The organism is Alteromonas ponticola (assembly GCF_012911815.1).
In the GTDB taxonomy this organism is placed as follows: Bacteria; Pseudomonadota; Gammaproteobacteria; order Enterobacterales; family Alteromonadaceae; genus Alteromonas; species Alteromonas ponticola.
Window position 1 is genome coordinate 288,358 of record NZ_JAATNW010000002.1, and the last position, 230,686, is coordinate 519,043.

The window sequence follows — 230,686 nt, forward strand, 5'->3', positions numbered from 1 at the left end:
AGAAAAGATTGTTCCTGCATTATTGAACAAAGCACCTCAATAGCTTGCTGAATGTTTGCAAAACTCAAGTAGAGTGGTGCGAAGCCAAAACGAATGATATCGGGTGCACGAAAATCTGGCACTACGCCTTTGGTAATTAATGCCTGACATATCGCATAGGCCTGAGGATGAGAAAAAGAAAGCTGGCTCCCCCTGCATTGGCTGTCCATAGGGGAAATTAACTGCAACTCACTTAGCTCAGCATGTTGGTCCTTCAGTGCTAAGAACACTTCAGTCATCGTGATGGATTTGTCGCGCAGTTGATGCATGTCAACGTCGGCAAAGACATCCAAGGCAGCATCCAGCGCTGCCAGCGCTAGAATGGAGGGGGTGCCAGTTAAAAACTGTTTTATTCCGAGTGCGGGCTGATAATCTTCAGTAAATGCAAAAGGATTAGCGTGTCCCATCCAGCCACTTAAGGGTTGCTGAACAGCGCTATGGTGCTTTTCTGCTGCATAAATGAAGGCCGGTGCACCAGGGCCACCATTCAGGTATTTATAACCACAGCCTACCGCAAAATCGACTTTGCAGAGGTCAAGCGTGAGAGGTACTGCGCCTGCGCTGTGCGCCAGATCCCAAATTACCAGAATACCTTTTTCATGAGCTAACCTGGTGAGCCGTTGCATATCATGGATGTGGCCGCTGCGAAAATTCACATGGGTCAATAACAATACCGCCACATCTTCGGTAAATTCCTGCTCCAGTTGTTCGCTGGCTACACTGCGTAATTCACAGCGCTGTTCACCCAACAGGGTTTGCACCCCCTGCACCATGTACAAATCAGTAGGAAAGTTGCCTTGTTCTGAAAGTACCCTCACCCGTCCGGGTTGCATCGATAATGCCGTTGTCAGTAGCTTGAACAGGTTCACTGAAATCGAATCACACACAATAACCTGGCCGCTTTTAGCGCCAAGTAAAGGAGCAATTTTTTCTCCGGTAAGCTGCGGCAAATTAATCCAATCGTGCAGATTCCACCCGCCGATTAGATCTTGCCCCCACTGCTGACGTACAACTTCCTGCACGCGCTCAGAACTTCTCCGGGTCAGGGCCCCCAGGGAGTTTCCGTCCAGATAAATCATATTTTCAGGAAGTACAAAGGCGTTTCGCTTGTGAGCTAACGGATCGTTATCGTCCAACTGCTGTACGGTATTTTGCATGGGTACTATTGGCTCATTCATTATTTTGGAACCATTATCACTCAGCACTGACGTAACTGAATTACTCGATTGAACCGGATACTAGCATGGGCGCTGCTTAACAGCAGGTTACTTATCTTAAATAGTTTACCAACGATATCATTTCGAGGCGTTGGAAACTTTTCTCTGCTCACATTCAACAAAACAGCAATCATTCAGCTTTGCCTGCTGAATCAGCTTTCCTGCCGTTAATCAGATAACTCAACCCTACCGAAATCTCATTTTCCTTCTAAAATTATCGGTAGAGTTGCCAGCATTTGCTACAAACCTTTCCCAGCCCTGGCACCAAAGTTTATTCATTCAGGTCAAGTGATTACAGTGTGCTTGTTTTGCAGATGGACCATAATCAGTTTAATGATATGCGCATTGATCGACATTAAGGTAGCTCAAACGAAAGAGGAAAAGTGCTATGCCTACGATGTCAACGCTAACCCTCTCCACAGTAATACTGCTGTGGTCCCTACCCTATGCTGTTTATTCGCAAGACCTTGTTGGTAATGCTGCAGCGCAAAACGAAAGATCAGGCCAGATGGTTGTAAGTGTAACCGACGCAGTAACCCAGAGAGCGCTGTCGAATGTTATGCTCACTGTTACCTCGCGCGCGGGTGCGACCTACACCCTTATCACCAGCGAAGATGGGAAGGCGCGCTTTGAGGATATTCCTGCCGGTCTGTATTCCGTGGTGGGTCGCTTGGAGGGGTACAATAATGTGGTCAGTGACGCGGTGCGGGTAGCCCGCAGCAAAGCAACCGCGCTGACACTCGAATTACCACGGACTAAAGATGAGATGGAAGTCATCACGGTTACCGCAACGCAAAGTTCAGTCAATGACGGTCAGTCAGTTGCATCGCGCTATATGGATCGTGAAATGCTACGCAGTGCCGTAGGGGGTGGCAGTGATGTTATGCGAGCACTGGATGGATTACCCGGGCTGGCTTCTACCGGTGATTTTGCCAGTTTTTCTGTTCGTGGCCGAGGACCCAGAGACAACCTGATTTATATCGATAATATGCCGTTCGATAAAATTGTGCATTTCGATGCCTCACTGGGTGAAACCGAGGATGTGGATGGCGGTGGTCGCTTTTCTATTTTTGCGCCCAATCTGATTCGGGGTGTTGAGTTTTCGCCGGGCGGATGGGGGGCCGGTTACGGCGGTAAAGCAGGCTCATTACTAAAACTGGACGTGGCGGCGGGCGGCCCTACGCCATCAGCCAGTTTACGCATTGATTTGGCGGGTTACGAGGTAGGCTATGAAGGCCCGAGCGGGGTGCAAAAAGACACCACGCTTTTATTTAATGCCAGACAATTAGATTTTGGCGAATTGTTCGAAACGATTGATGAATTAGATATTGGTGATCCTGAATTAAGTGATGTTATTTTAAAATCAGTAACTAACATTAACGCAAACAATGCGCTTGAAATACTGTTACTGCATTCCACCGAAGAGTATACCCGAACTGCGGAAAACGTATTTTATTCAGAAAACTTCGAAGACACCGAACTCGCTTTCAACGAACAAGACAGCTCATTGCTGGGGGTCACCTGGAAAACCTTTTTCGCTGACGACAGTTCATTAGCGACTAATGTGTACTACCGGGTTAGCGATAAATTCAGTTCGCAGGGCGAAGCGTTCCCAGATTTGGTACCCGAAGGAGCGCCTTTCCAGGATTACCCGGTGCGTGAAGACATTCTTACCCTCGACGAAGAGGAAACGGAGTTAGGGTTACGCGTCGATTTCACTAATTACAACGCAATTGGGCAGTTTAAAGCAGGTGCTGAAATAAGGCGCTTCGATTTGCAATTTATCACACGCCTGGAAGACGACTGGATCCAGTATACGTATGATCAGGACGATTTCAGACCTGACCCGGAACAAAAATATATTGTTTTGCAACCGGCGTTCATCAACTCTGATTACGACGAAAATGCCACCTCTTATGGTGTCTATGCAGAACAGGAATATCGCGTCGACAATTGGCAGTATAATCTGGGTTTAAGATACGACCGCGACGACCTGTCAGACGAATCGCTGTTTTCGCCACGCCTGAATGTGTCCTATGGCGCTTCCTCAACTGCCAGATATACCCTGTCTAGCGGCGTATTTTATCAGTCACCCAGTTTTATTGACCGTGCAGCGGACCCTGGCAATCGTGATTTAGAGAACGAACAAATCTACCATCTTTCTGTCGGAGGCAACTGGCGTTTATATGACCACTATAATCTTCTGGTTGAAGCCTATTATCAGTCATTGGATAACCTGGTAACAGACGATAACCGCACTGATGGCTTACTTACCAATGATGGAGAGGGAGACTCATTTGGTGTCGATGTGGTAGTAGACAGAAAATTCAGTGACAGCTGGACCGGGCAATTTACCTACTCCTACAACGATGCCACCAGAAATGATAACGATGGCGAAGGCGATTATGATGCCGATAACAACCGACAACATGTGGTCACTGTGGCGCTTAACTGGGAAATTAATGAACGTTGGAAGATTGGCGCGCGCTGGAAGTACTTTACCGGCGTGCCAGAAGACGCTTTTATCATTCATGGCAATGTGCTGGGTGACGGCAATCCGCTGAGGTTCTCGCAGGAGTACGTGAGCAACAACACCGAGCGCACCGATGATTTTCAACAGCTTAATGTGCGTGCCGACTATTTCCGAACGTTTGGTCCTGTGAGCGTCATAGCCTTTATCGATATCGTTAATGTGTTGGCCGCTTCTACCAGCGGTGAAGATGAATTTAATCCGTTAACGGGCCAGCTGGTCGCCGACGAAGAAGAAGCTATACCCTGGCTTGGGCTTAAATTTGAGACAAGCTGGTAAAAACAGGTTTAGCCACTTTTTGCTAATTTCATGAAACATAGAAAATCTTTAAGTGCTTCATTGAAAATAAATCGGAATGCTAATCAGCTACTCATGAGTTAACACAAGATCAGACAGAGGTTGGCACTGACACAGCAAGATGATGCCTGATCGATGTTTATCGCCACTCAGCGCTGCTGAATGTGGATTTAACAGTGTGCATTCCCCTGCTATCAGTCTGGCCCGACAACTACCACAATGCCCCTGTTCACAGGCATAATTCCAGACAATGTTGTGTTGTTTCGCGATCTCCAGCACTGTTTGATTTGCTGCCACCCTGATTTCCTGACGAGCATATTTACCAATGACTTCGACGTTAAACGCATGCCCCCGCGGCTCAGTATGTGGAATCGAAAACTGTTCAGACGTGATGTCCGCCTCTGCTATTTCATATTTTCGTAACCTCTTGTAAATAAAATCAAACAGGGGCCGCGGACCACAGATAAAAAACCGTTGATAGCCACGATAAACCAGTGACGTAATCAGCCGCTGAGTGTAGCAAAGCTTTTCCTTTGTGCTATCAAACCCGTTGCTATACACAAAGGTTACTCCGAATTTTTCCTTATGCTGTTCGGCTAATGCTAGCAACGCGTTTTTAAACATGGTGTGGGTAGGTTTTTTACTGAAATAGACCAAATGAATTGTGACATCACTACCATGTTGCAGACAGCGTTTTATCATAGAAATAATAGGTGTTATGCCGCTTCCACCAGCGAAAAATACCATGCACGAGGGCGCGCTTTTTTTATATATCGATAATCCAAATTGACCAAAAGGCCCGCCTACCTTTAGTTTGTCGCCCATCTTTAACTGCGTGTGCAAGTAGGTTGAGAAGACACCGTTGGTACAGCGTTTCACCGCTATTTCCAGATAGCTACTGCATTCGTCTATTGATGCATTACAAAGCGAGTAACATCGTGAAACTGAAATGTGATTCAAGACTTTGCTTAATACAATGTACTGACCTGCGTAAAAGCGCAGAGTTTTGTTGCCGGGCAATACCAGTGTAATTTTCACTGCATCAGGCGTGATTGCTTCAATACGGGCAACCGTCATTATCATGTAAGCGGGTATTGGCTCGCCCTGTTCAACTTTCAATACCGTTTCATGCGCTTTAGATAATTTCATCAAAGACGTGATTGGTGCATCCTGCGCACGTAACTCTGCCGCAACGTTACGGTAAACTTGTTGATACCTGTACCAGGGCACACGCGGGTACAGATGATGGATCAAATGGTAGTTTTGGCCCATTAACAGTACGTTGAGCCATACGCTGGGAAATATGCTGCTGTTCTGGTACTTATCCAGCGCAGTGTGAGGATAATGAGGCAGATAATCGAAAAACAGGGTCAGCACAAACACAGCTATCAGGTTAGGAACAATTAACAGCGCCACTATTTCAAGCAGAAATCCCATATATAGCAGACAGCCAAGCAGTGAAAACACCAGCAAAAAATACAGAACCGTGGTCGGATAGGTAGCCCTTATAACCGGCTCATGCCGCAGCTTCAAAAACATAAAGGTAAGGTATTGAAACGGAATGTAAAAACAATTCAGAGCCACCTGATACCAGCGCTTACCAAAATGAAAATGGTCTGGATCCTGTTCGGGGTCGTTGGTAAACGCGTGATGCCGATCGTGCAATAATTTAAACGCCGGAAAAGGTACCAACAGTAAAGGAATGCCCGCTATCCAGCCAATGGCTGTTTCACACCATTTGGATGAAGACGCTGCGTGAATGATATTTCCGTGCCCTGCATCGTGAACCAAGGTAAAACCAATATAAGCTAATACTGTGCAGATGACAGCTGCAAAGGTAAGAGGGATGAGCGCGTGAGCAACGGCAAATAGCACACTCGCATATCCTATTATGAAGGCGCAGAATAAAGCTAAGGTACCCCACGCAATAGCAGGTACGGATTGCTGCCACCTTTCCTCAAATATCGGTTGGGTTTCAGATGCATGCAGTGCCATTACCTTTCTCGTTTCAATCAGTCGATGTACACGCATTACCGTATTACAAAATCTTCATCGCACCACTTTCATTTAAAGACAATTTTATTATCATTAAATGACAGACAGCTGTGATGAATTAAAAGAGGATATGCAGAAAGTTATTCATAATTCCTATGTATTAATGGCGCTGCATTTGAACCTGGCACCACCAGCTAAACTTATACAGCATAGCCGTTTTACTCTGGATGAATTAAAACAGTTAGAATGGCTGCCGGTAGCTGATGGGGTTCAGTTAATCCATAATCTACAACGGTTTACCCTTAACCCGGATACGGCGTTTCTATTTGGCCGTCATTTGGGCGCGACGAGCCACGGCGCGGTAGGTTACGCAACCCTTAGTGCACCTACTGTAGGTGAGGCAATCAATACTTTCGTAAAGTGGTTTCACATTCGATGCGACACTTATCATGCTAATATTGCCCATCAAGAGAACTTTGTGGAGGTTGTCATTACCGATACCACCTGTGACGAGGGGTTCGCGGGCTTTTTCTTTCGCGCTCTGGTCACTGCCTTGCAATCGCTGATGCAGCAGTTACTGGGGCACATTCCCTCACGCCAGATTGTGACCTATCTTAAACATGCACAGACAGAACAAGACAGAAATATTCAGGACTATCTGACTGGCAATCTTATTTTTAACGCCAGCGAGCATAAATTACTGATTAGCCATGAAATATGGCAGTGCAAATCGCCATTGTTTGACCACGTTTCTTTCGAAGCCAACCTCAAACAATGCAGTTATTTGAAGTCGCTCAAAATGGCTGACTTTAAAGATCAGGTAAGTAGTTACATCCGCCAACAACTTGAGTTCGCGCAAGCAGGCAACATCGAACACGCCACCCTGACGCTTACGCGGCTAAGTCAGCATTTAAATTTGCACGAACGCACCGTCATTCGGCGATTAAGGCAGCAAGACACATCTTTCAGGCAGTTAATTGAACAACAGCGTCAACGCTTAGCCGTCGAACTGCTGCTACAAGCCCATTACCAGATTTATGAAATCGCTGAAATTCTGGGTTACAACGAGAGTGCCAATTTCTGTCGCGCATTCACGCGCTGGTATGGTTGCAGCCCATCGGTGTACAGACGGAAAAAAGACAAAACAAGCTTTGCCGAGACATAAACTGTCAGCGTTCTTTACACCTCTAAAATTCTCGATTTTCAACCGCTTGATATTTATGCATAAAAACTAAGGCCGAAATATTGCTTAATTTTTATGCAGTTCGTAAAAAACCGAATTTATTATGTCGTTACCTTCGGTTTGCACCCTGTGCGGTATAACCCCCGCCCGGGCGCTACCTTTTAAACGAAAAATGAGGTTGTTATGAAAATAAAAGTACTACTTCACTCACTCTTAGTATGTGCGGTGGCAACATTTGCTCATGTTGCCAATGCAGATATTATATTCACGGGCACGTTAAGCGGCGATCAGGAAGTCCCCGGAGTTGAAACGACTGCATCAGGAAGTGCGATGGGCGAATTAACGGGCACCACGGGTTCGTACGTCTTTACCTACGAAATAAACTATTCAGACTTAAGCTCACCGATAATTGATATTCTCGGTGGTGGCCATTTCCACAATGCACCAGCTGGCGCAAATGGCGGTGTGGTGCATCTGTTTGATACGGCAGATTTTGCCTTTTTAGGTACCACCGATGGTACGATTTCTGGTGACTGGCGATTTGATGACGCATCCAACCCGCTAACGGATGCGCTTGCCAATGAATTGATGGCAGGAAATATCTATATTAACTTGCACACTGAAAACTTCAATCCGGGAGAGTTACGCGGGCAACTGGTTGCGGTATCGGAACCCGCCGCCTTACTTTTGATTGGCAGTGGTTTATTGTTTGCCATGCGCAGAAAGAAAAACTAGGTAAACCGCTCAGCGCACGCAGTTTGTGCGCTGAATAATTTTTGTTGCGTGCTGTTATTGCGCAATAACTTTAGCGCACGACCTGATACCGCTAACATGGGGTATTCAGCATAATTAATGCAGGTAGACCAGTAGCGCAAACACCGTAATACCGGATGCAAAAGGCAAGAACCGGCTTTTACGCTCTTCAGGTAACTCCTCCTTAAGTACATTTAAAATGATGCTGCCTGCTAAAAAGGCAAACAACCCGTGGATAATATTTTCATTCAGCGCTAAGTAGCGCCCCAATAACCATCCCACTACGATAGCGGCGGAAAGGATCCAACGGCCATAAACCCGGTAAACTTCCTTATGGTGTTGACGTAAGCCATAATCGTTAACCAAAAAATGCAGGGACATGGCAATGGCATAAAATAATAATCCCATTTCAGCGTCATCCTGTCGATGAACGAGTAGATAAGCGATTAGGGCGTTATATAGCGCAAAGGAAAGCAGATGAAGCCAGAATGCATAGCGAACGGTTTTTGACTGTGCAGCGTCCTGCTTTTCTCTCCCCCCTTTTATCAAGCGTTCCAGACCGTAAAATACGCTTAAACCAATCAGGGCAATAAAATAAGTTTGATGCTCAAGGCTGAGCCACGTACTGTCTTTGCTGGCAAACGTTGATTGTATCTCTGCCATTTCAGGAAACAGATGAATGAAAATATAAGCAACTGACACACCGCCGGCAAAAGATAACCAACGACTACGAGGGATCGCGTCAAGAAATCGCAACTTCCCTGCGAAAAGGTGAATCAAACAGAAGAGTAATACGGTGACTAACTGCATAGTAAACATAGCTGAGCCTATCGTGTTTATTGACCAGATACCCCACCACGGGCAATCAGTTCTTGATCTGACATTAAAACCAATCCCATACGTGCAAATGCCTGTTTCGGTCTTATTTAATACCCGCTAGCGGTCAAAGACTGAGAACAAACAGCCGTAACCTAGGCCATTTGATTTCGCTTTCTTTTTACCTTGCAATGCACCACACTTATTACAGAAAGGCTTTACTTAACCAGCTAAATCAATCGATTAGTCAACCATATTGTCACCAATTTCGTAGAGAGAAGCTATAATTAATCAATCGCTTTCTTCGCACCACGCACAAGTGCAACGTGCAATCGCTAAACCTAAGCAACAGAGGTAGTAATGACCGACGCAAAAACCACAGGCAGATGCCCTGTCTCACATGGTGGTAATACAAGTACTGGCAACCACCCAACCAAGTGGTGGCCAGAGTCGCTGAACCTGGACATTCTGCGCCAGCACGGCGCACCTACCAATCCGATGTCGCCCGATTACAATCATAAAGAAGCCGTTAAATCGCTAAACTTTCAGGGTGTGTGGGATGATGTGAAAGCCTTATTGACCGACAGCCAACCCTGGTGGCCCGCCGACTGGGGACACTATGGTGGTTTGATGATCAGATTATCCTGGCACGCAGCCGGCAGTTATCGCCTGGCCGATGGGCGCGGCGGTGCAGGCACTGGCAATATCCGTTTTGAGCCCTTAAATTCCTGGCCTGACAACGCCAGTCTCGATAAGGCATGTCGCCTGTTATGGCCGATTAAGAAGAAGTACGGTAACGCACTAAGTTGGGCTGATCTGACAGCGTTAGCTGGCACCGTGGCTTATGAATCAATGGGCTTAAAAGTGTTCGGTTTTGGGTTTGGTCGTGAAGACGTTTATGCGCCTGAGATAGATATTAACTGGGGCGGAGACAGCGAAATTCTGGGTGAGACCGATGGACGCGTAGCAGATCTCAATGATGCTAACACTATGGATGAAGGTGTTGCCGCATCACACTTAGGCTTGATTTACGTCAATCCTGAAGGCGTGAACGGAAACCCGGACCCGGCTCTAACCGCCAAATATGTGCGTACCACCTTTGCCCGTATGGCCATGAATGACGAAGAAACCGCCGCTTTAACCGTAGGTGGCCACACTGTGGGTAAAGCACACGGTGCCATGGCGGCGGATAACATCGGCAAAGAGCCTTCCATTGGTCGCATGGAGGACGCCGGGCTGGGCTGGCACAACCCGGACGCAAAAGGCAAAGCCAATCAGCACTTTACCTCTGGTATTGAAGGTGCCTGGACGTCCAATCCAACGCAGTGGGATGATGGCTACTTAAAGCTGTTATTTGAATACGAATGGGAATTGAAAAAATCGCCTGCGGGCGCCTGGCAGTGGGAACCGGTCGATATTAAAGAGGAACATAAGGTGCCTGATGCCAGCGACCCTGACATCAAACACAACCCTATCATGACCGACGCTGACATGGCCATGAAGGTTGACCCAATTTACAACAAAATCTGTCAGAAGTTTAAAGACGACCACGAGTATTTTTCTGAAGTGTTTGCCCGCGCATGGTTTAAATTAACCCACAGAGACATGGGTCCGAAGGATAACTATATCGGGCCGTTTGTACCGCAGGAAGATTTGATCTGGCAGGATCCTATTCCCGCAGGCAATAGCGACTATGACATCGCGGCCGCCAAAAAGGACATCAAAAATTGCGGCTTATCTTTAGCTGATATGGTTGCCACCGCGTGGGACAGCGCCCGAACTTATCGGGGCTCTGACAAGCGCGGCGGCGCGAACGGTGCTCGCATTCGTCTGGCTCCGCAAAAGGATTGGCAGGGTAATGAGCCCGAGCGTCTGGCCAAAGTACTCTCCAAGCTGGAACCGATTGCGAAAAAACACAATGCATCGGTAGCAGACATTATCGTGCTGGCCGGCAACGTGGGTATCGAGCAAGCTATTGAAAAAGCTGGTAAGAGCGTGAAGGTGCCCTTCACCCCAGGCCGCGGCGATGCGACTGATGAGATGACAGATGCAGAGTCATTCGACGTACTGGAGCCCAAATCTGATGGCTTTAGAAACTGGCATCACAGCGATCGCCAGAGCAAACCGGAAATATTGATGCTCGACAGAGCCCAGCTCTTAGGGCTTACCATTGCTGAAATGGTGGTATTAGTAGGTGGTCTCAGAGTGCTGGGCACCACCTATGGAGGCAGCAAACTGGGGGTTTTCACTGATAACGAAGGGGTACTTTCCACCGATTTCTTTGAAAATCTCACCGACATGGGATTAAGCTGGCACGCTATGGAAGATGGCTCCTATGAACTCAGAGAGCGAGATTCAGGCTCGATTAAGTACTTTGCCACCAGCGCCGATTTGGTGTTTGGTTCGAATGCCGCATTGCGTACTTATGTAGAGCACTATGCTCAGGATGACAACAAAGACAAGTTCATTAACGACTTTGTGGCCGCCTGGTGCAAAGTAATGGATGCCGACCGCTTCGATGTGAAGTAGGTGAATTGTTGCCAGCTGAGCCACATTGGCTGACAACTTTTTTAATTGCCAAGGCGAACTAGCGATAGTTCGCCTTTGTGTGCTTTCCGATTAGTCTGGTGGCCTTGCAGGGATATCACCAAGCAAATTATTCCTTACACAGCCTGTTTAAATTTGCACGATCGACACTGAGAAAGGAATATTGATGTAAAATGTCGAATGGAAAAAAACACAGTTTGTTGTACATTTATTAATCTGGACTAATTAATAAACCAAGGAATAGGAAAATAGTATGACTGTCGCAATGCATGCCACCGCAGAAAAACCCACAGACACGTCACTGCTAGGATGTGTTCGCGTTACGATCACCGATTCAAATCACACTCTTGACTCAAAGTCGGTAAACGCTAGAGATGTCGCAGAACAATTTGCAGAGCTGTTCAATGAGCAGCTAGTAAACAACTTATTAGATGCTAACTTAAACATAGATGGCACTTCAATTTCATGGGAGATTGAATCTCTTGAAGACGGGAGCCTTAAGGTTTTTTACTTTATTACGGCCATACTTGGTAATACGGCTGCAGTAATAACAATTGCCGATTACATTGAAGAGCTTAGAGATGACGAAAAGACGATTACAACACCGGACAACCGCTACGAGTGTAAAATTGATGTCGCTGAGGGTTTTGATAACGTCTACCAAGTAAAGTTTGGCGACACGCTTTTCTCCGTTGCATCGCAATACAGTAACGAGTTTTCGCTAACTCAAAGGATGGTCATGGTAGTCCTATATCACGTCAATTGTCACGCTTTTGGTGAAAACCCTGATGATTTAAAAGCTGGAGCTATACTAATGATTCCTAGTGATGACGGTTTCAAACGACTGTACGCAGAGTTTAAGAATAAAACGCCGCTTTGACCATTCACTAATCAGCTATTGGTCTTTGATTACACTTTTGTTGAAGGTTCATTTACTTCGATGCGAATTTCAAAGACCGAATTATGTTCGGCTCCGACCAGTTTATCTGGCCAGACACCATCAAACTCTCATTTGAGATTCTGGTAAATGCCCCGTTTCTACCCTGTCAGCAAACGCATAAAATTTCTACGCCAATGCCGCCCTATCCTTACAACTTAACACGCAGGAAATAGCTCGCCACCACAAGAAATCTGTGCCCTCTACTGACTAACAAAATTCAAAAATCAACGATACCTCACGCTTTCAAGTACTACCGGAATTGTCGGAAACCAACATGACGTTATTTGTAAGTAATGATTTATTACATTAATTCTCCCTGTTGAAACATCGTCGACATCAATTGATGATAGGTTTTACCGATTGCGTTAGAACAAAGGATGTATAAACCAATGCGGATTAAAATACTTCTCAGTTTTTCAATGATACTCATGCTCAGCGGATGCAGCTTCCTCAATCAAATTCGAATGCGCTTCGCCAATGATGACTTAACCGCACAATGGCGGGTTAAGGAAGAACAGATAGCCCTGCCTACCCGATACATCAGTAACAAACCTCATGTCTATGTTGATATAAACGGCGAGGAGGACTTTTTATTTCTCATTGATAGCGGTGCCTCTATTAGCTACCTGATGGACAGTGCCAAAGTGGCTGAAATGAATTTAGACAGAGGCTTTGATCTGCTTGCCGCAGGATGGGGTGATGGGAAGGACTCAATAGCCTACCAGGTCACCGTGAAGCAGCTTAACCTTTCCGGTGTGAGCTTTGAAAACGTCAGCATGGCGTACCTGCCCGTTGCCAAATCGCCCTACTTTGCGCGGGCGGATGAAGTGGTGATTGATGGCGTGCTAGGGCACGATATTTTAAAACATTTTGTCTGGCAGTTTGATGAGAGACTAAATCGAATAAAAATCAGCCGCACGCCGTTTCAAGCGGGACCAGAAGATGTTACTGTTGAATTCGACATCTCCATGAGCAAGCTGTCGATTCCAGTAAAAATTGATTTAGGCAACGAACGAGTCATTCAACATGACGTACTTATCGACACTGGAAGTAGGCATTACTTTAAGCTTAACCAGACATATCTTGATGAAGAATCTATCGCACTTAATTTGCCGTCAGTGGAAGCGGCTGATTTTGGTTTAAGCGGAAGAGCCATTCATCGACGAGTAACCCTGCCCGGCTTAAAAGTTGGCAGCGTGAACATGCCAAACATCAAAACCAACCTGATTGAAACCGACGACGCGGATGACTTCTGGGTGATTGGTAGCGCCGCGCTAAATCAATATATCAGTACGTTGGATTACACCCAGAACAAACTATTTCTTACGCCCTATCCAGACCATCATTTTAACAGTCAGTATAATCTTATAGGGTTAGAGCTCAGGAAAATTACTTCGGGCGAATTTGTCGTACGCTATGTAATGCCTGACATGGCAACCTCTGATTTCGATTTTAAAGTCGGCGATCTCATCACCAGATTGAGCGGTAAACCATCCAGCGAAATCACAGAAGATGAATGGCTAATGCTGAGTGATCAGCCTGGGGAATATGAAATCTGCCGGGTTCGAGAGCCTACTGTTAACCAACAATGCTTTTTAGTGGCAAGCAAACACGTTGAGGGATATTCAAACCAAAAACTTTGACGGCGAATGCGGTTCATCCGCCCTGACATTGGCGTCTGCGCACTCAGGCAAAATCTTTACATCTATGAATATTAACTAAAAGTTAATTATTTTTCAGGATGTGCTAGATTTAATTAATCTAAAAAAAGAAAGGGATGTCTTATGTTCCGTATTTGCTTACTCATTGCCATCGCTATCGGTTTTATTACCGGCTTATCACCGCAAGCCAGTGCCGCTGTCCAAACACAAACTGAAGCCGCGCAAACGCTAACCTCTGCCGATGAGAAACTGACTCAGTTTTTAGAGAGCCATTGGCAAAGTTTCCTTCAGGATTACCCCGAGTATGCATCGTATCTGGGTATGGCCAACAAGGAGCAAAGCAGGCGTTGGACAGACAATAGTTTAAAGGCTATTGAGCAGCGCTATCAGTCAGATCTGGCATTACGAAAAAAAATGCAGGATATCGATCGAGCGGCATTGAGCGCAGCACAAAAGGTCAACTACGATCTGTTTAAATGGCAGCTCGACAAGTCCATTGAAGAACATGAGTTTAAAACCTACCTGATTCCCATCACCCAGCTCAGCGGGGTCCATACGCTCAACGACTTTGCTAACATTGTTCCATTAAATAGCGTCGAAGATTATCGCAATTGGCTGGTTCGACTGGAGCGTTTGCCAACCCTAATTGCGCAAACCCGAAAGCTGATGGAAAAAGGCATGAGCGAGGGTATCATGCCTGCCGCCGCAACCATGCAAAGGGTCGCTCCGCAGCTTGATGCACTGATTGTGGAAGATGCGAAAAAAAGCGTTTTTTATACGCCCTTTGCCAAACTTCCCGACCATTTTAGTGACGCTGATAAACAAGACTTACAAACCCAGGCCGTTACCATCATAGACAAACAACTGACCCCTGCCTACCGGGATTTAAAAACTTTTTTTACTGAGCAGTATTTGCCAGGCAGTAAAGAGGAGCACGGCGTCTGGGCGCGAGCAAAAGGGAAGCAGTATTATGAATATTTGGTGCGCTATTACACTACCACCGACATGACGCCCGATGCTATTCATCAATTAGGATTGGAAGAAGTTGCCCGGAACAGGGCTGAAATGGATAAGGTGATTGCCGAGGTGGGCTTTGAAGGCACTTTTGAAGAATTTCTAACGTTTCTGCGAACCGATCCGCAATTTTACTATGAATCTCCCGAGGCGCTATTCGAAGGGTATCTGGCGGTCAGTAAACGTCTTGACCCCGAGCTGACCAAACTGTTTGGTAAATTGCCACGAGCTCCTTATGGATTAAAGCCCATTCCGGATAATACAGCGCCACAGGCACCCACCGCCTACTACAGCGGCCCCTCAGCCGATGGCCTGCGGCCTGGATGGTATTACGTTAATTTACATCAGCCAGAAACCCGCCCCAAGTACGAAATGGAAGTGCTTAGCGTGCACGAAGCGGTTCCTGGCCATCACCTGCAAATAGCGTTGCAAATGGAATTGGGTGAACTCCCCATGTTTCGCCGTTTCTTAGGGTTCACCGTTTTTACCGAAGGTTGGGGGCTTTACAGTGAGCGTTTAGGCTATGACATGAACCTGTATACCGACCCCTACTCTCGCTTTGGCCAATTGACTTATGACATGTGGCGCTCAATTCGTCTGGTGGTCGACACGGGTATTCATTACAAAGGGTGGACCCGACAGGAAGCCATTGATTACTTCAAAGCCAATGCGGCTAAATCAGAAGAAGATATAACCAATGAAGTTGACCGTTATATCGCCATGCCGGGCCAGGCCCTGGCCTATAAAATTGGTCAGTTAAAAATGTTGGAATTGCGCGAAAAAGCTACTTCGCAACTTGGCGACAAATTCGATATCCGTGCGTTTCACGATACTATGTTAGGCTCGGGTTCAGTCCCCCTGAACGTACTCGAATCCAATATTAATGAATGGATCGCGGAATTCGAGAACGAATAACAAAGTTAAACGCTAGCCTCATCAGCTAGCTTTTTCCACGCACACCATCGTTACCCGTCAATGCGATCTAGCGCCTGCTACTGATTCGTTTCAATTCGAAAAGCTCACAACGGGCCCATTTTGCGTAGTGTAAATAAGCAACATGAACGTAGCGCTGTCGGTAGCTTAATTTGAACACTTAATTATCAGCCCCGCCTGCAGGAGTAGCATGCGCTCAATTGCATGAACTTATCTGGTAAGGATGAAAATGCCAAACACCACGCGTCAATGGATACATCGCTTCGAAAAGCGTCTGGACAAACTTAAGCATCGCTATAAAAAGTGGCGTGGCTATTCCCCTGTCATTGTACAACCCTATATGACCTATGGTACTGCGGATGAACTATGGATTGCTGGCAGGCTATTGGAAGCCAAGGGGGTGCAGGGAGGGCTTGATGCCAGTAAGTGGAAAAATCTGGTTCATATGGTGCGCCGCTATCGGAGCGACGAAGTGCCCTTCACGGAGATCGAGTTAATTTTAGGCGATGACGTGCGTACGGTTACCACGGGCGCTGACGGCTATTTTCACTATCAGTGGGACGCCCCTGACAAAGAAAACGTGCGGCAACCCTGGACCAGACTTACGCTAAAAGCGGCGGACCCGGAACTTGCAAAAGCTGAACAGCAAAGTACGGCGGAAGTCTCTGTGCCTGCTGCAAGCGCCGAATTTGCGGTCATCAGCGATGTGGACGACACTATCATGCGTACAGGAGCCACTCACTTCCTTCGGCACGCTAAGACCGTACTGCTCAATAACGCCCATAGCCGGGAGTTGTTTCCCGGCACCTCAGCATTTTATAACGCACTTCACCAAGGTGCTTCTGGCAGCGCAGGCAACCCGTTCTTTTATGTCTCCAGCAGCCCTTGGAATATTCACGACATCATTACCCGGTTTATTGAAATTAATGACCTGCCAAAAGGGCCGGTGCTGCTTAAAGACTTTGGCCTGGAAGAAGACCGCTGGTTTAAAAGCGGCCATGAGGATTATAAGAAAGACCGAATCGAAACCATCCTTAAAACCTACCCTCAACTAAAACTCGTGTTAATTGGCGACTCAGGACAACAGGATGTCTATGCCTATCTGGAAGTGGTCAAAGCCCAACCAGATAAAATTCTGGCGGTCTATATTCGTGACTTAAATTCCGCTGCTCGTTCAAAAGAAATGAATACTGCCGCCGATAAATTTGCTGACTATAACGTGCCCTTCATGTTCATAAAAGATGCCGCAGAAGCGGCGAATCATGCAGTGACACTCAATCTGATAACCGAATTAGCGGCCGGAGATGTTAAACGCATCGCTGAGAAGTAAAAAGAATAAACAAGATAGGCGGATACCGCTCTAAAATACCGCTGCTACGCGCTTAAACGAAGACTCACCGGCTATAGGATTTTTATTATTCGGCGACACGCTGCACCACAAAAACAACACATTGATTAAACCAAGTAGTTCCTGGATGCGTCTAATCCAGGTAAAGAGACAAAAACGAAAAAAAGGGATGATTGTTATGGTTCGTGCCGTGACCGCGATGTTATTGGTATCATGTGGCCTTTTAATGTTCACAGGTGATGCATTCTCCGCTTCCTCAAATACAAGTGATCCTGCACAGGAACTAAAACAAATGCTTCCTGTCTTGCTGAATGAAGCTGGGATACCCGGCATATCACTGGCTTATATTGATGTTGATGCCACCCCCCAAATATTGAGCCTCACCCAGGGCGTTACGAATATCAACGGCAACCTCTCAGTGAAACCTGATACAGTTTTCCAGGCCGCGTCATTGAGTAAACCAGTGCTGGCCTATCTGGTACTTAAGATGGTTGAGCAGAATAAATTGACGTTGGACACGCGGCTGCACACGCTTTACGTCGACTCACGAATGACCGAAAAAGCATACCGCGAACAGCTTACACCTCGTATAATTTTATCGCATCAATCAGGACTTCCCAATTGGGGCGACGACAAACTTACCTTTAACCATGAACCCGGAATCACCTTCGAATACTCTGGTGAAGGTTACGTTTATCTTCAAAAGGTGTTAGAGAAAATAAGCGGCATGTCATATGAGGCGTTGGTCGACAAAGAAGTATTCCAACCATTGAACATGATCAATAGTCGATTTACCTGGAACGAAGACACTTCGTTTGATTTAGCCACAGGACACGATCAGGCCGATTGACTTCAACCGAGCAGTATTCCTGAAGCTAACGCGGCCGCAAGTTTGCATACTACAGCTTCGGACTACGCCAAATTCCTTCTGGCCTGGTTGCAGCCCAAAGACATTTCACAATCCAGCGTTGACTCCGCATTCACTTCCTATGTCATTTTACCCGGCAAAAACGCACAAGCTGATGTTTCTGATCAACTGGGATGGGGCTTGGGTTGGGGGCTGTTCAAAACTGATGACAAAAACGTTGCATGGCATTGGGGTGACAATGGCATTTTCAGAGCTTTTGTTGCCATCGATCTTTCTCACCAAACCGCCATAGTGTATTTTGCGAACAGTCAAAATGGATTGGCCATTGCTAAAAAGATATCACATGCCGCCATTGGTGAAACTACGCCTATTTTTGACTGGCTCGGCTATGGACAATCTGATTCTGAAGCCTGGCAACATATGCGACAAGGTTATCTTGCAGAATCTACAGGTAATTACGTAGCAGCAATTAAACACTTTGAAAATGTGATTGCAGTATACCCAGAAAATCAGAGGCTGGTTAAACGAATTGGCTGGCTAGAAACGCTACAAAACGCCGGGCAATCTCAAATAATTCTTACTGCAACCGAACGCCTGTCAATGGTTGGACAATATGGCGTACGAAACATTTCCCTGAGCGGCTCACAGCTTATTTACCAGCGAGAGAAAGGAACCACCTACCCAATAACGCCAATTACCAAATCGTTATTTCAGGTGGGAGATATATACGAATTTCGACTGGAAGCGGTCAAAGATGAAGAAAGAAACGTGGTTAAATTGATTGGCCATTATATCGATGGAAATAAAGACGAGTCATTACGCAGTAATGGGTGAGTTCAGCGTTTCTCTTCAAATTAAATCCATCATGTACGAAAGATGAAATCTCCGCCTAGCGCCAGCGTTCAGAAATAAACTAAACGCTGACACTAATCTGTGCTTCGCTTTACCGCTCTACATATTGAGCAACTTTGTCGGTAATGTGCCAGCTTCCGTCATGGTTGATCAAATTCAGGTAATCCACATACCCCTTTTTACCCTCTTCACCCCACATGAACTCCACCGTGGCGTTAGCAGCATTGCCTGTCACTTTCACATCAGTAATTTCAATCGTAGCGTCCCATTCATTACCACTATCTACCAGTTCAGCAAACGCATCGCGGGTGTAGTTTTTATAGCTACCTTCTTCGTTAAAATACTGAATTGAGGCCGACTCCAAAAATGCCATTTTAATATGTTCACCCGACCCGGTTTTAACTGCAGTGATATAGCTGTTCACCGCGTCTTGTGGTGAACCGAAATCATGCGCCAGAACATTTGCTGACAGCAACAAACTCATTACTACCATCACTACTTTAAATCGACGACTTAACATATTGTGTTCCTTATTGTTATTTGAACATTTAAAGAAGCCTAACGGCGAAGTACTTTTTATGCAATTTGATGTTTATTTCAGATGAGGCGGCCTAGTAGAGGGCAAAAGGGAGACTACCCCTTTTCGGTCAGCGCCACCCACCAATAATCGTACCCATCACCGTTAGCAGCGCGATCATATAGCCGGCGTCAATGAGGTACAGGCGCAGGGGCTTCATTGCGAACAGGTAGTTGATACCAAAGGTTGTTGCGATGAACGCAAGACCGACCAGGATCCCGACGTTAAAACCTGAGGCGAAATCCGGAGCAGGGTGCAGCTGCAAAACCATTCCCATGCCGAAAGCTGCCACTAAATTCAGTACAAATGCGCCACCGTAAACTTTGCCGGGGTGGCCTTGCTGGATATCTTCATCGGTCAGGTTAGAAAGCCTCTGCCATGCTTTGCCAAACAAAGGCCCATACCAGATTGCTCCAAGTGCGAATGCTGACAGTGCTGAGACAATCACCGCCCACCAGTTTAATTGAGCTAGCAACATTATTATTTTCCTTTTTTGCTAATGGTCAACCTAGACCATAGCAAAGAAATAGGTACATGTACGAGAAAAAGGAGCAAAGGGGTTCGACTTCATTTTCAATGTCTACTTTAACAATCAACTCTTTAAATCGAGGTTCTTAAAAATTTCTGCCACACAATCTTTGTCTCGTTAAGACTGTGCTGGAGGAACACTTGCTGAACAGTCATTCTCCATACGTCGGAATTACTAGGTGTGTGTCTGTCCTATTTTTCAAGTAGATAGGTCAGATTAAGCCGAGACAAAGTCAGTTCAGATTTGAGATCTGAGCTGAACATACAAACACGGCTTCGCCTGTTGGTTATGCGGTTTCCTGATAATTATTTTTACCGAGGGCTTTTGCTTTGTACATTGCATTATCCGCCGCGCTTATCATTTCATCAACGCTTTGAAATCCGGAACAGCTATGTGCGATTCCTATACTCACCCCAATTGAAACTTCGCAGCCTTTAATCATCAATGGTCTGGCAAATTCGTTAATGACCCTATTGGCTATTTCGAAAGCCAGTTCATTTGCCGACATTTCGTTCAACAGGATAATGAACTCGTCTCCCCCTATCCTGCCAATCTTATCGTTCTCGCGGACTATTGAGTTTAGCTTTTTGGCAACGACTTGTAATAAGCAATCACCCACCTGATGACCATAGCTGTCGTTAACCTGTTTAAAGCCGTCAAGGTCGACGAACATCACAGAGAAACCTCGACGCTTTCGACTTTCGGTATTATCCAGCTCTTTTTCAATCAGAGAGTAAATAGCGGTGCGATTCGGTAGCCCTGTCAGTTCATCATGATTCGCGGCAAACTCTAAGGCTGTTCGCTGCTGTCTTTCCTGTTCGGCGAAGTCTCTCCTCCTTATCGCCGTGGAAACATGCTGGGAGACGAACGTAAGTAGTTGAACGTCTGCTTCTGAATACATAAAGCCTTTAATATAGCTCTGTACAACAATGACTCCGATTAAATTTTCGGATTGGAAAAGAGGCACACCTAACCAGGACTCGGAAATCCCCACACGCCTTTTTGTAACGCCTTGCGTACAAAGTTTTTCCATATCGCTGCGAGACAACAACATAGTTTCCTTTGAGCGAATGACCAATTCCGTAAAACCATCGCTTACTTTTCTCGACGGGTGCGCTGTTGCCCTTTCGTCGCCATATTGACTGTCTCTATAAAAGACAAAGTCTATATTTCTTCCAGACGAATCTAATTTGCAGATATAAAAATTTGTGACGTCTATTAATTCGCCGACGATATCGCGTAATTTTTTATAAAAGTCGTTTATTTCTACAGAAACGTCGTTAGTGAGTTCCGATATCCGATAAACAGCATTGAGCAGTTTTTCAGAGTGTTCTTTTTCCCTTAGCTCTGCTTCAAGTATTTTTATTTGGCCGCGCAATGCTCTCTCTAATTGACCACCGTTAAAGTGCTGAATCCCTCGATCATAGCTGCTGTTCGCTATCTCTAATGTTCTCCACACTTGTTCATCCGTCCATGAGCCTTCTAACGTGAAGAGAGTCGCACCCGATTCATTGACTATGGTGCAAATTTCTTTTTCAGGCGTAACCTTTCTTTTTATTCTGCATTGATTCTTTAAATTTAAAAACACCAACTACCCTGCTTAAAAATCTCTTATTCTTTCCACCCATTAAAATACAACATTTGCTTGCCAGAGACATCTGGATCTATTTTAAAAAACCGACTTTTTACAAAAGGCCTAGGTAAGCCGACAGCATACGATACGTGAGAACGCCTTTTTGGGTGTGATCTATTCCCCAAATTTAAAACCATAACAATGATAAAATTTACAAAACTTGAACGCCCGTTCTTTGCCTTTTGATGACTGTCAATGCTTGCTATAGGGCAGCTCCGTACGTATAGCGGGTCTTTTCAATTAAATCTCAGTTTAATGTCAAATCAATAGCACAAAAGCCAGCAGCTTCATACTGCAACACGCGTTATTTGATGGAGTAAACAGTCCGCTCCCACTCAGGTAGCATCAATGCGATCTAACATTTTTCTTCAACGTAACCAACAAGGTTAATAAATTAAAGAGGCATTTATGGAAGATTTCTTCGGAACTAATATCGATTTATCGGATTTAACCGAAAAAGCAATATCATTGGTGATGACTTATACCCCCAAATTGTTATTGGCCATTATTACATTGGTGGTGGGTCTCTGGTTAGTGAGTCGTTTTGTGAGTTTATTAGACCACCGACTTGGAAGAAAGGACCCCACTTTAAATAAGTTTCTATGCGGACTTATTAGTGTTGTCTTAAAATTGATGTTGTTGATTTCTGTCGCTTCTATGATCGGTATTGAAACAACCTCGTTTATCGCCGTAGTTGGTGCAGCTGGTTTGGCCATAGGTCTAGCGTTACAAGGCAGCCTGGCGAATTTTGCTGGCGGCGTGCTAATACTGATTTTTAAACCATTCAAAGTGGGTGACACCATTGAAGCAGAAGGTCACTTAGGTTCCGTGGAAGAGATACAAATTCTTTATACCATAATTAATACCTTCGACAATAAGCGTATTGTCATCCCCAACGGTAGTCTGTCTAATGCCACGTTGACTAACGTCAGCGTATACGATAAGCGCCGCTGCGACATGACGTTTGGTATAGGCTATGATGACGATATCGATAAAGCAAAGGAGGTGTTACAGCGCCTGTTTGAAGAGGATGAGCGATCATTGTCCGACCCTGCACCTAGGATCTGTGTGGGTGGATTAGGCGACAACTCAGTCAATCTGATGTTTCGCCCCTGGGTTGCCACGGATGATTTGTGGCCTTACTACTGGGATATGCAGGAAAAAGTAAAAAAAGCCTTTGATGAAGAAGGAATTAGCATACCTTATCCGCAGCGCGATGTGCATATCTACAAAGCGAGTGACGATTAATCTCCCCATGCAGAGATAGCTTTGCAAGCTATCTCTGATACTTCTCAAAATTGGCTTTTAGACTCGGGAGTCTGGCAATCTGGAGTTCAGCTGCCCAGAAAATATCGAAGATAGTAAGCAGCTATTCATTTTCGCCTATCTAAGTGCGCACCGCATGAGTATAAGAAATAATATCGCTATGTTGTACCCAATGTATCAGGTGATAACGGCTACTGTTTGGCGCAAAGGGGCTATCAAGTTTAAGAAGCTCGACTGTCTTGTGTTTGTCTAGAGCTGCCTGTCAGATGTTGTATGTGCCTTAAATAGAGACTGTCGAATCAGATATGAGGTAATACAAATAAAGAGCAGGAATCAACCTGCTCTTCTCTACATATAAAATTATTCCTCAATGAACGGAATATCGATAGGTGATTTATCGAATTTTTTCATCCTTCTCATGTCTACTTCAACTGCGTCTGGACCAAAAAACAAGTCAGAATAAATAGTTCGCATATCACTCAAAACAAGATAAGCATCTCTGTTGGTATCAGCTAATTCCCACTTTCTCACTTGTGACAATCTGCAATCATCAGCTACCGCTCGACAATTTGTAACCTCAGTTCCAGACAATAATTGGAACCTTCTCATTACTAAGATACCTTCTTCGATCGTCCAAGTTCCATAAAAGCGAGATATTTCGTTTGGAGATATTTCACCGTCAGAATTAATATCGTTAGTTGATAAGGTGTTCAAATTTCCATTCTCCTCTAACTGAAGAAGGAACTGATTGATACCTGTTAAATTTCCCGAAAAATAACCATAAATACCAGGTGCAGTATCAGTGGTCCACTCTAAAGACTCAGTGTTAAATGCGCCACTAGTTGTTCCGCCAAAGATACCATCACCAATTACAGTAGATTCTGAATGTATATGCTCACCAATCGAAGATCCCGGAACTTGCGAAAATTCAATTTTTTCGAATACCTTATCTACTTCTGGAGATACTGGAAGACCATCAGAAACTTTTGAAAGGATAATTTTACCGTCAATTTGCTCCCACGTGACTTCTAGCTTCGTATTTACACCAAAGCCAGTGCCGTCAGCGTTTAGAATGAATTTATCATTGAAGAAAGAAATTATTTCATTCTCTGTTGTTACGTAATACATAAAAGAGTCAGTCGCAGTAATCAAAGGTAAGAATGCTACATGTTGTTCGCGATCTACAATATCTTCTCTTTTAATTGCTGCTGTATAAATCGAAGAAAATTCAGTTGAATATTTCTCTGCTTCATTATTTGGATAAATTGTTTCATAAGTAATGTCATAAACAACATCCAAACTGCCTCTGTTTTCGTTTAAAACGCTAATTTTAACCGCTTTTACACCTCTTAATATATCAACAGTCATACCATCAATTACTGTTTGTGATTCTTCATACGCGGTTTCTGAAAAGTCTACGTTTATAACACCTTCACTCGAATTCCATGTGAAGTCAGCAGCTAAAAATTTACCGGTTCCATCGTTGTTAAAGTCGAAACCAATGCCAAAAGAACGCGTATCAGAATAGGTTGTTCCATACAATCTGAATGCTTCCGGAAATTCAAATTGGGTATTAACCAATCTTTTGTCTGAAAGCGTTTCCTCTTTAGCTTCAGCAAACTCAGGCTTATTAATAACTTTATTTAAGTAATCTTTCCTTTTTTCCACTTGCTCAACCAACTGCAACGTATTTTCAAGGTCGCTAGGGAGTGAAAGTTCTTCGTTAACCAAAGCTTTATCTATTGCAACTTTAATCGCCGTTGCAAGATTTAAGATGTCTTCAGCATCCAACGATGCGCTATATACTTCATAAGCTTCTTCAGAGAAAATATCTTCCTCACCACTGTCTGTTAACATTAATCCGTATTTTGCGGTTGTGATATGAGTGATGCTGGAAGCAGAATTCTCATTTAATCCCAAAACTCCATCTTCTCCTGCCAATTCAACCAACGTATTAAAATCAGCCATTAACGAAATAAGCACTGCGTCGCTCTGCTCGCCACTACCTACAGCCTTTAATGATACAAATTTGCTCGTTTGACCTTCATCTAGTGTGATATCAAAGCTGTAATTTCCATTTTCATCAGTAGTTGTAGTTTGCTCTGTATCCTGACCATCTAGCATCAAAACTATTGTTGCATTAGCTAGTGGGTTATCAGTTGCCTGACCATTAATCGTCAGCGAGGAGTTTTTACCGATGTCTTTGATATCGATTTGAACCACTTCAAATGATGACTCACCATCGTTATCTGTCACGTAAACTGTCAGAAAAACTGATTCGTTAGTATCAACCTCTGGTAGGGTTACGGATACTGTTGAGAAGTCAGTATTAGCTAACTTAACCGTAACGCCCTCAGTCTGCTCCCATCTGTAGCTTTGTACGCTACCATCTGCATCTTCTGCACTGGCGCTAATTTCGATAGTTGAATTCTCGTTGGCTGAAATTGTTGTCTCAACGGTAATTTTTGGAAGTAAATTTTCTATAGGAATATCGATTGAGGTTGATTGGCTATCACCCCCACCACCGCAACCCACTAAGGCTGACATTAATAAAACACAAAAAGTCGCTCGTTTGAAATTCATGAATAATCCATTTGAATTGGCTTGTTTGAAGAGCGGCGGATTATACTATAGTAGTAGATTGACTGGCTTTGAATGCCGTATGTGATTACAGACTAACTTATGTTTTAGGAGATGTTTGAAATTCCCGACATATGGTATATGTTTATACGAATTGGATAAATAATATACAATTCATGGAGTGAATAATGCCATCAATTATTCTAATTCACGGCATTGGCGATCACGCCGACAGTAGCTTCAAAACCTCATTTACCAATATTTTTAATTACCTGCATAAAGAATTTTATAAAAATGTGCCCAATTTAAATGAGCACTGCAATGTGGAGTTAATCAACTACGATACCATTTTCGACAAGATCCTTGAAAAGCAGCGTAAATCAACTCAACAAGGCAGCATTACTGCTTCAGATAATAAAATATTTCAGTCGTTATTAAGTTATGGAGAGACAATCCGGGAAGATAACTTTTTCACTAAAAGTGCCCTGGATGCATTCATCTATAACACCTTCCTTGCAAGGGCTGTGGAAGCGGAAGCCGGCGAACAGTTTTATAAGGCTTATAACAGTACGGTTAAAAATGGAAATGTTGATGATTGTCATGTGATATGCCATTCATTAGGCACAGCTGTAATGCATAACTTATTGCATCGTTTGTTCGATACGATGAATAAGCAAGAGAACACACCAAAATACCTTTCTTACCCTTATAACAAGATCAAGTCATTAACCATGCTTGCCAATGTTAGCCGAGTCTTCCCCCACGCTAGAGATCCCTATTCGAGTCGAGTTAAACCTGATTTATCGAATGGCATGTGTAAATACTTTCGCAATGTTTACCACGAATTTGATTTGGTCGCGCTTTTTCGAAAATTCAATCCAACGGCAATCTGGGATAATGACACACTGTTCAATTACGTTGAAATTCGTTTTAACGAAGTTGTTGATTTGCATAGGATGGCGCCAGACGTATTTTCAGAGGAGCGTCAATTATGGAATATTCATTCATTTGAGCATTACCTGGCTTGTCCGGACGTTCACGTAGGGATAATGAATGATATTTTTCGGAAGTCTGAGGATCGACCCAAAAAAAATGAAATCGACAAATACACAAAGCATTGGCATAAACTCTCACTAATGGGCATTTGGGAAGAACTTAAACAAACCAAAGATAGTGCTGACTTTTCCGATGGGATAGATGATGAAGCTGAGAAGTTAAAAGACATTTATTCAAACTTCGCCCGCTTTTTCAACTCAGATACAACGGAGTAGCACGATGAAAAGGACTTTGCTAATTATTATCGCATTACTTCCTGTTTATGCCCTTGCCGACCCTAACGCCAGTAAGGACAAACTAGAGTGTCAATTTCCAAATAATGTTGAGGTTGGGGATAGCTGGGGGGATGTTCAAAGCCAGGCGAATGACGCTCGAAAAGCAATTTGCGAACACGTTAAGCTTAATACAATCCAAAGCTTTATTGATGCTCATTTCTATTATCAAGTCTGGGTAAATGACGTAATTGCAGAGGCAAACGAACAATTAAATATTTATAGTGATACCGTCGCTACGTTGCTTACTGAAAGTATCGATCCTATATATGATTTGCGCCTCAAACCAACTATCACGGTATCTGGCAGCCAAGCTGTTTCATTTAAAAACGTTCTTTCAGGTGACAGTCACGACTTACCTGAGCTCAATGAACAAGTTAATTTAACGCCAGAAGAGGTTTCCGATTGCAACTGCGTCGATGCTTTCGTTGATTTGGAAGAGATGATTGATGACGTATTTTATGCGCGTAGTTTGAAAGGGACCTTTAATATAGAAAAGCTCTCAGCAATTAATACGGAGTGGAAGTCCTTCATAGACACGTCCCGGGCACAAAGTCACATGGATATATGGTTTACCACAGTTGTATATGACACGTTCAGCGGTCTTATAGGTGACGATTACTTTACCTCTGATTTTGCTAAGCCTCCTTCTACTCAATACTTTCTAATGAGGCTCAACCCTGTATATGACAACATGGGAAAAGCACCTGATGGTCAGGAATTAAAAGAGTCGTTGGCGTTAGAAGTCGTGGGTTTTAACCGATGGAAAGAAGATGGCTGTTTTAATTCTTTTTCCTGCGGAGTTTCTTTTGCCTTAAATTATGCCGACCGGGACGGGTTTGATGAACTGGGCTGGGGTTTCATGTTTCATATTGATAACAGATTCAGTTTCGGCTTTTCAAAATATGGGGGTGATGAGGCGTTCTACCTATCAATTGACTTGTACCAATATATTTTCAACAGAGAAAACGACTATAAGCAGTATCTTTCAGACCGGCTAAAGGTGCTTAACAATGATTGATCCTATAGATGAAACAGCGGCTCAAGAACACTCGAACAAAGAGCACTTTGACTATCAGTTTCTACGTATATTAGTGGGATGGATTGCGCTAGTTATCGCATTAGTCTGTTACGTTAGTTACTGCATCTGGGTTGGCAAGCTTTCTCTGCCTTCGAGCATATCCGCTACGTTTCACTTTGGCGCAGTCATACCATTTGTTGGATTACTATTTATCGTTAGCGCATTCCTGGCCTGCTATGGAGAACGAGGCTCGATAGACTCGATGCTTTCATCTTTGGGAGCCATATGCGCGTGCATTGTCGCTGTATTCCCTACGTCAATTGATATGAAGTGGGTAAAACAAACTGAAGAAGTCTTAGCAAAACTACCAGCCTTCTGTAATATTAAGGAAAACGTTGTCGATGGAAAATGTTTATACAATCATTACCCTCTTATTAAAGGGGAGTGGATACCCGTTATTCACATTTCTGCAGCGATTTTCCTAATAGCCATACTATGTATATTTTGTCGGATTTTCTGGGTCCGGGCTAAAAGGAAGCTAGAGGTAGCCAAACCTGAAAATAAGATTAAGGTGGTAAGAAGAATACTAATTTATCAGATTTGTTGCGGTTTAATGCCTGTGTCTGCAGCAATTGGTTGGCTCGTCAAAGATGATATCCATTCAGCTCTATTTTGGGTGGAATTCGTTTGTTTAGTTGCATTTGGAGTAAGCTGGTTGGTCGCAGGTAAAGCATTTAAAACCACTTCAAATTCCAAGCATGATGAAGATGATCTTTCTGAGAAGATTGGTAAAGTAGCCCCTGTAGATTTTAAAATCCCATTTAATTAAAAACCGGAAAATACGATTTGCCATCCTTAATTAATTCGATTGAAGTCTGATAATTGAACAACTTAATGGGGCCAACTGAATTAGTGCTCGGGTTTCATCGATGAAAAGAGAGATAGGCGGTGATGCAATAATCGTTGGGGCACTTTCAGAGCATTTCTATGGTGAGGAGGTTGAGACATATCTAGGTGTTCATTACGAAACTCTAAAAATAAACTGCCTGCTTTACTAATAACCGAGTGACATTCAGCGAATAACTTCATTGACCCATTTATACTATAATAGCTAACTTAGTGAACGAAGATTTAGTTGTATAGGAGGTAAATCTTTTGCAAATCAATCTGTGAAAAGGTGTGACTTGCACAGCACACTTATAAGGGCTTCTCATGTCAATCCATCGCAAGTTTTTTAAAACGTTCCTTTTACTGTTTGCCGTAATTTCAAATAACACTATAGCGAGTGTCATTCTCTACCAAACAGATTTTGATTCACCTGAATATTCCGTGGGCTCGTTTGCGGGTCAGGACGAGTGGTTTGCTGTGTTAGGTAGCGACGCGGCAACTATTTCAACTGAGCAATCCGTTAGTGATAGTCAAAGCGTACGTATTGATGGCGCAAAATTAGAATCCTTTCCCTCCTTTCCACCACCATTTGACACGTTCCAGTTTGGCTCGTATGCCCGACCACTTAGTTACGACACCCGGGGAAAGTCTATTGTTACCTTGTTTGGCATGGTCAACCTGAACGGTGATATTCCACCTACTTGTGGCACCGGTCTCGGATTAACAGGCATAGGTGACATGTTGCCCAATGCACTGATTGGGATTCAAGCCGATGAAGATGGCAATTCGGTCTTCTACTTGTCTAACGCTGATACGCAAGCAGTATACGGTGAGGCCTATAATGTCGGGGAATGGGCAACATTAGAGGCCATATTTGATTACACCGCTAGAACGGTGACCGGCTATGCTAATGGCAACCTGTTAGGGACCGTTGTATTCACGGCAAACGCCAGTGATCAAATAGAGTATATCAACATGTCACTAGGCTCATCCGTTCCATTGCCTAATGTTTTGGCATTTAACGATGACATCACGATACGCGCCCAACATATCAGCGAACCTAATATGTCAGTAATGTGTATCCTCGTTTTGATGGTTATGGTGTTAAGACGGCATCGTATGAAAAACTAAACAACCGGCAGCTCAAACGTAAGGCTTATGACAATGCTTGCATTTCTATACGGTAACGGTCTGCTGATCTACACCTTTCTAAACTTGCCGATTGATGATGAAGATAGTTTGCTTCCACTTCAAGCATCATCGGTCAACTACCGTATTGCAGTAGGCAAGGATGCTGGTAAAAAAGTATTCATTCTGCAAACATTGCCAGCCAAAGATCACTATAACTATGGACAACTAGCAAAGATATCTGGATTTAGCCTACATGCAGGGGTATTCGCTGACGCAGATCAACCAGACAAACTAGAGAGACTTTCTCGCTATATCGCAAGGCCAGCTGTGAGTGAACAACGCTTAAGCCTAACAACTGCAGGTAATGTCAGATGCAAACTTAAGACGCCCTATATAGAAGGTACAACCCACGTATTCTTCTCACCGATTGACTTCATTAGTAAGATTACCGCCTTGGTACCACCGCCTAGACTCAATCTGACACGGTATTATGGCGTGCTTGCGCCAAATGCCAATGTACGTGCAGAGATCACTGCTTCTCAGCGAGGCAGGAACAGCCCTCGGTTAGCCGAGGACTTAAAAGACTCAGGTAAGCCATACCATGCACGTAGTATGAGCTGGGCTCAGCGGTTAAAACGAGTATTCAACATTGGCATCACCATTTGCGAAGCGTGTGAGAGCAACAATGTCAAGATAATCGCTTGTATTACACAGCCTGCTATCATCAACAAGATATTGATGCACTTAGACAAAAACAGCTTTCCTATTACTGCTAATACTTGTCGAGCCCCGCCGCTTTTCGAATCTGCTCAAACCACAGTGGTTGATGACTATACCATCCAACAAGATTTTGACTTTGGGGCATAAGTGTTAAACCAAAAGAAAGCTTGAACACGCAATATGTTGAGGCAAAAGCCTCTATAAATCTGATTTCAAATTTTAGTGCTAAAGATCAGGTAACCTGCTTATCTTAACGACTACTCACTTCGCGCTATTTTTTTAGAACACCCATTCGATATATGTAAAAGCCCTACTCAAATACAGTTGTCACTATGTCTTGCCTATACTTTTTATACTTCTTATACTTCTTATACTCAACATCGATTTCCATCCCGGCCTTGCCAAATATACGGCAAAAGCCTCTGGCAGCATGGGCATAACCGCTGAATTGCTTGGCCGTCAAAATGGTATCAGCCGTGAAATGCAGGACGAGTTTGGCGCACGTTCACATCGCCGTGCATTTGCTGCGCGGCAGGAAGGTCGTTGGGACAGCGAAATTGTGGCAATCGAAGGCCACGATCAAAACGGCGTTCTGACTTTGGTTGAACAAGACGAAGTGATTCGCCCGGATTCAACAGTTGAAGTGATGGCGGGCCTTCGTCCAGTATTTGATCCGGTCAATGGAACGGTAACTGCCGGTACATCGTCGGCGATTTCTGATGGTGCAGCAGCGATGTTACTGATGTCAGAAAAGAGAGCCTAAGCACTGGGCTTAACCATTCGCTCGAAAGTAAAATCGATGGGCGTATCCGGTTGTGATACAGCCATCATGGGCTTTGGTCCTGTGCCTGCCACGCAAAAAGCATTGAAACGTGCTGGCATGACCATGGACGATATCGAAATTGCAGAATTCAACGAAGCCTTTGCTGCTCAGGCGCGAGAATATCCACTACCCTCCTGAATCTGATGGAAGCCAACGATAAATCAGTTGGTCTGGCGACCATGTGTATCGATCTAGGTCAGGGTATCGCTACTATTTTCGAACGAGTGTCAGTCATAAGGATCAGGTCATCGACCTGATCCGTTCAGCTCTATTCAGCGAAAACCGAAGGTTGAATTCCGACATGAGTTAAAGGAGGTCAGATTAAAAAACAAACTGTATTTTGTAACCCAAACTGGTTATCATCCCCAGCTTAATTTATCCGGCAATCCAAGGGGATTGCCGGATGTTTTCTGCGAAACAACAGAACTCAATTTAGAAGTAAAGAAGACACAGGAAATCACTATGACCAAGGAAATGAAAGTTCTTTCTGGCAGAGCTTTAGGCATCATAAAATTATCACTGATCGCTTTTTTCAGCTTGTCGTTCACCCACCACGCTATTGCAAAAGAAAAACAAGTTCATCCGTCCTCAATTCCGGTTGAACACTTTTTCAAAAAGCCACAGTTCACCGACATGGTGATTTCACCGGACGGTAAACATATTGCGGCTATATATGAAGATAAGGACAACTCGAGCAGTGTTGCCATTATGGATATCAACCTGACGAAAGTCCTGACTAGTATCAATCTCGGCGAGTATCGTAGAATCTCTGAGATTATATGGCCGCGTAATGATCGATTTATCATCAACTACGCTAAATTTGTTGGCTATTTAGATGACAATGGCTCTCAGCCAAGTTACGTTGCCTATAACCTGAATGGTAAAAGAGGCATTCAGCTTACGGATGGCAACCGGGCATTTTATGAAATAGTCAGCCTGTTACCGGATAAGCCAGATAAAATTCTGGTTCAAAAGCGAAATTTTCAGGATTATAACGATAGAGGAAGTGATCTAGGTCAGATTCCGGCCAGACTGTTTGAAATTGATATCGATACTGGCAAAGAAAAATACACTGCTGGACAGCCTGCCAATGTTAATGACATCATCGCAGATACAAATGGCGTTCCCAGAATGGCTTTCGGCTACACAGAGGATCGCAACGATGAATTAGGCGGAGGTTCTTTCTATGCCTATGTCAAACGCACCCCGACCAGCGACTGGGAATCCATTGATACTGAACATATGCGCTATCCGGATAGCAAAAAAGTCGCTCGTGTAAGATTGTTGGGCTTCAATAGCGATAATTCCAAGGCATATGTAGCATCAGACTACAACTCAAAATTGCCATCCGTTTATGAAGTAGATATGAAAACGTTAGACTTTACTCATATCTTTACGCCGGAAAGAGCAACCATTGGCGCCCCTCTATATTCACCAAACGGTGGATTGGAAGGTTTAATGGTTTCACCAGACTTTAATAGAATACTGTTTCTGTCTGAAAAAAGCGAAATGCGACGGGTGTTTGCCCAACTGTACGCCACCTTCGAAGTGACGGATGAATCTTCCAATATCCAGATTCATTCAGCCACTGAGGACGGAAATCAGATCATTTTCAGCGTGTCCTCAGATCGCGATCCTGGCGTATTCTATCTGTATAATCGCGGTTTGGATGGCAGTGCTCCTGGCATCAGATTGCTGTCAGAGTCCAAGCCCGAAATTAACCCAAATCTCATGGCCAGCATGAAACCTATGCGCTTCGAATCCCGCGACGGAATTGAGCTAAATGGTTATTACATGTTACCGACTTACGGCGAAGCGCCCTACCCAATGGTGCAGATTATCCACGGTGGTCCTCACGGTCCTCGTGACTTTTGGCAGTGGGATCGTGAAGCGCAATTCCTCGCCAGTCGTGGTTATGCCGTTGTGAAAGTGAATTTCCGCGGTTCAGGCGGCTATGGTGTCGATTTTGAAGAAAGCGGCCATTTAGAATGGGGCGGCAAGATGATTAACGATATGACTGATGCCAGCATGTGGATGGTCAAACAGGGCTTCGCCGACAAGGATAAAATGTGCGTTTATGGGGGCTCATATGGTGGCTATGGCACATTACAAAGTTTGGTGAGAGAACCAGACTTATACAAATGTGGTATTGGTTACGTAGGCGTTTACTCTTTGTTCGAGATGAAAAAGTCTGGCGATATTCCAAAAAGAAACGAAGGTATGCGCTTTTTAGACAAAGTTTTAGGTACTGATGAAGATTTGATGCGTAAATTCTCACCCGCTCTTAATGTCGACAAGATAAAGGCAAACCTTTTTATCGCCCACGGTAGCGAAGATGAGCGGGTTCCGATGGAACAGTACGAAGTGCTCACGGAAAATTTAGAGAAAATCGGCAAACCGTTCATTCCAATGGTCAAAGAAGAAGGGCATGGCTACCAACTACTGGAAAACAACGTAGAATTTTATTCTACGATGGAGCAGTTTTTGGCAGACAACCTCAAAAAATAGAGCGGCCTGATTCGTCGTTCTTTTTTTAACGACAATAAAAAATAAATAGCCCCGGTAACTTATTTAGTCCCGGGGCCTTTTAATATGTGGGTTGGTAGAATACTACTTAGCAAACAGCTGGCTGATATTTTTAAATGCCTTGAACTCCAACGTATTACCACTTGGATCGAGTAAAAACAGTGTGGCCTGCTCTCCAGGTTTCCCCATGAAGCGGATATAAGGCTCTATAACAAAATCAACTTCAGCTTGCTGTAATTTATTCGCCAATGATTCCCATTTATTCCACGGCAATACCAATCCAAAATGCGGGAACAGGAACAGCTTTCTCATCAACCTGATTGGGCTCGGTCTGATCCGGCATTCGTGCCACCAAATGGGTGACCAGTTGATGACCATAGAAATTCCAGTCTATCCAGCAGTCATCTGAGCGACCTTGCTCACAGCCGATAAGCTCACCATAAAATTGCCGAGCCTTGTCCAGGTTTGTGACTGGTATCGCCAAGTGCAAAGGATAGACGGACACTATAGTAATCGCTTCAGCAAACCGAACTTCAGTTTATTGAATGGCGGATAGCGCAAAGGAACATCAAATATAAAACTGCGTCTCATCACAGATTTAAGACGACTGATGGTATCAAAACTGGCCTGACCGTGATAACTACCCATGCCACTGTTTCCTACACCACCAAAAGGTAATTCAGGATTCTGTAGTGACTATAGTTTGTCTGAAGCGGTCGGACATAGCTAACTACCATAGTCTACGAGCGCACAACAATCTGTCATATTAATTTAGAACAGCAAATGAATGGGTCATTCCGATATGATTCACTACACCAATACGATAAATAGCTGATGCGATAAAAAAGGCAAGTCATCACTGACTCGCCTCTTTATCATTCATTTGTCACAAACTTAATTAATGTCACAAACTTAATTAATCCTGTCACAATCTTTATTTAACGTGGACAAATTTAATTATTTCTCAATATAACTCTCAATTGCAGGACAGGAGCACATGAGGTTGCGGTCACCAAATACATCATCAATGCGGTTCACGCTTGGCCAGAACTTGTTGCGTGCGACTTCTGGTACCGGGTATGCCGCCAGCGTGCGGTCGTAGCTGCGGTTCCAGTCGTTGTCGCAAATGTCAGCCAGGGTGTGTGGTGCGTTGTGCAGTGGGTTGTCGGTGGCATCCCACTCGCCGCTTTCTACCTTGGCGATTTCTTTACGAATGCTGATCAGCGCGTTGATGAAGCGGTCCAGCTCGTATTTGGCTTCGGATTCTGTCGGCTCAATCATCAGCGTGCCGGCGACCGGGAAGCTCATGGTGGGCGCGTGGAAACCGTAGTCGTTTAAGCGCTTAGCGATATCCACTTCAGAAACACCTGAGGCTTCTTTTAATGGACGCAGGTCGACGATACATTCGTGCGCTACACGGCCATTACGGCCTTTGTACAGCACGTTGTAGTGCCCTTCTAATGACTTGGCCACGTAGTTAGCATTCAGGATTGCCACTTGCGTTGCCTTACGCAGACCTTCTGAGCCCATCATCTTGATGTACAGATAACTGATCGGCAGAATTGAGGCACTGCCCCAAGGCGCTGCGGATACCGCACCGCAATCTTTACCCGCGTTTTCAATATTCACCACCGTGTGGTTTGGCAGGAATGGTGCTAAGTGTGATTTCACACCGATAGGTCCCATACCCGGGCCGCCACCACCGTGTGGAATACAGAAGGTTTTGTGCAGGTTCAGGTGCGATACGTCTGAGCCGATGAAGCCTGGGGCGGTAATGCCGACCTGTGCGTTCATGTTCGCGCCGTCCATGTACACCTGGCCGCCGTGATCATGCACGATGTCACAGATTTCACGGATGGTCTCTTCGTACACACCGTGGGTAGACGGGTAGGTGATCATGGCACAAGACAGGTTGTCACCTACCTCTTCTGCTTTGGCACGCAAGTCTTTTAGATCCACGTTACCGTTTTTATCACAGGCCACGACTACCACTTTCATGCTGACCATTTGCGCTGACGCTGGGTTAGTACCGTGCGCCGAGCTTGGGATCAAACACACATTACGGTGTCCTTCGCCGCGGCTTTCATGGTAGTGCTGAATAGCCAGCAAACCGGCGTACTCACCCTGTGCACCTGAGTTAGGCTGCATGGAAAGCGCATCGTAACCGGTAATGTTGATTAACCATTCGCTCAGTTCGCTGATCATTTCCTGGTAACCACCAGCCTGATCCAGTGGCGCGAACGGGTGCAGTTGACCGAACTCAGGCCAGGTGACCGGGATCATTTCTGCTGTCGCGTTCAGCTTCATGGTGCATGAACCTAATGAAATCATAGAGTGGTTCAAGGCTAAGTCTTTATTTTCGAGCGACTTGATATAACGCAGCATCTCAGTTTCTGAGTGATACTGGTTGAACACTTCGTGCGTCAGGATATCGCTGGTGCGCACTAATTCCTGTGGAATGGATTTGCTGCCCTGCGTGGTCACTTCGGCGTCAAGCTTGTCTACGGTGAAGTCATGATCGTCACCAAGGAAAATTGACAATAAGGTCTCTACGTCTTTACGTGTAGTGGTTTCATCAAACGCCACACCTACTGCACCATCAAGGTCAGCACGCAGGTTAACCCCTGCTTCGTAGGCTTTTTTCAGTACCGCCTCTTTGTCTTCGACTTCAACAGTAATGGTATCAAACCAGGTGCTGTGACGTAACGCTATGCCCTTGGTGGTCAGTGCGTTAGCCAGAATATCGGTCATGCGGTGAATACGCTGAGCGATGGTTTTTAAGCCTTCCGGGCCATGATAAACCGCATAGAAGGACGCCATATTGGCCAGTAACACCTGGGCGGTACAGATGTTCGAGTTGGCTTTTTCGCGGCGAATATGCTGTTCGCGGGTTTGCAGCGCCATACGCAATGCCTGACGGCCACGGGTGTCTTTACTTACCCCGATGATACGCCCTGGCAAAGAACGCTTATATTCATCACGTGTCGCGAAGAAAGCTGCGTGTGGGCCACCGTAGCCCATGGGTACGCCAAAGCGTTGTGCACTACCTAGCGCTACATCAGCGCCTAGCTCACCTGGTGATTTCAGCATGACCAGGCTCATCAGGTCAGCGGCCAGGGCGACTACGCCTTTTTTCGCTTTAACTGCCGCAATCACTTCAGATAAGTCTTTCACTTCACCTGTGGTTGAAGGGTATTGCAATAAGGCACCGAATACATCGTGCTCAGCCGCTTCTTCAGCCGGGCCTGATACCATTTCAAAACCGAACATCTCAGCACGGGTTTCGACCACGTCACGGGTTTGCGGGTGCACATCGTCAGCGATGAAAAACAGGTTTGATTTTTTGTTTTTTGATACGCGTTTGGCCAATGACATTGCTTCCGCCGCCGCAGTACCTTCATCAAGCAGTGAAGCTGAGGCCAGCTCTAAGCCGGTTAAATCAATGGTCACCTGCTGGAAGTTCAGGATAGCCTGTAAACGACCCTGCGCAATTTCAGGTTGATAAGGCGTGTACGCGGTGTACCAGCCCGGATTTTCCAGCACGTTTCGTAAAATAACGTTGGGTACGTGGGTGTCGTAATAGCCCATACCAATGAAAGAGCGGTTGATTTTATTCTTGCCCGCCACTTTCTTTAATGCGGCAAGTGCTTCCACTTCGGTGGCACCCTCGCCAACCTCAATGGGTTTATCCAGTTGAATACCGGAAGGAACCGTTTGGTCCATCAAATCATCAAGCGACGAAGCACCAATGGTGTCCAGCATCGCCTGAATTTCTTCTTCCCCTGGGCCGATATGACGACGAACAAAGGCATTTTTCTGCTCTAACTGAGCCAGCGTGAGAGATGAATTCGACATAAATAAGTAAGCACTTGCGTTGATTTAAAATACATGAAAGGGGCATTAACACTGCCCCTTTCCAATTGATTAATCGCTGATTGAAACGGTGCGATTAGTCTTCGTCGATACTGTTTTCGTAACCTTCGGCATCCAGCAGACCGTCTACTTCTGACGGATCGTCTGCTTTGATTTTGAACATCCAGCCATCACCGTACGGGTCTGAGTTAACTTGCTCTGGTGAATCTTCCAGCGCTTCATTAACTTCAATGATTTCACCGCTGATAGGTGAATACACATCAGAGGCGGCTTTTACTGATTCAGCCACTGCCACGTCTTCACCGGCACTGACTTTATCGCCTACGTCTGGCAGTTCTACGAATACCATGTCACCAAGCAAATCTTGCGCATGCTCAGAAATACCAACAGTAAATACGCCATCGCCTTCAGGACGTACCCACTCGTGAGTTGATGCGTAGCGTAATTCAGATGGGATATTGCTCATAATAATTCCTGATATTAATTGTTAATTATAAAACGCTCTTACCATTGCGAACGAAACTGGGTTTAACCACATTTACTGTAACCCACTTTTTGCGCATTTCCACTTCAACTGTCTCACCTACCCCTGCAGGTACCCGAGCCATTGCAATAGCGTGGCCTAAAGTAGGCGAGAAAGTACCGGAGGTAATAATGCCGTCGCCGTTGCCGCTACGCACTTTCTGACCTGCGCGTAACACGCCTTTTTCGGTCATGACTAACCCGATCAGTTTGTCAGTGCCTGCTTCGCGTTGCTGTTCCAGCGCCTTGCGGCCAACGAAATCGCGCTCGGCGGGTTCCCAGGTGATGGTCCAGCCCATGTTAGCAGCCAGTGGCGATACGGTTTCGTCCATATCCTGACCATATAGGTTCATACCCGCTTCTAAGCGTAGGGTATCACGTGCGCCTAACCCGCAAGGTTTGACCCCTGCATCCAGCAGGCCCTGCCAGAACTGGCCGGCACGCTCTTTAGGCACCATAATTTCGTAACCCGCTTCACCGGTGTAGCCGGTGGTAGCAATAAACAAATCTTCAGCCTGCACGCCGAAGAATGGCTTCATACCTGCCACGGCTTCTTTTTGTGCATCGCTGAACAAAGTGGCCGCTTTTTCTTTAGCATTGGGGCCCTGAACCGCGATCATGGCAAATTCTGAGCGCTCGGTGATAGTAACATCAAACCCTTCGGCTTTTTCGCGCAACCAGTTCATGTCTTTTTCACGCGTGGCTGAATTGACCACCAAACGGTAATTAGTTTCATCAAAGTGATACACGATCAAATCGTCAACCACCCCACCCGCTTCATTCAGCATGCCGCTGTACAGCGCTTTACCTTTGTCCTGCAGTTTAGCCACATCGTTAGCTAACAAGTAACGTAAATAGTCTTTGGCCTGAGGGCCAGTGGCGTCAACAATGGTCATGTGTGATACATCAAACATGCCCGCGTCCTGACGAACTGCGTGGTGTTCTTCAATTTGTGAACCATAGCTGATGGGCATATCCCAGCCGAAAAAATCGACCATTTTAGCGCCCGCTTCAATATGCTTGGCGTGCAGAGGCGTGGTATTAGACATGGGTATTTTTTTCACTTTTTGCTGAATAAAAATATGCGCTGAGTATAGGAGGTGATCCGGCAGGCAACAAATTGAAATTTCTTATCATTACATTTAAAAATGTAATATATTAAGCAGCATTCATCAGCAAAGCTAATTACTATGAAGCAACTTTCGTTAGATAATCTGCGCACCTTTGTCAGCGTAATCGAACAGGGCGGCTACGCTAAAGCCGGTGAATTTCTTGGGCGTTCGCAACCTGCGGTAAGCCTGCAAATTAAAAAGCTGGAAGAACAACTAGCACGAAAATTGTTTACTAAGGTAGGCCAGCGTCACCTGCCTAGCGTGGATGGCAACTGGCTGTATCCTAAAGCCAAGGCCATGCTGGAGATGAACGATGGTATATTTCGCAGCCTCACTCCGGCGCCGTTAAGTGGCCGCCTGCGTCTGGGTATTCCCAACGAATTCGCGTCGACCTTGTTGCCGGGTTTGATTGGCGAATTCTCTGCACGCTACCCCGATGTGGTGCTGGAAGTCACCTCGGCGTTAAGTCGCGAATTACTACACGAAGCCAAACGTCACAGTTTTGATTTAATCCTGGCACTGGTTAATCCCAATGAACCCACAGAAGGCGAAGTGGTGATTGAAGACGATGTGGTATGGGTGGGCGATACCATGCGTCCTTTTGTGGACAATCCGATTTCGCTGGTACTGGCCCCCGACGGTTGTATGTACCGCAGCCGGGTAATTGATGCTTTAAAACAACAAACCAAAGCCTGGAAAATAGCTTATACCAATGCTGATTTGAGCGGGCTTTCGGCAGCCATCAATCAAGGCCTGGGGGTTACCGCGCTGGCGCGCTCCAGTATTCCCACTACTTTAACCCCGTTAACCCATCCAAGTTTACCGGTGCTGGGCAAAGTGAATATTTGCCTGTTCAATCAGGACACCCAGCACCCGGTGGTAAGTAAAACCCTGGCAGAGTTCATCACCACCCGGCTGAAAGCTTAAACTGTCAGCGGTTCAAGCTTGCCAATAGGCTTGTCTAATGACTCCGGTGGCGAAGTAAACCAGTGGGCTTTCTCAGCGCCCATATAGATACAGTCTTCCAGACGCACCCCAAACTCGCCGGGCAGGTAAATGCCCGGTTCATTGGATAAGCACATGCCTTTGGCCAGTAAGGTTTTTTCGTTGCGCACGAAATTGATTTTTTCGTGACCTTCCATACCAATGCCGTGGCCTAAGCGGTGTGACAAGCCAGGCAGTTTATAGTCTGGCCCGAAACCTTTGCTGGCGTACATCCTACGCACGGTACCATCCACAGTTCCTGCCGGGGTGCCCACCTCAGCGGTGTCAAACGCCAGTTGCTGGCCTTCCCTTACCAGTTGCCACACCTGCCTTTGTTTTTTGGTGGGTTCGCCATACACAAAGGTACGCGATATATCCGATTGATAGCCATGAACATTACAGCCGCAGTCCATCAGCACAATTGAGCCTTCCTTGATGGTTTGCGCCTGACGGGTACCATGGGGATACGCACTGGCTTCATTAAACAGCGCCATGTTCCACACGCCTGAGCCGCCCAGTTGTTGCTGCGCTTCACTCATCAGCGCTTTAACCTGTTGCTGATCCATGCCCTGTTCAAGTTGCGCCCACACATGCTCGTAGGCTTTCAGGGTGACTTCATTGGCTTTATGCATCAACTGTAATTCATGCGCACTCTTGATTAATCGACATCCCAGTGTGACCGGCTCTGCACTGGTGTGGTTGAAATTACTCAACGCTTTCATGATGCCATCCAGTACGAAATAACGTACGGTGCTCTCGAAGCCAATGGTGCCGTGTTTGATTTTACGGTCGTTAAGAATTTGCTTAACCAGCGTGAAAGGATTCTCGTGTTCTTGCCACACGCGCACGTCATCCCCGACGGTTAAGGTTTCGCGCACACTGGGCTCTTCAAAAAAAGGCGTCACCACGGCAATATCACCTTCGCGCGGGATCACCAAGGCGGTCAGGCGCTCACTGCGCCACCACTGAATGCCGGCAAAGTAGTCCATGCTGGCCCCGGGCTCTATCACGATAGCGGCAATATTTTGCTTTTGCATAATTGACTGCGCTTTGGCTATGCGTTCGCGGCGCTCTGCTACCGAAATAGGCTTGATGTCGCCTACAATGTTGCTAAGCGTGTCCGTTGATGAGGTTTGCTTATTTTGAGCATTCGCCATTTGCCCGAAAGACAATGCACCCAGTGCGGTGAACCCCAGCCCTGATGCTTTTAAGAATGTACGCTTATCCATATGAACCACTTTGTTCAAGTTATTGAATAGGCTCATAATGAAAGTTCAACAGCGATTTTGCAAATGAATATATCCCATCCACAGCTGCGTTCATCTTACAGTGAAGAATGACGACTTAAAAAGCGGACGCTTCTGCCATCCATTGTTGTTTGATAAAGGAAAGCTTATCGGTCATCACCAGGCCGGTACCACGAATGAACTTTTTGACCGGATCATTCCCACTGAACAAGGTCTGGAAGCCGCTCATGGCGGCAATCATTTTGGTCGCCTGGGTTTTACGTTCGCGTTCAAAGGGGCGTAAATAGCGCAGACGTGAAAAGTCTTTGCCCGACTGTTTTAGTTGCATCACTGTTTTCGCCAATGCAAACGCATCATCGATACCCAAATTGGCCCCCTGCCCGGCTAACGGGTGGATGGTGTGCGCGGCATCACCGATGATGACAACGCCGTCGGTAGCCCAGGTTCTGGCACACTGCATGGTCAGCGGAAAATGGGCAATGTCACTTTCAACCTGTACAACACCTAATATGGCATCGCTCGCTGCGGTAAGCTGATTAGAAAACTCCGCCTTATCAAGCTGTAGCAGTTGCTCTGCCACGGGGGTGTCCTGCGACCAGACAATAGAGCAGATATGCTCATCAAACGTAGGTAATAACGCCAGCGGCCCGGTAGGGGTAAAAACCTGTCTGGCGGTCATATCATGTGGCTGTTGGGTGCGTACATTCGCCACCAGCGCTAACTGACCATAGTCATGAAAAGTCATCGGAAACTGATAATGTTTGCGAATAAAGGAGTGGGCCCCATCTGCGCCCACCAGCAGTTTGCAGGCGATAACGCTATCATTGTCCAGCATCAGCATGGTTTCCTGCTGGCCGGATAAAATCTTGTTGATCCGTGCGTTTTCTATGTGAACCTGCTGCTGAGAGTGTAAAAACGCCGCCAACCCATTAATTAAAACCTGATTTTCGACAATACTGCCTAACGCTTGACGCTGCGTATCAGTACTGTCGAAACTGATTCGTCCAAAACTGTCTTTATCCCACACATGAATGTGGGTAAAATCGCAGCGCCTTTGGGCGTCTACATGGTGCCAGGCACCCAGCGTTGTCAGTGCATCAATGTGCGCCTGATTGATCGCACTCACGCGAAGCCCCATCTGCTCGGGTAACGCGCGACTTATTGCACCGTCATTAACTAATGCCACTGACATATTTGCCTGTGTCAGTGCACTGGCCAGCGACAGGCCAACAACGCCCCCACCCACTACAGCAATATCAACCTTTTGCATGTTTACCCTTGTTCAATCTCATCAGGTGTTAATTAAGCCCGGTCGTTTGTTTAACGAACAGTGCCTGTATGGCATGGCTTACATTCATACTGAGTAAGCCCAGATTACGTGCAGTTTGCAGCGGAAGCAGCTGATTTGAAAATAAGGTGACCAGTGAGTCAGTGATGCCGATCGTGGCACTACGATCAGCGCGACGAGCCTGCTGATAGGCGTTCAAGACATCAAACTCTCCGGGATCGGTGACGGATTTGAGCGCATCTACCAACGTAACAGCATCGCGTACTCCCAGATTGAACCCCTGTCCGGCAATGGGATGTAATGTCTGCGCGGCATTCCCCACCACCACACTGCGATGGCGCGTGAGTTTATCAGCCTGGCGCAATGCCAGCGGAAACGCATCCTTTTTACCTACGGTTAAAATGCGTCCCTTGCGATAGCCGAAAGCCTTTTGCAACGCATCAATAAACTGCTTATCGGAAAAACTAAGTAACTGCTCAGCCTGATCCTCGGCGATGGTCCACACCACCGAATACTCGTTTTGAACTTCGTCATCCGTCGATGAGGTAAATGGCAAAAACGCCAGCGGGCCGTTCGCGGTAAACCGCTCAAAGGCTTTGTATTGATGCTTTTCGGATACTTTTACATTACAAATGATGGCGGTTTGCTGATAGGCCGTTTGCTGGTAATGAAACCCTAAGGTCGCCGAGACCGGTGAACTTCCACCGTCGGCAACGATCACTAACTTACTCTTGAGTGTAGCCTGATCACTTAACCGCAACTGCTGACAATCAGGCTGGGTGGTGATATCTGTTACTTCAGCAGCGACACGCTGCAGGCGCGAATTTTGTACCGACGCATAAAGTGTTTCACCCAAGCGTTGCAACGCAACCACTTCACCAAACGCGGATAAATTAAAGTTTTGGGCAGCCAGTTCACAGTAACCGGCAGCCCCTTTGTCGGTCACCTCGATATGCTTGATGGCCACTGATTCCGGCAGGGTGACACCCCAGCCCCTCAGTTCGTCTACCGAGCGTCTGGCCAACGCAATAACCCGGGCATCAAAGTCCACAGGCTGGGATTTGTTGTGGTCCAGCTTATTATCAATTAAGGTCACCGAAAAATCGGTGTTATCCAGCAATCCTCTGGCTACCGTTAGCCCAACAATGCCGCCGCCGATGATGGTGATATCGGTATCGGTCATGCGTTACTCGCTCATCAGCTTTTCGATGGCCGCAATCGATTTAGGCACATTGGCGGTTATCACTTCAGCCCCTTTGGCGGTAATAACAATGTTGTCTTCGATGCGCACACCGATGCCCCGATAGGCTTCGGGTATGGTTTCATGGGCTGGCAAATACAGCCCCGGCTCAATAGTGAGCACCATGCCCGGCTTCAACGGTCTGTCTTCGCCAGCAATTTTATAAACGCCCACATCATGCACGTCCAGGCCGAGAAAGTGCCCCAGCCCGTGCATATAAAACGCGCGGTAAGCCTGATTTTCCAGGTTCTCTTCTACTGAGCCGTTCAAAATGCCCAGCTCAATAAGCCCTTCAACCAATATTTTACTGCTTGCCTGATTCGCTTCGCCTAGGGTCACGCCGGGTTTAAGCAGCGCTATGGCTGCTTCCTGCGCCTTGAGCACAATGTTATACACTTTCGCCTGGGCATCGGTAAATTTACCGTTAACCGGGAAGGTGCGGGTAATATCTGCCGCATAGCCCTGATATTCTGCTCCCGCATCAATCAGCACCAGTTTGCCATCGTCAATTTGATCAGCGTTTTCGGTGTAATGCAATATACAGGCATTCTCGCCGCTGCCCACGATAGTGCCATAAGCAGGGTAATGGGCACCGGCCATGGCAATGAGGTGATGAATCTCTGCCGCCAACTGATATTCATAACAGCCGGCATGGGCAAACTTCATTGCTCTGGCGTGCGCTTCACTGGTCATTTTGGCAGCGGCTTTCATAGTGGCAATTTCTGCGGCAGACTTAAATAAACGCATTTCATCCAGAAACGGACGGGGATCACTTAAATGTATGGGCGCGGCGAATTTACGTGGATTACTGCGTAAGCGTTGCAGAGAAGCCATTACCTGTTGTTCCGCCCAGGCTTCCTCACCCAGTGCAAAAAACACATGGTCATGGCCATCAATCCATTCATCTAACACTGCCGCCAGTTGATCCGATTCGTAGGCCTCGTCCAGGTTAAACTGGCTGAGTGCCTGTTGTGTACCCAGACGTCTGCCGTGCCAGACTTCTTCGTGTTCATCTTTAGCCTGACATACCATGGCGCGATAACAGGAAGGATGGCGTGAATGATTGGACAACAACAGTACACTATCCGGTTCGGCAAACCCGGTTAAGTACCAGAAATAACTGTTCTGGCGGAACTTATATTCGGTGTCGCGACTCCGGGTCACCAAGGTAGCCGCCGGGATCACACAGACACTGTTTTCAGGACACTGGGCCAGCAATCTGTCTTGACGAGAGGTAAATTCTTGTGGTGTTATCACGTGATGACCTACTTAGTGGAGCGAGGGTTTTTCAGGGTGATCATCCAGCAAAGTTTTGCCCAGCTCGCTATAACATAACAATGCCGAAATCTTTACATACTCCATGACTTCATAAAGGGCTTTTTCAGATTCTTCATCCTCTGACATGGGCTCTTCCATTTGCGCAATATTGGCAAAATCTTCCAGCGCTTCGCGCACTTCTTCAGAACAGGGGACTAAGTCCTGCTGATACAGTCCAAAGCCCAGCATAAAGCCCTGCACCCAATTAATGATGGCTGCACCGCGGTCGTTGATAGGCGCTTTGTCATCGGGAAGCAGTAGCTGCAGTGCAAATTCTGATTCGAGCAACTGCTCGCAGGTTTGGTTAAACAGGTCGTTAAGACAATTTTGCGTTTCCTGATTAAACGCATCCCCCTGATGGATGGTGTCGCTTAGTACATTCATCCACTTGCGATCGGTTAAGGACATGCCACCGCACAACATTCCGCTAAGGATGCCATGTACTTCGGCGCCATCGACTATCACTCCGTGTTGAGATAACAGATTAGTTACCCCGTCGTAATTGAGCTGATTATTCACACTTTTTGTCCCATTCTTTTTCTTCTATGCTACCAAAACATGGGGTTAAAACCCACAATTAGCAACCGTTCAATGATAAACTTTGTTTATCGCTAAACAGTGCTACAAAAAGACAATCATCGGCTTATCGCATTCGAATCGCTGATGATCCACTTCACGAGCGGCTGCGTTTGTTATACTCTGTACTGCTATTTATAATAACAATGCTTCCTGGGATGTTTGCCAGTTCATTCATGTCCCTGGCCGATGCTTTAATATAAGGAAGTTGACCTCGTTACTATTGAGCAAGCTCGACTCGTATCGAGAAGCCTGCGGTAACGAATAAACTTCCGCCGTGATCCTTTCGGTTCACGGGCGAAAATGGACAGCGGCATTCTGGGAGGCGCCCTCTTTCGTTGGACACAGAAATGGCAATAATTAATTTCGGGTCAATTAACATCGACCACGTTTATCAGGTTGATCACTTCGTTGCCCCTGGTGAAACATTAGCTTCGAACCACTACCAGACACTCTTGGGTGGTAAAGGTGCCAATCAGTCGATTGCACTGGCCATGGCAGGCGCTGATGTCAGACACGTGGGGTGCATCCATGAAACCGATGCTACGTTCAAACAAACCCTAATTCGCAAAGGGGTCGATTGCCGCTTTGTGAAATGCTCAGATACGCCGTCCGGTCATGCCATCATTCAAGTCACCCCAAGTGGGGAAAACGCCATTGTTTTGTTTGGCGGGGCCAATCAGACCATCACCGAAAAAATGGTTGAGCATGCGTTAGATGACGCCAAGCCATCTGACTGGGTGATAATGCAAAACGAGACCAGTTGTATTAAAGAAGCGATGCAGCAGGCGAAAAAGAAAGGGCTTAAAGTTGCTTTCAACCCCGCACCAATGAGCGAATCGGTCAAATCGTTGCCTTACGACTGTATCGACCTGTTGATTGTTAATGAAACCGAAGCCGCTGCCATCACCGGTGAAAGCGAAATAGACGCTATTTTGAACCACTTCACTGAAAAGTGGACGCACGCCAAAGTTATTGTCACCTTGGGCAAAGTGGGCGTGGTGATGTTGCAAAAAGGCGAGCGCATTGATGTAAAGGCCTTTTCCGTTAATGCTATTGACACTACCGCAGCAGGTGATTGTTTTATAGGCTATTTCTTATCTGCTTACGCAGCGCATGCAGACGCTAAAAAAGCGTTAGTTCGCGGTTGCGCAGCCTCTGCCATTGCAGTTACCCGCGAAGGGGCTGCACAGTCGATTCCAGAAGAAAAAGAAGTCGACCGATTTCTTGCAAAACAAAGCCGATAAGCTGAACCTTTGGCAATTCCCCTACTTTGATTATTAGAGCGATATGGATTTATGAGTCATAAAATTATTTTGGACACTGACCCAGGCATCGATGATGCGATGGCCATCTTTTTTGCCTTTCAGGCACCCGACATTGAGGTTCTGGGCCTGACCACGGTGTTCGGTAACGTTCCGGTTGACATGTCAGCACGCAATGCACTTACCCTTTGCGAACTGGCCGGACAGGACATTCCGGTGACTAAAGGTGTGGGCATGCCATGGGTTGGCCCTGAATCAACCTATGCGCATTTTGTTCACGGTGATGATGGTTTCGGTAATATCAATTTTCCTGCGTCTAAGCGCGAATTAGATCCGCGAAGTTCAGCCCAATTTATCATTGACATGGCACGTGAATACCCCGGCGAGATCACGCTGGTTGCCATTGGCCCATTGGGTAACCTGGCGCTGGCGCTGCGACTTGAACCCGACTTACCCAAATTGCTCAAAGGTGTCAGTATTATGGGTGGCGCGGCGTTTGTGCGCGGTAACGTTACCCCTGTCGCCGAAGCGAATATCTGGAACGACGCTCACGCAGCAGAAATTGTATTTGCGGCTGACTGGGATCTGACCATGTTCGGTCTGGATGTCACAAATGCGGTGCCTTTCAAACCCTCTTTTATGGAAACCTTAAAAGCAAAGAACGAAAAGCTGGGTGGTTTTGTGTTTAATTCGGCTAAGTTCTACGCCGATTTTTATTCGGCAAACCGTGACGACAAAGTGTGTTTCTTTCACGATGCATTCCCGTTGGCTCACCTGATCCAACCGGATTTGTTCGAATTAACCGAAGGTAATGTGCGCGTTTCCACCGATGCCCTTAATCGTGGACAGACAATTGTCGCACCTGAAGGCACGACGGCCAGCCCACTGTGGACTGAAGCGAAGAAAATTAAAGTGGCCACAGGTGTCGACCACGCTAAGCTCGAACAACTGTTTATTGATACCTACGCCAGATAAACTGGTGCTTTCCAATGCCACTTGCTAATGTCTGGCAAGTGGCATATTCAGATATGGAACACATAGCAATGAATACTACGGAAAGCCGCAATTCGTTACGGCGCTCGTTTCGCAACGCCAGAAAAGCACTGACGGTGCAGCAACAACAGGATGCGTCAGCAGCGCTGTTTACTCAAATTGAGCACTTTCTTCCTGCGTCGTTAAATCGTGTTGCTTTATACCTGGCAAATGACGGCGAGCCTGATTTATCAACGGTGATTCGCTCTTGCTGGCAGCATCAGATCGCCACGTCGCTTCCTGTTTTGCATCCTGTCACCAAAAAGCATTTACTGATGCTGAATTACACCGCTGACACCCCGATGCATATCAATCGCTTTGGCATTGCCGAACCCGCATTAAACTGTCAGGCGATAAGGTTGTTAAACCAGCATGATGTGCTATTTATGCCATTAGTCGGGTTTGATAAACAGGGCAACAGACTGGGTATGGGCGGCGGTTTTTATGATCGCACCCTTGCCAGCACGGTAAACTGCGAATCGCGCCCCCGCTTAGTGGGTGTCGCTCATGACTGTCAGCAAGCGGAATCGTTACCGATACAGCCCTGGGATGTCCCCCTGGATGCTATTATTACCCCTACACAAGTAATTCAACCTTCAAATTCATAACAAGTGGAATAAGCATGGATCAGAACGAAAAGAAACAAGCCGTGGCCAATGCGGCCATCAAGTATGTTGAGCAAGATTCAATTGTGGGCGTAGGAACTGGCTCCACGGTCAATTATTTCATTGATGCACTGGCAAAAATTAAACATAACATCGAAGGCGCAGTTTCCAGTTCCACCGCATCGACTGAGCGTATGAAAAAGCTGGGCATTGAAGTATTCGATCTGAATTCGGTCGATCAGCTGTCGGTATACATTGATGGCGCCGATGAAGTCACCGATCACAAGCATATGATTAAAGGCGGCGGTGCGGCGCTGACGCAGGAGAAAATAGTTGCGGCCGTAGCGAAAAAATTTGTTTGTATCGTTGATGATTCAAAACGGGTGGGTGTGCTGGGTAAATTTCCGCTGCCCGTTGAGGTCATTCCCATGGCCCGCTCCTATGTAGCCAGGGAGCTGGTTAAACTGGGCGGCGATCCGGTTTACCGTGAAGGTGTAACGACCGACAACGGTAATGTGATACTGGATGTACATAATCTGGAAATTCTCAACCCCCGTGAGCTTGAACAACAAATCAATAATATTGCCGGTGTGGTGACCAATGGCATCTTTGCCATGCGTGGTGCTGATGTGGTGCTGTCTGCCACCGATACTGGTGTCGAAACCCTCGATTAAAACACCTTTTTTGCGCTGCTGATTGATTAAGCTATCATCGTTTAGTATTTATTCAGTGGCAGCGCGTAATTTCCCTTTCACTCTGCGACTGATTTTGCTAAGTTTGCCTTCCCAGACGTCCAGATGTCTTTTTACAGTTTGAGAAGCGACCATGAGTAAAGTTTCGTTACCAAAAGATAAAATCAAAATTTTGTTGTTAGAAGGGGTACACCATAGTGCTGTGGAAACGTTTGAAAATAACGGCTACAGCAATATCGAATACCTTAAAACGTCGCTCCCTGAAGCTGAACTGATTGATAAAGTACAAGACGTGCACTTTATTGGTCTGCGCTCGCGCACGCAAATAACCGAAGCAGTGGTTGAGGCGGCCAGTAAACTGGTTGCGATTGGTTGTTTTTGTATAGGCACGAACCAGGTCGATCTTATTTCTACCCGGGCCAAAGGGATTCCGGTTTTTAATGCGCCGTTTTCTAACACCCGTTCGGTTGCTGAACTGGTGTTAGGCCAAATCATTTTACTGCTGCGCAAAATTCCACAAAAAAATGCCAAAGCCCATCGGGGCGAATGGGATAAATCCGCCGATGGCGCATTTGAAGCAAGGGGAAAAACCCTTGGTATCATTGGTTACGGCCATATCGGTACACAGTTAAGCATTCTGGCTGAGCACTTGGGCATGCGGGTACAGTTTTTTGATATCGAAGATAAACTGGTTTTGGGCAACTCGACGCAGATTAAGTCATTAGACAGGTTATTGGAAACCTCAGACGTGGTCACCCTGCATGTGCCTGAAACGCTACAAACAAAGAACATGATTGGCGAAGCGCAGCTGCGTAAAATGCGTAAAAACAGCATTTTAATCAACGCTTCCCGCGGAACAGTTATTGATATTGATGCTCTGGTCACAGCGTTGAAAGATGAGCATATCAGCGGTGCCGCATTAGACGTATTCCCTGTGGAGCCTAAGTCGAATTCAGAAGAGTTTGAATCACCGCTACGCGCGTTTGATAACGTGATTCTCACCCCGCATGTGGGTGGCAGCACCCAGGAAGCCCAAGAGAACATCGGCATTGAAGTGGCGGGCAAACTGGCGAAATACAGCGATAACGGCTCTACCCTGTCTGCGGTCAATTTCCCGGAAGTGGCCTTGCCGGACCACCCTGGCAGCTGTCGCATCCTGCACATCCACGAAAACCGCCCTGGCGTGTTAACCCAGATTAACCAGACCTTTGCACACAAAGGCATCAACATCGAAGCGCAATATCTTCAGACCAATGCCGAGATTGGTTACGTGGTGGTGGATGTTGAATCAGAAAAAGGCTACGACGCGCTGGCTGAACTTCAGCAGATTGACGGCACCATCAAGACACGTATTTTACATTAATGGGATAAAGCCCCGCTTCGGGCTATAAACCTCAAGCCTTGGGCAACTTTATTGCACAAGGCTTGAAAGTCGCTTTTGCATCTACCACATTGCCACCGTTCATCGAATAATCTTTGCTAACTGAATGATTTTAACCATACTGAGGGTTAACGAATTTCTTTCGGGCAACAATCATGTTCTGGGCACATGGAAGTTATGAGGTAAAAAAGGAAGGCCAAATACTTTTGGTTGATGCTTGCGGTCCTTTTAACCGCGAAACCATCTTCTCTCTGGACAAGGATCTAATCAGTTTTGTAGGCCAGCTTCGCCACGCCCCCTGGGCCGAAATTGCTACCTTGAAAAATGAAAGTGCTTATACGCCCGAAGCGCTGGAGGAGCTAGCCAAATCGTTTCAGGATAGAGTGCGCAATAATCTTATTGCCATCGCGATCCTGTTCAAAGATATTGAATCCAGAACCCTTTCTGAATATCAGCTTACATCCATTTTTAAACAGTGTGATGGGTTAGATTGGCTATTTTGCGAGTCGATTGAAAGTGCCAGAGACTGGTGCAATCGGGCACTTTCAAACTACCAGGAAAATATGTAGAGGGACCCTGCTCGGGTCCCTTCACATAGTAAAAAACTTAAAAGAAGTTATAAACCAGCGTAACTGAGGTTTCAGTATCCAGTTTTTCAACACCGGGGTCTACTTCACTGTTGTGGTCTAGCTTAAACGCAACTTTTAGTGACAGGTTGCCGCTTATAGTGGCGGTTACAGCCGACTCAGCGCGTGATTTGGTGTTGTCTTCACCCACCTCAGTACTGACCGTCTGAGTAAATTTAGCAGTGTCTGAAATCAGCCATTGATATGCTGCAGACGCACGTACAATTGGCCCTTCCTGCTTTTCACCTTCCTGGGTTTCAGCCCAGGCGTAACCAGGACCCACTGAGTATTCGAACGACATTTTGTCGGTTTCCCATAACTTATGGTTCCAACCGACCGCCAGGGTGGTCTGGTATTCGTAGTTGCTTAGCTTGTCTTGCTCGTAAGATGCGAAACCGAAAATACGATAATTGGGGTTAGCTAACTTGTAGTTGGCCTGAGATGACGCGAACAAGCTATCGGCTGACGTACGCTCTTCTTCTTCACCCTCGTCATTTTCAACCGTCTCTTTTTTATACAACCCTTCGATATTGTAATCGTTACTCCACTTTGGAAGCTCCTGATGCGCCACTAAGGATGCACTTAACGAAGTGGTTTCTGTATTACCTGTGGTATGAATGGCACCCACGCCACCTTCCATCGTGAACGGTTTTTTCTCTTCTTGTGCGACTGCGACGTTCGCGACTAACGTGCCTAGAATTGCCGTAGCAACTAAACTTCTGTTCATCAGTGTGTTCCTGCAATTAAATCTTTTTAACATTATTCGATACTGCGTTTATATCTTATCAAAGCTGAAAAAGTTCACCAAACGGCTAAAATACGCGGTTTCGCGCGACTTTCTAAATCAAATGATTAGAAAAATCGATAAACCACTGAAACGGAAGACTCCGTATTTAGCTCAGCCACGTCTTCTGGCGTATTAGTCTCATGTGTCCAGGTAAGCGCAAATTTTAACGCAAGGGATTCAAATATTGTTGCGGTAACTGATGTCTCAGACCGCGTTTTAATATTGTGCCCACCCGCTTCAATACTGGCGAACTGTCTGAATTTGGCCCCTGTGGTCCAAAAGTAACGGTATTCCACGGAGGCACGTACGATGAATCCACTGTTAATCGAGGTTTCCGTCTCCTCTTCAACGGAAACGAAAGAATAACCCGGGCCGACACTGTATCTGAATTCATCAACTTCATTTTGCCAAAGCTGATGAGACCAGCCTGACGCTATCGAAGAACGATAATGAAAGCCGTTGAACTCATCGTTTTCGTAATCACCGTAGATGAACAACCGGCGATCCCGGTTATTTAATTTGTAGTCTAGCTGTGCATAGCCGAACAAACGCTCGGCCGTAACCTCTCGCTCTTTTTCACCGCCTTTTTCAACTTCACTTTCTTTATAAAGCAGTTCACCAAAATAGCGGTTACTCCACCAGCGGGTTTCATGTTCGGAAACAATGCCACCCTTGATCGTCGTTGCGTCAGAATTACCCGTGGCAAAGAGAATGCCCACTTCACCATCGAGGGTAAAATGTGGCGCTTCTTCATCCACATCAGGGATCATGTCAGGATGATAAAGCGTGCTGATCAAATTACGGTCTTTTGCCGCCTGTGCGTCGGGAAGCAAACAAAATGACAGCATCGTAATCGCCATTAGATAAATGGCAAACGAATTTTGCATAGTAATGTTCTATTCTAATGTTTAGCGCAAAAAATCGTTCCGTGACTATTATTGTCGTACTAATGAGGCGATCATATCCGTTTCTCTTCGAGAATAATGAATCGCATCATTAATGGTTTCCTTTTCGATCTTAATTATCTTTTCTAATTCTGGCGAAATAAGTTCAATTTTATTGTTATCGTCTTCCTGTTGCTCATTGAACAAGGTTCTTACCGCAATCGCAAGTACTGCGATTTCTGCATCTACCACTTTTTGTTTATCATTATGCAAATGAACCACCGGGAAATAAAGTGACAGAGGTAGTCTCCAGCTTTCCATTATAGTGCCACTGCAATGCGCAAAGGTGAACTTAAAGTGACTTAATTGTTTTACCCACGGCAGTAAATCACTGTCGTCGTTCAAATAAGCCTCGTATTTTTCTGGCGAACATTTTGCGACAACCAATTCACTTAAATTCTGCAATATTCCCATGACAAAGAAGCGTTCAATGCCACGAATGCGACAATGTTTGGCCAAATATTTCGCTACCATTCCGCAAAATACCGAGTTTCGCCAATGTTGATCTGGATTGATCAAGGGCGAATTAAACTGTGTGAAAGCGGTATTAGCGGTTTCAGCCACCACCAGATTGTACAGAGCCTCACCGCCGATCACGTTAACCGCTTTTGAAATCGAGCCAATTTGTGAAGGAAAGCGAAATAATGCGCTATTCGCCAGGCGAAGGATTTTAGCTGTCAACGACGGATCTACGCTGATTAACCTCGCAATGTCGTCGGCATCAGAACGATGATCATCGAGTATATCGCGAATGCGTAAACAAATATCTGGCAGCGTGAATGACTGCGACGCATAGGAAACATACTTAGTTAGAGACATAATTTAACACCACTTCAAACATTTCAGGAATTATATCAGCCATGCAATAAATCTCAGCCCCTTTTACGTTACATTGCAGTATGCTGAGTTATAACCGCGTACTGTAAGCATCTACTTTTTTTTAAATAAGTCGGTTTGCAACGGTGCCGGCTCAGAGATGCCGGTATCCGGTTGGGCGTTTCGTTGCGCTGACAGCTTTCTGCGATGGCACGCCGCAATAATTTTACGCTTGGTAGCATCATCAATTTTTAACCAGTAGAGGCGCTCTTCACGACTTCTGAAACATCCCAGGCAATACCCACGCGCACCCGACTGACATACGCCGATACACGGGCTGGGAACATCAAAAAACTCTAACTGTGAAGGAGAAGGCTCTCCTTTGCTTACCATATCGTTTTTTCTAAGTACAATTGCTCATCAAATCAGTCTACCAGTGTATATTCAATAGTGGAAACTACACGCACCTTTTTAATGTGTGGATGATGATTATCACGCGCAAAAATGGAGAACTGCCCTTGTCTGGCCTGATTAATTTTGCCCAGTTTACTGTCTGAGTCCTGGGCAAATTTATTGGCCACTTCTCTGGCATGCTTTGTAGCCTCTTCAATCATCACTGGCTTAACCTCATTCAAGCGGGAAAACAGATATTCTGTTCGCGCTTCATACCCGGGAGAGGTAAACACGATCCCTTCACTGACCAATTCCGAAATAGACGCCATCAAGCCTCTGACAAACTCGATTTTTGTTGAATATACGGTAATGGTTTGTATCGCACTGTAACGAAATTCTGTACGCTCACCGCCATAGCGCTGTGCCAGCTTATCGATAATTTCGGGGGCACCAACGGTGATGGATTGCGCGTCCAGGCCAGCGTTATGTAAGTACTGCGTAATACTTTGAGTGTGCTGTTTAAGTGTTCGATGTAACGCACTCAGATCGTTACCGGCTTCGGTAAACTGAATCGGCCAAATTACTTTATCTGCCAGATATTCTCTTTCTGACAACCCTTTAACGGTTACCACACGATCCCAGGTTTTAAAGGTGATGATAGCATTACCTAATTGCGTACCAAGCAAGGTTAACCCTAATACCGCGCCTGTTGCCAAAATAACAGCGACTGTTTTATTCATAATGCCATTCCTTCGTTTAATAACTGAAGAAAGCCTATATGACAACTATGGCAAAACAGAGGCGAAGCGGTGGAAATGTAAAGCGGGCCTCAGGCCCGCCGTCATTATTTCTCGATAACCAGTTGAGTTGCGGGTGTTTTTTTCCGTTTGCTGCGAAGCAAAGAATAAAATACCGGGGTGAGCAACAAGCCAAAAAAGGTGACCCCAATCATACCGGCAAATACAGCAACGCCCATTGCCTGACGCATTTCTGCTCCCGCCCCGGTTGAGATAACCATAGGCAATACCCCCATAATAAAGGCGATGGATGTCATCAGAATCGGACGCAAACGTAGCTTGCTGGCTTCCAGAATCGCTTCCAGTGTGGTCATCCCCTGCTCTTCCAGTTCCTTGGCGAACTCAACAATCAATATTGCATTTTTCGTGGCCAGCCCTACCAGAACGATTAAACCAATTTGTGTGAACACATTGTTATCGCCTCCTGCAATCCCCACCCCGATCAACGCACTCAATAAGGTCATGGGTACTATCAGGATAATTGCTAATGGCAGGGTCAGACTTTCGTACTGGGCGGCCAGCACCAGGAACACCAGTAACACCACCAGCGGAAATACAATCAATGAGGCGTCCCCTGCCAGGATCTGCTGATAGGTTAAATCAGTCCACTCATAGCTCATGCCAATAGGTAGCGTTTCATCTAAAATCTTTTCGATGGCCGCTTTGGCTTGATCGGAGCTGTATCCGGCTGCAGGTGCACCATTAATTTCTGCCGTGTTATAACCATTGTAATGCATCACCCTGTCAGGCCCCGCCGAATGTTCCACCGATACAAACGACCCCAGTGGGATCATCTGCCCGTCACTGTTGCGTATCTTGTACTGGCGGATCTGATCGGTATCCTGCCGGAACTGCGAATCTGCCTGCACGTTAACCTGATAAGTGCGTCCAAACAGATTGAAGTCATTCACATACACCGAGCCCAGGTACGCTTGCAACGTGCTGAATAAGCTGTCTGTGGTTACTCCCTGACTGATTGCTTTAGTGCGATCCACGTCGACATCCAGTTGCGGCACATTCACCCGGAAACTGGAGAAAGTATCAGTTAATGCAGGATCCTGCCACGCTTTGCCAACCACCTGCTGGGTGGCATTATCCAAGGCTTCAAAACCTAGATTGGCGCGGTCCTGAATTTGCAGTTTAAAGCCACCAATAGTGCCTAAACCCATTACCGGAGGCGGCGGAAAAATCGCCACAAAGGCCCCTTTTATTGCGCCAAATTGTTGGTTTAGCTGCATGGCGATGGCACCGGCAGATAATTCTGGCGATGTTCTTTCATCAAACGGTTTCAAAGGGGTAAAAAGAACACCTGAACTGCTGCTGTTAGTAAAGCCATTGATGTTTAGGCCAGGGAAAGCCACAGCATCGGCAACACCCGGGTGCTGCATGGCAATCTCTGACATTTGCCGAATGACATCTTCGGTTCGATCGAGAGATGACGCATCAGGCAATTGTGCAAATGCCACCAGGTACATTTTATCCTGCGCCGGCACATAACCGGTGGGCGTGCTCGCAAACTGCTGCCAGGTCAATGCTAACAAACCAGCATACAACACTAACACCACGCCACCTTTACGCACCAAACGGTTAACGCCTTTGGTGTAAGCATGACCGCCACGATTAAACAGTCGGTTAAATGGCCCAAATACCCAGGGACCCAGCATTCTGTCCATGAGCTTGGTCAGCGCGTCTTTAGGTGCATCGTGCTTTTTGAGTAGTAACGCTGACAACGCCGGACTCAAGGTTAATGAGTTAATCGCGGAAATAATGGTTGAAATCGTAATTGTTAGGGCGAACTGCTTGTAAAACTGGCCAGTTAAGCCCGACATAAAGGCGGTTGGAATAAACACCGCAGCCAAAACCAGCGTTGTGGCGATGATCGGGCCGGTCACTTCTTTCATCGCCTGGCGCGTGGCATCGACGGGACTGAGTCCATCGGCAATATTTCGCTCAACGTTTTCTACCACGACAATGGCGTCATCGACCACGATACCTATCGCCAGTACCAAACCAAACAAAGACAACGCATTGAGTGAAAAACCCATTAGCTGCATAAAGGCGAAGGTGCCCACCAAAGAAACCGGAACTGCGACCAGCGGAATAATGGATGCCCGCCAGGTTTGCAAGAACAGCACCACCACCAGCACAACCAGCAGTACGGCTTCAAGCAGGGTATTTACCACCGCTTTTATCGAGCCACGAACAAATACAGTGGGATCGTAAACGATCTCGTAATTTAACCCTTCAGGGAAGTTTTGTGAAAGTGTGGCCATGGTTGCGCGCACGTTATCAGAAATCTCAATTGCATTGCTGCCGGGAGCCTGAAATATCGGGATTGCTGCGGCAGGCTGGTTATTCAGCAATGAGCGTAACACATAATAGTCAGCGCCTAATTCAACTCGCGCGATATCATCCAGACGGGTAACCTGACCGTCGGCGGAACGCTTTACAATAATATTTCTAAATTCACTTTCATCTTTTAAGCGCCCGCGCACATTGATCAATAAATTAAAATCGCTGTTGCCCGAGGGTTGCGCGCCCAGGCTGCCTGCCGCGGCTTGTTGGTTCTGCGCCCGAATAGCGGCAATAACATCAGTAGGGTTTAAACCCAGTTCTGCCATACGATCGGGGTTTAACCACACCCGCATGCTAAATTCACCGGCACCAAATACGCGTGCCTGTCCGACGCCCTCAACCCGCGCTAATTCATCTTTGACAAACTGCTGCGCATAGTTAGAAAGATAGAGCATATCGTAACGACTGTCCGGCGAGGTTAAATGCACTACCATGGTCAAATCGGGCGATGACTTTTCAGTCACCACACCCAATCGCTGGACTTCCTGTGGCAAGCGCGGCAGTGCACGGTTAACCCGGTTCTGAACCAGCGTGGTCGCGTCGTCCGGATCGGTGCCAATAGCAAACGTTAAGGTAAGTGTCATACGACCATCAGAAGTTGATTGTGACGAACTGTACAACAGACCTTCCACGCCATTTATTTCATCTTCTAATGGACTGGCAACGGTTTCACCAATGACTTTGGGATTGGCGCCCGGATAATTCGCCGTCACAACCACTGTAGGTGGTACAACATCAGGATATTCAGTAATGGGCAATTGCCAGACAGCCAGCGCTCCGGCAATAAAAATAATAATAGAAATAACACCCGCAAAGACGGGTCGGGTAATAAAAAACTGTGCAATGTTCATCGACTTCCTCCAGCGTCTCCGCTGGCTGGTTGATTCATTGCGGTAGTGGTTTGCGCGCGTTGTTGCCACTGCATTACCGCATTGAGGGCCTCAGCAGGTGCCATGTCAATTTCATTTGGCGCCACCACAGCCCCCGGACGAATACGTTGTAGCCCGTTTACCACAATCGCTTCACCTGTTTGCAGACCGGCCTCAACAACCCGTAACTTGCCCAGCTTGTCACCCAATGTAATAGGACGATAGCTAATGGTATTATCCTCACCCACCACAAAAACAAACTTATTGTTCAAGTCAGTGCCGATCGCCTTTTCGCTGATCAACACTCGCGGTTGAGTTTCACTACTGGCCAGTTTGATGTGAGCGAACATGCCGGGTACTAACTGCCCTTCCTGATTGTCAAAAGCAGCACGCACACGAATGGTACCGGAAGCGGGATTCACCTGATTATCGATAAAGTCGAGTTTACCCCAGTAGTTTTTATCGGTATTACCGCCAACCTGCAATGCAACCGCCAGATCAGAAGCGCCATCCTGCGTATCAAGCTGGCTCAAAAACGACAGGTAAGTCTGCTCGTCCACATCAAAATAGGCATGCAACCTGTCAGTGGAAACCAGCGTGGTCAAAACCGTGTTACCCGCGGTGACAAAGTTGCCCGCAGTGACGTTAGCGCGTGAGATGCGACCTGTAATTGGCGCCTCCACTCTGGCAAAACCACGTTGTAGGCGAGCAATATCCAGTTGCGCTGAGATGGCAGCTACTTGCGCTTCAGCCTGGGTCAATTTCGCTTGACGCGTATCTATGACTTCTTCAGATACCGACTGACTGGCTTTTAGTTTTGTGGCCCGAGAGAGATCCTGCTCAGCAAGTTTACGCTGGCTATATGCGCTGTCTAACTGTGCTTCCAGTTGCTTAACTTCTGCCTGAAACTGACGGTTATCGATCAGAAACAAGGTTTCACCTTGTTTAACTATGTCGCCTTCTTTAAAGGCCACAAAATCGATGTATCCAGAGACACGTGGGCGTAAGCTAACCGTTTCAGGAGCCTCTAGTCTGCCGCTAAATGAATCCCATAAGGCCACTTCTTTACTGATGACCTCGGCGGTGTCTACCGGAATCGCTTGGGGCGTTTGCTGGGTTTGCGCGTGCGTTACTTCACCACACGCAATCAGAATACTGGTGACCCAAACAACAATACTGAATTTGATAAAAATGTGCATTTTCGCTACCTGAAAAATTGATTGAGCGCATTATGCCTCCCACCAATCAATAAAAATAATTATATTTTAATATGCATTGCATCACGCATTGTTATACATTAGGGTTATCTATACATCATCATCCGGAGTGGGGTAGCATGCCTATGCGAAATAATGATTTAAATCTACTCATGATTTTTGACGCCATCATGACAGAAGGTGCTATTACCCGCGCCGCAGACCGCCTGGCAATGACGCAGCCTGCGGTGTCTAATGCGCTTTCGCGTATGCGCACTGCATGGAAAGATGAGTTATTTGTCAAAGATGGCCGCGGCATCCAACCTACCGCTTTTGCGTTGAACTTGTGGAGTCAGATAAAGGAACCACTGGGTTTGCTTGAAGATGCCGTTAATCCCAGTCATTTTGATCCTGCCACAGCACGACGAACGTTCCGCATTTCAGCATCGGATATAGTGGTAGATATGCTTTGGGGCCCCTTGCGCAGGATTATCGAAACCGAAGCACCGGGTATTAATATTTATGCAATGCCTAATGCCGCGCTGAATACTGAAAAAGTGCTTAATGATGCCGAAGCGGACCTTGTTATTGGCAAGTTTCCTATGGCTGACAACGTGGTGAGAACCGAGCAGATCCTTGAGCCCAGTTATGTCTGCGTGATGCGACCTGACCACCCACTGGCTAAGGAGCAACTTTCATTGCAGGGTTTTGCTGATGCCGACCATCTGCTGGTGTCTATCACCGGCGATGTGACCGGTATCACCGATCAGGCGTTGATGAATGTGGGCTTAAGCCGACGTGTGGCGATGTCGGTCAACCACTTTCATGCAGTTGCGCCTCTTTTGCAGCAAAGTGATTTGATTTGCGTGGTACCCTCTATTGCAGTTGAAAAAGAAATATTTTCCGGCGAGTTAGCCGTGTTCGAGACGCCGATTGAACTCGCCAAAACGCCTCTGGGAGTGTTGTGGCATAAACGCCAGGACCATGATCTGGGCTTACAGTGGCTGCGCCGTCTGGTGACACGTTTTTTACGCGAGCGCAGCGCTCAACATCAGGCACTTCTGTCTCGCTGTTGTCGTAAAGGCTATTGTCCTGATGCGCTCAAAGAGCTAATCAGTCAGCGCACTCAAGCTGACTGTTCGTTAGCAGAAACACAACTTAAAGGAATACAATAAAGGCTATGTCTGGATATCACGCCCAGCTTACCGAAAATGACGTGGAACTTACTGCCATTCGAGCACAGGGCTCAGGTGGACAAAATGTTAATAAAGTCAGCAGCGCGATACATCTTCGGTTTGATATTCATCAGTCAGTTTTACCCGATGAGGTAAAAGCGCGTTTACTCAATACTAACGATTCACGTATCACGTCTGATGGCGTATTTGTATTGAAAGCGCAACAATATCGTACTCAGGAGCAAAATCGAGTGGATGCGGTTTTACGCCTGAACGAATGGATCACGCAGTCAACCAAAATCCAAAAGAAGCGCCGTCCCACACGGGTTTCAAAAGCGGTAAAGGCCCGCCGACAGCAGGCCAAGCAAGCGAATAGTCAAAAGAAGCAACGCCGACAAAAACCCGATTTTTAATTCAAACGGTTGACATACGAAATTTCATATATATGATATCCCATATACCAAAGGAGGCTATATGGGATCTCCCCTTTCGTTTTATAAATGCCTGGCGGACGATACCCGCCTGAAAATTCTGTTGCTGATTTCCAGTCACAATGAGTTATGTGTGTGCGATTTTCAGTCAGCATTAAAGCTCAGCCAGCCGAAGATTTCACGGCACCTGGCCGAACTAAGGCGGTGTGAACTGGTGCAGGACGAACGGCGTGGTAAATGGGTCTACTATCGCATACATGATCAGTTACCCAGTTGGGCACAGGATGTACTGAAACTCACTTACCAAAACAGCCAGCATTACCTGGCCGAAAACGTCAAACAACTTTTAAGCTGTTGCGAGAATTGATTATGAAAATACTCTTTATCTGCACCCACAACCGGTGTCGCAGTATTTTGTCTGAAGCCATTACCAACCAGTTAACCGACAGCCACGTAGTTGCCCGCAGTGCGGGTAGTCAGCCCGTCGACGAGGTCCACCCGCTTTCCATCAAATATCTGGAGCAAAGTGGCTTTGATACGCTAGGTTTAACAAGTAAATCCTGGCATCAGCTTGAATCATTTGCCCCGGATGTGGTGGTGACTGTATGTGACAGCGCAGCCAGTGAAAGTTGTCCGGTGTGGTTTGGACAGGCAATAAAAGTTCACTGGGGACTAGAAGATCCATCAAAAATTGACGATGCGAAAGAAGCTGAGCGCGCTTTTTTACATACCATCGAGATTATCAGTGAGCGCGCAAAACAAATTAACCAAATCGCTTTATTGCCTAAAGAACAGTGGCAGCAAGCTTTCTCTAATCTTGGAGTTAACTGATGAGTGTGACAGATTTATCGACACCGAATTTAAATGAAGACGAATTTGCCATTCCGGAATCGAATCAATTCACGCAAACGCTTTCCACGCATAAGCCCAAAATACTGTTACTGTATGGCTCACTAAGAAAACGCTCATTCAGTAAACTGGTCATTGAAGAGTGCGCCCGCTTGCTGATCCGTATGGGGGCCGAAGTGCGCATTTTTGATCCGAAAGGACTGCCGCTGCCCGATGGTGAGGAAGATACTCATCCCAAGGTGCAGGAGTTAAGAGAACTGGTGGTGTGGTCTGAAGGTCAGGTGTGGTGCTCGCCAGAACGTCACGGCGCCATGACCGGCATTATGAAGTCGCAGATTGACTGGATCCCGCTATCGCTGGGTGCCGTGCGTCCCACGCAGGGTAAAACGCTGGCAGTCATGCAGGTAGAAGGCGGTTCACAGTCGTTTAATGTGGTCAATCAATTGCGCGTACTGGGACGTTGGATGCGCATGATCACCATTCCAAATCAATCCTCAGTGGCTAAAGCATTTCTTGAGTTTGATGATGAAGATCGCATGAAACCGTCGGGTTATTACAACCGCATTGTGGACGTAATGGAAGAGCTCATCAAGTTTACCCTGCTTACCCGCGACAATAGCGATTATCTGGTTGACCGTTACTCTGAACGGGTAGAAACGGCCGAACAATTAATGCAACGCGTCAATCAATCATCACAATAACAATAAAGGATAAATAATGGGCTTTTTCGAACGTTACCTCTCTGTGTGGGTAGGAGTGTGCATTCTGGTGGGTGTGGTGGCCGGTACGTTGGTGCCTGGCTGGTTTGCGATGGTCGCTGAGCTGGAGTACGCCCATGTTAATTTGGTTATCGCGGTACTGATCTGGCTGATGATTTACCCGATGATGATTCAAATTGATTTTGCCTCGATAAAGGATGTGGGCAAAGCGCCCAAAGGGTTGGTGCTGACTCTGGTGATTAACTGGCTGATAAAACCCTTCACCATGGCATTTTTAGGCTGGCTGTTTTTTGAAGGCATCTTTGCCCAGTGGGTTGATCCACAGTCTGCCAGCGAATATATCGCCGGTATGATTCTGTTAGGTGTGGCCCCCTGTACGGCGATGGTATTCATCTGGAGTCACCTGACCAAGGGCGATGCGAATTACACCTTGGTTCAGGTCTCCGTCAACGATGTGATCATGGTGTTTGCATTTGCGCCCATTGCGGCGTTTTTGTTGGGGGTAAGTGATATTGAGGTGCCGTGGGAAACACTGTTGTTATCAGTGGTGATTTACGTTGTACTACCCTTGCTTCTGGGTGCAATTACCCGGCTGGTCTTGCGTAAAGGTAACGATGACACGCGTCTGAATCAGTTTGTTGCCCAATTAAAGCCGTTTTCTATCATCGGGTTGCTATTAACCATAATATTGTTGTTTGGCCTGCAAGCCGAAACCATCCTGGAAAAGCCGCTGGTAATTGGTTTGATCGCTATCCCTCTGCTAATTCAGACCTACGGTATTTTTGCGCTGGCCTATTTCTTCGCATTAAAAATGCGCTTACCGCATCGGGTGGCCTCGCCTGCGTGCATGATCGGTACATCAAATTTCTTCGAACTGGCAGTAGCGATGGCCGTATCCTTGTTTGGCCTGCATTCAGGTGCGGCTCTTGCCACCGTAGTTGGGGTATTGGTTGAAGTGCCTGTGATGCTGTCGCTGGTGTGGTTTGCCAATAGAACCCGACATTGGTTTGATGCCGAAACGGCATAAATAGCTGATACAAAAACGCCCGCTTTTCGCGGGCGTTTTTTATTCATTAGCGAACTTATTTTTTCTTCGCTTTCGGGTTAGGCATATCAGTAATGCTTCCTTCGAAGATTTCTGACGCCAGACCGATAGATTCGTTAAGTGTGGGGTGAGCGTGAATGGTTAATGCCACATCTTCTGCATCCGCACCCATTTCAATCGCTAAGCCAATTTCACCTAACATTTCGCCAGCATTGGTACCCACAATGGCACCACCAATGACACGACCTGAGTCTTTGTCGAAAATCATTTTGGTCATACCGTTAGTGGCGTCAGAAGCAATTGCACGACCTGATGCAGCCCATGGGAACGTGGCCGTTTCGTAATTAACGCCCTGCTCTTTCGCTTCTTTCTCAGTTAATCCAACCCATGCTACTTCTGGCTCAGTGTAAGCAACTGATGGAATACAGCGTGGATCGAAGTAATGTTTTTTACCAGAAATTACTTCAGCAGCAACATGACCTTCATGCACGGCTTTATGAGCAAGCATTGGCTGACCGATAACGTCACCAATCGCGAAAATGTGCTCAACGTTGGTTTGTAGCTGCTTGTTCACATTGATAAAGCCACGATCATCAACGTTTACGCCAGCCTTGTCAGCGTCGATTAGTTTACCGTTTGGACGACGTCCAACCGCAACCAGCACTTTGTCGTAGCGTACCGCTTCGTCCGGCGCCTGCTTACCTTCGAAGGTAACGTACAGGCCGTCTTTTTTCGCTTCCACGTTGGTCACTTTGGTTTCGACCATCACGTTGAATTTCTCTTTATAGGACTTCATGAACACTTTCATGATGTCTTTATCTGCCGCAGGAATTAACTGGTCTAGGAATTCAACCACGTCAATCTTGGAGCCGAGTGCTTCGTATACGGTGCCCATCTCAAGACCGATGATACCGCCACCTAATACCAGCATTTTTTCTGGAATGTCTTTCAGCTCAAGTGCACCGGTTGAATCAATTACACGATCATCTTCCGGGATGAACGGCAAGGATACCGGCTCTGAACCGGCAGCAATAATCGCCTGTTCAAATTTAATCGTGGTTTTGCCGTCTTTCCCTTCTACTTCAAGAGAATTAGCACCAGTGAATTTACCGTAACCTTGCACGTGCTTCACTTTGCGCATTTTTGACATGCCTGACAGACCTTTAGTCAATTGGCCTACCACGCTGTCTTTGTAGTCGCGAAGTTTATCCAGATCGATTTTCGGTTCACCAAAGGTTACGCCGTGTGCGCCCAGGTGGGTGGCCTCTTTGATAACTTTAGCCACGTGCAAAAGCGCTTTGGAAGGAATACAACCTACGTTAAGGCAAACACCACCTAACGTTTCCCGCGCGTCGACGATGACGGTTTCAATACCTAAATCGGCTGCACGGAATGCGGCTGAATAACCACCCGGTCCTGCTCCTAATACGACTAACTGAGTTTTGATTTCGCTCATTGTGACCTCAAATCTGTCCTGTTTTTATAAAACGAATAAAGCTTCAATTTTAACGAGTCGCTTGTAGGGCGTAAAGCTAACTGGTCAAAAAGCCTCATAAAATATGTAAAAAGTGGATGAAGTCATCCTCATCCACGCGGGTTAAAGCAGATTTACAGTAAAATCTGTCTTAAATCTTCTAACACTGCTTTTAAATGTACGGCAAAACGTGCTGCAACCGCACCATCGATCACTCTGTGATCGTAGGATAGCGATAACGGTAGCATCAGACGTGGTTCAAATTCCTTGCCGTTCCATTTTGGCTTCATATCACTTTTCGATACACCCAATATAGCCACATCCGGAGCATTGACAATCGGTGTAAATGCCGTACCACCAATGCCACCAAGGCTTGAGATGGTGAAACAACTACCCTGCATGTCTGCCGCTTTCAATTTACCGTCACGTGCTTTAACACTGATTTCCATCAGCTCCTTTGACAGCTCATGGATACCTTTTTGATCAACATCGCGTACTACCGGTACAACCAGACCTCCGGGAGTGTCCACTGCAATACCTATATGGTAATACTTTTTCTGAATTAAAGACTCACCATCGGCAGAAAGTGAAGTATTAAATACCGGATAGGCTTTTAATGCATCCGCCACGGCTTTCATCATGAACACCAGCGGGGTGATTTTAACGCCCAGCTTGCGCTTCTCAGCCACCGCGTTTTGATCTTTTCTGAACGCTTCAAGATCGGTGATATCTGCTTCTTCGAACTGGGTAACATGAGGGATGGTTACCCAGTTACGGTGCAGGTTCGGACCAGAAATTTTCTGGATCCGGGTCAGTGGTTTCTCTTCCACTTCGCCAAATTTAGCGAAATCGACTTTAGGCGGTGCAATGACCTGCAAACCACCTTCACCCTGCGCCACCGAAGCCGCTGTCGCTTTCGGACGAGACAGTTCGTATTTAACGTAAGATTGCACATCCTCTTTCAGAATACGATTTTTCGGGCCGCTACCAGAAACCTGTGTCAAATCTACCCCAAACTCTCTGGCCAGACGGCGCACCGAGGGCGACGCATGCACTTTACCTGATTTTGGCTTCTCACCCGCTGACGGATGATGCGGCACCGGCGGTGGCTTGGGTCGACTGGTATCCTGAGCAGTTTCGGTTTTGCTCGGTGCAGACGATTCAGCCTGTTTGGGCTTTTCATCTGCAGCAGGTTTACTACTGCCTGCAACCTTAAGCATCAAAATCGCAGACCCCTGTGAAACCTTGTCACCCTGTTTAACCATTAACTTGGTTACCGTGCCGCCCTGAGGAGCTGGCACATCCATGGTGGCTTTGTCGGTTTCTAACGTGATCAGACCATCTTCCGCATTGATCGTATCGCCTTCAGCGACCAGTACTTCGATGATATCGACGTCACTGGCATCACCAATGTCGGGCACCGTGACTTCAATCTCTGTTTCTTCACCTGAAGCTTCGGAAGAGTCCGAGCTTTCTGACGCAGAGGCTTCAGCTTGTGGCGCTGCTGACTGTTCACTGTCAGCAGTATCGTCACTGCCGTCTTCGCTTTCCAGCATGAGGATCAGTGAGCCTTCACTGACTTTGTCACCGACTTTCACTTTTAATGCTTTAATTTTACCCGCCTGAGGGGCTGGTACATCCATGGTGGCTTTGTCGGTTTCAAGGGTAATCAGGCCATCTTCAGCTTCTACCGAGTCACCTTCGGCTACCAGAATTTCAATGATCTCTACATCAGTAGCGTCACCAATATCCGGTACTTTTACTTCTACCGTGCCACCCGAGCCAGATGATTTTGCCGCCGCTTTTTCTTGCTTAGGCTGCTCATCCGCCTTTTCAGCAGGCTCAGATTGTTCTTCTGCTTTGACGTTATCTTCTGCATCATCGGTGTTATCCGAGTTGTCATCCTCACCCTCGGCCACTTCGATTTTGGCCAGCAAGTCACCTTCACTGATTTTATCGCCAACTTTGACGCATAACTCTTTCAGTTTACCCGCAAAAGGTGCCGGAATATCCATGCTGGCTTTGTCACTTTCAACTGTGACCAGTGAACCTTCCTGCTCAACGTCATCGCCGGCATTTATACACAGTTCGATAACTTCAACGCCCTCTTCACCTAAGTCAGGTACGCGTACTTCTTTAATAGTCGCCATATTAATGATCTCCCTGATTTATGCGTAAAGCGGGTTAATTTTATCAGCGTCGATATTCAACGATTCCATCGCGCTGGCCAATGTTTTCTTGTCCACTTCACCCGCCTTGTATAATTCATACAGGGCAGCAAAAGCGATATTATTTGCATCTACTTCAAAGTGTTTACGCAGATTGGCGCGGCTGTCTGAACGACCAAAACCATCAGTCCCCAACACGCGATAACTACCGGGCACGAACGCACGCACCTGATTAGCGTAGTTCTTAATGTAATCGGTAGCCGCGATGGTTGGACCATCGATACCTTCTGCCAGCACTTCAGTGATGTATGGCGTGCGGTTATCTTTATCGGCATGTAGCATATTGTGACGGTCACAATCGAAACCATCACGGGCCAGCTCGTTAAACGAAGTGACACTGTACACTTCGGACACCACGTCAAACTGTTCAGCAAGAATGTCAGCCGCTTCCCGCACCTGTAATAAAATGGTTCCTGAACCAAGCAGCTTCACTTTACGCTTACGCTTCTTATCACCCACGGTATCTAACAGGTAAATACCTTTAACGATACCCTCTTCAATGCCTTTTGGCATTTCCGGCTGGGCGTAGTTTTCATTCATTACCGTCAGGTAATAGAATACGTTTTCCTGTTCTTCCATCATGCGACGTAAACCGTCCTGCACGATAACCGCAATTTCGTAGCCATAGGTGGGATCATAGCTTACGCAGTTAGGGATTAGCGCAGCTTGTGTATGGCTGTGTCCATCCTGGTGCTGCAAGCCTTCACCGTTCAGTGTGGTACGTCCGGCCGTGCCACCCACCAAAAATCCCCGTGCCTGGCTGTCGCCTGCGGCCCAGGCCAAATCGCCTACGCGCTGGAAACCAAACATGGAGTAGTAAATATACACCGGGATCATCGGCAAATCGTTGGTGCTGTAAGAAGTTCCCGCGGCCAGCCACGACGCCATGGCACCCAATTCGTTGATACCTTCCTGCAGTACCTGACCTTTCTGGTCTTCACGGTAATAAGCTACCTGATCGGAATCCTGCGGCTCGTATTTTTGCCCTTGCGAAGAGTAAATACCGACCTGACGGAATAAGCCTTCCATACCAAAAGTACGGGCTTCATCAGGAATAATCGGTACCACACGCTTACCAATCTGCTTGTCTTTAAGCATTGCTGTCAGCACACGCACGAACGCCATGGTGGTGGAAATTTCGCGATCACCTGAGCCTTTCGTCACAGCTTCGAACGCTTTAAGTTGCGGCGCGGGCAGCTCTTCAGTGCTTTTGTCTAAACGACGGGGCATGAAACCGTGCAGTGCATCGCGGCGCGCACTCAGGTATTTCATTTCTTCACTGTCATCATCGAACTTGTAGTAAGGCAGGTTTTCTAAATCAGCATCTTTTACCGGAATATTGAAACGGTCACGATACGCTTTCACCGCATCCATATCCATTTTCTTCACCTGGTGCGCGATGTTCTTACCTTCACCAGCGGCACCCATGCCGTAACCTTTAACGGTTTTCGCCAAAATAACCTGAGGACGACCTTTAGTGTTTACGGCGCGATCATAAGCAGCGTAAACTTTTACCGGATCATGGCCACCACGGTTAAGACGCCAGATATCTTCATCTGACATATTAGCGACCATTTCTTTTAATTCTGGGTACTTACCAAAGAAGTTTTCGCGGGTATACGCACCGCCTTTGGCTTTGTAGTTCTGGTATTCGCCATCTACCGTTTCATTCATCAGCTCTAATAATTTACCTGATGTATCACGTGCCAATAGAGGATCCCAGTAGCGCCCCCAAATCACTTTGATCACTTCCCAACCAGCACCACGGAAAGTACCTTCCAGTTCCTGAATAATCTTGGCGTTACCACGCACAGGGCCATCCAGACGTTGCAGGTTACAGTTGATAACAAAGGTCAGGTTGTCCAGGCCTTCACGTGAAGCCAGGCCGATGGCACCCAAGCTCTCCGGCTCATCACACTCACCATCGCCAAGGAAACACCATACGCGTTGTTGTGAACAGTCTTTTAAGCCACGATTAGTGAGGTATTTCAGGAAGCGGGCCAGATAAATTGCCTGCATCGGTCCTAAGCCCATGGAAACCGTGGGGAATTGCCAGAAATCAGGCATTAACTTTGGATGCGGATACGAAGATAAACCACCGCCTTCGGCTTCCTGACGGAACATGTCCAGCTGGTCTTCGCTTAGGCGACCTTCGATATAGGCGCGAGAATAAATACCAGGAGAAACGTGGCCCTGAATAAACAGGAAATCGCCGCCATCGTTGTCATTGGGCGCTCGGAAAAAGTGGTTAAAACCTACATCGTAGAGCATCGCAGACGAGGCGAAGCTGGAAATATGCCCGCCCAGTTCCAAGTTTTTCTTAGAGGCGCGCAAGACCATCATTACCGCATTCCATCTTAGCGCATTGCGAATTTTCGCTTCGATAGTTTGATCCCCTGGCATGGTAGGTTCCTGCCCGGGTGGAATAGTATTGATGTACGCAGTAGTGGCATCATAAGGTAAATGGGCACCGTTTCTTCGTGCTTTTTCAATCAATGATTCCAACAGAAAGTGCGCTCTTTCGACGCCTTCTTCTTCTAAAACCGACTCTAACGACTCCAGCCATTCTTGTGTTTCTTGTGGATCCACATCTTGGTGCATCATTTCAGTCATGGTGCCATCCTATTTTTGCTGATATAGAAAACCGCCTTCAGCCAATTCGCTGCGGGCGGATACTAATGTTTAGTTTTACTGATAGTAAGCTTTTATAGCTCACCCTCTTGGCTATTCAACATTGAATAGCCTGTTTATTACGACTACAGCCGACGCAACGCCCGTTGCACCCGACTGTCACGTTGATTAATGCTCAACAAGGTTTGTTCAATGTATGCCAGATGATCATTACACGCCTGTCTGGCTGCATCAGGGTCACGTCTTGCTATGGCTTCAACAATCGTTTTACGTTGCCCGGCTAACTCGTCATTCACGTCCACGTGCTTTGACAATATCGTCAGGTTACGTTCAATATTATCCACTAACATGCTTTGCATTGTACGCATCACATGCAGTAACACCATGTTGTGCGATGCTTTCGCCATGGTGAGATAAAATTGCCCTAACCCTTCAGCCAGTGCACGTAGCGAATGCATTGAATTTCCACCGGGTAGATCGGCTAATGCCTCTTCCAACGCAGTGTAATCTTCTGGTTGCCCGCGTAACGCAGCATAATAAGCTGACATCCCTTCCAGCGCGTGGCGAAACTCCAGTAAATCAAACTGGGTTTCTGGTCTTCGGCTTATTAATGCCATTAACGGATCCATGACCGCCGCATTAATATCACGGCTGACATAGGTTCCCCCGCCTTGTTTACGCTCAATCAGGCCACGAGCCTGCAGATTACCAATTGCCTCACGCAATGAAGGGCGCGACACGTCAAACTGTGCAGCTAATTCTCGCTCAGGAGCTAGCTTTTGTCCCGCCAGCAACGAGCCATCTAAAATCATAGACTCCAGTTGCTCGGTGATCACGTCTGCCAGTTTTTTTCGACCTTGTTGCATCCTGTCTCGTTCCAATACGAATTTTGTGCTCATTTTGTAAACAAAAGGCGCACGAGCGGGTCAATTGGTAATACCATTTTACCCGCGTAGTGTAGGTGAGAATTATGTATTGGTAAACTATGGCTTAGCCATCTTAGCTAAAACTCACATAGTGAAATTAAGAAAACCTATAATTTTCATAACCCTAAGCAATAAAGTCAACTGGTCTGACATGCCAATAAATTCAATTTAATGTACCGATTATGGTTAAAAATGCAACGACAACAATCAGGGTTTTAGTGGTACGTTTGGCTAGATCCACATAGCGTACTGGTGCGGGTTTTAGTTTGCCGGTTAACTCGCTGTCTGTCGCCGCCTTGGTTGCCACATGCGTAATGACGTGTCGGGAGGAAACCGACACATTGGTCAGGTATTTAAGCCAGATTGGTAGTGCACGGGTAAAATCGCCGATAAACAAATAAATTGCTGTGGTCAGGCGTGCCGGTACAAAGTCGAGCCACTCCAGGCACGTATGCAAGGGCGCAACAGGTAACGAATTGGTGCGCTTTGCGAATGAGTTCCAATCTCGGACCAGTGCATATAACACGACACCTGTCGGCCCGAATGCCACAAACCAGATAATGACTGCCGCAAAATAACGAAAGTTGATAAAGGCCAATTCACGCCCAACTGCCCGATTGATAGCGTCTGGGTTGTTGGCAGGCGTGTCAGGCAGTAAGTTTCCCGCAAGTAAATAACACGCTTCTGTATCATTACGGGTAACGGCATCGCGATAAGCATGATATTGGTGGGAAACCTCAGCGTTTCGCAGTGCAATAAAAACAATGAAGCAGGAGAGTAAAAAATACAGAAAGCCTGGAAGCGAAGTACTCAACAGGTAGGTTAATAACACAGGTGCCAAGACAGCAAGGGTGAGTGTGAACCCATCAGTATTATCAGCAAATAGTTTCCTCTCGCCCAACCAGTCTGCATAGCGACGAGCATACCACTGGGAATTAAAATGTTTCGTTCGGCTAACCATTCGATCCAGTATCAGCGAAATGAGTATGATGATGAGGTTCATTTTATTTTTCCTAAACTTATGGATTGCCTGTACTGACACCAATTGAACGCTTCGCCAGGATCAGTCTTTCTTCCAAATGCAATATCGCTGTGGCCGACGATGCGCCCTAACGTAATGGCAGGATAATGGCTCAGTATATCGTGGGTCAACGACGCTAAGCTGGTATATTGCGCAGCCGTAAAGGGCGCAGTATCGGTTCCTTCCAGCTCAATGCCGATGGCGTAATCATTACAGCGGCTACGCCCCTGAAAAGCCGAAACACCGGCATGCCAGGCACGTTTGGAAAAAGGCACGTATTGCTCGACGGTGCCGTTGCGACGGATCACGCAGTGCGCCGACACTTTAAGATGCGCAATCTGTTTAAAAAACGGATGCTTATTTTCATCCAGCGTGCCGGTAAACAGCGCTTCGATGTCATCGCCGCCAAACTCGCCCGGCGGTAATGACATGTTATGAATAACCAACAGCGATATATCGATATCATCAGGCCTTTCATCAAAAAATGGCGATGTTTTTTGTATAGCTGACTTATAGTAGTCGTAAGGCACAGCAGGCGCTCCTTTACCAACAATGACTAAAGTCTGACAGTCGCGACTGTAATCTACAAGCGAAAATGCTATAAAGGAAAATGAAGTGAGAAGTGAGTAAGGTGGTATAAGGCGATGTCTGAATCAGGCGGAAAATGGATGTACATCATGGCATGGGTATGTGGCCTGGGGTTGCTTGCTGCGGTGTTTAATAATGTGCTGGAAAAGCGCTATAACCCCAATCAACAACCGGATTCATATCGCTCGGGTGGGCAGGTTGAAGTCAAGCTCAAGCAAAATCGCATGGGCCACTATGTCACCAACGGCACAATCAACGGCCAAACCGTTACCTTCATCGTTGACACGGGTGCCACCGATGTGGCCATCCCAGCTCATATGCAAAACAAACTATCGCTCACACCAGGCCGTGTCGGCATGGCCAATACTGCTAATGGCACGGTGCGCATCGCGTTAACGGAAATTGATACACTGACAATCGGTGACATTCGTCTGAATAATGTGAGGGCTAATTTGAACCCGGGCATGTCGGGGGATGAAATTTTGCTTGGAATGAGTGTTTTACGTCAACTTGAGTTTACTCAGCGCGGAGATTGGTTAATATTGCGTACCTTTTAGAAAATCCGGATTATCGCAATGAATCGCCCTTCCCAACATGCTATCAGCAGCCAGGTTAAAATCGCCCTGGAAGAAGATTTAGGTGGCACGATTGATATCAATAACGATATTACTGCCTGTCTTATTGATGCAGACACCCACGCTCAGGCCAAAGTAATTACCCGAGAAGCCTGTACCATTTGTGGTGTGGACTGGGTAAACGAAACCTTCACACAAATTGACCCTGAGGTTGAAATTACCTGGTTGGTTAAAGATGGCGATCAAACCGATGCCGGCTCCACCCTCTTCAGCGTCGCTGGCAATGCCAGAGCCATCCTCACTGCAGAGCGCACGGCGCTGAACTTCTTACAGACCTTAAGCGGCACAGCCACCATCACCGCGAAGTATGCAAAGCTACTGGCGCACACTGATACCCAGATTCTGGATACCCGCAAAACCTTACCCGGCATGCGTCTGGCGCAAAAGTATGCGGTGCAATGTGGGGGCGGTAAAAACCACAGGATCGGACTGTTTGACGCCTACCTGATTAAGGAAAATCACATCGCGGCGTGTGGGTCTATACCTAATGCGATAAGTAAAGCCCGGCAGTTAAACCCGCAAAAGCCGGTAGAAGTGGAAGTAGAAAACCTCGACCAATTACACCAAGCAATTGATGCAAAAGCAGATATCATCATGCTGGATAATTTTACTAACGAACAGATCCAACAGGCAGTCGACATTAATCAGGGTCGAAGTAAACTGGAGGTATCAGGCAATATTACGGATGAGAGACTGGCTTCGTTGTCAAAACTCGGTGTCAACTACGTATCTTCTGGCGCATTAACCAAACATGTCCAGGCGATTGACCTGTCCTTGAGGCTAAATATAAAACCTTGATTAAATGGACTTTTTTGATTTAGTATCGTTTGATAAGGGCAATACGGCGGTGCCATCTGGTGTACGCAAACTAGTCAGCGCTAACACTTAGGTATAACTGACTATACTTGTCAGCAGCAAATTGCCTTCTATACTGAAAGCCAAGTACCGGGGTCGTAACCAAATTAACACGCCTCAGGTATAGGTAGAAACGAAACTTAAATTGCTAACCAAGCATATTAAACGTCCCGGAGAAAGACCATGAAACAAGTACAAGCTAACAACCAGAAAGGCTTTACACTAATTGAATTAATGATCGTTGTTGCGATCATCGGTATTCTTGCAGCGATTGCTTTGCCAGCTTACCAAAACTACACAGAGAAAGCGAGATTCACCGAGGTAACCAACGCTTCTGCTTCTGCAAAGTTAGCGGTTGAATTATGTGCACAAACCACAGGTGAACTTACCAACTGCACAGGTGGTAATAATGGTGTACCAGCAGATATCGAACGTTTAGGAAAGGTACATGGTGTTGAAACAGCAGCTAACGGCGTAATTACAGTAACTGCTTCTCCTGAGTCTGGCTTACAGACTGATGCGGACGTTCCGTACACCTTCACTCTTACTCCGACTGAAGAAACTACTGGTCTTAGCTGGGAAAGATCTTGTACCCCTGCTACCGTTTGTTAATAACGTCTTAGTCTTATACTACCAAAGCCCAGTCTACACTGGGCTTTATTGTCTCAGCCGAACTCGTTAATAATCAGGTAACCCTCATGGCTAAAGTAGCATCTATTTTTGTCTGGCAAGGAAAGGATCGTGCGGGAAATAGCCGCAAAGGCGAAATCTCAGCTACGTCTATCATGGAAGCGAAAAACCTGCTTCGCCGTCAGGGTATTTCTACAACCAAAGTAAAAAAATACGTTAAACCCCTTTTTGGTGGCGGTGGCAAAAAAATTGAGCCAGCTGACATTTCTGTAATGTCACGCCAGATTGCCACTATGCTTGGCGCCGGTGTCACCCTGATTCAGTCATTGGAAATGATAGCGCAAGGGCATGCAAAACCGTCAATGCGCAAGATGCTAACTGAGATAACTGAAGAAGTTAAGGCGGGCACGCCGTTATCCTCAGCGCTGCGCAAGCACCCTGAGCAATTTGATGACTTATATTGTGACCTTGTTGCTACCGGTGAACAATCCGGTGCGCTGGAAACCATTTACGATCGTATCGCGGTATACAAGGAAAAAGCTGAGGCGCTGAAATCTAAAATTAAAAAAGCCCTCTTCTATCCTATCGCCGTACTGGTCGTTGCCTTTATTGTTACCACTATATTACTTATTTTTGTGGTCCCCCAGTTTGAAGAGATTTTCAGTAGTTTTGGCGCTGAATTACCGGCGTTTACCCAGATGGTTTTAGCATTATCTGCTTTTGTACAAGAATATGGAATATTCATAGGCGCTGGCTTAGTTATTGCCGGTTACCTGTTCATGAAGCAATACAAGCGATCGCCAAAGCTGCGAGACAGTGTTGATAAACAAATATTGAAAATTCCTGTGATCGGCGAAATTCTGAAAAAAGCCAGTATCGCACGTTTTACTCGCACGCTGTCGACTACCTTTGCCGCCGGTGTTCCGTTAATCGGCGCATTAGACTCGGCTGCTGGAGCTTCAGGCAATGCGGTTTATCGTGATGCTATCTTGTTTATCAAAAAAGAAGTGGCCGGCGGTATGCAGATGAACACCGCCATGCGCGCGACGGCAGTATTCCCGGATATGGTGACGCAGATGATCGCCATCGGTGAAGAGTCAGGTGCGGTAGATGAAATGTTAAGTAAAATTGCCACCATCTACGAAGCCGAAGTTGACGATATGGTCGACGGCCTGACCAGCTTGCTTGAGCCATTAATTATGGCGGTACTGGGTGTGGTTATAGGGGGCTTGATTATCGCCATGTATCTTCCCATTTTTGAAATGGGTAACGTGGTTTAAAATAAACAGGCAACAATGCGCAATTTACCCATTACGCATTGTTGTCCCTTCCAGTTTCTGGCACCCTTAACCAAAAAATAAGCTAATACTTTATGGACGCCCTGATTCAGTTAAGCCTTACCAGCCCACTTTTTTTTCTCGGGCTAGTATTCATTGTCAGCCTTATGGTTGGCAGTTTTTTAAATGTAGTGATTTACCGCTTGCCGGTAATGATGGAAAGAAGCTGGCAGACTGAATACCAGCATTATTTTGCCCCCGACGCAGAAGCAGAAACGCAACCCACGTTTAATTTAGTTAAGCCAGACAGCACCTGTCCTCACTGCCAGCATAAAATTCGCGCCTGGGAAAATATTCCATTAATCAGTTATCTGTTATTAAAAGGCCGCTGCGCAAAATGTCATAGTCCCATCTCCATTCGCTATCCGCTGGTAGAGCTTTTTACCGCGTGTGCAGCAACCTTTATTGCCTGGCATTTCGGTCCTTCTACACAGGCGTTAGCGGCAGTACTGATTACTTATGTTTTGGTGGCATTGATTTTTATTGACTTGGACAAGATGCTGCTACCCGATCAGCTAACCCTGCCCTTACTATGGTTTGGTCTGATATTAAGTACCCAGAATGTATTTGTATCGCCGGTTCAGGCAATTGCTGGCGCTGCCGCTGGTTACTTAAGTTTATGGTCAGTTTACTGGGTGTTCAAACTGATCACTGGCAAAGAAGGAATGGGTTACGGTGATTTTAAACTGCTTGCCGCATTAGGTGCATTTACCGGCCTGATGGGTTTGCCCATCATCATTTTGTTTTCATCACTGGTAGGGGCATGTTTTGGTATTGTCATGATGATTACGCAAAAGAAAGGCAGTACCTTGGCCATTCCTTTTGGTCCATACTTAGCCATCGCAGGCTGGTTAACGCTGATGTATAAAACAGAAATCACTACCGCGTACCTGAACTGGGTATTAGCCTGATGAAAGCCAATCCAAAAAAAATTGTGATAGGGCTCACCGGAGGTATCGGTAGCGGTAAATCTGTGGTCAGTCAGCAGTTTGAAAAATTAGGTATTGATGTCATCGACGCGGATGTCATCGCGCGCGAAGTGGTCGAGCCAGGTACGCCCGTGTTACAGCAGATTGCGGCCCATTTTGGTGACGACATCTTACTCGCAGACGGCGCATTGAACCGCACTTTGCTTAGACAGCGTGTATTCAATAATGAACCAGAAAAAAACTGGCTCAATGCACTTATTCACCCCGCGGTTCGCCAGCACATGACTGAAGCCATTCAGGCAAGTACCAGCGCCTATTGCGTGCTGGCTGTGCCGCTACTGATAGAAAATAAATTGACCTCTATGGTCGACCGCGTACTGGTGGTGGATTGTCCCGAAGCATTACAGATTGAACGCGCCAGTCGACGCGACGGCAGTGACAGCAAACTCATCGAAAATATTATGCGGGCGCAGACATCACGACAAAATCGATTGAGTGCCGCAGACGATATTATCATCAACGATGGCCCGTTGGAGCAAATCCCGGCGTTAGTTAAGCCACTGCATGAAAAATATCTGGCGCTGACCCGCCAGCAATAATCTAATTTTTCCTGGCAAATCCGCCAACGAAATTCGTTTTCCCTCATAATTCCAGCTAAACACAGGTTCAGTAAAAAGGGCTCACGCTGAAAGCCTGTGCTGATCACTTCCTGCTCCGTTTGGGTATAATGGAGAGGTGCTGACGTTGTGAAGATCAGTATATTGCTTGAATTTTACGTGATTTTGCGGTGTAGTGCGCATCGATTATCGCAATGAGGGACTACATGACTGACTCTGTTTTTGAATTTCCACTTAAGGAGAAGGTGCGAAATTACCTGCGTATCGAACAGCTCCTGTTACAACTGAAAACGGGTGCGAAAGGCGAGAACAGTGCGTTGCAGATGTATTTTTTTGATCGGCTGTTCACCTTACTGGATTTGATTGAACGTTTGGATTTGCGTACTGATGTGCTCAAAGATATTGAGGTACACGAACGCAATCTGGTGTATTGGTCGCAGCACCCTAATATTGATAACACCGCTTTAGAACAAGCGCTACAGTCTATTTTACGTTTGAAAGAAAGATTAAAAGCCAGTAAAAAGTTCGGCAACGAATTAAAAGATGACAAATTTTTAAATTCCATCCGACAGCGATTTGTCATCCCTGGTGGTGCCTGCAGTTTTGATTTACCTAATTTGCACTTTTGGTTAGCGCAACCCTTGCAAGCACGTCAGCAAAGCATACGACAATGGATAGATGCGCTCAAACTGATTGAAGAATCTATCGCCGTGAGTCTTTCCTTTTTGCGTGAGCGCGGCCATTTCACTTCGCACACTGCCCCACAAGGGTTTTATCAGGGCGCAGCCGAGGATAAGAATGAAATGATTCGGGTAAAGTGCGATGTTTCAGCCGGTTATTACCCCACCCTCAGTGGTAACAAATATCGCTACGCAATTAGGTTCATGTGGTTTGAGCCTTCCGACCAACAAGCGTCTTCAGTAGAATCGGAAGTAACATTTTCGCTGGCCGCCTGTTAAACTTTATCTCTTCGAATACAAAGACGACAAGCTTATGAAAGTAAAATGCCCCACCTGCCAGACTGATGTGAACTGGGAGGAAAAAAGCGAGTTCAGACCCTTTTGTTGCAAACGGTGTCAGATGATTGATCTTGGCGACTGGGCAACTGAAAGCAACGCCATAGCAGGAAAGCCTGCCACCAATACCAATGATGCAATAGCGGTTGATGTTGAAGAAATTGAAGCATTGCTGGCTAAGCAGAGCGATTCTTTTTTCACTCACTAGAGTCAGATTATGATTAAACATGTGATGTTTGTAGCAGGAACCCACGGCAATGAAACCAGTGGCATTCAGCTGATTAGAAATTGGCAACGCAGCGGGTGCCCCTATAAATATTCCACATTCGAGCTTTCCAGCATGCTGGCTAACGAAGAAGCAATCAGTCGAAACGTGCGGTTTGTCGATGAAGATCTTAACCGTCAGTTCTCATTAGCAAAGCTAGCTGATCCGCAAATTTCACTGGAAAGCCAGCTCGCAATTGATATCAATGCGAAAATAGGCCCCAAAGGTGAATCCAAATTTGACCTCGTGGTTGATATCCATAACACCACCAGCCAGATGGGTGGAACACTGATCCTGCCGTCGAGTGATGCGTTTTACATCTCCATGGGCAGGTTTGTTAAGCAGGTTTTGCCCGAAGCCAATATTTTGGTTGAGGATGAGGTGGCTTACGAAGCTCACCCTTATTTATGCACGCTGGGCAGGCATGGAGTGATGATAGAAGTAGGCGGACAACCTCAGGGCTTACTCAGAGAAGATGTGTATCAGCTGACAACGCTCCTCGCCGGCGCGATTGTGGCGTTTTGTGATGCCTACAACGAAGACACCCTGACAAACCTTGAGCCCTGCCAGGCGTTTCGCTTTATTCGCAATATCAGTTTTCCGCTAGACGATAACGGTCAGCGATTGGCCATGATCCACCATCAGTTACAGGATAACGACTTTGTTCCCTTATTGCCGGGCCAACCGATCTTCAAATGTTTTGATGGCAGCGAAATAACGTGGGAAGGGGAAGCCGAGGTCTACCCTCACTTTATTAATGAAGCGGCGTACAGCAAACAACATGTGGCGTTCGCTACCGCGGAATCGTTTTTACTCTGAGGTTGTAAGAGCGTCGAGGATAGCCACATTCGCAGCGGGGAAATCCGCAGCGTTGAGTTGATGAATGGAACACCATTTGTGTTGTTGCCCTTCTACTCCGTGCGGTTCGCCATCAAAATCAATCACCTCCCGCACCAACAGGGCGACGCGTTTGTCGCCATAATCATGGGTAATATCTATTAACGGCTTGCATCGTTTGACGGCAATGCCTACTTCTTCCTGCAATTCTCTTTTTAATGCAGCCACCACGGTTTCACCGGCATCAATTTTGCCGCCGGGGAATTCCCATTTCCCCCCCTGGTGCTGATGATCAGGACGCAGACAGATAAACACCTCATCTGCCCTGCGAATTACGCCAACGGCCACCTGTACTGTTTTCATTAACTGAGTTTACCGTGACACTGCTTGTACTTTTTGCCTGAACCGCATGGGCACGGATCGTTACGCCCTACTTTGGGTCCTTCTCTCATCGCGGTCTGAACGCGACCACTTTCGGAGTTCGGCGTCGCCGTTGAATCTTCGTGTTTGAAGTTTTTCGGTGTACTGTTTGCCTGACGACGTTGCTCTTCAACTTTCTCTACATCAGACTCGGCTTTTACCTGCACGCGACTCAATATGGTAATGACTTCCACTTTAAGTGCTTCAAGCATCTGTGAAAATAATTCGAAGGACTCGCGCTTATATTCCTGTTTAGGGTTTTTCTGTGCATATCCACGTAAGTGGATACCCTGCCGCAGGTGGTCCATCGCCGCTAAATGCTCTTTCCAGTGACTGTCCAAATTCTGCAGCATGACCGCTTTTTCAAACTGGCGCAGCACGCTCTCACCAACAACCTTCTCTTTTTCAGCATAGGCTTCGTCAATGTGGGTAAGAATGCGTTCACGCACTTTCTCTTCGTACAGCTTGTCATCGTCGTCCAACCATTTTTGCACAGGTAGGTCGATAGCGAAGTCTGCTTTTAAGCGCTCTTCCAGAGCAGGAACATCCCACATTTCTTCAAGCGATTGCGGTGGAATATATTCGTCGATGACACCATTAACCACATCTTCACGAATTACCTTAATGGTTTCGCTGATATCGCCTTCGTTGAGCAATTCATTACGTTGTTCATAAATAACTTTACGCTGATCGTTGGCGACATCATCATACTCAAGTAACTGCTTACGAATATCAAAGTTGCGCCCTTCTACTTTACGTTGCGCATTTTCGATTGCCCGTGTCACCCACGGGTGTTCAATCGCTTCGCCGCGCTCCATGCCCAGTCGCTTCATCATGCCCGCCATCTTTTCAGAAGCGAATATACGCATCAGTGCATCGTCCAACGACAAATAGAAACGGCTTGAACCCGGATCGCCCTGACGGCCTGAGCGACCACGTAACTGGTTGTCGATTCGGCGAGATTCGTGACGCTCTGTACCTATGATATGCAAGCCGCCGGCTTCGAGTACTTTGTCGTGACGCTCTTTCCAGGCCGCTTTGATTTTTTGAATCTGCTCGTCAGTGGGGTTTTCCAACTTTTCCACTTCTGCGTGCCAGTTACCGCCCAATACAATATCTGTCCCACGACCCGCCATGTTAGTAGCGATAGTCACAGCGCCTGGCTTGCCAGCCTGTTCAACGATATCCGCTTCCTGAGCGTGAAATTTAGCATTAAGGACCTTATGCGGAATCTTTGCTTTTTTCAGTACCCGCGACAGCAATTCAGAGTTTTCAATTGAAATGGTACCCACCAGTGAAGGTTGACCACGTTCGACACACTTTTTAATGTCTTCGACGATGGCTTCGTATTTTTCTTCAGCAGTTAAGTAAATTAAATCGGCTTTGTCATCACGGATCATCGGTTTGTTGGTTGGAATGACCACCGTTTCCAGACTGTAAATATGCTGGAATTCAAATGCTTCTGTGTCCGCCGTACCTGTCATGCCGGATAATTTATTAAATAAGCGGAAGTAGTTCTGGAAGGTAATTGAAGCCAGCGTCTGGTTTTCGTTTTGAATACGCACGCCTTCTTTGGCTTCTACTGCCTGATGCAGGCCTTCAGACCAGCGGCGCCCCTCCATGGTTCGACCGGTATGTTCGTCTACGATAACGATGCTTTCGTCATTGACGATGTAATCGACATCTTTCTTAAACAGCTTATGTGCACGTAACGCCGCATTGATATGGTGAAGTAACGAAATATTACCCGCATCAAATAATGACTCTTCCTGTGGCAAAATGCCTTCTTCTTTAAGAATTTGCTCAACGTGGATCTGACCGTTTTCGGTAAGATGAATTTGACGTGCCTTTTCATCTACGGTGTAGTCGCCATCGCCCGGGTTATCTTCTTCGTCTTCTTTTTCCTGCTGGACCAGTTTCGGGATCACAGTGTTAATTCGACGATACAGCTCTGAGCTGTCTTCAGCGGCACCGGATATAATTAATGGCGTACGCGCTTCATCAATTAGAATCGAGTCAACTTCATCCACTACCGCGTAATTAAGTTCCCGCTGTACCCGGTCTTGTGGGCTAAACGCCATATTATCGCGCAGATAGTCGAAGCCAAATTCGTTGTTGGTGCCGTAGGTAATATCGGCTTTGTAGGCGTCGCGTTTAGTTTCAGGCGCCATTCCGGGAATATTGCAACCTACCGTCATTCCGAGGTAGCTAAATAAGGGCCTGCTCCAGTCAGCATCACGTTTGGCCAAATAATCATTCACGGTCACCACGTGAACGCCTTTGCCCGATAACGCGTTTAGGTAAGTTGGCAGCGTCGCGGTCAGGGTTTTACCTTCACCTGTACGCATCTCAGCAATTTTACCTTGATGCAGGACTTGACCACCTAATAACTGCACATCAAAATGGCGCATGCCAAACACACGTTTACTGGCTTCTCGCACGGTAGCAAAGGCTTCAATCAATAAATCATCTAACGACTCACCCTTTTCTAAGCGCGCCTTGAACTCTGCTGTTTTTGCCTTAAGTTCATCATCGGTAAGCGCTTCATAATCAGCTTCCAGCGCATTAATGGCGTCGACAGATTTTTGTAGTTTTTTTAATAGTCGGTCATTTTTGCTACCGAAAATTTTCTTAATGACACTTGCAAACATGTTTTTGAGATCCCACTACCAGTACTCAACGATAACGTATTACCAAAGAGCAATTAAACGTAAGGCGGCACCGGCAGTGCCTTCGCACTTTCAACCGACCTACCGCAATGTGTTTTGTATTTAGTTCTTATTACTTTTTACTTATTACTTTTTACTTACTACTTTTTACTATTCCAGGCCATCGACATAAAGCAGCGGATCAACATGTTGTCCATGCTTTAACACCTCGTAATGAACGTGTGCACCTGTAGAGCGCCCAGTACTGCCCATTTGTGCAATCACCTGCCCTTTGGTAACAAGGTCACCCACCGCTACATTCAGCGTTTGATTGTGTGCGTAGCGGGTGGTAAACCCGTCGATGTGGTCAATTTCAACCAGCTGGCCGTAACCGTAGCGATCGCCAGCCCAGCTGACAATACCTGCGCCTGTCGCTACCACGTCATCGCCCATACTGCCAGCAAAATCCAGACCGGTATGCTCAGCTGACTCACCAGAAAACGGGTCCTCACGCATACCATAAGAGGACGATAACCATCCTCGCGTGATCGGGCGGCCAGACAATTGCGCCTGACTGTCGATATGGTGTCCCCTTAACAAACTTTCAAGCATGGAAAGTTGTGATTGCTTGGCAGCCAAATTTTGCTGGAGCTGATGAATTTCTCGCTGCAATGGATTGCTAAACGACGCGACCTCTGCCCCGCGCAGTTCAATAGCTTCTAAGTCACTGTTTTTAATACCCAACGACTGTGCTATTAAATTGACCCTGCTGTTCAATTCATCCAGTTGGACATTCGCCTGGGCAACATCCTGATTAATTATCGCCATTTGTGATGACGAGCGATTATTCAACGCATTCAACTTTTGTTGCGCACGTTCAACAATTTGCTGCGACACGCTCACCCGAGCGAGATCTTCATTAACCGAATCGATAGAGCGACTGGATACCAAAATAAACATTGACGCCAATACGGTGATACTGAGTAATCGACGTGCACTGATCGAGCGCTCGTAGTGCCTTTTCTCACCGCTGATCGTTAATGTTAATTTCATGGTCTACCCTGTAAAAAATCGAGCACTAGTTTACCTTTGAATGGCGCTGGGAACAAATATGAAGACACTTTTTTTGCCACCACATTACAACTTGCAATTATTCAACGGCAAACAAAAAAGCCGCCTAAAACGGCGGCTTTCTTAATTGGGTCTTTCAATTATGCCAGCACGGGCGAAGCATAACGAATCGGAACTTCGTCCTGGTTTTCATAGGTAATGAATTCCCAGCTGTCTTTGTCATTCAATACGGCATTTAACAATTTATTGTTTAAGCCATGCCCGCTCTTGAACGCTTTCAATTCGCCAATAATACTGTGACCACCTAAATACAGGTCACCTACGGCATCGAGTATCTTGTGCTTGAGGAACTCATCTTCGTAACGCAGGCCTTCTGGATTAAGAATTCGAAATTCATCCAGTGCAACCGCATTTTCCATGCTGCCACCCAAGGCCAGATTATTCGCGTTCATATACTCCAGATCGCGCATAAACCCGAAGGTTCTGGCACGGCTGACTTCATTCACATAAGAGCACGAATCGAAATCCATGATCATATGTTGACGCGTCTGACTGATCACCGGGTGATCAAACTCGATACGAAAATCTACACGGAAGCCATCGTGCGGGCGTAACTCCGCCCACTTATCGCCTTCGGTTACTCTTACCGGCTTTTTGATCCGAATGAAACGCTTAGGTGCATTTAATTCTTCGATTCCGGCAGTTTGTAGTAAAAATACAAACGGACTGGCACTGCCATCCATGATGGGCAGTTCGTTGCTATCAACCTCGACAATAATGTTGTCTATACCTAACCCTGCTAATGCAGACGCCAAGTGTTCTACGGTGTGAATGCTAACACCATCCTCGTTATTCACACACGTACATAACATGGTATTCCCAACTGCATTAGCGCGTGCAGGAATATCTACATGAGGGTGCAGGTCAATACGTCTGAACACAATTCCTGTGTTGGCAGGCGCAGGCCGGAGAGTCATGGTGACCTTCTCCCCTTTATGTAGACCAATTCCAGTCTCTTGAACTGAATGTTTAATTGTACGTTGCTTAATCATGTTGTTTGTTGCTTTTTACCTGTTCCAAAAGCGGCCGCGAATTATAGTGAGTGATTACCCACTTGTCAAAAAATTACAATTCTTAGCTCAATGATGGTAAACCATCAGCTTTTGACAGCAAAACCGTGTAAAAATTCCTCTGTTAGTGAAAGATTAGTCCGCTTGTTTGCGTAAAAACGCAGGTATATCTAAGTATTCAAGATCGTTGCCAGGTTGCGCTTCATCTTCAACCTTTAACGCTTGATTACCGTCTGTACCACCTACACTTCTTGACTCGTGTACCGAACTGACACCGAATTCACGTGCTGACGTGGTCAAACGCGTTCCTTCAGAACTGACAAGAGAAATATCAGGCTTGCGCTCAGCGCCAATACCCGTTGCAACCACGGTAACGCGAATTTCATCAGCCAGTTCCATATCGATAACGGTACCAACAACCACGGTGGCATTTTCAGAAGCAAAGGCTTTAACTGCGTTACCTACCGTTTCGAATTCGTCAATTGCAAAATCAGGCCCACAAGTAATATTTACCAGGATGCCACGCGCACCAGACAAATCAATATCTTCAAGTAACGGACAAGCAATCGCTGATTCAGCCGCTTCTTCGGCACGATCAGGGCCTGACGCCACACCACTGCCCATCATCGCGGTACCCATTTCCGACATCACGGTTTTGACGTCGGCAAAGTCGACGTTAATCAGACCAGGACGGGTGATCAGTTCAGCAATACCTTGAACTGCGCCACGCAATACATCGTTAGCGGCACTGAATGCCTGCAATAATGGTGTACCAGGCCCCATTACCTTAAGCAGTTTTTCGTTAGGAATGGTGATCAGTGAATCAACATGCTTAGATAATTCAACGATTCCCTGTTCAGCAAACGCGGTACGCTTTTTACCTTCGAAAGGAAACGGCTTGGTCACTACCGCTACCGTAAGTATACCCATTTCGCGGGCTATTCTGGCCACTTCTGGCGCAGCCCCTGTGCCCGTGCCACCGCCCATACCTGCGGTAATGAAGACCATATCGGCACCATCTAAAGACTGGCGAATGGTTTCGCGATCTTCTTGTGCAGCATCACGACCGATATTTGGATCGGCACCCGCACCTAACCCTTTAGTTACGTTAGAGCCTATTTGCAGAGTAACGTCTGCACTTGAGCTACGCAGCACCTGTGCATCTGTGTTTACTGCAATAAATTCGACACCTTCAATGCTTTGAGACACCATATGCTCAATCGCATTTCCGCCGCCACCGCCTACGCCGATGACTTTGATTACGGCTTCTTCGCCGTGACTATCCATTAATTCAAACATACTTACTCTCCGGTTTTGTACGTCTTACCGCACTAAGTCATTTCACAAACTGCCGATTAGATGCCTCCGTGCTAATCGTTATGTCCTGACTTTAGCGCCCCTAAAAAATTAAAATTCACCTTTGAACCAGCTTTGCACGCGGTTGATAAACGAATCACCGCTTTTAAGCTTGCTGACTTTTTTATTTTCCGTTTGCATTTTACCGTAGTGGAGCAAGCCCACTGCGGTTGCAAAACTGGCGTCATCTGTGTATTCAGACAACCCCTTAACATTTAATGGCTTCCCTACTCTAACAGGCATCTGGAATAATTCCTCGGCAAATTCGACTGCCCCCTCCATCTTTGCAGTACCGCCTGTTAGTACTAATCCTGCTGCAATCTGCTCTTCAAAACCACTGGCACGTATTTCATCATGCACCAGCTCAAACAATTCCTGATAACGAGGTTCAATAACTTCTGCCAGTGTATGACGCGACATCGCGCGTGCAGGTCGACCACCCACACTGGGCACCTCGATATTTTCTTCCATACTGACCATGTCTTTCAATGCACAGGCGTAATTCACTTTAATTTCCTCTGCATTACTTATGGGTGTGCGGAAAATTTTTGCGATGTCACTGGTGATCTGATTACCCGCCACCGGAATTACCGCCGTGTGACGAATAGCACCATCTGTATAAATGACAATATCCATGGTGCCGCCACCAATATCAACCACACATACGCCTAATTCACGTTCATCATCGGTCAATACCGCATAACTTGATGCCAGCGCCGAAAAAATGATTTGATCAACACTTAACTCACAGCGCTCAATGCATTTCGTCAGGTTTTTAGCCATATCATCGGCACAGGTAATGATGTGCGCATCAGCTTCCATCCTGACCCCTGACATGCCCACGGGGTTTTTAATACCTTCCTGCACATCTATGGTAAATTCCTGCGGCAACACATGCAGTAATCGGCGTTCTGCCGCGATAGGCACAGATCGCGCTGCGTGAATAACGTTGTCAACGTCATCCTGAGTGACTTCCTGGTTGTTGATGGGCACCATGCCGTTTTCATTCTGACATTTTACATGACGACCACTGATAGACATGAAGACTGAGGACACGCGACAGTCTGCCATCAATTCCATTTCGTTCACCGCACGCTGCACCGATTTAACCACCAGGTTCAAATCGTTAACACCGCCTTTGTCCATTCCCTTAGCGGCATGGGTACCTACGCCAACAATGCTGATTTGATCGTCGTTTACCAACTCGCCGACCACAGCCTTAACCTGGCTGGTGCCAATATCAAGTCCTACGATTAAATTACGTTCAGTCGGTTTCGACATGGAAATACTAACTCTCTTCTTTATTGTTGTTTTTTGTCTCATCAACCCAGCCTACTGCTAACCCGGTGTCATATCTGAGATCCACATAGCGCACTTGCTTTGGCTGTTTAGCCAAAAGCGGATAAATATCTACAAACCGCTGTAAGCGGTCAATGAATTCCTTTCTTCCCAAATTCAGCTGCACATCGTTGTCCAGTTGAACCTGCCATGCAAACCGCTCGCTTAGTGACAGTTCACGTATGGCTATTCCCATTGTCGCCAGCAGCGAATGCATGGCGTGATAACCTTCTAACGCCGTTTTCTCACTGCCTCCGGGGCCAAACAGTTTTGGCAACTGCAGTCCAGCGGCGGTGGCATTAAACGTTTCCCCGTAGGGATTCAGCAGCATATCGTCGTTCCATTGTGCCACTGGCGTTTGTTCTACCAGATAAATTTTCAGCTTATTCGGCCACTGTTTGCGCACCGAAGCGCGATATATCCAAGGCTGCGCTTCTACCAACTGATACACCTCGTTCACATCCAGTGAAAAAAAACTCCCTGGCTGCGATTGTCTTATCAGTCTTTCAAGTTTAACCACATCCACGTGCTGGTAATCACCCGAAAAATCGACCGCCTGAACTGGCATGCGCTGTTCGTCCTGCAGCCAGTCATAGGTTTTAACCCCGGCTACGACCAACCCAGTCAGCACTAGTACCAGAAACACGATACCTGACCAGAAGGTGGCTGAACGAGCACCCAGCTTTGACATTAACGCCAGTCCACTTTATCGGCGGACGCCGCTGGCATACTGGTGGCTAATATCGCCAAGCACAGTGCTTCAAAATCCAAACCGGCCTGCTTCGCCGCTTTGGGTACCAGACTTTTTTCCGTCATACCCGGTACCGTATTGGCTTCTAACAAATAAAACTCACCACGCTTATTTTGCATCACATCGATGCGTCCCCAGCCTCTTGCTGATAACGCCCTGAATGCGCGGCTGGATAGCGTTGCCAATTCTGCTTCCTTATCCGCCTCTAAACCACTTGGGCAAAAATATTGCGTCGTATTATCCTGGTATTTAGCAGAATAATCATAAAACGTGTGGGGTGTAGACATGCGAATGGAAGGCAACGCCTGGCCTTGCAGAATGCTTACAGTAAATTCGGCGCCATCTATGTATTGCTCTAGCAGGACCTGATTATCGTATTTGAATGCGTCCTGGATTGCTGTTTCCAGCTGTGCTGCACTTGTCACTCGGGCCATTCCTATACTCGAACCTTCCCGAGCGGGTTTGACCATGACCTCATTCCCCAATTCGTCCATTATAACGCTGCACGATCCAGCTTCAAAGTAGGATTTATCAGCAATTTGATATTTTGCAGTTGGCATATTCAAACACTGCCAGATTTGTTTGGTATGGATCTTATCCATACACAAAGCTGAGCCTAGCACGCCACTACCAGTATAAGGAATTTTCAGCAGTTCCAGAGCCCCTTGCAATGTACCATCTTCGCCACCGCGACCATGCAACATAATCACCACACGGTCGACCTTTTCCGCTAGTAAGTCGGTGATTGGTCTGGTTGCCGGGTCAAACGCAAAGGCGTCCACGCCCTGACGTTGTAACGCACTTAGTACGGCTTTGCCTGATTTAAGCGATACTTCACGTTCGGCGGACTCCCCGCCGAACATCACCGCCACCCGGCCATAATCCGCTGCAGGATAAGACAGAAAACTCATTGTGCCTCTCCTTTTAAAACGTTCGGTTCCAATTGACTCGCTGCCAATTGTTGGGCAATTTGACCGATGTTACCCGCGCCCTGGGTCATCACGATATCGCCATCCTGAATGACGTTCGCCAGAATCTCGCTGAGCTTTTGCTGGCTGCCCACGTAAATAGGCTCCACTTGTCCACGTAAGCGAATCGAGCGGCACAGACTTTTACTGTCAGCCCCTTCGATAGGCTCTTCATTTGCCGCATACACGTCCAGCAGCAACAACACATCAACACCTGACAGCACTTCTACAAAATCTTCATATAAGTCGCGCGTGCGGCTGAAGCGGTGGGGCTGATAAACCATCACCACCCGATTGTCCGGCCAATTGGCTCTTGCCGCCGCAATGGTGGCTTTTACTTCCGTCGGATGGTGGCCATAATCATCTACCAGGGTGACGCTGCCAATGCTGTTTGTAAACTGCCCTAACATTTCAAAGCGACGCCCGATACCGCCAAAGTGCGCCAGCGCTTTTACGATAGCGTCATCAGCAATACCTTCTTCGGTCGCTACTGCGATGGCTGCCAGGGCATTAAGCACATTATGCATGCCTGTCAGGTTTAAAGTGACATGCAGGCTGGCATGGCCTTTTCGCTTCACTTCAAACTTTGCCTGACCAAAACTTAATGTGACATTAACGCCTTGCACATCATTATCGGAATTGAAACCGTAACTGATGATACTGCGCCCAATGCGTTCACGAATTGACAGGATATTTTCATCATCCCCACAAACGATGGCCTGACCGTAAAACGGCAGATTATGCAAAAATTCTAGATAGGTGTCTTTCATGCGCGCGAAATCACCATCATAGGTATCCATGTGATCTGCTTCAATATTCGTCACCACGGAAACAATGGGCTGCAGATGCAGGAATGACGCGTCGCTTTCATCCGCTTCGGCAATCAAATAAGAACCCTTGCCTAATCGAGCATTGGTACCTGCACTGTTAAGCAAGCCGCCAATCACAAAAGTGGGATCGAGCCCGGCCTCAGCAAATATGGTCGCTATTAAGCTGGTAGTGGTGGTTTTACCGTGAGTGCCAGCCACAGCGATACCGTGACGAAAACGCATTAATTCTGCCAGCATCTCCGCTCGGCGGATAATAGGAATTCGATTTTCCCGCGCGAACTGAATCTCTGGGTTTTTCTCATTAATTGCACTGGAAACCACGATCACGTCTGCGGCTTCCACATTTGTCTGGCTATGCCCCTGATAAATGGTGGCACCCAGACCCTGCAACCGTTTGGTCATACTGTTTTGCTGAATGTCGGACCCGGCCACCCGGTATCCTTCATTTAGCAGCACCTCTGCAATACCGCCCATACCGGCGCCACCGATGCCGATGAAGAAAATGTTTTTCACCTTCTTCTTCTGTGGATTCTGGAAATCAGCTGCCATAATCATGCTGCAGTCTCCATTATTAATTCACACTCGCGCACCACGTTTTCTGTTGCATTGGGTTTAGCATGTTCACGCGCCTGTCTGCCTACGGCCAAACACGCATCATGATCATTCAACCATAATCTGACCGCTGCTCCCAGGTTATCTTCCAACTGTGATTGCTGGATCATAACCGCCGCCTGATGATTGACTAATGACATCGCATTTAATGTCTGATGATCATCCACAGCATGGGGGAGAGGGACAAAAATCGCTGCGGTACCTGATGCTGCGACTTCAGCTACCGTTAAGGCTCCAGCCCGACAAATAATCATATCAGCCCACGCATAAGCCCCGGCCATATCTTCAATAAACTCTGTAACTTTCACTTCACCTTCACTATCTTCATAGGCGGCATTCACCTCAGCAGCATTACCTTTGCCACACTGGTGCCAAATCGATAACCCTTGTAACTTTTTACACGTAAGCGGCACCGTAATATTTAACGCCCTTGCACCTAAGCTTCCTCCCACCACCAATAAGCGCATAGGCTGATTGATAGACTCTTTATTGGCGGCGTTAATAAACGCTTTGCGCACGGGATTGCCCACGATAACACAACGATCTTTGGTATGATTGAATGCGGAAATGGCCTCTTCAAAACCCAATAGGATTTTTCTCGCAATTCGTCCCAGTAAACGATTGGTCATGCCTGCTTTTGCGTTTTGTTCATGAATGAGAACCGGTATGCCCGCCAGCCATCCTGCCGCACCGCCGGGCCCACTAGCATAACCACCAAAACCAATGATTAAATCTGGTGATACCTGTTTAATAATTTTTCGGGCTTCGATCACGCTCTTCAACAGAGCGAATACGCCAGTAACACGTAAAAACAGTCCTTTGCCGCGAATTCCCCTGACTTTGACGTAATGAATAGGGAAACCTCGGGCTGGCACAACCTGAGCTTCCATACGATCTGCTGTACCCAGCCAGTCTATGTGCCATCCTTTATCACGCAATGCTTCTGCAACCGCTAATGCTGGAAACACGTGACCGCCGGTACCGCCTGCCATAATTAAACATTTCTTAGTCATGCGATGCCCCCGCCGATACCGACGAAAGCATGGCTTTCAATTTTTGCTTGGCATCTTTTTGCTGTTGGCGACGTGCTGACTTTGCCTTAATTTTTCGATCAAGTGCCTGTACACCCTCAACCCTTAGTTCAAAATCGATTCTAAGTAAGATCGCGGTCGCCACTGTCATCACGATAATACTGGAGCCGCCATAACTCACCAAAGGTAAGGTCAACCCTTTGGTAGGCAAAATACCCGCACTCGCACCAATATTCACTGCGGTCTGAAAACTGAACCATAAGCCGATGCTGTAGGCCAGATAGCCTTCAAATGGCCGTTGCTTAAGTAACGCCTTGTTGCCAATTTGCAGTGCACGCATGGCTAACCAGAAGGTCAGCATTAACACCGCCACAACGCCCACAAAGCCCAACTCTTCAGCCAGGATGGCCATGACAAAATCGTTATGTGCTTCGGGTAAAAATTCCAGTTTCTGTAAGCTGTTACCCAGGCCCTGGCCGAACCAGTTTCCACGACCATAAGCCATGAGTGACTGGGTTAACTGATAGCCGGTACCGAAGGGATCTGCCCACGGGTCCAGGAATGAGGTCACCCGCCGCAGGCGGTATTCTTCAAATACAATTAACGCAACCACTGCCATCAGACCAACGAACACCAGGGCGAAGAATTGCCATAATTTTGCGCCCGCTAAAAATAGCAGACCGATAGTGGTGGCAAACATCACCACCACCGTTCCCAGATCGGGTTGCGCCAGCAACAAAATCGCAAGCACAAAGAACACCACCAGCGGTTTGATAAACCCTTTCAGGTTTTCGGTCACTTCTTCGTATCGACGTACCAGATAGCCCGCCAGATAAGCGAAGAAAAACAGCTTAGCGGGCTCCGCCGCCTGAATGGTGATGGGGCCAATGACTAACCAGCGCGTACTGCCGTTTACGTTGCGGCCTATCAGCAACACCGCAACTAATAAGCCAATGGCGAGCAACAGCAAGTACGGGTTACTAATACGCCAGAACTGCATCGGTAGCTGCAATACCACCATCGCGGCAATTAACGCGATAATGACATAAATGCCATGTTTTATGGCGATGTAAAAAGGTGCATCGTACAATTTTGCTGAGACCGGCATGGACGCAGAGGTTACAATGATTAAGCCGATTGACATTAATGCCAGAGCGACAATAACCAGGCCAACATCGTAAGGGCCGGAATGCTCTGTCGCACCGTGTCGCGCGTTGAACATAGAGACCAGGCTGGTTGCTTTATTGCTCATGCCACCACCTTACGAATCGATTCATAAAACACTTTGGCGCGGTGCTCATAGTTTTCAAACATATCCAGACTGGCACACGCAGGGGAAAGCAGCACAATGTCATCAGGCCGGGCAATTTCATGCGCGGTTCTAACCGCGTCGTACATTGAACTGACGTAAGTTGCATGCGCAGTTAACGACGCAATTTGTCTACCGTCTTTACCTAACGCAATAACGTAATCAACGAATTCATCGATAGCGGGTTTAAGTGCGGTTAAATCCGCTCCCTTGCCGTCTCCGCCGGCAATAAGGATAAGTTTGCCTGATTTGATCGCACCAATCCCTGTAATTGCCGCGTGGGCTGCGCCGACATTGGTGGCTTTAGAGTCATCAATCCAGCTGATCCCGTTGTGCAATGCAATCTGCGTGCACCGATGGGGCGCTGGAATAAAGCTGTATACAGCTTCCGCAGCTTCATCCCGCGGTAATCCCATAGCTTTGGCCAAACCCAATGCAGCCTGCACATTTAAAATATTGTGGGTACCTACCAGAGGTAACCTGGCGATTTCGAGCAAGGGCTCCGCTTCGTAGGTAATCCAGCCATCGTCAACCGAAAACCCTTCGCTGCTGGCATCGATGCCAATGGTGGTAACCGGAATATTGCTGTCAATCGGATACGTCTCTGGATGACCGCGCCAGACAACGGCATGATCGCAATGGGTGAAAATACGCTGTTTGGCCTGCAAATAAGCAGACATGGTTTTGTGGCGATCGAGGTGGTCGTCAGACAGGTTTAACAATGCCGCTGCAGCCAGGTGTAGCGAGTGGGTCGATTCCAGTTGGAAGCTGGACAGTTCCAGTACTACACTATCATAAGGTTCCTGAGCAACTTCCAATACTGGTTTACCCACGTTGCCAGCGGCGACGGTTTTTAAACCGCACACTTTAGCAATATGCGCCAGCAGTAAGGTTACCGTGGTTTTTCCATTTGAGCCGGTAATACCCACTACTTTACTGTTAGTGACCCGTGCAAACAGTTCGACATCGCCAATTATTTCAACGTTTGCCGCGCGCGCATGTGCAATACCCGGATGGGTCAAATCAATGCCGGGGCTGACCACCAGCACGTCGACGCCTTCCCAGAATTGTGATGATGGCGTGCCGCGCTCAACCGGCTCTGACACATCCTGTGGAATGATCGCCGTTTCACGGGTATCCCACACTTTAAGGCTGGGATTGAACTGGCGCAAAAAACGCAGGGTAGCCTGACCGGTTTTACCCAGCCCGGCTACTACGACCGTTTTGTTTGCCAATTCGTTTAACATTATCTGTTTTCTTTACCGTAACTTAAGGGTCGCTAGACCCACCAATACCAAAATTAAAGACATGATCCAGAAACGCACTATGACGCGCGGCTCAGGCCACCCTTTCAATTCAAAATGGTGATGGATAGGCGCCATTCTGAAAATGCGCTTACCGCGCATTTTAAATGAGCCCACCTGTAAGATGACCGATAGCGTTTCCATCACAAATACACCACCCATTATAATCAATACAATTTCCTGCCGGACCAGTACCGCCAGAATGCCCAGCGTCCCCCCTAATGCCAGAGAACCTACATCGCCCATGAACACCTGTGCAGGATAGGTGTTGAACCATAAAAAGCCTAATCCGGCACCCACTATTGCCGTGCACACGATAACCAGTTCACTGGTCATTGGAATATGCGGAATATTCAGGTAGGTAGAGAAGTTTACGTGCCCGGTTACGTAGGCAAAGATGGCAAAGGCGCCCGCCACTAGAATGGTAGGCACAATGGCCAGCCCGTCCAGTCCATCAGTAAGGTTTACTGCGTTGCTGGTGCCAACTACGGCAAAGTATACAATCACCAGATAGAATAACCCGAGCTGTGGCATTACGTTTTTGAAAAACGGCACTAACAGGGCTGTCTCTGAAGGCAGCACAGCCGTGCTGTATAAATAAAAAGCCACACCAATAGCGATAACCGACTGCCAAAAGTATTTCCAGCGGGCAATCAGGCCTTTAGGATCTTTACGAATTACCTTACGGTAATCATCGATAAAGCCGATGATGCCATAGCCAATCACCACACTTAGGGTGACCAGTACATAGCGATTAGTTAAGTCAGCCCATAACAGCACGCTGGTGACAATGGCCGATAAAATCAACAGGCCGCCCATGGTCGGCGTACCCGCTTTAGACAAATGGCTTCGCGGGCCATCATCGCGTACGGTCTGTCCAATCTGCATTCGCTGCAGGGCACGAATCATTTTCGGCCCGATAATTATTGCAATAAGCAATGCCGTCAGGGTGCTGAGTATTGCCCGCATGGTCAGGTACGAAAAGACGTTAAACGCCGATTCGTACTGCGTTAGCCAGTCAGCCAGCCAAATTAGCATGCGATACGCTCCCGACGGCGATCAAGCTTTCCCACGGGGGAGTCCTCGATAGCTGCGACAACCCGTTCCATCCGTGAACTACGCGAACCTTTTACCAAAATAGAAATATCACGTTGTTCTATAGCGAGGGTATCTTCCAGGTTATTTATCAGACTTTCAATGTCACTGAAATGATGACCGTTAGGGCCAAATACCGCACTGGCACATTGACTTAACACGCCTAAGGTAATAATGGTATCAATGCCTTTATCCAGCGCGTACTGTCCAACTTGTTCATGGTAATAACGTGCTTTCTCGCCCAGCTCTGCCATATCGCCTAGAATCAGTACCCGCTTGCCGGAAAAGCTGGCTAAGGTATCAATGGCGGCTGACACTGATGCCACATTGGCGTTGTAGGTATCGTCTAACAGGCGCACCTGGCTGGTCAGCATTTTGACATTCAAGCGGCCTTTGACCTGGGCCATATTCAGCAAACCGTCACGCACGTCGTCCAGCGTCGCGCCCACCTGCAGTGACAGTGCCGCAGCCACCAGTGCATTGCCCACATTGTGGATACCCGGAATGTTCAATTGAATGGACACCTGCCCTTGCGGACAAATTAATTCAAATTCGGCACAGCCATTGAGTCCTACAGTGATTTCCTGTGCGGTAAAATCAGCTTCGTTTTGCTGGTCAGGAGAAAATGTTAACACGTTGTTGTAGCGCAGTTTGCCACGCCAAAGGTTAGCGAACTGGCTGTCAACGTTGATGATGGCTACACCATGTTCATCCAGCCCCTTGAATATTTCGCTCTTTGCACGCGCCACGCCAAGCAGGCTGCCGAAGCCCTCCAGATGAGATGCTGCCGCATTGACAATGGTCGCTACATCAGGCTTGACCAGATTGGTGGTGTAGGCAATTTCACCTAAATGATTGGCGCCAAGCTCCATCACCGCAAAATCGTGGTCTGGCTCAAGCCGTAATAAGGTTAACGGCACGCCGATATCATTATTAAAGTTGCCTTTGGTAGCTAGTACATTGCCACGTCGTGACAGGATGGCCGCAGTCATTTCTTTTACGGTGGTTTTGCCCGAGCTGCCGGTAATCGCAATGGTTTTTGGATTCACTTCGCGTTTTACGGCCGCACCTAGTTCACCCAAGGCCTGCTTGGTATCTCTAACGTAAATGACGGGTAAATCTGTCTCTATTTTTTCACTGGCGATCACCGCACTCGCACCGGCATTCTGCGCATTTTTGACAAACGCATGGCCATTAAAATTGTCGCCGACCAACGCTAAGTACACGTCGCCAGATTGTAAGGTGCGGGTATCGGTGCTGATGTTGGTTACCTCACCATCCTGCCCTTCTAACCGGCCGTTTGTTTGTTGCGCAATCCATGACAGCTTTGTTGTTATCATTTGCTGTACTCCTGTTGTAAACGGGCTATTACTTCTCGCTCGTTATAATCGGTGCGATTGTTACCAATGATCTGATAATCTTCGTGGCCTTTACCGGCAACCACAATTAAGTCGCCAGGTTTACTCTTGCTCAGGCAATAGCGAATGGCCTTTTCTCTATCTGCCTCAAAAACCGCTTTTTCAGGTCGCGTTAAACCCTGCTTAATCTCTTCGGCAATCGCTGCCGGCTTTTCCGAGCGGCTATTATCGGTGGTAATAATAATATGGCTGGCATTCAACTCTGCCACCTGCCCCATCAATGGACGTTTACCTTTGTCTCGATCGCCACCGCAGCCAAACACGCACCAGATATCGCCCTGGGTGTGCTGTTTAGCGCTGGTTAATACTTTTTCCAATGCATCCGGGGTGTGTGCGTAATCTACCACCACGTTACCTGATTGATTGAACGGAAATATTTCCATGCGACCTGGTACAGGATGCACATTGCCGATCACCTTGATGATCTCATCAAAGCGTTCACCCTGCGCAAGCAATGCGGCAACTGCGCTTAAGGTGTTATAAATGTTAAAGGTTCCAAATAGTGGAATGCTAACCTCAGCACTTCCCCAACTGCTTTGCAACGTAAAGCTGCATCCTTCAGCATGATAGCGAACGTTTGTGGCAATGCAGTGGCTTTCTGAGGTGATTTGCGGGTCAACCTCATTCACCCCTGTCCAGATGATGTTAAGCTTGCGATCAGCGAATTTTTTCCAATTCTGGCTTTCTGGATCCTGCGCGTTTAACACCACCGTATGCAAACCCGCCTGCTTTAACAATTGACGTTTGGCCTGCGCGTATTCGTCCATGTTGGCATGATAATCAAGGTGGTCCCGACTGAGATTAGTGAATACAGCAATATCGGTTTTTACCTGACTGATGCGTCCTTGCACAATGGCGTGAGAGGAAGCCTCAAACGCGGCCTGCCCCGCATCCAGCTGTACAAACTCAGCCAGAATGTACTGAATACGAATAGGATCAGGGGTCGTAGTCCCATCAGGTTCAGGCGTGTATTCAGTTTCTTTGCCTTCATACAAACCGTGACCTAACGTGCCAATTGCGCCACTGCGCGTGCCCAGCATCGATTTAAGCTGCGTTGCCAGCTGCACTACTGACGTTTTGCCGTTGGTTCCGGTTACCGCAATGGTGGACATTTTTTGCGCTGGGTAATCATAAAATGCTGCGGCCAGCGATGAGACCATGTCGGGTAAGTCGTACAGGGAAATGATCACACTGCTGCCACGCATTTCCAGGTGACCATGTTCAGATTTATCTTCGGTTTGCGCGAGGATGACTTTTGCGCCCAGACTGATTGCTTGTGGAATAAAATCACGACCATCAAGGGCGTGCCCTTTGACCGCCACGAAAGCCAGACGCGTGGTGACTTCACGGCTATCAAGAGTGAGTCCACAAATACGAATGTCGGGTGCATCTACACCAAACTTTGCCATCAACGCACGGGTACTTTGAACGAATGCACTAACTACCATTGCCCGCTCCTTTTAACCACTGAGTTGACGTAACCTGACGATCATCAGGCGGTACGTTCATGAGTTGAAGCGCTCCCCCCATAATTTTGGAAAATACCGGGGCTGCGGTATCACCGGCATGGTAAAGATCGCCACCCGGCTCATTAATAAGTACGATCGTTACCAGCCTTGGGTTAGTCAGCGGGGCTAAACCTGCAAAAATGTTTACATACTCTTCACCATAGCCGCCGGCTACCGCTTTTCGGCTGGTACCGGTTTTACCCGCAACACGGTAGCCCTGCACTTTGGCCTTTTTACCCGAACCATCTTCCTGCGTTACGCTTTCCATCATATCGATGATCGCTTTGGCATTGTGCTCGCTGATAACGCGCTCTTCGTGCGGCTTCCAACTGGTGGATTGGGGCTTATGGACAATATTTAGCGGGCGCTTGATACCGCCGTTGGCCAGTGTGGCATACATGCGACCCAGCTGTGCGGTGGTCACTGATATGCCGTAACCAAACGACAGCGTGGCCAATTCAAATTCAGACCAGCGACTACGTTCGTGAAATATGCCATTGGCTTCACCTGGCATATTAGTGCCCGTATCGGTCATCAGGCCCAGATTATAGTATGTGTCCAGTAAAAAGTTTTTAGGAACGGACAGCGCGAGTTTCGAGGTGCCCATATTACTGGAATGCTGAATGATTTCTTCCAGCGACAGTTTACCGTAGTTACGAAAATCTTTAACCAGACTGCCACCTAGTCGCATCCAGCCCGGCGAGGTATCGATAATGTCATCCACCTGAGTCTGACCAAATTCCAACGCAGCTAACACGGCCAGTGGTTTAAGTGATGAGCCCGGCTCAAATGCGTCGGTAATCACACGATTGCGCATCCGATGCGCAGAAACGTTGTCACGATCGTTGGGGTTGAAAGACGGTGCGTTGACCATAGCCAGAATGTCGCCACTTTCCACGTCTACCACTAATGCCGATGCTGAGGTGGCTTTGTAATACAGCATGGCCTCTTTGATTTCGCGATAAGCCAGGGCCTGTATCCGCTGATCGATGGTCAACTGCACCGTACCAGCCGCTTCACCTGCTTCTGACTGTAAAATCTCCACCTGACGGCCCTTGGCATCACGGCGGATCACCCGAGAACCTGGCGTCCCGGTGAGCCAATCGTTGTAAAGCCGCTCCAGCCCCTCGATGCCGTTATCGTCGACGTCGGTAATGCCTATCAGTTGTGCGGTAACTTCCCCATTCGGGTAGTAACGACGGCTTTCCTGACGCAGGTAGATACCCGGTATTTTCAATTCTTCTACGTACTCGGCCATCGCGGGCGATACCTGACGCTGTAAATACACAAAGCGGCGTGCGGGATTGGTGACTTTGCTGCGCAGCGACTCCACGTCCTGACCCAACACTTCTGCCAGTGCTTCCCAACGGCGATGCTTTGACAGCCCATCTTGCTGATGGATAATTTTAGGATCAGCATAAATAGCGCGAACCGGCACACTCACCGCCAGTTCTACCCCATTACGATCGGTAATTAATCCCCGGTAGCTGGGCATGTTGCGGGTTCTAAGGGTGCGGTTATCGCCTTGCTGAATTAGATTATCCGGCGATATCACCTGAATGTACGCAGCGCGCACAGCCAGACCGGTAAACACCAGGATTATGGCCATTAATACAACCACAAAACGCCAATGTACCAGCGAAGGGGTGACGTTTTGCTTCGCGCCAGTGCGTTTGTTAGCTGAGCGGATTGCAATGGTCATCAGAATCGCACCACCACTTCTTCATCTACCGTCGGCCGACGCATGTTAAGATGCTTCTCCACCAGCGCTTCGATACGGTTGTGTTCAGTCAACGCACGTTGTTCTAACACCAGGTTGCGCCATTCCACATCCAGCGCATCTTTTTCTTCCATCTGCTGTTCCAGCGCGATAATTTGCTGGCGATTGTTGTGAGTACTTAAAATGACCGCAAAGCCGCTGACGATAACCATTAAATACAACAAAACCCGCAGCTTGTTGCGGGTAAGATCACTGATTAAAATCAGCAGTAAATTAAAGTTTGTCGAAGATGACTTGTCAGATTTGCTCATAGCTTCTGTGCCACCCTAAGTACGGAGCTTCTGGCCCGGACATTTTTGTCTATTTCTGCCTGACTGGGTTTAATCGCTTTGCCCATTCCTTTGAGTACTTTGTCAGCATCGATTTCTGCCTGCGTAATAGGAAGGCCCGCAGGGACAGATTTTCCTTTGCTTTGCTCTTTGATAAAGCGTTTTACCAGCCGGTCCTCCAAAGAATGAAAAGAGATAACCGCTAGCATTCCGCCAGATTTCAGTACGGCAGTCGCCGCTTTGAGCCCTTGTCTGAGTTGATCAAGCTCAGCGTTGATATAAATTCGGATCCCTTGAAACGCGCGTGTGGCAGGATGCTTATACTTATCTTTGACTGGCACCGCTTCATCAATCAGTTTTGCCAGCTGCAACGTGCGTTCAATAGGAGTGTGTTGACGCTGATTAACAATCGCATGGGCAATACGTTTACCGAATTTTTCCTCACCAAATTCTTTGATGACCTGTGTTATATCCTGCTCTTCGGCATGCGCCAGCCATTGCGCTGCGCTTTCACCACGCGTGGTGTCCATACGCATGTCTAATGGACCATCACGCAGAAAGCTGAACCCACGTTCGGCGTCATCCAATTGCGGCGACGACACCCCTAAATCCATTAACACGCCATCAATCTTACCCGCCAATTCCTGTTCGCGCAGTGCGTCAGCCATTTCTGCAAATGGGCGGTGGATAATGGTAAAGCGCGGATCGTCGGCGAGTAACCTGGCTGCTTCGATCGCTTGTGGATCGCGGTCGAACGCAATCAAGCGTCCTTTGTCAGATAAGTGCTGGAGGATGGCGCGTGAATGCCCACCACGGCCGAAGGTCGCGTCTACGTAAATTCCGTCAGGATCGATGGCTAATGCATGGATGCATTCGTTTAGAAGCACCGATGCATGAGAAAGTGGCGCGCTCATAATGAGAAATCCTGTAAACGCTCGGTAAGTTCAAAATTACCTTCGCGTTCCGCTTCCATATCAGTTTCAATTTGACCAGCCCAGTTTTCCGCACTCCAAACTTCAAATTTGTTCAGCTGACCCACTAACATCACTTCTTTTTCAAGGCCAGCATGCAGACGCAATGGAGAAGGCAGCACAAAGCGGCCATTTTTGTCCATTTCAGCTTCAGTTGCATAACCTAGTAAGAGACGTTGCATACGACGTTCGGCGGGAACCATACTGGAGAATTTGCTGAGTTTCAGCTCGATTTCTTCCCATTCGGGAAGTGGGTAAAGTAGCAAACAGCTTTGCTGTGTGTCGATGGTACAAACCAGTTGTCCGTTACAATCATCAAGCAGTGGCTGACGGTATTTTGTTGGTATTGCCAGCCTACCTTTTGTGTCAAGATTGATTGCATTAGCGCCGCGGAACATTCCCCTAGCCTTTTATATTATGTTGCTGCTGTTTTTCTAGTCTGTGTGTGTTCTGGTTTGTAGTAATTTGCTAATCGATCCACAATTTGCCACTTTTACCCACTGGTTGACAGTTTAGGTACCACCTTGCCCCACTGTCAAGCAAAAAAATGAGCGGAAACCCACGTAACTGCTGGCTTATAACTGTTTTTGCATACAGTGGTAGCGGTAAAGTCGCTGAATTAGTGCGAGAAAAAAGGCAAACGGTGGGATGAAAAAAAAACATTAAATAAAATGAGCGAGGTGTTTTTCGTGGTAATTGAAGCGTAGCGATGGCAGTAAAGAAAAAGGCGAAGAGTAAATACTTACTTTTCGCCTTCGTATCAGCTTATGCTCGGCTGTCGATTTAACTTATTCGACGTTCGAATTACTGTTGTTTTTCGTCTGACTCTGCTTGTTGGCCCTGTTCTGGCTCAGCACCAATTTGCATATTAACAATTGGGTTAGATGTGTGCTTGGACAACTCAATCAAACGGTTTAATTGACCCAAAGACATCATCATGGCGTAAATTGCGCCCATGAAACCGGCTTTATGCAACTCAACCACTCTATCATCGTCCAGTTCGATAAGTTTTTTCTCGTTGATGCTCATCATGCCAGTGACATTGCGCTGTGTGCCGTCCTCGTAAATGACACGGATGCGGATAGCTTCAAGCAAATCCAGTTCAGTGATTTGCTTAACAAAGCGTTGAGTGGTTAGTTCACTGTTCGCCAGGTCAGCCAAAAACTGCTGACGATTTTTCAGAAAATCAGACGCTTCGCCTTCCTCATTAAACAATGGTAAACCATCATCTGCCAGTAACGCACTGTTCTCGTCGATAAATACACCCAGTTTGTCGCCATCAGGGCGCACATCAAATGGATAACGAAGAATATTCATAGGCACGTGCGGCGCCTGCCACTGACCTTCAGATAAATATAAGTTCTGGCCTTGTTCCACACCCAGCATAGCTACGATGTGGAAACGCTCTGAACTCGGATCTTTAATTAATACAATCGGCATCGCGCTGGCCAGTCGAGCAAATTCTTTAATCGACGCTGCGGCAAGATGGGTATTCTGCGCATATTCAAAGCTGTGCTTTGTTACGATTTTGATGTCTTTATGTTTTTCTTTATCCAGTGGGATATAGTTAGCTGCCATAATTTATTTCCAATTTCTCTTATGCGGCGAATGGCATGGCTGTATCAACAACCCGCTTGAATGATTTCTTTCGCCATTTATTTTACGCCCACCCGACCTCTGTCCAGCGGATCTGGCGGGCAGTATGGCTTATTTTTTTTCTCAAGTCACGGGGCAGTTTTAGCAAATTGCATGTGGCTTAATTGTAATGCGGCTTTTTGCCTAATTCAGTTGTAGTAACTGCCTGAATCCCTTACGCTTAGCTATATCAGGATAGAGTTAGAGAGAGTTTTTGTGAACAAAATTTCAATTATAACCGCAGGCGCAGTGTTGGCCTGGTCACAGCTGACCACTGCTGCTATAGAAGTGAGTGAACAGGCACAAACTATCGCAAAAGAGACGATAATTGTGGATGGACACATAGATGTTCCCTATCGACTTCGCGAAAAGTGGGCGGATGTCACCCAGGCAACCGATGACGGTGATTTCGATTATCCCCGGGCAGTTGCTGGGGGTCTGAATGCCCCATTTATGTCAATTTACGTACCGGCTTCGCTCGACGGCTCTGATGCATCAACGCAGCTGGCTCATCAGCTGATTGATTCGGTCGAAGCCATTGTTGCCCGTGCGCCGGACAAATTTGCCATTGCATACACAACCAACGACGTAAAAGAGCATTTTACGAAAGGACTTATTTCTCTTCCAATGGGTATGGAAAATGGCTCCCCCATCCAGGGTGATCTCAACAACCTGCGCATATTTTACGACCGTGGGATACGCTACATCACTCTTGCGCATTCGCAGTCAAACCACATCAGCGATTCATCCTATGATTTGCGCCGTCAATGGAAAGGCTTAAGCCCATTTGGAAAGACGCTCATTCCGGCAATGAACAACATTGGCATGCTAATCGATATTTCCCATGTGTCAGATGATGCGTTTTATCAGACGCTGAAATTGTCTGAATCACCCGTGATTGCATCCCACTCGTCGCTACGCAAGTTCACCCCGGGTTTTGAACGCAACATGAATGACGACATGATTAAAGCATTGGCGGAAAATGGTGGTGTGATCATGATTAACTTTGGTTCCAGCTTCGTCACTAAGGAAGCGCGTCAATGGCGCGACGGATTGGCTAAAGCTGAAAATGCCTTGCTGAAAAAAGAAGGCAAAGACAGTCCAAAGCTGGCTGATTTTGAAGCCACCTACCGAAAAGATAACCCTTACCCCTACTCCACTATCGATGAAGTGCTTGATCATATTGATCATGTGGTCAAACTTGTGGGCATAGAACATGTGGGGCTGGGTTCCGATTTCGATGGTGTCGGAGACTCATTGCCAATTGGCCTTAAAGACGTGTCTTATTTTCCTCATCTGGTGCAAGGTCTGCTCAATCGTGGGTACAAGGAAGACGAAATTAAGAAAATCCTCAGTGGAAACGTATTGCGCGTATGGGAAGAAGTCGAAGATTACGCCAAAAAACATGGCTGACTTTCTAATTGACGATGTGTACCGGGTTAAAAGTACACATCGTCAAATCGACCGGGGCTTAGTCAATTTTTATAAAGGTCGTCAACATATCCGTCATTTGTCTGAATAAGGGGTTAGCCTGGGGGATCGTGCATTTCTCCAGTTTGGTCACCGCGTTTTTCTTAAAATGCATATCGGCAATGGATCTGAAATTTAGCGGTAAATCCGCGTGGCATAAATCATACTCTTCAGCCACCAGAAACAGAGTGTGCCGTTGCTCGGTATGCCTGAGCAACTCTTCTACGCCATGAATCGGGGTGGTTAAATCGGCTTGCGAGTGCGCCGCAAATACCGGCACATCGATTTGTTGGCCATTTTCCAGTCGGTTACGAATATCCTTAATAATACTCATCAGCTGCAGTCCGGCATACCCGGAAACGCTGGGGTATTTGTGTGGATTGGGACCTGTAGCCTGATATTCGCCATCCAGTAATCTGGCAATCCATTTGGTTCCCCATATTTTCGCCATGCTTTCCGCATAGTCAGACAGGGCCAATGCAGCTGAGAACAAAAACAAACCGTCAACCTGCTCTGGCTGTCGAAGATAATAATCTGTGGCGATTGCTGCACCTGCTGAGAAGCCACCAAGATAAACCTCATCGCCCAGTTGGGTTGCTATCTGCACGATCGAATCAGCATATTGGCGCCAGGTCTGCGGCATATCACTGTCTTCCATTGCCTCATCTGCTTCGCGTAAGCCATGACCCGGGGTTAACGGCACGATGACATTTAACCCCTCTTCAAATAATTTTGTTGCAATGGCGCGCATGTAAAATGGCGAATCGCTTAAACCATGAAACAATACCGCCACCTTGGCTGTTTTCATGCCGTGATGCATAATAAAAGGGGCATTACCTTCATTGCGTAACCTTGGCGAGCAAACGCGAAACTGATTTTGTTCTGGGTCGCGACACTGTGCAACCTGTCCCCACTGACTTTGGTAATGCGCTTTGAACGAGTTGAAAGCGCCATCAATAGGCTCAGGTAACGAGTTTGCGTATGCCGCGTTGATAAAAAAAAGACAGACCCACAATATGCGCATTTAATCGCCCTTAGCAAAAAGAGGTTGAAAACAGGAGTCGCAGACGCCGTAATTACGTATGCATTATTATCCCTAACTATTAATCATCATGCTATCACATCAAGCATTTAGCGCTAGGATTATCCTATCCACAATGTTTGTTGATTCCCTATCGATTTTCAACATTGTGGCTAAGTGAAAAAGGCAAAACAACACGAAAGGTTGTGACGCAAAGCTTCCGGTCTACGGCCTGACGCCATATTTCGATTGGCAACATGGTTATGATAGCGGGGTTACCAGCGTCGGCGAATGCATTGGTGGTAAACCTCAGCGCCGTTCGAGAGTACTTTTTCAGTCATAAATGAGTAACTTTTTTGTTTTTAGTTATTACGTGAGGACTGCAGCAATGATGATTCTGGTTGGTGGAGAGAAAGGTGGAAGTGGCAAAAGCTGTCTTGCGCAGAATATCGCCGTTTATCTTCGTACCGAAAAAAATGCTAACGTGCTGATGGTGGATTGTGACCCACAGCGTACAACTTCAGATTGGATCCAGGAACGTAAAGCCGATGACGCTTTGCCAGATATAAACTGTATCCAGCTCTACGGTAAAATTCGCAATGAATTGATTAGCTTAAATCGTCATTACGACTATGTAGTGATTGATTGTGGTGGTCAGGATAACCTTGCGTTGCGTTCTTCAATGTCTGTTGCCGACCATGTACTTATTCCGCTGCGCCCCAAACGTCGGGATCTCAAAACTGTGCCGCACATGGAGGATATTATCTCCACCTGCCGTATGGTTAACCCCAAGATGAACGCAGCCTTTGTGATCACGCAGTGTCCTTCATTACCTTCACTGGCCAGTCGAATTTTAGAAGCAAAAGAAGTGTGCCGCTCGTTTGAAGTCGCTGTGCTCAATTCGGTTACTTTTAGTCGCAACATGTATGATGACTCTGAAGAGTCCGGTCGGTCAGTGATTGAGAGTGAGCCCAATGGTAAAGCCGCGATTGAAATACGTAGCATCTTTGATGAAATGTTAGCCCGAGCGAAGGACAACCAGTATGAGTCTATGCAGCCTGCGAAAGTCTCAGCCGTCAGTTAAACCCGTTCGTCTGAGTGTTGACGACTTTATTGATCAGGCAACCGATTACGCCCAGGGCCGACGAAGCACGTTTGCGATAGTGCGCACTGAATCCCAGGTTGCAGAGACTAACGCAGCCAATTCGGCATTAAGCACTACCATGAAGCATGCTACATTCAGCTTGTCAGAAACGGCTATTGATCACCTTAACGTACTGTCAAGTCGCACCGGAGTATCCAAGTCGCGCTTACTGCGCATTTTGATCGATGAACAGATAAAACAGGCCAGTGATCACACCATAGAAAATAGTAAGGTTACCTAAATTCCGTGAGGCTTAGTCGTTGTACGTTTTGCCTTGATGCAGGGACCAAAAGCCAGGGTGCACAAAATGATAGACAATCACCAGTGAGATTATATACTTAATTTAATGTTGGTGGTTTTTTGTTCTGGCCGAAAGAGTCTAACGTTTTCCATTCAGCGACGAAGCTCGGTCTTATCTGAGGCAATATTAGCCAAAGCCAAAGTAGCTTCGTAGCGATAACGCGTTGTTTTAAAATAGTAAGCTGGCCAAATTTCACCATTCGAACTGCTTAGTGATAAGAATTTCTCACTTGGAATTAGTATGTATGTGCGTGTGCTTGGGTGTATGTTATGCATTATCAGCTTTTTGGCAGAGTCGAAATCTGACGCTATACAACTGATCACGTCTATTCAAACCAAAGAGCAGTTGCAAACTATCGCGTCCTATCAGGACGCTGGCCGCCTGTCACAAGCGGAGTCTCTGACCTTACTACTTCTTGAACGCGCCCGCGCTCAGGGCAACGATATTGATGCGGCGGCGGCGTTTCATGAGCTGGGCCATATATCCATGCTGCAAAACAAGTATGAAATTGCTCGCAGCGCCTTTAATAATGCATTAGAAATCTTTACCCGAGAAGGCCTGATAGAACCTATTGGCGCTGTGCTCGCAGACATTGGTACCAGCTACCGTTATCAGTCGGAATACAGCAACGCATTAAACTTCCATTATCGGGCACTGTCATTATTCCGGACTGAGCGGCATCGTCAGGGTATCGCCGATCAGCGGCTAAATATCGGTATAGTATTGAAGGAGCTGGGCCAATTCGAACCTGCGTTGAATTTTCTGAAGCGCGCGCTTACCGATCTTCGTCAGCAAAATCGACTCGACTCTGTGAGCCAGGCCTTATCTCACATTGGCGGCATTTACATTGATATGCTGCAGTATGACACTGCGCTAATTTACATGAAGGATGCCTTATCTATCAGTGAAGAGACGCATTCTCGTTATCGTATTGGTAAGAACCTTTGTCGCCTGGGTAATGTTTACCTTAAGTTGGGCGAGCTTGATCTGGCTAAATCCAATCTTGAAAAAGCCCTGATGATATTTACCGAACTGAATGCACCCAAAAATTATGGTTCAGTACTTACCGTGTTGGGCCAGGTGGAAATTGCTCAGGGCAATACTGAACTGGGCTTACAATATTTACTTCAGGCTTTGGAGCGCGCCGACACCAATGCCTATCCTGATTTGAAAACAGAGGCACAGCTCGCGTTAGCCAAGGCATATTTCTCACTACAACAGCCTGACGTTGCATTGGGTTACGCACTGCAGGGATCAGAACACGCCGGGGAGCGTCAGCAGTTAAGCATGCAGGCTAAGTTTCTTCAGGTCATTGTTGACATTTATGTGGCTCAGGAAAATTATCCAGCAGCGTTTACGACGTTAGTGCAGAAAAATCAGATCGTTTCTCAAATCGTGAGCGAAAACAGCACCATGACTGTCGCCCAGATGCAATCAGAGATAGAGGTTGAGCGTCAGGCACAATCAATTGAAATGCTACGTAAAAACAAGGCCATTGCGCTGGCCAGGTCTGAACAAACGAACCTGCGAACAACGCTGGCATTGGGGGGCCTTATTGCTACCCTGCTTTTTATCTTCTTGCTCTGGAGTCGATATCATCAGAAACGCGCCAACCTTTATCTTAAAAAAGAAGTGCGCAAACGCACTCAAGAGCTGGTACACAAAAATAATGAGCTGGAAGACGCTTATCGCACGCTGGAACAGGTCAGTTTGCGCGACCGGCTCACCGGATTGTACAACCGTCATTATCTGGAAGCGCAATTGCCCGCAGAAATTCAGCGTTGCCAGCATTCATTCGCTACTGCCAGGCCGGAGCAGCAGGTTAAAGACTCGGATCTACTCTGCTATTTATTTGATATCGATAATTTCAAAAAGGTAAACGATGTATACGGGCACATGTCTGGTGATAAATTTCTGATTCAGTTCACCGACGTGATCCATGAAGTATTCAGACAAACGGACTTGCTTATCCGTTGGGGCGGCGAAGAGTTTCTGGTAATTTGTCGGCAGGCTAATCGCGATGAAGCCTGTATGCTGGCAGAACGGTTTCGCGCTGCGGTTGACGAAAAAGTCTTTGAGCTGACTGAAGACAAGTCGATACGAGCCAGTTGCAGTATCGGCTTTTGTACCCTGCCACTCTTCGTGCAATCCCCCTATCGAATAAATTGGCAGACCACCTTTTCGATAATGGATTACTGTTTGTACGCGGCCAAAGCATCAGGCAAAAATTGCTGGGTAGGGGTAATTGAGGCGTCAAATGAAAAGGGAAAAGCCGAATCATCTTCCTCGTTAGCCAAAAAATTTGGCCTTAACAGCGTGAAATTGGCGACGTCATTAAATAATCTGGCCAGTATACGCTGGCCAGAAGGGTGAACGGATGCTTATTGATGAGTACTAAACACCAGTTTTGATGTCTTCCATTTGGTATTTATCAATTAAAGAATACAGCGTTGGTCTGGTTACACCGAGTAATTCGGCGGTTTTGGACATGTTTTTATCCGCAGCCTGATACGCTTTGCGTATCGCTCTGCTTTCCGCCTGTTCCCTGACTTCACGGAGGTTCAGCGTTTCCTGTTCCCGCTCCGAGTTTCCCGCCATCAATCCCAAATCTTCAGCATGAACAACTGCACTTTCAGCCATAATGACCGCTGACTTAAGTTTGTTCTGTAATTCGCGAATGTTACCTGGCCACTTGTGCGCCATCATCGCCTGTATTGCGCCTTCAGAGAACGTTTTAGCCTTGGCATTAAACTCCTCGCGATACTGGTTAAGGAACGTTCTGGCCAGCAGCAACACATCCTGTTCACGGTCACGCAAAGGTGGAATGAAAATAGGAATTTCGCCTATACGATAGTACAAGTCTTCACGGAAACTGTCCTCTTTCACCATCGCCTGTAAATCACGGTGAGTTGCACAAATAACGCGAATATCAACCGGTATTTCGTTTCTGCCCCCAACCCGCTCAATCACGCGTTCCTGTAAGAAACGCAACATCTTTGCCTGCAGGCCGATTGGCATATCGCCAATTTCATCAAGGAACAAAGTGCCCCCATGGGCCATTTCAATTTTACCCAGGGTAGTTTTGTTGGCTCCGGTAAAGGCTCCTTTTTCATAACCAAACAGCTCACTTTCCAGTAAATTTTCCGGGATCGACGCACAGTTGATGGCAACAAATGGTTTTTCCTTACGTGGGCTGTGTTCGTGAATACTGCGGGCGAAAACCTCTTTACCCGTGCCGCTTTCACCGAGCAGCAAGGTGCTGACATCGGTACCGGCAATTTTCTCTGCACGACGGGTGACCAGTTGAATAGATTCACTATTGCCGATAATTCTTCCCATTCCCGGCCGGGCTTTAGCTAATACTCTGTTTTCGTGTTCCAGACTCGCTAAATTTAAGGCCCGCTGCACTAACAGTTTAATGGTGTCGGAATCGATAGGTTTTTGATAAAAATCGTAGGCGCCAAGATCAATCGCCCTTAGCGCGTTTTCCTTATCGTTATTGCCTGTCACCACGATAACTTTGGTACGCGGTGCCAGAGCAATAATTTCTTCCAGCGTTTTTAATCCTTCAGACGCATTGGCCGGATCAGGCGGCAAGCCTAAATCAAGGGTCACCACCTTAGGCTCATGACGACGCAACTGTGCAATAGCCGACGCGCGATCATCAGCAAATACAACATCGTAGTCAGTGAAACTCCATTTCAACTGCTTTTGGATGCCTAAATCATCGTCTACTACAAGAATGGTATTCTTCGTCATCCGTTTTATCCGTTTTGTTATTATAAAATGAAATTGCCAGGACTATCTTAATCTAAAGGGAATGCCAAGGTAAAACAGGTTCCCTTACCTACTTCACTGGTGACAAATAATTTGCCGCCAATCGACTCCATATAATTCTTTGCATCATAAGCCCCGATACCCATACCGGCATTGCCTTTAGTTGTATCAAAAGGTTTAAACAAGCGCTCTTCAATGAACGCCTTATCCATGCCACAGCCTGAATCTTCGATTCTGACCAGCTGACGGCCATTTTCGTGGTCCAGCTCAAGTTGCACGATAATTGAACCCTCATCCGGTGTCGCTTGCTGTGCGTTACTGATAATGTGATAAACCACATTGGCAAACTTGTCAGGATCTACAACTACAGCCGCCTCTTCAATATTGGCGATAGTGGGCAAGGGTAACGACTGTTGACACTTGCTGTCGATTACTGCAGCAATTATAGAGGACAATTTTTCCGCGGAATCCAGCCCGACTTTATCAACGTTTTTCTCAGTCAGCTGACGCAACATTTTGTCCATCCGTGCTTTGGTGTAATGCAGCGTTTCAAACGTATCATCAATAAATTCAGGGTTACTTTTGTGCTGTTCTGCATTGCATAAAATCAAGTCTATCTGAGCCATCACGTTTTTCAAATCATGCAAAACAAATGCGGACATCCGATTAAACGCCGCGAATTGCGCATTTTCAGCAACCGTCATGGCCGCTTCATTGTGCAGAATATAAGTGGCAACCTGATCGGTCACCGCGGTCAGGTAATCGCGTACTTCCCAATTCAGATTGACTAATTCTCCCTCACCGGGTGAAAGCAACGCAAATCCCCACACTTTATCGGCTTTGAAAATCGGTAACGCCAATTGGAAACGACATTCTTTTAACGCTTCGCGATCCAGTTGCAGATCGGCATAATTAAATGGCTTATATTCAAACTCATCAAAATCAATCAACCACGATGTTTTATTGCAGTACAAGGTAAGCTGACGGATCAGCTTGGCCTCGGCAATATTTAAGCTTTCCACATTTCGCCGGGCCAGTTCTTCCACATCAATGGCAGACACTTTCACCAACATTCCCTGATCGTAATTGATTGCACCGAGAAAGCCACCTAGTGCATTTGCGTAGACCTGAGGCAGGTTTGTCGTTTCGGTTGACAGTGCTTGTGTTAGCTTTACCCATTCAACCCGGTAATCAAACTGGTTGGCAAAAAAGTGTTTGGTGATAAACACCTTAATTTTTGTACGAAAACTGTTGGAAAGAATGAGCGTTGCCAGCAATACAAACGACATCACAATCAGAACAATTTGTACAGTTGCCCCCCAACTACCACCAAAATAATTGATGGCATAACCAATTAAGGCCATACAAAATAAGTATATGCCCGCCACCAGCAATAAAGAAGAGTGCAATACCACATCGCGGGAAATGAAAATATCAATTCCCCAGTGCTTTATACGCCGCATCGCTATCACTAACAGCGGTGTCAGCAGCAAATAAATATACCCCCGCGCAGCAATGTATCCTACCTCGACCTGGTTCACCATGGTGGCGTTGGTATACATTACAAACTCAAACAGGTGTGCGGTCCCCAGGTATAGCACCAGCGGCTTGTACGTCCATTGATTAGATCCCGCCTGTCGGTACATAACCTCCAGCAAAATCAAGATTTCCAATGACATTACGGTCAGCATGAAGTAATACCACGATTCCGCGACCGGAATGAAAAACGGAACGATGAACGTTATGGCGGGCGGTAACAGAATAACCAGAGTGGCCGGACGGGCCAACACTTGCCAGATATTGACAAAGTCGTTGCGCAAGCAACTGGCAATAAATAGCAGCCAGACCGCTTTTTTTACCGCATCCGCGGTGAACAGGTAGCGAATATCCAGAGGCCCTGCCACGATACTGACAAAACCCAGTGACCACAGCATAGTGACCATAGTACCAAGTACTAACAGATGCTTTGCCAGCCCTGACTTGCGTACGGTCAGTAACAGCAACAACAGCACCATATAAGCCAGAAAACTCAGCCCATAGCCGATATCTGCAATCATCCTTTTCTCCTGCTACCAGTAGAACGTTACTGTTCTACTTCTACTACCTGCTGCCTCAGCGTTTTTTGATCACCAGACTGCCAATTGAATAACCCGCACCAAATGAACAAATCACACCAACGTCATTTTGCTGCAAATCTTCATGATTAAGGGCAAAAGCAATAATGGACCCCGCCGAGGCCGTATTGGCATATTGGTCCAATACAATCGGCGCTTCTTCCGCACGGGCATCACGGCCCAGCAGCTTTTTGCTGATCAGGGTATTCATGTTGATATTAGCCTGATGCAGATACCAGCGTTTAACGTCTGCCGGGGTCAACTGATATTGATCTAAGTGCGACTGAATATGCTCTGCCGCTAACGGGCAAACTTCTTTAAACACTTTTCTGCCCGCCTGGTGGAACAGCTTGTCAGGACCATAAGGGTCAACATCATTGGCGCGGCTCATGTAACCAAAATTGGAGCGAATATTATTTGAATACTGCGTCAGTGCTTTAGTACCTAAAATAGTATACTGGTGCGCTGATTGTGCGGTGTCAGCACGCTCTATTACGGTCGCCGTCGCTACGTCACCAAAAATAAAGTGACTGTCCCGATCAGTGTAATTAATTTGTGGCGAAACCAGTTCCGGGTTGATCACCAGTACGCATTTTGCTGTATTCGCCGCCACCATCTCATAAGCACGATGTAGCCCAAATGTGGCAGCCGAGCAGGCTACCAACATATCAAAACCAAACCCCTGAATGCCTAACTCGTTTTGTACTTCAATCGCCACAGCCGGATAAGCGCGCTGCGTGTAAGCGCATGACACGATAACCGCATCCACATCCTCAGGACCTTTATTGGCTGCCGCCAGCGCCTTTTTAGCCGCAGCAACGGCAATTTCCGCCTGATTCGACAGTTCATCTTCAGCGCGTTCGGCAATTAAAGGCCGCATGCGTTTAATGTCCAGCGCCCCTTCTTTCTGATAAATAAAACGTTGTTTTATGCCCGATGCTTTTTCGATGAATTCAGCACTGGAGTAAGGCTTAGCTTCTACCTCGCCCTGCTCTATTTTTTGCTGATGAGCCTGGTTAAATGCATCGGCATAGGCATTGTAGCTTTCAACCAGTTCCTGATTGGTAATGGTGTAGTCCGGGTTCCAAACCCCCACCCCAGAAATGACAATATCGTGCGACATAGTGTTACTCTTTTTTTATGTCTTACATGGAATGAATAAACCTCAGCCTTGCTCTGCCTGAAGATTATTCCAGTAGCTGTGCGTAGCTTATCCCTTTGCGAAGCGATTGTCATTGGAAAGACGTCGGCACGGCGTATGCTGTTTAGACAATCGCCTTATTCCACAAACCGTATTGGTTGGTTACCGGCCCTTTCCTGAAGCACAATGCAATCAGCGCTATACCACAGATTAAGCTGGAAGCCATAGCCAACATACCCACCCCGTAAATGAACGGGGTGATCAACAAGGCTGCCCCCAATGGAATCAGTAAATAGCGTACCATACGGCCGGCTTCGGCAAGCGACGTGACGACCACGGTGAGCACCAGTGAACCAATAATATGGTCGGCATTCGCCATACCACCGTCTGCGCCCAGCGTGAGACGAGTAAACATCAGCCATAAACCAATTGGAATGCATAAGGTCAGATTCCAGGGTAAATTGACGCCCCCGCCCAGCATATCTTTGATAATGGTCCAGGCACCACGATGAAACTCCGTTTTATCGCCTTCCCATTTGCCCTCATCAGTATCACCGGTAAAGAAAATACGCAGCAATGGACGCCCCTGCTTTTTGCGTCGATACAAAAATTCGCTGGTGGCCACCAGTTCATCTAACGAATAGGGGATCTGAATCAGCATGGCAGCCGCGCCAATCAGACATAACGTACACCAGGTTCCAATCACGATAGGCTGAATAATGATGAAAAACACCGACACTACGCCCAAGGGTACGATCATAATGCCAAATAACATGACTAGCCACGGCATGGTGCGCCAGCGTCTAGTCGATCCCATCAAGCCGGTTAATATTTCCAGCGCGTAGGTCATGGCGCCTAATCCTGCATCGGGCACCGGCCAGGCTTCAGATACTGATGAGGTAATAATTTCTTCCGTACCGTTTTTATTGTTACCGGGAGCACCAGCAAAGAAAGGGTCCCACACCGCGTCGATGTGCCCCAGTTGATAGGCACATAAATAGCGGGAAATGAAAAATCCCACCAGTGCCAGTAAAATGATGGGCATGCGCTGCACCCAGCTGGACGGATTAAAACTCCAGCCTGGCGGAGTATTAGGACCGGTTTCGGCCGCTACCTGCGCAACTCCGGGGGTGGGCCGGGAACAAATAGCAAAACCAATGACTAACATCCCCACCAGCGTATCATTCAGGTAAGCCGCCGCCGTGGGAGCCCAAAACAACAATGGCGCGCCCAGTAACCATAACCCCACACCTGCAGTGGCATAGCGTGCCAGACTCATGCGCCACGACATAGAAAGTAAGGACAACACCAGCAGTGCTGCGCCTGAGGCCAGATTGCTGTAAACCATATTTTGGCTTTCGTAACCTAGTACGAATGGCGCAGTAAATAACCAGAAAGCCAAGGCAAAATTGGCAAAATGCGCCCAGATAAACTGATAATGTTGCTGCTGATAATGCTTTTCATGAGTTTCACGGATGCGGTCAGCATTAACCTGTTTTTCTTCCGACGTGGCAATCCAGTCCGGTAATACTATCCCATTGCGCTTGTACCAGGCGGCAGGATCACTTTTCAAATTGACGATTAAGTCCTTGATGCCTTCATAGATGCTATGCTGTGGTTGCCAGCCTAACAGTGTCTGCGCTTTGCTGTTATCCATTTCATAATGATCGCTGGACAGATCAATCATAAAGGGGCGGATAAACGGTTTTTCCCCGTGGTCAATGGCATCAGGAATAACTGGCTCAGCATGCTCTTCTACCCAGGCTCCGGGCTTAGCCACAAACTCGGGCACGATGATGGTCGTCCACTCACGCTCTCCATAGATAATTTGGCCGATGCGGTTCTGTAACGCCTGGTAGCTCATTACTTCACTTTCGCCTGCCAGCAGCACAGTTTCCTCTGGCAGGGACTGGCGTTTTTCTATCGCTCTATTAAACAGGTCGATCATGTCTTCTTTATGCAAAAAAGCCTGTCCAGCCTGCGAATCCCCCGAGTACAGCCAGCTTTTCAGTTGGCGCTCGTAGATACGCGCAATCTGGTGGCTTAAGGTGGGGACCGCACTTTGTTCATCGTATAAACCTGCCATGCGCAATATGATATAGGGTATTTTACCATGGGACGCTCTGATGGCTTGCTCAGCCTCGGCTTTCGATTGCGGATAGGCCCAACCAGGGTCAATTGGACTGTCTTCGGTAAGCTTCTGGCCTGGTACACCGGCCTCATGTACCAGCATGGTAGAGGCATAAATAAAGCGCTCGACCTGATATTGCTGCAACTCTTCCAGAAAATAGCGTGTGCCATCGACATTTAGCTTTGTGTAAAGCGGGTGGTCATCACCGGTAAAATCAAAGTACGCCGCCAGGTGGATGACGGCCACAAAATGCATTTGATGTTGTTCAGCAATTTTATGTAAGGCTAATTTAACTGAATCGCGGGAAGTGAAATCGCATTCAATGCTCTGGTCGGCCGCGTCACAGGGTTTGATGTCCAGCCCTATTACATAGTGAGATTGCTTGAGTGATTCACACAGCGAAGCCCCTACATCACCCGAAGCTCCGGTTATCAAAACTACAGATTGTTCCCTGTTTTGCGCCATACCGTGTGTTCCGATTCAGTTTCAGATGCTATTGATACCAAAGGAACAATCGATATGATCACTCAGCGCATTTAGTAACTCATCTCTACGCGCAATGTGCCGACAAAGTGATTTCGGCTCTCTCCTGAGGGGTTGGCGATGTATTGCAGGTTAGGTTTAACTGACACCCATTCACGCAGCTGAGACTTGAAAAATAGCTCCAGTGCTTTCTCAGAAGAATGAGATGCAGGTACGACGTTGCTCAATCGCACTACGGTATATGCAATGCCTGCCATCAGGCTTTCGTTACCAGCTAAATTGTTGACAGTAACACCCACCCCCACATGACGATCAATTTCGGCAACGATGGTGTCACTAACACCCAGTTGCACATAATAGTGCCAGTCTGGCTGCCCCAGCTTACCTTCAACAATGGCATACGCCCCACCCGTTCCCTGTCGGGGGATCTCATCGGTCAGGCTAAAAAACTCACCATTATGCTCCCAACCGCCAAGTTTAACTGACAAAGTGTCCGCCCTATAATGCCACTCGGCAATGTAAAACCGGTCTGCAAACGAACTTCTGCCTGCTCCGGCCGCCGCGGCAGCTTTAATACTGTGATTAGGATTAAGCGTCATATCGACGATAACTGAGGTGGCAGGCTCTGGATAAGTAGGTAACGCAAACACAGTGGGGCTTAGCCCCATTGCGCCATTGAGAAACTCAAGCGCGTTAGTGGCAAAGGCAAAATCATTATTTAAATCAACACGTCCGGCCTTAATGCTGAACGTGTCTGTAAAGCGATAGTGGCCCCAGGCTTCATAAATCCCTTCAAACTCATTTTCGTCGATGTTCGAAAACGCCTGCACATCTCCAATATAGGTAGAGGCATTATCTCCTCGCAATGCCATCGCACTAACATAGCCCGCCAGATTATCTGATGACACTGCGTAGCCGGCTTCAACTAATCCCCGGCTTACGCTATTTTTGTCGACGCCGTCCACATTGAAAACAGACACATCCACGATGCCATTGGCATTGAAAGAATGGGCGACCTGCGCGTGCAAAGGTGTGGTTGCAGCCCCTAAATACAAGGGCAATAGCAAAGTGCAGAGCTTGGCAGTGATGTTCATAGTTTATGACTAACTCTTTTTATGCCCAAAGGCTTTTTATAGTGAGGTGCGCGTTACATTTTACCAGATTATTGTGGTGTAATCTTGTGCTACCGACTACGCTTATAATCTCACCTTGATCACTATGAAAAAACCGCCATGGCACATTCTGGCATCGACACGGCGGCTGAGAAAAGGCGCATGCTTACCAGGCATCTAGCTGGCAGAGATATCCGCGACAGCCGCGTTTTACAGGCCATGCAAACCGTACCCCGAGAAGCGTTTGTGGGCGCACTGTATTTCGCCGACGCCTACATAGACGCGCCCTTACCCATTGACGAAGGTCAAACAATTTCGCAACCCTACATCGTAGCTAAAATGGTGGAACTGGCAGAGATTGATCATCATGCCAGGGTGCTGGAAGTAGGCGCGGGCTCCGGTTATGGCGCAGCTATTTTAGGGCAGATAGCCGCACAGGTATTTTCCATCGAACGAATCGCTCACCTTGCCACTAATGCCCGCCAGGTTATCCAAAAGCTGGGCTATACCAATATCACCATTGTGCACGGGGATGGCACACAGGGGCTTATGGAGCATGCCCCGTTTGATGCCATTATCGTCACCGCCGCCACCTCATTCGTTCCCGATGCACTAAAGGAACAACTTGTGTTCGGTGGCAGTATTATTGTGCCAGTGGGCGATGATGACTTTCAGCAACTCATAAAACTAACGCGCATGGATGTCGACAGCTTTGAACGCACTACGCATGGGGCCGTGCGTTTTGTTCCGCTTTTAAGAGAATGCGAAGGTTGATAGCAAATAATGATGAATCACTATTATATGACTACGTGTTTAACTTTAATGTATTTATAACAGTGAATAAAGGAACTGCAGAATTGTTGTGGCAACCCAACATACAGCAAAACACCTCTTATCCCAGCGCATTGCGCAACTCTCGTTTCGAATTTCGCCATGCTAATTTTACCCCTTTGATTGGATTGAACTCTTTTTTGGCAGAAGGTTTCCAGATACCTAAAAAGAGCCCACGAGAAAATTTAAACTGCATCGAAAATAAATGGATAGAAATACCGAGCGCTACGGTGAAGCAAATTATAGTCAATAAAGCAGGAATGCCTGAAAATTGAAAAAGGTCGAAAACGATGGTTTTGGCAACCTTAGTAGTAAATGATTGGTATAGATAAATTGCAAATGAAAACCCGCCAATCCAAGCAACAAAATTGTTTTTAATTTTTATGCTGAGCAACGCAAAACAAGCCGTTACCCCTACCGCAAGTCCCAAAACCGTTCTTTTATCAAAAAGCTCTCTGGTATCTTCTAGATAGCAAAAAAACTGCAGCGCCATTAAAGCGCTAAGTGAGATCAAAGCGAATAGAAGAAGTATTCGATAGAGTTTACAGTTTTTTAATTCATTGAAACTGGCGCCTAAAACGAAATAGGGAAATAAATAAATGGCGCCCCCAAGCGAGAAAAAATGAGAGTCGTAAATTGTATTTTTTGTAGTTAGGAAAACAACAACAGCGAAACAAAAAAGGTACAAACTGAAGTTGGTATATTTTTGTCTTAAGAAGTGGGTAAATCGATAAACGATGAAAATTAAAAAAATTGCCTGAATGAATCAGTAATGTCCATTCGCAAAAAATAGCGCGTTAACAACCTGAAGGTAGAACGGAAGGGTACTTTCACTGAAAAACAACAGCTGGATCAAGAACTCAGCTGAAATTGCAAAGTATAGCGGGATCAGAAGGCGAGTAGCTTTTTTTGTAAAAAATGTTCTCTGCCCTATTTGGTCTAAGGCTAGAAACGTATAAAAATAACCCGAAATTACGGTAAAAAGGGGGATCCTAACATTCGTAAATACATAGGATAAAAAGTCCAGCCCACCTCTAATCGAATCAAATTCATTTTCGACGCTTAAGTGAAGGAAAAGTATAAGTATGATTGCGAACCCTCTGAGGGTTTGGATATGATTATCAAACGTTTTCACTGAGACTTCCTTTTCTCTCTGATTTTTTCGTTCGCTCCGTCAAGAGCATTCTGCACATCGAATACGCGAAAATGCTGGTTCAAACATCCTTATGAAACCAACAATTCAAATTCTTGTTCAAAAAGTAGTCTATACTCGCTTGAAACGCCAGTTGTTAACAAAAAGTTAATAAATGGAGTTATTTTCATTCTAAATTACAGCGAGATCATTGAATCCACTGACATTGATTGCAGTGGGTGGTGTGTAAGTGGCTGATTCACTTAAATCAACGCTACTGTCTAACTTTCAAACAGGATAACTTTATTAATAATAAAATATGCAGACAATTTAATTTGTTGCACTTTGAACAAATATTTTTAAAAAAGTCATATAAACTACTTTAGATATACGAGAAATCAGTTATCAACAGTCAATGTTTGTCTGTATCTATGTCCATAACGCAAAATAACTACACAGGTTTTATTTGAGTGACTGTCAAATGAATATTCCCATTGTTGTCAGCGTCACTCGATTGCCTGCAATCTACCTGTAAATGTTACATCGCCATAGACAGTAAAGTTGCATTCTCTACTCCATCTTACAGAAACATATTTTACGCTAGTAAGCTGCCTATCTAACAAACCCTCAAGACCCAATGCCGTTTGCGAGGCGAAAATAACTTAGTTTTCAGACAGATGCTTGCATACAGAAAATACCAAGATATCTTGTACCGAAGAAGCGGTATTACTTTTGCAGAATACAAGATGATCTTGGGGATTTATCAAGCCAAGACATCAAAATTTGAACCCGTTAAGAAGGATATTAAATATGTCAGCATCATCAGATAAAGCAGAAGGAACATTGGATAAAGCCAAAGGTAAGGCGAAAGAAGTTACCGGTTCAGTAACAGGTAACAAGGATATGGAAAACGAGGGTAAAGCAGATCAGACTAAAGGTTCAGCTAAAAAAATTAAAGGCGAAGTAAAAGACGCATTTGGTTCTGATTGATCTGTCAGAAAATGTATTAAAAAAGCATTATAGATAGAATAAGCTAGTAGCGTAGTGGGGAAATAGTTTACGTTACATTTCCCCTGCTCTAACTGCTATCAGAGGCGACCTATTAACTTTCGTTGCACTACACCATGTATCATGATTAGAAACTAGCATTAAGCCTCGACATTCTCATACAACTTGAACAAAGAATATCACAGGCTTAAATGCCTAAAAACACGGTTATTCGTTGTTATCTAGCCCCTGGCAAGCTTCGCCGCAATCTCAGCCACATACTTACCCTGATATCTCGCGCCACCTAATTCTATCTCACTGGGTTGACGGGAGCCGTCACCACCGGCAAGCGTGGTGGCGCCATAGGGGGTGCCGCCTGCGACTTCTTCTAACTGAGAGAGTTTTTCATATGAATAAGGCAAGCCCACTACCACCATGCCCATGTGGAAAAAAGTGGTCATGTTGGATACCAGCGTGGTTTCCTGTCCGCCGTGTTGGCTGGCGGTGGAGGTGAAAGTTGAAGCCACTTTACCTTCCAATGCGCCTTTCTGCCACAGGCCGCCTGTTTGATCCCAGAAAGCTGCCATTTGTGAAGCCATACGACCATAGCGGGTGCCGACACCTACGATGATTGCATCGTAATTGGCCAATTCATCCACCTTGGCAATGGGTGCTTTCTGATCGGTTTTAAACCCGGCGTTTTTCACAACGTCGTCCGGTGCGGTTTCAGGTACACGTTTAATGTCTACTTCAGCGCCAGCGCTTCTGGCGCCCTCCGCTACCGCTTCAGCCATTTTTTCAACATGTCCATAAGATGAATAATAAAGTACCAGCACTTTTGCCATCGTCAGCTCCGGGGGTTAATAAAGAGTCTAGTTGTCTACGTCAGCTGGTCGCTTTAGATTGCAATGTTTCGCCACCCAACTAACTTTTAATTGTTCCTTCGACTCAAAATTCAGGTTAATTTCTTGAATTTCTAACACTTTTCATTTTTACTTTACTTCAGCTCACCGGTTGCAGATGAAGCCAAACTGAAAAAAGTTTCGTATATCAGCAACACGACAATTTATTTTTCACTGCCTTATGCAGCAATTAGAAAGGAACCTGTTATGACGAAGTGGATTAAGCGCGCTGGTGTGGTGTCACTGGTGACAATGTTAGGCGCATGCGGAACGTCACCCACCGGACGCAACCAGCTGTTGTTATTTCCCGAAGAGCAAATGGCGCAAATGGGGCAACAGGCGTTCACCAGCATGAAAGAAGAGCTGAAAGTGTCAAGCAAGCGGGTTGCCAATTCGTACGTAGAGTGTGTCGCCCGTTCAATTACCGTCCATGTACCCCAGGATGTGTTCACGGGTCAGTGGGAGGTGGTGGTGTTTGACGATGAACAGGTCAATGCCTTTGCCTTACCGGGCGGGAAAATTGGCGTTTATACCGGCTTACTTAACGTAGCCAAAAACCAGCATCAACTGGCTGCGGTGATAGGGCACGAAATTGGTCACGTGATTGCTCATCATGGTAATGAACGTATGTCCATCGGTACTGCCAGTAACCTGACTACGCAGGTAGTAGGTCAGGTACTAGCCGCCAATGAAGTGGCGTATTCAGGCCCCATTATGGCTGCAATTGGTCTGGGTGCTCAGGTAGGTGTGCAACTGCCCTATAGCCGAAGCCATGAGTCAGAGGCTGATTTAATTGGCTTAACGTTAATGGCCCAAGCGGGTTTTAATCCTCAGGAATCAGTGGCGTTATGGCATAATATGGATGCGGCAAGCGAAGGTAATCGCCCACCGGAGATGTTATCCACCCACCCGGCACCTGATACCCGTATTCAAAACTTACAAGCTAACATGGCCGAAGCCAACGCGCTTTATCAACAAGCCCCAAGACGTCCCGACTGCAAATAAACAAAAAAACGCCACTTCGACTTTGAACGAGTGGCGTTTTTAGCGCTTACATTTCAGGTGTGATTTTCACCTTATCTTTTTCCTGTTCCTCAGATTTTTCCTGTTTATGGATATGTACATCCATTTGCGGGTAAGGAATCGAAATGCCCTCTTCGTCAAAACGCAGTTTTACCGCCTCAGTAAAGGCCAGTTTTACGGCCAGAAAATCTGACGATGCCACCCAAGGACGTACAGTGAAATTAACACTATTATCACCCAGGTCGTTGACCCCTATCAGACACGCAGGCTCTTTAAGAATGCGCTCTTCCTCATCAACCAGCTCCTGCAGCACAGCTTTTGCTTTACGCAAATCATCATCGTAACCAATACCGAAAGTCATATCGCAACGGCGCGTGTCCCGCGCTGAGTAGTTGGTGATTCTGTCGCTGTATATCTTGCCGTTGGGAATGATGATTTCTTTGTTATCAACCGAAGTCAAAGTAGAAGTAAAGATACCAATCTTCTGCACCGTACCCGCCGTTCCTGCGCATTCAACAAAATTACCTGATTTAAAGGGTTTAAACACCAGTAGCATCACCCCTGCGGCGAAGTTCTTCAGTGAATCTTGTAATGACAAGCCGATAGCAAGACCGGCAGCACCTAAAATGGCTACCAACGAAGTGGTGTTCACACCCAACTCATCTAACGATGCCACTATAACAAACAGCATCAGTACCGCGCTGATAATTGACTCTAAAAAATCGATCAGCATTTGGTCATATTTAGAGCGCGCCATGACTTTGGCAAACATCGACATCACAATCGATACGACGATACGACCAATAACGAATATAATCACCGCCATGGCGATATTGATAGCCCAGGGAATAGCGTACACATTGATGTAACGTTCGATATCTTCAGCTGTGAACAGAGAAATTATGTCTTCCATAGCGTTGCAGTTTTACCGCCCCATTTTTTAATTGAGTTTGAGATTCTTTTTTCAAAATATCAATGATCCAAGCCATTGCACAACCTTTATTAACGGGATTAGCGAATAATGATTAATTAATCTCAGTAGTTTACGAACAGGTTTAATACTTCGTCATCAGTTTGTCATCAACCAGCGTTAGGCTTCAACTGCGTTTAGAGACGCGAAAGAAATCGTGTTTTGTAACAGATTGATTTATCTCAGTTACCCAAAAAAATGCACATAAATTGCGCTACCGGCTGGAATTCATGTGTTTTTTGACTATATTTTTTACTTAACGTCAATGCAGGAAAGACATGTTTTGGTGATGGTGAAAAGGGGCATGAGTGGGGTATAATAGCACCCGGCTCTCGTTTTGTTTTCCCCAAGGGTGGCATTCATGCACCCTTAAACTAAAACAGCCATTGATAGTTAATGTTTTTAAAGGATTTGAAAATGTTATTTATAACTGTTCTTTTCTTAGTAGTGTTGTTGTTATTAGCGTATGCACTGTCAACTGATAAGGGTAAAAACACCGTTCATGCCAGACGGAGCAATCCAAAAATCGTGACCGAGCCATTAGAGGCGATGACTAAAGCCGAATCCAAAGCATTGCACGCTAATTAATTCTAAAAATAAGTTGTCTTCCTCCACAGTTATTCAAGCGGGCCATTGTGTCCGCTTGATACATTCTAAGCCTACAATTCGTTGCAGACTGACCATGCTTATCAGTATCATATTTAGCTGATTTAGTTTTTAACGGATTTGTTTCATGCGTATACCCCGCCTGTTTCACCCCGGCCCTATCGCCGTTGATACCGAGTTTGAATTGAGCGCAGAGGCCACACATCACGTCGCTAACGTACTGCGTTTAAAACCCGGGCATCCTGTTGTGTTATTCAATGGTGATGGTAACGAGTACAGCGCTGAACTAATCAGTGTAAGCAAGCGTTTGGTCACCGTAGAAGCGGACGCCTGTCTGTCGCTGACTAAAGAGTCGCCTTTATACCTTCATTTGGGACAGGGCATTTCCAAAGGTGATCGCATGGAAACCGTCTTGCAAAAAGCGGTGGAACTAGGAGTGACCGAAATTACCCCTTTACTGACAGAACGCTGCGCGGTGAAACTGGATGAGAAACGCTGGGAAAAAAAACAACAACAATGGCTGAAAATTATCAGTGGTGCCTGCGAACAGTGTGGCCGCAATGTGCTGCCCACCTTAAATTCCCCTGTGTCGCTAAGCCAATGGCTAGCCAAGTCGACTAAGGCCATGCGGGTAACGCTCTCACCGACCGCCAGCGATCCCATCACCAAACTGGCGTACCACTCTCAAGGATATCAACTCTTAATTGGTCCCGAAGGCGGACTATCTGAGAACGAAGTCCATCAGGCCCAAGAGTGCGGGTATCTTACGGTCAGCATTGGCCCACGTGTATTGAGAACAGAAACCGCAGCTATCACCAGCTTAAGCATTTTACAGGCCCTTCACGGTGATTTTTAGTCTGGCTATGTGGTTGAATTATGCAGGCTAACCACCATAGTATGTTTTACGCTAATACAACTGAATATCAATCATGAGCTACTCGGTCGGCATCGTGATGGACCCTATCGCGTCCATTAAGCCTCACAAAGACACCAGTTTCGCAATGATGCTGGAAGCCCAGCGTCGCGGCGCCACCCTTTATTATTTTGAAATGGGTGATTTATATCTGGACAATGGTGTGCCCAAAGGTCTTGCCCGCCAGGTATCAGTTAGGGATCAGGCCACGGATTTTTATACGCTTGCCGAAAGCAAAGACGTAAACCTGGCTGATATTGATGTGTTTTTAATGCGTAAAGATCCCCCTTTTGATAGTGAGTACCTTTACGCTACGCAAATTCTGACGTTAGTTGAAGAAGCCGGTGCGCTGGTGGTTAACAAACCATCCAGTCTTCGAGATTTTAATGAAAAGTTGTTTACGTCCTGGTTTCCGGATCTGATACCGGCAACGTTAGTGACGCGCAATCCCACGTTGATCAAGTCGTTCCACCAAAAGCACAAAGATATAATATGCAAGCCGTTGGATGGCATGGGTGGAGCTTCCATTTTCAGAGTCAAAGAAGACGGCAATAATCTGGGAGTGGTAATCGAAACGCTGACGCAATTAAACAAGCGCTACATGATGGTTCAGGCGTATTTGCCAGAGATTAGCGAGGGCGATAAACGAATTTTGATTGTCGATGGTGAAGTTATGCCTTATGCATTGGCTCGTTTGCCCTCGCAAGGCGAAACCCGCGGCAATCTCGCCGTTGGCGGAACCGGCCGTCCACAGCCCTTATCGGAATCTGATTTAGAGCTCGCGCAAAAAATTGCTCCGGTGGTAAAAGAAAAAGGGCTGTTATTTGTTGGCCTGGATGTTATCGGAAATAAAGTAACAGAAATAAACGTTACCAGCCCCACATGCGTAAGAGAAATTGAGGCACACTTCGATATCAATATTACAGGCAAGCTGTTCGATGCAATTGAGCGACGAATTAAGCGGTAGTGAGGGGTTCATGACGGAGTTAAAAAGTTTACAAAATCATTTTCTGATTGCCATGCCTTCTATGGAAGATCCGTATTTTTCACGCTCACTCACCTACATCTGCGAGCACAACGCTGAGGGAGCGATGGGGATCGTAGTGAACCAGCCTTCTAATATGAATTTAAAGCAGCTGCTTGAGCAAACTGACAAAGATGCCATCGTGGCAGAAGATCGTCAGGAGCAAATTATCCTGGCAGGCGGCCCGGTCAGTCAGGAAAGGGGTTTCGTCCTGCATACACATGAAGGAAACTGGGCTTCCAGTCTGGCGCTCAGCACTGAGATTATGGTGACCACCTCAAAGGATATTTTAACTGCAATCGGCAATAAAAGTGGCCCGCAGAGCTCTGTTATTGCGCTAGGCTATGCCGGGTGGACAGCGGGGCAATTAGAAGAAGAGATGCAACATAACTCCTGGCTAACAATTGAAGCTGATCCTGACATTCTCTTTCACACTCCTATTCACAAACGCTGGCAAGCTGCAGTGAATAAACTGGGAATTGATGTGTGGCAACTCGCACCGGAGAGCGGACGTGCCTGATAAGGGTCAACGCACTGTATTGGCGTTTGATTTCGGCACCAAAAGTATCGGTATCGCAATAGGTCAGGAAGTCACAGGCACCGCCGCTCCACTGGCTGCATTAAAGGCCCGCGATGGCATACCAGACTGGGACGCAATAAAAAATATTATCGATCAATGGCAACCCGATTTAGCAGTCGTAGGATTGCCATTGAACATGGACGGCACAGAACAGGCGGTTACTCAACGCGCCAAAACCTTTGCCAATCGCATTCACGGTCGCTTCAATCTGGCTGTTGAAACCTGGGACGAACGGTTATCTACCGTGGATGCCCGGGCCATGCTGTTTGAGCTCGGCGGTTACAAAAAGCTGACCAAAGAAAAAGTGGATAGCGTATCAGCCTGTGTCATTTTTACCAGCTGGGCCGAAAATCAGTATCGTTAAATCTTCTTTTTAGCGCATTTTATTGTTCGTTTTTTATGCTAGCATTGAAATCAATCTTTGATTGGACTTCGTTAGCATGCTTACTGCACGTCATTATTTGTTGCTACTGGTTGTATTGATCAATACGCTTTCCTGCGGCGGTGGAGTCAGCTCCGAGCCAGCAAAGGCCAACAGCCCGCCCACCTCGGTAAACAGTTCCTCCACGCCTAAGTCGCTGCAGCAAATTGCAGATAACGCGCTGAAGAACAGCGATGTATCCGGTATGATTCTGCTATCTCAAATGGCCGATGAACAGCCAAAGGTAGTTTCATCAGGCCTGGCTGTAAAAAATACGTCACTGTTTAAAATTGCCAGTATTAGTAAACTTTTCATCGCGGTTGCGGTCACCCGCCTGGCAAACGAAAACACGCTGAGTATGCAGGATACGGTTGTAACCTGGTTACCCGAGTTGGCGTCAGACATTGCCAACGCTGAAACCGCCACTCTGCTGCATCTGGTCACGCATCGAAGTGGTATTCCTGATTTTGATAGTCAGCCTGGCTTTTCCTGGGACCGATCGCACACTAACATGGCTGCAACGTTGAAAATGATCATTGGCAAGCCAGCTGACTTTTCTCCTGGCATGCGTTACCAATATTCGAACAGCAACTATTTATTGCTGGGAATGGTGTTGGATCGAGCTTTGGGCTTTAATCACGAAGATTATATAAAAAACGAAATTTTGGACTCTTTAGGCATGCACAACAGTTACCTCCAGCAAGTGCACGCCCCACAGGAATTACTGGCCACAGGCTATTGGGATGGCCGTGACAAAAAAGCGCAGGAATATAAAATACCTGGAGGATCGATGGTGGCGTCGGTGCAGGACATTTGCGTTTTTATGGCGGCGCTTAACCGCGGCACGTTATTAAGTGAAGAAGAAGCAAAGCTGTACCCCTATTATTATGAGCATACCGGGTGGCTGCCCGGCTACCAGAGTGTTGCACGCTATGATGCATCTTCAGATACGGTAATTGTTATTTTTACTGCCAATACCGGTGGCGAGAGCAGCAATGTAACAGAACGGACGTTTAATCTGGTCCGCAATATTGCCCGCCAGTAACCCTAAATTGAAAGCCTTGGATTACACGTTAGAAAACAGGGGCGACAGCGCTTGTTCAAGATGGTCTGTTGGACGCTGTTTTATTAATCGCTCACATTCCTGATGCAATTCACGTTGCGTGCTTTTTTCAAGATTTTGTACACGTTGTTGAAAGTCTGCTGCATTCAGTGCCAGTGTTTCCCGGCTGGCATGGCTTCGTTGCGAAATTTGCGCGTGTAAATGAATGAATCGACCAATCACCACATAGGGAAAGTTGCGATTTTTTATGGGTCCTAAACGGGCCTCGTATCCACCCACAGGTAAACCCTGCACTGACAGGTCAGCGAGTTTATCAGCACCGAACCAGGCACTGGACGCCCCCAACAAACCTCCACCCAATGCGCCTAGCATAAAACTGGATCCAGCTACTGCGGCATCAAACGCCGCACCGCCCAGCGCCCCTGTAGCTGTGGCAGCATAGACTAGCTGTTTTTTATCCAAGCCCCAGGCGAACCATTGACCACAATCAAATAAATCGGGGGGTAAATCTAAATTCGAGGCAACCACGTCGCTTTGAAAATGCCCGTATATTGCCATTAACTCTTTCACCGCCTGCGTTTCGCGGTCGCGCATCCATTGGTGATACTTTTTTTCCAGCAGAGGTTTGATTTTATCAGCCTGTTGCGGCGTGAGCACTTTTTGGCTTTCCTGATGCTGGCACAAATCTTCAACCAAACGGCTTAACAACATAATACTTTGCTCACGTTGCTGTTGCCTTTGAAACTGCAAATCGTCTATGGTCTGAAGCAGGGTTTCTGACCACCCAGCATTCAAATGAGAAAAGGTTTTTAATAAAGCGATTTGTTTTTCAAAATCTGCTTTCATCGGGTTAAACACTTGCACCGATTTAAAATACTGTAGCAGCGCACTTTCCCACTCTTTTACATGGTCGACGCTCTCAATCGGGTTGATCAATGCCATTGACGGCTGTCCGCTCCAGCGTAATATTTCCATTTCCGCTTCGTACTCAGCCCCATATGGACGCGAACCATCGACAACATACAAAATTGCTGCTCCGTTCACAATCGGCCGCAATAATTCAACTTCATCGGGAAATTGCTGTCGACATTGATTATCGTTTACAAATTTAGCTAGCACTTTTGCGCGTTCACTGGCGTTAGCGCCTTGCTCATTCAGCCAGCGCAAAACTTTCAAAGGCCGTTGAAACCCTGGCGTGTCAATCAGTTGATAGCCACCGTTTGCGGTATCAACGGTAATAATTTCAGCTTTTTCAGTAGTACCGCTGCGGCTGGATATCACCACATCGTCGTTTTGCGATAGCGTAGACACAATGGACGACTTTCCTTTGTTTGGATGCCCAACCACCGCAAAGCGTGCTATGTTTCGCGCTTTCATGCTTTGTCCTCGCCTGCGACGACATCATGTTGGCCCAGTTCATTATCGCTGGTGGGCTGAAACAGTTTCCAGTTATCAAGCTCTGAACAAAATCGGCGCCACTCATCAAGGTGCTTGGATTCGGCTTTTTGTAGCGTATGTTGATGATAGTTTACCGGGTAAAGTAACCCAAAGCCTTGTTGAAGAAAGTCCTGTAAGTCTCCCATCGGCGGCTCCCATGCCTTGACCAGAACCAGTTTACACTGAGAAAACTGTTCGGCCTGCATTTGCTCTGCTTCGCTTGCCAGGGGTCCTGCCTTGAGCTTTAATTGCCCTGCGGTAACCGGCAGCTGCGACGTTATCTCATCAGGTAATGCACTCCAGTTCACCACTGCATATTCTTGTGGCAATTGATTATGCACCTTACATAGCTCAAAGCGCTCTGGCTGTCGTCGTTTGTTTTGCTGAATTCGTTGATGCAGCTGTTGTTCAAAATCATTGTTTAGCCTGCGCTTGATTATAAAGCGACTGACCACAAGCAGTACGCCTCTTAACAAAAACGCATAAAAGAGTTGGGTAGCCAGAATAAATGGCCACCACAAAGACAGGTTTGCCGGGTTTTCATACACTTGGGTTAATCGTGAGTCCTGAGTGCGTTCAAGCAATTCGATAGTAGGCTGCGCTGACTCCCAAAACCACCAGGGTGATGCAACAACCTTTAATAAGGGATAAATATCACTGGCCGTTAATAACGTGCTTCGCCACACAAAATTAATGTCGGTTGCCAGTAACAGTATGAGCAAAGTAAGAACGCCAGCCAGCGAGTAGGCTAACATGGCAAATTGGGTTTGAAGAAAAAACCAGTGTTTATCCAAGTGCCTCTGACGAAGCTGGCGCAGAACAGTTGATTGGGAAACGCCTGAAAAAGAAAAAAAGCTGATTATTCGCGCCAGGTTTATACCTTTACCACGAACGAGTGAAAAGATGGAGGTAAACAGTCCAAGTAATGGAAACAGTAAAAAGACCAGCAACAGATAGAACAAATTTACCCGTCCCTGAGCATCGCCATTTAACAAAAAAAAGCTCAATATAAAGCCTAATAACAAACCACTGCATGCGATCACTGGCGAGATGCGCACGGTTTGTGAGACTTCGTCGTGGCTGGCTGCAGAAAATTCAGTTGCTGTCACACTTCAACTCTAATTGGTTAAAATCAATAGGCTTTTCAGATGGTACGTAATTAGTACTGTCTCTACAATCAAAAACCCAGTTTGGCCCATTCAAACCAGCCATTTTGACAATACAGCTGCGTCAGACATGCTCAGCAGCGCCATTAATACTGCCGCAGAGCTGGCAGAAAACGGATTTCTGTATTAACTTTCCCACAACCCCCACTTTCGCAGAATACGTTCATATTCGCCATTTTGTTTCAGTGTTTTCAATCCATTTCTCAACGTTGTAACCAACGCCCTATCGGTATTAAGTCCCGTTGCCATTTGTAGCGGTAAACTGAGTTCATCAATATCGAGTACCGACTCAAGCTTTGTCGCATCCAGACCCGCGTTTTCGACTTCGTGTTTACCTGAGACTGTGTTGGTCAGCACAAAATCAACACGTTCCATGTACAGTAACGTCCACAATTGACGGGTATTTTTAACCAGGGTTAAATTGGTTTGTTCAGAAAAACCGTTGGCTTTGAGATAAGCAGCCGAACCATAACCACGCACTGTGGCAACACGCCAGTGTTTTGCCTGCTCCAGGTTTGTGACGTTAACATTATTGCGATGTGACAGCTTCAGCAATGATGCTTTGGCAACGTGAACCAGTCCCAGCCATTGCAACTCGGATTCTCGAGAAGGTGTTTCCAACACCAGCATAAGTACAGAGTTGGGTGAATGCGTGGCCTCATGATAGGCTCTCGCCCACGGTAATTGCTCTAAGGTTGCATGAATACCCGTTTCACTAAAAAGCGCGTTTGCCAGATCGACCATTGCACCTTTGGTCTCACCATCTTCATCAAGATAAAAATAAGGGGGGGCTATTTCACTATAAAAACGAATAACCTTTTTGGCCTGTTCACCATTCGCCAAGCCTGCGCTAACAAAAAAGAACAGTAGCATCGCTGCCATTCTAGCTTTAGTGGTAATGCTCATAGACGTCTAACACAGTACAGCAGCAGGAATTCGACTTTTTAGTGTGGCTTCGGGTAAAAAAAAGATTGCACAACCCTACTTACTACTGTTTAAATTTTAAACCACTTTATAAATGTACATTATAGGGCTTTTTTTGCAAAGGTATGTGGTGTGTGTTCAGGAACGAGCTGTGTCGTGTTTGAATAACACCAAACTTAGCCATAGAAACCACAGAATTTGCCCCAGCCCAAATACAGCGCCTGCTTCGCTAAGCCCAGGCACAATCGTAATACAACCCGCTATGCCCACCAACAAGCCGATGTAATTGAGCGTATTAGGTAGTGCCTTGCTACGTAAAGCGATAACGCTTATCATCAACACCCATAAACCCCCAATCACTTCAACACCACCGCCTAAACCGTCTTGAATAGCGCCCAGTGTTTGCCACAACGACATTGCAAATTCGGGTTCTGACGGATATAGGGTGATGACTTTTTGCATACCTACATTGGCAATCATACCGCTGGCAATGAGTAGTCCCGCCCAAATAAAGCCAAGAACTTTTGCCGCACCCCGGCCAATCGATTGTGCCTGACTGATACGCGCATCCAGCGCAATCGTGAGGAAAACCAGTACGATGCCGAACAAGGTATAGATGACACTGTTCCAAACAGAAAGCAGGGTTTGGTTGGCGATTAAAAATTCAAGCTTCTGCGCCTTGGTCCAGGCTGCGGCCTGCTCGGGAGAAAGCAGGAACGCCAGCACAGCGAAGCCAAATATATACGCACACCCTGCATACAAGGCAGCAATCCCACCCGTTGTTCTACTATTCATCATTTACCAATCATGTTTTATTATTCATGTTAACTGTACGACATATTAGAACGTTGGGTGAGGTGTTATTGTTACAGAATATTTACGCGGACACTCCCCCTCCCGGCGTATTTAAACAGGGTTAAATACGCATTCATCGCAGAGGGAAGCCGAAACTTACATTGATTGCGGAAGGGCGAAATAGATTAGTGCCAGGGAGACAGCAAAGCCTACCAGCCAAGCTGAGCTTCGTAACAGATGAATATTGAACCAGTAGGCAAAAAGGTAAACAGTGCGGGCGACCACGAAGGTAATCGCCAGATTGACAATCAGCGGCCCAGTGGTATTCGTGGCGATGCAGGCCAATAAACCAGGAGCAAACATGGTCAGCGCTTCAAAACAATTCTCGTGAGCGGCTCTGGCTCTGGCACCAAACCCCGTTAAACTGGCCTGTTGAGCACGGGGCTCTTTATTGTTATAGCCCCCTTCCTGCTTATTCTGAGCATAGGCTAACGGGACTTTGGCCAGAATCGGCATTAATGTTGCGATAAATAAACAAAGTAAAAGTAGCGTCATTTATGGCATCTCTTTTTAAAAAGAAGGGTGTATTTCAAAAGATTAAAGCAGAATTTAGCCATGGAATAAAGCGCTATGGCGTGGAGACATGGTTAACTCGAAGGAACAAAGCGCTGTTCAAACTCGCATTGCCAGCAACTTTCAAATTCGGGCTCGTTAAGCTCGTGGCATTGTGGGCACTGCCATAACTGTGCGCACATTTTATCATTATCGTCCTGCAAGTTTTGTTTTAAAACATCAATAACTTTGCTGGCTTTTGCTTCCCAGGTGTCGTCTATCAACCATATTTCAGGCATTACCTCCTGCCATGGGAGTTCACCGATAGCACCGCTAATGAACTCGTTTTTCATCAGATAGGGAATATCTAATGCTTCAAGTTCACTGCGGACTTGCTGAACTAAAAACCGATCATCGCTGGCAAACAGCTTTTTCATGTTTAATCCATATCAATGGAAACATTTGATAACGAACCCAAACCTGACCCTTCGTTGGTGTCTAACTTAATCATCAAACGTAAATCGTTTGGTGAGTCAGCATTATGTAATGCCTGATCAAGCTGAATACGGCCGGCTTTGTACAAATCGTATAGCGCCATATCAAAGCTCTGCATACCCATCTCGCGACCTTTTTTCATCGCATCTTTCAGACCACCGATTTCGTTTCGTTGGATCAAGTCAGAAACGAGAGGTGAATTCAGTAGAATTTCAATAGCAGCCACCCGCCCTTTGCCATCAGTAGTGGGGACGAGTTGTTGCGCCACTATCGCACGGATATTTAAGCTTAAGTCAAAGCGTAGCTTATCATGCATATCTTTTGGAGCCAGGTGCATTATACGCTCTATCGCCTGATTAGCGTTGTTAGCGTGCAACGTTGCCACACATAAATGGCCGGTATCTGCAAAAGACATGGCATATTCCATGGTCTCCATCGATCGGATTTCACCTATCAATATAACGTCCGGTGCCTGGCGCAAGGAGCTTTTCAGCGCATCATCAAATGACTGTGTATCAATGCCGACCTCTCGTTGTGTGACCACGCAGTTACGATGTTCGTGGACAAACTCAATGGGGTCTTCGATGGTGAGAATATGGCCGTGAGAGTTTTCGTTTCGATGACCAATTAAGGCCGCAAGGGATGTCGACTTACCGGTTCCGGTTCCACCCACGAACAACACCAGGCCCCGTTTGGCCATAATGATATCTTTTAGTACTGGCGGCAGCCCTAACGAATCTGCCTGTGGAATTTGGGTGACAATGCGACGCACTACCATGCCAGCTTTATCCCGCTGCCAGAATGCACTGCAACGGAAACGTCCTACTCCATCGCGGGCGATGGCGAAATTACATTCTTTACTGATATGAAAGGTGTCCTGCTGCTTCTCATCCATGGCCTCATGCACAAGCGCTAACGCATCGGCATCCGATAATGGCGAGTCAGTGAACGGTGCCATCTTGCCATTCACTTTGGCACTCACCGGGAAACCCGACGTTACAAATAAATCAGACGCCGACGTTTCGACCATTTTTTCTAAAAACGAATCCAGCATAATGTGCTCCTAATCGCTAACCCATTTTAGCTTTATCGATAGACTTTGCCGCAGCATCTTGATGGGATACCACGCCCATGGCGACCAGCTTTTGCAGACACTGATCCATGGTTTGCATTCCATGCGCCTGGCCTGTCTGGATCACAGAGTACATTTGCGGCACTTTATCTTCCCGGATCAGGTTGCGAATCGCCGGTATACCCACCATGATTTCATGGGCCGCTACCCTGCCCCCCCCAATTTTCTTCAACAGTGTTTGCGAAATGACCGCACGCAGTGATTCGGAGAGCATTGAGCGCACCATAGCTTTTTCTTCTGCCGGGAAAACATCAATGATACGGTCGATGGTTTTAGGGGCTGAGTTGGTGTGCAAGGTACCAAATACCAAATGCCCGGTTTCTGCCGCGGACATGGCCAGACGGATGGTTTCCAGGTCACGTAATTCACCCACCAGAATGACGTCAGGATCTTCACGCAACGCAGAGCGTAGTGCGTTAGAAAAACTATGCGTGTCACGGTGTACTTCACGCTGGTTAAGCACACTCAGTTTATTTTCGTGCACAAATTCAATTGGATCTTCGATGGTCAGGATATGTTCACGCTTGTACGAGTTAATATGATCGACCATGGCGGCAAGGGTAGTACTCTTACCCGAGCCTGTTGCTCCGGTTACCAACACCAACCCGGTGGGCTGATTGATAATATCTTTAAAATGGCCGGACAGCCCAGTTCATCCAGAGTTAATACGCGACTGGGAATGGTACGCAATACGGCTGCCGCACCGCGGTTTTGGACAAACGCATTGACCCTGAAGCGCGACAAATCTTTCACTTCAAACGAGAAATCGGTTTCGAGATTTTCTTCGTATTCTTTACGCTGACGATCATTCATGATTTCATAAACCAGCGCATGTACTTGCTTGTGATCAAGCTCAGGCACATTCAGGCGGCGCATCTCGCCGTCAACGCGAATGATCGGAGGTAAGCCAGCTGACAAGTGCAAGTCGGAGGCGTTATTTTTTACACTGAAAGCTAAAAGTTCGGTAATATCCAAGGCTATCTCTCCAAAACTTATGGTGACTAATGCAAACAATAGCAGAACGCCTGCAATCCGCCTATGTACGGATAGATCAGGCCACTGATGATGCCCATCGTCCCCGAAATTCAGTGAGATTACTAGCCGTTAGTAAGACCAAACCGGTATCTGATATCACTCAAGCGTATGAAGCGGGACACCGTTTATTTGGTGAAAATTACGTGCAGGAAGGGGTAGATAAAATCGGTCAGCTGCAACACTTGAGCGATATCGAATGGCATATGATTGGCCCCATCCAATCGAATAAAACCAAACTGGTTGCTACCCATTTTGACTGGGTGCAATCTATCGATCGCGCGAAAATAGCTCGCCGACTGAATGATCAGCGGCCTGATACCAGCCCCCCCTTAAACTGCTGCATTCAGGTCAACATAAACGATGAAACATCTAAATCTGGCGTTCACCCTAAGCAATTGCAAGAACTTGTTGAAATTGTAGAATCTCTCCCCCATCTCACTCTACGGGGGTTGATGGCAATACCAAAAGCGCGCATGACTCAGGAAGAGCAAGAAGCAACGCTTCACACGCTTGAGGAATTATTCAGTGAATATCGTACAAAGCTGAGCAATTTTGATACCCTGTCCGTAGGTATGAGCGATGATGTGGAGGCGGCCATACAGCACGGTTCAACCATGGTTCGAATCGGCTCAGCTATTTTTGGCGCGCGTGACTAAACACTACAGCAACGCAACACAAATCAATTAGTTAAAAGGGTTTTCATGCAACATAAAAAATTGGCATTTATTGGTGCAGGCAATATGGCGCGCAGTATCATTAGTGGTTTAATCCACTCTGGTTATCCTGCAGATCACATTATGGCAAGCAATCCCGGCATGCCAAGACTGGAAAAGCTTGAACAGGATTTCGGGGTAAAAATCACGCAATCAAATGATGAAGCCTGTCAATTTGCTGAGGCCATTGTGTTAGCAGTAAAACCACAAATTATGGGCGAAATGTGTGCAAAGCTTAATCAGAACAACGACCTGACAGGCAAGTTGTTTTTGTCTATTGCCGCCGGGTTGCCTGTTTCGCGTTTGCAGGAAATGTTAGGCGGTGACTACCCTGTCGTGCGCATTATGCCCAATACGCCCAGTTTGCTTGGCAAAGGGATGTCAGGGATGTATGCGGACAATTCAGTTACTGAAGCCAGCAAACATTACGTTGATGATGTCATGGGTAGTGTAGGCGAAACGATCTGGGTCGATAAAGAGGACGATATAAACGGTGTGATTGCCGCCGCAGGCAGCAGCCCCGCGTATTTCTTTTTGTTTTTACAGGCGATGCAGGAAGAATCCATGCGCATGGGATTCGATAAAGACGACGCCAGATTGATGGTACAACAGGCGATGCTTGGTGCGGCTGAAATGGTATGTCAAAACCCGGAGCTAGAACTAAGCGAATTACGTGCGCAGGTGACATCTAAGGGCGGTACCACGGCGGCAGCGGTTAATACACTGATTGACCAGGGCCTGGAAAAGATTGTCGCAAAAGCAATGCAGGCGGCAGTTGACCGCGCTGATGAAATGGCTAAACAACTTTAATAATTTTCAGGAAGTTTATTGAAATGAACGCTTCGGTATTTCTTATCAGCACGTTGTTTAACTTGTATCTGATGGTAGTCATTTTACGTTTGTGGCTACAGTTGGTGCGCGCTGACTTTTATAATCCGCTGAGCCAGTTCGTGGTAAAGGCCACTCACCCGATTGTTGGGCCTTTGCGACGTATTATCCCCTCTATAGGGCGCTTTGATACCGCTACCTTTGTACTGGCATTGCTGGTTTCATTTATCAAAGTGGCGACGCTGTCGTTTGTATTTGGGAGTGGCACCATTCATGTTGTGGGCTTCATTGTTTACGCCTTTTTTGACGTGATTAAAGAAGCATTATCATTAATGTTCTGGGTGCTGATTATTCGTGCCATCCTCAGTTGGTTCTCGCAGGGTCAAAACCCCATAGAGTATGTGTTACATCAACTTACCGAACCCTTTTTGGCCCCCATCAGGAAAGTGCTGCCTCCGATAGGTGGATTAGACTTATCAGTGCTGGTCGCTATAATTGCTTTACAGTTTTTACAACTGCTTATCCAGGATAGCTTTGGCTTGTATTGAGGCAACGATGAAGACACTTTTCCCTCCCGCTGTTGTGCGCTTTAATCTGTTTGTATTAGCAATCAGTTGCCTGTTTGCCGTTGCTCCGGCAATGGCTGAACAAAAACAAGTGCTGGGCGATTATGAAGTGCACTACATGGTGGTTAACAGTACCTTTTTTACCCCTGAAGTTGCGCGTAATTACGACTTGGTTCGCAGTCGGTATAACGCACTGATCAATATCGCGGTATTGGATAAAGACAGTAAAAAAGCACTGGATGTTGCCCTGTCAGGCAAAGCAACTAACCTTATTGGCACAACCAAACCGTTGAACTTCAAAAAGGTTAAAGAGGGTGAATCAATTTACTATCTGGCTACCTTACCGGTGAACGATGCTGAAACCTACCGCTTTGTGATCAATGTGCAAATAGGTAACGACAGCAAGCAACTTAAATTTCAGCAAAAAATCTATCTTGATTGAGTAACAGGCGCTAAGTTCGCAACGTTTAAAATTGATCAAACATAATTTTGTTACCATCTGGATCGGTTAACACACAGTGTCCCGGTCCTTCTTCTCCTTTCACCGACACCTCCATGTTAATGCCTTCGCTTTTCAACTTTTTCTCGATAGCTCTGACATCAGCAGGATTAAACGTCAGAATATTGTCTTCAAACATCCCCTCAAACAACCCCAACATCACGCTTCCATTTTGCATGATTAACCATTTGTCTTCGATAGAACCGCATCGTTCCATAGCGCAAAAACCCAGCGCTTCATAAAACTTAAGCGAAGCGCGAATATCTTTGACTGCTAAGCTCAACGAAAATTGACCGAGTTCCATTTTACTCCCCTGATCTATGTTCAAAGTGTATAACTTTTGGCCAAAATAATTAAAATATCAAATTGGATTGCTGTTTGTTCTGCTCTGGCACCGAAAAAAGCGGAGTCTGGATGCGCCGCCCTAATCCACTTACGATTTAAAAAAGGTCGATTGAATTTTATTAAATGCACTAAACAGGACGGCAAACAGCAGGAAATTAGCCATTAATTCAAGCCAGGTTTCCATTTCCCACATCACCTTGAGCTCTTTGCCCACTACGCCATATAGAAGAATGATGCAGGCCATTGCTAAACAGGATGACAAAAAATGTTTTAGCGCATTATTGATTCGCATAGTTTCTACTACTACGAGGGGCCGTTTTGCCATTTCCCGATGAGATGTTGTAGCAAATCAGTGCGGGTTAACCGCGTGCCCCATTGACACGGGATTGTTATACAATATCACCCATTGCTGCCTTTAAAACTGTACTGAAGTTTGGAAAATCGTTTTAGTAAATTAATTAAGCGGAAAAGGAGGTCAGCACTATGGTGCGACCTGTCACCCCGCCAAATACGTATTTTCCCGTTCCCACGCATGACGATAGGCGGGGCGTTTCAATACCCGCTCTGCATAGTTGCGTACGTGATCGTAGGTTAAGTCCATCCCTTCACTTTTCGCCCAGGCCAGAATATGCCCGGCAACAATGTCAGCTACGGTAAAGTATTCGCCCGCGACATATTCATTGTTTTCCAGCAAACTGCAAAATGCCTTGAGTGCATTGTCAAACTCAAACTTTGCCGAGTCAGCCATGCCTTTAAGACGATATTGCTCCGGCAGAATAAAGGTGTGCTTTGCCTTGTTCCATAACGGCTGCTCTAATTCAGTTATCAAAAAACAGAGCATCTGGGCAAAGTGACCGCGAGCAAAGGTAGCGGGTTCAGGAATAAATTCACCTTTGCCGTGGTTGTCCGCTAAATAAGTGACGATTGCAGCAGACTCAGACAGTAACCCCTCTGGCGTTTTCAGTAACGGCACTTTCGCCGTGGGAGACAGTGCGGCAAAGTCATCGCTAAGGTGGGCACCGCGCTTCAGGTCTACTAATTGATACTCGTAGGGGATCTCCAATTCCTCTAACGCCCATGCGACACGTATAGAACGTGTTTTGGGGTAACCGTAAAGCGTATACATAAACTCCTCCTGTTGTTGGGCTTGCACCATCAGCAGCAGAGCGGGCCTGGTGACGAACTATTATTGTTCGTCGCGCAGGAATACCAATTGAGTCGCACTGCTTTGTTCGTCACTGTAAGCATAGCCCTGTTCAGCAAAAGATTTAAGTCCGGCAACGTCGCTGACCTGATTTTGTAAAATAAAGCGCGCCATCAGACCCCGTGCTTTTTTCGCAAAGAAGCTGATGGTTTTATACTGTCCATTCTTCATATCTTTAAAAACAGGCGTAATGATCATGCCTTCAATGCCGGATTTCTTAACCGCGCGAAAGTATTCGTTCGATGCCAGGTTGATGAGTATATTGTCACCCTGCGCTGTTAATGCTTGATTAATTTTCTGCGTAATCGTTGTACCCCAATAGGCGTACAAATCTTTTCCGGCGGGATTCTCCAGCCTGGTGCCCATCTCCAGGCGATAGGCCTGCATCAGATCAAGCGGCTTAAGCAATCCATAGAGACCAGACAAAATACGTAAATGTGATTGTGCATAGTCGATGGTTTGTGAATCCAGAGTATAAGCGTCTAAACCAGTATATACATCGCCATTAAAGGCGAATATGGCCTGTCTGGCGTTGTCTGCAGTAAAGGGTAAGGTGAAATCGGCAAAGCGATTGGCATTCAGCGTGGCCAGCTTGTCACTGATGCTCATCAATGAAGCTAAGTCGGCCGGCGATAGCTTGCGACAAATTTCCACCAGTTTCTGCGTATGGTCCATCATTTCTGGCTGACTGAATCGCTTAACCGGAACGGTTGATTCGTAGTCTAAATTTTTAGCTGGGGAAACAACAACTAACATCTATTCTCCTGAGAATTTCTTGGTCACAACAGATTTTTACCCATCCTGGACGATCGGCCTTGCTTAACGCGTTGCGCTTGAAGCAATATCATAACATGGGAAGGGTTTAGGGTATAAAAATACCGCCATGTCTGCTATAAAGAACAAATGTTTAACCTGATGCAATCCGTCAGACAACCTACCCTGTACAACCTTATTTGTTGATGAAAAACATCAGGTCGTAATTTATCTGCTGACACAGGTCGGCAGGGTTTAATTAAATTTATCAGAGAGAAAGAATGAGCAATCAGCTAGCATCGTTACGTGATATTACTACCGTTGTTGCCGATACCGGTGACATTGAAGCTATAAAGAAATACCAGCCGGTTGACGCTACTACCAATCCGTCACTCTTATTAAAAGCTGCCTCTTTACCTCAATATAGCAGTTTAATTGACGACGCGGTCGCCTGGGCAAAGTTGCAATCTAAAGATGATCATCAGCAGCTTACTGATGCTGCTGATAAGCTTGCGGTAATGATAGGCAAAGAAATCTCTGCGCTTATCCCGGGTCGAATCTCAACCGAAGTTGACGCGCGTTTGTCCTTTGATACTCAGGCTACTATCGACAAAGCAGAACGTCTGGTGCAACTGTATAGCGATGAAGGAATCGATAAATCCCGCATTCTTATCAAAGTGGCGTCAACGTGGGAAGGTATTCGCGCTGCTGAAACCCTTGAGCAAAAAGGCATTAATTGTAACCTGACCTTACTCTTCAGTTTCGCCCAGGCACGCGCATGCGCAGAGGCTGGGGTGTTTCTTATTTCGCCCTTCGTCGGTCGTATTCTTGACTGGTATAAGCAGAATACTGACAAGAAAGAGTATACCGCTCAGGAAGATCCCGGTGTGGTATCGGTCGCAAAAATTTACGATTTTTACAAAGCAAATGGTTATAAGACGGTGGTGATGGGCGCAAGCTTTAGAAACATTGGTGAAATTCAGGCGCTGGCAGGGTGTGATCGCTTAACTATTAGCCCGCAACTGCTTGAAGAACTCGCCAATCAACCAGGCGAACTGGAAGCTGTTCTTAAAGACAATGGCGCAACAGACGTTCCCGGCGACAAGCTGACAGAGACCGCGTTCCGCTGGGAAATGAATGAAGATGCCATGGCCACTGAAAAGCTCGCTGAAGGTATCCGTAATTTTACCGCGGATCAGGTTAAATTGGAAAAGATGCTAAAAGAAAAGCTGGGTATTTAACCACTCACGTCAGGAAAGATTATGACTGATTTAACAGCTATGCCCCAGTGGCAGCACCTGGAAGCACTTGCTTCCTCTATTCGTGATCAGCACATGCGCGACTGGTTTACCCAAGACGAAGATCGTGCCGCGCGCATGCAGGTTGAAAGTTGCGGCTTGTATTTGGATTTCTCGAAAAACCGTGTCACCGATGAAGTGATGCAAGCGCTGTTTTCACTAGCTGATGCTCAAGGGCTAAACGAAAAACGCCAGCGTATGTTTAGCGGCGAGGCAATCAATACAACGGAAAACCGTGCCGTGTTGCATACTGCGCTGCGCAATTTTTCTGACACACCGGTATTGGTTGCCGGTAAAGATGTGATGCCTGAGGTAAGGGCAACGCTTAAAAAAATGGAATCCTTTACGCAGGCTGTGCATGGCGGTGAGCACAAAGGATACACAGGAAAGCCGATAAAGCACGTTGTCAGTATCGGCATAGGAGGCTCTTTTTTAGGGCCTAAAATAATGACCGAAGCGCTTAGCCCCTATCGTAGTGACGCAGTCAGGATTCATTTTGTCGCCAATGTGGACGGATGCCATATTCACGACGTTTTAAATGGGCTGGACCACGCCGAAACCCTGGTAGTAATGTCGTCCAAATCTTTTACCACTCAGGAAACATTGCAGAATACTGAATCGGCCAAAGCCTGGTTTCTGCAACAGGGAGGCACGCAGCAGGACGTCGCCAAACATTTTGTGGCGGTATCGTCTAACGTTGACGCTGCGGTTGAGTTTGGTATTGCTAAAGAAAACATTTTCCCAATGTGGGATTGGGTTGGCGGACGTTATTCGTTGTGGTCAGCCATCGGTTTGCCCATCGCACTGGCGTTAGGCTTTGCTAACTTTAAGCAGCTGTTGGAAGGTGCCCATCATATGGACAAGCACTTTGCCACCGCGCCGAATGATCGCAATCTACCCGTCATCTTAGCCATGTTAGGCGTGTGGTATCGCAATTTCTTTGATGCCCAGTCTCATGTGCTGCTGCCCTATTACCACTACTTGCGTGGTTTGCCCGCCTATGTTCAGCAACTGGATATGGAAAGTAATGGCAAAATGGTGACGCAGCAGGGCGAACGGGTATCCTATCCCACAGGCCCGGTAATCTGGGGCAGTGAAGGGACCAACGGCCAACATAGCTTTCATCAGCTTATTCATCAGGGTCATGGAATTATCCCGGCAGATTTTATTCTCCCCCTTAATGTGCCTAATCAGGATGACACGCACCATGCTATGCTCGCATCCAACTGTTTCGGCCAGTCACAGGCACTGATGCAGGGCAAAACATATGATGAATGCCTGGCGGACTTAGCCAATAAAGAATTGCAGGAAGATGAGCGAGCGCGCTTGGCCGAGCATAAAACCATGCCGGGCAACAAACCCAGCAACACAATTCTGTTCGATTCATTAACGCCGCATACCCTTGGCGCATTGATTGCTATGTACGAACATAAAGTGTTTGTGCAAGGCGTGGTGTGGCAGCTCAATTCGTTTGATCAGTGGGGTGTAGAGTTAGGCAAAGCCTTGGGAAATCAGGTTCTGGCCGGAATTCAGGGCGACGTAGATGAAGCAAAATTCGATACTTCTACGCAACAACTGATTGCACGATTTAAACACGCTAACGCACCAGAATAGGGCATACCTTCAAAACGTTCAGTGGCCAGAATAGCTGGCCGCTGTGCGCCTTCACTTACTCGTTGTCACAAGACTGTCACTACTTGTTAATAAAAAGTAAATATTTTTGTTTTATTTTTTAACCAGCTGTGGTACAAATTTGCGCAGAGGGATATATCTACTCACTCTGACACTTGTTGTAAGTGGTATAAATGAAGGAGATCCATGTGGATAAGTCAGATCTATTTGCATTACTAGATATTGAAACCAGTCCTGCTAAAACGAAAAGCAAAAAAAGGAAGTGGCGAGAAATAGAAGCACTCCAAGATAGATTCAGACTCGAGAAAGAGCTTGCCGAATACGATTGTGAATTCGAATACGAGCTTGAAGCCCTGGAAAGATAAGATTTAAACAAACGGCTATCACATTGTGATAGCCGTTTGTGTTTTCAGGGAACATAACGAATTACAACTGCCAGTTTACAGGCTCTTTACCGTGCTTTATAAGATACGCGTTTGCCTGACTGAAATGCTGACAGCCGAAAAAGCCTCGATGAGCTGACAGGGGTGATGGGTGCGGTGCACTCAGAACTTTGTGCCTGGTCGTGTCGATACCTTTGCCCTTTTTCTGTGCATGGCTTCCCCACAGCATGAAAACAGTATGCTGGGTATGCGTGTTAAGCACATCAATCACTTTATCAGTGAATCGCTCCCAGCCCAGCCTGGCGTGACTGTGCGCTTGCCCCTGCTCTACCGTCAACACGGTATTGAGCAGCAACACCCCTTGCTCTGCCCATGCGGTCAGGTTTCCATTTTTCGGCGGCGTAAAATCCGCAAGGTCTGTTTGCAGCTCTTTGAAGATATTGCGTAGCGAAGGCGGAATGGCCACACCCTCCTGCACTGAAAAGCTCAATCCATGTGCCTGCCCCGGACCATGATAAGGATCCTGCCCCAATATAACTGCTTTTACTTTTGCTAACGGCGTGCAGGTAAATGCATTGAACACATCAGAGGCGTGAGGATAAATCACTCTCCCGCTCTTTCTATGCGCATCGACTGTGTTAATAAGGTGTTGAAAATACGCTTGCTGCTGCTCTTGGGCTAACGCTTCAGACCAGTTCATCAGGACTTAAGTAACGCAATCATATGTTGCTTAAGCAGCTGATAATCGTTTGGTAATGATTCGGCCAGACTATCTTTACTGGCCACATTAGCGAGTGCCTGCGGCAGGCTGATTGGCTGGCCTAACACGTTTTCTACCGTCTCGCGAAATTTTGCTGGATGTGCGGTCGCCAAAAACAGGCCGGTTTCGCCCTCGCCTAAATCATGACTCAACGCCCGGTAGGCTACCGCGGCATGAGGCTCGCTGGTATACCCCTGCTGTGCCAGTTGACGAACCGCAATCTGGGTATAATCTTCATCGACGCTTTCACCCCGTAACGCGCTTTTATCCACATAACCTTTTTCAAACAGTGCTTCAATACGAGGCCAGTTATTTGGCTGACTCACATCCATGGCGTTAGACATAGTTGCCTGCGTGGGTTTGGGCTCCCACTGGCCAGTTTTTAAATACCGTGGAACCGTATCATTTAAATTAGTGGCAGCAATAAAACGTTTTATTGGTAGGCCCATGGCTTTGGCAATCATGCCTGCCGTCAGGTTACCAAAATTGCCACTGGGTACCGCGACTACCAACGCTTCACGTTGATGCTGAGGTATTTGGCTAAGCGCTTCGAAGTAATAGCAAACCTGGGCCAGCAATCGACTGATGTTAATTGAGTTAGCCGAATTGAGATGCAGCCCCTCCCGTACTTCAGGATCATCAAACGCGGTTTTAACCAGCGTCTGGCAGGCATCAAAATCGCCCTCGACCGCGACGGTATGAATATTACCACCCAAGGTAGTAAACAATTTTTCCTGCAGCGGGCTAATTTTCCCTTTGGGAAACAAAATCACCACGTTGATATTGTCTATGCCATGGAAGGCATGGGCTACGGCAGCTCCAGTATCACCAGAGGTGGCCGTGAGAATAGTGACCGGGTCATCATTGGTCAGTCGCGCCAGGCATTGGGCCATAAAACGACCACCAAAATCTTTAAACGCCAGCGTTGGCCCGTGAAACAGCTCAAGCACCGATATTTTCTCATTTACCTCCACTACCGGCGCAGCAAACGTAAACGCATGCTGCACTATATCCGTTAGTTCTTGTTCCATCTCGTCGCCAAGCAGAGCTGATAAAATGTGGATACTTCGCTCAACGAATGGCATCGCCAATACTTCTTCAATGTTGTGCAGGGCAGGAATTTGTGTTGGAAAATACAATCCCTGATTTTTGCCCAATCCGCGTTTTAGCGCTTCGGCGAATGATGCAGTGTCTGTTGCGTCTTTTAAATTAGCTAATTTCACTTCACAGCCTCTGAATACTTAATGATTTTTTTGCAACGATATAAGTTCAACGTTTTACTTTGTAGGGGTCAGCCCGTCACTGTCGCGCCTTGGTTTTCAACTCTACACACTTTAGTAAAACCCTTGTCCGTTTGGATATACTGCTGAGCCAGCACTTTTTCAACCTGCAGGGCAATATCCAGGCTTTCACAAATCGCAAACACCGTGGGACCAGAGCCCGAAATACCAAACGCACTGGCACCTGACGAAATGCAGGCTTGCCTTGCCTCATCAAATCCCGGAAGTAAGCGTTTTCGGTGTGGTTCAGCAATAACGTCGTGGATCACCGCACTGGCCATTTTTGCGTTCTGGGTGTGTAGTGCCTGAATGAAAACCGCCAACTGCCGTCCGAAGGTTAATGTATCTTGCAGCGAATATGAAGCAGGAAGGATCTTACGTGCTTCGGCAGTTGAAACGTTAATTCCAGCGTAGCAGATTACCCAATACCACTCTGAGATGACGGGCAGTTTTACCGCAATACTTTCGGTGAGTCCTGTCATTAAGGTGATCCCGCCCAAAAAGCTGGGAGCGACATTGTCATAGTGAATGCTGCCGCTGATTTGTCCTTCCATCTCACCCATCAGAGTCAGTAGCTGATGATCAGATAGGGGGGCGTCAAAATAAGCGTTCAAGCCAACTAGTGCAGCAACAATAGAGCTCGCACTGGAGCCCAGGCCACTGCCAATCGGTAAATTTTTGCGTAAAGTAACCTTTATCGGCGCATTGATCGCATCACTATTGCCACATGCTTCTATGAAACGCTGGTAGCATTGAAAAACAATGTTCTCACGGGGTTCGGTGGGCAGTTTGTTAGCGAATTGTCCGTCCACCGCAAACTCAAACAGCACGGGGCCGGTAGCCGATTCTATTTCGACTTCATCGCCTATTTTGCTTCCATCTACGGGCGCAAGCGCTGCGCCCAGTATATCAAACCCCAGACTGACATTGCCTATTGAAGCAGGTGCGTACGCCGTTGTTTTTTTCATTTAACCTCTACATAAACTAATGAATGGTTTGCTTCCATGGCATGGTGCGCAATATGTCAGCAAAAACTCCTGCCGCTGTAACGGTACCTCCTGCACCATATCCACGAATCACATAGGGAATTGGTTGATAATAATCGCTACTGATAGCCAGTGCATTTTCGCCGTCTTTTACTGCGGCCAGCGGGTGACTGGTGGGTACGGCCTGAATGCTTACCTTACACGTTTTCCCCTCAATACTGCCAATATATCGTAAAACTTTTTGTTCACTGGTCGCACTTGCGATCCGATCGCTGAATGCTTCATCCAGTTCACCCAGGGATTGCATGAATTCATCAATTGACTGCTCGTCACCAAAGCCCTGAGGCAACACCGATTCGATTTGGATATCCGATAATTCCAATTCCAAATCGGCCTCCCTTGCCATAATCAATAACTTACGGGCAACATCCATTCCACTCAAATCGTCTCTGGGATCGGGTTCTGTGTAGCCGTTTTCTTTCGCCAGGCGCGTGGCTTCAGAAAGTGTCATGCCTTCCTCTAATTTGCCAAACACATAGGACAGACTCCCGGATAAGATCCCTTCGAAGCGATGCAAGGTGTCGCCTGCACTAAACAATTTTTGCAGGTTATCGATAACCGGCAGCCCTGCCCCCACCGTTGTTTCATATAAGTATTGGCGGCTGGTTTGTAACGCTGTTTCACGCAATTTACGATAATAAGCCAGGGTATCGGTATTGGCTTTTTTGTTAGGGGTAACCACATGAAAACCTTGTTCCATCATAGTGACGTATTGCGAAGCGACCGCCGCGTTGCTGGTACAGTCCACAATAACCGGATTGACCAGACTGTTACGGTTTACAAAATCTCTGAGCGTATCGATACTGAATGTTTCCGCGGCCTCACTTAATTTCCCCGGCCAATCGTTGGTGATGTTAATACCATTACTATCCAACAGTAGTTTTTTGCTATTGGCAATGCCGAAGACATTAAGTTTAATATTTCGTTCCGCCAGGGCTGGCTGTTGGCGAGCAATCTGGTTTAACAGCTCTTTTCCCACATTGCCACAGCCAACCAAAAATACGTCTATGCTATGGCCTCTGGTAAAAAAATTCTGATGTACCACCCGCACTGCTTTTTTTGCTTTGCTGCCTTCGATGACGGTTGATATTGAACGTTCTGAGGAGCCCTGAGCAATGGCAATATTATTAACCCGGGCTTGTGCCAGCGCATTAAAGAAGCGGGCGGCCAACCCTTTGGTTTGTTTCATGCCATCGCCAACCAGGGTAACAATGGCCAAATCCCGCCGAACCTCGATAGGCTCTAATAATTGATTTTGCAGTTCCAGCACAAATGCTTCTTCGAGTAAGTTCTGTGCTTTGGTGGCGTCTTTTGACTGAATACAAAAGCTGATGCTGTACTCGGAACTTGATTGAGTAATCAGGCTGATTGAAATGTTGGCGTTGGACATGACCTCGAATACCCGGCTAGCCATACCCACCATCCCTTTTAACCCCGGACCTGCCACATTGAACATGGTGACATTATCAAGCTGGGAAATCCCTTTTACCGATGTCCACACTTCACTGGCTTGATTCGAGATCAACGTGCCTGGTGCTTCTGGATTTAACGTATTGCGGATAAGACAGGGGATATGGTGCTGAGCAATGGGGCCAATGGTTTTCGGATGAAGCACCTTGGCCCCAAAATAGGATAGCTCCATCGCTTCCTGATAGGTCAGCTTGTCTAACAATACTGCGCCATCGACCTGATTCGGGTCAGCGTTATATACGCCATCAACATCGGTCCAGATTTCGCAGCATTTGGCGTCGATACAGGCTGCTAGTACTGCTGCAGAGTAATCTGAGCCATTGCGCCCCAGTGTGACCTTTTCGCCGTCTTCATTGGCCGCGACAAAGCCTGGCATGACCAAGAGAAAACTGCCATCTACCGTCACCTCAGAGAAACGCGCTCGACTCAGTGCGACATCGGCAATACTATCCAGGTAGTCGCCTTCGGCTACAATCAGTGCTTTCGGATCGAGCAAATGATTGGCAATGTTGGTTGCATCCAGCATTGCAGTAAAAAGGGTAACGCTAATATATTCGCCAATTGAAAGAATGCTGGCGGCAACCGGATCTGGCACACAGCGAAGCAATTTTATGCCTTCCAACTGCTCTGAAAGTTGGGTCAGCTGCGTAGAGATAAAGCGGTCAACCCTTTCAAAATCGAATTGCTTGAGCTCTGCTTTAAGATCTGTGGCGATTTCATTAACCGTGTTTTTAAGCAGCGCAAGTAAAGGCAGATAATCTTCCCCTTGCGAGGCCTGTTCACACAACGAAGCCAGCGCATTGGTGACTCCCTTAGGCGCAGATAACACCACCGCTGCCCCGTCGGTTTGATGAGTTGCCACACTGATGGACATAACGCGCAGGTATTTTTGCGCATCGGCTAAAGACGAGCCACCAAACTTCAACACTTTCATTTGTTACTCCTTCCCCTGTATCTATGGCAACTTAAAAAAAAACCCGCTCCTGGTGGGGGCGGGTTTTTGGTTAATTCTAAACACGTGCACTAACCAGCCACCGCCCTCTGTGAGGTGGTAATCATCATCATGCCGGTGGTGCGAATTATTGCTTTCATGTGCTCAATTTGCCGTATAGACGTCTATATGTCAACAGCCGAGTTGATAATTTTTTGTCCTTTTCAGAATAAAAAAGCTTAATACACTCGACACCAAACTAAAAGCCCCTTAATTAAGGGGCTTTTGTGTGATTGAATGCAAGTTTACTCGTTGCTGTAGGTCAAGGTCACGCCGCTAAACGGGCTTTTGCTACGCAGGCCTAACCACCATTCTCCTTCGGCAGGGTTATCAATCGCGCATGTCTGAGCATTGCCCGAGTCAGTGGAACGACACTCATAGGTGCTGACCGAGGGCCAGCGTCCCGGACGAACGTACATGGAAATGTTGCCTTCACCGCCTTCTGTACTAAACGTGATCCTATTCGTTCCAGCACTCACCTCAAACGGCATCCTCACCCAACCACGGGTGTCAGAACCAATATTTTCGTAGGTTTCGGTAACGCCACTGATTGGCTCTTCTGTCTGACCGCCGGCTCCCTGGGATTCCGCCTCGTCTATGGTGTAAGTTAGTGTGACACCGCTAAACGCACTCTTACCGCGCAAGCCTACCCACCATTCATCTTCTGCCGGATTCTCGATGGTACATTCTTCAGAATTACCCTCATTGTATGAGCGACAGTCAAAGGTACTCACTGAAGGCCAGCGGCCCGATCTTATATACATGGCGATATCGCCCTCACCGCCACTGGTGCGAAAAGTAATGCTGTTCACGCCCGCTGGCACCTGAAATGGCATTCTTACCCAGCCGCGCACGTCCGAACCGATATTTTCAATTGTCTGGGTGACACCCTGGCCAGGTTCCTCTGGCTCAGGTTCCACCTGACTACCCGCTGCACAACTTTGATTAGACAAATAGTCATAGGCACGTTTCGTTTTTACAATGCCATATCCGTAATAATTATCCCGACCAGCGCTGCCTCTGTCTTCCGCTGTCACTGTAAGCGCCTGACGAATTTCCGCATTGGTACATTGCGGATAAAAACTCCATAGCAACGCCGCAGCGCCTGAAACATGAGGCGTAGCCATTGAGGTTCCGCTCATGGTCGCATATCGATCCACCGGATAAGTGGACTTCACTGACGACCCGGGCGCGGCTAGCTCTACCTTATTGTTGTACTGGGAATAACTTGCGCGATTACCGTTTGACTGCACCGCAGCCACGGAGATAACCGCATCGTAGGATGCCGGATAGGATTTGGCGCTAGTACCTGCATTACCTGCCGCAGCAACTAGCAACATTCCATCGTCACTGAACGCCTGCATCGCGTCGCGTTCCGCTGCCGACGAATAGCTGCCACCCAGACTCATATTAACCACATTGGCACCTGCGTCCTTACATTGCTCAACTGCGCCGATAAGGTCAGACGCATAGGTCCAGTCACCGTTATCATTGAAAATTTTCACGACATGTAACGCGACACCGGGATATACCCCTACCACACCGACATTGTTATCCAATGCACTGATAGTGCCCGCCACATGCGTTCCATGACCGTGTCCATCGTTGTACCAGTTTCCCACCTGGGCATTGTTGCTATTACCGGTTAAACCACTGTTTGCATCGGGTAGATCGCTATGCCCGCGGTTAATACCGGTATCAATGACACAGACTTTACCGGCAGCGGTATCACTTTGGACCAACTGGTCGGCCTCTACCATGTTATAACCATAAGGAGTCGACTGTGCCATCAATTCGCGTTTGTGGTCGATAGAGATCCTTTTTACATCGCGACGTTTTTTAAGTGCCGCCAGCGCACCTTTATCTAGTTCAGCCACCACTATTTTTTGCTTATTCAGCACTTTAAGTGTTCTACCTTGTACTGCGGCCACGGCTGACCTGGCGGCTGCCTGACTAAATCTTTTGGCCGTGCCAGTCACGCCCGACTGAATTTGTGTTGCATCTTCGTTTTCAAAGAATTCAACGATATAACGCTGTTCCGCGTTCGCACCTATCACGCGATTTAACGAATCTTGCAATAGCAGGCTGAAGGCTGAATCATCATTTACCTGATTGGTAGGTGTTTGCACCGCGGCGGCGACCGACGCGCTGAGTAAACCTGCAGAAAGAAGAGTAAATGACTGAAATTTATTGAACATAACTATCCCATTACTGATATTACGACTGCTTCAAATAGGAATGAATTGAGGCAATTAAACGAAACGAGTTTAAAACTGCATAAAACCCGTAATGATGTGCTTGCTGCACTGTGCAGTGAGCAATGGCTTGTGGAACGTGCAAATTATATCGGCAATAGGGGCAGCTACTGAAAGGCTTAATCCCTGATTCGCCATTAAGATATTTTAATATTTGTAACTATCGGGCGTTTCATTGTGCGCCGGTGATCTAACAAGTCGTTAAAAGAGAAGAAAAAATAATGGAAACCTGAGGACAAAACCATGCATCAGAAGATTGTATTAATTACCGGCGCATCAAGCGGAATTGGCGCAGCCACAGCTAAAAAGCTTGTCTCTAATGGTCATAAAGTAGCCTTGACCGCACGAAGTGAAGGCAAATTAAATAAATTGATGAGCCAGTTTGGTCGCGAAGCTTGCCGTATTTACCCCGCCGATGCCACAGACCCAAGCGCGCTTGAGGCGGTAATTAAACAGGCAGCAGATGAATTTGGGAAGTTAGATTGCGTGTTTGCGAACGCGGGCAAAGGCGTTTCCACTCCTGGCACCGAAAACGGTGATATCAAGGAATGGCAGTCAATGCTGAATATCAATATTAATGCGTTGTTGTACACCGCTAAATTCAGCCTCCCCTACCTTAAAAAAACCAAAGGGCAATTTATTCTTACCAGTTCAGCCGCTGGCAGAGCTACGTTGAAGGGATCAATTTACGGCGCCAGCAAATGGTTCGCCTATGGTTTTGGTCAGAATTTAGCAGAAGAAATGAAAGAATGGGGCGGACGTTGCACAACTATCTGCCCGGGCATGGTGAATACACCCTTTTTTGATGAACCCAAAGAAGACAAGCTGCAACCTGAAGATGTGGCTGACGCGGTTGCATTTGCTATTGAAGCTGAACACCGCAATAGTGTGCGGGAAATTTATTTGATGCCAACTAATTAATACGCAGGATAAGACCAGCTTAATACAATCCAAATCGTTGCAAAATCGGGTGAAGTTGACCCGATTTGATCGGTTTGGGTATAAAATCTAAGGCGCCAAGCTGCATGACTCGTGTTCGCATTTGCGGCTGGATATCGCCTGATACCACCACCACAAACACATCCAGCGCGCGACGACGAATTTCTTCCAACACACCGATACCGTCCAGCACCGGCATGGTTAAATCCAGCAGTAATACTTCAATGGCATGCTCAATTATGACTGAAATGGCTTCTTCACCGTTGCTGGCCTGGTGAACTTCGGTAGCGAACCCGTCCGGCAAACTCCTTGTGGCCAGTTTTCGCGCTAGCGAGGAATCATCGCAAATTAACACTTTAAAACTCACATCACTTCCTGTTTTGACACCTGAGCAGATAAAACAGCCGTTTATCCTGCGATTGTTAATAACGATAAATTACCGCAATCATGCTTGATTGCAATGGTTTTTTAGCAGTGGTTCAGCGTGCATCCTGTGGTATGGTGATGCCATCTTAGCCAGGAATTACCCATGTCATCTGCTGTTACCCCCAAGCACGTTGCTTATCAGATTATCCATCACTTTGATAAAAACTATCGCTGGTTTTCGCGCATAACTAAAGGAGCGCAGGAACGGTTTGAAAAAGGGCTATGGCAACAAACCCAGGCGGCGTCAAAAGAACGAATTTCACTCTATGACGTTAGTGTTTCTGACGCGGTGGCTGAAATCTATCATCAGGTCACAGTACATCAGGAGAATGACCATTTCTGGCAGCAAATGAAGGTTAGATACAGTGTATTGTTGGAAGGTCACCCACAATTTGAGTTGGCTGAAACCTTTTATAATTCGGTGATTGGGCGTATTTTCCGCCATCAGAAAATTGATGACAGCCTGATGTACATTCATCCCAGCCAGTGTTTTTTAGCGGGAAAAGATCGTCATCATGTAATTAACAGTTTTGATACCACCACCACGGTGGCAAAAATGTACGATACCATTTTTACTACTTACCGTTTTAACATTTCTTATGAAGACCTTGCTCGCGATAAATTTCGTCTGGAAAAAGCCTTGCGCAAACGTCTGGACAGAAAACAACTGGCCAGTGTTCATACCGTGGAATTACTCAAACCCGTGTTCTACCGGGGTAAAGCCGCTTATCTGATTGGTCGGATATGCATGCCTGATGAGACGCTACCGTTTGTTCTGGCCCTGCAGACCAATGATAAACAGGAGCTTTTTGTCGACGCATTGCTCACCGATCGTAAAGATTTAAGCGTCATCTTTGGTTTTGCCCGAAGCTATTTTATGGCTGATACACAAAATCCAGCCGAAGTGGTGGCATTTTTGCACGAGCTATTGCCTAACAAAAAAACCTTTGAACTGTATATGGCGCTGGGCCATTTCAAGCACGGAAAAACCGATTTCTACCGCAACTTTATAGGCCATCTGGCTGAGACGGCAGATCAATTCGAAGCCGCACCCGGTATTCGGGGGCTGGTGATGATGGTGTTTCATCTGCCCTCCTATGGCGTAGTATTTAAAATCATTAAAGATGAATTTCCTGAAAGCAAAAAAATCACCCGTGAACATGTCAAAGACTGCTATCGCCTGGTGAAAATGTCAGATCGTGTTGGGCGCATGGCCGATACACATGAATATGTAAACTTTCGCCTACCGCTGTCCCGTGTCTCTTCTGCGCTGCTTACGGAATTGCAACAAACCTGTGCCTCAAGTATTGAGATAAGCAATGACCAGCTCATCATTCGTCACTTGTACATCGAACGTAAAATGACCCCGCTGAATATTTATCTTGAGCAGGAAACTTCGCCAGAGAAGATAGAACATGCCCTGAATGAGTTAGGCCTGTGTATTAAACAAATTGCCAAAGCCAATATTTTTCCTGGCGATATGCTGCATAAAAATTTTGGCATTACTCGTCATGGACGGATGATATTTTATGATTATGACGAAATATGTCTGATGAGCGAGCGCAATTTTCGCGAATTACCTAAATCCGATGACCCCTTCGCTTTGGACACGCTCTCGGTAGCGCCTAACGACGTGTTCCCTGAACAGTTTGAACACTTCATTGTGGGTAAAATGCATTTAAAAAACATATTAAAAAGACTGCATGGCGATTTAATGTCGCCCACATTTTGGAAGCAGCTTCAGATAATAACGGCACGAGGTGAAGTGCAGAATTTTACGCCATACAATGAAGCCATGCGTTTTCCACGGTAAAATTCCGCAATGTTATAGCTAATTTGGTCGATGTCGCAGCAAAAAAAGTTAAACCTTTTTAATAGTCAAGTGATCGGGTGAGGGGCGTCTGGCAGTAATAAAGGAAGCAACAGCTGAAGCTTTCTTTCCAAAGGACTATCGTTTAATGAAAACGCTGCTCATTGAAGACGACCAAACCGTCGCTGAACATATCCAGCATGGATTCGAAGAAGCCGGTCACCGCTGCGAAGTTAGACATTCTGGTGACGCAGGCTTACACGAGGCTCAGGTTAATGAATACGACCTGATTATTCTAGATGTCATGTTACCCGTTATCGATGGCATGGATATTCTTAACATTATTCGCGGACAAGGCAATAATACGCCAGTACTTGTACTGAGCGCTAAAAGCCAGGTTGAAGACAGGGTGCAAGGCCTGCGAGCCGGTGCCAGCGATTATCTAACCAAACCGTTTGCGTTTGAGGAGTTACTCGCTCGTGCTGAGGGGCTTGCTGGACGAAGTGACCAGCATGATACCACCACGTTGCAGGTAGGCGATCTCACGCTAGACCTGGTTCACCGACGCGTTACCCGCGGTGACCAGGAAATTGAACTGCAAGCAAAAGAATTCCAATTGCTAGAGTGCCTGCTACGCAATCGTGGTCACGTGGTAACCCGCAGCATGTTATTAGAACATGTATGGAATTATCACTTTGATCCGCAAACTAACGTAATCGATGTGCATATCAGCCGGTTGCGTCAGAAAGTGGATAAGACCTTTAACGTGCCACTTATCGAAACCGTTCGCGGAACGGGTTACAGGATTTCGGACGCCGTTACGTGAGTGCAATCAGTGCCTTTACCCGAAGCTCTAGCTTCAGGATAGGCGCAATAATGACTGCCCTGTCCATCGCGGCAGTCATCTTTATTTTGTATTTCTGGACCCTTGCCAACGATGAAGTTTTCCTTAAGGAAGCGTATTCTGCGCTGGAAAACGAACAGTTCACCTTTGGTTCCATCTATCGGTTCGGAGGGCAGGACGCGCTCGACGAAGCGGTCGCCATTAAAGTCAGCGTAATGAAAAATCGTTCGTTGATCGGGCTCTTTGACGCAGACTATACTCCCCTTGCCGGCAACGTTTCCAAATGGCCGGATCTTAAACAGCAACGCGATATATTCCAGGTATCAGAAAAGCTGAACCAGCTGGTTATTGACGAGTACAGCGAAAACTACAACCCCCGTTCCAGACAATTTCTGGTTTCGATCAGACAGTTTAACGATGATCGCATTTTGTTTTTGGCGCGTGATGTACAACATGTTTATTCCGCGCAGTGGATGGGTAGCTATTTCAGCTGGGTGTTTGTCAGCTTCTTGCTGACCATTGTGGTATTAAGCTACTTCGTTGCCTGGTATGTGGTCAACCGAATCAACAGAATGGCGTTAACTGCTGACCACATTATGAAAACGGGCAACCTGAAACGTCGCCTGCACATTGATAGTCACTGGGATGACCTGAGTCGATTGGCAATCGTATTTAACCGCATGCTGGCAAAAATTGAGGAGTCTTTTACCAACATTAAGTCAGTGACTGACAATATTGCGCATGACCTGCGCACCCCTTTATCACGATTGCGCACAACGTTAGAAAAAATTCCTGAGGCCGAGTTACGTAAAAGAAGCCTGCAGGAAACCGATAATCTTCTTTCGATGTTCAATGGCCTTTTGCGCATCGGCGACATCGAAACACAACGCCAGCGCCGCGCGTTTATGCGTATTGAGTTAGATGTGATTGTTGATGATGTAGTGTCGCTATACCAGCCGGTTGCTGATCAGAAAAATATGAAAATTGAGTTGGATATCGCGCCCGTGTCGATCATTGGTGACCGCGATCTTATCTTTCAGGCCATTGCCAATATTATCGATAACTGCATTAAGTACTCCGGGTTCAATTCCACCGTCACGGTTGAGGTCAGGGAATACAAACGCTGTGTCGCGATCAGTGTCAACGACTCTGGCCCTGGCGTATCATGTGAGCAGTTCGTTCATCTTGATCGACGTTTTTATCGGGCTGAACAAAGCCGTTCGTCCGCAGGTAATGGCTTGGGCCTGTCTCTGGTCAGGGCAGTAGCCAAATTACATGATGGTAACCTGTGGTTTATTGACAATCCGAGAATGCAAAAGTCGGGCTTGGGTGTCACTATCACCCTGCCAAAAATTGATACGCTGGCGCGCTAATCTACATGTTGCATAAAAATCGTCACTTCTGCCATCACCAGTCCAAACTTTTTAATGTAAGAACGGTTCATAATGGTGTCATCGCCCATGGCGAAAAACCAGTCATCAAAGGCCACATCATAGGTATCATCGCCAACGGGTAAATCCATACGGTAGGTAAAATGAAACGCGTTGCCGTAAGAAGTGCCGTCGGCTGGACCGCTAATATCATTAGCCCGGCCTATAAACTTCCCCTCTGCGGTGCGTTCGATTTTCCATGTGCGCTTTGTAGGTCCGTTCCCCAATTGATAGGAGAATGTTTCATCCAGGACTAACTCGTTCTGCTGCACACTTCCTTTAATATCGACAGTAAAGCGCTGGATAACATTACCTGAGCGATCCTGAACGATGCCCCACCCTTTAACATTTGTACCAAAAAACGCATACAGATCGAATCGGGGCGTCATTTTTTCATATTGTTCGCCTTCAATGGAAGCACTGCAACCCCCAATTATCACAGTAATTGCCAGCAACAGATAACACAGTTTATTGGTCATTAGCATTTCCTAATAGCTGTTGTCTCAATTCAGGTTCCGATGTTTTTTCATCTAACCAGATAGCGAAAAAACATTGGGTGAAATCAGGTGTCTCTATCACGCCAACTTCACTTCCGTTATGGAAAAAGCGTGCATTTCCCTGGCTGTCACGCACGCCGGTAAGAAGGTCACCTTCGCGCATATCCGGAAAAATGTCCTTCATTTCGTCTTCCCATTTTGGAAAATGTGTAGATTCACAGAGTTGCTGTTCGCCCATCACTTTGATAGAGCGTTCCGCTATTTCCTTGCCAGTAAAATCTCTAAGATAAGATAATGAAAGAACAAAAGGTTTATCTGCTTTGAAGTTACCTTCGGGGGCGTATAATGACGCGTCATAGATGTCCCAGAACATGTAGCTTAACTGGCCCTCTCCCACCAATTCAGCTTTGGGCACGTGGGAAAGCGCTTGTTGAAGCTTGCTGTCGTCGGCTGAGGCAGCAAACGGGCAGCCAACTAAGGTCACCGTTATCAACCGTAAAAGAAATATTTTCATTGGGCGCTCCTTTATATAAAAATACTGCGTAAAGCGTGGCGGTGATCAAAATGAGGATGAGATAATGAGCATTGATAAGTGTCAATCAGCACAAACTGATAGTTATTACTGTGATTGAATCTATTCCTGAGATAGAAACCCCTTCACCGTGTTTGCCTTTCAAACCAGACTGGCAGCATGCCGAAGATCTGCAAATTTATGTCAAACGTGATGATTTGATCCATCCGGTTGTGTCTGGAAATAAGTGGCGTAAGCTTAAATATACGTTGCGGCAGTTGCCCGCGAGCACCACCCGAATCGTCAGCTTCGGTGGTGGATATTCTAATCATCTTCATGCATTAGGTTTTATCTGTCATCAACTCGCCATGCCGTTTACCGCTATCGTACGGGGAGATTACTCAGCTTCACTTACACCTATGTTGCATGATCTGATGGCGTGGAACAGTGAACTGGTTTATGTCGATAAAGTGGAATATCGACAACGGGACACACTGGCATACATTAATCAACTTCAGGCACGTTATCCTGGCGCAGTAATAATCCCTGAAGGAGGCAAACAGCCAAGTGCGCTTCGCGGCGTGGGTGAAATCATGCATGAACTCGCCGTCATTCCGGATTACGTATTAGTACCTGTAGGTTCCGGCGCTACGCTTGCCGGGTTGGTTGGACAGTTATACGGGCATCAGCGTGCCATTGGGATCGCGGTTCTTAAAGGTGAAAATTATCTTGAAAGTGAGGTCAATCAGCTGCTTGACCGCACGCAAACCAATTGGCACATCCAACACGATTTTCATCACGGAGGATACGCCAAGTGCTCTCGTGAGCTTGCAGAATTTTGTCGTACTTTTACCCGTGAGCATGGGTTTGCTGTTGAGCCGGTTTATTCGGGTAAGTTGTTTTATGCGGCTAAAATGCTGATCGAACGGCAGTATTTTGAAAAAGGCGCGAAAGTATTGTTACTGCATACCGGCGGCTTACAGGGAGCCAGAGAATCTCGGTAATTCAGGTAAACATTAATAAGTACTCACTTTGTGTAATTTTGTGATCTGTATTAATCTGTAGGTCGTTCAAACCTTTGCAATATTAACGTATCCGACATGTAAACCAGGCTTTTTCGAATGACTGTTCCACTTTTCAATTGGTGCATTTTTCGTCCGCCACTCCCTTCAGTCAGATCTATTTAAAGGAGGGCTGCCGTTTTGATCCATTGTCCTGATGATTTACCCAGGCCTCTACAAATTCTAGTGGGGCGCAGCTTACGCCTGTGCGAAATGATTTTACCGCATACAAAAGTGCTTTATCCCTTTGCTGCTATTTATGAAGCGGGCCGTGTCGGCTGCCTTTTTTCTGACGAATCCGTTAAAGTTGAAAGCGAACGTCAACTGATTGAGCAATTGCAGTGGCGAATTATCGATACCACCACGCATACCACCAGTTATAGCGTTCTGGTTTACGCGGTTACGGTACAAACACAAACTAACAAGCAAATTGACGCCATTGCGATTAATGCATCCCCTCCCGATGATGAAGAAACCATGCTGCTTTATCCGTTTTTTCGAATTGGCCATCGAATTGTCTTATCACCTCCAATTCACGGGTAATTCCATTACTTTTTACACAAATAATGTAACTTAGTTTGCCAAATGCGGATTGTCTGCTAGCATTCAGCGCTAATTCTTAAAGCCCTGGGAACGACAACTATGTCTCGAGTATTGATTATCGGAGCTGGCGGTGTCGCCGCTGTTACTGTTAAAAAATGTGCACGCTTGCCGCAACATTTTGATGAAATTTATCTGGCAAGCCGCACGGTATCCAAATGCGAAGCTTTACAAAAAGAAGTGGGCGCGGATCGGGTGAAGGCGGTTTTTGCTGTTGATGCTGATAATGCCAGCGAAGTGGAAAAACTAATCAATGAAGTTAAACCAGATCTGGTCATAAACCTGGCACTGCCTTATCAGGATCTTCCTATTATGGATGCTTGTCTGGCAACCGGAACTGATTATCTGGATACCGCGAATTACGAGCCTAAAGACGAAGCGAAATTTGAATATTCGTGGCAGTGGGCCTATCAGGATAAGTTTAAGAATGCCGGCATTATGGCGTTGTTGGGCAGTGGCTTCGATCCGGGTGTAACTAACGTATATACCGCGTATGCAGCGAAACACTATTTTGATGAAATTCACTATCTGGATATCGTTGACTGTAACGGCGGTGATCACGGGCAGGCATTTGCGACCAACTTCAACCCTGAAATTAACATTCGCGAAATTACGCAGCGCGGCCGTTTCTGGGAAAATGGCGAATGGAAAGAAACCGACCCATTAAGCGTACGTGAAGATCTGGATTACCAAAATATTGGTGTGCGCGCTTCTTATCTGATGTTCCATGAAGAACTTGAATCGCTGGTTAAACATTTCCCCACCCTTAAACGTGCGCGTTTCTGGATGACCTTTGGTGATGCTTACTTAAACCACCTGCGTGTGCTGGAAGGCATTGGCATGACCAGCATCGAACCGGTTGAATTTCAGGGGCAGAAAATTGTACCACTGGAATTTTTGAAAGCGGTATTACCTAATCCCGGTTCGCTAGCCGAAGGCTACACCGGTATGACGTGCATAGGTACCTATATTACCGGTGTGAAAGACGGCAAAGAAAAAACTATCTTCATTTACAACAATTGCGATCATGCCAAATGTAATGAAGAAGTGGGTGCGCAGGCTGTTTCTTATACTACGGGTGTGCCCGCCATGATAGGCGCAATGTTAATGCTTAACGGCAAGTGGAAGCAAGCCGGCGTATGGAACATGGAACAATTTGATCCTGATCCTTTCATGGACATGCTGAACGAGCATGGTCTGCCATGGCACGTGCTTGAATGTGATAAGAGTCCGTTTGCCAAATAGCACAATCTTTAAAGTGGAGTAACACGGTTGACCGATTTAACAAAACGCTCTGATATTCCTTCGCCATGCTATGTGCTGGAGGAGGAAAAACTCATTCGCAACCTGGAGATAATGAAGCGGGTACAGGATGAGTCCGGTGCGCGCATCATTCTGGCGCTAAAAGGCTTCTCCATGTGGTCCAGTTTTGACATCATCAAGCCTTACTTGCATGGTGCAACCGCCAGTTCAGTATGGGAAGCCAAACTGGCCAGCGAGATGGGTAAAGAAGTGCATGCCTATGCGCCAGCTTATAAGCCCACCGACATAGCGGAACTGAAAAATCTGGTCAACCATATTTCCTTTAATAGCCTTGGGCAATGGCAGCGCTACAAGGACGAAGTAACGTCGTTGTCAGTAGGGTTACGTATTAATCCCGAGCATCAGGAAGCCAACACGCCGTTATACGATCCGGCGGCACCGGGTTCACGTCTGGGTATACGGGCCAGCGAACTTGAAGATATTGACCTATCAGGCGTCGAAGGATTTCACTGTCATAATTTATGTGAGTGCGACTCGTTTGCCACCGAACGTACACTGAATGCTATTGAGCAGCGCTTTGCCAAATGGTTACCCCAGTTGAAATGGCTGAACCTGGGGGGTGGGCACTTAATGACTAAAAAGGGCTACGAGGTAGCGCACTTAATTACCACCTTGAAAAACTTCAAGGTGCGCTATCCACACCTGGATGTAATATTGGAACCGGGTTCTGCGGTAGCTTGGGATACGGGACCGCTCATCGCCGAGGTGGTCGATATCGTCGACAACGAAGGGCCCATCGCTATTTTGGACATTTCAGCCACGGCCCACATGCCAGATGTACTGGAAATGCCCTATCGCCCCGCGGTGTTAGACAGTGATGACGCAAACGTCAAACCCCATACCTATAAATTGGGGGGCAACTCGTGCCTGGCCGGTGATGTCATCGACAAATATTCCTTTGACAAGCCACTGGCTGTTGGCGATCGTCTTCAATTTGAAGACATGATGCATTACACCATGGTTAAAACGACCTTTTTCAACGGCGTCGAACACCCCGCCATTGCTATTTTGCGTCAGGACGGTTCACTGGACGTGGTGCGTCGCTTCAGCTACGCCGATTTCAAAGCCAGATTGTCCTGATAGCGTGTCGTAACCTAATTCAAGCAAGTTGCCGTCACAGCGGCAACTTGTCTACGTCTGGTATCGCGTTGGTTCATTTGCACTAAATTACACTGCTTCCCTTAGCAAGCTGAGAATCATCCACTTCCCCTTCAATCAATCGTTTATCATCCATGTAAATTGCATACCGAGTTCCTTTGGGAGCAGCAATACTGTAATTGAAGCCATACATAGTATTCTCGTTCAGCTCGATACTTGATTCACGCTCAGGGTAAATTAACTCGTACTGTCCACTGTCCGCTCCCTGAGAAAACACGTCCACGGTCCAGCGACCTTCCTGAATATCGATTCTTAGTGTAGAAACTGTCATGATATCTCCCATTACTCACATGCTAACCAGTACGCATGATGTCAGTGTTCGTTCATTTCCAATCCAATTTGATAAAGTCGGTTCTTTTTTAAATCGTAATGTTGCGCCACTATTGCCGCCGCCTTTTTAAGCGGCAGCTCTGTTTGCAATAAAGTTAATAACTGCAGTGCTTCAGGGGGGACTTCAGTGACACTGGTTTCACAGCCCGCGATCATAATTACAAACTCACCTTTTTGATGTGCGGGATCAACGGTTAAGTATTCAAGCACCGTGTCGGTATTACCACTAACATAGGTTTCGAAGGTTTTACTAATTTCTTTGGCTAGAACAATCTGACGATTTTGGCCTAACACTTTTGCTATCGTTTTAACGGTTTCGACAACGCGACGTGGCGCCTCGTAAAAAACCGTGGTTGCATTTCTATTTTGCAGGGTTTCCAGGGCCTGTTCACGCGCCAGCATTTTTACCGGCAAAAAGCCTTCAAAGGTAAATTTGTCAGTGGGTAAACCAGACGCACTCAATGCAGTGATGGCTGCACACGGACCGGGAAGCGCGATAACATTAATGCCTGCTTCTCTGCATCGACGAACCAATACAAAGCCGGGATCACTGATGAGCGGCGTACCGGCGTCGCTAACCAGCGCAACTGACTCTCCATCTGATAAACGCTGACACAACATCGCTGCGCGCTTATCTTCGTTATGTTCGTGCAATGAAAGTGTGCGGCCCGTTATGGCGAAGTGCTGCAACAATTTGTGCGTATGTCTGGTGTCCTCTGCTGCAATCCAATCTACTTGCCTGAGCGTATCCAGTGCTCGCTGAGAAATATCCTGCAAGTTACCGATTGGAGTAGGAACAATATAAAGTGTGGCAGATGATGACATAATAGCCTTTTTTCAATGAGTTAATTGGATCAATTCAGAGTCGCAGCCAGCAAAAAAGGGAAAAGTTGGTACAGTTCTTAATTGCGACCATAGCTTTTCTGGCTGGAATCATTAAACTTGGATTCGTTTAGTAAAAACGCAAGGACCCGTGAGTGCATTTACCCCTTATAGTAGCTTTGATAAAACCTGCCGTCACCTGCACTTTGCTGGTTTTGTTAACCGCCTGCTCCAGTTCTCCGGTTAAGCAAACCCAGCACGTTGAGACTGAAGTTGTATCCCCGGTGGAAAAAGAAAATGCCGCATTTACACCTGAAGAGCTGATCACACAAGCACAATCAATATGGTTACAGAAACAGAATGCACAGCAACGTGATGCACTGCTGCTAGACGCGGCGGCGATGTATATCAATCAAGCTGAAGCGTTTAAAGCGCAAACCCTGCTCAAGTCAATGGACCAAAGTAGCTTTAACGAACCTTTGCGCGAACGTGCCAACCTGTTAATCGCCCAGCTCTATATCGATGACAATGAAGCGTCAGCCAGCGAACTGTTATCTCTGGTGACACCCCTTTCCAATGATGAAAGCATCAGACAGCAGCAGCTTCATTTACAAACTACGCTTCATCATCGTTTGCAAAACTGGAGCGCAGCAGCCAGTGCGTTGGTGACATCACAACCCGCTAGCCGTGAAACCGTCACCAAAGCCTGGGATTGGACTAATCGCATCCCCAAAGCGCAGATGGGTCAGACTCAGCAGGACTACCCTGCGCTACGTCCTTATCTGGCATTACGCGATCTGGTGGCCACGTTCGGACTGCAGCCAGAAAAACTGAATGATGAAATTAATCGGTTCAAGCGCGTATTTCGCGGTCACCCGTTAATTGAATTCTGGCCACAGGAAGTGACCGAGGCGGCACAACTTACGCTGCAACGCCCACAAGATATTGTTGTGCTGTTACCATTGAGTGGCAGGCTGGAAGCGACAGGCAAAGCCGTTAAAGAAGGTATTGTTGCAGCTTATTTTGAACACACGGCGAACATTTCATCACGCCAGAACGTTCCCAAATTACGCTTTGTTGATACAGTAGATAAATCGGCAGTGCAATTGGTCGAAGCGATTGGTGAAAGCCGCTGGGTAATCGGCCCGTTGATTAAAGAAACTATCGAACTGCTTGAGGGTAAATTGCCCGCTTCAGTCAACATGCTGGCGCTTAATCGCATTGATTTGCAAAAACCGAATACGCCATTGTCCTCAAGCGCTGAAGCAGAAATAGTAATAACTGATGCAACAGCGGCTGCGGTAAATAACCTGGAGCAAGTAGGCGCGCACGCTACCGCTTATTTTGCGCTTGCTCCTGAAGATGAAGCTGCTCAACTGGCAGAGTTGATATTTTTTAACGGTTATCGAGCGCCGGTGGTAATTACTTCTGAAAGTAACATTAACCAACGCATGCTTGCCTCTTTCAGCCAGCGCTGGCAAGAACTTAATGCCCTGCGGAAAGGCCGCAATAAAATCAGCCTGACCAAGGTCACGTTTAGTGATAACAGCTCGTTACGGGACGTGGTAACACAAGCACTGGATGTTGCTCAAAGTGAAAAGCGTATCAATCAAATCCGCTACATGATCAATGACGAGTTATATAATATGGCGCGCAATCGTGAAGATATTGATGCCATAGTTGCTTTCGCATCGCCTGAGCAAACTGAGCTGTTAAACCCAATGATTGAAGCGAGTATCAGCCCCTTTTATGGCAAAACTGTACCTGTGTATGCGACATCTCGATCAATGGAATATGACAGCACGAAAAACCAGTGGCGTGACTTGCAGAATGTTCGCTTCCTCGATATGCCGTGGATGCTGCCCGACAACCCTAAAGAGGGGATAAAACGTGAAGTCAGTGATCTATGGCAGGATCGCAGTACGCAGGAGTCCAGATTGTTTGCGTTTGGGATAGACGCTTACGACTTATTGCCAAACCTGGCCAGTATGGCGCTTTTGCCGCAACTCGCTGTTGCTGGGCTGACCGGCGAACTGTCGATGAACAAGGATGGCGAAATTATCAGAACATTGCCACAGGCGCTGATCAATAATCAAAAAGTGACCTTGTATAAGCAGACGAAGTGATTAGAACTAAGAAATTAGGCAATCAGGCAGAGGATCGCGCCAGGTTGTTTCTGCAAAATCATGGCCTTACATTCGTGGCCGCTAATGTGTACAGCCGCTTTGGAGAACTTGATTTAGTGATGCAGGACAAGTCGTGTTGGGTAGCGGTGGAAGTAAAATATCGTCGCTCCGACCAATATGGTGACGCCATTGAGTTTGTTACCCCTCGTAAACTGGCAAAAATCAGGATAACCTTTGAACAATTTTTGATTAAGCAAGGTCTTAACCCTGCAAGTACACCTATGCGAATCGATGTTATCGCAGTAAACTCGAGCCGCCTTGATTGGCTGCAAAATGTGGCGCAATAAGCCCAGTATTTTAGACGTGTAAAAGAAATAATTATGATTGAAAATATTAAAGCAAATTTTACCGAAAGCATTCAAACCAAAATCGCTGCTTCAGAAATGTTACCTGAAGCCATTGAGAAAGCGGCCACCATGATGGTGGAAGCGCTGATTCGAGGAAATAAAATATTAAGCTGCGGCAATGGTGGTTCTGCCGGTGACGCTCAGCACTTTTCGTCTGAAATGTTGAATCGCTACGAGCGCGATCGCCCCAGTTTGCCAGCCATTGCATTATCCACTGACACCTCCACCATAACGTCGATTGCCAATGACTACAGTTATGATGAAATTTTTGCCAAGCAAGTCAGAGCATTAGGGCAACCCGGCGATATCTTACTGGCGATTTCTACCAGTGGTAATTCACGCAACGTGATTGCAGCAATGGAGGCGGCGCTTTCCCGGGATATGACCATCGTTGCATTGACCGGCAAAGATGGCGGCGAAATGGCGGGTTTCCTCAATGAACACGACGTTGAAATTCGCGTGCCGTCCAATCGTACTGCGCGTATCCAGGAAGTGCACTTGCTGGTTATCCACAATTTGTGCGAATGTATCGACGACAGCCTGTTCCCTGCCGATCACGAGGAATAATAATGATAAGACACAGTGCTAAGCATATTGTTATAGCGTGTGTAACAGCGTTGGTTATCGCATCCGTTCAGGGTTGCGCCGTTGTTGCCGTGGGCGCGGCCGGAGTTGCAGCTAAAGTCGCTACAGACAGACGCACAGTAGGTACGCAGCTAGACGATCAAACTTCAGAAGGTAAAGTCGCCTATAACTGGTCGCAAAACGATTCGTTAAAAGAGCTGGCCAATCTGCAGGTAGATGTTTACAACGGTGTCGCCCTGTTAACTGGCCAGGCGCCTTCAGCCTCGCTGATTCAGGACGCACTCAATGCTGCACAGGAAGTCGAGTCGCTAAACAAGATTCACAATCAAATCCGTGTGGGTGAGCCAATCGCAGCAACCACGCAGGCGAATGATATCTGGCTGGCATCAAAGGTACGTGCGAAGCTGTTGGCCGATGAACGCATTCCCGCATTGCAGGTAAAAGTCGTGGTGCAGGACAGTGAAGTTTTTTTACTGGGCCGCGTCAGTAACCAGGAAGCAACATCAGCGGTAGATGTTGCGCGTAATGTCACTGGCGTTACCCGTGTGGTCAGGGCTTTTCAAATAATTCAATGATTAGTAATGGGGCAGCATCGAAATGTGCTGCCCGCCTATTTGTCGACAATTTTGCCAGACTTCCTTCCTGTTAACTTATCTTAAAGCGTGTAAAAACACGCTGACGAATAAGGCTTAAACTTTCATTATGCGTGTCCACGTTTAATTGACATCTCAGCCCACCCTCTCTATATTGTCGACAAATTAATAATTAGTCGTCAAATTGCTCAATGAGTTTCACTACCGAAACTGCGGTAACTAACGCAGATAAAACTTATATGCAGCTTCGCAACGATATCGTTGAGGGGCGAGTTGCTGCCGGTACCAAATTGAGTGAGGTTGAATTGTCGACAAACTATTGTGTCAGTCGCGCAGTGATCCGCGAAGCGATCAATCGACTGATGGCGTGTCATTTAGTTGAGCGTAAAGCAAACGTAGGCGCACGTGTGGTAACGCTTTCGCCAGAAGGTCTGGAGCAGTTGTATCAGGTCAGAGAATCGTTGGAAGGCATGGCCGCCCGCCTTGCTGCGAAAAACATGACAGATACGGAAATAGAAAATCTTCAGCACTTGCTCAATACACATTTTGACCAGCAAGTGCAAACCGGCGAGTCGTATTACCAGGAGGCGGGCGATGTCGATTTCCATTACCGCATTGTTCAAGGTAGTAAAAATCAACATTTAATCTCGGTGTTGATAAATGGCCTTTACCACCTGGTAAGAATGTACCGCGTGCAATTAGGCATGGCGGGGCCACGTGTAACCACCGCATTTGACGAACATTTACATATCGTCAAGGCGATTGCCAATCGGGATGAAGAACTGGCTGAAATTCTTATGCGCCGACATATTCTTTACTCAAAAAATAATATTCAAACTAAACTTCTCAATCATTCAAACCTAAAAGGACAATGAAATGAGCCCAGGTAAAAAATTTAGACAAGCACTGGCCGACAACGCCCCGCTGCAAATTGTAGGCACCATCAACGCTTACACCGCAATGATGGCAAAACACATTGGCCATCAGGCGATCTACCTGTCAGGCGGCGGCGTCGCTAACGCCTCTTACGGACTGCCAGATTTAGGTATGACTTCTTTGAACGATGTAATTGCTGATGTTCAGCGCATTACCGCAGCGTGCGACCTGCCTTTGCTGGTTGATATTGATACCGGCTGGGGTGGCGCATTTAATATTGCTAAAACCATCAAAGATATGGAAAAAGCCGGGGCTGCGGCAGTTCACATGGAAGATCAGGTGGCACAGAAACGCTGCGGCCATCGTCCTAACAAAGAAATTGTCTCAACCGATGAAATGGTTGACCGCATTAAGGCCGCGGTGGATGCACGCACTGATCCTGATTTTTTCATCATGGCGCGCACCGATGCGTTTGCCCAGGAAGGTCTTGAGGCGGCGATTGCGCGCGCTAAGGCATACGTTGCGGCGGGTGCAGACGGCATCTTTGCTGAAGCGGTACAGACCGAGGCACATTATCGTGCTTTCGCCGAAGCCCTGGATGTACCGATTCTGGCTAACATCACCGAGTTTGGTAAAACCGAATTATGGAATAAAAAGGAATTAGGTGAATGGGGCGCAGCCATGGTGCTGTATCCGCTCAGTGCGTTCAGAGCAATGAATAAAGCAGCAGAAACGGTCTACACTTCTATTCTGGAACAAGGTGATCAAAAAGCGGTGACTGATATGATGCAAACCCGTATGGAGCTCTATGATTATCTGGGCTACCACGAATACGAGAAAAAGCTCGATAGCTTGTTTGCTCAAGGCAAAAACAAGTAACCCTGACACAATAACATTGCGGTGCTGATAAATTGCAGCACAGCTAAAAGCACTCTACAAATATTAATCGGAGATTAACGCATGGCGAAACAACTTAGCGGTGCCGGATTACGCGGCCAGGTAGCAGGAAAAACAGCGCTTTCAACTGTAGGGCAAACTGGCTCTGGCTTGACTTACCGCGGGTATGACATAAAAGATCTGGCCAATAACTGTCAGTTCGAAGAAGTCGCCTACCTGATTTTGAAAGGTAAATTGCCAAACCAGCAAGAACTGGATACTTATAAAACCAAATTACACAAGTTGCGTGGGTTGCCTCAGGAACTCAAAGACGTTTTAGAGCGCATTCCTAAAGATGCCCATCCAATGGACGTGTTACGCACAGGTTGCTCCATGTTAGGAAACCTGGAGACAGAAACCAGTTTTGAACAGCAACAAGACGCGACCGACCGCATGCTGGCGTGCTTCCCCAGCATCATTTGTTATTGGTATCGCTTTTCTCACGACGGCGTTCGCATCGACGTTGAAACAGATAACGATTCCATCGGTTCACACTTTTTACAAATGCTGCATGGCAAAAAGCCCAGTGAATTACATGAGCAAGTCATGCACGTTTCGTTGATTCTTTACGCAGAGCATGAGTTTAATGCCTCTACCTTTACTGCTCGCGTGTGTGCTTCAACGCTTTCTGATATGCATTCCTGTGTTACTGGTGCCATTGGCTCACTTCGCGGTCCCCTGCACGGTGGTGCAAATGAAGCGGCAATGGATATGATTGAAAAATTCAATTCTCCTGAGCATGCAGAAGAAGAAATGATGGGCATGTTGAAGCGTAAAGAAAAAATCATGGGCTTTGGCCACGCAATTTATTCTGACTCAGATCCGCGTAACGAAATTATTAAGCAATGGTCGGAAAAACTGGCCAATGATGTGGGCGACGATGTGCTTTATCCCGTTTCAGTGCGGTGTGAAGAAGTGATGTGGCGTGAAAAGAAATTATTCTGTAATGCTGATTTCTTCCATGCATCAGCCTACAACTTCATGGGCATTCCTACCAAGTTATTCACACCGATTTTTGTGATGTCGCGTTTAACCGGCTGGGCAGCTCACGTGATGGAACAGCGTGCAGATAACCGTATCATTCGTCCTTCCGCTGAATATACCGGCGAAGATTTACGTAGTGTGACGCCGATTGCCGAACGCAACTAAGTTTAACTGAACAGCCAAGACCTAAAGGCCAGACCAGCATGTCTGGCCTTCTTCTCATTTGAAACAGGATATCATCATGAACACCGATTATCGCAAACCGCTTCCCGGTGCCTCTCTGGATTATTTCGATACCCGCGAAGCTGTGGAAGCCATCGAGCCAGGCGCATACAATAAGCTTCCCTACACCTCCAAAGTACTCGCAGAAAACCTGGTAAGAAAATGCGATCCAGCAGCGCTGACTGATTCATTAAAGCAAATTATTTATCGTAAACGTGACCTCGATTTTCCCTGGTTTCCTTCGCGCGTTGTTTGCCATGACATATTAGGCCAGACCGCGTTTGTCGATTTGGCCGGATTGCGAGATGCCATCGCGGCAAAGGGCGGCGATCCGTCTAAAGTGAATCCTGTGGTACCTACCCAGTTGATTGTTGATCACTCGCTGGCAGTTGAGCACGCCGGTTTTGAAAAAGATGCCTTTGATAAAAACCGTGCCATTGAAGATCGTCGTAATGATGATCGCTTTCACTTTATCAACTGGACGAAAACAGCATTCAAAAACGTTGATGTAATTGGCCCTGGCAACGGCATCATGCACCAGATCAATCTGGAAAAAATGTCACCGGTTGTGCACGCCAGAGATGGGGTTGCCTTTCCGGACACCCTGGTCGGAACCGATAGCCATACTCCGCATGTTGACGCGCTTGGCGTTATTGCTGTGGGTGTCGGTGGTCTGGAGGCTGAGAGTGTCATGCTGGGTCGCGCGTCATACATGCGCTTACCCGATATTGTTGGGGTAGAACTTACCGGCAAACCGCAGCCGGGAATTACCGCAACCGACATCGTACTGGCGTTAACTGAATTTTTGCGAAAAGAGCGCGTGGTGTCTGCTTATCTGGAATTCTACGGTGAGGGTGCTTCCCATCTTACCTTGGGCGACCGTGCAACCATTTCCAACATGACGCCAGAATATGGTGCGACGGCGGCCATGTTCTATATCGATGAACAAACCATCGATTATTTAAAATTAACAGGCCGTGATGATAAGCAGGTTGCATTGGTAGAAAACTATGCCAAACAGACTGGTCTATGGGCCGATGACTTGAAATCGGCGGAATACGAGCGCGTATTAACCTTCGATTTATCCAGTGTCGGTCGCAATATGGCGGGCCCTTCTAATCCCCACGCACGCTTGTCGACCAGCGACTTAAGCAGCAAGGGGATCAGCAAGCCTATCGAACAGGAAGAAGGCAAAATGCCAGATGGTGCCGTTATTATTGCGGCCATTACCAGTTGTACTAATACCAGTAACCCCCGCAATGTGATTGCGGCTGGCTTGATCGCACGTAACGCTAAACGCAAAGGTTTAATGCGTAAACCGTGGGTGAAGTCATCGCTGGCGCCGGGTTCTAAGGCCGTGCAATTGTATCTGGAAGAAGCCGATTTAATGGAAGATTTGGAGAGCTTAGGCTTCGGTATTGTCGGTTTTGCCTGCACCACCTGTAACGGCATGAGTGGCGCGCTCGACCCTGCCATTCAGAAAGAAATCATCGAGCGGGATTTGTATTCTACCGCAGTACTTTCCGGTAACCGTAACTTCGATGGACGCATCCACCCTTATGCCAAACAGGCGTTTCTGGCATCGCCGCCACTGGTCGTTGCCTACGCTATCGCCGGCACCATTCGTTTTGATATTGAAAAAGATGTGCTGGGTAATGATGAGCAAGGTAATCCGGTAACCTTAAGTGACATCTGGCCTTCTGACGCCGAGATCGATGAGATTGTTAGCAAACATGTTAAACCTGAGCAGTTCCGCAAGGTTTACGAGCCCATGTTCGATTTAAAAGTGGAATATGGCAAGGATTTATCACCGCTGTATCAATGGCGTGAGACCAGTACTTATATCCGTCGTCCGCCCTATTGGGAAGGCGCATTGGCAAAGGCACCCTCGTTGAAGGGTATGCGCCCACTGGCTATTTTTGGTGACAACATTACCACTGACCATTTATCCCCTTCCAATGCAATCCTGGCATCCAGCGCAGCCGGGGAATATCTGGCCAAAATGGGCTTGCCTGAGGAAGACTTTAATTCGTACGCAACGCACCGTGGCGATCATCACACCGCGCAGCGTGCGACACTGGCGAACCCAAAAATCTTTAATGAAATGGTGCTCGAAAATGGTGAGGTCAAGCAAGGTTCGTTGGCACGAATTGAGCCAGAAGGTGAAGTTGTACGCATGTGGGAAGCCATTGAAACCTACATGGAACGTGGTCAACCCTTGATCATTATTGCCGGGGCCGATTACGGCCAGGGCTCATCGCGTGACTGGGCAGCTAAAGGGGTACGCTTGGCTGGGGTAGAAGCCATTGTGGCAGAAGGTTTTGAACGAATTCACCGTACCAACCTGATTGGGATGGGTGTTATGCCGCTTGAGTTCAAAGCGGGAACCACACGCAATACTCTAAATATGGATGGGACCGAAACGTACGATGTGTCAGGAGAACCCGCGCCCGGCGCAACCCTTGAACTGGTAATAAATCGTACTGATGGGTCAACTGAAAAAGTCCCTGTAACCTGTCGTCTGGATACCGCTGAAGAAGTCAGTATTTACAGTGCAGGTGGTGTTTTGCAACGTTTTGCGAAGGACTTTTTAGAGGCAGAAAACGCGTAACCAGCGCGTTTCCCGGTAACTCAAATTGAGCCTGCAAATTCGTTGCAGGCTTTTATATTCAGGGTATCTGGAATTTGTTACAGATACACAACTTGGAGTTTTTTCATTATGGCATTTGCTCCACAACTTAAAATTCCCGCGACTTACATGCGCGGAGGCACAAGCAAGGGCGTGTTCTTTCACCTGCTGGATTTACCGGTCAAGGCCCAACGGGCCGGTAACTATCGTGACAATTTATTGCTGCGCGTTATCGGTAGTCCCGATCCCTATCAGAAACACACTGATGGCATGGGTGGTGCCACATCCAGTACCAGTAAAACGGTGATTTTGGCAAAAAGCGACAAAGCAGGGTATGACGTGGACTACCTGTTCGGTCAAGTAGCAATTGATAAAGCGCATATTGACTGGAGTGGCAACTGTGGAAATCTAACCGCCGCGGTGGGCGCATTCGCCATCAATAACGGCTTGGTTGAGCGGGCCCGCATTCCTCAAAATGGTATGGTAGAAGTACGTATCTGGCAGGTTAATATCCAAAAAGCGATTATTGCCCATGTCCCCATTACTAACGGTGAAGTGCAAGAAACCGGGGATTTTGAATTAGACGGTGTCACCTTCCCTGCTGCAGAGGTAAAGATTGAATTTATTGACCCAGCTGATGCAGAAGGCGCCATGTTCCCCACTGGTAATGTAAGTGACACCTTCGATGTACCCGGTGTAGGGAGCCTTGAAGCCACTTTCATCAATGCCGGTATTCCCACAATTTTTGTTAATGCTGAAGCGATAGGCTATAAAGGCACCGAACTGCAGGATGATATAAACGGTGATGCAGAGGCATTGGCCCGTTTTGAAACGATCCGCGCACACGGAGCTTTGCAAATGGGCCTTATCAATGATTTAGGTGAAGCAGCGACCCGCCAGCACACGCCTAAAATTGCTTTTGTCAGTCCGGCAACGACTTATATCGCATCCAGTGGCAAAGAGGTATCGGCAAATGATATCGACCTGTGTGTACGCGCGCTGTCAATGGGTAAATTGCACCATGCAATGATGGGTACAGCAGCGGTTGCCATCGCCACCGCCGCGGTTATTCCTGGCACCCTGGTAAACCAGGCTGCGGGCGGTGACGTCAATGAGTCAGTTACCTTTGGCCACCCCTCAGGTACGTTACAGGTTGGTTCCGCGGCTATGAAAGACGGTGATAGCTGGCAAGTGGAAAAGGTGATCATGAGTCGAAGTGCACGTGTGTTAATGGAAGGTCAGGTTCGCATCCCTCCCATTACCGACTAAAAGTGGAGTCGGCGTCATTTAACAATACGACGCCGACCTTTCTTCCACTTTTTTATAGAAATGCACCATATCCATTCAAAACAATCTAAATTAAACGTTGCCCTCAGCGATCAATTTAGTAGACTTAAACCCAGCATCAGAAAAGGACGTCAGCCTGCTTGCATACAGGCAAAGAATAAAGCGCAGATTGACATACTGCCAATAACAACCTGATGAGGAAATGTTATGCAAACTATTTTGCTTGAAGATCCCTTAATTTCGCGAGCTGCATTGTTTAGCGCACGACGTTTCGCCTTCGCTGGGTTGTTTTCTCCCTACTCCGGCCAAGCGTTTATCAATCATCCTAAAGCCGTTGCACATAAACTTACTCAGATATCTCATAGCAAAACTCTGTTAGCGTGTGCATGGTTGCACAGTCAACTTTCACTTAATTTTACAGATGCTCTTGAAATAGAAGAACAATTTGGCCGTGATATAGCTGAATTAATTATACAGGTTGCAGCGTTGAATATACCGTTGACTGCGGATCTTGATGCATTATCGCGGTTTGATATTACTGGCGTGGAAAAGGCATCGGGAGAGCTTCAAACGCTCATTCTGGCAGAGCTTGTCACCCTGGCGGAAACCGTCGTTGTTTATCAACCTAGCCGTTTTAATGACTATCTGTATTGGTTGAATTTAGCACTCGATGCCCTTCATCATGCGAATCCTGTTTTGTTGACTGAGGCGAGAAAGTTAGTTGAAAACAGCTGTGAGAACAACTGTTCAGCACATTAGTATCAAGTGCTGTAACCAGAGTTTGTCCCTTGATATTTAGATTCATTTGAATCAGCAAATCGCTTTGACACGCACTAGAATCTAAAACTAGCCAAGAAACAATTTGTTGCAAAAATTGCTATGTAGGCCCTTCTTATATTCAGCCACATGTAATACGTTAAAAAATCACCGAATAAAGGGATGTCAACGTGTTCAAAGTTAATCGACTTATCGTAATTTTAGCATTAGGTACACTTCAATTAGTCAATGCCAATGAATTAATTATTGAAGATGTGACGATTATTTCCTCCCATCTGGACAGCGCCAAAGCAAACCAGTTTGTGCGGGTTATCAATGATCGCATTGTGTCGGTTTCTAGTGAGCCACTTTCTCCCCGTTCCGAAAATGCAACCAGGGTTGAGGGAAAGGGCAAATTTTTGACCTATGGATTGATGGATAGTCACGTCCATGTTGGCAGTATTCCTGGCATCGGGTTCATTGACAGTGAAAAGGCAAAGCAACACCCAGAACTCGTGTCCGCTTACCTGGAACAACAACCAAAAAGCTTTTTATATTATGGTATTACCCAGGTTCTGAATTTAGGTGCTAGCCACGGCAAAGAAATTTTCACGCAAGATGCTATTCACCCAGATTTTTTCAGTTGCCAACCCATTCCTGTTGTTGGCGGTTATCCTGATTTAGATGCTGAACACACGCTAATGCATTCTGACTTTTTCATTATTGAGCCCCGCATAAATGATTCCCTTCCCGCATCGAAACCGCCAAGCGAACATACTCCGCAGACCGTGGTTGCGAGAATTGCAAAAACCGGAACTAATTGCATAAAATTATATTTTGAGGACGGCTTTGGTGCGGCTTCTGATTGGCCGATGTTGCTAGATAAAACAGTCGCAAGCGTAAGGGAGGAAGCGACGAAACATGGATTGCAATTGATTGCTCATGCGAATGCTATTGATATGTATCAGCATGCTTTAAAACACAAGGTTGATGTTTTTGCGCATGGCTTGTGGAACTGGCAGTGGCCAGAAGATAAAGGGGCACCGCCTGTGGCTGAGACCCTTGACAAATTGATGGCCGAAAAGGCGGCTTATATGCCAACCATTCAGGTTATGCAGGCACTCAAAGATATGTTTGCAGTTGAGTTAGCATCACAAGAAGAACGCGCTTTGGTGTTACCCAAACCGCTTTTACTGTGGTTTGAAACCGCTGCAGGCAGATGGTTTAAAAGTGAACTTGAAAGCGATTTTCCAGATGGCATGGATGCATCAGAAATTTATACAATTTTTGAATACGGATATAATCGCGCCTTGCAATCCACACACTACCTTGCTGAGGCCAACTACCCTTTACTTTTAGCCTCTGATTTTCCTTCCAGTCCATCATATGCTGCAGCGCCCGGGTTATCCACGTATCACGAGTTGCTAAACATGAAAAAGGCGGGAATGTCGTTGAAAATGATTCTTGACGCGGCAACAATAAATGGACCGAGACAATTTAACATGGCTGCTGACTACGGAACTATCGAACAGGGCAAGGTTGCTAACTTGCTATTATTGAACACCAATCCTCTCACAAACGTTGAAGCCTGGCAGGATATTGAATTAGTCATACTTAGAGGAAGTGCGGTAGAAAGAAATTCTCTAACCGTAAAGTGACTTACATATCGAGAGCGTGTCGATTCAAATCTCTAATTTGGGTTGATGTCGGCTTTTGGATATGAGGTTAGACCAGCCTGAGTCGGTTAACTATCGAGCGCGGGAATTGGACCAAAACCATAGTATTTGCATCCTAGCGTAGAATGACCTACAGACGCCTAAGTGATTAGCATGTTCAAATGCCTTGTTGCTTCAAAAAACGTAAATTAATCAGCATCGATATCTTAACTGCACCGAGCATACATCCGCGCCACAATGGTGTTAATCGATTGTGTTGTTTCGCCGCGCGATGAAAAATAGCAGTGTTCCCACGATGGCAAAGCCAGCAAGCGCCTGCCATTGTGTGACGTTGGTCTGGGTTGTTGCCCACAAGCTAAGGAACAAGGCAACGGGCGCAGCCACTACTATAGTCGGATTAAACGCAGCTAAACCAGCCTGATGACGCAAAATTGGCAGCGCAGCAATTGACGTTATGTAGGCCAATAACCGCGCCAGCGTGCTCACCGCTGCGAGTGCCAGAAAATTATCCCACAGCGAAATCAGGATCGCCAAAACACCAAAAAAAACAATTGAATTGGCCGGCGTTCCCCAACGCGACACCTTACCGAACCAGGCAGGAAGCAGGCCATCGTCAGCCAACGACGGCGGTATGCGGCTTGCCGATGTATGCCCGGCAGTAAGATTGGCTAGCACACTTAGCACAATCGTTGCGCCGATTAATATTGCTCCAATGTCGCCGCCATATTCGCCCGCCAGCGCGGTCAATGGTGCATCAGCGCCAGTCCCAGCAATTGTGCTGTGACTGTAAGCCCATTGCAGCCCAAAATACAATAACGTCACCGCGGCAAGGCCAGCCATCAGGGCACGTGGCATCGCGTGTTGTGGCTTTTTCGTTTCTCCCGCCGGTATCGTCGCGTTTTCAAAGCCAACGAAAGCGTAAAGGGCTGCTAATGCCATGCCTTCAACCGCGCTGAATTCGGGTAAAACAATGGGGCCTGCATGGTGGGCCGCACTGAGACCCACCACGGTGAGCAAGAGCAGGGGCAATAATTTAAATACAGTCATTGCGCCCAGCACAACCACCACTCGTCCAATGCCAATTACATTAATAAAGGTAAGTCCTCCGAGCACAGAAACGATAAAAATAATTTTTGCTATACCTTCTTCGAGCACTGGCCACAGCGCTGCCGCATAAGCTGCCATCACCAGTACGTTGGCCCCCTGGCTAATCAGGCGCGCTGCATAAAAAGTCCAGCCCACCACAAACCCCGGATAGGCACCAAATGCATCCCCCACATAACGCTGCGGTCCACCCGAGCGGTCAGTTAACTTCGTCAGTTCTGAGAAACAGACCACGATCGCCATCACCAGTATTCCACCAATAAGGAGCAGCCAGGGTGCAAAGGTGCCCACGGCACTATGCAGTGCTTCGGGGAGCCCGAATATACCCGCGCCGATTAGGCCATTCACCACAATGAATAACACACCGAGTGTGCCCATATCACGGCGATACTTCGAGGTTTCGGTCGTCATAAAACTCCTAACGGCGAATAATAGAAAATGCATGGAAAATTGCAGCCGGGTATACAATAAAAAGGCGATGACCCTGCGGTCTTTGCTGTTTAGCTTATCTGCTATGCTGCTTACATTGATTCATTGCGGACTAGTTATAACACAGAACGGGCGCAAAAGGGTTACACGCCGTTCTGTGATACACGAACAAATCGCTGCGTGGCGGTCAGCGTTGGCCGCTTAGAAAGGCTAAACGTGAAAATGGCACTGCTATCTTGAGGCTACGATAGTGTTGTGCCACTAACGTGGTGGGTCCACCCTATCCGTCATCGAGGAATTTACTCTATACCAACCGGCTACAGAATAGCGGTCTCGCGCAGCAGGTAGTACTTCGTGCGGAAAATCTTCACTTAAAAAGAGTGCCAGCGTGCCCATCAATGGCACCACGCGCGTACCGACGTGATCAGTTTCATCCTGATACAGCACCAACTCACCGCCATCATCGTTAGACCAATTGGAGTTAAGATAGGTCACCAGTGATAGCACCCGGTTAGTGTTACCTTTAAAGGAGTCCACGTGTCGCTTGTAAAACGCTCCTTGCGGGTAGTGAGCGAAATGACTTTCAAACGAAAATAAGCCCAGAAACAATCTTCGATTGAGATAGTTCTTGAGTTCATTGGCCCAATCAAGCCAACGTTTACCCGCGTCAGATTCCCCGTTGATCCAGCAAATTTCATCGGTTCTGACAAAACGGTTAGTGATCTGGTCTTCGCCACGCCCTATCCCGGCATCCTGGTACTTCGCGCTATTCAGGCTCAGTTGGTGGGACAATAACGACTCAGCGATTAAGGCTGGTAAGGCACCAGGGCGAATACTAAATCCCTTGGTCTCGATATCCTGCGCGATCAGCTCAAATAAATGACTGTTATCATGTTGAGCAGGGAGATTGATTACGTTTGCGAGCATGTTTGACAAGCTATTTATCCCAAAAAAGTGAGTCATTGTTTCAGAGAGACATCTAAATCAATCTACATTAATGTGCGCTCAGAAAACGGCGCATTGTAGCTGAGGATATTTAAAATGCGAATGTTTTTTACACAGTGCTTCTCATCGCGGGAAAGCAGTGTCATTGCTTCAGTTTACCTCTTATGCACAGATATTTTTAAACCGATAAAAAGGTGTGTTTTAGAAAACCTGTTAGCGAGCTCTGAAGGGAAGATAAGCGCACTTAAGAATAGAAAAGGCCCGAGGTAAATCGGGCCTTTGAAATATTACGGCATGCTGTACTCATACGATGCCTGAATTCCCAGTGGGATGCCCAGGGTCCAGTAAAGCACCAGGAACAATGTCCATACAATCAGGAAACTCACGGAGAATGGCAGCATCATGGACGTTAGCGTTCCAATCCCGGTATTGGTTACGTAGCGTTGACAAAAAACTACAACCAATGGGAAATAAGGCATCAACGGCGTGATGATATTGGTACTGGAATCACCGATACGGTAAGCCGCCTGCGCCAGGTCAGGGGATATTCCTAATTGCATCAGCATAGGAATAAAAATTGGTGCTAACAAAGCCCATTTTGCCGAAGCGGAGCCAACAAATAAGTTGATTAAACCGGTTAGCAATATAATGCCGGTAATCGTTATGCCTGCAGGCAGTTGCATGGCCTGTAAGAAATCGGCACCCTGCACAGCCAACAAAATACCGAGGTTAGATTGTCCAAATGCATAAATAAACTGCGCAATACAAAACATGATAACCAGATAGTATCCCATGCCCTGCATGGCTTTCGTCATGCCCTCAACAAATTGTTTGGAGTTTCTGATTGAACCGATAATCAGACCATATACCAGCCCAGGGATAAGGAACAAAAGAAAAATCAGCGGCACAATTGACTGCATTAGTGGTGCAGAAAACGAAGTTAACGAACCATCATCACCACGCCATGGCGATGTCTCCAGAGACGCCGTAACAAACAGGAAAACAATGCCCAGAACCACCGCCAACAACGACCACCGTAATGCTTTACGCTCATCGTCTTGAAGAGGCTCCATCGTCGGCAAATCAGACATGTCGCCGTCAATTGGGTTATTTTTCAACTTAGGTTCGACCAGCTTGTCGGTGATAAACCAACCCAGCAATGTCACCACAATGGCGGATGCTGCGGTGAAGTAATAATTGTTTAACGGGTTAAGAATGACTGTAGGGTCCAGCAACTGTGCACCGGCCTGAGAAATCCCCTGCAACATGGGGTCGAGTGCCGAAGGAACAAAGTTTGCTGAAAAACCGCCCGACACGCCAGCAAAAGCCGCAGCAATACCGGCTAACGGATGTCGACCTGCGGCGTAGAAAATTACTCCCCCAAGCGGAATCACCAATACATAACCGGCATCAACAGCCGAGTGGCTGACAATACCAATAAGAATAATCATTGGTGTCAGTAACCACTTTGCGGTCACAGATAATAAGGCGCGCAAACCAGCATTGATAAAACCGGAATATTCTGCGATGCCGATACCCAGCATGGCAACCAACACCACCCCAACAGGATGAAAATGCGCGAAGTTGGTTACCATAGATGACATTAACTGAGTGAGCGCCTCGCCAGAGAATTGATTGCTAATCCGTAATGGCTCACCATTTCGCGGATCGACCACATCAAAATCGACACCAGACAAGGCCCAGGACAACGCCCAAACCGTGGCGAGTAGAATGATAAATAGCACTGCGGGATCAGGAAGTTTATTCCCCCAGATTTCAACCTTATTGAGAAGCCGCTGGACCAGCGAGGAGTTTGTTTGTTCCATAGAGAATGCTCTTTTTTATTTATGGTTATTTTCCCAGAGCATAAACTACTTGAAATTGCGTTAGATTTACAGGTTAAAGTTCAAGATACCCTTTGTTAAAACGAGACGAATTTGTCGGTGTATGATAAACAATGCACAAATTAGCATGGTGAAATTCATTAGTTCGAGTGAGCTCCCTTCTGTGTCGGCTTTATCTCACTGCGTACGTGGGTAAATGCGACGATTAAGCCCCCCAACATCAATCCCCAAACCGGTGAACCCAGTCCTATCATGGTAAGGCCAGACCCACTGCAGAGAAATGTGAGCGTTCCCGCATGACGATGATGCTCATCATTTATCATTTTTACTAAGCTGGCCTGCAGCGTACCAATTAAAGCGAGTCCGGCTAACAGATGAATGATTAGCTGTGGAAGCTGAGTGAATAAGGACACGATGCTGGCTGCAAACGTGCCTGCGAGCAGATAAAATACGCCTGCCATTACCCCTGCCCAAAAGCGTTGCTGTTTATCATTATCCACATGATCGCCCATACAGATAGCCGCCGTGATCGCAGCCAGATTAAATGTAAAGCCACCAAATGGAGCGCTGATCAATGTCGTTGCATTGACCGAATTTAACAGGCCGGCTGAAGGTGGGCGGTAGCCATGGCTGTGCAATATGGCTAAGCCTGGCAGATTTTGCGATAACATGGTAATCAAACTTAACGGTAGTGCCAGGCTGAGTGTCGCCGCCCATGAAAATTCGGGCGTTACCCAAATCAGTGTTGGCGACTGAAAAGGTGCAAAGGTCAACGGCGCTTGGTTTAATACGAAACCAGCGCAGCCAGCTGCAACCAACAATACGAGCATCACGTAACGTGGAAAGTAAAAGCTCCCCAGCAGATAAACACCAATAAATGCCGCCATTAATGCAGGATCTTCATTCCCTTGCACGAATACTGTCAGACAAAAGGGTAAAAGTATGCCTGCCAACATCCCTGAAGAAAGCGCTGGCGGAATGCGTTCAATCATCTTGAGCAACGGTTTTATCTGGGTTACCGCAATACTGATCAGCGCGGAACTGATAAACGCCCCCGTGACTTCTGGCAAAGAATACCCTGGAACCGCGAGGATTAAAAAAGCCGCGCCAGGGGTCGACCAGGCCGAAACGACGGGCATACGATGGTAAAGACTCAGCCCAATACAGGAAACACCCATACCGAGTCCTAAGATACAAAGCCAGCTGATGACCTGGCTGGCACTGGCTCCGGCCGCAGTTGCTGCCTCAATCACAATGACCACAGCACTGCTATAGCCGACAACAACTGCAGTTAGCCCCGCTGAAATATGGCTGATTCGAAGAGGCATGTGGGCTCCTTAAGGTGATGTAGCAATTTGTGCTGAGTTTGGGTAAGCTTTACGGCCATTGTGCGTTATAGCGCACAATTGAATATAGCATCGTGCGCTATAACGCACAATGGACATTTATGAACGAAAATATTGCTGAATATATCGCTAAAAATTTAAAAGCTCGCAGACAGGAAAAAGGCTGGAGTCTGGACAGCACGGCTAAAGCAACCGGTGTATCGAAAGCCATGCTGGGCCAAATCGAACGAGAAGAATCCAGTCCTACCATTGCAACATTATGGAAAATTGCCACAGGCTTGAACTGTTCGTTTTCATCGCTGCTAGATCAAGGCAGCGCATCGCCTCACCAACATAATTTTAAGGATGATGTTAGTATGGCGGTTGAAACGCTGTTCCCGTTTTCACCGGTAACGTCTTTTGAAGTCTTTGCCATTACGCTTAGCGATCACCATCGGCAATTATCGCCAGCACACAGCAATGGTGTAACTGAGCACATTCATGTGTTAAGCGGCGAGCTAGCTGTATTAAGTGATGGTCAGTGGCGCAGCATCAGTGAAAATCAACAATTTGTGTTAGCGGCAGATCAACCTCACGGCTATGAGGCCAAATCTGGCACGTGCAAATTTATCGATGTTATCCATTACCCCCAATAGCATCAAAAATGGATGGGGGTATGACTTAATCATCCACCATCTGCTCGTTCAGCCACTCATTGAGTGATTTCATGTCATGGGGTACGGCCATTTGCAGCTCCTCTACCCAGTCATGCACGTTCTGCCACCAGGCAGGATGGTCGCCCTGTTGGATCTGATTGGCGATACGCTGAACTCTCGCCAGCCCCACAGAGCCGGCGGCGCCTTTAATCTTATGCGCCTGCGCGCAAACTTCATCTTTTTCATTTGCGCTTAAGTTTGAGAGTAAAATATCCATGTATTCTGGCATTTTGTCTTGAAACACTTTGACACTTGCGCGGATCATGTCTTCACCGATGGTATCCACCAGCATTTGCAACAAATCCATGTCTAGAATGTTGTTCAGTGACTTAGCCGCATCGCGCTTGGATTCACTGCTATCGCTGACTCTCAGCGTCATCGGGTCAGCAAACAGGGCATTGAACACTTCAATTACACGGCTTTTCTTAATGGGTTTGGCGATAATGTCGTCCATGCCGTTTTGCAGGTATTCTTCACGTTTTTTAATGACATTAGCGGTGAGTGCAACAATGGGTGTCTGCATCACTAAATCTTCTTCGTGCAGCGTACTGGCAACGTCAAAACCGCTCATATCGGGAAGCTGGATATCCAATAAAATTAAGTCGTACTGATTTTTTCTGACTTTTTCGATGGCTTCCGTTCCGGTCATGGCCACATCTACCCGTTGGCCCAGCTTTTCTAATAAGGCTTTTGCGACCATCACATTCAGCTCAATATCTTCTACCAATAGAATGTTGAGGTCGGTTACCTGCAGCTTTTCTACTTGCATTGGCCGCTTGGAAATTTGCAGAGGTAGCTCAATTTCAAAGCGCGTCCCCTTGCCCACTTCGCTGCTGACGCGGATCTCGCCTTTCATCAGCTCAACCATTTGTTTGCAAATAGCTAAACCTATGCCGGTTCCGGTGGCAGATTGATGGTCGGGGTGATCCACCTGATAATACATGGCGAAAATCTTATCCAGTTCTGCTTCAGGGATCCCTACCCCGGTATCTTCAATCACATACGTCACCAGCGATATATCCTTGTGTGGCTTGGTGGCAGTCACGGTTAAGCTGACCTGGCCTTTTTGGGTAAACTTCACCGCATTAAACAAAATATTCCATAGGATCTGACGTAAGCGCGTACCATCTACTTCCACCAGCTGCGGCAAGGGTTCATTAATGGTAGTAATAAGGTTGAGTGATTTATCTGCGGCCAGCAGGCGAATGATGCTGCTTAACTCTTCGGTAAAATCTTTCAATGAAACGGTTTTTAAACTCAGTTCCAATTTATCCCTGTCCAGCTTATCCAGGTCAATAATATCGTTAAAAATATTACCCAGGGTGATGGCGCTGGCATAAATAGTACTGACCCAACTGAATTGCTCTTCGCTTAAATCGGTGTCACGCAACATGCGACTTAACCCCACAATGCCATTTAACGGTGTGCGTAATTCATGGCTGATGGTGGCGATAAAACGGGTTTTGTCTGTGCTGGCTTTGGCCGCAGCATTTTCGGCAATTTTGCGTTCGGTCATATCACGCCCAAAGGCTAATAAGCCCAGCCTCTTACCATCAGCGTCGAAAAACGGCACTTTACGCATTTCAAAATAACGACGACGTCCATCGGCGAAGCGCAACCAAAGCTCTTCTGTAATGCTGGCGTTGGTTTCGAACACTTCGTGATCGCTGGTTACTACCTGACGGGCAAGATCTTCTTCGTAAACGTCGTGGGGTGTAAGACCCAGCAGCTCTTTTTCAGATTTACCGGTCATCATTTCTGCCACCCGGTTACATCCGGCGAAACGTCCCTCTTCATTGCGGTAATAAATGAGATCCGGTGATGCATCGATAATTGACCGAAGCAAAGTTGAAAGACGACGCGCCTGCTCTTCCTGTTCTGACTTATCCTGAATTTCTTTTTCTAAATCCTTAAAAACGGCCTCGCGCTCTTCCTGGGCTGACCGTCGCTGTTCTATCTCGTAGTTAAGCTGGCGGATGTTATTTTGTAACTCGCGGTTTAAAAACACATCTTCTTCACGCAGCTTCTCAAGCTGAGAAACCACTTCTTTCAGGTTAGTGCGTGAGGTCTCAAGTTGCTTTACCAGTTCACTGAAAAAAAACAGTACCCAAGGTGCTGAGAGCATGGTCAATATAACCGCACTGATAAAATCATCCGGGTCAACATCACTGCCCAGACTGACTCGAATCATGTATGAGCCGCCTAAGGTAACGATCAATGTAACCAGCACAAAGACAATGCTCAGTTTAAGTGTACCGAAGCGCTGAACGAATTGGGCAAAGCGAATTGCCCATGAATCTTTAGGTGAATCTTGATGCATCTAGAATCAGTCTTGCAAAATCAGGTGGCTTATCCTATCAGGACTTCATAGATTGCGTCTAAATTTGGCGTATAAAAACGTCATAAAATTTATCCGCAAGGTTGCTTGTTAAATATTTGTGAATAGTTGACTCATAAATATTCACGTTAAAAGCACTTTAAATTATAAAAATTTAGGATAAACATCCTAACGTAATGAATTTCGAGTTTTTGACAGAAAAGCAGGCAAAACATAACCTATTGAATTTAAATAATAATAAAATTATTGCAAAATTTAACGTGGCGGTAAATTGGTTGAAGATTGATTTTATTTCCTAAAATAGCTATGTTGTACACCCGCGAACTATAATGAATAATAATGCGGACAGGCGATTCATCTCTAAGATGGCAACGACAGTAGGCGGCAAGATACGACATAAGCCAAGTGGGTAAAGATAGGGTAGCGAATGGAGGGTGTACCTTTATTTGTTGCGAAACCAATAAATGTCCCCCAGTGCATCTTGTTCAGCCTTAATAATAAAGATTGCCACCACCTTGCACCTCGCAGATTTTTAGCGACTCTGTGCAGCGTTGTACCCTACCTATGCATGGTTGAAGGAGCAGATAATGAGTTTATACAATCCCAATGACTCACGGGACAATTGTGGTTTCGGATTGATCGCCCACCTAAATGGCGAAGCCAGCCATGAACTGGTTACCACTGCTATTCATGGGTTGGACAGAATGCAGCATCGAGGCGGTATTGCAGCCGACGGCAAAACTGGCGATGGCTGTGGTCTGCTATTACAGAAACCGGATGCGTTTTTTCAGTCAGTTGCGCAAGAAAATGGCTGGAAGTTAAGCAAAAAATACGGTGTGGGAATGATTTTTCTCAGTCAGGACGAAGAAAAAGCCTCAGCCGCAAAAGCCATCCTTAATGAAGAGCTTGAGAAAGAAACCTTAGGCGTGGCTGGCTGGCGTCAGGTTCCGGTAGACAAAAGTGTATTAGGCGAGCTGGCATTAACGGGTGTTCCTCAAATTGAACAAGTGTTTGTCAATGCGCCGCCCGGTTGGCGCAAAAAAGATCTTGAACGCCGTCTTTATATGATCCGCAGGCGCACCGAAAAACGTCTCGAAAACGATGAAGAATTTTATATCGCGTGTCTGTCCGGTTTAGTCACTGTGTATAAAGGGCTGGTGATGCCAAAAGACTTGCCCACGTTTTTTACTGATCTAGCCGATGAACGCATGCAAAGTGCAATTTGCGTATTCCATCAGCGCTTTTCAACCAACACCTTGCCGCGCTGGCCGCTTGCACAGCCCTTCCGCTTTCTGGCCCATAATGGTGAAATCAATACTATTAAGGGCAATCGTGACTGGGCGATGGCGCGCACCGGCAAGTTTGCAACCCCGCTGATCCCGGATCTTAAAGATGCCGCGCCGTTTGTTAATACCCAAGGCTCCGACTCGTCTTCATTGGACAATATGCTCGAGCTCTTTCTGGCAGGTGGGATGGACTTATTTCGGGCAATGCGATTGTTAGTTCCACCCGCGTACCAGAATAACCAGACCATGGATGCCGACTTACGCGCTTTCTATGAATTTAATTCAATGCATATGGAGCCCTGGGACGGACCCGCAGGCATTGTGTTAACCAATGGTCGCCACGTTGCGTGTAATCTGGATCGCAACGGTTTGCGCCCGGCCCGTTATGTGATCACAGATAATGGTTTTATCACACTGGCTTCAGAAATTGGCATCTGGGACTACTCTGAACACAATGTGGTCGAGAAAGGACGCGTCGGCCCGGGTGAGATGCTAGCGGTAGATACCTACACAGGCAAAATCTGGCGTTCTAACGAGATTGATGACGATCTTAAGGCCCGTCATCCCTACGCCGAATGGCTGCAAAAGCATATTCGCCGCTTAACTCCAATCGAACAAATGGACGCGTCTGCCATTGGTAAACGCGTATTCGACGACGATATGATGGCGGTGTACCACAAACTGTTTAATTACAGCTACGAAGAAATTCAGCAAATTATCAAAGTACTTGCGAAAGATGGTCAGGAAGCAGTAGGTTCAATGGGCGACGATACGCCAATGGCCGTGTTGTCTTCTAAACATCGCACCTTATTTGATTACTTTCGTCAGCAATTCGCTCAGGTGACCAATCCGCCGATTGATCCCCTGCGGGAAAACCATGTTATGTCGTTAGCAACCTGTATTGGTCGCGAACAGAACGTGTTTAACGAGACGTCTGGTTATGCCAACCGGGTGTTGTTCAATTCGCCCATATTAATGTATACCGATTTAAAACAGCTGAGAGAATTTAATCCGGAGCATTACTATTCTGAAAAAGTTGAATTGCAATACACCGCGGAGGAAGGCTTAAAAAAAGCGGTGGAACGGATATGCAACGAAGTGGAATACCTGGTTAAGAAGAAGCGCGCTGCATTTGTAATTTTATCTGATCGTCAAATTAAAAAGAGTACGTTGCCCATCCCGGCCGCGATGGCTGTGGGTGCAGTGCAACGTCGTTTAATCGATAAAGCATTGCGTTGTGACGCCAATATTGTGGTGGAAACTGCGGCAGCCCGTGATCCACACCATTTTGCTGTACTTATAGGCCTGGGTGCGACCGCGATATATCCCTTTCTGGCTTACGAGACCATTGAACAGCTATGCGAGAAAGGCGAGCTGGACATCCCAGTCATGCAGGCTACATTGAACTACCGTCAGGGTATCAGCAAAGGCTTATACAAAATCATGTCCAAAATGGGCATCAGTACTGTCGCCAGTTATCGCAGCGCAAAACTGTTTGAAGCCATTGGCATAAATCAGGAGGTAGTTAAGCTATGTTTTAATGGCATTCCTTCACGCATTCAGGGTGCAGGCTTTGAAGATTTTGAGCAGGATCAGCTAAATCTTTCCCGCATTGCCTGGCTTAAACGCAAATCCATTTCGCACGGCGGACTGCTCAAGTACGTACATGATGGTGAATATCATGCGTATAACCCGGATGTGGTGACTTCGTTACAAAAAGCCGTGGTCAGCGGTAATTATGATGACTATAAAGTATTTGCCCAATTGGTTAACGAACGCTCACCAGCACATCTTCGGGATTTGCTGCAGATCGGTTCGGCTAATGATCCGATCGATATAAGCGAAGTTGAACCCGCAGAAAACCTGTTTTCCCGTTTTGATACCGCCGCCATGTCTATTGGTGCCCTGAGCCCTGAAGCCCATGAAGCGTTAGCCATTGCCATGAACCGCCTCGGTGGACAATCGAACTCGGGGGAAGGTGGCGAACACCCTTCACGCTTTGGCACTGAAAAGAACTCTAAAATTAAACAGGTGGCGTCCGGTCGCTTTGGTGTGACACCACATTATCTGATAAACGCCAATGTGATTCAGATAAAAGTCGCGCAGGGTGCAAAACCGGGTGAAGGAGGACAACTTCCCGGCGACAAGGTCAATAAATATATCGCCCAGCTGCGTTTTTCGGTGCCCGGCGTCACCTTGATATCACCTCCTCCGCATCATGATATTTATTCAATTGAAGATTTAGCCCAGCTGATTTTTGATTTGAAACAGGTAAACCCGACCGCGTTAATTTCGGTCAAGCTGGTATCAGAGCCCGGAGTGGGAACAGTTGCTACCGGTGTAGCCAAAGCATATGCCGACCTTATCACTATCTCGGGCTACGATGGCGGCACGGGCGCCAGCCCGCTGACGTCGGTTAAATATGCAGGCAGCCCTTTCGAACTGGGTTTGGCTGAATCGCAGCAGGCGCTGGTCGAAAACGGCCTGCGCCATAAAGTGCGGGTGCAAACAGACGGCGGCCTGAAAACCGGCTTAGACGTAATCAAAGCGGCGATGTTAGGCGCTGAAAGTTTTGGTTTCGGCACTGGCCCGATGGTGGCGCTAGGCTGTAAATATCTGCGTATTTGCCATTTGAATAATTGCGCTACCGGCGTGGCCACGCAAGATCAGAAGCTCCGGGACGAGTATTTTATAGGCTTACCTGAAATGGTGATGAATTACTTTAAATTTATCGCGCAGGAGGTCAGAGAGATCATGGCTGAGTTGGGTATTCGTCGATTTGACGAACTCGTCGGTCGCACTGAATTGTTAGCGCCCAGACAGGGCATTACGGCCAAGCAGAATAAATTGGATTTATCGCCATTGCTGGCCACCCCCAAAGCCGGCGACCATACCCGTTTATTCTGTTCTGAGACCACCAATATACCGATGGATAAAGGCGAATTAAATGCCCGTATCATCGATGACGCACGTAATGCAGTGGAATCGTCTTCAGGCCGACAGTTAAACTACCCTATCCGCAACACCGACCGGTCAGTAGGTGCGATGTTGTCGGGCTTTATTGCTCGCCACCACGGTAATAACGGCATGGAAGATCACCCAGTTTGCATTCAGTTCACCGGTACCGCTGGCCAGAGCTTTGGGGTATGGAACGCCGGTGGTCTGCATATGCGTCTTGAAGGTGATGCCAATGATTATGTGGGCAAAGGTATGACGGCTGGTAAACTGGTTATCTATCCTCCTGCACACGTAAAGTATGACACTCACAATAGCGCCATTATGGGTAACACCTGCTTGTATGGTGCCACTGGTGGTAAATTATTTGCAGCCGGTCGCGCCGGAGAACGTTTTGGTGTGCGCAATTCAGGGGCCATCGCTGTAGTAGAGGGCATTGGCGACAATGGCTGTGAATATATGACAGGCGGTATTGTTGCTGTTTTAGGCGATATTGGGGTCAACTTTGGTGCAGGCATGACAGGTGGATTTGCCTATTTGTATGACAGCAAAAATGACTTGGATAATCGCGTTAACCCTGCACTGGTAGAAGTATTATCAATTGAAGATAAAGTCATTCTGGCGGAGCACTTACGTGGTCTGATCAATCAGCATTACGAAGAAACCGGCAGCGAATTCGCGTTATCACTACTCACTAATTTCGCCGCATCGTTGAAGAAATTTAAGCTGGTGAAACCTAAAACCAGTGACGTTAAAAATCTGCTAGGCCACATTAGTCGCTCGAGTGCAGAACTACGAGTAGAAGCGCAGTAATCGGAGGGCTTATGGCAAAGAATGTTTATCAATTTGTGGATGTTGAGCGAATCGACCCACCCAAAAAGCCAATCACGATGAGAAAATCAGAGTTTGGTGAAATTTACCAGCCGTTGACCAAATCGCAAACGGAAGGTCAGGCTGACCGTTGTCTGGATTGCGGTAATCCGTATTGTGAATGGAAGTGCCCGGTACACAATTATATTCCGCAATGGCTTAATCTGGCTAACGAAGGGCGAATTATAGAAGCCGCTGAGTTATCGCACAAAACCAACAGCTTGCCTGAAGTCTGCGGACGTGTGTGTCCGCAAGACAGACTGTGCGAAGGCGCCTGCACCCTCAACGATGATTTTGGTGCGGTAACTATTGGCAGCATCGAAAAGTACATTACCGACACCGCGTTCAAAATGGGTTGGCGCCCGGATATGTCAGATGTAGAGTGGACCGATAAAAAGGTGGCTATTGTGGGAGCAGGCCCAGCAGGCCTGGCGTGCGCCGACATTCTGGTTCGTAATGGTGTCAAACCTGTTGTATTTGATCGTTACGAAGAAATCGGTGGATTACTCACCTTTGGTATTCCCTCATTCAAACTCGAAAAGGACGTTATCAAGCTTCGTCGCGAAATTTTTACTGAAATGGGTGTCGAATTCAAACTGAATACCGAAATTGGTAAAGATATTCCTTTTGAAACGCTAATCGAGGAATACGATGCCGTGTTTTTGGGGATGGGAACCTATACTTCGATGCAGGGCGGATTTGAGAACGAAAAAGCCAACGGGGTTTTTGACGCCCTGCCCTTCTTAATCGCCAATACTAACAGGGTTATGGGACTGGAGAAAAATCCGGCCGACTTCATCGACATGAAAGGTAAAAAAGTGGTGGTGTTGGGAGGTGGCGATACCACCATGGATTGCGTGCGTACTTCAATTCGGCAGGGTGCGAAAAGCGTTATCTGCGCATATCGTCGTGATGAAGAAAGTATGCCTGGCTCCCGACGCGAGGTCGTGAATGCCCGCGAAGAAGGCGTGGAGTTCAAGTTTAACCTGCAACCGCTTGACATTGTAACCAATGCACAAGGTGATGCGGTTGGCGTAAAACTGGTAAAAACCACCATGGGACCGGCTGATGCGTATGGACGACGTCGCCCTGTGGAAGTGGCTGATTCAGAACATATTCTTGAAGCTGACGCCGTTATCATCGCCTTCGGATTTCAGCCCAGTCCTGCAGGCTGGTTTGGAAATTTCGGTATAATTCTGGATGAAAAAGGCCGGGTGCGCGCACCTGCCAACGGCAAGTTTGCCTATCAGACCTCAAATCCACAGATTTTTGCCGGTGGCGATATGGTTCGGGGCAGTGACCTGGTGGTAACTGCCATTGATGAAGGACGGAAAGCCGCCAACGGCATTTTAGATTTTCTTCACGTGTAAGCCACGTCGGCAATAAAGTACAATCAGCCTATACTTTACCGCCCTTTCTCATACCTTTAAGGGCGGTAAAGTCGTTGCCCCGACTCCTTTCAGCCACTATAGTTATCTTACGAAAAAGCAGTATAAAATCGGGGCGATGATGCACAAATTACTCAAAACCAGTCTGATAGTGATGGGGTTGGCGTTCACTCATATGAGTCATGCTGCTGATAATGCGCTATCTCAGCCAGAAACGGTTAATTGTCCCGGTTCATTTTTTACCGTTGATTTACCCACCGATGCGAAACAGTGCCAATTATTCGATACCGATACCCCAGCCTCAATGGTGTTTTTCTCTCCAGCGAATAAAGACACGATGATCCAGCATTTTCAGTCAACCATCCCTTCACTGAAAGTGATGTCAACGTTCAACGATTACACCTTGTTAATGGGTGAGGAAGACACGATTCGTATCATTGTTTCAACTGATGGAAAAGGATCGCAGGTTGATGTGTTGATAATACAACACGGCGAATTTGCTAAAAACTCTTAACGAGACCATGTGTAACCATTAAACACAGAAACTGTTCAAACCACGCAAAACCTGGCTCATGCAGTCTGTTTTCTGTGGTATTGGCTAAATTCTCATACACAGCAGACGCTTAACACCCTGCTTTGCGCTTTTCTTTTATTTCCCCTCGCAATCGGCATAACTATTCATCGATAAAGTTGTATCGGGCGCTTGTAACGGCCCATATCCTCTAGTATAACGGGCTATCTTTGACAAAAGACGACTCTCGAAACATGCTTTTCGTCATACGCTGAGGACAAGCATGCGCAGATCATTGAGGTCAGCAAAAAAAATATCACAACAATAATATTTCTACGGAACAAGATGTAAACAATGAAAAATTCTAACGATACCAGCTTCTTCGGACACCCCGGGGGGCTCCAGACTTTATTCTTTACCGAAATGTGGGAACGTATGAGTTACTACGGCATGCGTGCCTTGCTCGTTCTTTTCATGACCGCCAGTTTGCAGGAAGAAGGCCTGGCATTTACCGTTGCTACTGCCACCGCTATCTATGGTTTGTACACCGGCGCGGTCTATTTCATGGGCTTACCCGGTGGATGGATTGCTGACCGACTGATCGGAGGGCAAAAAGCCGTCTGGTATGGTGGCATTATCATAATGACCGGTCACATTGTGCTGGCAATTCCAGCCGAATGGAGCTTTTTTATCGGTTTAATTCTGGTTGTGTTGGGTACAGGATTGCTCAAACCCAATATCGGTGCGATCGTTGGCCAGCTCTATTCTGACGAAGATACCCGCCGCGACAGTGGCTATACCATTTATTACATGGGAATCAATATAGGCTCGGTAATTGGATACCTGGTGTGTGGCTGGTTGCAAGTCAACCAGGGATATCACTGGGCATTTGGTGCCGCCGCCGTGGGCATGGCGATTGGCTTAATACAGTACAGAATGACTCAGGATAAACTTGGGGGCGAGTCAAGTGAGCCTACGGTTGCGATTTCTCCCTTAGCCAAGAAATTGAGCTGGACAGCCATTATTGCGTTCTTAGCTGGTCTTGCCATCACCACATTCCTGGTTTTCCAGGGTATGGTGACAATCAATCCGGTCACCCTGGCTGAGCAAGTGGCGGTGGTATTTACCGTTACCTTTCTACTCTATTTCGGCGGCATATTCTTTTTTGGTGAACTTAATGGCGTCGAAAAAAGACGCATGGGCGCGCTATTTCTTATCTGTATCGCCTCAGCGTGCTTTTGGGCAGGGTTTGAACAGGCAGGCTCGTCACTTAACCTGTTCGGGCGCGATTACACTGATAGAATGTTAGGTGATTTCGAAATTCCGGCACCCTGGTTCCAGTCAGCTAACTCCTTTTTTATTATTTTACTTTCTCCTTTCTTTGCCGCGCTGTGGATCAATCTGGGTAAACGAATGATCGATCCGTCTTACGGCGCTAAATGTGCTATCGGGCTGATTATTATGGCCAGTGGCTTTATCGTGATGTTCTTCGCTGCTCAGCTCGCTGCCAGCGGCTTGAAAGTGGCGCCTTACTGGCTGGTCATGACCTACTTCCTGCACACCGTGGGTGAGCTATGTTTAAGCCCGGTAGCGCTCAGTGCTGTCAGTAAATTGTCACCGAAACGTTTTGCGGGGCAGATGATGGGTGTGTTTGTATTAACCTACTCAATTGGGAATGTAATTGCTGGCTTGTTGGCAGGAAACTTTAACCCAGAGCGTCTGGATCAAATGCCAAACCTCTTTATTCAGATAAGCCTGTTCAGCATTGCCATTGGTATTGTCGTACTGTTGCTTACGCTGAAAACACGTAAGTGGGAAAAACTGGACCAAAAAGAACACCTTGCAGAACCGCACCCGGTGTCTCAGCAAGGCTAGTTTAAGTAGATCCAAATAGTTAATTACTCCATATAAACCGCTGTGTATAACAATACCTCAGCGGTTTTTTTACGAGGTAAAAATGGCATTTTATTTTTCAACTAAGCACATTCCGGCGCTACAGGGTTTGACGCTTACAGAGCGTATGAAGTATCTTGATGAAGCAGCCAAATCACTCTCCGTTCCTGAACGAATGCTGTTGAATATAATGAAGTTATTGATTATTTGTCCGGTCTTTGCCTTATTGCTTAGAACGGCAGATGACTGGACCTCCATACTTTGGGCCGCTGTGATCATTATGCTTTATCCGCTATTGGTAAAGCCCATACAATATTCGTTAAGTGCAAAATATTTAACCACTAACCCCAATTCCAAGGAGTCATAATGAAGTCGGTACTAGTCACCGGGGGAGCAGGATATATTGGTAGCCACACAACACTGCAGTTACTTGAGCAGGGTTACCCGGTTGTTGTGCTGGACAACCTGACCAATTCAAGTGTTGAGTCGCTACGTCGCGTTGAAGAAATTACCGGCAAGTCACTGACATTTGTTGAAGGCGATATACGCGATCAATCAGTTCTGGAAAATATTTTCAGTGAAAACGATATTGGTTCAGTGATTCATTTTGCCGGACTAAAAGCGGTGGGTGAGTCAGTGGAAAAACCCATGCAGTATTACGAGAACAACGTATATGGCACTCTGACGCTGTGCAATGTAATGCAACGACACAATGTTAAAAATATCGTTTTTAGTTCATCCGCTACAGTGTATGGTGACCCCGCCTCGTTACCGTTACGTGAGTCTATGTCTACCGGCCAGCCTACCAACCCTTATGGAATGTCAAAGTTGATGGTCGAGCACATCCTGACGGACGTGTTTAAGTCGGACAACGATTGGAATATTGTTCTTTTGCGCTATTTCAATCCTGTAGGTGCGCATATATCAGGACGCATTGGCGAAGATCCCAATGGCATTCCAAATAATCTGATGCCATACATTTCACAGGTTGCCACTGGGAAACTAAAAGAGTTAAGTGTGTTTGGAGATGATTACGACACACCAGACGGAACCGGAGTGCGTGACTATATCCATGTTGAAGATCTTGCCAACGGCCATTTAAAGGCACTCGATCGCCTGGCATTAAATATGGGCCTTGATATCTATAACTTAGGTACCGGTCAGGGCTATTCAGTGCTAGAAATGATTAAGGCATTTGAGAAGGCATCGGGTAAACAGGTGCCGTATAAAATTGCGCCCAGGCGCAGCGGCGATGTGGCGTCCTGTTATGCGGATCCAACGTTGGCGGCCAAAGAGCTGAATTGGCACGCTGATAAAGATCTTGAAGCCATGTGCGAGGATATCTGGCGCTGGCAGTCTAACAATCCTAACGGATACGCTGTCTAACATCCCCCCCTCCCAAGGCACATCTTATTGCGTTGATGTGCCTTCATTTCGCTTCATTCTTCCGGTATAGCTACCATATCTTTGCAGCTTGCCGCAGAGCAACTCGAACCAGCCTGAAGCAATTTTTGTTACGCATCAACCAGGAACAATCGTCCGGTTCAGTATCGTCCAGCTATTTTATGCCAAAGCTTTCAAACAAAAAAAAGCCTGTTGCAGGTTGCAACAGGCTTTTCAGCTAGCTCGTCAGGGAGTTAATTAATTTCGGAATTCAATTTCAACAGGTGCTGAACTGGCTTTCGTTAATGACAGAATGGTATTTACTTCAATGTCTTGCAGGTTTATCGCAATATCATTCTGGTGCTGATAACGATTGTTTAACAGTATCAGTTGATCATCAGACTCAGACACCTTGGTCAAGGTTCTGGTTTCGGCTAACCGACAGTCTGGAATTGCGTCAGGCGCTCTACAATCTGGGTCTGAAGTACCAATTCTGCTCAAATCGTATGTTCTAATTACCAGCGCACCGTCAACGATTTCCCACTTGCCATATTTGGCAGTGACTTCGTCATCTTGCACGACATCACTTTCCACTAACTTGCCATCTTCATTCGAGTCGTCGCCAGTGAAAACATCCGCATCGCCATTGGCTTTTAACGCAATATAGAATGTATCGAACGGTCTGGTGCCCGCAGTTCTGAAATTACCCACATAGAATCCGACAGCACTTTCACTGGTCCAGGCTATTTCATCTCCTGACATCACGCCAGTACCGGTTGAAACCAGAACGTGATTGGATTCACCTTCCTTTTCAACCGTCGTACTGACGATCTGATGACCCTGGCGATTAGTGACCACCTCATAAGACAAAGTATCATCAGCGGTGAAATAAGGGTCGTCAGCATTGTAATGGGTCATACCGGAAATTTTAAGGCTGTCACCTTCTACATTCCAGGTAATGTCCTGATTAGTCAGTACTGCTTTACCGGTGTTATTGGAGTTCAACTGGAATTCTTCATACTGCGTTTCAGCAGCCAATTGAATACTATTCTCCAGGATATAGGAGGAATTCAATTTATTTTTGGGTAACGGAAGGTAAACCGTACTCGCTAGTTCAGGTAACGCTTCTTTTACGATGGAAACGTTATGTACATCCTGGGTTCTGTTTATGACATTATAAGAACCACTGCCCACCTTCTCTTCAAAGTCGGTGATTACATACACATTGGCACGTCCTTTTACCGGCTCATCCATTAATAAGACTGCGACAGAGGCGATACCGACTCTTACTTCCTGATTGGATCGAGTCGATACACTGTGGCCTGCATCATCGAATTCCGCCACATACACACCTTCATTGGTATCACCGAAGGCATTAAATTCCCAAGTGAACGAGTATTGGTTCATACGCCCAGTGCCATCCGCATTAAACACCATGCTATGGCTTAGACCGTTGCCTGGTCTGAAGGTGTAGTTAAGGCCATCTTGTGGATTGAAATATAGTGTGAAAGGTGCACCTAATTTCGATACTTCAGTGAAATACTTTGGATCCGTAAACAAGGCCGCTTTTACGCCAGCGTCATTTTCATCGCCACCAAACTCTGCGCTGTAAAATACGTCCTGAACGTACATCGCCATTAGCTCAGGCGAATCAGCCAATTCAGCTGTGTTGTCGATACCAGACGGTAGCGCCAGCGAACCTGAACCATCACCATAAGTATTTGCAATCACTACCGCAGAGGCCCAATTATGGAACGCGATAGGTTTGAAATTAGACATTCCTTTCACATAACCGTTCACAGAGGTAGTGTTTGAACTGTCTGTCTGTTTAAACAGACTGTATTTCGCCGTCGTCAGAGAAGACAAATTAACCATAAAATTTTCATCGGCAGTTAACGTGGCATCACCTTGTGCCTGCACAATCAGATCATTCACTTTACCTACCAGCGAAATCAGTCCAACGTGCGAACTTTCAGCACTACCAGTCCCTTTTAAAGCCAGAAACTTCTCACGTTCGGCACCCTGAACATCTATGGCTACTTCGAACGTGGTACTGGTAGTCATTTCAGTGTCGGCAGAAAACTCTTCACCATCCAATAAAACGGTAACCGTTGAAATATCTGTGCTGTCTAATACTTCCCCTTGCAGGGTTAGTGTGGTTCGTGCTGTGGGAGGGGGAGCCTCGCCTTCAGGGAATACGGTAACGGTAACGTTAGCCCTTGCCGTAGCACCGTCATCATCTGTAGCGGTCAGTCTTAATTTTACTTCCTCAGTGCTATTTACATCTGGTGCTGTAAAAGTTACAGAGTTAGTGTCTGCACCAGACAAGGAAATATTTTGTGAGCTGGTCACTTCCCATTCAAACGAATCGATTTGACCATCGCTATCGCTTACAGTCGCAGTGATGGTGATGTCACTGTTGGCCTCTACACTAAAATTTTGGTCAACAGAGATTGTAGGAGCCTGGTTTGCGGGCGGGTTTCCACCACCGCCGCCATTGCCTCCTCCAGCGTCACCACCACCGCCACCACCACCGCAGGCGGCGATTAATGCTGACACCATAAGAATCGGAATTAACTTGGTGTGCTTCATGATTAGTCCTTACAACTATAAGTGTTATGTTTGGCGCTAAATCAAACGGTTTTTCGTATTTTTGATGTAGCGTTTATTAAGTCTATTGCGTGCAGAGGGGCAGTAGCCTTGCTCTGAACCTGTACACCTGAATTCAATCTGTTGTAGCGCATACAATGCACTGACAGGCGTAGGCACCGACGCCGCATACATTAAAAATGTTTAACGGTGCCGAGAACTAACTACATATAGCGATTTTTGTGCCAAGCGAGCAATCGAATATCACCCGCTAGCAGAGGGAAGGATTTTTTGATTATTTTTTAGAAAGTTATAAACATTAATTTTTCTACAGAATTAGTTTTCTGCTTCAATTTCATAGTCTTCCAACAGAGATTCAAATTCTTCGAAATCTTCAAGTTCATCTTCTTCGAGATTTTCTTCACCACTTTTTCCATCCGTGACTTTGAACTTCAAGTTTTCAAAGTATGCATTTTTTACAAACGCATAATCATCGATTGCTTGTTTTACCTGCTCCTCCTGAGGGATCAACGAGGCGCGTGCTTCCAGCCCCTTAATCACAAATCGGGCGATCGCCAGATTGGTATCCAGAATGGTAAGCGGATAATACATTCCATCGACTATATCGCCGCTTAGACTTCTTACATCACTTGGCCCTCTGGCTGGGATCATTAAGTAAGGGCCCGTTTCCAGCCCCCACACACCGAGGACCTCGCCAAAATCTTCTTCCTGCCGTGCGATGCCAAGTTTTCCTGCAACATCGATCGTTCCAAACAAACCGACGGTTGAGTTTAAAATAAACCGTAATAAACTATCGAGACCAGGAGCAACCTTACCCTGAAACATATTGTTGAAAAAGTTACCTGGCTCCTCAAGATTTTCCGCGGCATTAGATAAACCTGTTCTGGCAAATTGAGGCATCACTTCAACGTAGCCAACGGTGACCGGTCGAATAAGGTATGCATCAAGGACTTCCCAATTAAATTCCCATATTTCCCGGTTAACCGATTCAAACGGATCTTTCGGGTCAGAATACACGTCTACCGCTTCGTTTCCTTCTGCATTTCGCTGTGTGTCAGGCGCACTGGCACAGCCAGATAAGCCAGCGATGACGAAAAACAGAATGATAAAAATTGACTTACGTTGAACGCTCACAGTAGTTCCTTGTCGATGGTGATGGATAATTTAATCATTGAACCGTTAATTACTTCAGCAATTGTCTGACCTTCCAGTTCGCCCGTGGTTGGCATCACATCTTCATCGGCAGAAATGCGTGCCATCAGTTTCACATTTTCTAACCGCTCGAGCGAATATCCGGACATCATGGCGTTGTCATTCGTCAGTGAAAGTTGGCGGGGAAACTGGGATAACGGCAACTTGACCACCGCCGCAGGCATCCTGTTATCGGAATCCGCATCCTGCGCAAAAACAATCAGGTAGCCATCCTCCGGAATCTTATCTGCAACGCCATCGGCAATGTCTATGGTCAGCGCGAATCCCGTTTTCGATGTGCTGTTATCGGTCTGTGATGAATCAGCGCCTTCAATGCGGGTAACAAGCTCTTTATAAATATCGCTTTGCGGTGAAAGCTTTGCTTTAATCTGGTTAAAATGCAACTTCGCATTTTGCATGTCACCCAATTGCGCTGAAGCAACTGCCATCAACAATGCAAAGTTGTCATTTTCCGGAAACTGCGCAATCAGCTGCATCAAAATACCTTGTGCTTTGCGCAGGCTGGTGGCTTCTCCCGTTGCCGTTAGCATTTGTGCAAATGCCACATTGACCATCACATTGTCCGGCGCAACCTGAGTCGCCTTTTCTAACGAATCTATTGCTTGTTTTTGCTGACCTGCGGCCATCCACAACCTGCCAAGATACATCCAGCCCTGCACGTCGGTTGGGTCTACGCGTAACCGCTGACGGATAGCCAGAGTTAGTGCGGTCATGTCCTGCGGCGTGAAGTCACTGGCAGACCCATCCGCCAGTTTTTCACTTAATCCCGGTAATGCATCAATGGCATCTTTGGCCAGTTTGACCTGTGATAGCTGATTAGCATAGTGGTAGGTAGTTCCACCAACCAGCAGTGCCAGACCCGCACCAACGGCTAGTACCAGACCAGTTTGAATGGATGTGGTCTGGGTCTCATTGGTTTCATCTACCAGTGCAAGTTTGAGTTCATTAATGGCTTGTTCACTGTCTTGCGGTGAAATAAGCCCTTGCTCTACTTCGGCTTCAATTTCTGCCAGTCGTTGTTTAACAATTTTAGTGTTAACCGATTCTGTTGGACTTGTTGTGTTTTTTCTCCACCACGGCAGCGAAATTAAAAAAACCAATAACAATGTAAGCAACAGGGTTGCGATAATGAACGTCATCCAGCTCATTGTTTATCCTGATTCAAAATACGTTCAGCCTGCGCTAACTTTTCTGCACTGTTGTCAACGCGTTGCTGTTTTTTTCGAAATACCAGCAAGGCCAGCGCGATGACAGCAAAGGTAACAGGTAATAACCACAACCAGATGGTGCCAATGGTGACAGGCGGTTGGTAATAAATGAAGTCGCCATAGCGAGACTTCATAAAATTGATGACTTCTTGTTCAGATTTTCCCTGCTGCAATAGCCGGAAGACTTTTCGCCGCATGTCCTGTGCAATCATGGCATCCGAGTCAGCGATGTTTTGGTTTTGACACATAGGGCAACGCAGTTCTGCAGTGAGTTTGAGGAACACTTCTCGCTGGGCGGGATCATCAAACTCATACCTGTCCTTTGCCGCGTATGCATTGCTGAAGAACACACAGGCAAGTAGAGCAAACAAGCTGATTACGGCACTAGTTTTCACCGGAAAATCTCCTGTCAGGTTCCTGCAGCAATGTCTGATAGACGGGCTTTAGTTTATTCTGCCATACGCGCTCGTTGATATCGCCAACATGATGCATACGCACCACGCCACTTTTATCAATCAGAAAATGTTCTGGCGCACCGGTCACGCCAAGGTCAAGTGCCGTTTCCCGTGCAATATCAAAAATGTTAAATTCGTAGGGGTTTCCATACTTGCTCAGCATGGTTTTCACTTCCTGCTGTATTTGCGGAAGCGATTTTTCACCAAAATCGGGATCAAGATCCTGATCAAAGTACAGGCCCACAAAGCGTACATTTTGCGTTTCTTTTAACTGGGTCAGGTAGGGTAACTCAATTGCACAGGTGATACACCAAACGCCCCACACATTTAAAATTGTCACTTTGTTCTTAAACACATCGGGCGTGTAGGTGATGTTACTATCCAGCAAGTCGGGCAAAGTAAACTGAGGAACCGGCTGGTTACTGATTTGCGAATCTAACGCGCGGGGATCAGAAAATAATCCCTTATAAAGAAAGACGATAAGTAAACAAAACCCAATGAGAGGTAGTGAAAGTAAGGTAATTTTTCTCATGCACTATCTCCTACTGTTTTATAGCGCAATTTATTCATGAGCTTTTTGGTTGCGGCAACTTTAGCAACTCTGTATCGCTTATCCGTAATGGAAACGAAACCACCTACCGCCATGATGAAAGCGCCCGCCCATATCCATGCCACAAACGGTTTTATATAAATCCTCACCGCCCATGCTTTGCCTTCCAGCGGCTCGCCTAATGCAATGAACAGATCGTCGCCTAGCGTTGAATAAATTGCTGCTTCGGTCATGGGCATTTGATTGCGTAGATACTGGCGCTTTTCTGGTTCAAGATGAACAATCTTTTCGCCGGACTCGAATACATCGAATGAGCCCATCTGCGAATTGTAATTAGGGCCTTCCACGTCGCGCACACTATTGAAGCGGAAATCATATCCTCCCAATTGCACCTGCTCCCCCGGTAACATCCTGATGTCTTTCTCCAGGTCATAATTGGATACCAGAGTGATGCCAATTAAACTTACTGCAAAACCTAAATGACCTAATGTCATTCCCCAGTGACTGCGCGGAAGCTTCAGCAAACGATTGAATAGCGACGTCTCGTGTCCCATCGCCGACGTGCGCTGGAGCACCTCCTGTACACTGGTCACCAGCACCCAGAATGACAACACTAATCCGAACGCAGCAAAATAGGTGGGCTCGTCGTAGGCTGCTGCATTAATCAAAATAGCAGCGGTTACACTAAGCCCGAGCGCAAACAATAGCTGATTCTGAAGCGCCTTAAGCGACTGATTTTTCCATCGACTAATGGGGCCCAGACCTAAAAACGCCACAAAAGGTACAATTAACAAAGTGAACATCTGATTAAAAAACGGCGCACCCACTGAGATCGAGCCTAAGCCAATCTCTTTGTGCACTAACGGTAATATCGTGCCCAGAAACACCACCAGGGTGGCGGCCAGTAAAAAGATATTATTCCCCATCAACAGCGTTTCTTTGGAAAACCATTCATAGCGTCCCTGGCTATTTAGCTGTGAAGAACGCAGAGCAAACAACACCAATGCCAGGCCCGACAAAATAATTAAAATGGTCAGGATAAACAACCCCCGCGCAGGGTCGCTGGCGAAGGAATGCACAGAAACAATCACCCCGGAGCGGACTAAAAAGGTACCCAATAAACTGAGTGAAAAAGCGGCGATCGCCAGTAAAACTGTCCACGATTTGAAAACTTTTCGCTTTTCAGTCACCGCCAGGGAATGCATAAGCGCGGTTCCCACTAACCACGGCATAAACGACGCGTTCTCTACCGGGTCCCAGAACCACCAGCCGCCCCAGCCCAGTTCGTAGTATGCCCACCAGCTGCCTAACGCCATTCCCACACTTAAAAAACACCAGGCAGCAATCACCCAAGGCCGCGCCCAACGCGCCCAGGTTGAATCCAGTTGCCCGGAAATCAGCGCTGACACCGCAAACGCAAACGCCACAGCAAAGCCCACATAGCCCATATACAACATCGGCGGATGAATAATCATGCCGAAATCCTGCAACAGCGGATTTAAGTCTTCTCCATCAACCGGAAAGAAAGGCAACAGACTGTCAAAAGGGTTTGAGGTCAGTAAAATAAACAGATAAAAGCCAATACTAACCAGCCCCAGTACGGATAACACTCTGGCAACCATGGCAGCAGGAATACCCTTGCTGAAGATTGAAACAGCCAGCGTCCATGACGCCAGCATCAGCACCCACAATAAGAATGACCCCTCATGGCCGCCCCATACCGCCGTCACTTTGTAATAAGCGGGTAACGCTGTACTGGAGTGATGAGCTACGTAAGCCACACTGAAGTCGTCGGTAACAAAGGCGTAAACCAGCGCGATGAAGGATAACAGTGTAAATAAAAACATTGCCGAAGCAAGCGGACGAGCAGTCGCCATTAATGCATCGTGCTGTTTAAATGCGCCCCATAATGGGTAAACAGCTAGCAGGATGGAGGATACCAGAGCCAGTACCAGTGCGACATTTCCTAATTCAGGGATCACAGGCTTGTTGCTCCTTGTTCAGGTTTGACGTGCTTGATCCCTTTCATCTTTTCAGCCAGTTCAGGAGGCATATATTCTTCATCGTGCTTTGCCAGTACTTCTTCAGCGTTGATGGTGGTTTTATCGACTAAAACACCGGTGGCAACAATACCCTGCCCCTCACGAAACAGGTCGGGCAGTATGCCATCGTACACCACCGTCACTTTGGGACCGGTATCGACTAAATCAAACGAAACCGCCAGGGAGGTAGCATCACGTACTACGGTTCCCGGAACTACCAGCCCGCCAATGCGCAGACGCTGCCCCACTTGCGGATGTTGTCCGGCTTTACCTTCAATCACCTCAGATGGAGTATAAAATAAATCAATACTGTCGGTCAGCGCGTAGAGCATTAACCCAATAGCCCCTGCTATTAAGCTTCCTACGGCTATAACCACAATTAATCGGGATTGTCTTCTTGGATTCATGTTTCACGTCTCTTATGAATCGAATGGTTGATTTGGAACAACAGACTTTGATTGTCGTGCCTGTTTAATGCGTTCGCGTCTGCGCTGCTCCTTCAGTACCTGCTTTAACAGCTGCTTACGCTGCAGCAGGCTTTGGATGACGAGGGCAACCATGGCAAACAACGTGACGCCGAAAGAAAGCCAGACATAGAACGCGTAACCTCCCATTTGGAAGAAGGTTTGAAGCGATTCAAACTGCATGACGCGGCTCCACTTTCTTCTGTTCAAGCCGGCTGGCAGCAAGCTGTTGCACCCATGGGCGATGAATTTCGCGACGAAGGATTTCATTTTGCAATCTGACAACGGTCACCGCGGCGATAAAAAGCGCAAAGCCCAGCAAGTTAATTAACAACGGCCACAACATTTCAGGTGCAATCGAAGGCGTATCGAATTTACTGATCGTTGCTCCTTGGTGTAGCGTGTTCCACCATTCAACCGAATAATGAATAATGGGTACATTGACTACCCCTACCAACGCCATCACACCGGCAGCCTTCCCGGCCTGTTGCTTGTCGTCAAAAGCGACATACAAGGCCATCACGCCAAAATAGAGGAACAATAAGATTAACTCAGACGTTAGTCGTGCATCCCACACCCACCACGCGCCCCACATAGGCTTTCCCCAGGCAGCACCGGTAAACAGAGCGATGAATGTCATCAATGCGCCAACTGGGGCCATTGCTATCATCGACATAAACGCAGTACGCCACTGCCACACAATGCCGACTAACGCCGCAACCGCCATGGCCACGTAGGTGCCCATTGATAATATGGCTGAGGGTACGTGAATATAAATAATGCGAAACGAGTCGCCTTGTTGATAGTCTGCAGGGGCAAAGGCCAGCCCCCACACAGTTCCAACTGCCAGAGATAGTAGTGCCCCACCCCACAACCAGGGCTTCAGGCTACTGCAAAGCTGATAAGCGCTTTCTGTTTTCGCGTAGGGATGTAACCATTTCCACATTAGTTCTGACTAACCTTTAAAGCATACGACACGGCGAACGGCGATAACGCAAGCGCCACTAACATTATTGCCGCTATGATAGCAATTTGTGGCCCGTAAGGTAATTGCATTGCAGCAGATTCCACCGCAGAGGTGGCAAAAATTAGTAAAGGGATAAAAATAGGGATTAATAATAACGCCAGCAACAAGCTACCTCGTTGCAGACCGGTGGTAAGTCCTACGGCAATGGCGCCGATCAGAGAAATTACCGGTGTCCCCAGTAATAAGGTGATTAAGAGCGCGACATACATCGACAGGGTTAAATTCAGGAACAATGCCAGTAGTGGGGATAACATCAGCAACGGCGTGAAGCTAACCAACCAGTGAGTAATAATTTTACACAGGGCTATCTGATATAGCGGCAATCCGCTTAATTGCATTTGTTCTAACGAGCCATCTGCGAAATCATCGCGGAAAAGTCGCTCCATGCCTAACAGTGATGACAGAATCGCTGCAACCCAGATTACGCCGGGGCCGATACGCTGCAGGGTATCCGGTCCTGGCCCAATGCCAAGCGGAAACAGTGTGACAACCACGAGCAAAAACATTAACGGTTGCATCAACTCTGACTTCTGCCTGAAAGCCAGTTCCAGGTCTCGTTTGATAATCCCCTTATACAATGCCCTCATAGCTGATATTCCAGTTGCTCAATACGAAACGGACCAGCACGCTCAGAAAGTGATTGATGCGATGTCATCAGAATTGCGCCATGTCGGCTTACGTGCCTGGCAAAGACAGTCTCCATCATCGCTATACCTTCGGTATCCAACGAAGTGAATGGTTCATCAAGCAGCCAAAAGGTAGCCGGCTTAAGCCACAGTCTGGCCAATGCCACTCGGCGTTGTTGGCCTGCAGATAAGTTTTTAACCGGGATTTCTTCCATTCCCACCAGGCTCAGGCTTTCAAGCACCTCATGAATAGCCGTGCTGGACACAGCAATTTCATGCTGAGCGCTCCAATACATCAGATTTTCTTCTGCACTTAATAAACCGTTTAATCCCGGTTTATGGCCAATGAATACCATATCTTTGGCAATTGCAGGTGTCGATATATCCAATCCGTTGCAACGTACACCGCCCTTTTCAGGGGAGGTCAGGCCGACCAGAATTCGCATGAGTGAAGTCTTCCCAGCGCCATTTGGTCCTCTCAGATGGACCAATTCGCCAGATTGCAAATGGATGTTGAGATTTTGAAATAAACATCTGTCCTGTTTGTAGCAGGTTAAATTATTTCCTATCAGACCAGACAACCCTTGCTCCGCACGCTGAGAATAAAAAATCGGCAGGCATTCTATCATATCCGAAGGTAATACCAATCTTCATTGGTTGAGTTGTCGCTATTTCGTGATACTCTCAGAATTTCATCAGTAACTGAATTACACCCAGTAAGAAATGTTTGTAAATTAGGTAAGCCTGTACATGAATTTCAATATCCCACTCAATGGTGGCGGCTTAACCAAAAGCACGGATGCAGGCGCGTCCACTGCGCAGGCCAATAGTGCGGCGCAATTACAGGCCAGGGTTGCGTTAGCACGGCTGCCGGAAAGCGTAATGCGGATACAATCACAAGGTACAGGTAGTGCGGGTGCATTTGAGGTAAAAGTGCCGATCAACTTTACCTATAATGAAAAAGCGCAACATCAGTTAGCCAGAACCTCGATGGCCTCAACCGCCAAGCCGGTGCTAGTTGAACATATCACTTCTGCTCAACGCACTGTTATCAGCCCGGAACAGGCCAGTAAAATTGCCGAAGCGGTTACCCGACTCGTTCCTGCCAGTGCGGTGGCGTCTACCAATTCAATTCAGGCAACGGTTAACCATGTGCAAGGTAACCAGTTATCACTACGACTGGGAGTACAGGGCAATCCCAGCGTTAATATTACCCTCAACCAAGCTGTCAATTTGGCCCAGGGCGACAAGGTTCAGCTTACCTTAAGCCAAAGTTCAGCCAACACATTCACGGCCAACCTTGCCTCTTCGGCGCCTGACAGTACCGTGATTGGTGACAGTAAACTAGCTGCTAACCATGCGCTGGTGCAACAGTTTACGCGCTTACAAATGGCGACAGGGCTAACTATTTCACCCCAGGTGTTGCAGGGGATTCTGGACAAAGCAGGGGTTGCTACTCTCAGTGCAGGTCAATCTGCTCAGATAACACTTTCAATGCGGAACAACCAGCTTTCGGTCACAACCCTTAATAGTCAGGCTATTGCCCAATTGGCCTTATCGAAGGCAGGTACAAATGCCCTGCCGCTGTTGACCAATCTGCAACAGGCCAAAACATTACCGTTACTAATACCGATAGAGTCATCACATCAACAAAATTTGACCAACACAACACAATCGTCAGCGCCTGTTTCGCAAACCATTGATACGATGAGTAAAAACCAAATTCATGAAGCCATTCTGCAGCTTTCACGTCGTTTGCTTAATGAAATTGGTTCAACCCGAGAAGCGTTGAATCAATTAATTACCACACTGAGTACCTCTGGCAATCAAACGTCGCCCGCCATGTCGGCATTGATGCGCGGATTTGCGCAACAACTTACCCAGGGGTTTGGCGCAGAGGAAAGTGGTGCGCTTAAAGGCCTGGCTCCCACGAGCACATCTGACCCCAATGCAAAAGCGCCTACGGTTCAAGCCTTGCAAGCACTCTTTTCAAGTCCCTCGTTACCCATTAACAGTCAGGCATTAACATCGCCGGTGACACAATCGGGGTTTGTCAGTGGATTGGTTGCGGTATTGCAGATGACATTCGCAGGTCGCGCGATCCGCAATCAACCACATCTGGGCGCATTAGCTGACGATACCGGGTCTTTTTTACATAAAAGTATGAGTCAGGCGGGCGCAACCGGCTCCGCAGCTAGAGTCAGTCAGGAGTTTTCCAGGCTGGATGGGCAGCGTCAAATGCTGGAAAACATCAAGACACTGCTTGCTAATCACCGTCAGCAAAAACTCATCAATCTTGAAAACCGCATCCAGGGGCAAGACAGTTTTTACTATGTGTTGCCAGTGAATAGTCAGAGCCAGGCGCCGCCCGAAGTGCTCTTGAAACGCGAAGAACAACATACGGATGCCGATAATAGCCAGGACAATAGCGCAAAGGTGTGGAATTTTACGATGAAATTGGACATTGATGAGTTGGGCAAATTGCTGGTCAAAAGTAAAGTTACGGCTACCAGTCTGAACCTGAATCTGTACACATCTTCAGATGTATTACTTGCCAAAGTCCAGGAAACGCTGCCAATTTTGCTCAAGCGACTTTCAGCGCTAGGGCTCACCATCGAACACTCAAGTTGTCAGCGCGGAAAAATTCCTGAAACGCTCAGTGACAATCCTTATCAGCTATTTGAGACGCATGCATGAAAGATAAAAATAAGCGTGCTATCGGTTTAAGATATGGCAATAAAGGCGACAAACAAGCGCCTAAAGTTGTTGCTAAAGGGTTTGGTGAACTGGCAGAAGAAATTATTACACTGGCGAAAGAAAGTGGTGTATTGATCCATGAAGATCCGTATCTTAGTGAAGCGCTTGCCACGTTAGATCTCGGTCAGGAAATCCCGGAAACGCTGTATTATGTTATCGCCGAACTCATTGCCTACTCGTATGTATTGCAGGGTAAAACGCCGCAAGGGTGGAATGACACAAATCCGCCTGTCAATGAAACCGTCTAACTGAATGGTTTGTTAAAAAAAAGCGCTTTATCCAAAAACGGATAAAGCGCCAAAAAAATAGGAAGAGGTATTTCAAAAGTGATGCGCGCAGACGCATCACCCCAGCACCATGATTATGCGTCGTCAGACTCACCCACAGGTTCTTCAACTTTATGCTTTTTGTCCAGTAATAGTTCTGCGCGTATCTTAGTTTCGATTTCTGCTGCTATTTCTGGGTTCTCTTTCAAGAACTTCATCACATTAGCTTTACCCTGACCAATACGATCCCCTTTATAGCTGTACCAGGCACCGGCTTTGTCTACCAGCTTTTGTTGGACGCCCAGGTCAATCAGTTCGGCTTCCTTGCTGATCCCTTCACCGTATCGGATCATAAACTCGGCCTGTTTAAATGGCGGTGCCACTTTATTTTTAACCACTTTAACGCGGGTTTCATTACCCACCACTTCATCACCTTCTTTCACCGCACCAATACGACGGATGTCTAAACGAACCGATGAATAGAACTTAAGCGCATTACCACCGGTAGTGGTTTCAGGGTTACCAAACATCACCCCAATCTTCATACGGATTTGGTTGATGAAGATACATAACGTATTTGAGCGCTTGATATTACCCGTCAACTTACGCAGCGCCTGTGACATTAAACGGGCTTGCAGACCAACATGTGAGTCACCCATTTCACCTTCAATTTCAGCTTTCGGTGTCAAGGCTGCAACTGAGTCAACAATAACCACATCAACCGCACCAGAACGTACTAACATATCGCAAATTTCCAGGGCCTGCTCACCGGTATCAGGCTGCGAAACCAATAAGTCATCAATGTTCACGCCCAGCTTTTCTGCATAGACTGGATCCAAAGCATGCTCGGCATCGACGAATGCGCAGGTTTTACCCTTTTTCTGCGCTTCAGCGATAACTTGTAATGTCAGCGTTGTTTTACCCGATGATTCCGGGCCGTAAATTTCAACCACGCGACCACAAGGTAAACCACCTATACCCAGCGCAATATCAATTGTAAGCGAGCCAGTGGAAATGGCTTCAATATCCATCGCCTGATTATCACCAAGACGCATTATCGCGCCCTTACCAAACTGCTTTTCAATCTGACCAACAGCGGCGCTAAGTGCTTTTTGTTTGTTATCGTTCACGATAGCATCCTCAAGAATGTAATCTTTCTGGCTCTTCATTGTTGAATGCCAGACAGGTATAAGTGAAATTGCACGCAATACTATACTGTATAATTATACAGCTCAAGTTTTATTTGCAGCGGAATGGAAGAAATTTTAAAGCATTAGTGCGGATGATCAACCAGCCATTGGTGCAGAAAATCAATACAAAAGGCAATTGCCTGATTCCGCACAGCATTTCGATCACCGTTAAATATATGGCGCAGCTGGATAGCTTCACCTGCCAGCCAAAAACCAAACCAAACGGTGCCGACCGGCTTTTCAGCACTGCCCCCTCCCGGCCCGGCAATGCCGCTGACTGCGATCGCAATATTAGCTTTAGCATTACGCGCGCAGCCCACCGCCATCTCTTTAACTGTCGCTTCAGACACCGCACCAAAGCGGGTTAATGTTTCGTTGTTAACACCCAACAGAACCTGTTTCGCATCGTTAGAATAGGTAACCCAACTTTGCTTAAACCAGTCTGAACTGCCCGCTATCGAGGTGAAACTGTAAGCCACCCCCCCACCGGTGCATGATTCGGCGCAACTGACATTCCATGAGCGTGCTTTAAGCATCTCGCCTATGGCGATAATTTTATCGGTACTGGACTCTTGCACAGAAAGGCTTGAAAATAGCTCACTCATATAAATAATACATTGCTCGTCGGCTCATTCTGATTGTGACACTTTTCGTTTTTCAGTGCGAGTCTGTCGTTAACAACATCTGACCACTAATAATAAAAGTATCGAGGCATCCTTGGAATCACATACGCCGATGATGCGCCAGTATTTATCGATAAAGGCGCAACACCCTAATATTCTATTGTTTTATCGTATGGGCGATTTTTACGAACTTTTTTTCGATGACGCTAAACGGGCTGCACATCTGCTCGATATTTCATTGACGGCGCGTGGAAAATCAGGCGGTGATCCCATTCCGATGGCAGGCGTGCCTTATCATGCTGTTGAGGGTTATCTTGCCAGGCTGGTGAAACTGGGTGAATCGGTGGCCATCTGTGAACAGGTGGGCGATCCTGCTACCTCAAAAGGGCCTGTGGAGCGTCAGGTACAGCGCATCGTTACGCCTGGCACGGTAACCGACGAAGCATTACTGGAAGAAAGACGCGACAACGTATTAGCCGCCGTTTGCCACGCGCAGGGGCGATATGGTTTATCCACCCTGGACATTACCAGCGGCCGCTTTTTAGTGTGCGAATGTGACACAGATGATCAGCTACTGGCTGAATTACAGCGGGTTAACCCCGCCGAACTTCTCTATCCGGAGGGATTTTCCAGCCTTGCATTGATTGAGCAGCGTAAAGGTTTACGCCGCCGCCCTGAGTGGGAATTTGATACCGAGACCGCCGTCAGCCAATTAAATGAGCAGTTTCATACCCGCGAATTACGCGGCTTTGGTATTGATGAACTTACCCTGGGTCTTGGCGCAGCAGGCTGCGTACTGCAATACGTAAAAGACACCCAACGTACTGCCCTGCCCCATATCCGTAGTCTGCATAAACTACAGCAAAACAGTCTAGTGCAGCTTGATGCGGCCACACGACGTAATTTAGAACTCACTCATAGCCTGTCAGGGGATCAGGATAACACCTTGTTTAAGGTCCTGGACACCACCTCAACGGCCATGGGCAGTCGTTTGCTGCAACGCTTTATCCACGCCCCTATAACGCATCGTGAGGAACTTATTGCCCGTCAGGACGCAGTGCAGGCGTTTGTAGATAATTCTCAGGATGAGCTTCTCGACAGTTTGAAAAATATTGGCGATATTGAACGCATTATGGCGCGACTGGCATTACGTTCTGCCCGCCCACGTGACTTCTCACGACTGCGTAACGCGTTTAATGTACTGCCTCTGTTGCAGCAAGAATTAGACACATTTACCACGCCACTTATTTCGCGTATAAAAAAACAAATTGGTACCTATCCAGAATTCCAGGCGCTGTTAAATAGTGCGATTGTGGATAACCCACCCGTGGTTATTCGCGATGGCGGTGTCATTGCCCCCGGCTACAATGCTGAATTAGATGAATTGCGTGATTTATCGCAGGGTGCCACCGATTACTTAACTCAACTGGAATTGCGCGAGCGTGAGCGTACCGGCATCGCTACCCTCAAAGTCGGCTACAACCGGGTTCACGGCTTTTTCATTGAGACCAGCCGCGCCGCCAGTAATCAGGTACCCACAGACTATATTCGCCGCCAGACCCTCAAAAACACCGAGCGTTATATTACTCCGGAATTGAAAGAGCATGAAGACAAGGTACTGACCAGTCAGGGACGCGCACTGGCGTTGGAAAAGCAGTTGTTCGAAGCCTTGTTCGACGAGCTGTTGCCGCAACTTACCCAACTGATGGATACGGCCGCCGCATTAGCCGAACTGGATGTGCTTTTATGTTTTGCAGAAAGGGCATGTGCGTTACACCTGCATCGTCCGCAGCTGACCGACGAAGATGTAGTGCAATACGAAAACGGCCGTCATTTGGTGGTCGAGCATGTGATGTCAGATCCCTTCATAGCCAACCCGTTATCGTTAGATGATAGACAACGCATGATGGTGATTACAGGGCCGAACATGGGTGGTAAATCCACTTATATGCGGCAAACCGCGCTCATCGTGCTGATGGCTTACATCGGCTGCTTCGTTCCCGCGGAGCAAGCTAAAGTTGGGCCCATTGATCGCATTTTCACGCGCATCGGGGCCAGTGATGATCTGGCCTCGGGACGTTCTACGTTTATGGTTGAGATGACTGAAACGGCGAACATACTGCATAATGCCACCGCCCACTCATTAGTGCTGATGGATGAGATTGGTCGCGGCACCAGTACATACGATGGCCTCTCTCTGGCGTGGGCCTGCGCTAGTTACCTGGCCAAGTCACTCAATGCCTACACCTTATTTGCCACCCACTATTTTGAGCTCACCCAACTAGCCGACGCGCATAGCCAGGTTATTAATGTCCACCTTGATGCGGTCGAACATGACGATGTGATACGTTTTATGCACAAAGTTGAAACCGGGGCGGCAAGTAAAAGTTATGGCTTGCAAGTGGCTCAGTTGGCTGGGGTACCTAAGCCAGTCATTGCCGCTGCTCGAGAAAAATTGCATGAGCTTGAACGTCACCAACACCCAACGCCCTCCCCGGCCAATGCAGAATCAGGTCGCCAATCAGCCCAGTTAGACTTTGATTTGCCGGCCGCGGATTCGCCTTTGCAGAAAGCGCTGGCTGAAATCAGCCCCGATGAGCTTAGTCCACGTCAGGCGCTGGATTTGATTTACACTTTAAAGCGGTTGAGCGAGTCGCTGGGATCATAAAAAGCGAAAAATGAGCCATCTCCAGCAGGCAAATGGATTGTTTGCCTGCTACTCTTTCGGTATACTATTACGCCGTCCAAGTGCTAATTATTTCGCACAAATTAGTACGTTACCCAACTCCAACGCCTTAGGTTTTGCATGACAAATTATATTTTCGTCACAGGTGGTGTTGTTTCATCGCTTGGTAAAGGTATTGCTGCGGCATCGCTTGCAGCCATTTTAGAAGCACGGGGCCTTACTGTCACCATGCTCAAGCTGGACCCTTACATCAACGTTGATCCCGGCACTATGAGTCCCATTCAGCACGGTGAAGTTTTTGTGACCGACGACGGCGCAGAAACGGATCTCGACTTAGGGCACTACGAGCGCTTCATTCGCACCCACATGACCAAACGTAACAACTTCACCACCGGACGGGTGTATGAAGAAGTATTAAAACGTGAGCGTCGCGGTGATTATTTAGGTGCCACTATTCAGGTTATCCCGCATATCACCAATGAAATCAAACGTCGCGTAATCGAAGGTGCACAAGGGCACGACATTGCTATTGTAGAAATTGGCGGCACCGTGGGCGATATCGAATCACAACCGTTTCTTGAAGCAATTCGTCAATTAGGTACCGAACTTGGCCGTGATAAAGCTATGTATATGCACCTTACACTCGTGCCCTATATGCCGGCGTCAGGCGAAGTTAAAACCAAGCCTACCCAACACTCGGTCAAAGAGTTGCGGTCTATCGGTATTCAGCCGGATATTCTGGTGTGCCGTTCAGTCGGTTCACTGCCAGCGACCGAGCGCTCAAAAATTGCGCTGTTCACTAACGTAGTAGAAAAAGCGGTTATTTCCTTAAAAGATGTCGATAGCATTTATCGTATCCCCGCCGCACTTAAAGCTCAGGGCATGGATGAACTGGTGGTTGACCGCTTCCGGCTGGAATGTCCAGAAGCAGATTTAACTGAATGGGAACAGGTGCTGTACGCAGAATCTAACCCAACGGGTGAAGTCAATATCGGCATGGTGGGCAAATACGTTGAACTACCCGATGCCTACAAATCAGTTAACGAAGCATTGAAGCACGCTGGTCTGAAAAATCGTCTAACTGTGAACATCCACCATATCGACTCACAGGATGTCGAAAGCAAAGGTATTCAGATCCTGGAAAAGCTGGACGCTATTTTAGTCCCCGGTGGATTCGGAGAACGGGGCATTGAAGGTAAAATTGCAGCGGCGCGATATGCCCGGGAAAACAATGTCCCTTATCTAGGTATCTGTTTAGGAATGCAGGTTGCGTTAATTGAATTTGCCCGCAATGTGGCTGGGCTGGAAAACGCCAATAGTACTGAATTTAACCCGGACACACCTTACCCCGTGGTCGGCTTAATCACGGAATGGCTGGATTCAGATGGCAGCACCGCGTTACGTGATGAACAGTCAGACCTTGGCGGTACCATGCGTTTAGGCAGTCAGCTATGTCATCTGATCCCGGGTACGAAGGTGCATGACATTTACGGTAACGCAGAAATTTACGAGCGTCACCGCCACCGTTATGAAGTGAATAATAATCTCAGAGATCAAATTGAACAGGCTGGTTTGAAGGTAAGTGGTTTGTCCACAGACAAAAAACTTGTAGAAGTTATCGAATTGCCAGACCATCCATGGTTTGTTGCCGGTCAGTTCCACCCTGAATTTACGTCGACGCCCCGTGACGGGCATCCGTTGTTTACCGGATTCGTTGCCGCGGCAGGCAAATATCAAAAAGCGAATCACTAATCTGAATCGGGGTAAGGGTCGTACTCCCGTCGACCAAGCCCCGTCAATTGTTGAGGAAAAAGTAGCATGGCGAAGATCACTCGCATCGTTGGACGCGAAATTATGGACTCACGTGGTAACCCGACTGTGGAAGCTGACGTGTATTTGGAATCAGGTGCAATGGGGCGCGCAGCAGCGCCATCAGGCGCATCCACAGGTTCAAGAGAAGCACTGGAATTGCGCGATAAAGACGCTTCACGCTATTTAGGTAAAGGTGTACTTAAAGCGGTGCAGGCAGTCAACGATGTCATTGCGCCCGCACTGATCGGGATGGACGCAAGCACACAGGCTGAACTTGATGGCAAAATGATCAAGCTTGATGGTACCGAAAATAAAGAAACCCTGGGCGCCAACGCGATCCTGGCCGTTTCATTAGCTGCAGCAAAAGCCGCTGCGGCAGATAAGGGCGTAGCGCTATATGAGCACATTGCCGATTTGAACGGCACGCCCGGCCAGTATTCTATGCCTGTGCCGATGATGAACATCATCAACGGTGGTGAGCACGCAGACAACAACGTCGATATTCAGGAATTTATGGTCCAGCCAGTGGGTGCCACCTCGTTCAGAGAAGCATTACGCATGGGCGCAGAAATTTTTCACAGCCTGAAAAAAGTATTAAGTGCCAAGGGCCTGAATACCGCGGTTGGCGATGAAGGTGGCTTTGCTCCTAACTTAAGCTCAAACGAAGAAGCCTTAAGCGTTATCGTTGAAGCGGTAGAAAAGGCCGGTTATAAGATGAATGAAGATATTACGCTTGCCCTGGATTGCGCATCGTCTGAATTCTACGCGGATAAACAATACAACCTCTCTGGCGAAGGCAAAAGCTTTGACAGTGAAGGATTCGCTGACTATCTGGCTGAGCTCACTACGCGCTATCCCATCGTGTCTATCGAAGATGGTATGGACGAAAGTGACTGGGAAGGCTGGAGCACCTTAACCCAGAAGATCGGTGACAAAGTACAACTGGTTGGTGATGACCTGTTCGTGACCAATACCAAAATCCTAAAACGCGGTATTGATGAGGGTATTGGTAACTCTATTTTGATCAAGTTTAATCAGATTGGTTCGTTAACAGAGACCCTGGAAGCCATCAAAATGGCTAAAGACGCGGGGTTTACTGCCGTTATCTCACACCGCAGTGGTGAAACTGAAGATGCGACTATCGCTGATCTAGCCGTTGGTACTGCAGCGGGTCAGATAAAAACGGGCTCTCTGTGCCGCTCTGATCGCGTCGCTAAGTACAATCAGTTGCTACGCATCGAAGAAGCCTTAGGCTCCAGTGCTGCATATAATGGCCGCAGTGAAATAAAAGGCCAGTAAGCAAAACTTGCCGATAGCCTCTGCTATCGGCATAATCTTTTTGTTTACGCCACTAAATGCAGTTTGCCTATGTCGTCAGCTAACGACCATCCAACATCGCAATCCGATTTTTTTTCGCATAGCCGCGAACAGCATTCCCTTCATCCCGACTTTAACGAAATCTGTAATGCTTTATATGAGCGCGAACTAGCTAATATGGCCCATCGTGGCCCCGCACAGATAGGTTTACTAAAGCGCCGACTGGCAGGCTTACCGCATCATGTCAGGCGAATAGCGTATTATCTTTCCAATAACCCGACGCCCCTGGGTATTGATAGCCACAACGGTAGCTGGCAGGCCAAACAGGCGGGCACCTGCCCGGGCAAAACGGTCAATAAAGAAAAAAATATTGCGTGGTTTTCTAAATATGCCAAACACGGCTTAGTAGTCAGTGTGTTGGTTAAATCGCTCAATGAAGAGCACATCGAGTTAGATTCTGTCGATAAAGTGCAAAAAGAAAATCATACCTTACACTTGAACAAACACGGCTGGTTCACATTAGAAGGTGACTCTCTTGAACATGAAAACAGTGAATACGAACTTAGCCAGATGCTCAAGCCAACCAAGACTGTCATGCAAGCAGCCTGCTGTGGTCACAGCTGGAACCACAGAGGTAAAATCTCCCCCCGCGCCCTATCACTGAGAGAAATGTTGCTCTCTATGGAGATAGACTGGGTAAATTTCAGGCTTCCCCAGAAATAACTGCGAACCGTCGAATATTTTAACAATTAATTTACACACTTGTTTTAACCCATTGATTTTAAGTGGTTTTAATTTTGGCATGATTTACGCTTAAATAACTTCGCTGAATAGACAGTAATGTTTAACTATAATTTAAAAGGAATAAAATCATGAGGTTAATAACAGCAGGATTGATGATCACAAGCGCCATGACGCTCAGCAATGCAGAAGCGGCGATGGTGACGCACACCTTTGATAACGGTAGTGACTTGTCTGCATGGGAAGTAGACAGATGTGCACCAGATAGCTTCGGTATCAGTGACAACGAACTGGTTATGTCGGTAAATGCTGAAAGCAGTTGCCTGTCTCAAGGAGGATTTTACCATACTCAGGGCATGAAACTGGATACGGGCAATGCCACTGTGCTGTCGATCGATATGTTCGTTGATTCGTCCTGGTCAGGGGCTGAACGATTCGGCGGCATGTGGGGCGTCTCTTACGACAGTACCGACACTATTGATGGTTATCCTATTATGGAGTTTCAGATCCCTGACGCTTCAACGGCGGCTAACGGGGGGTTCGACGTCTGGGACAATTCAGGCTGGGCTGACCTTACCGCCAGTTTCCTGATGGACGATTGGAATACTTTGATGTTCAAAATCAATGGTACACAGACGGAATATTATCTTAATGGAGCATTAATTAATTCAGTCGATAATGGAGACACCCAGTATTTTGGCGAAGTCATTTTAAACATGAAGAACGCGCAAAATAACTACTCAGTTCGTTATGACAACTTAAGCTTCGGTACTGCCGATGTTAACGCACCGGCAACCGCGGCACTATTCACGCTGGTACTGGGCGGGTTGGTTGCACGTCGACGTAACAAAGTCTAGCATCTGTCAGTGGTGGCGAACCTGCCACCACAATCTCTCCCCTACGTCAACACACCGCATTAAGTTATAATTTTACGGTATATACAAATGTGTAAAGAGTAATTGACTTGGTAACCTATGCTGGTTACATTGAAGTCGAATCTGGTCAACGCATAACAATATGAAAACAGTTATCCTTCTCACTCTACTCCTTAAGGCAGCAAGACTGCACGGGTAGATTGCGACCAGCAACCAAATTTCACTAAAACCCGTGCATTGCACGGGTTTTTTTTTATCTCATCACCAATAAAAGGGTGCAGACAATGACGGTGAATAATAATAAGGTCCTTTTCTTTGATACCACCCTCAGAGATGGTGAGCAGGCATTACCAGCCAGTTTAAGTGCAAAAGAGAAATTGCAGATCGCACTGGCACTGGAGCGGTTAGGTGTGGATATTATTGAGGCCGGCTTTCCGGTGTCTTCTCCAGGCGACTTCGCCTCGGTGAGAAAAATAGCCCAGTCCCTTAAAACGTCAATTCCCTGCGGCCTGGCCCGGGCACTCCCAGCCGACATTGATGCCTGTGGTGAAGCGCTTCAAGTGGCATCACAATTTCGCATTCATACCTTTATCGCCACTTCCGATATTCATGTAAACGCCAAGTTGCGTAAGTCACAGCAAGAAGTGGTCGAAATGGCAGTGGCGGCGGTAAAGCATGCGCGTCGCTACACCGACGATGTGGAGTTTTCCTGTGAGGATGCTGGACGCACGCACATTGATTATCTATGCAGAATGGTTGAAGCGGCCATTGCCGCAGGCGCCAGTACAGTCAACATTCCCGATACGGTTGGTTACACTACACCCACTGAATTTGGTGGCATTATTCAATCGTTGTTTCAGCGAGTGCCGAACATCCATAAGGCGGTGATTTCGGTGCACTGCCACAACGACCTGGGGCTGGCGGTGGCCAATTCATTAGCCGCCATCGAAAACGGAGCCAGACAAGTAGAATGCACCATCAATGGCATTGGAGAACGGGCGGGAAATTGCGCGTTAGAAGAAATTGCCATGATCCTGAAAACCCGTCAGACACGATTTAATCTTGAAACCAACATCCGCTCTACTGAAATTTCGCGTACCTCTAAACTCGTCAGCCAACTGTGTAACATGCCAGTACAAGCCAATAAAGCGATTGTCGGTGCCAACGCCTTCAGCCACTCATCCGGGATTCATCAGGATGGCGTGTTAAAAGCACAAAATACCTACGAAATTATGACCCCGGAAAGTGTCGGCATAAATAAAAATCTGTTAAATCTGACTTCGCGCTCTGGCCGCCATGTTATCAAACATCGTCTAACCGAATTAGGTTACCAGAGTGCTGATTACGATTTGGAAACCATCTATCAGGCATTTTTGCAATTGGCTGATAAAAAAGGTCAGGTGTATGACTATGACCTGGAAGCGCTACTGTTTTTTGATCAGCAAAAGCATGAGCAGGCTTATTATCAATTGCTTTACTTACAAGCCAGCTCGGGACGTGAAGTGGTTCCCAGTGCCACGGTCACTCTGAAAATCGGCGACGAGGAAAAATCAGCAGCCGCAATTGGAAATGGTCCGGTAGATGCCGCTTTTAACGCCATCATCACCATGCTGGGCAACATCGAAGTCGCCGTGGTCGATTTCAAACTCGACTCCAAAGGCCAGGGTGCAGACGCATTGGCCCAGGTCAGCGTCATTTTATCTTATAAATCCCGCCGTTTTCACGGCATAGGCCTGGCAACGGATATTGTCGAAGCGGGGGTGAAGGCATTGATTTATGTATTAAACAACACGTATGTCGCCGATCAAATCGATCAGCACAAAATTCAACAAGAACGCATTGCAGGAGCATAAATGAAGGAAGCAAAAATTGCCGTTTTGGCGGGCGACGGTATTGGCCCGGAAGTAATGCAGGAAGCACTTAAAGTGCTCGATAAAGTCTCTGCGATGTTCTCGGTTACCTTTGACTTACGCTCATTTTTAGTTGGTGGCGCTGCAATAGATGAAACAGGTCAGGCGTTGCCCGCAGCCACGCTGCGCGGTTGTGAGGACGCCGATGCAATTCTGTTTGGCTCAATCGGTGGCCCTAAATGGGATAAGCTACCACCGGAACAGCGACCCGAACGCGCAGCACTATTAACCTTGCGTCGCCACTTTGATTTGTTCAGTAACCTGCGCCCCGCCAAGATATATCAGGGCCTTGAAAACTTATCCCCCCTAAGAAGCGACATCGCCGCCAGCGGCATTGATTTAATGGTCGTGCGTGAACTGACCAGTGGTATTTACTTTGGTCAGCCTAAAGGTATCGAAGGTGAAGGCGAAGAGCAATTCGCCTTTGACACCATGCGCTATTCAAAACGTGAAATTCGCCGCATTGCAATTGCCGCCTTTGAAGCCGCTCGCAAACGACGCCACAAAGTAACTTCAATCGATAAAGCCAATGTGTTGACTACCAGTCGGTTGTGGCGCGAAGTCACTGAAGAAGTGGCAGCAGATTATTCTGATGTCAGCCTTGAGCACATGTATATTGACAATGCGACCATGCAAATCATGCGTAACCCGGCGCAGTTTGATGTGTTGCTTTGCTCCAATTTGTTTGGCGATATTTTATCAGATGAATGTGCCATGATGACCGGTTCGATGGGGTTACTGCCCTCCGCCAGCATGAATGAGCAGGGATTCGGCTTGTACGAGCCAGCTGGCGGTTCGGCGCCCGACATAGCCGGGAAAGGGATAGCCAACCCGATTGCGCAAATTCTTTCAGCGGCATTGATGCTGCGCTATAGCCTGGGGATGGAGGACGCCGCTAAGGCCATTGAAACCGCCGTAGTTAAAACCCTTGAGGCCGGAGTATTAACGCGGGAGCTACACACTTCTGAACCTGCTCAAGCGCCCGCTTCAACCTCTCAGGTTGGCGATACCATTGTGGAATATCTGGCAGAAGGACACGGGATCCATGGGTAAAACACTGTACGACAAAATATGGGATACGCATCATGTCTGCGATATTGATGAAGACGCTTTGTTATACATCGACCGGCATCTAATCCACGAAGTCACCTCACCACAAGCGTTTGCCGGGCTGGATGAAAAAAAACGCAAAGTGCGTTGTCCGCAGCGCACTATCGCTACCATGGATCACAGTATTTCAACCCGTTCACTGGCATTAGATGCCTGTGGACCAGCAAACAAATTACAATTAACTACATTGGCGAACAACTGTGACAAACACGGTATTACCTTGTATGCGGTGGGCCACCAAAATCAGGGTATTGTGCATGTTATGGCCCCTGAGCAAGGGTTTATTTTACCCGGTTTTACTGTGGTTTGCGGTGACTCACACACAGCAACGCATGGTGCCTTTGGCGCGCTTGCCTTCGGCATAGGAACGTCCGAAGTTGAACACGTACTTGCCACGCAGACACTGAAGCAGAATCGCGCTAAAAATATGCGTATCACGGTTGATGGCACATTGGGTGTTGGGGTCACTGCCAAAGATATTGTGTTAGCCATCATCGGAAAAATTGGACATGCTGGTGCCACCGGACATGTGATCGAGTATGCAGGTAGCGCTATTCGCTTACTTTCAATGGAAGAGCGGATGACGATTTGCAATATGTCTATTGAAGCGGGTGCCAAAGCCGGACTCATTGCTCCAGATGAAGTTACATTTAACTATCTGCAAAACAGGCCGAACGCACCTAAAGATAAACATTGGCATGAAGCGATGCATCAATGGCAACAGCTTTATTCTGATGCAGATGCAGTGTTTGACGCAGAGGTAAACTTGGAAGCAGGAGACATTGCCCCCCAGGTTACCTGGGGCACTAACCCCGGACAAGTGATTCCAATTAATGCCACCATTCCTGACCCTCATTTGTTCAGTTCTGATGTCGAACGCACCAGTGCTGCACAAGCGTGTAAATATATGGACGTTTCACCTGGCAGCAAATTGACCGATCTTAATGTCAGCCATGTGTTTATTGGCTCGTGCACCAATAGTCGAATCGAAGATCTACGCGCGGCTGCGATTATTGCAGCCAAAGGTCAGGTTGCCAGTAGCGTCACGGCCATCGTCGTGCCCGGTTCGGTTGCAGTTAAACGTCAAGCAGAAGCAGAAGGATTGGACCAAATCTTTATTAACGCGGGCTTCGAATGGCGATTACCCGGCTGCTCTATGTGTTTAGGCATGAATGACGATATCCTGCAACCCGGAGATCGCTGCGCTTCAACATCGAACCGCAATTTTGAGGGACGTCAGGGCAGAGGTGCACGTACCCATTTACTTAGTCCGGCAATGGCCGCGGCGGCGGCGTTAGCAGGTAAATTTGTTGATGTGAGAGAGGTGTAAGATGGCTACAGACAGAGGTTTTACTACCCATACCGGCAGCGCGTGCCCGTTAGATAAAGCGAATGTGGATACCGACCAGTTAATTCCCAAACAGTTTTTAACCGGCGTCACCCGCAGTGGCTATGGCAAGCATTTGTTTCACGACTGGCGTTATCTTGATGGCGATGTAAATCAACCGGACCCGGAATTCATTTTAAATCAACCCGCATACGCGCAAGCCAGTATATTATTGGCACGCGAAAATTTTGGCTGTGGCTCAAGCCGCGAGCATGCGCCGTGGGCTTTAGCCGACTACGGCTTTAAGGTAATTATCGCAGATAGTTTTGCCGATATCTTTTTTAACAACTGCATCAATAATCAGATTTTACCCATTACGTTAGCTGCAAACTCACTCAATACCTTATTTGACTCTGTAGCAGCCAATCCAAAACTTTCGCTTCACATAGACCTCGCCAGACAGACGGTTACGTGTGACGACGTGACGATGACCTTCTCACTGCCGACACAGGCCAAGTCGCGATTAATTAAAGGATTAGATGCAATAGGCCAGACGCTTGAACACGAATCAGCGATTTCAGCGTTCGAAAACCAATTGCCGGAATGGGTTTAGTGCAGTCGCAACTTGTGACTGGCAAAAGTTTCTAAGCGGCGAGAAATTAAAGGAAATTGATCTAATTTTTATGTTCAATGCTACTATTTAATTATCGCCGTAGTAGTGTAAACAGGATAATCAATGCAAGTTAAGATCGATGCTCTCAAGCCCGGAATGTATGTGACTCAGGTTTTAAAGCAATCAGGTACCATGGAAATACGTTCCCGAGGGCTGGTTAAGAGTCAGGCTATCATCGATCAATTGCGTTCAAAAGGGATAGAAGTTGTTGAGGTTGATGTACGTAAAAGTCAAATGACAGTCCCCCTCTCGGTCAAACCTGAAGAGGAAAAAGTCGAGAAACCAAAAAAGAAAAATCTCACCAGTAAAACCATCACCGATGCCAATCAACTGTATAACCAGGCGATCACTATCCAGAGTCAATTAATTAAATCGCTGCAATCCGATGCTCCACAAGATTTGTCGCAGATGTCTAAGCTTTCAGCCAACATCATCAAGACATTATTCGATAATCAAAATGCCTTGTTGTGTCTTACCATGATAAAAAATGCAGATGAGTATCTGCTTGAACATTCAATTAATTGCGGAATTTTAATGGCGATGTTTGCCAGCCATTTGGGTATGAGTGACGAAGAAGCAAATCACGCCTGCATGGGTGCCATGTTGATGGACATTGGCATGGCCGAAATCCCTGAAAAAATCCGCACAAGTACCACAGAGCTATCCGAAGCAGAACGCGATCTGATGTGCTCCCACGTCAGACTGGGTAAGCAAATAGTTGAACAGTTTGAAGGCATTCCACCGAGCGTTTTAACCACTATCGAGCAGCATCATGAACGTCACGATGGCAGCGGTTACCCGCAAGGAATTAAAGGCGAACAAATCTCTCAATACGCCCGCATGGCTGCAATCATCGATTCATACGACGCGATGGTATCGGAGCGCCCCTTCCAGAAAGCGGTGGCGCCGGCGGTCGCTTTAAAACGGTTGAATCAACAGGATAATCTGGATAAAGAACTGGTTAAAAAGTTTATCCATTGTGTTGGCGTACATCCTGTCGGTTCGCTGGTCAGGTTGAAAAGCGGCAAGTTAGGGATTGTGGCGCAGTTGGGCAAAAAAGACTTAATGAAGCCCGTTATTATGACTTTTTACAATGTGAATTCCGGTCATTACAGTGAAATTAAACGGGTAGATTTAAGTCAGGTACAGGACGAAATTGTCAGTGGCGTGACCCCAGCCGACTTTAATATCAACTTACCTAAATTTTTTCATGAAGTGTTTGTGAGTCAATTACCTGACCGATGAATAGCTAGCTTTTAAAAAACAACTTAGTTACAACTATCTCTTTTCTTCAGCGAAAAAAAGAGTAATATCCGCGCACTTTCTATCAAGGCTACTGAAATGGCGATTGGTTTTCACGAACTAAAAGAAAAGCAACTGCTGCGCATGTCACTCTATGTGGCGTTTTTGTTTGTGGTAGTATCGATTGGTTTTGCTATTGTAACCAGCTCCAGCGCCATCCTGTTTGACGGTGTTTACTCCATGATTGCGTTTTTTATGGCCTTGCTGACTTTAAAAGTGGCAAACCTGGTTCAGCGGCCCGATGATGACCGCTTCCATTTTGGCTACACTGCCATCGAGCCTACCTTAAATCTGTTTAAATCGCTGATCATTATTTCGATTTGTTTGTACGCTTTTTTCAGCTCATTACTCACCTTATTAGAAGGCGGAAATCCTTCAGAATACGATATCGCCATCGTGTACGGTGTGTTCGCCACCATAGGTTGCTTTGGCGTCTCGTTTTACATGCGCCACTATGGTAAAAACCTGCGTTCAGATTTAGTCATGGTCGACGCCCACACCTGGTTTGTCGATGGTGTGCTCAGTGCCTCTATACTAATCGGTTTTATTCTTGCTTACACACTTAACCTCCATGGCTACACCAGGTTGGCGCTTTATGTTGACCCGCTCTTATTGATGATTCTGGGCCTTGCCATGCTGCCCATTCCGTTTAAAATTTTACTGGCTAGTTTAAATGAGGTTATTAACAAAGCGCCACCGGAAGCGGTGACTGCAGTAATTGAGAAAAAACTGGCCAAATCGCTTACGAGCGTGCCATACAAACATGTCGAAGTGCGCATCAGTAAGCAGGGGCGAGATTTATATATGCTGGTGCACATCATTGTTGATAAATCTTTTTCTATAGCCACTATTGGCGAACTTGACGTTATCCGCAAGGCTTGTGAACACGATTTGCGCGAATGGGATCCTTCGATAATGATGGATATTCTGTTTATTCAGGATCCGAAATTGGCCGATTAAAAACGAGTTACTTTAAAATTGTCAGCCATTATGTACCATTCGTTCAACGCTGACATACTGAATCGCATCTCTTTGCAGTTTAAGATAACCCGTTGTTATTTGCTATTCACTATTCGCACCCGATTGGTGATCCAGCCCCCCTCTTTTCAGTTGCTTGTCGTTTACTCTCACCCGGCGATTATGTGAATTAGACGCGTACAGGTGCGCGCTGAATGCGGACACTAATGTGGACAGGCTGTGGCGTCTTAACCGAGTGCAGTTTAGAAGGGTAAATTGCTATATAAAAGGCGTGTTACTACACTTGTTTATACGCTCAAGAGCAACCCCTGAAGAAAATAATGAATCACATAAAACTACTAACCCTAATCAGCTGTTTTACATTCATGTTGGGATGCTCAGAAGCAACTGATGTAGCTGGCACAGATACCTCTGCAGACCAACCTGATACGGAGGTCATTGCACAAAGTAATAATGAAAAAACCCAGGGCATCGTACTGTTAAGTGGTTTACCTACCTTAAATACCAAAGATAGCATTGCCATACTGGAGTTAGATCCAGAATCGGCAAAGTTCGGTGAAATCCTGTATGAATACGAACTGCCCGAGTTTGATGCGCCATTACACCACTTGTACTACAGTCCAAATGGCCGGTTATACGCCACCGGGCTGGGTTCTCAATGCAGTCTGGCTGAAATTTCCCTTGTTCGCGATTCCACTGGCGCGCCCGCTGTATCTGACGTGGAATGTCTTGATACCCAAGGTCAGGTCGTGGGTGAAGATATCATGTGGCACAGTGTAAATGGCAAGGAATATATGTTTGTGACATTCATGGGAGGCACGGGTACCGAACAACCCGATGGGGGGTCAGTCGGCGTATTTGACCCGCAGGACAACAGTGTGATTAAAGTGATTGAAGCCCGCAAAAGCAAAGTGGGTGAAAATGAACCGTATATCATGTTTCCCCATGGTATTTCCGCTTACGGCGATCGTATGGTTGTTACCTCTACTATTCATCCCGATTTGGCAACAGGGGTGGGTAATGCGTTAACAATTATTGATCTTAACAAAATGGAGCCGATAGAAAATATAGTAACTGAAGACGCCCAACCCGTGGGATTCCCATCTTCCCCGGTTGAAGTATTGTTTGTAAGACCAAGTATTGTTAAAAACGCTCAACCAGCAATCCTGGTCAACACCATGTTTGGATTCGAGACCTGGAAAGTGCCATATAATGAATCAGACAAATCTTTCGGAGTTCCAGAAAAGCTTTACGATGGCGCAACCGCTGGCACAGGCGTGCCGCTGGAATTATATGGAACGGAAGACGAATTATTTATTAGCCACGCTCTGCCTGGAATTGTGAAACGCTACAGCCTCAATAGCTTGCCTGAACTTGTGTCAAGCGGCGAGGATATTCAGGCGGAACCCGGTGCCCACCACATGATTTTCTATTCCACGGCATCGGGCAGAAAGTTAATCGCTATACAAAACAACTTGTTGAATTTGGGTAATGCAGCAGACAACGACCCAACAGATGTGGATTTTATTGCCAAGGTCAACCATCACTCTCTAACCGTGCATGATTTGCAAACCGGTGAACGTCTCGGTGAGATAAACTTTAAGGATAAGTTTAACAAAGGAATCGATAATATCGAGGCATTATTTGGCTCTGGTTTTGTGCATCACCACTGATTTCCGTGCGTAAAAGGATCCTTTGGGGAGGGGTGGTTTTACTTATAGCGGGCGTCCTCGGTATCTTTATTTTAACGACCCCTCGTTATGACGCGCCCAGCCCCGTGGAAACCTTTAATGTCCCTTTTGTGTTTGGCCGCTTTACGATCCCAACTGACAATCCGCTTACAAAAGAATCCATCGAGCTTGGCAGAAGACTGTTTTACGATCCCCGTCTCTCAGGAACTAATCAGATTTCGTGCGCTACGTGTCATCAACAAGCACTGGCATTTACGGATGGGCTGGCAGGCTCCGTGGGAGTTTCGGGCAAACCGCTGGCATTTAACAGTATGAGCCTTGCCAACCTGATGTGGGGCCCCCAGCGTTTTTTCTGGGATGGTCGCGCAACCAGTCTGGAAGAACAGGCACTTTTACCCATTCAACATCCTGATGAGATGGCTCAGGATTTAGGTTTATTAGTAAAGGAGCTGTCGCGGGATGAAACCTACATCGCGCTATTTGGTATTGCCTTTGGTGGGATCAGCAATGAGGCTATCGCGAAGGCGCTCGCCAGCTTTCAACGTATCTTGATATCTGCCAATTCACGATATGACCAATATTTACGGGGGGAAATATCTCTTACTGAAGAAGAAGAATTGGGAAGAAAGCTGTTCATGGCCCACCCTGACACAAAAGCAAGTTTAAGGGGGGGAAATTGCATCGACTGCCATAGCCAGTTTCTAACCAGCGGTTTTACAGCACAACTCGATGGTTTCAGTAACAATGGTCTGGACAACGACGCGGCACTCCTTGCTGGCCTTTCAGAGGTGACGGGTAAAGCTGAGCATCGAGGCTTTTTCAAAACACCGACGCTGAGAAATATTGCCGTCACTGCTCCTTATATGCACGATGGGCGATTTAACACCCTCGAAGAGGTACTAAATCATTATAATGGTGGCATCCAGTTCAGTGAAACCCTAAGCCCACTGATTGTTGAGGCGGATAATATTGACAATCATCAAGGTAGTACCATCAGCCTGAACCTCACTGAAAAAGAAGAAAGAGCCATTATTAGCTTTTTGCACACGTTAACCGATGAGCAATTCCTCAGCGACATACGTTTTTCCGACCCTTTTAAAGAGGCACCAGCCAAATGAATATCCCACAAAAAATCTTCCTTATTTTGGCTATAGTTACCGTGCTCTCGGCCTGTATGGAACAACCTCCGAAGCCGCAAAAAATCACCCTTAGATTTCTTCCTTTTGTGGGTCCACAGCCTTTAGTATTCAATGAATATCGTTATTCGAATCCCGGAGGAAACGGTCATTTTAAAATTCGCGACTTTCAGTTTTACTTAAGTAACATCAGGTTGTCAGCCGAGCAACACGTTTATCAGGTACCGGACAGCTATCACCTGGTCAGGTTTGATAACGAAAATGGATTTTACGAAATCAACTTAACTGTTAATGAGCCGTATGCTTTTTCACAGATCACATTTGGAGTGGGCGTAGATGAAAAAGCCAATGCTACGATTCTCAATGTCGGCGATCTGGATCCAAACAGTCGGATGGCGTGGAATTGGGAAGCAGGGTATAAATTTATTTTGTTTGAGGGCTATTTGAGTCATTCGGAGGATACCATTTCACTGGTGTATCACATAGGCTTCGATGAAAACTATACGGAACTTTCCCTCCCCCTGCAATTAGCAGACACACCCTATGAGAGTACCTTCAGGGTCGATATACTATCCCTCTTTAACGGCCAGAATCCTTTAGATCTCGCTGAAATACCTTCAGTGAAATTTGATGAAGAGGATGCCGCGCGCATTGCTTCAGGGTTTGAAGATCTTATCCAAATCTGCGATGCCTCCTGTACCTGAATGAAAACGGCGTTAGACCGAGCTGAAGTTACTTAGCCTACCCGTTACATGCTGTCTCAATTCTCCTCAACTGATAGTCCGTTGCAGATTTTGTTTAAATTCTCCAAAAAATGGTTAGTATCTATTAAGCATCTACTTAGGTTTTAAATTAACGATGACACTACTTATTGGTTTAATGATGTCCACCGCATTACTCGCTTCGGAGACTGGCTTGCAACTTATTGTGCAGCCGCCTGCATCCTATTCTTCAAAGGACACCATTCATATTGTGGGAAATTTTAACGACTGGCAATTAGACGGTGACGAAGCTGAGCAGTTGCAGTGGGTGGAGGGTCGATTACAAGCGGATCTGAATGTCGAGCAAGGGGAGCTTTTTTTTACCTTTGTAAAAAATAAAAGTTGGCGCAATATGCCCGCTTCACTGGATGGCAGAAGTCTGTGTACCTTCCATCGCAGCATTGCCGACAGCACATCGCAAATACAGGTTTCCCTGCCAGCCTGGAATACTGACAGCCCGATAAAAGAACGTTCGTCCACAGTGACAGGGACAGTTAAATATTTACGCCAGATTTACAATCCGCAATTTGAGCGCTTCGATGACATAGCCGTATATTTACCTCAGTCTTACTCCCCCCAGTCTGATAAACGCTATCCCGTGTTGTATATGTTAGATGGGCAAAACCTGTTTGATACCGCGACATCGTATAGTGACGAATGGCAAATAGACGAAAGACTCGCCAAACTTGAGTCCGAACAAGACTTAGAAATGATTGTTGTTGCAGTGCCCAACAGTGAACAGCGTTGGACCGAATATAACCCGTGGCCATTCTTAAACAGTGAGGGAAAACAGGTTGAAGGGAAAGGAGCCGCGACCATTGCTTTCATCCAACATACTCTTAAACCCGTTATTGATAGTAAGTTTAATACGCTGCAATCACAAACTGGTCTTGCAGGCAGTTCACTAGGGGGACTGATGGCACTCTATGCTGGCATTGAACACGGTAAGGTTTTCTCGTTCGTAGCGGCATTTTCTCCTGCGCTGGATATCCATAATAAGGACGGCGAAAACGTCCTATTTGCTGCGCTAAAGAACAAGCAGCTTTCTGCAAGCAAAATTTACTTTGATATGGGTTGGGTTGAATACGGCGACTACGCAAGAGTAAATCAATTAGCGCAATTACTTGAAACAGCGTATGGCAAGCAGCAACACAAGCTTAAACTGGTTAAAGATGACCTTGGCCGACATTGTGAACTCGATTGGTCGAAACGCTTTCCCGATGCCATCGAATGGTTGATCGCATCGGATTCAAATTAGCACGTTCAAAATTTCCTGCCAGAAGGCAACTGGAC

195 protein-coding genes, 1 other RNA gene, 6 pseudogenes and 1 riboswitch (1 of these 203 cut by a window edge) are annotated in these 230,686 nt (G+C 46.9%); of the genes and pseudogenes, 103 read left to right on the forward strand and 99 right to left on the reverse strand.

Annotation, left to right across the window (positions count from 1 at the left end):
* Positions 1-1,217: the 5' portion of a kynureninase gene (kynU, locus tag HCJ96_RS03765; protein WP_425483729.1), read on the reverse strand. It extends 37 nt beyond the left edge of the window; only the first 1,217 of its 1,254 coding nucleotides appear in the window; its start codon is at positions 1,215-1,217; its stop codon lies beyond the left edge, outside the window.
* A gap of 427 nt (positions 1,218-1,644) precedes the next feature.
* On the opposite strand from kynU, the gene HCJ96_RS03770 reads away from it, so the two are divergent.
* A complete protein-coding gene (locus tag HCJ96_RS03770) occupies positions 1,645-4,065 on the forward strand; it encodes a TonB-dependent receptor (protein WP_169209709.1) in 2,421 nt (806 codons plus the stop codon).
* An 87-nt stretch (positions 4,066-4,152) separates the two neighbouring features.
* On the opposite strand, the gene HCJ96_RS03775 is transcribed toward HCJ96_RS03770, so the two are convergent.
* Positions 4,153-6,114, reverse strand: a complete 1,962-nt coding sequence (locus tag HCJ96_RS03775) for a fatty acid desaturase (protein ID WP_169209710.1) — start codon at positions 6,112-6,114, stop codon at positions 4,153-4,155.
* Between the two features lie 94 nt (positions 6,115-6,208).
* Here HCJ96_RS03775 and HCJ96_RS03780 point away from each other — a divergent pair, with 94 nt between their 5' ends.
* Together HCJ96_RS03780 and HCJ96_RS03785 are read left to right on the forward strand one after the other, a co-directional pair.
* Positions 6,209-7,243 carry an AraC family transcriptional regulator gene (locus HCJ96_RS03780; protein WP_169209711.1) on the forward strand — a complete coding sequence of 345 codons (1,035 nt, stop codon included), beginning with the start codon at positions 6,209-6,211 and terminating at the stop codon, positions 7,241-7,243.
* A 201-nt stretch (positions 7,244-7,444) separates the two neighbouring features.
* Complete coding sequence (locus HCJ96_RS03785; RefSeq protein ID WP_169209712.1) at positions 7,445-7,996, forward strand: CHRD domain-containing protein; 552 nt, start codon at positions 7,445-7,447, stop codon at positions 7,994-7,996.
* A gap of 114 nt (positions 7,997-8,110) precedes the next feature.
* Here HCJ96_RS03785 and HCJ96_RS03790 read toward each other — a convergent pair whose 3' ends face one another.
* Complete coding sequence (locus tag HCJ96_RS03790) at positions 8,111-8,833, reverse strand: hypothetical protein (protein ID WP_211162676.1); 723 nt, start codon at positions 8,831-8,833, stop codon at positions 8,111-8,113.
* A 357-nt stretch (positions 8,834-9,190) separates the two neighbouring features.
* Between HCJ96_RS03790 and katG the strand changes: the two genes are divergently transcribed.
* The 6 genes and pseudogenes from katG to HCJ96_RS16270 all read left to right on the forward strand — a co-directional run bounded on the left by katG (position 9,191) and on the right by HCJ96_RS16270 (position 18,975).
* Positions 9,191-11,359 (forward strand): catalase/peroxidase HPI, encoded by a 2,169-nt coding sequence (gene katG / locus HCJ96_RS03795; protein ID WP_169209713.1) that lies wholly within the window; start codon positions 9,191-9,193, stop codon positions 11,357-11,359.
* Between the two features lie 271 nt (positions 11,360-11,630).
* Positions 11,631-12,257 carry a LysM peptidoglycan-binding domain-containing protein gene (locus HCJ96_RS03800; RefSeq protein ID WP_169209714.1) on the forward strand — a complete coding sequence of 209 codons (627 nt, stop codon included), beginning with the start codon at positions 11,631-11,633 and terminating at the stop codon, positions 12,255-12,257.
* A 449-nt stretch (positions 12,258-12,706) separates the two neighbouring features.
* On the forward strand, positions 12,707-13,960 hold the full coding sequence (locus HCJ96_RS03805) for an aspartyl protease family protein (RefSeq protein WP_169209715.1): 1,254 nt from the start codon (positions 12,707-12,709) through the stop codon (positions 13,958-13,960).
* 141 nt (positions 13,961-14,101) lie between these two features.
* A complete protein-coding gene (locus HCJ96_RS03810; protein ID WP_169209716.1) occupies positions 14,102-15,907 on the forward strand; it encodes a DUF885 domain-containing protein in 1,806 nt (601 codons plus the stop codon).
* A 247-nt stretch (positions 15,908-16,154) separates the two neighbouring features.
* Positions 16,155-17,255, forward strand: a complete 1,101-nt coding sequence (locus HCJ96_RS03815) for an App1 family protein phosphatidate phosphatase (protein ID WP_169209717.1) — start codon at positions 16,155-16,157, stop codon at positions 17,253-17,255.
* 310 nt (positions 17,256-17,565) lie between these two features.
* Positions 17,566-18,975 (forward strand): annotated as a pseudogene (locus HCJ96_RS16270) (serine hydrolase domain-containing protein).
* Positions 18,976-19,084: 109 nt separating this feature from the next.
* On the opposite strand, the gene HCJ96_RS03830 reads toward HCJ96_RS16270, so the two are convergent.
* The 3 genes from HCJ96_RS03830 to HCJ96_RS03840 all read right to left on the reverse strand — a co-directional run bounded on the left by HCJ96_RS03830 (position 19,085) and on the right by HCJ96_RS03840 (position 21,687).
* Positions 19,085-19,513, reverse strand: coding sequence for a nuclear transport factor 2 family protein (locus tag HCJ96_RS03830; RefSeq protein ID WP_169209720.1), 429 nt, complete (start codon positions 19,511-19,513; stop codon positions 19,085-19,087).
* A 127-nt stretch (positions 19,514-19,640) separates the two neighbouring features.
* Positions 19,641-20,048 carry a DUF1761 domain-containing protein gene (locus tag HCJ96_RS03835; RefSeq protein ID WP_169209721.1) on the reverse strand — a complete coding sequence of 136 codons (408 nt, stop codon included), beginning with the start codon at positions 20,046-20,048 and terminating at the stop codon, positions 19,641-19,643.
* A 337-nt stretch (positions 20,049-20,385) separates the two neighbouring features.
* Positions 20,386-21,687: a diguanylate cyclase domain-containing protein gene (locus HCJ96_RS03840; RefSeq protein WP_169209722.1), complete on the reverse strand. Its 1,302-nt coding sequence runs from the start codon at positions 21,685-21,687 to the stop codon at positions 20,386-20,388.
* A gap of 453 nt (positions 21,688-22,140) precedes the next feature.
* Between HCJ96_RS03840 and HCJ96_RS03845 the strand changes: the two genes are divergently transcribed.
* Positions 22,141-22,980 carry a mechanosensitive ion channel family protein gene (locus HCJ96_RS03845; protein ID WP_169209723.1) on the forward strand — a complete coding sequence of 280 codons (840 nt, stop codon included), beginning with the start codon at positions 22,141-22,143 and terminating at the stop codon, positions 22,978-22,980.
* Positions 22,981-23,358: 378 nt separating this feature from the next.
* On the opposite strand, the gene HCJ96_RS03850 is transcribed toward HCJ96_RS03845, so the two are convergent.
* The gene (locus tag HCJ96_RS03850) at positions 23,359-25,581 is read right to left on the reverse strand and encodes a PKD domain-containing protein (RefSeq protein ID WP_169209724.1); all 2,223 of its coding nucleotides are present in this window, start codon (positions 25,579-25,581) and stop codon (positions 23,359-23,361) included.
* A 185-nt stretch (positions 25,582-25,766) separates the two neighbouring features.
* On the opposite strand from HCJ96_RS03850, the gene HCJ96_RS03855 reads away from it, so the two are divergent.
* The 7 genes and pseudogenes from HCJ96_RS03855 to HCJ96_RS03885 all read left to right on the forward strand — a co-directional run bounded on the left by HCJ96_RS03855 (position 25,767) and on the right by HCJ96_RS03885 (position 33,997).
* A complete protein-coding gene (locus HCJ96_RS03855; RefSeq protein WP_169209725.1) occupies positions 25,767-26,849 on the forward strand; it encodes a hypothetical protein in 1,083 nt (360 codons plus the stop codon).
* 4 nt (positions 26,850-26,853) lie between these two features.
* Positions 26,854-27,927: a hypothetical protein gene (locus HCJ96_RS03860; RefSeq protein WP_169209726.1), complete on the forward strand. Its 1,074-nt coding sequence runs from the start codon at positions 26,854-26,856 to the stop codon at positions 27,925-27,927.
* Positions 27,920-28,756 carry a hypothetical protein gene (locus tag HCJ96_RS03865; protein ID WP_169209727.1) on the forward strand — a complete coding sequence of 279 codons (837 nt, stop codon included), beginning with the start codon at positions 27,920-27,922 and terminating at the stop codon, positions 28,754-28,756. Before HCJ96_RS03860 ends, HCJ96_RS03865 begins: the two co-directional genes overlap by 8 nt.
* Before the next feature lie 383 nt (positions 28,757-29,139).
* Positions 29,140-29,946 (forward strand): hypothetical protein, encoded by an 807-nt coding sequence (locus tag HCJ96_RS03870; RefSeq protein WP_169209728.1) that lies wholly within the window; start codon positions 29,140-29,142, stop codon positions 29,944-29,946.
* Between the two features lie 33 nt (positions 29,947-29,979).
* Entirely contained in the window at positions 29,980-30,813 is an 834-nt protein-coding gene (locus tag HCJ96_RS03875) for a transposase (protein ID WP_246261117.1), read from the forward strand.
* 232 nt (positions 30,814-31,045) lie between these two features.
* Positions 31,046-31,746: pseudogene (locus HCJ96_RS03880) on the forward strand (thiolase family protein); the annotation flags it as partial.
* 205 nt (positions 31,747-31,951) lie between these two features.
* Positions 31,952-33,997, forward strand: a complete 2,046-nt coding sequence (locus HCJ96_RS03885) for an alpha/beta hydrolase family protein (protein WP_169209729.1) — start codon at positions 31,952-31,954, stop codon at positions 33,995-33,997.
* A gap of 102 nt (positions 33,998-34,099) precedes the next feature.
* Here HCJ96_RS03885 and HCJ96_RS03890 read toward each other — a convergent pair.
* The 5 genes and pseudogenes from HCJ96_RS03890 to gcvT all read right to left on the reverse strand — a co-directional run bounded on the left by HCJ96_RS03890 (position 34,100) and on the right by gcvT (position 39,459).
* Positions 34,100-34,520, reverse strand: a pseudogene (locus tag HCJ96_RS03890) (VOC family protein).
* Positions 34,520-34,708, reverse strand: a pseudogene (locus HCJ96_RS03895) (aldehyde dehydrogenase family protein); the annotation flags it as partial. The pseudogenes HCJ96_RS03890 and HCJ96_RS03895, both read right to left, overlap by 1 nt.
* Before the next feature lie 264 nt (positions 34,709-34,972).
* Complete coding sequence (gene gcvP, locus HCJ96_RS03900) at positions 34,973-37,870, reverse strand: aminomethyl-transferring glycine dehydrogenase (RefSeq protein WP_169209730.1); 2,898 nt, start codon at positions 37,868-37,870, stop codon at positions 34,973-34,975.
* 94 nt (positions 37,871-37,964) lie between these two features.
* Complete coding sequence (gene gcvH / locus HCJ96_RS03905) at positions 37,965-38,354, reverse strand: glycine cleavage system protein GcvH (protein ID WP_169209731.1); 390 nt, start codon at positions 38,352-38,354, stop codon at positions 37,965-37,967.
* Between the two features lie 25 nt (positions 38,355-38,379).
* Positions 38,380-39,459, reverse strand: a complete 1,080-nt coding sequence (gene gcvT, locus HCJ96_RS03910) for a glycine cleavage system aminomethyltransferase GcvT (RefSeq protein ID WP_169209732.1) — start codon at positions 39,457-39,459, stop codon at positions 38,380-38,382.
* A gap of 141 nt (positions 39,460-39,600) precedes the next feature.
* Between gcvT and HCJ96_RS03915 the strand changes: the two genes are divergently transcribed.
* Positions 39,601-40,449, forward strand: a complete 849-nt coding sequence (locus HCJ96_RS03915) for a LysR family transcriptional regulator (RefSeq protein WP_169209733.1) — start codon at positions 39,601-39,603, stop codon at positions 40,447-40,449.
* On the opposite strand, the gene HCJ96_RS03920 is transcribed toward HCJ96_RS03915, so the two are convergent.
* From HCJ96_RS03920 to HCJ96_RS03940, 5 genes are all read right to left on the reverse strand, one after another.
* Entirely contained in the window at positions 40,446-41,735 is a 1,290-nt protein-coding gene (locus tag HCJ96_RS03920) for a M24 family metallopeptidase (RefSeq protein WP_169209734.1), read from the reverse strand. The two genes, HCJ96_RS03915 and HCJ96_RS03920, sit on opposite strands and share 4 nt — an antisense overlap.
* A 115-nt stretch (positions 41,736-41,850) precedes the next feature.
* Entirely contained in the window at positions 41,851-43,023 is a 1,173-nt protein-coding gene (locus HCJ96_RS03925) for an FAD-dependent monooxygenase (RefSeq protein ID WP_169209735.1), read from the reverse strand.
* 28 nt (positions 43,024-43,051) lie between these two features.
* Complete coding sequence (gene ubiH, locus HCJ96_RS03930) at positions 43,052-44,224, reverse strand: 2-octaprenyl-6-methoxyphenyl hydroxylase (protein WP_169209736.1); 1,173 nt, start codon at positions 44,222-44,224, stop codon at positions 43,052-43,054.
* A gap of 3 nt (positions 44,225-44,227) precedes the next feature.
* Entirely contained in the window at positions 44,228-45,538 is a 1,311-nt protein-coding gene (gene pepP / locus HCJ96_RS03935; RefSeq protein ID WP_169209737.1) for a Xaa-Pro aminopeptidase, read from the reverse strand.
* 12 nt (positions 45,539-45,550) lie between these two features.
* The gene (locus HCJ96_RS03940; RefSeq protein WP_169209738.1) at positions 45,551-46,117 is read right to left on the reverse strand and encodes a UPF0149 family protein; all 567 of its coding nucleotides are present in this window, start codon (positions 46,115-46,117) and stop codon (positions 45,551-45,553) included.
* Positions 46,118-46,321: 204 nt separating this feature from the next.
* Between HCJ96_RS03940 and ssrS the strand changes: the two genes are divergently transcribed.
* The 7 genes from ssrS to HCJ96_RS03975 all read left to right on the forward strand — a co-directional run bounded on the left by ssrS (position 46,322) and on the right by HCJ96_RS03975 (position 51,718).
* Positions 46,322-46,503, forward strand: a non-coding RNA gene (gene ssrS / locus HCJ96_RS03945) — 6S RNA.
* Between the two features lie 21 nt (positions 46,504-46,524).
* The gene (locus HCJ96_RS03950) at positions 46,525-47,421 is read left to right on the forward strand and encodes a ribokinase (RefSeq protein ID WP_169209739.1); all 897 of its coding nucleotides are present in this window, start codon (positions 46,525-46,527) and stop codon (positions 47,419-47,421) included.
* Between the two features lie 51 nt (positions 47,422-47,472).
* Positions 47,473-48,414: a nucleoside hydrolase gene (locus HCJ96_RS03955; RefSeq protein ID WP_169209740.1), complete on the forward strand. Its 942-nt coding sequence runs from the start codon at positions 47,473-47,475 to the stop codon at positions 48,412-48,414.
* Between the two features lie 14 nt (positions 48,415-48,428).
* Positions 48,429-49,079, forward strand: a complete 651-nt coding sequence (locus HCJ96_RS03960) for a 5-formyltetrahydrofolate cyclo-ligase (RefSeq protein ID WP_246261118.1) — start codon at positions 48,429-48,431, stop codon at positions 49,077-49,079.
* A 14-nt stretch (positions 49,080-49,093) separates the two neighbouring features.
* Entirely contained in the window at positions 49,094-49,750 is a 657-nt protein-coding gene (gene rpiA, locus HCJ96_RS03965; protein ID WP_169209741.1) for a ribose-5-phosphate isomerase RpiA, read from the forward strand.
* Between the two features lie 151 nt (positions 49,751-49,901).
* Positions 49,902-51,131, forward strand: coding sequence for a phosphoglycerate dehydrogenase (gene serA / locus HCJ96_RS03970; RefSeq protein WP_169209742.1), 1,230 nt, complete (start codon positions 49,902-49,904; stop codon positions 51,129-51,131).
* 173 nt (positions 51,132-51,304) lie between these two features.
* Positions 51,305-51,718, forward strand: a complete 414-nt coding sequence (locus HCJ96_RS03975; RefSeq protein WP_169209743.1) for a hypothetical protein — start codon at positions 51,305-51,307, stop codon at positions 51,716-51,718.
* A gap of 37 nt (positions 51,719-51,755) precedes the next feature.
* Here HCJ96_RS03975 and HCJ96_RS03980 read toward each other — a convergent pair whose 3' ends face one another.
* The 7 genes from HCJ96_RS03980 to HCJ96_RS04010 form a co-directional block, all read right to left on the reverse strand.
* Positions 51,756-52,502, reverse strand: a complete 747-nt coding sequence (locus tag HCJ96_RS03980; RefSeq protein ID WP_169209744.1) for a DUF481 domain-containing protein — start codon at positions 52,500-52,502, stop codon at positions 51,756-51,758.
* A gap of 125 nt (positions 52,503-52,627) precedes the next feature.
* Positions 52,628-53,449 carry a DUF481 domain-containing protein gene (locus HCJ96_RS03985; RefSeq protein ID WP_169209745.1) on the reverse strand — a complete coding sequence of 274 codons (822 nt, stop codon included), beginning with the start codon at positions 53,447-53,449 and terminating at the stop codon, positions 52,628-52,630.
* 48 nt (positions 53,450-53,497) lie between these two features.
* Positions 53,498-54,325, reverse strand: coding sequence for an HDOD domain-containing protein (locus HCJ96_RS03990; protein ID WP_169209746.1), 828 nt, complete (start codon positions 54,323-54,325; stop codon positions 53,498-53,500).
* 111 nt (positions 54,326-54,436) lie between these two features.
* Positions 54,437-54,715, reverse strand: a complete 279-nt coding sequence (locus HCJ96_RS03995; RefSeq protein WP_169209747.1) for a DUF1289 domain-containing protein — start codon at positions 54,713-54,715, stop codon at positions 54,437-54,439.
* A 32-nt stretch (positions 54,716-54,747) separates the two neighbouring features.
* Positions 54,748-55,455: an SIMPL domain-containing protein gene (locus HCJ96_RS04000; RefSeq protein ID WP_169209748.1), complete on the reverse strand. Its 708-nt coding sequence runs from the start codon at positions 55,453-55,455 to the stop codon at positions 54,748-54,750.
* A 104-nt stretch (positions 55,456-55,559) separates the two neighbouring features.
* Positions 55,560-58,718, reverse strand: a complete 3,159-nt coding sequence (locus tag HCJ96_RS04005) for an efflux RND transporter permease subunit (RefSeq protein WP_169209749.1) — start codon at positions 58,716-58,718, stop codon at positions 55,560-55,562.
* Positions 58,715-59,935, reverse strand: a complete 1,221-nt coding sequence (locus tag HCJ96_RS04010; RefSeq protein ID WP_169209750.1) for an efflux RND transporter periplasmic adaptor subunit — start codon at positions 59,933-59,935, stop codon at positions 58,715-58,717. The genes HCJ96_RS04005 and HCJ96_RS04010 overlap by 4 nt, the downstream gene beginning before the upstream one ends.
* A 143-nt stretch (positions 59,936-60,078) precedes the next feature.
* On the opposite strand from HCJ96_RS04010, the gene HCJ96_RS04015 reads away from it, so the two are divergent.
* The 6 genes from HCJ96_RS04015 to arsB all read left to right on the forward strand — a co-directional run bounded on the left by HCJ96_RS04015 (position 60,079) and on the right by arsB (position 64,133).
* Entirely contained in the window at positions 60,079-61,107 is a 1,029-nt protein-coding gene (locus tag HCJ96_RS04015; RefSeq protein ID WP_169209920.1) for a LysR family transcriptional regulator, read from the forward strand.
* A 5-nt stretch (positions 61,108-61,112) separates the two neighbouring features.
* A complete protein-coding gene (arfB, locus tag HCJ96_RS04020) occupies positions 61,113-61,520 on the forward strand; it encodes an alternative ribosome rescue aminoacyl-tRNA hydrolase ArfB (RefSeq protein WP_169209751.1) in 408 nt (135 codons plus the stop codon).
* Positions 61,521-61,581: 61 nt separating this feature from the next.
* Positions 61,582-61,905, forward strand: coding sequence for a metalloregulator ArsR/SmtB family transcription factor (locus HCJ96_RS04025; protein ID WP_169209752.1), 324 nt, complete (start codon positions 61,582-61,584; stop codon positions 61,903-61,905).
* A gap of 2 nt (positions 61,906-61,907) precedes the next feature.
* The gene (locus HCJ96_RS04030; RefSeq protein ID WP_169209753.1) at positions 61,908-62,369 is read left to right on the forward strand and encodes an arsenate reductase ArsC; all 462 of its coding nucleotides are present in this window, start codon (positions 61,908-61,910) and stop codon (positions 62,367-62,369) included.
* The gene (arsH, locus tag HCJ96_RS04035) at positions 62,369-63,088 is read left to right on the forward strand and encodes an arsenical resistance protein ArsH (protein ID WP_169209754.1); all 720 of its coding nucleotides are present in this window, start codon (positions 62,369-62,371) and stop codon (positions 63,086-63,088) included. Before HCJ96_RS04030 ends, arsH begins: the two co-directional genes overlap by 1 nt.
* A 16-nt stretch (positions 63,089-63,104) precedes the next feature.
* Positions 63,105-64,133, forward strand: coding sequence for an ACR3 family arsenite efflux transporter (gene arsB, locus HCJ96_RS04040; RefSeq protein ID WP_169209755.1), 1,029 nt, complete (start codon positions 63,105-63,107; stop codon positions 64,131-64,133).
* A gap of 55 nt (positions 64,134-64,188) precedes the next feature.
* Here the strand turns inward: arsB and lpdA are convergent, their stop codons facing one another.
* From lpdA to ampD, 6 genes are all read right to left on the reverse strand, one after another.
* Positions 64,189-65,607: a dihydrolipoyl dehydrogenase gene (gene lpdA / locus HCJ96_RS04045; protein ID WP_169209756.1), complete on the reverse strand. Its 1,419-nt coding sequence runs from the start codon at positions 65,605-65,607 to the stop codon at positions 64,189-64,191.
* 152 nt (positions 65,608-65,759) lie between these two features.
* Complete coding sequence (gene aceF, locus HCJ96_RS04050) at positions 65,760-67,775, reverse strand: dihydrolipoyllysine-residue acetyltransferase (protein ID WP_169209757.1); 2,016 nt, start codon at positions 67,773-67,775, stop codon at positions 65,760-65,762.
* Between the two features lie 18 nt (positions 67,776-67,793).
* Positions 67,794-70,466 carry a pyruvate dehydrogenase (acetyl-transferring), homodimeric type gene (gene aceE / locus HCJ96_RS04055; protein WP_169209758.1) on the reverse strand — a complete coding sequence of 891 codons (2,673 nt, stop codon included), beginning with the start codon at positions 70,464-70,466 and terminating at the stop codon, positions 67,794-67,796.
* A 143-nt stretch (positions 70,467-70,609) separates the two neighbouring features.
* Positions 70,610-71,350 carry an FCD domain-containing protein gene (locus tag HCJ96_RS04060; RefSeq protein ID WP_169209921.1) on the reverse strand — a complete coding sequence of 247 codons (741 nt, stop codon included), beginning with the start codon at positions 71,348-71,350 and terminating at the stop codon, positions 70,610-70,612.
* Between the two features lie 223 nt (positions 71,351-71,573).
* Positions 71,574-72,413 (reverse strand): regulatory signaling modulator protein AmpE, encoded by an 840-nt coding sequence (ampE, locus tag HCJ96_RS04065; protein ID WP_169209759.1) that lies wholly within the window; start codon positions 72,411-72,413, stop codon positions 71,574-71,576.
* Positions 72,410-72,961 (reverse strand): 1,6-anhydro-N-acetylmuramyl-L-alanine amidase AmpD, encoded by a 552-nt coding sequence (gene ampD, locus HCJ96_RS04070; protein WP_343034646.1) that lies wholly within the window; start codon positions 72,959-72,961, stop codon positions 72,410-72,412. The genes ampE and ampD overlap by 4 nt, the downstream gene beginning before the upstream one ends.
* Positions 72,962-73,075: 114 nt before the next feature.
* Here ampD and HCJ96_RS04075 point away from each other — a divergent pair, with 114 nt between their 5' ends.
* From HCJ96_RS04075 to HCJ96_RS04115, 9 genes are all read left to right on the forward strand, one after another.
* The gene (locus tag HCJ96_RS04075) at positions 73,076-73,576 is read left to right on the forward strand and encodes a retropepsin-like aspartic protease family protein (protein ID WP_246261120.1); all 501 of its coding nucleotides are present in this window, start codon (positions 73,076-73,078) and stop codon (positions 73,574-73,576) included.
* A gap of 18 nt (positions 73,577-73,594) precedes the next feature.
* Entirely contained in the window at positions 73,595-74,452 is an 858-nt protein-coding gene (gene nadC / locus HCJ96_RS04080; protein WP_169209760.1) for a carboxylating nicotinate-nucleotide diphosphorylase, read from the forward strand.
* Between the two features lie 240 nt (positions 74,453-74,692).
* Positions 74,693-75,121 (forward strand): pilin, encoded by a 429-nt coding sequence (locus HCJ96_RS04085; RefSeq protein ID WP_169209761.1) that lies wholly within the window; start codon positions 74,693-74,695, stop codon positions 75,119-75,121.
* Positions 75,122-75,207: 86 nt separating this feature from the next.
* Positions 75,208-76,419 carry a type II secretion system F family protein gene (locus HCJ96_RS04090; RefSeq protein ID WP_169209762.1) on the forward strand — a complete coding sequence of 404 codons (1,212 nt, stop codon included), beginning with the start codon at positions 75,208-75,210 and terminating at the stop codon, positions 76,417-76,419.
* A gap of 92 nt (positions 76,420-76,511) precedes the next feature.
* A complete protein-coding gene (locus HCJ96_RS04095) occupies positions 76,512-77,387 on the forward strand; it encodes a prepilin peptidase (RefSeq protein WP_169209763.1) in 876 nt (291 codons plus the stop codon).
* Positions 77,387-78,004, forward strand: a complete 618-nt coding sequence (coaE, locus tag HCJ96_RS04100; RefSeq protein WP_169209764.1) for a dephospho-CoA kinase — start codon at positions 77,387-77,389, stop codon at positions 78,002-78,004. Before HCJ96_RS04095 ends, coaE begins: the two co-directional genes overlap by 1 nt.
* Positions 78,005-78,228: 224 nt before the next feature.
* The gene (gene zapD, locus HCJ96_RS04105) at positions 78,229-78,981 is read left to right on the forward strand and encodes a cell division protein ZapD (protein WP_169209765.1); all 753 of its coding nucleotides are present in this window, start codon (positions 78,229-78,231) and stop codon (positions 78,979-78,981) included.
* Between the two features lie 34 nt (positions 78,982-79,015).
* Entirely contained in the window at positions 79,016-79,246 is a 231-nt protein-coding gene (gene yacG / locus HCJ96_RS04110; protein WP_169209766.1) for a DNA gyrase inhibitor YacG, read from the forward strand.
* Positions 79,247-79,255: 9 nt separating this feature from the next.
* The gene (locus HCJ96_RS04115) at positions 79,256-80,122 is read left to right on the forward strand and encodes an aspartoacylase (protein ID WP_169209767.1); all 867 of its coding nucleotides are present in this window, start codon (positions 79,256-79,258) and stop codon (positions 80,120-80,122) included.
* On the opposite strand, the gene mutT is transcribed toward HCJ96_RS04115, so the two are convergent.
* From mutT to HCJ96_RS04215, 20 genes are all read right to left on the reverse strand, one after another.
* Positions 80,114-80,503, reverse strand: a complete 390-nt coding sequence (gene mutT / locus HCJ96_RS04120) for an 8-oxo-dGTP diphosphatase MutT (protein ID WP_169209768.1) — start codon at positions 80,501-80,503, stop codon at positions 80,114-80,116. The two genes, HCJ96_RS04115 and mutT, sit on opposite strands and share 9 nt — an antisense overlap.
* Positions 80,503-83,211: a preprotein translocase subunit SecA gene (gene secA / locus HCJ96_RS04125; RefSeq protein WP_169209769.1), complete on the reverse strand. Its 2,709-nt coding sequence runs from the start codon at positions 83,209-83,211 to the stop codon at positions 80,503-80,505. Before secA ends, mutT begins: the two co-directional genes overlap by 1 nt.
* A gap of 168 nt (positions 83,212-83,379) precedes the next feature.
* The gene (locus HCJ96_RS04130) at positions 83,380-84,261 is read right to left on the reverse strand and encodes a M23 family metallopeptidase (RefSeq protein ID WP_169209770.1); all 882 of its coding nucleotides are present in this window, start codon (positions 84,259-84,261) and stop codon (positions 83,380-83,382) included.
* A 158-nt stretch (positions 84,262-84,419) separates the two neighbouring features.
* Positions 84,420-85,331, reverse strand: coding sequence for a UDP-3-O-acyl-N-acetylglucosamine deacetylase (gene lpxC, locus HCJ96_RS04135; RefSeq protein WP_169209771.1), 912 nt, complete (start codon positions 85,329-85,331; stop codon positions 84,420-84,422).
* Positions 85,332-85,484: 153 nt separating this feature from the next.
* Positions 85,485-86,648 carry a cell division protein FtsZ gene (ftsZ, locus tag HCJ96_RS04140; protein WP_169209772.1) on the reverse strand — a complete coding sequence of 388 codons (1,164 nt, stop codon included), beginning with the start codon at positions 86,646-86,648 and terminating at the stop codon, positions 85,485-85,487.
* 108 nt (positions 86,649-86,756) lie between these two features.
* Complete coding sequence (gene ftsA / locus HCJ96_RS04145; RefSeq protein ID WP_169209773.1) at positions 86,757-87,986, reverse strand: cell division protein FtsA; 1,230 nt, start codon at positions 87,984-87,986, stop codon at positions 86,757-86,759.
* Between the two features lie 7 nt (positions 87,987-87,993).
* Entirely contained in the window at positions 87,994-88,734 is a 741-nt protein-coding gene (locus HCJ96_RS04150; protein ID WP_169209774.1) for a cell division protein FtsQ/DivIB, read from the reverse strand.
* The gene (locus tag HCJ96_RS04155) at positions 88,734-89,705 is read right to left on the reverse strand and encodes a D-alanine--D-alanine ligase (RefSeq protein ID WP_169209775.1); all 972 of its coding nucleotides are present in this window, start codon (positions 89,703-89,705) and stop codon (positions 88,734-88,736) included. Before HCJ96_RS04155 ends, HCJ96_RS04150 begins: the two co-directional genes overlap by 1 nt.
* Entirely contained in the window at positions 89,702-91,144 is a 1,443-nt protein-coding gene (gene murC / locus HCJ96_RS04160; RefSeq protein ID WP_425483731.1) for a UDP-N-acetylmuramate--L-alanine ligase, read from the reverse strand. Before murC ends, HCJ96_RS04155 begins: the two co-directional genes overlap by 4 nt.
* Positions 91,144-92,217 carry an undecaprenyldiphospho-muramoylpentapeptide beta-N-acetylglucosaminyltransferase gene (gene murG, locus HCJ96_RS04165; protein WP_169209777.1) on the reverse strand — a complete coding sequence of 358 codons (1,074 nt, stop codon included), beginning with the start codon at positions 92,215-92,217 and terminating at the stop codon, positions 91,144-91,146. Before murG ends, murC begins: the two co-directional genes overlap by 1 nt.
* Entirely contained in the window at positions 92,210-93,487 is a 1,278-nt protein-coding gene (gene ftsW, locus HCJ96_RS04170; RefSeq protein WP_169209778.1) for a cell division protein FtsW, read from the reverse strand. Before ftsW ends, murG begins: the two co-directional genes overlap by 8 nt.
* Positions 93,484-94,791: a UDP-N-acetylmuramoyl-L-alanine--D-glutamate ligase gene (murD, locus tag HCJ96_RS04175; protein WP_169209779.1), complete on the reverse strand. Its 1,308-nt coding sequence runs from the start codon at positions 94,789-94,791 to the stop codon at positions 93,484-93,486. The genes ftsW and murD overlap by 4 nt, the downstream gene beginning before the upstream one ends.
* Positions 94,792-94,803: 12 nt before the next feature.
* Positions 94,804-95,886, reverse strand: a complete 1,083-nt coding sequence (gene mraY / locus HCJ96_RS04180; RefSeq protein WP_169209780.1) for a phospho-N-acetylmuramoyl-pentapeptide-transferase — start codon at positions 95,884-95,886, stop codon at positions 94,804-94,806.
* Positions 95,880-97,283, reverse strand: coding sequence for a UDP-N-acetylmuramoyl-tripeptide--D-alanyl-D-alanine ligase (locus HCJ96_RS04185; RefSeq protein ID WP_169209781.1), 1,404 nt, complete (start codon positions 97,281-97,283; stop codon positions 95,880-95,882). Before HCJ96_RS04185 ends, mraY begins: the two co-directional genes overlap by 7 nt.
* Positions 97,280-98,809 (reverse strand): UDP-N-acetylmuramoyl-L-alanyl-D-glutamate--2,6-diaminopimelate ligase, encoded by a 1,530-nt coding sequence (locus HCJ96_RS04190; RefSeq protein ID WP_169209782.1) that lies wholly within the window; start codon positions 98,807-98,809, stop codon positions 97,280-97,282. Before HCJ96_RS04190 ends, HCJ96_RS04185 begins: the two co-directional genes overlap by 4 nt.
* Positions 98,799-100,571, reverse strand: a complete 1,773-nt coding sequence (locus tag HCJ96_RS04195; RefSeq protein WP_169209783.1) for a peptidoglycan D,D-transpeptidase FtsI family protein — start codon at positions 100,569-100,571, stop codon at positions 98,799-98,801. Before HCJ96_RS04195 ends, HCJ96_RS04190 begins: the two co-directional genes overlap by 11 nt.
* Positions 100,571-100,900, reverse strand: a complete 330-nt coding sequence (gene ftsL, locus HCJ96_RS04200) for a cell division protein FtsL (protein WP_169209784.1) — start codon at positions 100,898-100,900, stop codon at positions 100,571-100,573. The genes HCJ96_RS04195 and ftsL overlap by 1 nt, the downstream gene beginning before the upstream one ends.
* On the reverse strand, positions 100,897-101,832 hold the full coding sequence (gene rsmH, locus HCJ96_RS04205; RefSeq protein WP_169209785.1) for a 16S rRNA (cytosine(1402)-N(4))-methyltransferase RsmH: 936 nt from the start codon (positions 101,830-101,832) through the stop codon (positions 100,897-100,899). Before rsmH ends, ftsL begins: the two co-directional genes overlap by 4 nt.
* The gene (mraZ, locus tag HCJ96_RS04210; protein WP_169209786.1) at positions 101,829-102,287 is read right to left on the reverse strand and encodes a division/cell wall cluster transcriptional repressor MraZ; all 459 of its coding nucleotides are present in this window, start codon (positions 102,285-102,287) and stop codon (positions 101,829-101,831) included. The genes rsmH and mraZ overlap by 4 nt, the downstream gene beginning before the upstream one ends.
* 406 nt (positions 102,288-102,693) lie before the next feature.
* Positions 102,694-103,467, reverse strand: coding sequence for a SapC family protein (locus HCJ96_RS04215; protein ID WP_169209787.1), 774 nt, complete (start codon positions 103,465-103,467; stop codon positions 102,694-102,696).
* Positions 103,468-103,755: 288 nt separating this feature from the next.
* Here HCJ96_RS04215 and HCJ96_RS04220 point away from each other — a divergent pair, with 288 nt between their 5' ends.
* Entirely contained in the window at positions 103,756-104,937 is a 1,182-nt protein-coding gene (locus tag HCJ96_RS04220; protein WP_343034657.1) for a dipeptidase, read from the forward strand.
* A gap of 58 nt (positions 104,938-104,995) precedes the next feature.
* Here the strand turns inward: HCJ96_RS04220 and HCJ96_RS04225 are convergent, their stop codons facing one another.
* Positions 104,996-106,018, reverse strand: coding sequence for an alpha/beta hydrolase (locus HCJ96_RS04225; RefSeq protein WP_169209788.1), 1,023 nt, complete (start codon positions 106,016-106,018; stop codon positions 104,996-104,998).
* A gap of 172 nt (positions 106,019-106,190) precedes the next feature.
* Positions 106,191-106,298, forward strand: a riboswitch (cyclic di-GMP riboswitch).
* Positions 106,299-106,403: 105 nt separating this feature from the next.
* Between HCJ96_RS04225 and HCJ96_RS04230 the strand changes: the two genes are divergently transcribed.
* The 3 genes from HCJ96_RS04230 to HCJ96_RS04240 all read left to right on the forward strand — a co-directional run bounded on the left by HCJ96_RS04230 (position 106,404) and on the right by HCJ96_RS04240 (position 109,833).
* The gene (locus HCJ96_RS04230; RefSeq protein WP_169209789.1) at positions 106,404-107,099 is read left to right on the forward strand and encodes an AAA family ATPase; all 696 of its coding nucleotides are present in this window, start codon (positions 106,404-106,406) and stop codon (positions 107,097-107,099) included.
* Positions 107,059-107,400, forward strand: coding sequence for a replication protein RepA (locus tag HCJ96_RS04235; RefSeq protein WP_169209790.1), 342 nt, complete (start codon positions 107,059-107,061; stop codon positions 107,398-107,400). The genes HCJ96_RS04230 and HCJ96_RS04235 overlap by 41 nt, the downstream gene beginning before the upstream one ends.
* A gap of 324 nt (positions 107,401-107,724) precedes the next feature.
* Positions 107,725-109,833: a tetratricopeptide repeat-containing diguanylate cyclase gene (locus HCJ96_RS04240; RefSeq protein ID WP_169209791.1), complete on the forward strand. Its 2,109-nt coding sequence runs from the start codon at positions 107,725-107,727 to the stop codon at positions 109,831-109,833.
* Between the two features lie 21 nt (positions 109,834-109,854).
* On the opposite strand, the gene prsR is transcribed toward HCJ96_RS04240, so the two are convergent.
* The 5 genes from prsR to HCJ96_RS04265 all read right to left on the reverse strand — a co-directional run bounded on the left by prsR (position 109,855) and on the right by HCJ96_RS04265 (position 118,200).
* Positions 109,855-111,219, reverse strand: a complete 1,365-nt coding sequence (gene prsR, locus HCJ96_RS04245) for a PEP-CTERM-box response regulator transcription factor (protein WP_169209792.1) — start codon at positions 111,217-111,219, stop codon at positions 109,855-109,857.
* Positions 111,220-111,266: 47 nt separating this feature from the next.
* Positions 111,267-113,294, reverse strand: coding sequence for an XrtA/PEP-CTERM system histidine kinase PrsK (prsK, locus tag HCJ96_RS04250; RefSeq protein WP_169209793.1), 2,028 nt, complete (start codon positions 113,292-113,294; stop codon positions 111,267-111,269).
* A gap of 55 nt (positions 113,295-113,349) precedes the next feature.
* Positions 113,350-114,474 (reverse strand): beta-ketoacyl-ACP synthase III, encoded by a 1,125-nt coding sequence (locus HCJ96_RS04255; RefSeq protein ID WP_169209794.1) that lies wholly within the window; start codon positions 114,472-114,474, stop codon positions 113,350-113,352.
* Between the two features lie 142 nt (positions 114,475-114,616).
* Positions 114,617-117,088: a vitamin K epoxide reductase family protein gene (locus HCJ96_RS04260; RefSeq protein ID WP_169209795.1), complete on the reverse strand. Its 2,472-nt coding sequence runs from the start codon at positions 117,086-117,088 to the stop codon at positions 114,617-114,619.
* A gap of 71 nt (positions 117,089-117,159) precedes the next feature.
* A complete protein-coding gene (locus HCJ96_RS04265; RefSeq protein WP_169209796.1) occupies positions 117,160-118,200 on the reverse strand; it encodes a carbohydrate porin in 1,041 nt (346 codons plus the stop codon).
* Between the two features lie 138 nt (positions 118,201-118,338).
* On the opposite strand from HCJ96_RS04265, the gene HCJ96_RS04270 reads away from it, so the two are divergent.
* Entirely contained in the window at positions 118,339-118,992 is a 654-nt protein-coding gene (locus HCJ96_RS04270) for a protein-L-isoaspartate(D-aspartate) O-methyltransferase (RefSeq protein ID WP_169209797.1), read from the forward strand.
* Between the two features lie 118 nt (positions 118,993-119,110).
* Here HCJ96_RS04270 and HCJ96_RS16505 read toward each other — a convergent pair.
* A pseudogene (locus HCJ96_RS16505) lies at positions 119,111-120,184 on the reverse strand (acyltransferase family protein).
* Between the two features lie 807 nt (positions 120,185-120,991).
* Between HCJ96_RS16505 and HCJ96_RS04285 the strand changes: the two are divergent.
* Entirely contained in the window at positions 120,992-121,171 is a 180-nt protein-coding gene (locus HCJ96_RS04285; RefSeq protein ID WP_169209800.1) for a CsbD family protein, read from the forward strand.
* Between the two features lie 239 nt (positions 121,172-121,410).
* On the opposite strand, the gene wrbA is transcribed toward HCJ96_RS04285, so the two are convergent.
* Entirely contained in the window at positions 121,411-122,013 is a 603-nt protein-coding gene (gene wrbA, locus HCJ96_RS04290; protein WP_169209801.1) for an NAD(P)H:quinone oxidoreductase, read from the reverse strand.
* Positions 122,014-122,277: 264 nt separating this feature from the next.
* Here wrbA and HCJ96_RS04295 point away from each other — a divergent pair, with 264 nt between their 5' ends.
* Entirely contained in the window at positions 122,278-123,075 is a 798-nt protein-coding gene (locus HCJ96_RS04295; RefSeq protein ID WP_169209802.1) for a M48 family metallopeptidase, read from the forward strand.
* A 46-nt stretch (positions 123,076-123,121) separates the two neighbouring features.
* Here the strand turns inward: HCJ96_RS04295 and HCJ96_RS04300 are convergent, their stop codons facing one another.
* Complete coding sequence (locus HCJ96_RS04300; protein ID WP_169209803.1) at positions 123,122-124,006, reverse strand: mechanosensitive ion channel family protein; 885 nt, start codon at positions 124,004-124,006, stop codon at positions 123,122-123,124.
* Between the two features lie 474 nt (positions 124,007-124,480).
* Here HCJ96_RS04300 and HCJ96_RS04305 point away from each other — a divergent pair, with 474 nt between their 5' ends.
* From HCJ96_RS04305 to HCJ96_RS04330, 6 genes are all read left to right on the forward strand, one after another.
* On the forward strand, positions 124,481-124,651 hold the full coding sequence (locus HCJ96_RS04305) for a hypothetical protein (RefSeq protein ID WP_169209804.1): 171 nt from the start codon (positions 124,481-124,483) through the stop codon (positions 124,649-124,651).
* 145 nt (positions 124,652-124,796) lie between these two features.
* Positions 124,797-125,525 (forward strand): 16S rRNA (uracil(1498)-N(3))-methyltransferase, encoded by a 729-nt coding sequence (locus tag HCJ96_RS04310; RefSeq protein WP_169209805.1) that lies wholly within the window; start codon positions 124,797-124,799, stop codon positions 125,523-125,525.
* Between the two features lie 73 nt (positions 125,526-125,598).
* The gene (gshB, locus tag HCJ96_RS04315) at positions 125,599-126,549 is read left to right on the forward strand and encodes a glutathione synthase (RefSeq protein ID WP_169209806.1); all 951 of its coding nucleotides are present in this window, start codon (positions 125,599-125,601) and stop codon (positions 126,547-126,549) included.
* 10 nt (positions 126,550-126,559) lie between these two features.
* Positions 126,560-127,126, forward strand: coding sequence for a YqgE/AlgH family protein (locus HCJ96_RS04320; RefSeq protein WP_169209807.1), 567 nt, complete (start codon positions 126,560-126,562; stop codon positions 127,124-127,126).
* A complete protein-coding gene (gene ruvX / locus HCJ96_RS04325) occupies positions 127,119-127,550 on the forward strand; it encodes a Holliday junction resolvase RuvX (RefSeq protein ID WP_343034648.1) in 432 nt (143 codons plus the stop codon). Before HCJ96_RS04320 ends, ruvX begins: the two co-directional genes overlap by 8 nt.
* 76 nt (positions 127,551-127,626) lie before the next feature.
* Positions 127,627-128,652, forward strand: a complete 1,026-nt coding sequence (locus HCJ96_RS04330) for a serine hydrolase domain-containing protein (protein WP_169209809.1) — start codon at positions 127,627-127,629, stop codon at positions 128,650-128,652.
* Between the two features lie 21 nt (positions 128,653-128,673).
* Here the strand turns inward: HCJ96_RS04330 and HCJ96_RS04335 are convergent, their stop codons facing one another.
* The 8 genes and pseudogenes from HCJ96_RS04335 to HCJ96_RS04370 all read right to left on the reverse strand — a co-directional run bounded on the left by HCJ96_RS04335 (position 128,674) and on the right by HCJ96_RS04370 (position 136,146).
* Positions 128,674-130,047 carry a GTPase/DUF3482 domain-containing protein gene (locus tag HCJ96_RS04335; protein WP_169209810.1) on the reverse strand — a complete coding sequence of 458 codons (1,374 nt, stop codon included), beginning with the start codon at positions 130,045-130,047 and terminating at the stop codon, positions 128,674-128,676.
* Positions 130,044-131,216 carry a DUF2868 domain-containing protein gene (locus HCJ96_RS04340; protein ID WP_169209811.1) on the reverse strand — a complete coding sequence of 391 codons (1,173 nt, stop codon included), beginning with the start codon at positions 131,214-131,216 and terminating at the stop codon, positions 130,044-130,046. The genes HCJ96_RS04335 and HCJ96_RS04340 overlap by 4 nt, the downstream gene beginning before the upstream one ends.
* Before the next feature lie 183 nt (positions 131,217-131,399).
* Complete coding sequence (locus HCJ96_RS04345) at positions 131,400-132,179, reverse strand: substrate-binding periplasmic protein (RefSeq protein ID WP_169209812.1); 780 nt, start codon at positions 132,177-132,179, stop codon at positions 131,400-131,402.
* A 156-nt stretch (positions 132,180-132,335) separates the two neighbouring features.
* Positions 132,336-132,995 carry a hypothetical protein gene (locus tag HCJ96_RS04350; protein WP_169209813.1) on the reverse strand — a complete coding sequence of 220 codons (660 nt, stop codon included), beginning with the start codon at positions 132,993-132,995 and terminating at the stop codon, positions 132,336-132,338.
* Positions 132,996-133,148: 153 nt separating this feature from the next.
* Entirely contained in the window at positions 133,149-133,547 is a 399-nt protein-coding gene (locus HCJ96_RS04355) for an MAPEG family protein (protein WP_169209814.1), read from the reverse strand.
* A 92-nt stretch (positions 133,548-133,639) separates the two neighbouring features.
* Positions 133,640-133,981, reverse strand: coding sequence for a putative signal transducing protein (locus HCJ96_RS04360; protein ID WP_169209815.1), 342 nt, complete (start codon positions 133,979-133,981; stop codon positions 133,640-133,642).
* A gap of 2 nt (positions 133,982-133,983) precedes the next feature.
* Positions 133,984-135,093, reverse strand: a complete 1,110-nt coding sequence (locus HCJ96_RS04365; protein ID WP_211162678.1) for a PilT/PilU family type 4a pilus ATPase — start codon at positions 135,091-135,093, stop codon at positions 133,984-133,986.
* A 16-nt stretch (positions 135,094-135,109) separates the two neighbouring features.
* Positions 135,110-136,146: pseudogene (locus HCJ96_RS04370) on the reverse strand (type IV pilus twitching motility protein PilT).
* Positions 136,147-136,175: 29 nt separating this feature from the next.
* On the opposite strand from HCJ96_RS04370, the gene HCJ96_RS04375 reads away from it, so the two are divergent.
* From HCJ96_RS04375 to HCJ96_RS04390, 4 genes are read left to right on the forward strand one after another with little or no spacing between them, the layout of a single operon-like run.
* Complete coding sequence (locus HCJ96_RS04375) at positions 136,176-136,862, forward strand: YggS family pyridoxal phosphate-dependent enzyme (protein ID WP_169209816.1); 687 nt, start codon at positions 136,176-136,178, stop codon at positions 136,860-136,862.
* 45 nt (positions 136,863-136,907) lie between these two features.
* Positions 136,908-137,729: a pyrroline-5-carboxylate reductase gene (proC, locus tag HCJ96_RS04380; RefSeq protein WP_169209817.1), complete on the forward strand. Its 822-nt coding sequence runs from the start codon at positions 136,908-136,910 to the stop codon at positions 137,727-137,729.
* 23 nt (positions 137,730-137,752) lie between these two features.
* Positions 137,753-138,295 carry a YggT family protein gene (locus HCJ96_RS04385; protein ID WP_169209818.1) on the forward strand — a complete coding sequence of 181 codons (543 nt, stop codon included), beginning with the start codon at positions 137,753-137,755 and terminating at the stop codon, positions 138,293-138,295.
* 7 nt (positions 138,296-138,302) lie between these two features.
* Complete coding sequence (locus HCJ96_RS04390; protein ID WP_169209819.1) at positions 138,303-138,755, forward strand: DUF4426 domain-containing protein; 453 nt, start codon at positions 138,303-138,305, stop codon at positions 138,753-138,755.
* A 25-nt stretch (positions 138,756-138,780) separates the two neighbouring features.
* On the opposite strand, the gene HCJ96_RS04395 is transcribed toward HCJ96_RS04390, so the two are convergent.
* From HCJ96_RS04395 to yaaA, 4 genes are all read right to left on the reverse strand, one after another.
* Positions 138,781-139,116, reverse strand: a complete 336-nt coding sequence (locus HCJ96_RS04395) for a VOC family protein (RefSeq protein ID WP_169209820.1) — start codon at positions 139,114-139,116, stop codon at positions 138,781-138,783.
* Positions 139,117-139,245: 129 nt separating this feature from the next.
* A complete protein-coding gene (locus tag HCJ96_RS04400) occupies positions 139,246-139,449 on the reverse strand; it encodes a hypothetical protein (RefSeq protein ID WP_169209821.1) in 204 nt (67 codons plus the stop codon).
* A gap of 204 nt (positions 139,450-139,653) precedes the next feature.
* The gene (locus HCJ96_RS04405; protein WP_169209822.1) at positions 139,654-140,283 is read right to left on the reverse strand and encodes a glutathione S-transferase family protein; all 630 of its coding nucleotides are present in this window, start codon (positions 140,281-140,283) and stop codon (positions 139,654-139,656) included.
* 60 nt (positions 140,284-140,343) lie between these two features.
* Positions 140,344-141,117, reverse strand: a complete 774-nt coding sequence (yaaA, locus tag HCJ96_RS04410) for a peroxide stress protein YaaA (protein ID WP_169209823.1) — start codon at positions 141,115-141,117, stop codon at positions 140,344-140,346.
* Positions 141,118-141,395: 278 nt separating this feature from the next.
* Here yaaA and tal point away from each other — a divergent pair, with 278 nt between their 5' ends.
* The 3 genes from tal to HCJ96_RS04425 all read left to right on the forward strand — a co-directional run bounded on the left by tal (position 141,396) and on the right by HCJ96_RS04425 (position 144,409).
* On the forward strand, positions 141,396-142,355 hold the full coding sequence (gene tal / locus HCJ96_RS04415; protein WP_169209824.1) for a transaldolase: 960 nt from the start codon (positions 141,396-141,398) through the stop codon (positions 142,353-142,355).
* Between the two features lie 21 nt (positions 142,356-142,376).
* Positions 142,377-144,026, forward strand: coding sequence for a glucose-6-phosphate isomerase (gene pgi / locus HCJ96_RS04420; protein ID WP_169209825.1), 1,650 nt, complete (start codon positions 142,377-142,379; stop codon positions 144,024-144,026).
* Positions 144,027-144,232: 206 nt separating this feature from the next.
* Complete coding sequence (locus HCJ96_RS04425) at positions 144,233-144,409, forward strand: DUF3545 family protein (RefSeq protein WP_169209826.1); 177 nt, start codon at positions 144,233-144,235, stop codon at positions 144,407-144,409.
* Positions 144,410-144,470: 61 nt separating this feature from the next.
* On the opposite strand, the gene ung is transcribed toward HCJ96_RS04425, so the two are convergent.
* The 5 genes from ung to HCJ96_RS04450 form a co-directional block, all read right to left on the reverse strand.
* Complete coding sequence (ung, locus tag HCJ96_RS04430; protein ID WP_211162680.1) at positions 144,471-145,127, reverse strand: uracil-DNA glycosylase; 657 nt, start codon at positions 145,125-145,127, stop codon at positions 144,471-144,473.
* Complete coding sequence (thrC, locus tag HCJ96_RS04435; protein ID WP_169209827.1) at positions 145,127-146,410, reverse strand: threonine synthase; 1,284 nt, start codon at positions 146,408-146,410, stop codon at positions 145,127-145,129. Before thrC ends, ung begins: the two co-directional genes overlap by 1 nt.
* 68 nt (positions 146,411-146,478) lie before the next feature.
* Entirely contained in the window at positions 146,479-147,435 is a 957-nt protein-coding gene (gene thrB / locus HCJ96_RS04440; protein ID WP_169209828.1) for a homoserine kinase, read from the reverse strand.
* A 16-nt stretch (positions 147,436-147,451) separates the two neighbouring features.
* Positions 147,452-149,917 carry a bifunctional aspartate kinase/homoserine dehydrogenase I gene (thrA, locus tag HCJ96_RS04445; RefSeq protein ID WP_169209829.1) on the reverse strand — a complete coding sequence of 822 codons (2,466 nt, stop codon included), beginning with the start codon at positions 149,915-149,917 and terminating at the stop codon, positions 147,452-147,454.
* A gap of 302 nt (positions 149,918-150,219) precedes the next feature.
* Positions 150,220-152,172, reverse strand: a complete 1,953-nt coding sequence (locus tag HCJ96_RS04450; RefSeq protein WP_169209830.1) for a S8 family serine peptidase — start codon at positions 152,170-152,172, stop codon at positions 150,220-150,222.
* A gap of 300 nt (positions 152,173-152,472) precedes the next feature.
* Between HCJ96_RS04450 and HCJ96_RS04455 the strand changes: the two genes are divergently transcribed.
* On the forward strand, positions 152,473-153,150 hold the full coding sequence (locus HCJ96_RS04455; RefSeq protein ID WP_169209831.1) for an SDR family oxidoreductase: 678 nt from the start codon (positions 152,473-152,475) through the stop codon (positions 153,148-153,150).
* 19 nt (positions 153,151-153,169) lie between these two features.
* Here HCJ96_RS04455 and HCJ96_RS04460 read toward each other — a convergent pair whose 3' ends face one another.
* Entirely contained in the window at positions 153,170-153,535 is a 366-nt protein-coding gene (locus HCJ96_RS04460; RefSeq protein ID WP_169209832.1) for a response regulator, read from the reverse strand.
* Positions 153,536-153,697: 162 nt separating this feature from the next.
* Between HCJ96_RS04460 and aceK the strand changes: the two genes are divergently transcribed.
* From aceK to HCJ96_RS04475, 3 genes are all read left to right on the forward strand, one after another.
* Positions 153,698-155,407 carry a bifunctional isocitrate dehydrogenase kinase/phosphatase gene (aceK, locus tag HCJ96_RS04465; protein WP_169209833.1) on the forward strand — a complete coding sequence of 570 codons (1,710 nt, stop codon included), beginning with the start codon at positions 153,698-153,700 and terminating at the stop codon, positions 155,405-155,407.
* 145 nt (positions 155,408-155,552) lie between these two features.
* A complete protein-coding gene (locus HCJ96_RS04470) occupies positions 155,553-156,230 on the forward strand; it encodes a response regulator transcription factor (protein ID WP_169209834.1) in 678 nt (225 codons plus the stop codon).
* Positions 156,231-156,280: 50 nt separating this feature from the next.
* A complete protein-coding gene (locus tag HCJ96_RS04475) occupies positions 156,281-157,621 on the forward strand; it encodes a sensor histidine kinase (RefSeq protein WP_169209835.1) in 1,341 nt (446 codons plus the stop codon).
* Here the strand turns inward: HCJ96_RS04475 and HCJ96_RS04480 are convergent.
* Together HCJ96_RS04480 and HCJ96_RS04485 are read right to left on the reverse strand one after the other, a co-directional pair.
* Positions 157,618-158,157, reverse strand: coding sequence for a DUF3833 family protein (locus tag HCJ96_RS04480; protein ID WP_169209836.1), 540 nt, complete (start codon positions 158,155-158,157; stop codon positions 157,618-157,620). The genes HCJ96_RS04475 and HCJ96_RS04480 overlap by 4 nt on opposite strands.
* On the reverse strand, positions 158,147-158,689 hold the full coding sequence (locus tag HCJ96_RS04485; RefSeq protein ID WP_169209837.1) for a chalcone isomerase family protein: 543 nt from the start codon (positions 158,687-158,689) through the stop codon (positions 158,147-158,149). The genes HCJ96_RS04480 and HCJ96_RS04485 overlap by 11 nt, the downstream gene beginning before the upstream one ends.
* Positions 158,690-158,799: 110 nt before the next feature.
* Here HCJ96_RS04485 and HCJ96_RS04490 point away from each other — a divergent pair, with 110 nt between their 5' ends.
* From HCJ96_RS04490 to nspC, 4 genes are all read left to right on the forward strand, one after another.
* Entirely contained in the window at positions 158,800-159,690 is an 891-nt protein-coding gene (locus tag HCJ96_RS04490) for a 1-aminocyclopropane-1-carboxylate deaminase/D-cysteine desulfhydrase (protein ID WP_343034649.1), read from the forward strand.
* Positions 159,691-159,888: 198 nt separating this feature from the next.
* Complete coding sequence (locus HCJ96_RS04495; RefSeq protein ID WP_169209838.1) at positions 159,889-160,290, forward strand: hypothetical protein; 402 nt, start codon at positions 159,889-159,891, stop codon at positions 160,288-160,290.
* 99 nt (positions 160,291-160,389) lie between these two features.
* The gene (locus HCJ96_RS04500) at positions 160,390-161,592 is read left to right on the forward strand and encodes a saccharopine dehydrogenase family protein (protein ID WP_169209839.1); all 1,203 of its coding nucleotides are present in this window, start codon (positions 160,390-160,392) and stop codon (positions 161,590-161,592) included.
* A 27-nt stretch (positions 161,593-161,619) separates the two neighbouring features.
* Positions 161,620-162,750 (forward strand): carboxynorspermidine decarboxylase, encoded by a 1,131-nt coding sequence (nspC, locus tag HCJ96_RS04505; RefSeq protein ID WP_169209840.1) that lies wholly within the window; start codon positions 161,620-161,622, stop codon positions 162,748-162,750.
* Between the two features lie 82 nt (positions 162,751-162,832).
* Here nspC and HCJ96_RS04510 read toward each other — a convergent pair whose 3' ends face one another.
* The gene (locus HCJ96_RS04510; protein WP_169209841.1) at positions 162,833-163,099 is read right to left on the reverse strand and encodes a hypothetical protein; all 267 of its coding nucleotides are present in this window, start codon (positions 163,097-163,099) and stop codon (positions 162,833-162,835) included.
* Positions 163,100-163,140: 41 nt separating this feature from the next.
* Positions 163,141-163,983, reverse strand: a complete 843-nt coding sequence (rsmI, locus tag HCJ96_RS04515) for a 16S rRNA (cytidine(1402)-2'-O)-methyltransferase (protein ID WP_169209842.1) — start codon at positions 163,981-163,983, stop codon at positions 163,141-163,143.
* A gap of 152 nt (positions 163,984-164,135) precedes the next feature.
* Here rsmI and HCJ96_RS04520 point away from each other — a divergent pair, with 152 nt between their 5' ends.
* From HCJ96_RS04520 to HCJ96_RS16510, 11 genes are all read left to right on the forward strand, one after another.
* Positions 164,136-166,106 (forward strand): penicillin-binding protein activator, encoded by a 1,971-nt coding sequence (locus HCJ96_RS04520; protein WP_169209843.1) that lies wholly within the window; start codon positions 164,136-164,138, stop codon positions 166,104-166,106.
* Positions 166,103-166,453 (forward strand): YraN family protein, encoded by a 351-nt coding sequence (locus HCJ96_RS04525; RefSeq protein ID WP_343034651.1) that lies wholly within the window; start codon positions 166,103-166,105, stop codon positions 166,451-166,453. The genes HCJ96_RS04520 and HCJ96_RS04525 overlap by 4 nt, the downstream gene beginning before the upstream one ends.
* Before the next feature lie 33 nt (positions 166,454-166,486).
* Positions 166,487-167,080: a phosphoheptose isomerase gene (locus HCJ96_RS04530; protein ID WP_169209844.1), complete on the forward strand. Its 594-nt coding sequence runs from the start codon at positions 166,487-166,489 to the stop codon at positions 167,078-167,080.
* Between the two features lie 2 nt (positions 167,081-167,082).
* Entirely contained in the window at positions 167,083-167,673 is a 591-nt protein-coding gene (locus HCJ96_RS04535) for a BON domain-containing protein (protein ID WP_169209845.1), read from the forward strand.
* A 209-nt stretch (positions 167,674-167,882) separates the two neighbouring features.
* Positions 167,883-168,566 (forward strand): GntR family transcriptional regulator, encoded by a 684-nt coding sequence (locus tag HCJ96_RS04540; RefSeq protein ID WP_169209846.1) that lies wholly within the window; start codon positions 167,883-167,885, stop codon positions 168,564-168,566.
* A gap of 1 nt (position 168,567) precedes the next feature.
* On the forward strand, positions 168,568-169,446 hold the full coding sequence (gene prpB / locus HCJ96_RS04545; protein WP_169209847.1) for a methylisocitrate lyase: 879 nt from the start codon (positions 168,568-168,570) through the stop codon (positions 169,444-169,446).
* A gap of 81 nt (positions 169,447-169,527) precedes the next feature.
* Entirely contained in the window at positions 169,528-170,652 is a 1,125-nt protein-coding gene (prpC, locus tag HCJ96_RS04550) for a bifunctional 2-methylcitrate synthase/citrate synthase (protein ID WP_169209848.1), read from the forward strand.
* Positions 170,653-170,728: 76 nt separating this feature from the next.
* Positions 170,729-173,320, forward strand: coding sequence for a Fe/S-dependent 2-methylisocitrate dehydratase AcnD (gene acnD, locus HCJ96_RS04555; RefSeq protein WP_169209849.1), 2,592 nt, complete (start codon positions 170,729-170,731; stop codon positions 173,318-173,320).
* Positions 173,321-173,428: 108 nt separating this feature from the next.
* The gene (gene prpF / locus HCJ96_RS04560) at positions 173,429-174,607 is read left to right on the forward strand and encodes a 2-methylaconitate cis-trans isomerase PrpF (protein WP_169209850.1); all 1,179 of its coding nucleotides are present in this window, start codon (positions 173,429-173,431) and stop codon (positions 174,605-174,607) included.
* 225 nt (positions 174,608-174,832) lie between these two features.
* Positions 174,833-175,384 carry a hypothetical protein gene (locus tag HCJ96_RS04565; protein WP_169209851.1) on the forward strand — a complete coding sequence of 184 codons (552 nt, stop codon included), beginning with the start codon at positions 174,833-174,835 and terminating at the stop codon, positions 175,382-175,384.
* Positions 175,385-175,572: 188 nt separating this feature from the next.
* On the forward strand, positions 175,573-177,039 hold the full coding sequence (locus tag HCJ96_RS16510) for an amidohydrolase family protein (RefSeq protein ID WP_169209852.1): 1,467 nt from the start codon (positions 175,573-175,575) through the stop codon (positions 177,037-177,039).
* A gap of 261 nt (positions 177,040-177,300) precedes the next feature.
* Here the strand turns inward: HCJ96_RS16510 and HCJ96_RS04575 are convergent, their stop codons facing one another.
* The 4 genes from HCJ96_RS04575 to HCJ96_RS04590 all read right to left on the reverse strand — a co-directional run bounded on the left by HCJ96_RS04575 (position 177,301) and on the right by HCJ96_RS04590 (position 182,707).
* Positions 177,301-178,572, reverse strand: a complete 1,272-nt coding sequence (locus tag HCJ96_RS04575) for an APC family permease (RefSeq protein WP_169209853.1) — start codon at positions 178,570-178,572, stop codon at positions 177,301-177,303.
* 279 nt (positions 178,573-178,851) lie between these two features.
* Positions 178,852-179,517, reverse strand: coding sequence for a 2OG-Fe(II) oxygenase (locus tag HCJ96_RS04580; RefSeq protein WP_169209854.1), 666 nt, complete (start codon positions 179,515-179,517; stop codon positions 178,852-178,854).
* 305 nt (positions 179,518-179,822) lie between these two features.
* Positions 179,823-181,361 carry an AbgT family transporter gene (locus HCJ96_RS04585; protein WP_169209855.1) on the reverse strand — a complete coding sequence of 513 codons (1,539 nt, stop codon included), beginning with the start codon at positions 181,359-181,361 and terminating at the stop codon, positions 179,823-179,825.
* Positions 181,362-181,519: 158 nt separating this feature from the next.
* Positions 181,520-182,707: a benzoate/H(+) symporter BenE family transporter gene (locus HCJ96_RS04590; protein WP_169209856.1), complete on the reverse strand. Its 1,188-nt coding sequence runs from the start codon at positions 182,705-182,707 to the stop codon at positions 181,520-181,522.
* Positions 182,708-182,826: 119 nt separating this feature from the next.
* Here HCJ96_RS04590 and HCJ96_RS04595 point away from each other — a divergent pair, with 119 nt between their 5' ends.
* Positions 182,827-183,360 carry a helix-turn-helix domain-containing protein gene (locus HCJ96_RS04595; RefSeq protein WP_211162681.1) on the forward strand — a complete coding sequence of 178 codons (534 nt, stop codon included), beginning with the start codon at positions 182,827-182,829 and terminating at the stop codon, positions 183,358-183,360.
* Positions 183,361-183,385: 25 nt separating this feature from the next.
* Here HCJ96_RS04595 and arcB read toward each other — a convergent pair whose 3' ends face one another.
* Entirely contained in the window at positions 183,386-185,740 is a 2,355-nt protein-coding gene (gene arcB / locus HCJ96_RS04600; RefSeq protein WP_169209857.1) for an aerobic respiration two-component sensor histidine kinase ArcB, read from the reverse strand.
* 605 nt (positions 185,741-186,345) lie between these two features.
* On the opposite strand from arcB, the gene gltB reads away from it, so the two are divergent.
* The 6 genes from gltB to galE all read left to right on the forward strand — a co-directional run bounded on the left by gltB (position 186,346) and on the right by galE (position 196,047).
* On the forward strand, positions 186,346-190,812 hold the full coding sequence (gene gltB / locus HCJ96_RS04605; protein ID WP_169209858.1) for a glutamate synthase large subunit: 4,467 nt from the start codon (positions 186,346-186,348) through the stop codon (positions 190,810-190,812).
* Positions 190,813-190,823: 11 nt separating this feature from the next.
* Positions 190,824-192,239, forward strand: a complete 1,416-nt coding sequence (locus tag HCJ96_RS04610; protein WP_169209859.1) for an FAD-dependent oxidoreductase — start codon at positions 190,824-190,826, stop codon at positions 192,237-192,239.
* 136 nt (positions 192,240-192,375) lie between these two features.
* The gene (locus HCJ96_RS04615) at positions 192,376-192,771 is read left to right on the forward strand and encodes a hypothetical protein (RefSeq protein WP_169209860.1); all 396 of its coding nucleotides are present in this window, start codon (positions 192,376-192,378) and stop codon (positions 192,769-192,771) included.
* 351 nt (positions 192,772-193,122) lie between these two features.
* On the forward strand, positions 193,123-194,643 hold the full coding sequence (locus tag HCJ96_RS04620; protein WP_169209861.1) for a peptide MFS transporter: 1,521 nt from the start codon (positions 193,123-193,125) through the stop codon (positions 194,641-194,643).
* An 82-nt stretch (positions 194,644-194,725) separates the two neighbouring features.
* Entirely contained in the window at positions 194,726-195,028 is a 303-nt protein-coding gene (locus tag HCJ96_RS04625) for a DUF6170 family protein (RefSeq protein WP_169209862.1), read from the forward strand.
* Entirely contained in the window at positions 195,028-196,047 is a 1,020-nt protein-coding gene (galE, locus tag HCJ96_RS04630) for a UDP-glucose 4-epimerase GalE (RefSeq protein ID WP_169209863.1), read from the forward strand. The genes HCJ96_RS04625 and galE overlap by 1 nt, the downstream gene beginning before the upstream one ends.
* 255 nt (positions 196,048-196,302) lie before the next feature.
* On the opposite strand, the gene HCJ96_RS04635 is transcribed toward galE, so the two are convergent.
* The 11 genes from HCJ96_RS04635 to ccmA all read right to left on the reverse strand — a co-directional run bounded on the left by HCJ96_RS04635 (position 196,303) and on the right by ccmA (position 206,867).
* Complete coding sequence (locus tag HCJ96_RS04635) at positions 196,303-198,636, reverse strand: PKD domain-containing protein (RefSeq protein ID WP_169209864.1); 2,334 nt, start codon at positions 198,634-198,636, stop codon at positions 196,303-196,305.
* A 333-nt stretch (positions 198,637-198,969) separates the two neighbouring features.
* A complete protein-coding gene (locus HCJ96_RS04640) occupies positions 198,970-199,788 on the reverse strand; it encodes an MlaA family lipoprotein (protein ID WP_343034656.1) in 819 nt (272 codons plus the stop codon).
* Positions 199,785-201,014 (reverse strand): c-type cytochrome biogenesis protein CcmI, encoded by a 1,230-nt coding sequence (ccmI, locus tag HCJ96_RS04645; protein WP_169209865.1) that lies wholly within the window; start codon positions 201,012-201,014, stop codon positions 199,785-199,787. The genes HCJ96_RS04640 and ccmI overlap by 4 nt, the downstream gene beginning before the upstream one ends.
* Positions 201,011-201,469, reverse strand: coding sequence for a cytochrome c-type biogenesis protein (locus tag HCJ96_RS04650; protein WP_425483730.1), 459 nt, complete (start codon positions 201,467-201,469; stop codon positions 201,011-201,013). Before HCJ96_RS04650 ends, ccmI begins: the two co-directional genes overlap by 4 nt.
* Positions 201,459-202,061 (reverse strand): redoxin family protein, encoded by a 603-nt coding sequence (locus HCJ96_RS04655; protein ID WP_169209866.1) that lies wholly within the window; start codon positions 202,059-202,061, stop codon positions 201,459-201,461. Before HCJ96_RS04655 ends, HCJ96_RS04650 begins: the two co-directional genes overlap by 11 nt.
* Entirely contained in the window at positions 202,058-204,061 is a 2,004-nt protein-coding gene (locus HCJ96_RS04660; RefSeq protein ID WP_169209867.1) for a heme lyase CcmF/NrfE family subunit, read from the reverse strand. The genes HCJ96_RS04655 and HCJ96_RS04660 overlap by 4 nt, the downstream gene beginning before the upstream one ends.
* Positions 204,058-204,528 carry a cytochrome c maturation protein CcmE gene (gene ccmE / locus HCJ96_RS04665; protein WP_169209868.1) on the reverse strand — a complete coding sequence of 157 codons (471 nt, stop codon included), beginning with the start codon at positions 204,526-204,528 and terminating at the stop codon, positions 204,058-204,060. Before ccmE ends, HCJ96_RS04660 begins: the two co-directional genes overlap by 4 nt.
* Positions 204,529-204,540: 12 nt before the next feature.
* Positions 204,541-204,768 (reverse strand): heme exporter protein CcmD, encoded by a 228-nt coding sequence (gene ccmD, locus HCJ96_RS04670; protein WP_169209869.1) that lies wholly within the window; start codon positions 204,766-204,768, stop codon positions 204,541-204,543.
* Entirely contained in the window at positions 204,758-205,531 is a 774-nt protein-coding gene (locus HCJ96_RS04675) for a heme ABC transporter permease (RefSeq protein WP_169209870.1), read from the reverse strand. The genes ccmD and HCJ96_RS04675 overlap by 11 nt, the downstream gene beginning before the upstream one ends.
* Positions 205,531-206,199: a heme exporter protein CcmB gene (gene ccmB, locus HCJ96_RS04680; RefSeq protein ID WP_169209871.1), complete on the reverse strand. Its 669-nt coding sequence runs from the start codon at positions 206,197-206,199 to the stop codon at positions 205,531-205,533. The genes HCJ96_RS04675 and ccmB overlap by 1 nt, the downstream gene beginning before the upstream one ends.
* Positions 206,196-206,867, reverse strand: a complete 672-nt coding sequence (ccmA, locus tag HCJ96_RS04685) for a cytochrome c biogenesis heme-transporting ATPase CcmA (protein WP_169209872.1) — start codon at positions 206,865-206,867, stop codon at positions 206,196-206,198. Before ccmA ends, ccmB begins: the two co-directional genes overlap by 4 nt.
* Before the next feature lie 121 nt (positions 206,868-206,988).
* Here ccmA and HCJ96_RS04690 point away from each other — a divergent pair, with 121 nt between their 5' ends.
* Together HCJ96_RS04690 and HCJ96_RS04695 are read left to right on the forward strand one after the other, a co-directional pair.
* Positions 206,989-208,935 carry a flagellar hook-length control protein FliK gene (locus HCJ96_RS04690; protein WP_169209873.1) on the forward strand — a complete coding sequence of 649 codons (1,947 nt, stop codon included), beginning with the start codon at positions 206,989-206,991 and terminating at the stop codon, positions 208,933-208,935.
* Positions 208,932-209,243, forward strand: a complete 312-nt coding sequence (locus HCJ96_RS04695; RefSeq protein WP_169209874.1) for an EscU/YscU/HrcU family type III secretion system export apparatus switch protein — start codon at positions 208,932-208,934, stop codon at positions 209,241-209,243. Before HCJ96_RS04690 ends, HCJ96_RS04695 begins: the two co-directional genes overlap by 4 nt.
* A gap of 113 nt (positions 209,244-209,356) precedes the next feature.
* Here HCJ96_RS04695 and recA read toward each other — a convergent pair whose 3' ends face one another.
* Together recA and HCJ96_RS04705 are read right to left on the reverse strand one after the other, a co-directional pair.
* A complete protein-coding gene (gene recA / locus HCJ96_RS04700) occupies positions 209,357-210,391 on the reverse strand; it encodes a recombinase RecA (protein ID WP_169209932.1) in 1,035 nt (344 codons plus the stop codon).
* Positions 210,392-210,534: 143 nt separating this feature from the next.
* A complete protein-coding gene (locus HCJ96_RS04705; RefSeq protein WP_169209875.1) occupies positions 210,535-211,056 on the reverse strand; it encodes a CinA family protein in 522 nt (173 codons plus the stop codon).
* 130 nt (positions 211,057-211,186) lie between these two features.
* On the opposite strand from HCJ96_RS04705, the gene mutS reads away from it, so the two are divergent.
* From mutS to HCJ96_RS04780, 15 genes are all read left to right on the forward strand, one after another.
* Positions 211,187-213,742, forward strand: coding sequence for a DNA mismatch repair protein MutS (gene mutS / locus HCJ96_RS04710; protein ID WP_169209933.1), 2,556 nt, complete (start codon positions 211,187-211,189; stop codon positions 213,740-213,742).
* A gap of 138 nt (positions 213,743-213,880) precedes the next feature.
* Positions 213,881-215,512, forward strand: coding sequence for a CTP synthase (pyrG, locus tag HCJ96_RS04715; RefSeq protein ID WP_169209876.1), 1,632 nt, complete (start codon positions 213,881-213,883; stop codon positions 215,510-215,512).
* A gap of 66 nt (positions 215,513-215,578) precedes the next feature.
* Positions 215,579-216,871 (forward strand): phosphopyruvate hydratase, encoded by a 1,293-nt coding sequence (gene eno / locus HCJ96_RS04720; protein WP_169209877.1) that lies wholly within the window; start codon positions 215,579-215,581, stop codon positions 216,869-216,871.
* A 69-nt stretch (positions 216,872-216,940) separates the two neighbouring features.
* Entirely contained in the window at positions 216,941-217,612 is a 672-nt protein-coding gene (locus HCJ96_RS04725) for a hypothetical protein (protein ID WP_169209878.1), read from the forward strand.
* Between the two features lie 149 nt (positions 217,613-217,761).
* The gene (locus HCJ96_RS04730) at positions 217,762-218,487 is read left to right on the forward strand and encodes a LamG domain-containing protein (protein WP_169209879.1); all 726 of its coding nucleotides are present in this window, start codon (positions 217,762-217,764) and stop codon (positions 218,485-218,487) included.
* 302 nt (positions 218,488-218,789) lie between these two features.
* Positions 218,790-220,358: a 2-isopropylmalate synthase gene (gene leuA, locus HCJ96_RS04735; protein WP_169209880.1), complete on the forward strand. Its 1,569-nt coding sequence runs from the start codon at positions 218,790-218,792 to the stop codon at positions 220,356-220,358.
* Positions 220,359-221,468 carry a 3-isopropylmalate dehydrogenase gene (gene leuB, locus HCJ96_RS04740; RefSeq protein WP_169209881.1) on the forward strand — a complete coding sequence of 370 codons (1,110 nt, stop codon included), beginning with the start codon at positions 220,359-220,361 and terminating at the stop codon, positions 221,466-221,468.
* On the forward strand, positions 221,461-222,855 hold the full coding sequence (gene leuC / locus HCJ96_RS04745; RefSeq protein WP_169209882.1) for a 3-isopropylmalate dehydratase large subunit: 1,395 nt from the start codon (positions 221,461-221,463) through the stop codon (positions 222,853-222,855). The genes leuB and leuC overlap by 8 nt, the downstream gene beginning before the upstream one ends.
* Position 222,856: 1 nt before the next feature.
* Positions 222,857-223,465 carry a 3-isopropylmalate dehydratase small subunit gene (leuD, locus tag HCJ96_RS04750; RefSeq protein WP_169209883.1) on the forward strand — a complete coding sequence of 203 codons (609 nt, stop codon included), beginning with the start codon at positions 222,857-222,859 and terminating at the stop codon, positions 223,463-223,465.
* Between the two features lie 123 nt (positions 223,466-223,588).
* On the forward strand, positions 223,589-224,770 hold the full coding sequence (locus tag HCJ96_RS04755; RefSeq protein WP_169209884.1) for an HD-GYP domain-containing protein: 1,182 nt from the start codon (positions 223,589-223,591) through the stop codon (positions 224,768-224,770).
* 96 nt (positions 224,771-224,866) lie between these two features.
* On the forward strand, positions 224,867-225,787 hold the full coding sequence (locus tag HCJ96_RS04760) for a cation diffusion facilitator family transporter (protein ID WP_169209885.1): 921 nt from the start codon (positions 224,867-224,869) through the stop codon (positions 225,785-225,787).
* A 383-nt stretch (positions 225,788-226,170) separates the two neighbouring features.
* On the forward strand, positions 226,171-227,478 hold the full coding sequence (locus HCJ96_RS04765) for a hypothetical protein (protein ID WP_211162683.1): 1,308 nt from the start codon (positions 226,171-226,173) through the stop codon (positions 227,476-227,478).
* Between the two features lie 32 nt (positions 227,479-227,510).
* Entirely contained in the window at positions 227,511-228,614 is a 1,104-nt protein-coding gene (locus tag HCJ96_RS04770) for a cytochrome-c peroxidase (RefSeq protein ID WP_211162684.1), read from the forward strand.
* Complete coding sequence (locus HCJ96_RS04775) at positions 228,611-229,336, forward strand: MbnP family protein (protein ID WP_169209887.1); 726 nt, start codon at positions 228,611-228,613, stop codon at positions 229,334-229,336. The genes HCJ96_RS04770 and HCJ96_RS04775 overlap by 4 nt, the downstream gene beginning before the upstream one ends.
* 154 nt (positions 229,337-229,490) lie before the next feature.
* The gene (locus HCJ96_RS04780) at positions 229,491-230,651 is read left to right on the forward strand and encodes an alpha/beta hydrolase (protein ID WP_169209888.1); all 1,161 of its coding nucleotides are present in this window, start codon (positions 229,491-229,493) and stop codon (positions 230,649-230,651) included.
* Positions 230,652-230,686 lie beyond the last annotated feature (35 nt).

Coding starts and splice junctions, on each gene's coding strand:
- HCJ96_RS03770 (WP_169209709.1), top strand. CDS start 1,645: ATGCCTACGATGTCAACGCTAACCCTCTCCACAGTAATACTGCTGTGG.
- HCJ96_RS03775 (WP_169209710.1), bottom strand. CDS start 6,114: ATGCGTGTACATCGACTGATTGAAACGAGAAAGGTAATGGCACTGCAT.
- HCJ96_RS03780 (WP_169209711.1), top strand. CDS start 6,209: ATGCAGAAAGTTATTCATAATTCCTATGTATTAATGGCGCTGCATTTG.
- HCJ96_RS03785 (WP_169209712.1), top strand. CDS start 7,445: ATGAAAATAAAAGTACTACTTCACTCACTCTTAGTATGTGCGGTGGCA.
- HCJ96_RS03790 (WP_211162676.1), bottom strand. CDS start 8,833: ATGTTTACTATGCAGTTAGTCACCGTATTACTCTTCTGTTTGATTCAC.
- katG (WP_169209713.1), top strand. CDS start 9,191: ATGACCGACGCAAAAACCACAGGCAGATGCCCTGTCTCACATGGTGGT.
- HCJ96_RS03800 (WP_169209714.1), top strand. CDS start 11,631: ATGACTGTCGCAATGCATGCCACCGCAGAAAAACCCACAGACACGTCA.
- HCJ96_RS03805 (WP_169209715.1), top strand. CDS start 12,707: ATGCGGATTAAAATACTTCTCAGTTTTTCAATGATACTCATGCTCAGC.
- HCJ96_RS03810 (WP_169209716.1), top strand. CDS start 14,102: ATGTTCCGTATTTGCTTACTCATTGCCATCGCTATCGGTTTTATTACC.
- HCJ96_RS03815 (WP_169209717.1), top strand. CDS start 16,155: ATGCCAAACACCACGCGTCAATGGATACATCGCTTCGAAAAGCGTCTG.
- HCJ96_RS03830 (WP_169209720.1), bottom strand. CDS start 19,513: ATGTTAAGTCGTCGATTTAAAGTAGTGATGGTAGTAATGAGTTTGTTG.
- HCJ96_RS03835 (WP_169209721.1), bottom strand. CDS start 20,048: ATGTTGCTAGCTCAATTAAACTGGTGGGCGGTGATTGTCTCAGCACTG.
- HCJ96_RS03845 (WP_169209723.1), top strand. CDS start 22,141: ATGGAAGATTTCTTCGGAACTAATATCGATTTATCGGATTTAACCGAA.
- HCJ96_RS03850 (WP_169209724.1), bottom strand. CDS start 25,581: ATGAATTTCAAACGAGCGACTTTTTGTGTTTTATTAATGTCAGCCTTA.
- HCJ96_RS03855 (WP_169209725.1), top strand. CDS start 25,767: ATGCCATCAATTATTCTAATTCACGGCATTGGCGATCACGCCGACAGT.
- HCJ96_RS03860 (WP_169209726.1), top strand. CDS start 26,854: ATGAAAAGGACTTTGCTAATTATTATCGCATTACTTCCTGTTTATGCC.
- HCJ96_RS03865 (WP_169209727.1), top strand. CDS start 27,920: ATGATTGATCCTATAGATGAAACAGCGGCTCAAGAACACTCGAACAAA.
- HCJ96_RS03870 (WP_169209728.1), top strand. CDS start 29,140: ATGTCAATCCATCGCAAGTTTTTTAAAACGTTCCTTTTACTGTTTGCC.
- HCJ96_RS03875 (WP_246261117.1), top strand. CDS start 29,980: ATGCTTGCATTTCTATACGGTAACGGTCTGCTGATCTACACCTTTCTA.
- HCJ96_RS03885 (WP_169209729.1), top strand. CDS start 31,952: ATGACCAAGGAAATGAAAGTTCTTTCTGGCAGAGCTTTAGGCATCATA.
- gcvP (WP_169209730.1), bottom strand. CDS start 37,870: ATGTCGAATTCATCTCTCACGCTGGCTCAGTTAGAGCAGAAAAATGCC.
- gcvH (WP_169209731.1), bottom strand. CDS start 38,354: ATGAGCAATATCCCATCTGAATTACGCTACGCATCAACTCACGAGTGG.
- gcvT (WP_169209732.1), bottom strand. CDS start 39,459: ATGTCTAATACCACGCCTCTGCACGCCAAGCATATTGAAGCGGGCGCT.
- HCJ96_RS03915 (WP_169209733.1), top strand. CDS start 39,601: ATGAAGCAACTTTCGTTAGATAATCTGCGCACCTTTGTCAGCGTAATC.
- HCJ96_RS03920 (WP_169209734.1), bottom strand. CDS start 41,735: ATGGATAAGCGTACATTCTTAAAAGCATCAGGGCTGGGGTTCACCGCA.
- HCJ96_RS03925 (WP_169209735.1), bottom strand. CDS start 43,023: ATGCAAAAGGTTGATATTGCTGTAGTGGGTGGGGGCGTTGTTGGCCTG.
- ubiH (WP_169209736.1), bottom strand. CDS start 44,224: ATGACCGATACCGATATCACCATCATCGGCGGCGGCATTGTTGGGCTA.
- HCJ96_RS03950 (WP_169209739.1), top strand. CDS start 46,525: ATGGCAATAATTAATTTCGGGTCAATTAACATCGACCACGTTTATCAG.
- HCJ96_RS03955 (WP_169209740.1), top strand. CDS start 47,473: ATGAGTCATAAAATTATTTTGGACACTGACCCAGGCATCGATGATGCG.
- HCJ96_RS03960 (WP_246261118.1), top strand. CDS start 48,429: ATGCCACTTGCTAATGTCTGGCAAGTGGCATATTCAGATATGGAACAC.
- rpiA (WP_169209741.1), top strand. CDS start 49,094: ATGGATCAGAACGAAAAGAAACAAGCCGTGGCCAATGCGGCCATCAAG.
- serA (WP_169209742.1), top strand. CDS start 49,902: ATGAGTAAAGTTTCGTTACCAAAAGATAAAATCAAAATTTTGTTGTTA.
- HCJ96_RS03975 (WP_169209743.1), top strand. CDS start 51,305: ATGTTCTGGGCACATGGAAGTTATGAGGTAAAAAAGGAAGGCCAAATA.
- HCJ96_RS03980 (WP_169209744.1), bottom strand. CDS start 52,502: ATGAACAGAAGTTTAGTTGCTACGGCAATTCTAGGCACGTTAGTCGCG.
- HCJ96_RS03985 (WP_169209745.1), bottom strand. CDS start 53,449: ATGCAAAATTCGTTTGCCATTTATCTAATGGCGATTACGATGCTGTCA.
- HCJ96_RS03990 (WP_169209746.1), bottom strand. CDS start 54,325: ATGTCTCTAACTAAGTATGTTTCCTATGCGTCGCAGTCATTCACGCTG.
- HCJ96_RS03995 (WP_169209747.1), bottom strand. CDS start 54,715: ATGGTAAGCAAAGGAGAGCCTTCTCCTTCACAGTTAGAGTTTTTTGAT.
- HCJ96_RS04000 (WP_169209748.1), bottom strand. CDS start 55,455: ATGAATAAAACAGTCGCTGTTATTTTGGCAACAGGCGCGGTATTAGGG.
- HCJ96_RS04005 (WP_169209749.1), bottom strand. CDS start 58,718: ATGAACATTGCACAGTTTTTTATTACCCGACCCGTCTTTGCGGGTGTT.
- HCJ96_RS04010 (WP_169209750.1), bottom strand. CDS start 59,935: ATGCACATTTTTATCAAATTCAGTATTGTTGTTTGGGTCACCAGTATT.
- HCJ96_RS04015 (WP_169209920.1), top strand. CDS start 60,079: ATGCGAAATAATGATTTAAATCTACTCATGATTTTTGACGCCATCATG.
- arfB (WP_169209751.1), top strand. CDS start 61,113: ATGTCTGGATATCACGCCCAGCTTACCGAAAATGACGTGGAACTTACT.
- HCJ96_RS04025 (WP_169209752.1), top strand. CDS start 61,582: ATGGGATCTCCCCTTTCGTTTTATAAATGCCTGGCGGACGATACCCGC.
- HCJ96_RS04030 (WP_169209753.1), top strand. CDS start 61,908: ATGAAAATACTCTTTATCTGCACCCACAACCGGTGTCGCAGTATTTTG.
- arsH (WP_169209754.1), top strand. CDS start 62,369: ATGAGTGTGACAGATTTATCGACACCGAATTTAAATGAAGACGAATTT.
- arsB (WP_169209755.1), top strand. CDS start 63,105: ATGGGCTTTTTCGAACGTTACCTCTCTGTGTGGGTAGGAGTGTGCATT.
- lpdA (WP_169209756.1), bottom strand. CDS start 65,607: ATGAGCGAAATCAAAACTCAGTTAGTCGTATTAGGAGCAGGACCGGGT.
- aceF (WP_169209757.1), bottom strand. CDS start 67,775: ATGGCGACTATTAAAGAAGTACGCGTACCTGACTTAGGTGAAGAGGGC.
- aceE (WP_169209758.1), bottom strand. CDS start 70,466: ATGACTGAAATGATGCACCAAGATGTGGATCCACAAGAAACACAAGAA.
- HCJ96_RS04060 (WP_169209921.1), bottom strand. CDS start 71,350: ATGCAACAAGGTCGAAAAAAACTGGCAGACGTGATCACCGAGCAACTG.
- ampE (WP_169209759.1), bottom strand. CDS start 72,413: ATGAACCTCATCATCATACTCATTTCGCTGATACTGGATCGAATGGTT.
- HCJ96_RS04075 (WP_246261120.1), top strand. CDS start 73,076: ATGTCTGAATCAGGCGGAAAATGGATGTACATCATGGCATGGGTATGT.
- nadC (WP_169209760.1), top strand. CDS start 73,595: ATGAATCGCCCTTCCCAACATGCTATCAGCAGCCAGGTTAAAATCGCC.
- HCJ96_RS04085 (WP_169209761.1), top strand. CDS start 74,693: ATGAAACAAGTACAAGCTAACAACCAGAAAGGCTTTACACTAATTGAA.
- HCJ96_RS04090 (WP_169209762.1), top strand. CDS start 75,208: ATGGCTAAAGTAGCATCTATTTTTGTCTGGCAAGGAAAGGATCGTGCG.
- HCJ96_RS04095 (WP_169209763.1), top strand. CDS start 76,512: ATGGACGCCCTGATTCAGTTAAGCCTTACCAGCCCACTTTTTTTTCTC.
- coaE (WP_169209764.1), top strand. CDS start 77,387: ATGAAAGCCAATCCAAAAAAAATTGTGATAGGGCTCACCGGAGGTATC.
- zapD (WP_169209765.1), top strand. CDS start 78,229: ATGACTGACTCTGTTTTTGAATTTCCACTTAAGGAGAAGGTGCGAAAT.
- yacG (WP_169209766.1), top strand. CDS start 79,016: ATGAAAGTAAAATGCCCCACCTGCCAGACTGATGTGAACTGGGAGGAA.
- HCJ96_RS04115 (WP_169209767.1), top strand. CDS start 79,256: ATGATTAAACATGTGATGTTTGTAGCAGGAACCCACGGCAATGAAACC.
- mutT (WP_169209768.1), bottom strand. CDS start 80,503: ATGAAAACAGTACAGGTGGCCGTTGGCGTAATTCGCAGGGCAGATGAG.
- secA (WP_169209769.1), bottom strand. CDS start 83,211: ATGTTTGCAAGTGTCATTAAGAAAATTTTCGGTAGCAAAAATGACCGA.
- HCJ96_RS04130 (WP_169209770.1), bottom strand. CDS start 84,261: ATGAAATTAACATTAACGATCAGCGGTGAGAAAAGGCACTACGAGCGC.
- lpxC (WP_169209771.1), bottom strand. CDS start 85,331: ATGATTAAGCAACGTACAATTAAACATTCAGTTCAAGAGACTGGAATT.
- ftsZ (WP_169209772.1), bottom strand. CDS start 86,648: ATGTTTGAATTAATGGATAGTCACGGCGAAGAAGCCGTAATCAAAGTC.
- ftsA (WP_169209773.1), bottom strand. CDS start 87,986: ATGTCGAAACCGACTGAACGTAATTTAATCGTAGGACTTGATATTGGC.
- HCJ96_RS04150 (WP_169209774.1), bottom strand. CDS start 88,734: ATGTCAAAGCTGGGTGCTCGTTCAGCCACCTTCTGGTCAGGTATCGTG.
- HCJ96_RS04155 (WP_169209775.1), bottom strand. CDS start 89,705: ATGAGTTTTCTGTCTTATCCTGCAGCGGATTATGGCCGGGTGGCGGTG.
- murG (WP_169209777.1), bottom strand. CDS start 92,217: ATGACTAAGAAATGTTTAATTATGGCAGGCGGTACCGGCGGTCACGTG.
- ftsW (WP_169209778.1), bottom strand. CDS start 93,487: ATGAGCAATAAAGCAACCAGCCTGGTCTCTATGTTCAACGCGCGACAC.
- murD (WP_169209779.1), bottom strand. CDS start 94,791: ATGTTAAACGAATTGGCAAACAAAACGGTCGTAGTAGCCGGGCTGGGT.
- mraY (WP_169209780.1), bottom strand. CDS start 95,886: ATGCTAATTTGGCTGGCTGACTGGCTAACGCAGTACGAATCGGCGTTT.
- HCJ96_RS04185 (WP_169209781.1), bottom strand. CDS start 97,283: ATGATAACAACAAAGCTGTCATGGATTGCGCAACAAACAAACGGCCGG.
- HCJ96_RS04190 (WP_169209782.1), bottom strand. CDS start 98,809: ATGGTAGTTAGTGCATTCGTTCAAAGTACCCGTGCGTTGATGGCAAAG.
- HCJ96_RS04195 (WP_169209783.1), bottom strand. CDS start 100,571: ATGACCATTGCAATCCGCTCAGCTAACAAACGCACTGGCGCGAAGCAA.
- ftsL (WP_169209784.1), bottom strand. CDS start 100,900: ATGAGCAAATCTGACAAGTCATCTTCGACAAACTTTAATTTACTGCTG.
- rsmH (WP_169209785.1), bottom strand. CDS start 101,832: ATGAGCGCGCCACTTTCTCATGCATCGGTGCTTCTAAACGAATGCATC.
- mraZ (WP_169209786.1), bottom strand. CDS start 102,287: ATGTTCCGCGGCGCTAATGCAATCAATCTTGACACAAAAGGTAGGCTG.
- HCJ96_RS04215 (WP_169209787.1), bottom strand. CDS start 103,467: ATGGCAGCTAACTATATCCCACTGGATAAAGAAAAACATAAAGACATC.
- HCJ96_RS04225 (WP_169209788.1), bottom strand. CDS start 106,018: ATGCGCATATTGTGGGTCTGTCTTTTTTTTATCAACGCGGCATACGCA.
- HCJ96_RS04230 (WP_169209789.1), top strand. CDS start 106,404: ATGATGATTCTGGTTGGTGGAGAGAAAGGTGGAAGTGGCAAAAGCTGT.
- HCJ96_RS04235 (WP_169209790.1), top strand. CDS start 107,059: ATGAGTCTATGCAGCCTGCGAAAGTCTCAGCCGTCAGTTAAACCCGTT.
- HCJ96_RS04240 (WP_169209791.1), top strand. CDS start 107,725: ATGTTATGCATTATCAGCTTTTTGGCAGAGTCGAAATCTGACGCTATA.
- prsR (WP_169209792.1), bottom strand. CDS start 111,219: ATGACGAAGAATACCATTCTTGTAGTAGACGATGATTTAGGCATCCAA.
- prsK (WP_169209793.1), bottom strand. CDS start 113,294: ATGATTGCAGATATCGGCTATGGGCTGAGTTTTCTGGCTTATATGGTG.
- HCJ96_RS04255 (WP_169209794.1), bottom strand. CDS start 114,474: ATGTCGCACGATATTGTCATTTCTGGGGTGGGGGTTTGGAACCCGGAC.
- HCJ96_RS04260 (WP_169209795.1), bottom strand. CDS start 117,088: ATGGCGCAAAACAGGGAACAATCTGTAGTTTTGATAACCGGAGCTTCG.
- HCJ96_RS04265 (WP_169209796.1), bottom strand. CDS start 118,200: ATGAACATCACTGCCAAGCTCTGCACTTTGCTATTGCCCTTGTATTTA.
- HCJ96_RS04270 (WP_169209797.1), top strand. CDS start 118,339: ATGGCACATTCTGGCATCGACACGGCGGCTGAGAAAAGGCGCATGCTT.
- HCJ96_RS04285 (WP_169209800.1), top strand. CDS start 120,992: ATGTCAGCATCATCAGATAAAGCAGAAGGAACATTGGATAAAGCCAAA.
- wrbA (WP_169209801.1), bottom strand. CDS start 122,013: ATGGCAAAAGTGCTGGTACTTTATTATTCATCTTATGGACATGTTGAA.
- HCJ96_RS04295 (WP_169209802.1), top strand. CDS start 122,278: ATGACGAAGTGGATTAAGCGCGCTGGTGTGGTGTCACTGGTGACAATG.
- HCJ96_RS04300 (WP_169209803.1), bottom strand. CDS start 124,006: ATGGAAGACATAATTTCTCTGTTCACAGCTGAAGATATCGAACGTTAC.
- HCJ96_RS04305 (WP_169209804.1), top strand. CDS start 124,481: ATGTTATTTATAACTGTTCTTTTCTTAGTAGTGTTGTTGTTATTAGCG.
- HCJ96_RS04310 (WP_169209805.1), top strand. CDS start 124,797: ATGCGTATACCCCGCCTGTTTCACCCCGGCCCTATCGCCGTTGATACC.
- gshB (WP_169209806.1), top strand. CDS start 125,599: ATGAGCTACTCGGTCGGCATCGTGATGGACCCTATCGCGTCCATTAAG.
- HCJ96_RS04320 (WP_169209807.1), top strand. CDS start 126,560: ATGACGGAGTTAAAAAGTTTACAAAATCATTTTCTGATTGCCATGCCT.
- HCJ96_RS04330 (WP_169209809.1), top strand. CDS start 127,627: ATGCTTACTGCACGTCATTATTTGTTGCTACTGGTTGTATTGATCAAT.
- HCJ96_RS04335 (WP_169209810.1), bottom strand. CDS start 130,047: ATGAAAGCGCGAAACATAGCACGCTTTGCGGTGGTTGGGCATCCAAAC.
- HCJ96_RS04345 (WP_169209812.1), bottom strand. CDS start 132,179: ATGAGCATTACCACTAAAGCTAGAATGGCAGCGATGCTACTGTTCTTT.
- HCJ96_RS04350 (WP_169209813.1), bottom strand. CDS start 132,995: ATGATGAATAGTAGAACAACGGGTGGGATTGCTGCCTTGTATGCAGGG.
- HCJ96_RS04355 (WP_169209814.1), bottom strand. CDS start 133,547: ATGACGCTACTTTTACTTTGTTTATTTATCGCAACATTAATGCCGATT.
- HCJ96_RS04360 (WP_169209815.1), bottom strand. CDS start 133,981: ATGAAAAAGCTGTTTGCCAGCGATGATCGGTTTTTAGTTCAGCAAGTC.
- HCJ96_RS04365 (WP_211162678.1), bottom strand. CDS start 135,093: ATGCTGGATTCGTTTTTAGAAAAAATGGTCGAAACGTCGGCGTCTGAT.
- HCJ96_RS04375 (WP_169209816.1), top strand. CDS start 136,176: ATGCAAACAATAGCAGAACGCCTGCAATCCGCCTATGTACGGATAGAT.
- proC (WP_169209817.1), top strand. CDS start 136,908: ATGCAACATAAAAAATTGGCATTTATTGGTGCAGGCAATATGGCGCGC.
- HCJ96_RS04385 (WP_169209818.1), top strand. CDS start 137,753: ATGAACGCTTCGGTATTTCTTATCAGCACGTTGTTTAACTTGTATCTG.
- HCJ96_RS04390 (WP_169209819.1), top strand. CDS start 138,303: ATGAAGACACTTTTCCCTCCCGCTGTTGTGCGCTTTAATCTGTTTGTA.
- HCJ96_RS04395 (WP_169209820.1), bottom strand. CDS start 139,116: ATGGAACTCGGTCAATTTTCGTTGAGCTTAGCAGTCAAAGATATTCGC.
- HCJ96_RS04400 (WP_169209821.1), bottom strand. CDS start 139,449: ATGCGAATCAATAATGCGCTAAAACATTTTTTGTCATCCTGTTTAGCA.
- HCJ96_RS04405 (WP_169209822.1), bottom strand. CDS start 140,283: ATGTATACGCTTTACGGTTACCCCAAAACACGTTCTATACGTGTCGCA.
- yaaA (WP_169209823.1), bottom strand. CDS start 141,117: ATGTTAGTTGTTGTTTCCCCAGCTAAAAATTTAGACTACGAATCAACC.
- tal (WP_169209824.1), top strand. CDS start 141,396: ATGAGCAATCAGCTAGCATCGTTACGTGATATTACTACCGTTGTTGCC.
- pgi (WP_169209825.1), top strand. CDS start 142,377: ATGACTGATTTAACAGCTATGCCCCAGTGGCAGCACCTGGAAGCACTT.
- ung (WP_211162680.1), bottom strand. CDS start 145,127: ATGAACTGGTCTGAAGCGTTAGCCCAAGAGCAGCAGCAAGCGTATTTT.
- thrB (WP_169209828.1), bottom strand. CDS start 147,435: ATGAAAAAAACAACGGCGTACGCACCTGCTTCAATAGGCAATGTCAGT.
- thrA (WP_169209829.1), bottom strand. CDS start 149,917: ATGAAAGTGTTGAAGTTTGGTGGCTCGTCTTTAGCCGATGCGCAAAAA.
- HCJ96_RS04450 (WP_169209830.1), bottom strand. CDS start 152,172: ATGTTCAATAAATTTCAGTCATTTACTCTTCTTTCTGCAGGTTTACTC.
- HCJ96_RS04455 (WP_169209831.1), top strand. CDS start 152,473: ATGCATCAGAAGATTGTATTAATTACCGGCGCATCAAGCGGAATTGGC.
- aceK (WP_169209833.1), top strand. CDS start 153,698: ATGTCATCTGCTGTTACCCCCAAGCACGTTGCTTATCAGATTATCCAT.
- HCJ96_RS04470 (WP_169209834.1), top strand. CDS start 155,553: ATGAAAACGCTGCTCATTGAAGACGACCAAACCGTCGCTGAACATATC.
- HCJ96_RS04475 (WP_169209835.1), top strand. CDS start 156,281: ATGACTGCCCTGTCCATCGCGGCAGTCATCTTTATTTTGTATTTCTGG.
- HCJ96_RS04480 (WP_169209836.1), bottom strand. CDS start 158,157: ATGACCAATAAACTGTGTTATCTGTTGCTGGCAATTACTGTGATAATT.
- HCJ96_RS04485 (WP_169209837.1), bottom strand. CDS start 158,689: ATGAAAATATTTCTTTTACGGTTGATAACGGTGACCTTAGTTGGCTGC.
- HCJ96_RS04500 (WP_169209839.1), top strand. CDS start 160,390: ATGTCTCGAGTATTGATTATCGGAGCTGGCGGTGTCGCCGCTGTTACT.
- HCJ96_RS04510 (WP_169209841.1), bottom strand. CDS start 163,099: ATGACAGTTTCTACACTAAGAATCGATATTCAGGAAGGTCGCTGGACC.
- rsmI (WP_169209842.1), bottom strand. CDS start 163,983: ATGTCATCATCTGCCACACTTTATATTGTTCCTACTCCAATCGGTAAC.
- HCJ96_RS04530 (WP_169209844.1), top strand. CDS start 166,487: ATGATTGAAAATATTAAAGCAAATTTTACCGAAAGCATTCAAACCAAA.
- HCJ96_RS04535 (WP_169209845.1), top strand. CDS start 167,083: ATGATAAGACACAGTGCTAAGCATATTGTTATAGCGTGTGTAACAGCG.
- HCJ96_RS04540 (WP_169209846.1), top strand. CDS start 167,883: ATGAGTTTCACTACCGAAACTGCGGTAACTAACGCAGATAAAACTTAT.
- prpB (WP_169209847.1), top strand. CDS start 168,568: ATGAGCCCAGGTAAAAAATTTAGACAAGCACTGGCCGACAACGCCCCG.
- prpC (WP_169209848.1), top strand. CDS start 169,528: ATGGCGAAACAACTTAGCGGTGCCGGATTACGCGGCCAGGTAGCAGGA.
- acnD (WP_169209849.1), top strand. CDS start 170,729: ATGAACACCGATTATCGCAAACCGCTTCCCGGTGCCTCTCTGGATTAT.
- prpF (WP_169209850.1), top strand. CDS start 173,429: ATGGCATTTGCTCCACAACTTAAAATTCCCGCGACTTACATGCGCGGA.
- HCJ96_RS04565 (WP_169209851.1), top strand. CDS start 174,833: ATGCAAACTATTTTGCTTGAAGATCCCTTAATTTCGCGAGCTGCATTG.
- HCJ96_RS04575 (WP_169209853.1), bottom strand. CDS start 178,572: ATGACGACCGAAACCTCGAAGTATCGCCGTGATATGGGCACACTCGGT.
- HCJ96_RS04580 (WP_169209854.1), bottom strand. CDS start 179,517: ATGCTCGCAAACGTAATCAATCTCCCTGCTCAACATGATAACAGTCAT.
- HCJ96_RS04585 (WP_169209855.1), bottom strand. CDS start 181,361: ATGGAACAAACAAACTCCTCGCTGGTCCAGCGGCTTCTCAATAAGGTT.
- HCJ96_RS04590 (WP_169209856.1), bottom strand. CDS start 182,707: ATGCCTCTTCGAATCAGCCATATTTCAGCGGGGCTAACTGCAGTTGTT.
- HCJ96_RS04595 (WP_211162681.1), top strand. CDS start 182,827: ATGAACGAAAATATTGCTGAATATATCGCTAAAAATTTAAAAGCTCGC.
- arcB (WP_169209857.1), bottom strand. CDS start 185,740: ATGCATCAAGATTCACCTAAAGATTCATGGGCAATTCGCTTTGCCCAA.
- gltB (WP_169209858.1), top strand. CDS start 186,346: ATGAGTTTATACAATCCCAATGACTCACGGGACAATTGTGGTTTCGGA.
- HCJ96_RS04610 (WP_169209859.1), top strand. CDS start 190,824: ATGGCAAAGAATGTTTATCAATTTGTGGATGTTGAGCGAATCGACCCA.
- HCJ96_RS04615 (WP_169209860.1), top strand. CDS start 192,376: ATGATGCACAAATTACTCAAAACCAGTCTGATAGTGATGGGGTTGGCG.
- HCJ96_RS04620 (WP_169209861.1), top strand. CDS start 193,123: ATGAAAAATTCTAACGATACCAGCTTCTTCGGACACCCCGGGGGGCTC.
- HCJ96_RS04625 (WP_169209862.1), top strand. CDS start 194,726: ATGGCATTTTATTTTTCAACTAAGCACATTCCGGCGCTACAGGGTTTG.
- galE (WP_169209863.1), top strand. CDS start 195,028: ATGAAGTCGGTACTAGTCACCGGGGGAGCAGGATATATTGGTAGCCAC.
- HCJ96_RS04635 (WP_169209864.1), bottom strand. CDS start 198,636: ATGAAGCACACCAAGTTAATTCCGATTCTTATGGTGTCAGCATTAATC.
- ccmI (WP_169209865.1), bottom strand. CDS start 201,014: ATGAGCTGGATGACGTTCATTATCGCAACCCTGTTGCTTACATTGTTA.
- HCJ96_RS04655 (WP_169209866.1), bottom strand. CDS start 202,061: ATGAGAAAAATTACCTTACTTTCACTACCTCTCATTGGGTTTTGTTTA.
- ccmE (WP_169209868.1), bottom strand. CDS start 204,528: ATGAATCCAAGAAGACAATCCCGATTAATTGTGGTTATAGCCGTAGGA.
- ccmD (WP_169209869.1), bottom strand. CDS start 204,768: ATGCAGTTTGAATCGCTTCAAACCTTCTTCCAAATGGGAGGTTACGCG.
- HCJ96_RS04675 (WP_169209870.1), bottom strand. CDS start 205,531: ATGTGGAAATGGTTACATCCCTACGCGAAAACAGAAAGCGCTTATCAG.
- ccmB (WP_169209871.1), bottom strand. CDS start 206,199: ATGAGGGCATTGTATAAGGGGATTATCAAACGAGACCTGGAACTGGCT.
- ccmA (WP_169209872.1), bottom strand. CDS start 206,867: ATGATAGAATGCCTGCCGATTTTTTATTCTCAGCGTGCGGAGCAAGGG.
- HCJ96_RS04690 (WP_169209873.1), top strand. CDS start 206,989: ATGAATTTCAATATCCCACTCAATGGTGGCGGCTTAACCAAAAGCACG.
- HCJ96_RS04695 (WP_169209874.1), top strand. CDS start 208,932: ATGAAAGATAAAAATAAGCGTGCTATCGGTTTAAGATATGGCAATAAA.
- HCJ96_RS04705 (WP_169209875.1), bottom strand. CDS start 211,056: ATGAGTGAGCTATTTTCAAGCCTTTCTGTGCAAGAGTCCAGTACCGAT.
- mutS (WP_169209933.1), top strand. CDS start 211,187: ATGATGCGCCAGTATTTATCGATAAAGGCGCAACACCCTAATATTCTA.
- pyrG (WP_169209876.1), top strand. CDS start 213,881: ATGACAAATTATATTTTCGTCACAGGTGGTGTTGTTTCATCGCTTGGT.
- eno (WP_169209877.1), top strand. CDS start 215,579: ATGGCGAAGATCACTCGCATCGTTGGACGCGAAATTATGGACTCACGT.
- HCJ96_RS04725 (WP_169209878.1), top strand. CDS start 216,941: ATGTCGTCAGCTAACGACCATCCAACATCGCAATCCGATTTTTTTTCG.
- HCJ96_RS04730 (WP_169209879.1), top strand. CDS start 217,762: ATGAGGTTAATAACAGCAGGATTGATGATCACAAGCGCCATGACGCTC.
- leuA (WP_169209880.1), top strand. CDS start 218,790: ATGACGGTGAATAATAATAAGGTCCTTTTCTTTGATACCACCCTCAGA.
- leuB (WP_169209881.1), top strand. CDS start 220,359: ATGAAGGAAGCAAAAATTGCCGTTTTGGCGGGCGACGGTATTGGCCCG.
- leuC (WP_169209882.1), top strand. CDS start 221,461: ATGGGTAAAACACTGTACGACAAAATATGGGATACGCATCATGTCTGC.
- leuD (WP_169209883.1), top strand. CDS start 222,857: ATGGCTACAGACAGAGGTTTTACTACCCATACCGGCAGCGCGTGCCCG.
- HCJ96_RS04755 (WP_169209884.1), top strand. CDS start 223,589: ATGCAAGTTAAGATCGATGCTCTCAAGCCCGGAATGTATGTGACTCAG.
- HCJ96_RS04760 (WP_169209885.1), top strand. CDS start 224,867: ATGGCGATTGGTTTTCACGAACTAAAAGAAAAGCAACTGCTGCGCATG.
- HCJ96_RS04765 (WP_211162683.1), top strand. CDS start 226,171: ATGTTGGGATGCTCAGAAGCAACTGATGTAGCTGGCACAGATACCTCT.
- HCJ96_RS04775 (WP_169209887.1), top strand. CDS start 228,611: ATGAATATCCCACAAAAAATCTTCCTTATTTTGGCTATAGTTACCGTG.
- HCJ96_RS04780 (WP_169209888.1), top strand. CDS start 229,491: ATGACACTACTTATTGGTTTAATGATGTCCACCGCATTACTCGCTTCG.